The sequence below is a fragment of the Chitinophaga silvatica genome, from assembly GCF_003419895.1.
Taxonomy (GTDB): Bacteria; Bacteroidota; Bacteroidia; order Chitinophagales; family Chitinophagaceae; genus Chitinophaga; species Chitinophaga silvatica.
In genome coordinates this window covers 346029-540468 of record NZ_QPMM01000007.1, presented here as the reverse complement: position 1 = coordinate 540468, position 194440 = coordinate 346029, and the positions used below count along the sequence as shown (strand labels likewise).

Genomic DNA, 194440 nt, shown 5'->3' with positions numbered 1-194440 from the left:
CCGTCCGAATATGAAGTAACGCAGGCCCTGTTGACGTTTGTGATCCAATTGCATCAAAAGATTCAACTTTACCATCTACAATCTTAATTTCACCAACTACTAAAGCTATGTGGCTATTATTTTTGAATGTTACAAAATCCCCAGGCCGCAGATCATTCATATCAATCTTTCTTGAGTTTTTCGCAATATTATTTACACCATTCTGATCCCCTTGATTCGGGTCAGCTAATCCTGCTGCAGTAATTGCTTGCGAAACCAATCCGGAACAATCAACTGGCTCACCTGGCCCTCCCTTTTTGCCTAAAACGTACGAAGATGAGGTATTACTACTCTCTTTTTTATACTCATTAGCTTTTGCTATTGCTTTTTTTCTTTCATCCTCAGTATCTCCCAAAAAATCTGACAATCTAATAGGATTATTCAAGAAAGCGCTGTAATTACTTCTCCATTCATCAGCTTTCGGATCTAAATTCCATCTTCTCCCTATCCTCGGATCATACTCCCAAAACTGAGCAGTATAACTATTTCCCTCTCCCTTTATTTCATCACTTTTTTCCTGCCCATTAAACCCATACCTATACGTTCCACTCAAGCTATAATTCCGTCCAACCTGCTGCATTCCAAATGGAGCATAATCGGTCATGTTATAGATAGTGGAAGGTACATCGGAGATAGTAGCCAGTACATTACCAAGATGATTCGTTAGTTCATAACGAATACGGTTACTTTGGTTCCAGATTGTTGTAGCACTACCTGGAGTTCCGGTAACCTGCATTTCCGGAACAAACATTCCTAATCTGCTGCTACCATAAAGATGTTGTTCTTTCCAGAAGGTTTGAGCTCCTCCATTATTACTGTAAACAGAAAGTACATTACCCTGAGGATCACGAATGTACCAGGTTTTCGTGGTTACACCCGATTTCGTGTACTCTTTATAGATTCGGTTACCAGCTGCATCATACTTATATAGCAAAGAACTACCGTCATTAAAGGTAATGTTTTTAATCTTGCCATAAACCGACCAGTTAATACTTGTAATATTTTCAGACCTGTCACTGATCAGATTTCCAATTTGATCATATTGATAATTACCTGGTGTCATGTTATCAATATCCATTGGATAAGCTCCAGAACTAACATCATCAGTAATATAATCTAACTTGTTGGCGATCAGCTTACCATTTCCATCTCTCGGATAGTTGTATTTCATATTATCCATTGGAGTAGAGATGCTGCTGATACCATTTCTAAAGTAGCTTAAAATATTACCGTTTCCATCATATCTCAATTCTTCACGGTAGTTGTCTGTTTTACTACTTGCATCCCAGGTGGTTGCCCCAGCAACAGGTAAATGCTGCGACATTCTGAGTAAACGGTTCAACTCATCGTACCTGTAACTATAGCCGACAGGGTTACCGCCATTAAATTGCGACAATGCCATCGTTGATCGACTGATATTACCATTATACAAATTCTGACCGGTAACATCTGTGATATTATTTGTATACTTAAGGCTTAATGCCTTAGCTGCAACTCCTCCGATTGGTTTAAAATCGCCCGTGAAATAGTCTAGTGTGAATGCCGCCGCATCCTTGGCAAATGTACTGGTTGGCCCGCCAGCCACAGCATCCTGACCTATATCATTTGCCGGAGTAAGGCCTGTTCCATTAACTGCTTTCAACCAACCCTGCAATGTATATGCATAATCGATACCCTGCACAAGGTTTTTCCCTAATTCTATACGTGCTAACGGACCATGTTTATAGTACAGATAGTGTACATCATTAGTTCCCGGAGCAGTAGCACCTGTACCTGGCACCGTCCAGTTATCGCCACTATGAGTTACTCCGGTTTTCGCAGAAACTATTCTATTTTCTGCATCATAGCCATAGTTATAGAAAAACTGGTCTGGTTTACTCTGTTGGAATCTAAGTGCATTTATTTTACCGCTTACCAGATCAAAGTTGTAATCCAGTTGTTTCATTTCGTATAACCCGTATAACTTCTGCCATAAGGTTTTCACATTCCCTAAAAGGTCATAGCTATAATACGTAGCTTGTTCGTCTGTGCCTGTGGATTCCTGGTAGATGCTGGCAGCCACACGTTTACGCAGATTATCCTGTGGATATTGACTGTAAGTAAGTACAGGTACATCATATAACGTTTTGGTAATCTGGCTATTTGTGCCACTTGCCAAAAACAGATTTACAGAATCGGCAGGTACAAAATGCGGAGTAGAAATACTCAGTCCACTATTCTTCTCTCCGACTTCAATTATTCTACCAAGCGCATCATACTTTGTATAACTAAATTTATTCGTTCCAAGCACCTGATTAGCATTACGGGAAGCAAACAAACGCCCTGTCTGATCGTACCAGAAATAACTGGTATTGGCATCTGGAGTGTACTGCTGAACTAACCCTCCTAATGAATTATAGGCATAATCGGTAGTTAACCTGTGTTTTGGATAGATTAAAGATGTTTGTACCTCTACTGTTCCTCCATCCGGAATAGTAGTTGGACCACCCGCCAAAGGTAAATTAAACCTTCCCCAGGTAATAGTATCCTTCAATAATCCGGCACTATAAGCAGCAGCTAAGCCCATACAATTCTCCTTGGCATTGGCCGCAATTTCCGCTGTAGTCATCAGACGCTTATACATCCTTATCTGTTTCAAATAAGCCAAATTCTGACTATATATTGCGTTGCCGGTAGTAGCAGACGTAATATCCCATCCACAACCTAAAGCAGGCGCATTAGAAACGGCAGGGCAACTAACTCCATTAACGTATACACTTATTGCTCCACTACTATCAAGATCAGGCCCTTGCAGCACAACATGCGTCCATACATTGAGCGGAGATACCGCGCTGATGTTGGCATCAACTGAATTAGAAGCTACTAATTCTACTCCCCCTGGCGATACCGGATTAAGTTTATAAATAGAGGCATGTAAATAACCAGCATCTATACAAACATTTATGAAAGCCTTATTTCCGGTATTAGTCATTACCTGAGTAGCGCCATTATCCGAATTATATAACCAGAGTTCTATCGACTGATTAGTTCCGGTTAAAGCATTTCCTAACCTGTCTAATGTAGTATCCTTATTGGTATTATTTACTGGTCCGTTGTAGGTACAGTTAGAATAATCAGCATTTCTGGCCTTTTCTACCTGCAACAATGAATTATCATCCAATATCTCTACTCCTTCCGGCGGCACTGTACGTAATAGATTGCCAGCCTGGTCGTAGTAATATAGGGTATGATGATAGATTTGCTGAGAGGTGTTCAGAGATACTTTTGTTTTGGCAGCTTTACAAATATTGACATACTGCTTACGGAAATCCTGTTTTACCGAATCAATATATTGTACATATAATCTCTTTCCTCCTTCAACAGAGTTATCAATGATATTATACATACAGGTATAAGGATCTGGTGTTACCGTTGAATATATCGGGCTGTTACACAATAAGGCACCTGAGGTTGTCTGCAATAATATCCTGTAATTATCATAATCAGCAAATGACATTGTAAAACCCCATTTCTGATTCAAATAATTACGATACACAGTTTCATAGTTTGCATTCGTAGAATCCAAACTATTGTTAAGGTCTGTTTTAAGACTATTTCTGGCATTCCAGAATTCATTTGCTGTTATACAACCTTTTGCTTTATTATCGATGAATACAGGTAGTTCAATTTGTCTGTCCAGTAGGTAACGGCAATTATTACAGCCTTTCATCAAAGCATCCAGCTCTGCCGAAGAAAGCTTCATGAAACTACCATATTTACTAACCAGATAATTATAGAAAGTAGCAGTAGGTTGTTGGGCTTGCTGTTCAAGCTTCAGATCATTCAGTCGCTTGCAGATCTCAGGATTTGTTCTGAAAACCTGTTTAGTAAATATTTGCGCCTCCACATTTGCGGCTGTAGGTACGTCTGCCAGCCATGGATTACAGTTCATTGTATAGGTAGGCAAATAACGTTTGATTACCTGCTGAAACGAAGTATCTCCATCACTATTTTTCTTACCACCAATAGTGGAACTGGAACCAAGCATGTGAGTGGTATCTGATCCCAACATGCAAATTTCAGTGAGTTTAGTTTTGAGAGTAGTTTTAGTGCCTTCCGTCAGACAAGTCATCTTAGCCAACAGATTATCTACATACGAATCACAATTGGCCTTATAAAACTTATTAGTCTCGGTTCTTGCCTCTGTTAAATACGAAGCGGTATCTGTCGACAACGTTGTAGAATAATTTACGTTTCCAATTCTGCTTACCTTATTATTTAGGTTTAATGGACAGTTTCTATATCCAGAAGATAAACGACAGGTAAGTTCTGAAATATAAAAATCTGTATAGTTGTCCGGAGCAGTAAAATCTTCCGTTGAGCTGCTATAGAATCTTAACTCAGGCGACGCGAAATTGGAAGAATTAGGATTGTATCTGTCAACTCCCGTTAAATACATTATCGTTATCAAGCCTGGAGCGCGAGGAGGCATATTATTGTCATATGCAACTGTTACTTTTCTCCAACCACCCGATGGTGGATCTACAATTATCTTATAGGGATTATTCTCGAGAGTTATATCCTCACACGTAAGATATCTAGTTGGATAAATTAATTTTCCATTTGCAGACCTTGTACCACCAGGCTTGCACTTACCACCACAATAAGCAGTACTAGCCTCCATCGCTTTCTGGTAGTATCTATCTTTCAATTCTAAGTAGGCTTGCACATATGCCTGCCATTGCATATCTGGTACCCTGCAATTAGCATCCGGGGAGCAATTATTCCAGCTTACCAATAAATCAGTTTTGGCACCGGTGTTGGTGGTACCATTAACATCAGAACAATAAAGTTGAAAGTCGATATATTGGGAAAGATTCTTAGCGTAGTAGCGTGAATCGGTAAATGGAAGAATATTCTTACTATAATTATCCAAATCTGCTTTAAATGCAGTATAATAAGTTGCACCCATACCACCTGATGCAAAAAACGGGTCTGCCCCTAATAGCCATGAACCATTAGTTGTACTGTAAGATAAACCAGATTGAATTTTCAATATATCCGCAGCCGTAGTATAAATTTCCTGGATTTTTTTATCCCATAGTTTGGAACTACTATTGTCAATACAAAATTGTAATGCACAGTTTTCAGGATGATATTTCACAAATCGTTCTGCCCATTCCGGTTGCCAATAATTGACTAACTGCCTCAATGTAAAAGATGCATCGTAAGGAGAGGTTACTGTGCCATCTTCCAACACAATTTTATTAGCCTGGTAATCAGCATCTGTTGAGGATCTGACAGGGAATTCAATCCTGAAATTATTACTCAATACATTTATATCTGTCTCCAATGGCTGACCGGCATTATCAAATAATGCATACTGGCCACCCGGGCTAACATCCCCCATTAACGCACTTTTTAGTGCATCACAAGGAGAACCACAATTGGCACGGATCAATTGGCAATTATTATACAAAGCATCATATAAATCACCAGCCCAGGTATTGATACTTGTAAGATTAACAAGGGTATCTACAGCATCACGGAATAAACGGGAACGAATACTCTGCATAAAACCTGCTTTTGTTCCCAGTGCTTCCTGACAGGTAGTACATTCAGAAAAACAGCCTGAGAAATTTTCTTTCTTCAACTGCTCCAGCACAAACTGATATTCTGTTTTGAGATTTGTATTATTCTTAATAAAATCGTTAGTATAATTATTTATTACATCCTTATTTAAAGCTAATTCAAATGTGATGTAATATTCACCGATCTTATTAAATGGTACAGTAAAGGTAGTATCACTTGTGCCGGTAACATTACAGTTGGCAATTGCACTACCTCTGCTTATATTACTCTTATCCAGTATAACATTATTACAATCATCTTTTACCCTGATAACTACATCATAATAACAGTTACTACAGATTGTAACATTATTCTGTGAATATTTCTTAACCAATTGTTCAAGGCTAAAGGTAAATGAGGCTGAAGGATCCGGTACAGAAGCCAGATAGGTAGTCGTAGCCGAAAGCTTTAACGACTGTGCATCAAATGAAAATCTCTCTGGTTGTAACAACACAATACTCTTCTTTACTGCTGCAGGTTTGGATGCGAGTGGTAATAATGAGGTATCGGGATTACTTCCTGTAAACGCTGTGGCAATTGTTTTTCCCGAAGCATTCAAATAAGAAATACTGATTTGACCATTAGGATCTATCACCATATTCTTCAGATAGTGATCTGCATATCCAACATCATTTCCGAAAAGTCGGTCCAGCTCCCACTGTTCAGGTTTTCCGTAGTAGTTACGGGTAGTATGATTTGTAGCAGTATTGGTGGTTGGCTGAAAAGTAAGTCCAACTCCTCCCTGTGTTGCTACTCTCCCCGTATTATCAGGAGTGTACGAGGTTACAGCCAATGGATACCCTTCCGCATCAGGGATATATTTATTAAAAGGAGAAGTATTAATAAAAGGATTATTGGCAGAATAATATTTTGAGGCTCCGCTGGTATTGCTCATGGCATCAGGAGTACCCAGACAATTAGCTACTGTTCCTTTCAATACATTAGTATAGGTATAATTACCATTGAAGGCCGGATAATAAGTCAATATACTATTATTGGTAGGCGCTGGCAAAATGTTGGCAACGGCGCGTCCAAACTGATCGTAAATATTTTCCTGAACAATTGCCGTAGCTTCAGTATTATTAACGGTAACTACCTGACGGTTACGTAAGGTTCCGTCGAAATAGCTTACGACCTCCTTTTTCTTCCCCTCCTCGGCATATGTTGCGCTATATTGCCAGTTCAGCGTAGGTTGATGCCAGGTAGTTGATAAAATAACCACTCCCGGCGCCACAGTGCCATCCTGATTAATCTGGTAACTCCAGTCGCCCTCTACACGGGTATCGCCACTTTCATCTACGGTACGCATTCTAAGCAACAGGTACTTATGATTGTGGACCAACGAAATCGTATAGGTATTGGAAGAAACAGTTACTCTGCTTGAATTATTTTTAAACATCGTTGCCAATACAGCAGCGGAGGTTCCAGTTCCTGATTGATTAAGAATTTTGCCATTAGCCGATTCTTCATCAATAAAAGTCCATTCAAGGTCGGCTTTTTGTGAGCCAGGTAAGGTAGTCCATGCAACCGTTACTGCATTGGGTGTTGTAGTGATTGCAGCCAAAGTAGTCATTCCACCGTTCGCTGGAGCAGCTCCATCTGAAATCAGCGATACAAATGGTATCAACTGCTGGTCTCCGGAAGACAGATAATCCCTGTTTACTATAATGCCAGCCTGAAGGATAAAGACATCAGGCAACTCAGATAATTCAGGGCTGCTAATATCATTGATCGTTACTTTAATTTTATAGGCATTATTGAAATCGTATTGGGTTGTTTGCTGAAAGTTGGCACCCACGGCTGTATCATAATTTACCTCCAGATTCACATGCTCTATAGTAATTGGAAGCGCCTGGTTGGGTTGATTCCAGTACTCAATTTTCAGGTCTGCCTTACAGGTAAAAGGTTTACCGATACCAATGGCCTTTTGTGCATTTATCGACAAAAAGACTGAGTTCAGTACACTATTATTTCTTATAAGATTCCAATCGTATGATGGATTTTCAAACTTCTCATCTTTGATGAGCAGCACATCACCTTTCTTCAACTTCCCTTCCAGTTTTTGCATATATGGTTCTGTTGCTGCAATAGCATCAACACTCATTATACATATGAGAAGGAAGGCAATCCAAAAGGTAGCTGATCGTTTCAGGCTTCTAAACAATGCCATATTCTAAAATATTAGTCGGCGTTAACAGTAGAATAATCAATTAATTCATAGTTGGCATACCCACTGGAAGGTTCAAATTCACCATTCTGCAATTTTACATAGGTTCCAACTTTCAACAGGCTCACAGGCAAATTATTTTCCTTCCATTGGTTGATAGTAATTTTAATCCGGGTATCTTTTGCATCATTTAAAGGATCGTCGAGATTCGTTAAACGCGCAGAAAATTCCTGCAGCCTGTTTTCAATGATTACAAAGGAATACTCTTTGCAATAAATATGATCAGGGCATATAAAACGGAGTGTAGTTTTCCCCTCATTTTCAGCAACTACCATCTGATAGCTCTCGCTTTTAAAAATGGAAAGCAAACTATCTCTTGAAAATTGAAAAGGAGATACTATTTTGCGGGGAGAATTTAAAAATATTTTTCTTGCATCCTTACTGATGGCCAGATACATATCCTTTAATGATACCATTTCCACTTCACCGGTTTGATAATACAGCTCATCATTTTTCCTGCAAAACTTAAAGCCCGAATGCAAAATATTAGCACTATCAGAAGGGTTTATTCCATCGAATGTTCCTGTAACAAATAACTCCTTGCAGGAATCAATATGCTGATAAATGCTCATCAATTGTCCAAACTTTTCTTCCTGCTGAGCGGTATAAACAATTTTGTCGTCTTTACCAGATTCATTATAAACAGGTGCCTCTGATTTAAAGGCATGCACCCAATTAGGCACATTTGCCCAGGCAATAGCAACACCAATTATCAGTACTACAGTTATTATTATTTTAAATAACCAGGATTTTATTTTCATGGTCAGGGATTTTTAGTTTGATTTATATAGTACAGAACGAGTTTCCTTTAATGTTACGATACCTCTGTCGGTTTCTTTCTTCACACGGATTAAGATTCCTTCATCATCGTATTCATAGAATGTTGCAAAATTGTTTTCATCCAATTCCGCCATCAGTCGTAATGTACTTTCATCATAAGAATAGGATTTCATTGTGGCATCATACGGGAATATTCTTATATCGTCTGCCAGTGCATTTGTTCCTTGTATTCTAAAGGTTAAGCCATTGGAAGCACCGCTAATAGTAGCCATATCAACGATAGTTTCTATTTGCTTCCAGCCTTCAACGATAGCCTTAAAGGTGAATGTTTGCGCTACATTATTTACATACAAAGTAACATTAGGAAGTGTTTTACCTTTACTACCATCTTTCACCCACATAGAAACTATATATTTCTTATTAGGTATTGGTGCAAATCCTTGTTGGTAAATTCCTTTTCCCGGCTTAGTGACATATTGCCCCAATACATCTTTATTCAGGTAATTACCATCACCTGGTTGCTGTAAGACGGTATGAGCAAATGACTTTAATTGAATTTCCTGATTGAGCTTAATTGAATACTTACCAGTATGTGCATCCGTTGAAGTGAGGGAAGATGCCAGATTGGTTCCGAGTGCAAACCCAACGTTAAAACTATCAACTTTGCATTCCTGTGTTCCACAATTCTTTTTAAAATTATAATCTTCAAATCCATCAAAGTATATCTCACGATTCATAGAGTTGCCGGCAACTGCAGCAGTTACATTTCCTTTAAATCCGAACAGAGCTCCACTATATCGGTTAAGAGCATCCTTATTTTCCAGTTCCTGTCCGTATCTGTCATATAATGTAACATAACGGCTGGTTACCCATTTATCGCCGCCTGCAATAGAAGCCCATTTAACACTATTGGCATCGTAATACCAATACGGTTTAAACGATTGGAGATATCCGCTGTTTTTAAGGTTTAAACCCTGGCCTTTATTGGCAAAGATCTGCTGGTCTACTCTGTTTACTTCATATACTTTCTCCTCAGAAACTCTCCAGTTACCCAGGGCCCCGAAAATGTATGGATTTACTATTTCACCCGGAGTTTTTACATCGCAGGGACCGGTCGAACAAACATCAGCAGGTTGGCCATTGATACAATTATATTTGTTAATTCTTCTGACGTTATTATCGAGAATGTAGGCCCCTATCTTATTAGATTTATATAAAGTGGTATATGCTAAATCCTTAGTCGTAAAAATAGTATTCAGAAGACTGGTATTGGTATAAGTAGCTAACTGATCACTTGTGGCATTATAAATTTCAAACGCAACAGCAGAATAGTTATGCGTGTTATCTCCATTACTTTTCGACTTGTTATAAAATTCGATTCTTACTTTATGCGATCCTTTAGTTAAAGTAATTGGAAAAATATTCCAGAATTTGTGATAATCTCCATTATCTATCTCATTCCCTAAATCAGGAGTATTTACTATCAGCGTATTATCAATATAAATCCTGGCCAAATCGTCAACACCATAACCATAAGAATAGGTACCAGCATTATCAACATTAAAACAGGTTTCAACTCCCATCCATTGGTTCACAAACCCTGAATCAGTACGTTTTAATGTAATTCCTGCATCATTTAATCTTCCACAAGGATAACTGAGTTTAAACCTGTTTACTGATTGAATACCTCCTGATGGAATTGCATTTTTCTTTTTATCATAATTATAGGTAAAATAAGACCCACTCTCATCAGGGCATTGTCCACCCCATGCATTTATGTTAGTAATGACTGTTGAATTATCAGACTTCTTAATTTTCCCTCCGGATTCACCATATCTAAAATAGTTAGGCGCCAGCACCACATTAAGGGTATCATTCAGATTTACTATTGGGTAAGCCTCACATTTAGTGCCGTCTGCACTAATTGTATAGCCTGGAGGACATAAATTACAAATACGCGGGCCCCACTCCTCTTCATAGAGGTAAGCTTTTGCATCTAATACTTTATAGGATGAAGCATCAGTATTTGTTAGTACCGCCAGCTTATTACCTGCTATCGGATTCTTAAGTGTAACAATAGATTCTGCATTTGCTCCCAGTTGGTTTCGGTAGCCTGATCTTACAATTTTAAGATTACCAGTAAAACTTTTCTGAACATTTCCGGCATCATCAATTAATCGAATACGATTTACCTGATCTGTAGGTGTTGGAGAATTAATTATCCATAATCTTCTCAAATTTCCCGAAAATTCAATTAATTCGTCACCACCTGTTAATATATTTGCATTTGAAGTTACAACTCCATTGGCATCTGTAGTAAGAGACAACAACATAGTGTTGATATTCTTAAAGGCACCAGACATTTTATTATACTTCCACCAGGCAGGCAAGCTCACTGAGTACACCAGGTCGTTGTATTCATTCTGCGTACTGGTAACTACAGGCTGGCCGGTTATTCTATCGAATACCAGATTATTTGCACTTACAGTTGAGCCATTAATAGTCTTTACTACTTTTTCTACAATCCCAACCTGCTGAATGGTTTTAAGAACTGAAGCTGATCTGAATAGTTTATAACTATTGTTATCCCTTCTTGGAAAGTGAGGAAGAGCTACAACCCAGAAAGCGAGTGGAAATACATCTACTCCCAAAGCAATGGTTTTACCTTCACTTCGAGTTTCCTGTTCCCTCATATCTGCCACTACCTCTATTTCCCGCCCTATCACTTCAGCCTGATTAATAGTGCCGGTTGCATCTATGGTTGCAACAGTATTATTTAATTTATACTTATCGGCGTCCAACTGGTCGGACTTATAGTAGGTTACGGTAGAGGAAATTTCAGAACCACTTTGATTAAATACCCTCTCTGCTTTTGGCTTGCCATGCATATCATTAAGCCAGATGGCATAGCCCTGTGACATTGCCAGTTCATATACCTGATTAGCTCCTGTAAAGTTGGCCCACCCGGTAGGCCCATTTTGTTTCCGAATTGGAGGGCCTTGTATATCAATAATTACCGGGTAATCTTTTGCTGTATAAAACTCACTTTGTATCCAACCCGTACTTCGTGTAGGATCTGCCTTACCTGTGGCATCAATATCCCTGACAATTACCTTGCTGTATATAATCTGTGGAGCTGGAAATAAAGATTCACCAAACGGTTCTTCCAGATAAAAGAAATTCGTTAATGTACCTTTTGAAACCTGGCTATATTGAACAGGTAGATGCATCGGATTCTCATCTCCGCCAATTCCAGGTTCATATGCTGCTACTCCACTACTGATAGTTTTATTTCCTTCAGTTGTTCTGTACTCATATTCCTGTCCATAAACCGCCGATGCTGCTGTTCCACCACTCAATGCATTCCATTGATCTCTCATCAAAATACGTTTAACCCTGGTTGAGCCTCCAAGTTTAATTCCATCTGCTTTTACAAGACGGGCGTATGATTTCTTCAGATTTACAACTGTTGCAAACTTCTTGTTCCTGGCTCTTTCATTAAAATTTCTTCCTATTTCAGCCAGGTTACCAATGGCATGTACAAGAGCAGTAATAGCTCTTTCAATACCAGTTTCATTTTGGATCCTGTCTTCATACCCCGGATATGCATATTTTGGATATTCCAATCTCATTTTCTGCCAGGCCGCCATGATAATAGGATTTGCCGTTACATTTCCCTCCGATATGTCTTTCAACATTAAATTGTAGGTGCCATCTTTATTATCTCTGACTTTAGTAATCTCAGCATAACAAATAACATTATCAAAGTAACTATCGTCGGTACTGTTCTTAGTATTATCAGTTACATTGACATTCATTTTCACATAAAAATCATTTCGTCCATTCAAATAATCATCCACGAAATTCTGTAGTATCTGAGCATCATTCGCACCTCTCAATGGCCCGGGGGAGGTAACTTTTATCCCTTTAGCTTCCAGCAAATTCCCTGAAGCCCCCAAACTATCTTTGACAATGTCCTTAATCTCCACCATTTGCATAGCCTTACGATCCTGCACATAAGCATAATCCCCCGATTCATAATCAACGCCTATTGTACCTCCGGTAGGCAGGGTAATCTTATTCAGATTCCATGTTCTGGCACTTTTGTTGGCATACGTTGTATCCTGAATGGTATAAGGATATTCATCATTATTCATATTCTTAAACCAGAAATTATTCTTATCGGTGGTAGGCTTATAGGTGCCCCAACGATCAGTAGATAGGTGAGCGTAGGAGGCATTGTATTCGTAATTGAACTTATATGGATGCAATCTCCCTTTTGTGGAGGAACCATAGGTAAAGTATAGGGTTTCAAGAGTTAATTTACCCTTTGTGGTGGCAGTACTATTAGGAGTTCCCGGACAAAGGTTATAATTATATTTGAAGTTTACAGTTTTAATAGGGGTTTGCAGATCCGTCTTGGAATAAAGGCGGATTTGATTTAGGCATTTTTGTTTGACACTTGTATTCAGGGTTCCTTTAACATCAGAAACGCCATTTGCATCCAGTCTATCTCCTAAAATGAAATAAGCAATTTTAGTTTTTGTTTCGATAGAATTCAGATACCATAGCTCTTTCTGACCATAGGTCAACATTCCTTTATCATCATCAGTATCTGCATTTAAGCCTCTGTTAAAAAATGCTTTTCCTTGTTCTACCGGCGTTCTCCATCCGTAAGCACGGTCAACTTTTGAATAGTTAAACTTAATAGCAGTACCTAAATCATCATCAGTAATCCCATCACCGGTAACATCCACATAATCCGGGCTTAAAATTGCCGTAAGCAAATAGGAAGTAGCGTAAGCCGACTGTTGCTGACGCTGATAATATTTAGTTTTACCAAAATTATGTTTAATGTCTGTTGGATCTGTATCTGTATCAAAAGCTAAGAGGTTCTCTGCTTTTGCAGCAGCGACTTTTGAAGGATCGGCGTTAAAGGTATATTCTTCCTGCCCAAGATTATATACGGGCAAGCCATAAACAGCTCTCTTACCATCAGGTTGGGTAACCGTGATTTCGGAGATATGATTTATTCTTCGTACCCCACCAATGCTGGTATTATAAACATCAACAACAGGGCCACAGGAGGTAGTATTAGACAAGGTAGAATCTACGAACTTATAAGAAGCAATCAACTTGTTACGGTTCGCTATATATGCTTCTCCTGCTGTCAGGTAACTTACAGTAGTATTCCTAATTTGACGGCCTGTTTTCTTAAAAGTCTTTAAAGGAGAGTAAAGATTACCTGCTTTATCACGGAATTTGGCAAGCGATTTTCTATTTTCCAATTCCACAGCTATTGGCTTTTCTCCCTGAATACTATTCACATAATCAGCATCTTCAGCCGTCTGCTCTCCCATCAGCTTAAAATAAGCCTGTTCCTCCAATTTTTGTGCAGGATCTGACTTATAATCGGATATTGATAAAAAATTATTGTCTTTCTTCCATTTATTTGTTTTTCCGGATGTGGTCTGATCATAGATCTGAACACCTCCATGGAAATACAAACCAGTACCATAGTCTGCACCTACCGAAAAATTATCGGATTGATCCTCTGACTGAGTATCAAACACTACCCCTGTATTTCCTCTTTGTAATCTGAATTGTCCGCTGGCCATTTGGTTTGTATAGGAAAAAAGATCAGGTGTGGAAACCGGAACAGCCAGATTTGGTAAGTTTGGAATAACGGGGTTTTCCTTCTCCCGCATAAAATCCATTACCGCTGTTTTATCATTTGTACCGAGGTCGGCATACAAATAACCATAAGCCCTGTTATTATACCAGGTATAAAGAGGCGATTGTTTTGAAAAATAACCTGTAACAGCTCCACCAGCAAAAATAATGGCACCGGTCAGACCTAAAGACAGAGAATAAGACTGGCTGCTTACTTTGCTACCAAATCCAATCTTAGGATAAAACGGTGGGGTATTGTAATTGTATGTAACACCTGCTTCAACTCGTGATTGTTTTGCTCCAAATGATCCTCCTAATGTCAGTTGCTGGAATCCAGACCTTGTGTTGTAACTGAGATTAGATGCCAGCTCCAGATCAAACATTTTTCCTGTTAAATACTGATCCAATGATAAACCGGCAGTTACATCAACCCCACTACTGGTATTTGAACTTACTCCTGCTTTCAATCCGCCAGTTAACATGCCATCATTGGCAAGAGATATAGATAATCCGGCGTTGGCACCAAATTCGGCTCCCATACCATTATAACTATCACTAAACACCCCCAGGGTAATAGATCCTTTCAGTTTTACCAGATCACCACCTGCCACCTCACCTCTGACAAGTACATTACCTCCATAGGTATATCTTGTAGCCGTTTCATATTTTGTAGTTACCGGATCACCACAAAAATCATCCGGTATCCCTCTCAATTGTCTGTTTATGGCTCCAACATTCAGATTCCATCCTAGCCCTACCCAACTGGCCTCATCATCCATTCCTACTCCTGAAGCATAATTCAGGTTTAACGGATATCCATCAACATCCAGTAATGGGATATTATACTTAAAAGCCCCACTGGATACATCTACCATTTCAGATGTACTATAGGGTTCGAATTGTTTATGCTCTGGTTGAGAAGGACCAGACGTTAGCGCCCATGCACGCATTGGCAAAAGCGTTTCTGTAGTTAACAACGATAGAAAGAAAATGGCTAACGTCTTCCTGACTTTATTACTTTTTATAATCATAGCCCACAGCTTAAAGAATCAGATTTTTGTAGAAATTTTTTATCTAAAGGGAATAACAAGCGTGTTGATGTAAACAACCAGTCTTTGAAAATAAAAGCAGCTTGTTGTACTGGTGCTAATGGCCTCCTTTCAAATATTACCAGGTATTCAACACTATTCAAACTTCCATTGGCAATCCGCTCTGCAGAAATTGGTATCAGTGTATCTCTGTTCAATATCAACTGAAACAGCGTATCTACACCATAACTTACTGCCTGTTGATTCATCTGCTCCTTACTTACCTTTGTTACATTTACTTTGAAGCACATTTCCTTATCATTAGTTTCTGCATTTCTATCATTCACTTTCTCCCAACAAGTAGGCAAATAGGTCATATTTACTACGTTATTGCCTATATGTTTTTCCTGCGACAGACCTGCTTCAGATTGTTGCATGACTTCTTTAAGTGCAACATTCCGATTTTCATGGCAAGCCATTAAAATAACAGGTATCATCCATACCAACCTATTTAAAACTGCTCTCATTCTGTATCACTTTTATAAAGGAATCGTAATTGTTTTTTATCTCCATCTGGCATTGTAAGGGAAAGCTGATAATAATATCCGTCAACAAATGACTTATTATCTGACAGATCAATATTTATATGATTATTTCCTGGTTTAAGCTTTACTGTTGGCAGTTTCCTCATTTTAAGTGTTGGTTTGCTTATACAAATAATTGAATAATTAAGTGTAGTTGAAGCATAGGAGTTATTAACCGCAAATAATAATCTTCCTTTCGCCAAATAGAAATTACCCTTTATCAGATCATCTATATTTCTATATCCATCAGCTTTACTGGTTGGTAAAGTATCATTACAGTGAACCTGGAAAGTCCAGATTTCACTGGTAGCTAAAATCATTTCATTTCTGTATGCTGTTACCTGCCAGATATAACGATGTCCTTCTTCCAGCTCTTTCATAGCAGGTGGGTAGAAAAGCATAGGCAGATTGATAAACTGCTGATTGATAATTGGAAAATTATAACGCAAGGCTTCCTGCTTAGCCTGACCAGACTTTAACTCAGTCAGTAGAAGTCTGTACTGCATACCAGGAATAGAAGGCAATAAAGGCTGCCAGTAAAGAGCAGGACGTTTATCACATATCTCATCCTGATCCATTGGACTTGTGAGGATCAGCGGAGAAAAAGGTTGCAGGTGGTAATCGTAACATTGGGTTCCGAGAATCTCTCCTGCATGGCTACTCTCACCTATTAATTCAAAACAATATTCATAATCATCTTCCGGAAAATAACCAGATTGACGACATACTGTTGCTACCTTTGTGTTTCCAAAATTGATGGATGCACTCCCGATTAATCCACCGGGTAAAATGTTAGTTCCGGCATGCAAATCAAAAGCTGGTGTGGTAATAGTCACCACTCGTCCACTTGTTGCTGTAACAGTAACCTGCAACTTTGCTCTGCCTGCTTGGGTAGCAGGAGCTATTAATCTTGTTTGAAAAAGTCCGTCAACTGTTCTTCCCTGAACCTCTGGTAAGAATACAAACGAAACCTGTGCACTAACATAAGAGCTAACAAATAGCAAAACGGGGAGCAACCAATATTTTATACAATTCATATACTATCTGTTAAACTGATAATTTAAAGAAAGTTGTGTGTTGAAATTTCCAAACAGATAATTCTGAGGAGTATTCATAAGTTGTTTACGGCAGTCGACATACCAACTTGCCTGTAAACGGGATAATACAGTTGCACTAATGCTTTGGCGAATACCTACCTGACGAACAACGTTGGCATTATCCAGATAATTAATCCCACTATTGCATGAAATTTTCTCGGTGAGCGGATAACTCCATCCTGTTTCTGCAGTAAATAAATTACCATAAACAGCCTGGTTTTTCAGGTCTTTATTATAGAATAGGCTAAATGATAATACATTTGAATTTATGACCACACTATGGTTCATATTCAGGTTGAGCAATAGGCTCTTTGCAATACCCAAATCCATTTGTTGCAGGCCCATTCCAAGATTATTGGTTTGAAGTTTATCGAATAACTTCCCACTGACTTGAGATCCAAGATTTATTTGTGTGTTCAGGAATGAATTCTGCGTGCCTTCTTTAGAGGAATTCTTCATTGTTGACTGGCCCAATCTGGCAGTCAGAGAAACGTTCTTTTTTACTTTCAAACGTGCATCAAAAGTATATTGCCTGTTATGCCAACCGTTATTCGAGGTAGCACTTGTTTTCATGTCCTGCCTGTCTGTTCTGAATCCCACCATTATCTTTCTCTTATTCCAGGTTCTTCTTACATTTAGTCCATATCTGATACTTCCTCTGGTACCACTTCCGGAAGCAGGGTTATTATAAGCCAGTCCGGAATAATTGAAATATACACGTTGTGTAAGCCCCAATTTGCTTACTTCGCCGTTGTAATCAAGTCCGGCAGCCAATGTTTCCCAGAAATCATTAAAGAAGGTAAAAGCTGCTGTTTTAGAAGATAAAGCATAACTATTGCCAACAGCGGCATTATTAAATTCTGTGTTGGATTTAGAAATATCTGCAGTAATATTTCCATACTCTCCCAGGTTGATCTGCTCAGAAAAAGCACCGACAAAAATATTGCGTTTAAGTGCAGATGCATCAAACTGTCTGAATTGTTTGTTTTGGGTATTCGCATTTACAATAGCGACATGACTATGAGAATCATTTATATCACCCTTTCCGGTTTGTAAATATTGCATACTATAGGCACCCGGATCAAGAGATGAAGTAAATCCCTGATTTACCAGATCTCCACCCATTCTGGTGCTACCTAATCCAAGCAGCAAAAATTTATTCTTGCTTAGGAAAGAACCTTCGGCACCAGACATAAAAAGGTTCTCTGCGCCTCCTTTACTTCCACCAGCAGCAATATTTCCTATATTAATATGCTTCGCCTGTAATAATATTTTTTGTAACCAATTTAAAGGTAGGAGCTCCTTTATATTTCGTTGCTGGCTTGATGGATCATTCAATGAATGTTGTATTTCATTGGTTGTCTTATGCTGCGCCACCAACATTTCTTTTGCCTGTAAACCCTGAGCCATGCTTTCTTTAAGAGCCATAATCCGACTCATATATTGCCTGGCTGCAAAAGCGGTAGTGTTGGTACTATCGGATATATTATTTTCAAGATCAGCAGCTGATAATTGCAGACTATGATTATTTAATAATACCTGTCTAATCTGACTGCTATCTAACCAAATTAACTGATCGGGGCTAATAAGATTTTTAAAAGCTTCGGCCTGAATAGGGTTATTGGTAATTGCTCCCATTTCATCCTGTAAATCCGACAATTGCTTATCTGCAAATGATTTTACAGCTGTACCCAGATTTATATCCTGTAAGAAATACTTCTTAAGATCATATGCTTTATTTACATAACCATTCATCCTTTGCAGATATGCATCTTTATCAAAGGAGAATTTCTTAAGCTGTTGCCCGAATATTCCACGCGTATCAGGAATAGTTCCCTCGAGGCTGTTGTAGATGATATTAACAGGAATATTTCCGACTACTAATTGGTCTTCAAACCTAATACCAAAGCCTGCCTTCAGCATACTTGCCGGACTATTATCATAAAAAGCAGATGCAGACAGTTGTTTAACGCTATTCGAATATGCTCCTGCCTTCATGATATCGAGGGCCGATGATTCATTCTTTAGAGCATAAAAACCTCTGAGTCGGCCTGTCATATATTCGGAGACCCTGGATCTGCCCTGAAACAAGGAGAAATTGCTGTTTAATTGTTGTAACTGTTTAGTACCATACACATTCGCGACATGCTGGTAAAAAAGTCTTTTAACAGTATCATTTAATATTGAATGGGGAACCTGGCTGAAATTAACAGCGGTAACATGACTTCTGGCATTTAAAGAATCAATTATTGCACTTTGAAGTGCAGGGTTAACATTAATCAACTTATTGTAGTCAACAACCGGTTTGGTTTGCTGACAAAATAAGGCAATAGGTATCAACACCGTTATAGTAACGGCGAATAATCTTTTAGGCATAAGGATCAACTTAGTTGGATATAACAATATTGTGACAGTACTTAGCCACAATAACAGATTGCTTTAAAATTTTTTTATGGAAAAATGCACTCAGAAATAATAGGTATATAAAATAGTTTTCTTTGTTTTCATATATCAATAGAGTTTTTAAACAACAGCACAGTATAGGTTTAATTTATAACAGTCGGGATTAACAAAATAGCACACTAAACAATACCACTCTACCAATATAAAGACACTTTTTGAATTCAACAATACTTCTTAAATAAAAAAGCAGACCAATTCTGAAAACGTTTATAGTAAAGGTGAGAATCAATTATTAAGAATTTTTTATCTTGATTTTAAATTATCAAGTCATCTACTCAAACAGGAAATAGGAATCATACAGCAAAAGTTTTTGCTGTATGAAAATCAAAAAAAAGCCGTCTCAACAAAGTAGAGACGGCTTCAAACTTTTTTATTCCAGGCGTTTTATTAATCCCTGTTCAACTGCTACCCAGCTATCCAGGCTTCCTTCCTGTTCCCAATAGTTTTTCATTTCAGAACCAGCAACTATTTTGTTAACAGCTGCAATTGCCTGATTCCTCAATGTACGGGTAGCGATCAGGTTCAGAATATCTAACTGATCCAATGGGTTTTCAGGAAAGTCTTCACTGGGTTTCCCTACAAGCGCAGCAACTAATTCTGCTGCCGCTAAAGCCTCTTCACAATCTCCTACTTCCAGTGTTTCGTGGTTGTTTATAATACGAGCCATCGTATCAGTAACCAATCCACCATCCCTATTCTCCATCAGATCAAATATCCAGTCCTGTGATCCATCATTTTCAAAATTCCTGGTGCCCCAAGCGCCCATAATAATTACATTTTTTTATTTTCTGTAATAAAGATATTTCTATCAGATCTTTTTACAACAATTAAAACCTAAGATCAGTTCAAACTTCTGAAATCTACCGGCACCAATTTACTAACTCCCGGTTCCTGCATGGTAACACCATAAATAACATCTACAGCCGCCATTGTTTGCTTATTATGCGTAACAATAATAAACTGTGAATTATCAGAGAATTTCCTGATCATATTGGTAAACTTACCCACGTTCGCATCATCCAAAGGTGCATCCACCTCATCTAGGATACAGAATGGAGCAGGTTTAATCAGGTAAATAGCAAATAACAACGCTGTTGCCGTCAGGGTTTTCTCCCCTCCGGATAATTGTGTAATAGCCGCCGGGCGTTTACCCTTTGGCTTAGCTATAATCTCAATTCCGGTATCTGCCAGGTTCTCAGGATCGCTCAGCACCATATCGCATTGATCTTCTTCGGTAAACAAGGCTTTAAATACCCGTATAAAGTTCTCTTTCACCTGGTTAAAGGTATCCAGGAACTTCTGGTTGGCGGTAGATTCTACCTCCTGAATGGTTGCCAGTAATGAATCCTTAGCGTTTACCAGGTCTGTTTTCTGTTCCAGTATAAACTCGTAACGCTTCTTCATTTCCTGATAAGCTTCTATGGCCGTAGGGTTAATTTCTCCCATATTCTCCATACGCTTCTTCAGCTTCTCGGCACTGGATTGTAGTTCATCGACCGGTAGTTCGGAGCTTCTTTGCTCGTCTATAATTTCATCCAGGTTTACTTTAAACTCAACACTTAATCTTTCCTTCATTGAGGTTAGTTGAAGTTTCAGTTCATTTACCTTGTCTTTGATTGAATTAAGCTGTTGCTCCAGTTGTTCTTTGGCTCTTTGCTTCACTCTCAAAGCGCTCTCCAGTTCCTGTAAATGGTTCCTGAAGTTGTAATATTCCTGGTCTTTTTCGTTGAGTGCTTTTTCTTCTTCTTCTCTTTTGCGGAAAAGTTCTACCAGTCCATCATCGGCATGCCCCAACTTCTCTACGGCGATTTCAATATTCAGCACAGCATCTTCCAGTTGTGATTTGTTGCTGGTAATTTGCTGATGTAAGTCTGATAATTGCTTGCGCTTAAATTCCAGTTCCTGCTTCAGGGCCTGCACTTTACTTTGCTGGCGGGTATGTTGCAGGTTCTGATTATTGTATTGTACGGTTGCCATATTAAACTGTTGCTCAGTTTCCTGAGCGGTTTTATCGGCATCGGCAATACTATCCTGCAGTTCAAGAACCCTTTCGTTGAGGGTATCCAGTTCATCTTTTACACCGGAGATGCTTTCCTGGTTAGTGGATAATGACTGTTGCATTTCCTCTAATCTTTTGTCGCCGGCTTCGATCAGGTGATGGAAGTTTTCGATCCGGTTTTGCAAACCAAATAGCTGGTTGCTCAACTGATTTACTTTTTCCCTGGCTGCGTTGATATTGTTTTCGTTTAATTGGCTGTTGTAGCCTAAAACTTCGTTATGTTTTTCCTGTAAGGCTGTTCTTAATTGACTAACAACTCCTTCCAGGTCTTTGATTTCTTGCTCTAATTTCTCCAGGTTCTTGGCTCTACCCAATTTCTTGCCCTCGAATAAACCTACAGAACCACCGCTGATATTATATTTTCCACGATGCATACGGCCGGATTTTTCTACCAGCAACATGCGATCGTCGGAAAGTTGACTAAATTCCAGTCGGGTCAGATCATCGCCTACGAATACCTTTCCTAAGAGATATTGGCCCAGGCCTTTGTATTTCTCATCAATTTCAACCACTTCCAATGCCGGAATTGTTCCCGGAGGAGCCAGCAATGGTGAATCGTTTGTTTTAAATTGATCGAGAATAAAGAAATTAGCTTTCCCTTTTTTATTTGAATCCAGTAACTGGATAGCCTGAATGGCTTCTTCTACGTTATTGACAACATAATAGCTCAAATATGGTTCAAGCAGATTTTCGATGCAGGTACGATATTCTTCCTTACAGAAAAATATATCACTGAGAATAGGCGCTTCGTTGTTCCAATCCGGATTCTTTTTCAGGAATTTAATACTTTCAGGATAACCTTCCAGACTGTCGACCAACGATTTTAAGAGGTCGTACTCATTTTTCTTGGAGTCGAGCGTCCTGTTTTCGTCAACCAACCTGTCTCTTAATCCTTCTATATCAGATTGAGTAGCGAGGATTTTTGATTTGGTTTCTTCCTGGAAACGAACCATTTCCTCCAGCGATGTTTTACTATCTGCTAAAGTAGTTTGGAGTGTTTCCTTTTCAGTTTCCAGCTGGGCGATTTGTGTTTGTCTGCTGGCTTTTTCTTCCTGCAATTGCTGAATGCTTCTTTGCAGGTTCATAACGGAAGTATCTGCAACCGCTACTTTTTTCTCAGCTTCAAACTGTTGGCGTTGCCAGCGCTGTTGGTCGTTGCGTAAGGTTTCTAAAGCCTGTTTCTTTTGCTGGAAGCGTTCTTTCTTTTCTTCCACCATATCTCTCAATGTTTCCAGTTCATCTGCCATGGTATCGAAAACTTCTGTTTCTTCAACCACTTGTTTTTCAGTGAATTCTATGGAAGTCTCAAGGCCCTGTAGCTGACCTTCGGCATTGGAAAGGAATTCATTTATATTTTTCTCGCGCTCCCGCAGATAGGTTAGCTGCTGCGTGGCGAGGTTCTTATCATTTTCTTTTGTACGGATAGCAGCCACCACTTCATTAAAAGATTTTTGCAATACCTGCAACTCTCTTTCTTTGGCAACGAAGTGTAGTTTATCCTGTTCTACGGCTGCTTCGGCGGTTAGGATCTCGGTTTCAAGGGCCAGTTTACGATCTGCCTCATTTTGTTGAGTTTCTGTAAGGTCTTTGAACGTGATATTAAATCCTTCCAGGGCTGCTTTCGCCAGTTCTATGCTTACTTCCCGGTATTCTTTCTTTACTTCATAATATCTTTCAGCTTTCCGGGCCTGGCTTTCCAGGGTTTTAAGGTTATTATTGATTTCAAACAGGAGGTCTTCAATCCTGTTCAAATCGCCTTCGGTTGCATCCAGTTTGGTTTTAGCCTCTTTCTTACGGGTTTTGTAGATAGAAATACCGGCGGCTTGCTCCAACATTCTACGGCGACTGTTCTCCTTATCCTTGATGATATCGTCTACCATTCCCAACTCAATGATCGCGTAGGAATCCGTGCTCACACCGGTATCCATAAACAGGTTATGGATATCTTTCAAGCGGCAGGCTACATCATTGAGGCGGTATTCACTATCGCCATTTTTGTAAAACTTGCGTGTAATCGTTACCGTAGTAAATTCAGTAGGTAATACGTTTTTGGTATTCTCAAACGTGAGGCTAACTTCAGCCATTCCACTTGCCGAACGGCTTTTGGAACCATTGAACACCAATCCAGCCTGATTCTCAGAACGAAGGTTGCTGATTTTGTGTTCGCCAATTACCCAGCGAATGGAGTCGATGATGTTACTTTTGCCGCAACCATTTGGCCCAATCACACCTGTAATCCCCTCATCAAATTGCAATACGGTTTTATCGGCAAAACTTTTAAAGCCTTTAATTTCTAGTGTTTTTAAGCGCACGTCGTACTCCGAGGTTTTTTAAGGCGTCAAAGATATAATTTTACCCGAATCAAAAAGTAATATAATGAAATTAAAGACTCATGGTTTTATGAATTTATGAATTTTACTGCACAACTATTTCACAATTAATGCACATACGAAAAGCAACTTTCTCTCATTCCCCCAAATCATCGTTCCATGCCTTATCTTTGCAGCATCAAAAACCCAATAACGTTTGCAAACGGAACAGCTGACCAACGACATCAAGAACTTCCTTTACAGTTACCACTTTAGCAATGGACTACGTACTACCATCAGTGTAGTAGTGCCTTCCCTCGTATTTGTAGCCATGGGCAAACTCGACCTCGGCATTGCCATGTCGATGGGCGCCCTCTGTACTGCCTTAAGTGATGTACCAGGAACCATCATCCACAAACGTAATGGTCTGATAATCAGCACTATATTAATATTTCTTACGGCTTTAATAACCGGACTACTGGTTCCATACCCCATTCTGATGGGCACCTGGATAGCCCTCTCCTGCTTCGTATTTGCCATGTTCCTCGTCTACGGCATCAGAGGTGGCAATATCGGAACCGGATGCCTCCTCGTGATGGTCTCCATCCTGGGAGAAACAAACCTCACCCCGCAATTAACACTCCTTCACTCCTCCATGGTGCTCCTTGGTAGCATCTGGTATGCAACCCTGGCTCTCATACTCTGGCAAATACGCCCATACCTTAATGTTCAGCAGGCGCTGGGCGACTGTATCATACAAACAGCCAAATATCTGGAACTACGGGCAAAATTCTATACTCCAGGTATAAACGTAACAGAAAATTATAAAGAGGTACTGGAACAACAGGTGATTGTAAACGAAAAACAGGAGAATGTCAGGGAATTATTGCTGAAAAGGCGTTCCGCACAACAAGGAACTACCAGTATATCTAAAAGCATGGTACTGATTTTCCTGGACATGATAGATCTCCAGGAACAAATCATGGCCTCTCAAACCGATTACAACGCCCTGCAGGACGATTTTAAAAACCAGGAAGTACTGGAAAAGTTTCATGTCCTCATCCTCGAATTTGCTCAGGAACTACGAACAATTGGCCTCGCAGTGGCCTCCGGCCAGCGTTCCCTCCCTAAAACAAATCTCAGGTATGAGATGGAAAAAGTGAAAGCAATCATTGCCGATATCACCCTAAAACTTCCAACTCTTAAAGAAAGAACGCGTACCATTCCGCTTACCAATATCCTGCAAAACCTTCAGGACATGGCACAAAGAATCTATAACCTCCATCGCCTCACCAGGCTGGAACGAATTAAGGAAGATACCGTAGATCCGAAACTGGAACTCTCAAAATTCACTACCAGTCAGAAATATGATATAGAAACATTCAGGAATAACCTCACCTTCGAATCTCATATTTTCCGCCATGCAATGCGGGTAAGTATCGCTACGGTACTGGGATATTCATTGGGCATGATCTGGCAGCTCGACAGAGTTTACTGGATCTTACTTACCATTATCGTAATTCTGAAACCAGGATTCGGACTTACCAGATCCAGAAGCATACAACGATTAATCGGTACTGTTACCGGTGCCTTATTTGCTGCCGGACTGCTCTATCTTACCAATAACTCTACTGTGATTTTCATTAGCATGCTCCTTTGTATCCTCGGAGCATATAGCTTTATGAGCTTCCAGTATACCTTAAGTGTATTTTTTGTTACTCCTTTTATCATCTTTTTACTGCATTTCCTCCACCCGGCCGATCTGCATAATGCTACCCAAAGAGTAGTGGATACTTTCATTGGAGGAGGTATAGCATTTTTCGCAAATATGCTCCTGTGGCCAACCTGGGAACATAATTACCTGCCCGACTACATGACGAAAATGTTGACTTCCAACAGAAAATATTTTGAAACTGTGATGAGAGCCTATTCCAATGAAGCTGTTTCAATTACCGAATTCAAATTAGCGAGGAAAGAAACTTATGTAGAAAGTGCCAATATGATGTCGGCCTTCCAACGTATGCTTTCTGAGCCGAAAAGCAAGCAGAAAAAGGCCTCACAGATCTACCACTTTGTGGTATTGAATCATGCTCTTACTTCCCATACAGCTACTTTAGGCTCCTATAGCCTCAATCATGGTGTACAGTTTCCACGCCCTGAATACCGGGAAATCACCGACTTCCTGCTCAACTACGTGGATCAATTGTTACTGATGATTAATCCGGTTACTGATGTTTCAGCACCTTCTACACAGGTTCACGCCTTCGACCGGCTCCAGAATCATCTCGAACAACTGGTGGCACGCCGCCAGGAAGAAATCAATGAAGGTCAGGGCCCTACTGCCACCAGAGATGAAATGCTGGAAACAAAACAAGTGCATGACCAATTGAGAGCTATCCTTTCTATTGTAAGAGATATGGCTAAAACATTGTCGAATAGTTAAGAAATATTGATAGTTGACTTCATGATTTTTTTTAGATAGTCAATGATATTTAGATATGGGTAAAGGTTGCTGTGGAATAATGACTTCAAGTTGAAGGATTAGCTGCCTTTGTTTTAGGCAGGGCGGGGGTAAGCACAATGCTATTAAGTGAAGGAAGGGGGTTGATGGAATATTGAATTCAATTTAAATGACTGGTTGCCTTTACCGTAGGTAGGGCAGGGGTAAAACCCTGCCCCTACAGGGCTTCAGCGAAACTATATTTTCATCTGGTAGATATATTTCATGTTAAATGTCGGTCTACTAATTACATTTCTGTAAAGAAACAATTCTACAAAATAGAAACTGTAATTCGCTGAAACCCTGTAGGGGCAGGGTTTACCCCTGCCCTACCTACGGTAAAGGAAACTAATCCTTCAAATTGATGTCAATATCCAATCAACATCCTTCCTCTTAACTTAATAGCATTGTACTTGCCCCCTCCCTGCCAGTGGCCACAGAAAATAAATCCAATAATTAGAGGTCGTCTGCTTACTGATAACTCCTATTCTTCTAAAATAATAAACTGATCTGTAACCGGTATCAATGCATCGTAAACCCGATCCAGGAATTCAGGGCCTTCCTGTGCATACCAAGGCATAAAGTTCTCTTTCCTTTCCTGTAAAGAATTTCCAGGGAATAAGCGGCTCCTCAGCTGGCGAATCTGATCGGCCTGCCAGGCGAATTTTTTCTTTTCTGCCTTCAGGAACTTATGCTCAATTTTACCTATCGATTTTAAGGCTCGTTTTCTTTCGGCTCCCACACTGGCCACTAAAGTAATATCAATACTTTTTGCCTTTTCTTCCAAACCATCATACAACTTCTCAATTGCTTCATATTCATCTTTCAAAACCAAAGAAGCATTGGTATGTTGTTTTACGTATCCTGTGATAATATCTTCTGTAGGCTGAAACAACGTTGTTACTTTCAAGCCTAATTTCTTAATTCTTTCTCTCGAAAATTCATCAACAAGTAATAATGAATTTCTTAGCAACAAAACAGGATAAGGAACCCTATAATGTTCGAACAACTGCTGTAATTCGAGCCAGTAGGCTATTTCACCACCCCCACCAATAAAGGCAATATTTGGTAGAATAGTTTCCTGGAACATGCCGCGAAGAATAACATTCGGGCTAAATCTCTCGGGATGCTTAGTTAATTCAGCTTCCAGTGAAGTTGCGTCGAATGTCAACGAGGTGTGTAATACTTTCCACTCAGCACCCTGACGTACAATACGTTCTCTCATTCCATCCTGCAGGTAAAACAGATTTATTTCACGTGGATTAGCCTGAATTTTATAATGCTCCGGTAATTCTGCCAGTGTATTCCCTACAAGAGAGTATGATTGCTGATTCCAAAGCTCATCTCTCATCACAGGTATATACAATTGCTTCAGCTTTGGATTATCCGGAATAACTACTACCAATCCGAATCGGCCGAATAGAGCATTTACCAGGAAAAAGGTAGCTTCCTGAACAGTTTTATGCTCCAGATATGCTTTCTGAAGCAATTCAACCAACTCATTTGCATGTGGGGCATAGCCCAAAGCCTTTTTAACTTCTGCAATCAAAGGCTCCAGGGAAGCAGGATTCATGCGCCCTACCGGTCCTTGCTGCTCTGTATTCCAGGTAAGTGTTTTACCATCTATATAAATACTTCCCAGTTCATCGAGGTCATTGTCTTCACTTCCCATATAATAAACGGGAACAAAGTTGTTTGTCGGATATTGCTCTTTCAGCGAGTTTGCCAGCTTGATAGTTTGCAATATCTTATAAACAAAATATAGATATCCGGTAAATATGTTAGGTTGATGAGCGGTACAAACTGTAAAGGTACCTGGTTGTAACAATGCCTGTATGTTATCAGAAACTGCAGTATCAGTATTATAGGTTTGATATTGCTCTGTTAATGCGGCTACAAGGGCTTCCCTTGGAGTATCGAATTGTTGACGGGCTGTTATTGCAGCAGAAAAATCTGGATGTGTGGGTGAATATTTATAAAAAGGTCTGATCTCCTGACATTCTCCTAAAAAATCCGTTACCAGCTGTGAAAAATAACCTGTTTTCCCATAAGGAATATACTCGAGCATATAATGTCGCTATTTCAAATTACCAATTTTTGCAATGTAGTGCCAATACATCGAAATTTTTGAATGTACGAAGTTAGGTAAATAGTTAATTTATTACTCAAATATTAGTTGATCGGTCGGAAACCTCTCTTTTTTACCAAAAGTTGGCTTCCCTTTTGGTACACAATACGTAAAGTATATTGACTATGAAGATTGCAGTATTGTCACCCGTTGCCTGGCGTACCCCTCCCTTGCATTATGGCCCCTGGGAACAAATGGCTTCTAACCTCACCGAAGGCCTGGCCGCAAAAGGAATAGATGTTACCCTTTTTGCTACAGCAGATTCACAAACTGCCGGTAAACTTTCTGCAATCGTTCCCCAGGCCTATGAGGAAGATAAAAACACCGATGCTAAAGTCAGCGAGTGTATGCACATCAGTTACCTGATGGAACAAGCCGGCAAGTTCGATATCATTCATAATCATTTCGATTTTCTTCCCCTCACCTACGCCAGGTTGATCAAAACCCCCATTGTAACAACAATACATGGGTTTTCATCTCCACAAATACTCCCGGTATATCAGCGATATAATGATATTGTGAGATACGTTTCTATCAGTAATGCCGACAGGCACCCTACTCTAAAATACACAGCTACAGTTTACAACGGTATAAGATCCGGTGATTTCAGATATACTCAGGGTGCTGAAAGCTATCTCCTTTATTATGGCCGCATTCATGCCGATAAAGGTACTCATGAAGCCATACAGATAGCTTTACAGTCGAACCGGCAGCTCTATATTGCGGGCATCATTCAGGATGAGGCCTATTATAATGAAAAGGTAAGACCGTATATTGATAATGACCAGATTCGCTACTTAGGAGCGGTAGGCGGAGAAGAAAGAAACAGTTTGTTGGGAAGAGCTCACGCGCTGTTACATCCCATTCACTTTAAAGAACCATTTGGACTGAGCGTGGCAGAAGCTATGTATTGTGGTACTCCTGTCATCGCTTTCAACAAAGGGTCTATGCCCGAATTAATCAAGGATGGTAAAACGGGGTTTCTTACCAATAATGTGCATGAAGCTGCTGAAGCAATTGCGGATTTAAGACAGATAGACCGTTATCATTGTCATTTACATGCAAAGGAGCATTTTAGTGCAGAAAAGATGGTGGAAGGGTATCTGGACGTTTACAAAAACTTATAATCAAATTCCATCTTCTTTGATCTGGGCAAGTAATTTCTGAAGATTTACAGAAGCAAAACCTGAGGCATAGTCCGATAATCCGTATGGGATTATTAATTCATTGTTGTGAATCAGCACGCCGCAGCTGTATAGTACATTAGGTACATACCCTTCTCTTTCATCTTTATTAGGCATTAAAAGAGGTTCGCGCAGCCGGCCTATTTCGATAGAAGGATCATTCAGATCCAGCAAGCTGGCGCCAATACAATAAGTGCGCATAGGACCCACACCGTGAGTTATTATCAGCCAGCCTTCAGGAGTTTCTATAGGCGATCCGCAATTTCCTACCTGAACAAACTCCCAGGCGTATTTAGGCGTATGAAGAAGTTGAGGATTTTCCCAGATATTAATTTTATCGGAGTACATAATGTATCCGTTAATTCCATCGATTCTGGAAATCATAGCATATCTGCCATTGATTTTACGTGGGAAGAGTGCAAGATTTTTATTCTGAGCCCCTTCTCCGTATAGCGGCATGATTTTAAAGTTATAGAAGTCTTTCGTTTGCATCAGCTTAGGTTGAATCGTGAAGCCATCATATGCAGTATAGGTTGCATAATAGGTTACACTACCATCCTCATTCACAAACTTTACAAAGCGGGCATCTTCTATACCTTTTCTTTCGGCATCGGAGTAAGGAAAAATAACCCTGTCGGAAAGATCTGTATCCAGCGAGAAGTTTAGTTCATAGTAAGAATCTGCTAACCATAAAACCCTTTCCAGTCCTTTCTTTAAGAGATGATCCATTTGAAAACGCTGTTGCATTTCGCGGATCACTTTTTTCAGAGACAGATAATCGAATTGATCGGGTAAATTATTGGCAATTTCTTTTAAAACAGAGTCAGGTAAACTGATAGAAACAGCGCTCTGAAAGAAAATATCCTTATTATACATGGAGTTACGAATCACCTCAGCCTCATCTACATAATTACCGGCAGGTATCAATGTAACTTCATTTCTGATATCAATTATGCCTGATCTGAAAGCGATTGAAGAAACGTGCCCTTCACCTACAGCCCGGAAGCTCATTATCACGCGTTTTTGTCCGCCTTCCAGTCCGCTTTGGTCAACATCTTCCACGATGCAAGGATTAAAGAAAGCGGCAGATTCTATTGAATATTCATTGGTAAAATAAGAGCCTGTTAATAGTTTTCGCTTAAGAGAAAGCATATCAAAATCGATATGCAGGCCGGGGAATAAGTGCCTGAGCCGGCCTGCATGTCGTTCAAAAATCCGGGTAATATTTCTATGCCTTCTGCTGAATTCTCTCAGTATAGGCATTACGGTTAAGTCCACTTCGTCGTCGCTCATTGCGGCCACTTGTTGAATAATAGATTTAGCCCTGGCCTCTCCATTAAAGAAAAATCTAGCCACCACCCTTTTAAGGTCAGGATAAATTTTTGTGGTTTTCCGCTCAATTGACAATCGCATGTGAATCGTTTTGTTATATACTGAATCCGTCTTCCAATACACTGCCTTTTTTTACAACAACAATGCCGTCTTTTACTGTATATTTTTCAAAATCACCATCTGGCAAATGTTTGCCTCCGTTTATATTTACGTTATTTCCAATAGCGCAGTTTTTATCGATGATTGCGTTATTAATGATACAGTTTTCGCCAATTCCCATGGTAGGCCTGCCTTCCCGGCGAGCATTTTCAATTTCGTCCAGTGTTTGGTAGTAATCGCTACCCATGATATAAGCGTTACTGATTACCGATCCCTTGCCTATTCTGGTACGAATACCCACCACTACCCTTTCGAGCTTGTCTGCCATTATAATACAACCATCGGCAATCATTGTTTTCTGTAATGAACCTGAAATTTTTGCCGGCGGGAGCATTCGGGCCCGGGAGTAAATTGTTTTAGATTCATCGAAGAGATTAAAAGGAGGAATATCATCTGTTAGTTTGATATTGGCTTCGAAGAATGATGGGATATTTCCGATATCAGTCCAATACCCTTCATACTGGTAGCTGAAAATCCTTCTCTTTGATTCAATCGCATAAGGAATGATTTGCTTTCCAAAATCTGCTGCTTCAGAATGTTCGTTTAGCAAGGCATGCAGTACATCTTTATTAAAAATGTAAATACCCATGCTTGCAAGATAAATGCGGCCTTCCTGCTTCATTTCATCACTTACTTCAGAAGCCCATGGTGGTAATGCTGCCTGAGAAGGCTTTTCGGTGAAGGAAGTAATCGCTCTGCTTTCATCTTCTTTTAAAATTCCGAAATCAGAAGCTTCGCTGGCTTTAACCGGAATAGTAGCGATAGAAATCTCTGCATTGGATTCGATATGATGTTGCAGCATTTCTTTAAAATCCATCTGATACAATTGATCACCTGAAAGGATCAATACATATTTAAAATCGAAATTATCGAGGTGATGCATACTTTGTCTGACGGCATCTGCAGTTCCCTGGTACCAGGTAGGGTTATCGGGAGTTTGCTCTGCAGCAAGAATATCAACAAAGCCTTTGTCGAAATTGCTGAAGTGATAGGTATTTTTGATATGCTTGTTGAGAGAAGCGGAGTTGAATTGAGTGAGTACAAAGATTCTGTTCAATTCAGCATTGAGGCAATTGGAAATAGGGATGTCTACCAATCTGTATTTACCCGCCAAAGGTACCGCAGGTTTGGAACGGCGGCGAGTTAGCGGATACAGTCGGGTACCAGCTCCTCCTCCAAGAATAATGGACATTACATCGTTAGTCATAAAGGGAATTTTATTCTGCGTTATTTCAATTTACTATACATATCCAGATAAGATTGAGCCGAGGTACCCCATGCGTGGTTTTCATTCATACCCCGTAACCTTATCGTATTGAAATGTTCTTTATTGGAATAGAGTTCAACGGCTCTTCGAACTGCATTGCAGGCATCCCAACCAGCTGCTTGTACAAAGCGGATACCTACTCCGCCAGGATCTCCGAAATCGATCACGGTATCTTTGAGTCCACCTGTGCTTCGTACTATCGGAATAGTGCCATATCGGAGTGCATACATCTGATTTAATCCGCAAGGTTCTACCCGGGATGGCATTAGCAGGAAATCGCTCCCTGCATAAATCTGATGGGAGAGTGACTCATCGTATCCGATATGGAGGTTAAATCCGTGGCTAACCGAATTTCTGAGTTGCTGTAGCGACCACTCTATGTGGGGATCGCCGCTCCCCAAAACGAGGAAATTTACTTCCCCGGGTAGCTCATGAATTGACTTCCCTATAATTTCAGGCAGGAGATCGGCTCCCTTATCACCCACTAACCGACCGATAAACGACACCAGAGGTAAGGAACTATCCAAGCCGAAACGCTCGCATAAGGCCTGTTTATTTGCCTGTTTGCCGGGCTGCATCGTATCCTGATTGTAATCGTTGGTGATCATATTGTCGGATGCCGGGTTCCAGACCAGCGAATCGATACCATTGAGAATACCAACCATTTTTGCCTGTTCGTGACGGATCAGGCCTTCCAGTCCATTTGCATTTTCGTATAGTTCTTCCAGATAGCCGGGTGAAACGGTGGTAACCCTCCAAGCGCATTTAATAGCGGAGGCTAATGGATTGATAGCTCCGCCCCAGTCGAGGAGGCCCGACTTCCAGAGGTCAAACCCTGGCAGCAGGTAAAGCTTATCCCATCCAAACTGCCCCTGGTATTGAGCGTTGTGGATGGTTAAAACTGAAGGTATTTCTTTCAGCCGATCGTATTTGTAACCATAGTTTAGCAGAAAAGGAATAAGACCGGTATGATGATCGTGGCAATGAATCACCTCTGGGAGGTGGTTCCATTCATTGATCCAGTCTAAAACGGCAATCTGGAAGCCTAAAAAGCGCTCAGTATCATTGGAATAGCCATATACTCCGGGGGTATCCAGTAATCCGGGGATGTCTACCAGGTATAAATCGAATCCCAGTTCGTTACTACGCTCTTTCATCACATTGAAATGATACCAGCTGTGCCCCATCCACATACCCCCCTGGTGAACAACATCAAATTCATGTGTTTCGTAGTACCGTGTCCGATAGGCCGGTATAATTACTTTTGCAAAATTCCCTAACTCTTGCTGGTACTTGGGCAATGCGCCCACAACATCTCCCAGCCCTCCAACTTTGGCCACCGGATAACACTCCGCGCTGATGTGTAATATCTCCATGCTAAATAATTGATAATCTTATTTAAGTTAACTTGGAAAAATATAAAAACAAAGGAAAATTTTTCTCGCAAAGATCTAAAGATTAATATTAAGGTGCAGAGGGAGTTTTTTTAAGTTTTTAAGGCTTGAAGCGGCTGTCTTAAAGATTGATAAAGACGATTTCAATTACTTCCAGTGGGTTTCTGCTAAAGTATGGCTCTGTCAGCACTCTTAAAAACACCCGCTTCAAGCCTTAAAAACTTAAAAAAACTCCCTCTGCACCTTAATATTAATCTTTGTGCCTCCGCGAGAAATAACCGAACTTTAGTAAAGATTGTCATCACCCCAAAAGTGAGTGCTATGAATTTTGGTCGCGTACCTGCCGATACCCTGATGGATATCGATTTTAAGCTACCTGCAGAACCGGTTTTCAATAAGAAGGTGCTTAAGGGTAAACCCGTAAAGAAACCATTAGTTTATACCGGTTGCGCTAAATGGGGCATTAAAGAATGGGTAGGGAAGTTATACCCTGCTGGAACAAAAGAAGCTAATTTTCTGAATGAATATGTTAAGTATTTCAATGGCATTGAGCTAAATGCTACCTATTATCAGACTTATGGACCGGAAACTATCTCCAAATGGGCGGCTAAAGCAGCTGGTAAAAATTTCAGATTCTGCCCTAAAGTACCTCAATCTATCAGTCATTTCAGCAGTCTCATAAATGCAGATGCTAAAACCACCGCTTTTTTAAATGGAGTATTAGCCTTTGAAGAACACCTTGGCCCAATATTTTTGCAACTGAGCGATAGATTTACACCAGCCAGGCGGGAGAACCTTTATGCTTACCTAAAATCGTTACCCACTGATCTTCAGTTTTTTGTGGAACTCCGTCATCCACAGTGGTTTCTGGATGAAACCGTAAGACTGGAGCTGTTTAATACCCTGCAAAAGCTGAATATCGGAGCCGTAATAACCGATACAGCCGGCAGAAGGGATGTAGTACATATGCATTTACCCATTCCCAAGGCATTTATAAGATTTGTTGGAAACAGCCTGCACCCAACAGATTACGAACGGATCGATGATTGGGTAAATAGGATCACCTACTGGGTTCAGAATGGCCTGAAGGAATGCTACTTTTTTATGCATATGCATAATGAAGCTACCTCCCCGGAATTAACAGAATATCTTGATAATTTGCTTGTAAAAGCGGGATTGCTTCCTAAACAAAAAAACAGGTAAATCCATTGTGGAATGCTTTGTGAGCAACCATCAGGAAAAAACCCCAAGAAAAAAACGGATTCATATATTAATTTCGCCCCTCTAAACCAGGTAAATATCATGATGCGCGATAAGCTGGAGCAATTAGCCAGGAAACTAGAAGGCACCCTTTATACAGATGACACGATGCGGACGCTTTATGCCACAGATGCATCGGCATACCGTGAAATGCCATTGGCAGTAGCTATTCCGAAGAATACAGACGATCTTAAAACACTGATCAGCTTTGCGCGTGAAAATAAAACAAGCCTGATTCCCAGAACAGCAGGTACCTCGCTGGCCGGACAGGTAGTTGGAAATGGCATCGTAACCGATGTATCCCGAACTTTTACTAAAATATTAGAACTAAATAAAGAAGAAGGCTGGGTTAGAGTAGAGCCAGGAGTAATCCGCGATGAACTCAACCTGTTCCTTAAGCCACACGGACTCTATTTTGGCCCGGAAACCTCTACGGCCAACAGGGCTATGATTGGTGGAATGGTGGGAAATAACTCCTGCGGCTCCAATTCAGTGGTTTACGGAAGTACCAGAGAACACCTGCTGGAAGTTAAAGCCCTGCTCAGCGATGGCCAGGAAGTGACTTTCGGAAGTATAGATGCCGAAACCTTCCACCAGAAATGCGAAGGACCGGATACCCTGGAAACCCGGATTTACAAACAAATCAGAACTACGCTCAGCAACCATACCAATCAGGACGAGATCAGGAAAGAGTTCCCTAAGAAAAGTATCCCTCGCCGTAATACCGGTTATGCTGTAGATATGTTGCTGGAAACAGCTCCTTTTACTGCCGGAACAGAAGATTTCAACTTCTGTAAACTTATCGCTGGTTCTGAAGGAACTCTTGCTTTTCTTACCGAAATCAAAATACACGTAAATCCTCTTCCTCCAACAGAAACAGGATTATTATGCATACATTTTAATAATGTTGATGAATCTCTCAGAGCCAATGTACTGGTAATGGATTTTAAGCCAAGTGCCAGTGAACTGATAGATCACTACATCCTTGAATGTACCAAAGACAATATAGAACAAAGAAAGAACCGTTTCTTCGTACAGGGCGATCCCGGTGCTATTCTGGTAGTTGAATTCTGCAGAAACACCAGAGAAGAAATAGTTGAAATGGCTAAGAAAGTAGAAGATACCCTAAAAGCCGCCGGACTGGGCTATCACTTCCCACTGCTTTTTGGAGACGATTCCAAGAAAATCTGGGCGTTGAGAAAAGCCGGACTGGGCTTACTGAGTAACCTACCTGGTGATGAAAAAGCAGTTCCGGTAATTGAGGATACAGCGGTTGCGGTTGAAGATCTGCCTGATTTTATCAGGGATTTCAATGATATTCTAAAACAATACAACCTTTACGCAGTACACTATGCACATGCTGGTAGTGGTGAAATACACCTGCGTCCTATCATCAACCTAAAAACAAAAGAAGGTAATCTCCTTTTCAGAAAAATCGCTGAAGAAATAGCCACACTGGTTAAAAAATACAACGGTTCTTTAAGTGGAGAGCATGGGGATGGACGCCTGAGAGGAGAATTTATCCGTCAAATGGTGGGGAACAAAAACTATGAACTGCTTCGCCAGATCAAGTATACCTGGGATCCTGAAAATATCTTTAATCCAAACAAGATCGTAGACACGCCTTCTATGAATAGTATGCTGCGCTACGAACCTGGACAAAAAGTACCGAATTTCCAGACTATCTTCCATTTCCCTGAACAGACCATTCTTCAACATGCAGAGCAGTGTAACGGATCGGGCGACTGCCGTAAAACTCAATTGAGTGGCGGTACCATGTGTCCAAGCTACATGGCAACAAGAAATGAAAAAGATACTACCCGTGCCAGAGCTAATATTCTACGTGAGTTTCTGACCCATAGCACCAAAGAAAACCGATTCGATCATAAAGAGATCTACGAAGTATTGGATTTATGCCTTGCCTGTAAAGGATGTAAATCTGAATGTCCGTCCAACGTGGATATGGCCAAACTGAAAATGGAATTCCTGCAACATTATTATGATGCGAACGGAGTACCGTTAAGAGCCAATATGATCGGTAATTACAGCAAATTATCGAAGTTGGCGGCTATTGCTCCGGGCATATATAATGTACTTATAAAAAATTCTCTGACAGGTGGAGTAATCCGCAAATTCTCAGGATTTGCATTAAAACGCTCCTTACCTGAATTATATAGTATAACCCTGCGCAAATGGTTTGAGACAAAGTGGCCAAAAGAAAGGCAGGGAGCAATTGGAAGTAAAAAAGTATACTTATTCTGTGATGAGTTTACCAATTTTAACGATACTGAAATAGGTATAAAAGCTGTAAAGCTGCTGCATCGTCTGGGATACGATGTACAAATGGTTGAGCATCCCGAAAGTGCTCGTGCCTATATGTCAAAAGGTTTGCTTAGAAAAGCCAAAACACTTGCAGATAAAAATGTAACTATATTCAGTGAAATAATAAATGGAGATGCTCCACTTCTTGGTATAGAGCCTTCTGCAATTCTAAGCTTCAGGGATGAATATCCGGACCTCGTTTCTGAACCTTTACGTGTAAAAGCAAAAGCATTAGCACAGAAAGTATTCCTGATAGATGAATTTCTGGCCGCAGAAGCAGATAAAGGACATATTACATCCGCTCAGTTTACTAACAGTAAACAACATATCAAATTACACGGACATTGCCAGCAAAAGGCATTATCATCTGCCTTAAACAGTAAGAAAATGTTGTCGATCCCACAGAATTATTCTGTGGAAGTAATACCATCAGGTTGTTGCGGTATGGCCGGCTCATTTGGTTATGAAAAAGAGCATTACGATTTAAGTATGCAAATTGGAGAAATGGTATTGTTTCCGGCAGTAAGAAATGCAGCTGAGGGAACTATTATTGCGGCACCAGGAACCAGTTGCAGACATCAGGTAAAGGATGGAACGGGAGTGAAAGCACTGCATCCGGTTGAGATCTTATATAACAGCCTTGCATAAACGTATTTAGGAAGGGTTTGGATTACTAAACCCTTCCTAAATATAATGAGGTATCATAATGAAAGGTGACCATCCCCATATGTTGAAATTTATTAAAGATATCTTCAAGGGATTTCAGCATAGGTTCATAAACCGGATCGTCTGCCTGCGGAACATAAGAGGAAGATAATAATCGTCCTTTCAATGCAGGGAAATCAAAAACCTGGGTATTCAGAAACTTTTTCTCCACCAGCGTTCCGGGCAAAAAGAAATCTACCAGCTCCGGTAACCCAACATTTCTGTGATCCATATCTTTATAATTCACTGCATATTCGTGCAGCAGCTCTTCATACGCTTTTTCGAATGGGAGTTTCGACTTCCGGACGTTCCACATCAATACAACCCAGGAATCGGTATTCCCAATCCTTTTAAATTCTTTGGCGGCCGCTTCCTGATCAAACCAATGAAAAGCAGTACCCACTACCACTAAATCTACAGACGAGTCTGGCAATGTTGTATTTTCTGCAGTAGCATCTATTGCTGAGAAATTAGGAAACTGTCCGAGTAATTTCACAGACATTTCTCTCATTGCCTTATTGGGCTCAACAGCAAAAACCTTATTCCCGTTATCAAGGAATGGTTCTGCTGAAATACCTGTTCCGGCGCCTATATCAGCAACCACACTGTCTCGCCTGAGTCCTATTTCGTCCTGTAAAAAAGGGATAATGGCGGCAGGATAATGAGGCCTGTATTTAACATAGTTCTCTACCCTGGAAGTAAATCGCTCTGTATTTTTCATGATAATAAATGTAACGCTATTCCCCTAATCCTTTAGGTTTTTTCTCTTCGTTACCATGCTCCTCCAACTCTGCCAGTTTCTTTTTACCATAGGAATATTTAGTGATCAGTACATATAAAACCGGTACTGTAAAGATTCCCAGTAAAGTAGCTGCCAACATACCTCCGACTACTGTATAGCCAATATTCACACGGGAGGCGGCGCCGGCACCTTTTGCCAGACATAATGGAACCACCCCCAGAATGAAGGCAAAGGAAGTCATCAAAATCGGGCGTAAACGCAATTTCACTGCTTCGATCGTGGCAGCAACCAAAGGCATACCTCTGTCTACCCTCTCTTTCGCAAACTCAACGATCAGAATCGCATTTTTAGCCGCCAAACCAATTAGGGTGATCAGACCAATCTGAGAATATACGCTGTTTGCCTGCTTGGTAAGGAACAGCGCGAAAATAGATCCAAATAATGCCAAAGGTACCGCCAGTAACACAGAGAAAGGAACCGACCAACTCTCATACAATGCCGTTAGCAGGAGGAATACGAAGAGAATAGACATTGCAAAGATCAGCACACTCTTATTTCCGGCTTCAATTTCCTGCAAGGAAATATTTGCCCACTCGTAGCTGAAATTATCCGGTAAAACCTGTGCCGCTACTTCTTTCAATGCATTAATGGCATCACCACTACTGTAACCGGTTTTTGCATCCCCATCAATTTCCACGCTTCTGTAAAGGTTAAAGTGATTAATTACCGGAGCGCCCACTCCTTTTTTAGTTACCACCAGAGCGCTGAGCGGAATCATTTGCCCCTGGTTATTTCTGACATAAAAGGTATTCAGATTATCGATGGAAGTACGGTAAAGCGAATCGGCCTGCAACACCACCCTGAAGCTTCTGCTGAATCTGGTGAAGTCATTAACATATAAGCCTCCGAGGAAGGTTTGTAACGCTCCGAACACATCACTAACGGGAACGCCTAATTGTTTACACTTGTCTCTGTCGATATCCAGATTAAATTGTGGTGTATTGGCACTGAAAAAGGCATAAGCCCTTGCTATTTCAGGGCGTTGGTTTGCAGCCATCAGAAACTGTCCCATTACTTTCACGAATTCATTGATATCGGGGTTACTTCGTTGTTCCATGATGAAAGAGAAACCACCGGTATTACCTAATCCGCGCAGTGTAGGAGCCGGGATACAAATTACAGTGGCACCCAGAATTTGTCCGGCAGCCATTTGAATTCGGCCTACCACTTTGTTCATATCATCTCCCACCTTATATCGCTCATCCCATGGTTTCAAACTAACGAAGAAAGTACCGGCATTGGGTTTGGTAGCATTAGCCACGAAGTTGATACCGGCGATTCCGAAAAAGTGGGAAACAGCTGAATCTTTCAGGAGAATATTATTGATTTCATCTACTACTTGCTTGGTTCGCTCTGTAGAGGCGGCTTCTGGCAGCTCCAGCGCTATAAACAAGGCTCCCATATCTTCCTGCGGAACGAAGGTAGTAGGTGTTTTCTTAAACAGGAAAAATGCAGAAACCAATATTACTGCCATCACAATTAATACTATTGGTGTTTTTTTGATGGCATGTGTTACCAGATTTCCATAGTGATTAGTGAATTTCTCGAACTGCTCATTGAACTTAACAAAGAACTTATTCAGGCCTCTCGCCTTCTTTTTATCCTTCATTAAATCGGCAGGTCTTAACAAGATGGATGTCAACGCAGGCGTTAGCGTCAATGCCAGGAATGCCGACAATAATACTGAAAACGCGATGGTCAGCGCAAACTGCTGATACAATCTTCCTGATACCCCCGGAATAAAGGCAACCGGCACAAACACCGCGGCCAGGATCAGGGCAATGGCAATAACCGGCGCCTGTACTTCCGACATCGCTTTGTATGTGGCCTCGAGCGGCGACATCAAATCGGCATCGATATGGTGCTGCACTGCCTCCACCACCACAATGGCATCATCCACCACAATGCCTATCGCAAGTACGAATCCGAATAAGGTGAGTGTATTAATGGAGAAGCCCAGCAGCTCGAAGAATATGAATGTACCTATCAGGGATATTGGAATTACCAATACCGGAATCAGAGTGGCTCTCCAATTCTGAAGGAAAATGAACACCACAATAATTACAAGACCCAGGGCCTCCAGGAAAGTATGAATTACTTCGTTAATTGAAATCTTTACGAAAGAAGTGGTTTCGAAAGGTACCAGCCAGTTTACATCTTCTGGAAAGCTTTTCGCCATATCCTTCATTTTATTCAGCACCAGGTCGTTTACATTCAGCGCGTTGGCACCTGGCGACAGATAAATTGCCAGACCACTACCAATCTTACCATCGGCTTTTGCTTCAATTGAATAGGTGAAAGAACCTAAATTGACCCGGGCTACATCTCTTAATCTTACTAAACCTCCATCAGGGCCTTTAGCAACAACGATGTTACCAAACTCCTCAGAAGTAGCCAGGCGTCCTTTAACACTTACTGTATACTCAAATGCCTGCTTCTTGTTCATTGGCGGAGCACCAATACTACCGGCGGGCACCTGTTGGTTTTGTTCAGTAATCGCGGCAGCTATATCACCAGCTGTCAGCCCCAGGGAGGCCATCTTATCAGGATTTAGCCAGATACGCATACTATAATCCTGGGAGAAGGCGGTTACATCTCCTACCCCATTGATACGAGCCAGTTCGGGTTTCAGATAGATATTTACATAGTTATCCAAAAATTCTCTGGTGTGCGTTCCTTTGGGGGAGTTGAGGGCAATAACCATCAACATATCATTGGATCTTTTCTTAACGGTTACCCCTACTCTCCGTACCTCATCCGGAGTACTTGGCAAGGCCAGACTCACACGGTTTTGAACATCCAGTGTAGAGATATCGGGATTGGTTCCCAGATTAAATGTGACAGTTATGCTCATAGAGCCGTCATTCGCACTTACCGATTGAATATACATGGCTCCGGGAGTACCATTCACCTGGTTTTCTATAGGAGTAGTTACCGTTTCTTCAACAGTTGTGGAGTTGGCTCCTGTATAGTTCGCATTTACAGAAGTTACAGGAGGTGCAATATCCGGCAACTGAGCAATTGGCAGGTTAAACATACATATGAGCCCTACGATCACAATGATGATAGCAATTACAATCGTAGTATTCTTACGCTCTATAAAGGTTTTTGAGATCATACCCTGTTGATGATTTTATATTGATTATTTACCTGCCCCTGGTTTAGCTCCACCTGGCCCCGCCACGTTCACAGTATCTCCTGGTTTTACTTTCTGAATACCGTCAACCACTATTCTGTCTCCTGCATTCAGGCCCTCATTTACCAGGAGCATGGTATCGGAAACAGGCCCCGGTACAATATGTTTGGAAGAGGCCACATTATCTTTTGACAATACAAATACGCTGGTTTCAGAGAGATTCTGAACTATAGCCTTATTTGGAATAGCCAATTGATTGGCAGGCGATGCGTATTCCATAATAAGTACGATGCTCATTCCGGATTTCAGAACGCCATCTTTATTAGGAAAAACTAAACGGACTTTTACTGTTCCGGTGGTTGGATCAACAATATTATTGAGAGTCAGGATTTTTCCTGGTTCCGGGTAGCGTTCACCATTCCCAAACTGAATATAGAATCGTTGTCCGTTCCCTTGTCCGTGTAAGATTTTTGCGAATTCGGGTCCTCTTGCCTGAGGCACATCCATATCGGCAAACATTGGATGTTCATTAACCAGTGTATTGATAAGCGTTTGCCCGGCATTAACGATATCGCCTACTTTAATTTGTACGATACCTATTTTACCGGAGGCCGGGGCTCTTACAGTAGCGTGATTTACATCGGTGCCGGCGCGGGCTACGGAAGCTTTAGCGGCAGCTACATTGGCCTTGGCAGTTAGTACTGCAGTATACGCCTGATCTACTGTTTGTTTGGAGATAGCATCGTGCTCCAGCAGAGTACTATAGCGTTCATAATCTCTTTGTTTTTGGGCAAGATCGGCTTCTGCCTGTTGCTGTGATGCAGCCACTTCACCGTATGCTGCTACGTATCTGCTTCTGTCTATATCATAAAGCGGTTGTCCTTTTGTGACCATACTACCATCGGCAGCTCTGATCCTTTCCAGGAAACCGGTTACGTCGGAGCGTAATTCTACTATATCATGAGCTACCAGGGTAGCAGGAAATTTTTCTGTAACAGTATAGGAAGCGGGAACAACCTCAAAGGTGGTTACAGTTGGCTTCATCATGGCCATCATTGCCGCCTGTTGCTGTTGTTTCTTACTATTACCGCAGGCTACACAAAGTACCATTCCTATTACGTAAAGGGTCCGCTTATCATTAATTAGATACATATAAGAGATTAATTGCGTATTTATGAATGCTGATACTTATTTGATTTTACCCATTGCTTTGTCCAGATCCGTTTTACTAACCAGGGTATTAAGCAAAGCGGTGACATACTGAACCTGAGCCTGTTTTAGATCACTTTCTGCCGAAGTAACATCAAGACTAGTGGCTACACCCTGCTCAAATTTGAGCACTATACGATCGTATATCCCTTGCGTTAAGCCCATGTTCTCTTTCTGGGTAGCATATAATGCTTTATTATTTTGATATTGAGTATTTGCATTGGCAACTTCCACCTGGATTTGTTGTCCTATATAGTTTAAGGTATTTCGCGACTGTTCAAGGGTAATCTGTAGCTCCTTAATCTGGTGCAACCTTTCAGTACCAGTAAATATTGGCCAGGTGAGGGTAAGACCCAGTGCCGAACTTCCAAAACCACGTTTCCACAGATCAGCAAATGCCTGGCTGTAATAGTTCCAGCCGTAGTTTATATAGCCACTTAAAGAAGGCAGGTACGCCAATTTTTTTGCTTTAAGATTTAATTCATTAAGGGAGATCTGGGTCGACTGAATCCCGTATTCTACCCGGTCCTGAATATGGTAATTGATGGTATCTTCAATATATTCCTGGACGTTAAAGTCCTGAACGGTTTCCGTTAGTTCGAGGTTTGCCTCCTGGGGCATGCCCATTTGAAATTTCAATAACTGTACGGCATATACGAGTAAACGGATATTGTTTTCAATATCCGTTACCACATTGTTGTAAGAAACCTGGATACGGTCAACGTCTACCCTTTCAGCTATTCCGACTTCGTATCTGGCTTTGGTATCTTTCAGTGTTTTTGCCAACTGTTCCATATTGGCTTTGGACAGGCGGATGTTTTCCTGGTTGGTGAGAACCGCGTAATATGCTTTGGCAATTGCAACCCGCACATCTATCTCAGTACGTTTATAGTTTTTCTGTGAAAGGTCTTTATATACTCTGGAAGCTTTGAGTCCAATAAAGTAATCGCTGTTGAAAATCGTTTGATTAATCTGCCCTGTTACTCCTGAGGCGAATCGGGTACCAAACTGTACAGGAATGAGTTGCGTAGGGTCAGGACCGTTAAAATCAGGGATAAATTGTGTGGCCAGTTGCAAATTATCGGTAAAACTGGCATCAATCTCACCATGTGGGAACAATTTGGCTGTTGCTTCTTTTATTTGTTCCCTGGCAAAAGCTACATCCAGGTGGGCATTTACGATATCGTTTTGATGTTGCAAACCATACTGTATGCAATTGGCCAGATTGAAGGCATAGTTGATCGGTGAAAGTGTATCTGTCTGCCCGTAGACCACTGTTTCCCCTGTCAGTATAAATAGGAAGAACAAAAGAAAAATACGACGATGCATACTTATTACGTTGAAAGAATATGGTGATTGATAAATAATTAACAATTAAGCAGTAAAAAGGTTGTGAAGGGTATGCATCAATTATGGTTACAAACGGGTGATTTTTGTATATTTCAGAAAAGTTCGTGTTAACTTATGTCTATGTCTGTTTTAAAAGAACCCAAACCTCATCGTGAATTTGAATTGGAACGGCTGATTTTATTCAGTGATGCCGTTTTTGCCATTGCAATTACTTTATTGATCATCGAAATCAAACTTCCCTCCCTACCCAATAAATTGTCGGAACATGACTATTGGGTGGCCCTGAAGCCAGTTGCTACCGAATTTTCCGTGTTTGCCGCCAGTTTTGTATTTATAGGAAATTTTTGGGTAAGACACCTGAATTTATGCAGATTTCTGCAACAATATAACGAAGGGCTCATTCGTCGGAATCTGTTTTTTTTATTTTTTATTGTAAGCTTTCCATTTTCTACAAGTGCCATTTTGCATACGAATGAGCATTTTATGCTCCCATTTTTTATTTACCTGTGCAATCTGTCGGGTTGCCTGGCTGCCTTATTCTGGATCAGTTACTATATTTTTCAACGTAATCCGGGATTGACTATTCCAGGGCACCATACAGAAAAAGAATTGCTGTATCAACGTTTTAAATATGGCTTTTTAACTATGGCAACAGGATTTACCTGTATAGTAATGACATATTTTCTATATCCGGAAAATATTACATATCAGCGCATCAGTTATTTTAGTATTCCTATATTGGCCTTATTTAATCACTTCCGCCTAAAAATCAAAAAAAGAAATACCTTACGCCTGGTGCACAGAGTAGCACCGAACAACCATAACTAAAGGAGACGCCTATGTTGGAACTGAACAAAAAAGATGCAGCGCTAATTCAAAGAGCCATACATGCCTGGGAGGAAGAATCGCTTATCAGCAAAACCCAGGGTGAATCTTTAAAGCAAACCATCAAAGTTTCCAGTACAGATTGGCAATCTTTATCCCTTTACATCTTTATTGCGGCAATTTCATGCGCCTTAATGTCTTTCGGGTCATTGGTATTAGATGAGAAGTGGATTGAAATTATTAAGAAGAAGCTATCGCTGACCGACGGCGTTATTTCAATATTGTTTGCACTGCTAAGCATCTTTTTATGTTACAGGGGATGGAAGATAAATAAACACAACCCATTTTATTCGTTTAACCGGGAGCTGTACTGGATCTTACCAGTACTTAGTATAGGTGTATTCGTTGTTTATTCGGGTAAAAGTGTCAATTATTTTGAGCATAATTATGGGCTTTTCTGGTTGCTTGCCACACTCTGTTATGGAATATTGGGAGTTGTTTTTCGTTCGAGATTGCTTTGGTTAGCAACGTTATTGTCCTTAATTCCGGCGTATGTTAAGCTCACTTACCTGTTATCTTCCGATCCGAATTATTTTCTGGGGATGAATTTGCCCTGTAGAATGATTCTATTGGGAGCGGTTCTTATAATTATAGGGTGGGTACAACGCCGCTGGCGTGTTTACCCACCCATTGCAGATATGACCTGGGCAGGAGGATGGTTATTATTTTTGCTCTCCGGATGGCTGATCTCGATCTTTGGGAATTGTGGCACCTGGGAAGAGTGGCAGCTACTACGACAGGTACGTCTTCTTCAATGGGTGATATTATATACCCTACAGTGTTTAGCCGTTTTCGTTATAGGTGCCAGAACAAAAGATGAGCTGTTAAGAGATCTTGGAATGATATTTTTATTATTGGATTTGTATACCAGGTATTTTGAATATTTATGGAATCTTACCAATAAAGGATTATTCTTTGGAATTCTCGCTTTATCATTCTGGTGGATAGGCAAATTAGTGGAGCGGCGAATAAGCAAGCGCAGCCAGTGATGCTACTCCATATCTTCCGGTATCCTTGATGCTCCATTCGGCATTGCCCACAATCCAGGCATGTAATACCGCTACAAATCTGATTAATTCATAATCGGCTTCACTTCCCGTTAGTGGTAACAGTTTTTCCAGTGTCACAAAAATGGCGACTTCCTCTTTCAGCATTCTGGTGGCTTCATTAACAGCATCCTGTAATGAATATCCATTTTCATGTTGAAGTACCAGTACCAGATTATGCACATCACCCTGTTTACTTTCTTTCAGGCAGGAAAAAATATCATTGGTCCAGCAAACCAGATTGTTACCGGCCTGGATCATTCGTTGCAATAATGCCTGTTCTGTTACTTGTTGAGGAAGTACTACTTTTTCAATTATCTCAATTGCTTCTATATCTGCCAGCAAGGCTCCCGTGAATGGTCGCATTTTGATGTAATCTTCCAGGGAAGGAATAATACCTGCTTCCCTGTTTTCCGCTTCCCAGATACAGGCAGAAAAATAATCATTTACTGTTTTGATGAATCTAAGCCGCCAACCCGGGTTACTTAATTTGCGCATACGCTCCCAGATACTACTTAAAGCAGCTGAGAGAGGATGCCCGGAAGCGGGGAGATATTCAATATTTTGTTGGAGGATATCCAGAAGTCCGGCCATAATACTTCTTAGATAATCAGCTTTGCGACCTTCAGCGGCTTCGTCGCATTTGTCGTCCAGGATAAAAAGCCAGGTATTGAAATCTGCGATGAGGCATAGTTCATGCAGCCCGGCATCCGGGAAGGCTCTGGCGACCAGATACGCAAATCTGGCTTTATGAAAACGTTGCCAGGCCTTTTCTGAAGTAAGGAGGCCCATTTCGTTTACCCATTCAGTAATGTGTTGCTGTGCCGCTTCAGCATGCTGGTTCATTCGGCTGGTAAAAGGGAAACGAATAACGGGCATTTGAATGTTGGTGGTCATGTATAGAGGGTTTTATGGTTAGCTGAGGCAAAGCGATGCGCATCGAAAATTCGACCATGGGAACAACTATAGCATAAGTATGCTCTATGCAATTTCGCATAAAAGTCCAGGTGTATTTATTTACACTCGGTTAACAAGTCGCAAAATGATTGTTTTAAAAATAAGTTAACAAACTGTTATACGCTGGCAGTTCCTATATTAATTTCCATGCGTTGTAATAACAGGGGCCATGCATGATGAAACCAGGAAGTAAAGGTATTTGGGGCATTTTCCATTTTTTCAATGATTTGGGTTACAGACAAATATTGGTAATCTGCTACTTCAGCAGGATTTGGAATGATGGTTCCGTTGTAGGTTCCTAATAAAACATGATCAAATTCATGCTCAGTAAGACCATTATCAAATTCAGTTCTATAAGTAAATGAGAATAATTCTTTCAATTCACAATCAAAGCCTAATTCTTCCTCTAAACGGCGGTGAGCAGCGGCTTCAACAGATTCGCCAGGGTAAGGGTGGCTACAGCAGGCGTTCGTCCATAAACCAGGAGAATGATATTTATCCAATGCACGACGTTGCAATAATATTTCTCCTGCATCATTTATAATAAATACAGAAAATGCACGGTGTAATAATCCTTTTCGATGCGCTTCCATCTTTTCCATCGTGCCAATTGCCTCGTCTTGTTCGTTCACTAATATAATTTCCGGTGAGTTCATAATAGCGAATTTACGAATTTATATATTTTTTCATCTATGAATTTCCTACTATAATTTCTTATACACATCCGGGTACCAAAAAGTACCAATCTTTAAATCACACATTTCCTGCTTATTTTTGCATCTTGAATGAATTTGAATATATGGCAGAAGACTTAAATATCATTAAAGGAGATAAAAAGGAACAATACATATCCCTCATTCCTCAGATAAAGGGGCTACTTACCGGGGAACCTGATTTAATTGCCAACCTGGCAAATATTGCGGCTGCATTAAAAGAACAATTCGGCTGGTTATGGGTAGGCTTTTATCTTGTTAAGGAAGATGAACTGGTTTTAGGTCCATTTCAGGGTCCTGTTGCGTGTACACGTATCCGTAAGGGAAGAGGAGTTTGTGGCACCAGTTGGGAGCAGGCAACTACCCTCATTGTTCCTGATGTAGCTAAATTTCCGGGCCATATAGCCTGTAGCAGTTTATCTCAATCAGAAATTGTAATACCGCTCATCAGAAATAATGAAGTATGGGGGGTGTTGGATGTTGACAGCGCAGATTTAGAGACATTCGACGAAATTGATCAGCAATACCTGGAAGAGATCATCGCTCTACTTCAGGAAAATTAATTATTTATACAGTGCCACAGCATTTGTGGCACTGTATATGTGTTACTGTTGGCAACCATATTTTATTGAGAAATGCTTTTTTTTAGTAAACGAGCCAACAAAACCGCTCCTCTCTTGTCATTTATGCAAACTGATATTCATTCACACCTCCTACCGGGTGTAGATGATGGATCTCAGGATTTACAAACTTCTCTTTTTTTTATTGAAAAACTCCAGGAGCTGGGCATAAGCAGGATCATTACTACTCCACATATTATGATGGACAGGTACCCAAATTCTGTAAATACTTTACAATCACCTTTCGAATCTGTATATCAGTCGCTCAAAGATGCCAACAACAATATTTCCTTTAAATATGCTGCAGAATATTATTTAGATGAACAATTTGTTCCGCTGCTGCAACAACCCTTGTTAACCATAACCGGTAATAAAGTATTGGTTGAAATTTCCTTTGTTTCCGCCCCTCCGCAATTACATCAGTGGCTATTTGATATACAGGCAGCAGGATATCAACCTATCCTTGCACATCCTGAAAGATACGGGTATTATCATAACGAATTCAATCAATACCATCTGCTAAAAGAACTGGGATGCCAGCTCCAGGTAAATTTATTGTCATTGACCGGGTACTATGGCAAAGGTGTTCAGAAAGCAGCAACATTATTACTTGAACAACAGTTAGCCGATTTTATAGGCACCGATTTACATCACGAAAAGCATTTACATGCTATCATACAAATCAGCAATAACAATAAACTGAGGAAAACATTGGATGAATATCCGTTTAAAAATAACACACTAACGGAGTAGCATAATCGTTCCTGTTTGTTTGCGAGCCTGATGCTTACTATCTGTGTATAATAGTATCCAGACATAAGCGCCTCCTGGTAATTGTTGCCCTTTTAAAGTTCCATCCCATGCTCCGTAAGGGTCCATTGTGCTGAACACTTTTTCACCCCAACGGCTGAAAACTTCAAGCCTGTAATCGGTAACGTCATCATTCACTTTAGCTCTGAATAAATCGTTTTGTCCATCGTTATTCGGAGAAAAGGCTGTTGGAACAAAAACAGCGCATTCCCTCATATTGCGGATAATTGTTGCATTACTATCTATGAGACAACCATTCGCATCTTTTACCGTATAGTAATATTTCCCTTCATTCAATTTGCCCCAAACACTATCTGTCTGCCAATTGCCATTATTCAAACTATAAAAATATGGCCTGGTTCCTCCTGTAGTATAAATACTTATTTTACCATCCATAACAGTAGAACAGCTTATATCCTTCAGTTGTACATTCTTAAAAGATAAAGGAAGAGGCTCTTTAACATCAATTTGTGATAAGAATTCCTTGCATCCTTCTTCATCCTCCACCTGAATATTATAATACCCCGGAACCAGGTGCTCAAACGTTCCTGAGTAATTAACCGTATGTCCACCATTGAAATAATATCTATAGGGTGCTGTTCCTCCGTTGGTTTCCAGCTTAATGCTGTTATTATTGTCGCCATAGCACGGTGATGGCGTAACAGCAACTTTACTTTGTACTTTCCAGGCCAACACATCAGCATTTAATGTAACTGCAATACCATTCGGATGCTTTACAGTTGCCCTGTAACTCCCCGCCGGTAAATTAGTTATGCGGTTAGTAGTTGCTCCACCCGGATCCCAGCTAATGGTACAAGGAACACTCACCCCTTCGATTTTCAGCGTAATTACTCCCTCCATTTCTCCAGCACAGGTATTATGTATAACTGCACTCAGCTGGGGAGTTTCTCTTAAGGCTGCCGACAAATTATCCATCAGGATTGCAGAGCCATATTCACTCTTATCGCAGGGTAAATCAACTCCTGCCATAAATGTTATGTATTTATAGTTTTTCTTTGGGTTGATGAAAAAAGTATATTTTTTCCAGCTGGTATGATAAAACGGGCCCGAAGTCCACAAGCGCTCCGCAGTATCTTTTGGAGAATCACCACCATAAACAGTCAGAATACCATAACAGGCCTTATAAGCATAGTTGGGAGCATAAGCCAGATCAGCAGACAGGTTATACTTCTTTCCTCCCAGTAATCCCACCTCCTGGCTAATAGATTCGATATAGGCCGGACCGCTATGCAACCCTACATAAGCCTCTCCATCTGATGGTAATTGTGTAATATTAAGCGCCCCGGGCTGAACATCCGGAGTGTTTCTACCAATCCAGTCATCCGGTGTTCTACCTTGTCCTCTTATTCCTTCAAGAGAAGGATTTTTCAATTGAATATCCTGAGCGGTAAGGGAAAAATAGCTGCATAAAAAGCAGCACAATAATATAGGATAGTGAATAGGTTTCATGATATTCAGGTTTTGTCCGCAAGGAGATATGAAACTTTTAGTTAAGCAGCGTGAATTCCAGGAATTATTTGTTTCTTTTTGAGACCATATATTGGGAGGGGGCAAGCCCCGATACTATTAAGAGAAATACTGATTTTATTGTCGTTAAGTGATTGGTAAATTTCTTTTACCGTAGGCAGGGCGGGGGCAAGCCCCGCCCCTACAGAATTTCATCAAATATTGAGTTCTATATTGAAGATTTACTTTAACATGAAACCAGGCGACCAGAAGAAAATATGATTCTGATGAAACCCTGTAGGGGCGGGGCTTGCCCCCGCCCTGCCAATGGCCACAGAAAGTAAATCCAACAATTAGGTATCAAGTATTCATGAAATCCATTCCCTTAACTTAATAACATTGGGCTTGCCCCCGCCCTACCTACGATAAAAGAAATAAATCCAATAATCAGACATCTAAAATTCATGAAATCTATTTCCTTAACTTAATAGCATTGGGCTTGCCCTGCCCTAATGGAAGTCACATCCAACAATTAGATATCTATAACTCATAAACTTTATTTCCCTTACTTAATAAGGGTATACCCCCAAATATTTTCTTTGTACCCTCTAACTAATTAAACTCGTACTCCCCTTGCGAGCAACATAACTCATGCTGTATTTGATTTGATAATAGAAACTACATTTGCCAGATCTGATTCTGTTAGATTTGATCCACTTGGCAGGCAGAGCCCTTTCTCGAACAGTTCCTCTCCTACCCCGTTTAAATAAGATGTATAGCCTTCAAATACAGGTTGCAGGTGCATTGGTTTCCATAAGGGTCTCGACTCAATATTCTCTTTTTCCAGTGCAAGTCTGATAGTTTCTCTTGAAACTTTACTGGTTGCAGGATCAATCAGGATGGCTGTAAGCCAACGATTGCTGTAATATCCATCTGGTTCGTTCAAAAAAGTTATTCCTCGAACATCTGCCAACTGAGTATAATAATATTCATAGTTCTTCCTTCTCTTTGCAACTCTGTCAGCGATCACCTGCATTTGTCCGCGACCGATGGCGGCAGAAATATTACTCATTCTGTAGTTATACCCAATCTGGCTATGCTGATAATGCGGTGCCGCGTCTCTCGCCTGAGACGCCAGGAAACGGGCTTTATTGATCATTTCTTCGTTATCACTCAATAAAGCACCTCCCCCACTGGTTGTAATAATTTTATTGCCATTGAAACTCAGAATTCCCATATCGCCCCAACTTCCGCAAGCCTTCCCATTAAGGTTAGATCCCAGTGCTTCTGCCGCATCTTCCAAAACAGGAATATTATATCTGCCAGCTACTTCCATAATTTCAGGCATTCGGGCAGGCATTCCGTATAAATGCACTGGAATAATGGCAGCTACTTTCCGGCCTTTGGATAATCTGTCCTTAATTGCTTTTTCCAATAAGTCAGGATCCATATTCCAGGTTCCGGGTTCACTATCAACAAAAACAGGCGTAGCTCCTATATATACAATAGGATTGGCAGACGCAGAAAACGTAAAGCTCTGACAGATCACTTCATCTCCAGGTTTTACTCCTGATAGAATTAATGCCAGATGCAGGGCTGCAGTTCCTGCAGAAAGTGCAGCAGCATGACTGGTACCGGTAAATGAAGCCAAATCCTGTTCAAAGGCATCAACATGCGGCCCCAGTGGCGCAATCCAGTTCGACTCGAATGCATCTTTTACCAGTTCCAGCTCTGAACCTTCCATATGAGGAGAGGATAGCCAAATCTTTTTATTCATAGTTATTTGCTTGGGTTAAAAATTATTTTACTCTGGCAGGATTCCCTACAACGATAGTTCCTGATGCCACAGGTTTTGTTACTACTGCACCGGCACCAATTACCGCCCAATTACCAACTGTAATACCAGGAAGGATTACTGCACCTGCGCCAATGTGTGTTCCCTCTCCAACCGTAACATTACCGCACAGTGTAGCATTGGGAGATATATGGGCATAATCCTCAATCCTGCATTCGTGATCTATTGAGCAATTGGTATTTACAATGCAATGCTTCCCGATCACTGCATCTGCATTGATACAGGCCCCGGGCATTACAACTGTACCATTGCCTATATTAGCCGTAGGAGAAATAATAGATTTGGAATGAATAGCTGTTGTAAATGCAACGTATATACGCTGGGCCAGATGACAACGAACTCTATTGTTTCCGATTGTAATAATAAAGGGTGCATCATATGCTTCTCCCACAAAAGGGCGTACTTCATAATCCCATAACCTGTTGATCGCAGGATTATCATCAAATAATCCTGCTACCGACATACCTTGTGATTTTAATATTTCTATAATCACCTTGGCATGACCACTTGCTCCGTATAAGTAAACACTGTTATTCATTACTTCCTGCAAAACGTTCTATAGTAGCACTTCCTTCGGCATTTATGCCTTCGGGCTTTACTACCTTTAATATTGTTTTAAATAAAATTCGTAGATCGAGCAACCAGCTAAGATGATCTACATACCAGACATCCAATTGAAATTTCTGTTCCCATGAAATGGCATTCCTGCCATTTACCTGCGCCCATCCGGTAATTCCGGGCCTCACTGCATGGCGACGATGCTGTGTTGGAGTATAGAGATCAAGATATTCGACCAACAAAGGGCGAGGCCCTACGAGGCTCATATCTCCTTTCAATACATTGAGCAACTGGGGTATTTCATCTAAAGAGGTTTTTCTTACAAACTTCCCTATTGGTGTTAGCCTGTCTTTGTCGGGTAACAACCGTCCATCTCCTCCACATTTATCATTCATTGTTTTAAACTTGATCACTCTAAAGACTTTCCCATGCTTGCCTGGTCTTGCCTGCAGAAAAAACGGACTACCCTGATTAGCGATAAACAATAAACAGGTAAGCACTACAAATACCGGGAACAGTATCAAAAAAGCTGTTAATGCCACTATTAAATCTACCAGTGGCTTAACTAGGTTCCTGTACCAATTCATGATGTTGAATTAATTTTCCTGTTACTTTTTTTTGTAATTCGTTTAAATAGCGATTGGCTAAAACCTGGCGGTCGAAATGCTCTTTTGCATAGTTAAACCCACTCTCGCCTTCTGCCTTAATTCTTTCAGGTGCTTTCAGATAGGCCCTGATTACTGTATTGTAGGCAGCAGTATTTTCAGGTTCTACATACGACCCTGCACCGGCAGCCTCTACCAATTCTCGAGATACCCCATCTATCGCCATCAGAATAGGTTTCTTACAGGCCATATAATCGAAGGTTTTATTTGAGTATACTGTTTTGAATGTATCTACTTTCTTAAGTACAGATGCCCCCATTTCAGAGGCCAGAATATATTTGAATACCTCTTGTTTGGGTACCGCATCCAGGAACCTAACGTTCTTTACTTCCAGCGATTGAGCCAGGGTTTGCAAACGAGGTTTTTCCATACCCTGACCAATCAGTTGAAATAAAACAGGTGTATCTTCCAGTGCCTTACCCGCATCAAGAATTTGTTCGAGATGATTGGCAACACCGTGGGCGCCCACATAGGTGATAACAAATTTGCCCTCCAGGTTATGTTCTTTTCTAAATGCTTCCCTATCGAATGTTTCGAGCAGATGATCCGATAAGGAGAAATCGGCAGCATTAGGAATGAAGATGAGCTTATCTGCCGGTACTCCTTTCTTCTCTTTTAATGTATTATAGAACGCAGGAGTTAATACATTTATCAGGGCAGCTTTACGATAAATGAATGCTTCTACCCAATAGGCGAGTTTAATAACCAGTTTATTCTTTAATACACCAGTATCAATAGCGGATTCGGGCCATAAATCACGTACTTCAAATACAAATGGAATGCGTTTGAAGCGCGACAGTAAATATCCAGCTATCCCAACAAACAGCGGTGGTGAAGTCACCACCACCACATCGTATTTACCTTTTACTTTGAATAATCCGGCCCATAGAGCAGAAAACATAAAAGAGAAATAGCCCCATAATCTACCTACAAAATTTTTATTATACGACTCAGAAACATGGCAGCGCATCACATCTACCAATCCCTGTTTCTTTCTCATATAGTATTTCCCTTTATATTCAGGGCGTTTTTGCGAACCGTTATAGTGCATCATACCTCCTAATACGGTAACATCCATACCCTGGCTAGTCCATTGCCGGGTAATTTCGTTCCACCGGGAACCACCTGGATCGTCTTCCTCTAAAAAATACTGGTGTATCAATAGAATTTTCATAGTTAGTCAATTGTGATTTCCGTAATAATTGTATCTACATCCGAATTGAAAACAGTAGTGTTGTTTTCTTCCTTAATTCCATAATAGGAAGCATACATCCCCGGTTTGCACAGCGGTTGTAAAATAGCACCACTGCTATCTTCAGCCTTTAGCTGAATCCTTGCCGGCTTACTGGTATGCCATAACTGGCGCATTAATGTATGCTGTGGTTTATGCTGAATATGATCTTTGATAACCCAACTGGTTTCATTCTTTTTCTTTCTTACCTGACGGATGTGTACTATATCTGCGCCTACTTGTTGAAAAGCAGTAATAGCGCCTTCCCAGATATACTCATCTGTAGTTTCATACAACCGGGCCCGTGAGCATTGCGACCAGTTGTACCAAATGAATCTTGGTCCTTTTTGCATCTGATCGTAATCATCCAGCATCACGGTATTATGAGAAGCTGTGCCCATGAAGTAACGCAGCGTAGCTTCATCGGTATTATACTTGTAGGAACCGGCATCCATCAGCAGGTTTTCATCCTTCACCCAGATATCGAGGTGCAGATTATCGGCCTGCGAGGGTCTGTCTTTATGGTTACCACATCTCAGGAATGTGAGAATATCCTGCTCTCGGCATACAAAATATCCTCCATCGGGGAAGGAATAGAGTTCTCTGTCTTTTTCCAGTATGCTATTTATATATCCCTGGTCTTGTATTCCGTACCAATCGGCATCTTCATATTTCCGGGGTAATGCAGGATCTGTTTGAAGCAACAGGGCGAGGGCTTGTAACTGAGGCCTGAAATCCCGGTATTCCTGATCATTCAGTTTAAAAAATAATGCACCGTCATTGGCCCCATAATTAGGTAACCAACCGGTATGATCATTCATACAAACTCTTAAAAAGCGCAGGGATCTTTCAGCTTTTGCAGCCACTATTGGATCAAAAGTTTCACCATTTAAGGTGGCCAGCTGTATGCCCCAGGTCAGTAATTGAATTACAACCCTATGGTAGTTCATGGAAAATTGAAGGAAGCTGCCATCTTCATAAATCTGATATGCAATTTCCTCTTCAAACCATCTTTTTCCATGTTCTTTCCAGGTAGCAGCTCCTGGCAATGTTGGAAATAATAATCCTCCCAGGTATAGTGTAAGCGTTTCAGTGATAGCATGATTATTTCTTACAGCAATCCTGGAAAAATTGATATTATGATATACATGATGAAGTTGCCAGTAAATAGCATACTGTATTTCATCAAATACTTCTTCTGTAAGGGCAGCGGAGTTTCTATAGAAATAGAGGGCAAAAGTCCAGTTTAGGACCCGTAAGCTGATTTCCTGACTACATTTGTAATGTGGCCCTGTATTTACCTTATTGGATCTGATCCAGGAAAGGATATCCTCAAACACCCAATGGGCATGATCTTCATCAAAGTGATGATCATATCGGATTATATCATACAGGTATGCAAATCTGGCTTTCTCCCATACAAATTTTATATCACCGGCTTCTGCACTGTAATCGTTGATTTCGGTCCAATGTACAGTTGCATCATACACGAATCCGGAATCAGGATTTTTAAACCAGCCATCAACAGGCATTACAATTCCATTAAAGAAAGGAAGCAAGCCTTTCTTTAATGTTTCGAAGCGTTGTGCAATGTCCGGTGTCGGGTTTTTAGGTAATAGTAACGCTTCGCGGCAAGGAAAGAAAAATAATGCTGATTGTTGTTTCCAATCCTCTAACGACAAATAACGTTGAAATGCAGGATCTGCCGGAAAACGTTTCTTCAGTTTTCCGGTTCTGCGTTTCAACTCATGAACAGTACGGAATGCTACATATCTCCATCCCATATTCTTCACTACCTTCAGTCCATTTATTATCGTATTCAAACTACTCATAACATCCCAACAGGTTCTTGTTTAACAGCAAATAATTCCAATAATTTTTGTGTGATTCTTTTAGCGGTATGGCCATCCCACAGCGCAGGGATAGCACCTTTTTTCCATTGTCCGTCGAAGAGCCGCTGCATTGCAGGTGCCAGTGCCACAGGATCAGTACCCAGTAACTCGTTGGTACCGGTGATACAGGTTTCCGGGCGCTCGGTGCTATCTCTCAACGTCATACAAGGCACACCCATAACTGTTGTTTCTTCGGTTATGCCACCTGAATCTGTTACCACAGCTTTTGCTTTCTCCACCAGATAGTTGAATTCCAGATAGCTTAATGGTGGTACCAGGTGTAAGCGGGGATGTTCTACAGCTACTTTTTCAAGGTTTTTAGCCGTTCTCGGATGCACCGGAAAGATCACCGGCAGATCGCGTGTTGTACGCATAATTTCCTGAATGAGCAACGAAAGGTTATCCTCCTCATCCACATTAGCCGGGCGATGCAAGGTCATTACAATATAGCCCTGCGGTTGAAGCCCGGCTTGCTGCCAGATTGGGGGTGCCATAAAACGGGAACGTTGTTGCAATAAAGTATCGATCATGGTATTGCCAACAAAAATGATCTGATCAGGAGTTTTACCTTCCCTTTGCAGATTGGTATTGGCAATAACGGAAGTGGTGAAACAGTAATCCGTAATAGCATCGGTGACCAATCGGTTTATTTCTTCCGGCATAGTTATATCACCGGATCTGATACCTGCTTCCACATGAGCTACACGGATCTTTAACTTCTTGGCAACTATTGAGCAAGCCATAGTAGATGTAACATCCCCTACTACCAGGATTAAATCGCAGGGATGCTCTGTAAGTTCCTGCTCAAAGCGAATCATAATACTTGCTGTTTGTTCGGCTTGTGAACCACCGCCGGCAGCAAGGTTGGCATGGGGTTCTGGAATCCCCAGCTGTTCAAAAAAAGAATCGCTCATATTCTTGTCGTAATGCTGACCTGTATGAACCAGGCGGTAGCCAATACGAAAGCCTTCGCGTTTCTTCTCTTCAATGGCGGCTATTATGGGCGCAATCTTCATAAAATTCGGACGCGCCCCCGCAATGATGGTTAACTTCATTTCGATATGGTTTTAATATGGTTGCATCTCTACATGGTAGAGATGAGGTTTTTCTTTATGCTACAATTCTTCTGTAAATATCCAGCATTGCTATTCCGCCATGCTGCTGCTCTGTTTCAGGCAAGACAACTGCCTGTTGCTCCAATCTTCCTATCGCAGCGATAATAGCTGTTTCATTTAATGGCACCAGTACAGTACCAACCGGCCTGTCTACCACATTTGTAGCTATCACCTGCTTTTGCAGATATAATGCTTCTTTAACCGATAAGGCATCCCCATCAGTGGTAGTTATACGTAACAGTACATCCGACAACTTCAAAATTTCAAAGAAAGATTGCTGCCCGGATATCAATAATACATTCTCTGTAAGCCGGTAACCCTGCTGCTCCAGATAGTTTTTATACCTTTCTGTCGGATCAACAATTACAAGTCCAACATCCAGCTTACTAAACAGTTTCACCAGCAAACTAATCTGGTAGGTTTCCCGTCCTTCCTTATCAAAAGAAACTGTTGATGCATTGGTGGCATATACTCTCCCGGACCTGGATCGGAGATTATTAATTGCTGCCTGTACATCAGTTGTCAGTACTTCCGACACCTGAGGAGGAATAAATGCGCTGATCAACTGTGTACGGCTATTCCACCGCAGCCCTTTCTCCAAACTAATGCGATTAAGCACAATTGGTAAATAGGCCAATCTGAAAGCCATTTGATCTATCAGATTATACCAGGCAGAATGCCGACCTACATTCCCGTGAAAAGTAAAGAGCATCTTTTTACCAAATATTGTACCTAATAACACCAGCAGAAATCTGATGGCCGGATGATATATATGAAAGTGGATAAAGCGATGCTTTCTAATTTGTGAAAGAATCTCCTGCCTGGGCGTTCTTCTTATATCAATAAATGTATAAGCATGTCCGTTGATATCCAGAAATTGCAGTAGTCGTTGTATATGCACCGTCACCCCGCCAATAGGAGGTGGTATAGTAGCTAGTATTAAGATTTTTGAACGATGCTGCATCATATTTTATTTTTCTAATCCTGAAATAATATTCTTCCTTGCCTGATCTCCGATAAATGGATTACCTGCATTATCTAAAACTTCATTACAAATTTTTAATGCTGCATTTCTGCCATATTTCTGCGCATATGCCATTAATAATCTATAATCATCTATTCCCTGTTTAAATGCTTCCCATCTCCTGCTACTGTTTACATTTGCATTATCGTCGTATACTACATTATAATCGGCCGACTTCCCATCAAAATCATCCCATAGGGAAGTGGCTCCCTGCTCGTGCCCCGCATCCGCATATTGCCAGAAACCAATTCCAGTAAGTCCATTTGCGAATGCCCTCCAAGCCATCAATCTATAATATCCATACGGAGGTAAGGATTTGGTAGGTTTCTTTGTATCGTATAACCAAATACTTTGAGAGGAAGTTTGTGCCTGTTTCGCGGCCGCGATAAGTTGATTGGTATTATAAACCTGAGCTATATCAACCAGTGGCTGAATTTCGGGTAAAGATTTAATATCTGATATTGTAGCAAAAAATCTGGCACCAGGTATCTGTGATTTAGCATAAGTGACAAAAGACTTAAATGCTGCAATCTGGGATGGTTTCACCTCATCTATCGGATAGAGGTATATATTGGATGGAGAAATTCCTTGTTGCTGCAATGCAGCCTGAAGATCTTTATACCAATTGGCAAATGTTTGTTTACGCGTTTCTGTCCAATAGCTCTGATCCTTTGCAGTGATATTTAAGAAAAGTAAAACCTGCTTAAAACCTTTGACCATTGGTAGCATTTTTTGTAATGCTTCATTACTGCTAACAGGTTTCTCTGGCAGTAAAATACCAGGATGAAAAACAAATGTGTTTACACCATGATCAAGCAGATCGTTATGTGCGGCTACCGGCCTTTCCTTTAGTAAAGGATCATTGAAATAAGCCCAGACATTTACATCGGGCGTCTGAGTAAATGAATTAAAATTTGTTGAAGCAACAGTAATATCAATAGTTTGCTGAACCGCACCTACCTTAAGTTGGAGGCTGGCATTACCACTTTTTACAGGTTTGATCCTAAGCAGTAAAACCTGTGTTTCATTTGGCTGAACATTAAGGGTAGATCCATCAGCTATTGGCATTAAGGCATCAGGAACCACTTTAAAATCGCGGCTCTTAACCGGCTTCGCCCAATATAGAGAGGCTATTCCAGCATTTGAAAACGATATTGGCAGCTGTTGGGGGCTGCCTGAATTATTTGTTACTACTACTGTCGTATAGGTTGTTAATCCAACTATTGTATGAATTGGTTCTTGCTTTTGTGCCAGCTGATCAGGAGAAGCCCAGGAACTAACCAGCCGTTGAACCACCAATGGACCGATGGCTGCACCGGTTGTAGCAACTGCACTCCTGGCAGCAAAGCGCTGATCTATTGATGTTGTTCTTTGGCTTTTAATCAAGCTATCAATATTTTCAGAATGAATAGCAGGTGCTAATGCCTTTACATTTCCTTTAGCTGCAAAGACCTCTATTTCATCTGTAAAAAAATAACTTCCATTTGGGATTACCACCAGTTTTAAAAATTGTGCCTGCCTATCTACCTGTTGAGTAATGGAAGTAATCTGGTAATATGAATCTTCATGCTTTTGTTTCATCATATCGCCAATGTATTGCCACGATTTCTGATCATTGCTGGCAAATACCAGTATACAAAGCGGCAGGTTCACCTGTGCTTTTTGCCCGGTTACTGTATTTAATTTAATGGTTCCTACAGATGAGCCAGATGGCAATGTCAGATCAATGGTAACACGATTCACATTTTGCCAGCCAAGCGTACCGGGATCTTTCCAATACATATTTCCTGTAACAAATTGGCCATCAGTGAGTGTAGCCACATTACTCTGATTTTTAGTCAGGCTATAATTAGGCATAGGATCTACAGTTGCCCGAATGCCTTTTATTTGCTGGGCAGTAGTTGCGATGTATAACATCAGCAATCCAAACAGAGATCCTATTTTAATTATTCTCATCATCCTATTTAATTAAAGAATAAGTGAGTATTAATGCCGAATAACCAAGCAAACAGCCAATTACCAGACGTTTTCTTTCTCCTGTTGTTCTCGAAAAAAATGCTCCTGCAAATATTACATACACTACAGGGTAAACAGCCATAATCCTTCTCGTATCGGCATTTGAGCTGGCACCCAGAATTAATAATACAGCTATCAGAAAAAGGAATCTCCATTCTCTGACCAGGAACAGTGGGTTCCGGGGTTTAAAAAACAGACTATAAATAATCACTCCCCATACTATAAACCAAAACAGAGCAGCCAACGACCATGGAAAATAAAAGGGTTGATCTTCCAGTACTGCATAAAACGGAAATGGTAATGTTTGAGAGAATAAACCAACCGCCAGATGCCGAACGCCAAAAGGTAATCGAAGCAGCATGCTTCCAAAAGATCCTAAGCCGGCATTGGTCATTGAACTATCGAGATAATTTTCACTGGTAGACTGAATCGTGTTAAACCCTTCCTGCAATAATACAACCTGGGTAAGGGCACATAAGCCCAGCAGGAGTAGGATTGGTATTTTCAATTTATTCAAGGTTGGATATCGCTCGTCTGTAACAAAGAGATAGATATATGTGAGCAAAAGTGAAATTGAAAACAATCCATGTTCCGGCCTTATGAAATAAATAATTATCGTAAGCAGCATGGCTGCCAGAATACCCCAGGCACCTTTACGATTCAGGATCAGTAAAAAATAAAGTCCAAAAGCTACACCTATATGAACATCCCTTAAATAAATAGCAGAGAAAAAGAAATTATAGGAAAAGAAAGCATAAATAATAGTAAGGTTTACACTGATATCCTGTCTTAGGTTTGTAGATAGCATACTAAACAGGATAACCAGTATAAATGCAGAACAGAAGACTATTTGTAATTTTTGAAGGATGATTGAGTTATGATCTATTGATTTAGCGGCAAATCCCAAAACACTCGACAACCATGCAAATCCTTTCCAGTCGGAGGAAAAGAAATCATTACTGTAGAAATTTGTAATATCACCAATACTACGCATAGAAGCTACTCTGTCGATATATGTATAAAAGGTTACAGAGTCTTTTGCGTAAAATGTATCTTTAAACGGGTCCTGAACATAAAGCGTATTGGTGACCAACATGAAAACTCCATACACCAGGAAAAAGCTCAGAAATATTTTGATACCCGCCTGCCGTCTTTCTGCCTCTTTAAGCATACTCATAATGCTTAACTGTCCGATAGCCAGCAGTAATATATTAAATAGAAAAGCAGCCAGGCTTTCTGCGCACAAGCCAGCAATACAAGCGAATATAAAATTCAGCAGGTAAAGTATATTGATATGTCCGTTCCTGTACTTCATAATTATCTGCTCACGATTTTCCCTGCCATAGCAGTATTGGAAAAGGTTGTCAATACTCTTTCATATGCCGATATTGAAAGCTGATTTCTCAATTTTTCGTTACGCAATAATTCCACAACTCTGCCGGTTAATTCTTCTCTGCAAAATGGATCGATCAGGTATCCGGTTTCACCATTCACTATAGCTTCGCTGGTACCTCCCCTGTTGCCGGCAATTGATGTTTTACCACAAGCGGCAGCTTCCAGATATACAAGGCCAAATGATTCGTAATATTGACTGGGAAGTACAAATACATCACAAACAGCCAGGTACTGAGATAATTCCGCTCTTGCCAATCCACCTGTAAACAAGACTTGTTCTTCAATTCCCAATTCTTTGGCCCGACGGCGTAAAACCGGCAGATGGTCTCCATCTCCGGCGATAATGCAGATCGTATCCTGAACCTCCTTCAGTATGGCAGGCAGACATTCGAGCAATACTTCCTGCCCCTTGGGTTTCACCAATCGGGATGCTGAAAGCACTATTTTTTTAGATGGATTTAATTTAAGTCTGGATTTCAGTTCAGTCACTTCATCCATAGATCTCTTGTAAAAGATCTCTGTATCAATACCATGTTGAATTAACTGAAGTTTGGATTTCAGAGGAGATGATTCCCATAGTTCATACTCTGCCTTACTTACAACCACTATTCGTTGTTGTTGAGCCAGGAATTGCATCATCTTTGTGGGAATGCCTGATAGCTTAAGCATTCGCGATGGATTGTTGAAAAAGCTGCTTTGCTCACCTCCATGCAATACAGAAACAGAACGATTACTGATACTTTTTAAAGCGCCGGCAAAAAAAGCTCCCATTTTTTTAGCTCTTGCGTCACTAAAAATTATGAGATCGTAGGAATGTTGTTTGATTAAAGTATTTAGACGTTTATATAACTGATAAAAATGAACAAGTGGTTTACCTGAAATAGTGTGGCAGGTAATGTTCCAGGTAGCCGAGAAGGCAGCCAGGAAGGCTGTGTTTCCGGGAGTTTGATAGGTAAGCAGGTCTACCTTCTGGCCATTCTTCACCAGGCCAATAGCCAGATCATGGGCGTAAACGCCCGCTCCTCCGATAATGGGCGGAAATTCGTAAGATATGATTAAAATGTTTTTCATCTCCAATTTATGACTATCAACAATCTTCTATGAGATCATTGAATGTTCGCCTGATTTTATGACTATACTCCATACTCATTTCAGGCACTATATATTCTTCGCTAAATGATTTCAGTTTTTGAGAAATAAGGTATGGCTTAACCTTACATTGATGCTTCATTGCCAGGATTAGTGCATGCATTCTGCCCGCATAAACATCTGAAGCAGTCTGATAGAGCGCTTTCAGGTCACTTACTGTTGAAATAGCTGCTACAGAAAGTTCACGGCCATATTCCGATTCCACATACTCTTTAAATGCCAGTGTTTCCACTGCATCCGTAATGGTTGTATAGAATAATTCTACTGTCAACCCCTGTAGTTCATATTGTCTGACAATTGAATACCATTCCTCAAAATATTCAGCTTTTGTTTTCCCATTCTTATTATACCTGACAAATACCTCCTGGTAACTGGTTACACCAACAAGCGCTTTACGATTTGAGTTGATGGCTACATTACTATTCTTACTGTTGTAAAATGCAATATCCGGAGTTAGAATAGCAGTAAGACCAAATTGATCTTTCAAGACAGACTGAGAATAGGCATCTCTTACCCAGGCAATATCAATTCTCGAAAGTGCATTTGAAAAGTGCTTTCGTTCCTGATCATTAAAGGAAGTACCAACTCCCACTCCTATCAGCCAGATTTTTGCATTTGAATGTTTTTTAATCAGATCTGTCCACCAATCCATAGCAATGGCAAAACGGCTGGTGAATGAACGGCGGGAAGATTCAATAAGTTGTCCGCCTCCGATTACCACCAGATCATAATTCCCTTTTTTCAATCTGTTAACTATTGCGTTGTAGTTTTTCGCAATCCAGTACCAGCGCGAGAATTTGAGTTTCACTAACTGTAAAGCAGAAAGTTCTTTTTGAAAAACTGGCTGAGAGTTCAGATAATTATATACAGGCAACTGACTGATAGCAGGATTGGTGAAATATGCAAAATCGGTAGTATAACCACCATCCTGAAGCAGGTTAGTCACACTTTCCCTGATAGCCTGGTCACCCAGGTTATTAGAAAAACCTTCATTCACAATTAATGCCCTTTTCATATATACTTTCTTATCAATTTTAAAACTAATGAGCGTTGGTCTTTATTCATGGTTATATACCAGGCGAAAGGCAGGCTACCTAGAGCAATTATCAAAGCCCAGGCCATTAAACCAAACCAGGAACCCGGCACTGCCAGCTGTCTTGCCACATAGGATAACATTAATACCCATACGAACAAGCCACAACCTCTTACAATAGATGGGTAATAGAACCAGGAGCTCTGGCCTAATGTTCTGGCAGCATAAGTAGGCGTAAACAAAAGGTTCTTTATAGTTAATAATATTGCTGATACAATGGCAACGCTGTAAATACCCCAATCGAAATATTTAATTACCAGAACTCCTAATAAGAGATTTAAAATTCCGCAAAAGAAAGACGTCATCCCAGGCACCTTAACCTTATTATAGACCGAATTAATTGACAAAATTGGCAATACGGCCAGATTGAAGATCAAATGACCAGTGAGTAAAATCATAAGAGGATAAAACTGTACAAAGTGTTCTCCCACCCATAACTTCAGTATTACATCTGAATAGGCAACAATAATACCAATTGGTACAGCCAGTACTAAGCCCATAATTACTACTGAGTATTTGGAAAATTTCAACAGACTGGTAAAATCTTTATCAGCATAAAATTTATAGACTACGGGTGTAAAAATGGCAACAAATACACCGGCAAAAGATCTTAGTAATGTATGCCATTGGGCTACAGTGCTAAATTCACCCGTAACAGCAGGACCATAGTAATGATTAAGAAGAATGATGTCGATATTAATAAAGAGTAATGTTCCTATCTGATTCAGTACAAGCCAAAGGCTCATGGAAGCCATATGCCTGACAACCGCTTTATCGAAAGCGGCAAACCTGAGCTTTAAATATGGGAATTGAATTTTAATCCAATACACAGCCGCAGCAAATGTAAGTACGGATGAAACCAGAAAAGCCACACCAATCCAGCCTAGTGTACCCGAGATGTTTAAAAGCATAAACACCAGCACTGTTCTTACAACTATTTCAAGAATTGCAATAATCCGCTGAATATAAATCTTGTTGGCAGCAAATGCCGGAACCAGAAATAATCCACGTAGGAAAGTCAGGACAAAAGAAGTAATAATTGCTGTAAACACCCATCTCAGAGCTCCTTTACTATATCCCTGATAAGAGATCACAGCATCTATATCCCATAAAAACCAGGCAAGAATTGGAAGCATTGCTACAATTAACAGCAATGCTGATAAGATGGAGGATGAATAGATAGTAGTAGCAGTTTTTTCATCATTACCTCTTATTGCAAGGGTAAAGTTTCTTCCAACAGCTGCATCAATAGCAATGGTGATAATCGACAGGTAAGAGCTGAAAGAAGTAGCCAAAGCAATAATACCATACCCTTCTACCCCTATTTTAGAGATGTAGAATGGAACGACAATCAGTCCAAGTATAATATTCAGAATAAGGGCGAGAAAATTAGTTGCCAGGTTTAACGACATCTCATAGCTCACCCCTTTCGTTGACATTGCTATCAATTACCAAAGTTTTTAAATGATTACTATTTATTAAAATCGTGCGTCCACAATTGATCTATCAACACAAGCTTTGGTATCGAAGATGACACCATTGTTGCGACGATATTTCAGGAAGTCGAATTGTAAAAACTCTTTGTGGGCTACTGCTACGATGATGGCATCATATACAGCGGAAGTATCAACTGAATTAGAGATATGTAATCCATATTCTTCTTCAACTTCTTTAAGATCGGCCCACGGGTCGTAGATATCGACATTTAAACCGAATTGCCTGAGTTCATGGTAAATATCTACCACACGGGTGTTTCTTACATCCGGGCAGTTTTCCTTGAATGTAATACCCATTATCAGGGCTCTGGAGCCTTTGATTTTATGGTCTTTATCAATCATTAGTTTTACCACTTTATTGGCTACAAAGTGGCCAATATGGTCATTTACCCGACGACCAGAGAGTATTACCTGGGGGTGATATCCTACGGCTTCTGCCTTATGTGCCAGATAATAGGGATCCACTCCGATGCAGTGACCACCAACCAATCCTGGTTTATATTTAAGAAAGTTCCATTTTGTACCGGCAGCTTCTATTACATCATTGGTATCTATTCCAATTCTATCGAATATGAGTGCCAGTTCATTTACAAAGGAAATATTTACATCCCTTTGGGCATTTTCAATTGCTTTTGAAGCTTCTGCCACTTTAAGGCAAGGAGCTTTATGAGTGCCTGCTTCAATAATTGAGGCATATAGTGCATCCACTTTATCTGCAATCTCCGGGGTAGAGCCGCTGGTAACCTTTTTGATTTTAGTTAGCGTATTCACCTTATCGCCCGGATTAATTCTTTCTGGAGAGTATCCGACAAAGAAATCTGCATTATATTTCAGTCCGGATACTTTCTCCAGCACCGGAACACAAACTTCTTCGGTACAACCGGGGTAAACAGTGCTTTCGTAGATAACGATATCGCCTTGCTTAAGAATTCCACCAAGCATTTCAGATGCTTTTATGAGTGGTTTAAGGTCCGGAGCTTTGAATTCGTCGATAGGCGTTGGTACCGTTACAATGAATACATTATATTTCTTAAGATCTTCAACGGTAGAGGAAAATGCAAGCCCTTTATTGCCTTCAGTACTGGTATTTAGTTCCATTACGGCATTGAGGTCGTCCAGCTTTGCTTCGCGGGTCCGATCTGTTCCGGTTGCCAGTTCTTTTACACGGTCTTTATTGATATCAAATCCCAGGACTTTATACTTTTTACCAAATTCAATGGCCAGGGGTAAACCTACGTAACCTAGTCCTATTATTGCCAGCTTAACATTATCTAGGCTGTCGCTATGCTTAAACTTCATATTACAATCTGTCTTTTATCTCTTTTTTAATTTTATAACTTTTGGCTCTGTAAAAGCCTTGTTTAAAGAAGATATACCAGGATATAGATAATCTCGCACCGTTGGGATCACTCCACTGCCGCCTTCTTTTTCCATCTTCCCAGGAAACCTTTCTTAGTGGTAGACTGGTAACCATAACCGTATCCATATCCCGAGCCATATCCATAGCCATAACTGCTCTTAGTTTTAACATCATTTATAACTATGTTGATTCTAGGTAACTTATGTTCTAAATACATATCCCGGCTAATCTGCAGTTGCTGTTTGAATGTTACTCCATGTCTTACCAGGTATAATGTTGCGTCTGCAAACCGGGCCAATACCTGGGCATCAGTTACCAGTCCGATTGGTGCAGAATCGATTATGATATAATCAAAATGCTCATTCAGAAATTTGAACAATTCCTCGGTGCGGGGTTGCAACAGCAATTCAGTTGGGTTAGGCGGAATAGGGCCAGATGTAACCAGGTACAAATTTTCATGAATCCCTGAAGGCTGAACCAAAGATTCAAAGGATGTTTTCCCGATGGCAAAGGTGCTGAAACCTTCCCTGTTGGAAATACCGAGTCGCTCTGCAATTTTTGGTTTCCGCAGATCCATTTCCATCAGAATCACCTTCTTGCCGGATATAGCCAAAATGGTAGCCAGATTGGTAGATACGAAGGTTTTTCCTTCACCACCCATACTGGAAGTAAGCATTACACATTTATTGGTAATATCCGATAGTACAAACTGGAGGTTGGTTCTTAAAGCCCTGAACTGCTCGGCTACCGGAGTTCTCACATCCATTCCTGTGATAACCGGATTTCCATTACCATGACCGATTTCAGCTAAAATTGGCACAGGTGTGTGGTTGGTAACGTCCTGTTTCTTCATTACCCGTCTGCTAAACAATTCCCTGCAATAGAGATAGGCCGCAGGAAGGGCAATACCCATGATTGCCCCTAATAGTAGAATCAGTATTCGTTTTGGTTTAAATGGTAAGGCATCGCTTTTAGCATCATCAATAATTCTGGCAATTGCCATATTTGATGTTTTGGAGATAGCAGATTCTTCTCTTTTCTTTAACAGAAAAAGATAGAGTTCCTGCTTAATCGACTGCTGTCTTGAGATATCCAGGAACACTCTTTCCTTGCCTGGTACTTCTCTGATCTTCTGATGAATCGAAGCAGCATTCCGTTCCTGTTCCAATAATGAAACCTCTATTCCTTGTTTGAGGGAAGAAAGGTTGCTGATCATATCGGCTCTGATACCAGCCAGTTGCTGATCCATATTTACGACCACCGGATTGGAGGCAGTACTGGACATCATCGCTCTCTCTCTTTCCAGCTGAAGTGTATTATATCGTTGTACCAATCCTACAAATGTTGGGTCCTGCACTATCAGGGAGGATGGTACTACCCGTTTGTTGTTGGCTTCATCTCTGATATAGCTTTGCAGTGAACTTACAACATTTAGTTGTACCTGCTGTTCCAATAATTGTTTTCTGGCATCTCCACTTCCTTCTACCAGCAATTTGGATTGTGCAGCTATATCAGCGATTTCGTTTGCCTGTTTAAACTGCTGAATATTTTTTTCAACACCCGAAAGTTCCTGGGTTACTATCATTAACCGGTTATCAATAAATGCGATGGTACTGTCGGCTATCCGGTTTTTATCTTCCACACTGGCCTTCATGTATGTGTTGAGCAGGGTATTGAGTACCCGCTCTCCCTTTTGGGGAATACGTGTATTCAGGCTCAAATCAATGGTGCTTACCTGTTTATTCGGAATTCGTACGTCTAGTTGTTGTTGGTAGTTACCTACAGTTTCGTCTATGGAGGCAACTTTTACACGATAACGCTCATTGAGGAACGGAAGGCCTGTTTTATTTATCCTCACCACCCCTTCCGGTAGGTGCAGAGTATCTTGCCAGGAAGCTTTTCTGCTGTCATTACCTCTGGTTAACTCAAATTGCCCCTGTCCTACCGGTGTGATGGTATAAGTTGTTTTTTGAATACTATCGTTTAATTCTATCCACTGAAAAATAAAAGGCAGATTACCGTATTGCTCACTTTCTTTGATGCGTCCCTCAACAAAATAGCTGGTATTTAGTTGGAGAGTTGTGACCACCTTCTGCATCAGAGTGCGTGACTTCAGTATTTCTACTTCATTATCCACACTGCTTTTATTTGAAAACACTGCTAATTGCTGAAGTATTTCCTGACCGGGAATATCACCTCCTTTATCATCATCTTTTACCAAGATTTTTGCATTTACTTTATAGCTTGAAGTTGTATATCTCAAATATCCCCATGCTCCTGCAGTACAAAGGATTACAAATAAGAGAAACAAATACCAGTGCCCAAGAAAAGCATCGAGAATATAACGGGGATTAGGTCCGTTATCTTTTGCCGGCTCACCCACACTGATGCCGTTAAGCCTTGAAAATATTTGATCTGCCATAATTCCGAATTAAAAGGTTTAGAAACTGATCCTTGATACAGCCACAATCAACAATGATAAAATTGATGTCATGATTGATATTCTTTTCACCTGAGTAAGATCTGTGCTAGACACCTTAGCTTTATTAGGTTCCACATAAATCACGTCTCCCTGATGGAGATAGAAATATGGGGAAGTGAACAGATTACTTTCATTCAGATTAAACCGAACAAATTCTTTAGTTCCATTCTTATCTCTGATCAACAGCACATTTTCTCTTTTCCCGTAAATGGTCAGATCTCCGGCCATTCCAATAGCATCCAACAAAGAAACCTTCTCGTTAGGCATAACATAAGTTGAAGGTTTAGCAACTTCTCCCAGTACCGTTACCTTAAAATTGGCAAAGCGCACATTTACTACAGGATCTTTATAAAATTCAGCTGCTTTAGCCTGAATATCATCTCTGATCATATCTGTAGTTTTCCCTTTCACCATTACTTTACCGATCAGCGGTAAAACAACATATCCATCTTTATCTACCAGGTAGCCAGTAATTGTATTGGCAGAAGACGGACCAGTAACATTACCGGATGTTGCCGTCTGCTGATTCAATAAAGTTGTGGCAGCCGGATCAAGGGTCTGAATTGAAACCTGCAAAATATCATCCGCTTGTATAACCGGCGTATAATATGCTGCCTGTTGGATCTCTTTCAGCTTGATTGTATCCGGTACATCTTTGAAATAAGTAATATTCTTTGGTGTAGAACATGCTGCTAATAACCAAAGCATGACCACTCCTATTACGCTCAAAAGCCGACAGTTTTTGTACTTCTCCATGATTCGCTCACCCATCATTTTTACACTTAAAAAAAATTATATAATCATTGTTCCCTTATCCAACTCTTCGTAGGTCGAATTCTTACTGATAAATTCAGGAACCAGTTGTTTCATTTTAGCGACGGTTGGAGTCAGATAATGTTTACGCGCCGATTCAATCAACATATTCACCTGTTCATTCACTTCAGAAAAATCGGCAGATCTAACTTTGGCTATCATGATTTTTTCGTGGTAGGTTGGTAAGGTATTTTCTGCATTATTCAGTAACTCTTCATAAAGTTTTTCTCCGGGTCTTAGTCCGGTAAAGACTATTTGAATATCCCTGCCAGGTTCTTTACCTGTCATGCGAATCATTTTACGGGCCAGTTCAGCAATCTTCATTGGTTTGCCCATATCAAATACAAATATTTCTCCTCCTTTCCCCATTGAACCAGCCTCCAGTACGAGCTGGCAGGCTTCGGGAATGGTCATGAAATAGCGGGTAATATCGGGGTGCGTTACGGTTAATGGTCCACCTTTTTCCAACTGTTGTTTAAAGCGGGGAATTACGGAACCATTGGAGCCCAGCACATTACCAAATCTGGTGGTAATGAAGCGGGTAGGCGGAGTGTTATAAACCGGGCCAAGCTTCTGGTATTCTTCATTAAGAAAATTATTGAATGATTGGGAAAAGATCTCAGCAATTCGTTTGGAGGCACCCATTACATTTGTTGGGTTCACCGCTTTGTCTGTAGATACCATTACAAATTTCTCCGCACCATATTCTACTGCCAATTCAGCTACTACCTTAGTTCCCAGTACATTATTCATTACGGCGATGGAGGGATTTTTTTCCATCATTGGAACATGCTTGTAAGCGGCAGCGTGATATACCAGTTGCGGAGCATAAATTTCAAAAAGTTGCTGCATTCTAACCCTGTCGCATACATTTCCGATGAATGGGATAACAGGAACTGAAGCTCCTTTTTCTGCAATCTCCAGCTCCAGTTCATGTAGGGGAGATTCGGCCTTATCACACAACACTATGACCGAAGGTTCATAATTGAGCAATTGTCTGACTATTTCACTTCCAATTGAACCGGCAGCTCCGGTTACCAGAATGCTCTTGCCTTTAATTTCCTGACTAAGTTGTCTGTTTTTTATATTGATAACCGACCTTTCGAGGAGGTCTTCAATATGAATATCCTTCAACTCAATACTGTTATTATTATGGTTACCTTCTGTCCACTGGCTCACCGGAATAATTTTTTGTACCCGAATATTAAGTGACATACAAGCCTCCACCAGTTCATTAAGTTGAGCCGCGGGCAGATGTTCATCCGGAATTAATAATAGACTGGCTTTGGCATTTTTAATCAGTTTATACATTTCATTTTTCCTGAAAACGTATATTGGCAGCCCTTCCAATGATTTACCAGCATGATTGTATGTATCTGCAAGAAATGCAGTGATACGGAGTTCGGAATTTGGATCGTCACTAATCGCTTTACGGAGTATTAAACTGGAGTGACCAGTATAATAGATCACAGCTCTGGTTTTGTTAACTGCCTTAAAATTATTGTAGTATTTAAAGGTCCATTTAACGATCAGTCGGTATGCCAGTAACAAGCTACTGTTGATAAAGAAATTTATCAATATAACTGATACGGGAAACAGGGGCTTATCTGCAGCAGGATGAATGAGATAATCGATAACTAAATAAAGTCCGCCACACATCAGATTTAAGGCAGCAATCCTACCAATATCGGTAAGACCTGTAAATCTCACAATGCCTCTGTAAGTACGTAAGGCTAATGACAGCAGTACATTTACAGTTCCTGTAATTACAACAATGGTTGTTAGTGGAAAGTCTAACAATGCATCAACATCAAAATTCAATCTAAGTAAAAAGGCAAGATTGATGGCTACGATGGAGCACCCCAGGTCTAATAGCAAAATAAGCCATGAGGGGGTAATCCATGATGAATTACGCACCATAGGTTTCAATAATAAGATATGGTTATAAAATGCGAACGCTCGGCTGATCAACTAAATCCCTGCTACCCGAAAAAGGTTCTCATAGCTCACAGTGTTAATAGTCGATACGTTGGGTTTGATATGGTTATTCGGTTTTCAAAGTTATTGCAAAGTAATAACTAAAATTGATATGTGTTGTTATGAAAACGTAAAGTGTGGATAATTTTTTTCCGCTACGGTTTCACATACACGCAATACAAACCCAGACCGACTATTATATTCGATCTCTCTGATCAATCCATCAGCTAGCTTTCAATTTTATTCTTATATAACTTATAAGAATATACGAAATATGCCTGGCGATTTTATAAGCATCCTATTTATACCGTAATGATCCCAAACTTTTATGATGAAGCTTGTGTGCTCTGCTTACAATATGCACTCCGATTGGTGGCTGGAAGGCATTCTTACATCCCATCTGCTCTAAAGTGATGATAACATGATTCATGGTCTTTCAATTTTACGGTTAACGCAGTTTGATATGGTCTAATAATAATATGGTTAAATTACTGCGTCGAGATTTTCAATCGCTCCAACTGAACAAACATTATACCAATTTACATTCTAAATCAATTGAATTGGTAATGAAAAAGTACAATAAATAATTGAGGAAGAAAAGAATTAAAATATTATTAGCGTTAAAATAATATGCCTCAAAGACGTAAAACAGCAATAGCATTGATCTATTTTGCCCATAAGATATTTCTGCTGTCTTACGCCTTTGAGGCATATCATATACGTATATGCTTCGGGGTATTATATTAATATGAATACGGCTAAACTTTTGGCACCATGTGCTCCTAAAACCAGCGACTGCTCAATATCTGCGGTCTTTGACGGCCCTGCAATAAAAACACCGAATCCGGTATTGATGGTTCCTATTACATCATAGGCATCGTGCATCGTGGCCAGAATTTTGTCGGCCTTTAATACAATCGACAGATGCTGACAAATAAATGGTAATACTCTAACCTGTAAATCTTCTTCAGCCAACCAAATCGCTCCATTCTCTGCTACACCCCACTGTCCCTGCACAATAGCCATATCAACATTTTCGAGCATATGCGGATCTTCGTTGGCCCATGATGGTGATTTCTCTCTGGCATCTGCAATCCGTGTTAATTCAGGATATTGTGCTTTCAAAATATTGGGAATATCCTCCACATTATTAATTTCAAACACAGTGCCTCCCAATGCCTCCAGCACCTTCCTGTAAGCAGCAATTGTGGAGGGCATATTTCCAGATAAGTCATTCAATCCTGGTAACGCACTCGGCTCAGGCTGGTTTTGTTTGATTGCTGCTAATATTCTCTCTCTGCTACTCATGAAGATTGCTTATTTTTTTTGTACCACTCAGAAAATGACTGGGCCGGTGGCGCTGGCATTTCCCGCTGCTTATACCAGGGATTCAATTTATTGTTTACCATTTTCGGGAAGGCTTTCATCACCCATCTTCCCATCTTTCCTGCGGCCTTATAGGTTTTAGGACTAGACAGCACCCCATTCATCACTTTCATTGCTACTGTTTTAGTAGCCGGAGTATATCCTTCCTGTACTAATACCTGACGCCATTTATATAACTGCTGATGAATATCAATTTTAACCGGGCATACATTTGAACAGGAGCCACATAATGTGGAAGCAAATGGTAAATCTGCATAGGCTTTCATATCCAGATTCGGCGCCAGAATAGACCCTATAGGCCCTGCTACCGCAGTATGATAGCTATGCCCTCCACTCCTCCTGTAAACCGGGCAGGTGTTCATACAGGCACCACAACGGATACACTTTAACGAATTCCTGAAATCCTCTCTCCCCAACTGCCTGGATCTTCCATTATCTACCAAAACTATATGCAGTTCTTTGCCCTCTCCGGGCTTCCTGAAATGGCTCGAATAGGTGGTAATTGGTTGTCCGGTTGCACTACGTGCCAGCAGCCTTAAAAACACCCCTAAATGCTTACGCTGAGGAATGATCTTCTCAATACCCATACAAGCAATATGCACATCCGCCAGATGCGCCCCCATATCGGCATTTCCTTCATTCGTACAAACCACCATCTCACCTGTTTCCGCCACCGCAAAATTTACTCCTGTAATCGCTACTTTAGATTGCAGGAACTCCTTGCGCAAATGCAACCGGGCTGCGGCTGTAAGAAACTGCGGATCTGCATTTCCGGCCGGTGTTCCCAGATGCTCATGAAACAATTCCCCTATTTCTTCTTTCTTCTTATGAATACAGGGAAGAACGATATGACTTGGTGGCTCCTTCGCCAACTGTACAATTCTTTCTCCCAGATCGGTATCTATTACTTCAATTCCATGTGCTGCCAGATGAGGATTGAGATGACATTCTTCCGTAAGCATCGACTTACTCTTCACAATCCGCTTAGCCTGATGCTTCTGAAGAATCTCTGTAACAATTCTGTTATGCTCTTCTGCATCTGATGCCCAATGGACGATGGCTCCATTAAGTTTCGCCTGTTCCTCAAACTGTAAAAGATAATCGTGCAGGTTACCCAAAGCATGCAGCTTGATATGTGATGCCGTTTCGCGCAACAACTCCCACTCAGGTATACTCCAGGCCATCTTATCTCTTTTGGCACGCACCCACCAAAGTGTTTCATCATGCCAGTTCACTCTTGGCTCATTTTCGTTAAACCTGTCGGCCAGGGTTGCATGATCAACTGTTTGCCTGCTCATCGGTAGGTTGATTTAAAATTTCAGCAATATGCATTACTTTAATCTTCGAGCCTTGTCGGCGCAGGATGCCTTCGAGATGCATAAGACAACTCACATCGGTTCCGGTAATCACTTCTGCTCCGCTATTAACATGGTCGACTATACGATCTTTACCCATTTTTACTGATATGGCTTCTTCTGTAACACAGAATGTACCTCCGAATCCGCAGCACTCATCTTTTCTTCCCAGTTCCACTAATTCTGCACCTTTCACCAATTTCAACAACTTTTCAGGTTTTGAAAATGGGGAGGCTACCAGCTCGCTCATTTGTGCAAGGCCCAATCCTCTTTGGCCGTGGCAACTCTGATGCAATCCGATCTTAAAAGGGAAAGAGGCGGGTAAACTGCTAACCTTTAATATATCTGTAAGAAATTCGGTTAGTTCATATATCCGGTGGCGAATTTTAGTGGCCTGTGCTTCTTTTGCGGGGTCGTGCAGATGGTCTTTAATATGTAACACACAACTACCAGAAGGCCCCACTATATAATCGAAGCTTTCGAAATTCTCAATAAACAAGCTATTGCATTGATGGGTCAGATGTTCGTACCCCGAATTAGCCATAGGTTGTCCGCAGCATGTTTGTCCTTGAGGAAATGCCACTTCACATCCTAATTTTTCGAGGAGTTGCAGTGTGGCAATACCAACCTGTGGGTAGAACTGGTCGATATAACATGGAATAAATAATCCTACTTTCACGATCAAAATGGTTTAATAGTCATCCAGCCTTGCAAATTTAGTTGTCAGCCTACTAGTATTCCTCCCTCTTTTTTACCGGTTACTAGCACAATTTTCACCGGATAAAAATAAAAAACCGGGTTGTTGGTAGCAACCCGGTCTGTCCTGCTTTCAGCGATATTAAACCTAATTAGTTATCACTCATTATCTTTTCTTCCTGTTTTTTCTTCAAATACCATTGCACAGCACGGATTTCGGCATAACTGGCTGCCTCTCCCACTCTTTCTTTAATTGGGCCGGCGGCGGTAGCACCCAATTCACCAATATGTTTAAGTATTAAACGCATTGTTTTCTCCGAAACGAATTTTTCTATGTCCATTTCTCCTGCCTCCACACATTGAGCAAGATGGCTTTCAATAGTACCAACAGCCAATTGCCTGATAGTGGCAATATCTGCGATCGCTTTTCCACTCAAATAAAGTTCCAGTGTGCCGCGGCGGCTACTGCCTCTTTCCACTTTTCCACTGGCTTTTTCTTTTACCGGAGCTATTTCTGCAGCCGCACCCTCTCTGAGTTTCAAGTAATCTTTGAGCCCGGTAGTAAATTTCAGGTCGGCATATTCTACTTCCCAGACATGCCTTAATTTGCTCCAGCAATCGGCTTCCAGCGCCATGAGCTGTAGCAGATACTTTTTAGCCTTCGCTTTCTTAACAGCAGTTATTTCTTCCTGAATAGGCTGAATAATATCTTCGTATATGCTTTGAGTGAAGTAACCGATAGCTTTACTCACTCTTTCTCTTAATGGTTCCATTTCACCGGTTTGCACTGCGGTATCGAGCAACTGATGTAACTGGAGAACGAATTTGGCAGCCACTTCAGTTTGCTGCTCCACTTTGGCCGACAATGCTCTGCTAAGTTTAAGAGCGGCATCGAAATCCGGGAGTTTTTTATCCTGAATCCATACAGCAAAGCTTCGCATGGTTGTTTGCATTCTGTACCAGTCGAACAACTGCAGCAAGGCGGTTGCCTGGTACTTCTTCCTCTCCATTTCCAGCAGTACCACTAATTCGTTGGCTTCATTCTCCATTTCTGCGAATGCAATTACCTGTCTGTCGGTTTTAATACTTCCATGTCCAATTCTGGAATGAAGTACCAATCCATCCAGGGAGGTACAACGGCTCAGTGCCACATATACCTGACCGGGAGCAAAAGCGTAACCGGCATCAATGATAGCCTGTTCGAAGGTTAAGCCCTGGCTTTTATGAATAGTAATAGCCCATGCCAGGCGAATAGGGAATTGGGTAAAACTCCCAATTTCTTCCTCTTCAATGCTATTATCTTCCGGATTAAAGGAGTAGCGGATATTTCTCCAGGTTTCTTTTCCCAATTTCAGTTCTTCATGAGAACCCGCTAATACCAAAATAATTTCTTCGTCCTGAATTTCCTTAACGATAGCCAGTTTCCCGTTGTAATACCTACGGGGTTGTGCCAGATCATTTTTCAGGAACATTACCTGGGCACCAACTTTCAGTTGTAGCAGTAGTTCTGTTGGTAATGCCTTATCGCTAAAATCGCCATCAATCTTGCCTTCAAAGCGAAATACTTTTCCCGGCATTTCTGCTAATCGGCGGGCATTGATCTCGTCGGCTTTTCTATTGTGAGTTGTCAGTACTATATATTCCTCATCTTCTCCCTTGAAGGTTGGATCATATTTTTCGTTGAGCAACTGAAGATCGGTATGTAAGACTTCACTATTTCTGACTCTGTTCAGAATATCGATGAAGAGTTGTTCATTTTGTCTGTATATTTTTTTCAGTTCTATATACAGAGGAGGGCTTTGTTCAACCGCTTTTGAAGCGAAAAAGAAGATGCTGTCGTAGTATTCAGACAGCATACTCCATTCGTTATCCGGCACTACAGGCGGTAACTGGTAAAGATCCCCGATATAGAGTACCTGCACACCACCAAAGGGGAGCAAAGGTTTATTTCTGAAGTGACGCAGAATAGCATCAATAGCATCGAGCATGTCTGCTCTTACCATACTTACCTCATCGATGATCAGTAGTTCCATTTCCTGGAGCAATACCTTCTTATCGTTGGTAAATCTAATATTTCTGAAGAGGCTATGTTTGTCTGTGGTGCTGATATCATCTGGGCTAAAACCTCTTTTAGTACCCGGGATATAAGGTCCGAAAGGTAGCTGAAAGAAGGAGTGCATCGTAACGCCGCCGGCATTAATGGCAGCTACACCGGTAGGTGCAACTACAATTGTGTTTTTACGGGTATTTTCTTTTATGTATTTAAGAAAAGTAGTTTTACCTGTACCGGCTTTACCAGTCAGGAAAATGTGGCGGTTCGTATGGTTTATGAAATCTGCCGCCAGGTGAAAGATGATATTTGAACTATCCGGTTGGGGCATTATTTATTGCATTGAAAAGGGCGAATATACGAGGTTTCTCGCAAAGGAGCAAAGGGAGGTTTCTCGCAAAGAAGCAAAGGGAGGCAGAGTGGCAAAGAATTTTAGATGATTTTAGATTGATTATATAATGATGGAAATTATTAATGATTTTTTAGGTTGATGGGGATTTGGAAAAGTATTATGGTAGAGGTGTTTGGTTAAATTTTTGGTTGATGGATTTTTAATGATTTTTTAGGTTGATGGGGATTTGGAGAAGTATATGGTAGAGGAGTTTTGATTAATTTTTGGTTGGAGGATTTTTAATGATTATTTAGGTTGATGAGGATTTGGAGAAGTATTATGGTAGAGGAGTTGATTAATTTTTGTTTGATGGATTTTTAATGATTTTTTAGGTTGATGGGGATTTGGAGAAGTATATGGTAGAGGTGTTTGTTAAATTTTTGTTTGATAAATTTTTTAATGATTATTTAGGTTGATGGGCTTTGGAATGATTATAAAGTCTGATAAAGTTTGGAGCAATATTTAGTTTAATGATAGGCGATCATCCATCTAAATATTGAAAATAAAAAAAGCGAAGATGAAAAAATCATCTTCGCTTTAGAAATTTATACTCGTTTTAAATCTTTGCGACTCTAAAATACTCAGCGTCATTGCGAGATAAAACCTCGAGTTGCGAGTTAATTATGCTAATCTTACGTTAACAGCATTAGGTCCTTTTCTACCTTCTTCTATATCAAAAACTACACGGTCATTCTCGCTGATGCTTTCTTTGATGCCAGATACGTGAACAAAAATTTCCTGTCCAGAACCTTCGATTTTAATGAATCCAAAACCTTTAGTTTCATTAAAAAATTTTACTACACCTGTTTGCATTGTATATTATATATTTAATTGTGAACACATTTAGCCTTTTGATAAACAGGGGGCTACCTGGGCGACTAGAAGAAAAACTGTAAAAAAAAGCTGAATGAGAGAAAATTCTGACACAGAATTGAAATACAATATCTTTAAGAAGCGCAACGAAGATAGGCGTTTATTGCATACGACCCAATTTTTTTTCAATTTTTTCCGCACTGATTTGTAATTCCATATTAAAATATATTTTCGCATTATATATGAAACATCCTGATGCCTGGCGAGTAAAAGCCATATTAACAGGCTCTGCCGGGAATCTGGTAGAGTGGTACGACTGGTATATTTACAGCACTTTTTCTCTGTATTTCGCCCCTGTATTTTTTCCTAAAGGGAACTATACAGCCCAATTATTAAATACAGCTGCCATTTTCGCCGTAGGCTTCCTCATGCGCCCGATCGGAGGATGGCTATTCGGACGAATTGCGGACCGAAGTGGCAGAAAAGTAGCAATGACCCTCTCCGTTTTCCTGATGTCGCTCGGCTCACTGCTCATTGCATTTACCCCTTCCTTCAATACAGTTGGTGTATTCGCTCCCCTATTACTACTTGTTGCCCGATTATTACAGGGCCTGAGCGTAGGAGGTGAATATGGTACTTCAGCCACCTATTTAAGCGAGGTTGCAACAAGCGAACTAAGAGGCTTCTACAGTAGCTTCCAATATGTTACAATGATAGGTGGGCAGCTTACTGCATTAGGAGTGCAGATGCTGTTACAAAAGGTGTTTCTTACTCCGGAACAGTTGCACGACTGGGGTTGGAGAATTCCATTCATTATAGGAGCTGCCCTGGCCTTTTTCGCATTATACCTGCGTCAGCATATGCAGGAATCCACCTCCTTTGAAAAGATAAAGAACGAGAAAGGTAAAGGCACCTTAAAACGACTGTTTAAGGAACATCCGCGGGCAGTAATAACCGTAGTTGGACTAACAATGGGCGGTACGCTTGCCTTCTACACCTATACTACCTATATGCAGAAATTCCTGGTAAATACAGTACATATCAGCATTGAGCGTTCAACCATGATCACTTTCTTTCTGATGCTGATCTTTGCCTGTTTACAACCCTTATTCGGTTGGATTTCTGATAGTATAGGCCGTAAACCACTGCTGATTGGATTTGGTGTAGCAGGTACTTTATTCTCTGTACCATTGCTGACAGGTATTAGTCATGCCAGCTCTGAATGGACAGCATTCTGGCTCATCCTGATTGCACTTATTATTGTAAGTGGCTATACTTCCATTAATGCGGTGGTAAAAGCTGAAATGTTTCCTGCAGAAGTACGGGCATTAGGAGTTGGGTTTCCTTATGCGATAACAGTGGCACTGTTTGGGGGCACTGCCGAACCAATAGCATTGTACTTTAAGAAGATCGGACACGAACCATATTACTACTGGTATGTAACTTTCTGTATCTTCTGCTCACTGATAGTTTATATATTTTCTATTGATACTAAAAAAACTTCTTTGCTGGATAAGGACTTGTAACTTCTTTAATACTGCCATCTGTATATCCGATAATTAAACGGGTGGCATAATGAATGAATAATCCGTTTTCAACAATACCTGGAATATCATTCAGTGCAGCATGCAATACCTCTGCCTGCTGAATCTGATTAAAGGAACAATCTAAAATCCAATTCCCGTTATCTGTTACAAAAGGAGTATTTCCTATATGCCTGACCTTCGGATTAGCACCCATATCTACCAGGTGTTTGTAGGTCAGCTCCCAGGCAAACGGAATAATCTCTACAGGTAATGGGAAACGCCCCAATGTTTCAACTACTTTACTTTCATCCACTACCACAATCATTTCTCGGGAAGCGGCCGCAATTATCTTTTCTCTCAGCAAGGCCCCTCCTCCTCCTTTTATCAGCTGCAGCTGCCCGTCTACCTCATCCGCCCCATCTATATCGATATCTATCACCTCTACCTCGCTGAAAGGTATTAATGGTATCTGCTCTTCTGATGCCAGAAGTTCTGATTGCACTGATGTTGCTACCGCCCGGATACTGAGTCCATTTCTAACCAGCGTTCCTAACCGCTTAATGGCGAAGTAAGCAGTACTACCGGTTCCTAAACCGATAGTCATTCCAGGCTTGATAAATTCAACTGCTCTTTCTCCGGCAGCTCTTTTTCCTGTATCCATATTCCAAATATACTTTGAACGGAGAGTACTTATAGGAATTTTTTTAGATCCCTTTAAATCTATATATTTAGATGCTGTTTATAAGACTGTTGCGTATGCACATTTTTGCCAGAATCATTTGTTTGTCAATCAGCCTGCTCTTATATTCTAATATAACTTATTCCCAAACCTGCGGGCAACGGGGGCAAACTCCCTCCTCTGCGTTTCCGGTTTGTGGAACTCAAACCTTTGTGCAAACTAAAGTTCCATTTTGTAACACGGGTATAATTCCAGGGCCATATTGTGGTAACCCAGGCGATGGCCCGCATTCCGATCAAAATCCATTCTGGTATAAATTCACCTGCTACAAAACCGGCACTTTAGGGTTTACAATCACCCCTATGGATTTAAGTGACGATTACGACTGGCAGGTATTTGATGTAACAGATAGAAATCCTAATGATGTTTTTACCGACAGAAGTCTTTACGTAACCATGAACTGGTCGGGCGAATCAGGGGTAACCGGTGCTTCGTCTGCCGGCAACTCTCTGGATGTTTGCGGAGGGTATGGATTACCGCTATTCAGCAAGATGGCAGTGATAAAGGAAGGTCATGATTATCTCTTGCTTATCAGCCATTTCACCACTGCATCTCAAAGTGGCTATAAACTTGAATTTGGTGGTGGAACTGCTGTAATCCAGGACCCGAATAAACCGGAAGTAGAACATGCAGGCTATCATTGCGGCCCAATAGCTGTTGGAGTAAAACTAAGCAGGAAAGTCTACTGTAGCTCTATTGCTCCCGATGGAACCGACTTTACCTTTACCATCCCGGGTATTAAAATTGTAAGTGCCGTAGGTATTGGATGTACCAATGCTTTTGATACCGACTCCCTATGGCTGCAGTTAGATAAACCTTTAAATCCGGGTACCTATACCGTCAAATCGAAAATAGGCAGCGATGGTAACACCCTTTTAGGTAATTGTGGTAATGCCCTGAATGTTGATGAAACAGCCACCTTTGAGGTAAAACCTTCCCTTCCTGTGCCTATGGGAAAAGTGATGGCGTTGCCTTGTGCCCCTGATGAAATTCAATTACTATTCGATGCTCCTATCAGATGCGCATCTATTTCAAATACCGGGAAAGACTTTGTAATTAGCGGCCCTTCACCCGTAAAAATTATTGAAGCTACCGGAAATTGTAATGCAAGTGGACTCACTACTACGGTAAAACTAAAACTGGATCAACGTATCCTCGTTGCTGGCGATTATACTATTACACTTGTTAAAGGAGATGATGGCAACACAATTGAAAACGAATGTCATATTCCTACTGCTGCCAATCAGACTGCCGGTTTCAATATTCCAATACAACCAACCGTAAATCTGCTGAATATTGCAAAAGTTGGCTGTACCCCCACTTCCTTAAAAATCGGTCTATCAACACCTGTAAGGTGTAGTTCTATCGCCTCCAATGGAAGCGACTTCAAAATAACCGGTCCGCAAGCCATTAGTATACTCGGCGCTACAGGGAATTGCAATGTAAATGGTCTTACTGATTCTATTACTTTACAATTATCTGCCCCGATAATGAAAGGAGGCAATTATATAGTGGAACTTCGTAAAGGTACCGATAACAATACCTTGATTAGTGAATGCTGGCAATCAGCCCAATTGCCTCAACAATCTGCTGTGCAGGCAGCTGATACCGTAAATGCAAAATTCAATTACGATATAAGTCAGGATTGCAAAATTACAACAATGACTTTTTCCCATGATGGAAGAAACAACGTAAACCAATGGCAATGGCAATTTGACGATGGTGAAACCAATTCTTCACAATTATTTCAAAAAGTATATACTACTCTGGGAATTAAACATTTCGCTTTGAAAGTTTCCAATGGAGTTTGCGAAGCACAAACAAGTATAGATACTTTACTGAGAAGTGAAGTAACTGCCATGTTTGATGTGAATCCCGGACCTTATTGCCCAATGGATGTTGTTATTCCCGTTAACCAAAGTTTAGGTTCCATCAAATCCTATCTGTGGGAATATGGTAACGGCAGCACCAGCAAGGCTGCTAAAGCTATGAATATGGTATATATACCTTCACAAAGAGAACAGCAATATCGCATCAGGTTAATTGTAAAGAATGAGGTAAACTGTGCTGATACCGCCGACAGGTATATTACAGCAGTTTCCAGTTGTTATATTGATGTTCCAACTGCCTTTAGCCCCAATAACGACGGACAAAATGATTACCTCTACCCTTTAAATGCATATAAAGCCATTGATCTCCAGTTTAGTATCTACAACAGAGAAGGAAACCTGCTCTTTAAAACTACGGATTGGCGAAATAAATGGGATGGTACTGTAAATGGTAAACCTTCTGATATCGGCACCTATGTTTGGATGCTGGAATATACAGAATCCGTAAGCGGTAAGCGAATATTCAGGAAAGGCACCACCGTTCTGATCCGATAAGTTTTTTGGTAATCTTACCGAAGTCCTTTAATTTTTAGGCGGAAAAAGCAACCCGATTTTGAAAACAACGATCTTACTCTTAACCATGACAGCAGCTTGCGCATTAAATTCGCAGGCTCAAAACCATGCCGCTACCGAAGCGATAAACAGTACTGCACTGGCATCGCATATCAAAGTATTGGCAAGCGATGCCTTTGAAGGCAGAAAACCTTTTACAAGAGGAGAAGACAGCTCCGTAAATTATATAGCCAGAGAATTTAAAAAGATAGGACTTATACCCGGAAACGGTGATAGCTATTTTCAGAATGTTCCTATGGTTAGCATTTTATCTAAACCTACTCCGTTAGTCATTAAAGGCAACAACGGCACAATGAATTTAGATTATGGAACTGACTTTGTAGCCGCAACCAGGTATCCAGTACCGCAAGTCAAACTTCCACCTTCTGAAATGGTATTTGCCGGATATGGCATTGTTGCCCCTGAGTTTGGATGGAACGACTATGCAGGACTTGATGTTAAAGGCAAAACTGTTGTTGTGCTGATTAATGATCCCGGCCAGCTTGATCCCGCACTTTTCAGAGGTAAGAATATGACCTATTATGGGAGATGGACCTATAAATTTGAAGAAGCGTCGAGGCAGGGTGCTGCAGGTGTAATAATCATTCATAATGATGCCGGAGCCAGTTATCCCTGGTCTGTAGTCCGCAATGGCTGGGCCAACTCAAAACTTCATCTGGCTTCCGATGAAAAGGATATCCACAGAACGCTAATGGAAGGCTGGATTACCCAGGACGCAGCCATCAGGATGTTTAAACAGGCAGGGGTTTCTCCAGATATAATGGAACAGGCCAAAACTAAAGGATTCAAACCGGTTGATCTTCATCTGACTGCTGAAGTTGTAATAAATAATACTATCCAGAATTCTACCTCCAGAAATGTAATCGGTATTTTAAATGGAGCCTCTGCTCCCGCTGAAGCTATTGCCTATACTGCACACTGGGATCATTTTGGAATAGGACCTGTAATCAATGGCGATTCTATTTATAATGGGGCTGTAGACAATGCCACCGGAGTTGCAGGCCTGTTGGTACTGGCGAATGCATTTAAAAAACTTAATCCTGCTCCTAAACGCTCCGTTATTTTTGTAGCGGTAACCGGCGAAGAACAAGGCTTGCTAGGAAGCGAATATTATGTAAATCACCTGAAAAATCCTGCCTCCATTGTGGCGGATATCAACCTGGATGTAATGAATACATTCGGCAAAACTTCAGATGTTACTATTATAGGTTATGGCCAATCGGAACTTGAAGATTATGCAGCGAAAGTTGCAGCAGCACAGGGTCGCACGATAGTACCGGAAGCCCATCCGGAAGGTGGATGGTTTTTCCGTTCAGATCATTTCAACTTTGCCAAAAAAGGAATCCCCGGCTTATATATTGGTCCGGGAACCAATGTAATTGGGAAGAGCAAAGACTATGCATCTGAAAAAATCAAATTATACAATACAACAAAATATCATACTCCAAAAGATGAGTATGATCCTGAAACCTGGGATTTGGCTGGCATGACAGAGGATGTACGCCTCTTATTTCAGGTAGGTTATAAATTAGCAAACAACGGTCTTTGGCCTAAATGGAAAGAGACTTCAGAATTTAAAGCTTTGAGAAAATAAATGATTATGGTAGGATTTGGGTTAATATTGATAGGATTGATTTTGGTTTTATATGTGATCAATATTTTTAGCAGAATCAAAAAGAAAAAACTGGCTGTTCCTGCCGATTTTCAATCGTTGCTTGAGGAAAATGTACGTTACTATCAACTTTTATCTCCTTCAGATAAAAGCAGGTTTGAAACAATGGTACAACGTTTTTTAAAAAGAACCAGTATTGAAGGAGTTGGTACTACCGTAGAACCACTGGACAGAGTCCTGGTTGCCGCAAGTGCTATTATTCCAATATTTGGGTTTAAAGACTGGGAGTACTTCAACCTGACGAATGTTATTCTCTATCCTGATACCTTCAACGAAAATTATCAGTATGAAGGGAATAAACGACAAATACTCGGTATGGTAGGCAGTGGCCCGCTGAATGGGCAAATGATTCTTTCCCGCTCTGCATTGCGCGAAGGATTCAGTAACAAAACAGATAAAAGCAACACGGCTATCCATGAATTCGTGCACCTACTCGACAAAACAGATGGCGTAATTGATGGTTTCCCTAGCAAACTGATCGAACATAGTTATAGTATTCCCTGGATGAAACTGGTTCATAAAACCATTCAACAGATTACAGACGGACATACAGATATTAATCCATATGGCGCATTAAATGAAGGAGAATTCTTTGCTGTGATTTCTGAATATTTCTTTGAGCGCCCGGACTTGCTGGCAGAAAAGCATCCGGAACTTTACCAGATGTTGACAAAGATTTTCAGGCAGGATCCTTCGCGCGAATATTTCTCGCAAAGGCACAGAGATTAATATTAAGGCACAAAGGATTTTTTTTTAAGAAGATAAGGATTGAAGCGAATATTATTAAGAGCTACTGACTGGTTACCATTATTATTGAAACCTTTTGGTAGTCCTTAAAAAACATCCTCTTCAATCCTTATCTTCTTAAAAAAAAATCCTTTGTGCCTTAATATTAATCTCTGCGCCTTTGCGAGAAACTACAAAGTCTTCACTCTGATATTTCTGAATCGTACAATCGACCCATGACCCAGGAAGCCGATATGGCCTGTTTCATTTTTCAAACCAGGATGGTCTTTATGATCTAAAGTACCGTTCTTACGGGCATCTGCAATATCACCATCTAATATAACGGTACCATTCAAAATTACCTTGATACGGGTACCATTAACGATAGCTTCTTCCACATTCCACTCTCCTACAGGTTTCAGGAAACCACGTTTTGCAGGAATAACTCCGTAAACCGAACCATGATATTGATAAACATTCAGATCCTTATAAATATCAGCTTCATTATCCAGAATTTGTAACTCCATTCCCACGTAAGCAGCATCACCTTCCAGTGGAGCACGGATACCTAAACCATTGTTAGCACCCGGAGTAAGCTGGAATTCGAAACGGAAAGAAAAGTTTTTATACTCATCTTTCGTATACAGGTTACCATGACCTCCATTAGTCGGGAAGATTACCAGATCGCCATTATCGATCACATAATCTTTAGTATTACCAACCCATTCGTGCATATTGGTACCATCGAACAATACTTTGTAACCAGCTTTCTTTTCTTCGTCGCTCAGTACAAAAGGCTTAGGACGAGGAATTTCTTTGATATACAAATCGCGGTATGCAACATAAGTACCATGCGCCTGTAATTCTATCTGCTCTTCAGGGAAAATAGGCAATCCGCGATCCCAGTAGTTTTCAAGGATGGTATTATCAGTTACCAGTTCACCATTCAGATATACGGTTACTCTGTCACCTTTCATGATGATACGGAAGTGATTCCACTCACCAATAGCATTATCAGCCAGTTTCAGCGGTTTGCTTTCGTGTTGCTGATTATTGTATAAACCACCTGAACCTACCTGAGCACCAACATCTCTGCGAGAAGTATCCCAGATCTGAACCTGAGGAGAGCCACGCAAGTAGATACCAGCATCACCTTGTGCAGTGATTTTCCAATCTACCAGCATTTCAAAATCTCCGTATTTCTTCTCAGTACAAAGATTATCGCCATGTCCATTGAATACCAACAAGCCATCTTTTACAGACCAACCGGTTTTCATGGTTTCATCAGCTTTTTGTTGAGCTTTGGCTAAAGTTTTAGCATCCATTTTACCGCGGGCAACCGGATTTTCAACCAATCCTTTCCAACCATCCAGATTCTTACCATTAAACATGGTTACAAAACCTTCACCGGCAGGCATTTCGCCAAGATATTTCTTAATAGCCTGACGCTGGTAATCCGCATCTCTGCCTTTTAAAGCAGTGGCAGCGTTTTCCAGTACCTTGCGAACAATTTCACCATTATAGCTTTTATCTGCCAGTGCAATATTCATTACAGCAGTAGCAGCCGCTTGTTGCGCATTTGAATTGAGATAATCAGCCGCAAATAAAAGAGCAGGTAATGTTTTACATTGTTCTACTCCTTGTAAAATTTTTTCCTGGAGAGCCGGAGTGGAAGTCAGCTCCATTGCGTTACGCAACATGAGCAATTTCTGTTCGGCAGGGAAAGAAGATTTACGGGCTAAAGCAACATAACCGGCAACAGCTTCATCACGAAGATTGGCACCTGAATTATCACGGGCAATTTGCAAAAGGCTTGCAGCAGCATCGGTGTTTTTCCAGGCAGCCAAAGCGGTAACAGCCGCTTTTTTCGTATCGGCATCACCAGATTTATAACCAGCTTCAACTGCAGATAAAGCAGTTTGTCCACCGATTCCGGCTAAAATTGGTAAATAGAGCTTTTTCTTATCAGCGCTTACCTGTCCGAGTTGGGCCATGATTTCATCGCCACCAGCTCCACTATTAATAATAGCCGACTGAATATTCGCAATATCAGCACTTGAAGTACTATTGTTCAATAAAGAGAACAAGGAAGAAAGAGAGCCTTTGGCAGCAACATCCTTTAAGGCACTGATAGCAGCAGTACGAACAGTAGCATCACTATTATTGGTAAGTGCCAGTACATCATTCACTCTGTTATCGGCTTTACGTGCAGCCAGTACCGATAGTAGGGCTGTTTGCGCAGCGGCAGGCATGGTAGCCAGTGCAGCGCCGGATTGGGTAGCTACGTCATCACCCGGCATAATAAGCAGAGCGTTTTTTACAGCTTCAATTGTATTGGCATCGCCACTTTTCATGGTAGCCAGCAAAGAAGCCAAAGCGCTTGTACCACCTATTTGGCCAGCTGCTTTGATAGCAGCCAGTTTTACTGTTTCATTTTTGCTTGCCAGCAACTTTAATACAGCAGGTAATGCAGCAGCCACCTTATTATTTCCGAGCATATCTATAACGGCAGCTTTATCGTCATTGTCGGCTCCCGTTAATTTTTTAAGCCAGGCTGGATTGTTAGCCAGGGCATATTGACCAGCAAACTTTAGAGCGGCATCGCGATAAGCTTGTTGTTTATCGTTTGCAGCAGCCAGCAATAAAGGCATACTTTGCTCGCCCTTGATAGAAGTTAATAATTTAAGAGCGGCAGTACGTGTATGCACCTGCGTAGGAGCAGTTGCTTTACCCAGCAGCTCCTGTGCAATTTTTGCAGCAGCGTCTTTATCATTCAATGCAGCAGCATAGTTGAGATAGGAACTGGTAGCATTGGTTACTTCATATACATAACCACTTTTAGCAGCAGCAGCGGCTAAAACGGTGGCAGAAGAAGGATCAGCAATTTCTGACAGTGCATACAAGGCAACTTTCGCCAGCTTCTTATCGGAAGAAGTAGCAAAACCAGCTATGGTAGCAACAGCAGGAGTGTATTTGCAATCGCCGATTGCTTCGGTTAATAAGATTTTATTATCCGGAGAAGCCGAGGATAAAGCATTCAGCAATGCAGTCTTAGCATCCGGAGTATTGATTTTCACCAGTGTACGGGCAGCAGGATCGCATAAACGACTATCAACCAGATATGGTTGCAGCGTAGCAACAGCGCTGTTATCACCAACAGTCTGAATTTGTGAAATCAGGAAGTCTTTGATTTCAGGAACTGTAGATTTGGATAATGCTTTACAAAGTGCGCTCACAGCTTGTTTGCGGGCATTTTCCTTACCGGGTTGGGTAACATAATAGGTATAGCCGGAGATAGCATATTCCAGCTGGGTATTATCTCCTTTACCCGGAGCTACCATCATGCCGGCGATAGTGGATAGTCCTTCTTCTCCTAAAGCAGCAATAGCTTCCATATTGGTATTGAACTGCGTTTTATTAGGAGCAGGCATCAGAGCCAGTACATCGGCGATTTTGGTATTGAAGGCTCGCTGATCGGAAGGACCCTGGGCCATGATGCCGGTAGTCAGAGCGAGCAGCAATGCTATAAGTACATAGCGTATCTTTTTCATACTTTTTTTCTTGTTGATATTAGATTGTCCAAGGTCCACGCATTGGTTGATAAATCAGCGCATTAGCGCCGGCATCGTCAATGAACTCCTGTTTTACCGGATCGAATTTCAGGGAACGATTTAGCTTCAGTGCTATTTTACCCATGTTTACCAGTGTAGCAGAGCGATGTCCATTTTCTTCATTCAAAGCGAATTTGCGACGGCGTTTAACCGCATCTACGAAATCGATTTGTTGAGGAGCCGGATCAGGGAATGCCGCTAATTTCTTTTCCAGATCCGGGATATCGGAACGGAAACCAGGATAGAGTTTACCTTTAGGACCTTCTATATATGCAGCTTTATCGTCTACTCCTTCTCCGTCTAAAATGATTTGACAACCATCGGCGTAGGTGTAGGTTATTCTTCTCCAGGTACCAACGGCATCGAAATGTTGCTGAGGTGCATCAATTTCAACGCTAACGGGGCTGGTATCATCTTTACCAAGGATATACTGAACAGGGTCTATATAGTGCTGGCCCATGTCGCCCAATCCACCGCCATCATAATCCCAGTATCCTCTGAAGGTACCGTGAACTCTGTGCGGGTTGTATGGTTTGTATGGAGCAGGTCCTAACCACATATCGTAGTTCAATTCTTTAGGAACCGGCATTTGTTCCAGGTTTGTTTTACCTACCCAGTAGAATTTCCAGTCGAAACCCGTGTGTTTACCGATTGTAACCTTTAAAGGCCAACCAAGGAGGCCACTATCTACCAGTTTTTTAATTGGTTTAACAGTAGTACCCATTCCGTAGAAGTTATCTTCAAAACGGAACCAGGTATTGAGGCGGAAAATTCTGCCATGTTGCTGCACTGCTTCTACCAGGCGTTTTCCTTCTCCAATGGTAGCAGTCATAGGTTTTTCGCACCAGATATCCTTACCTGCGCGGGCCGCATCGGCAGCAATAATACCGTGCCAATGAGGAGGGGTTGCAACGTGTACAATATCTACTTCCGGGAGGTTGATAACTTCGCGGTAATCGGAGAATGTTTTCACTCCTTTACCTTTATCACCCAATAATGCGAGTCCTTCCTGCAGATGTTTGCTATCAACATCGCAAAGGGCTACTACTCTAGTTCCGGCATAGCCAAAGTGATTTCGGCCCATACCTCCAGTACCAATAACCGCTTTGGTCAACTGATCGCTGGGCGCCAGGTAACCACGGCCAAGTACATGGCGGGGCACAATAGTGAATGCAGCAAGCGCTCCCAGAGAATTCTTTATAAATGATCTCCTCGAATCGCTGTTTTGTTTAGCCATATATTAATGATAATTGTATTTCCTGTGGAAAAAGACTCTGTTCGTTCACTGTATTTTTAGCGTTTTCATTGTGGAATCCTGGAGGGCTTACCAGATTCACGTACGGAAAGATAGGGTGAAGATGGGGTAAATGCAAGAAGGGGGTAAAATAATATTGATAAACGGTAAAGCGTACAAAGTACGTTACACTTCGTAGAAATAAAATGTATGAGGGCGGGTTGAATGCCCCCATACAAGTAACCGCAAATAATAGTTAACACCCAAACAACCAGGGGTAACTAAAAAGTTTAGATGATCTGTAAATCATACCATAAGCTGGCAGCTCCAATCAATGCAGCACTTTCACCAAGTATGGCTGCCTGAACTGGAATATTGAAACCAGCTGCCTGTAATGCCTTATTAAGGTTAGGGAAAAAATAAGCAGATGCATTGGCAATGTTGCCACCGATTACTATTGCTTCCGGCTTTTCTGTTTCAATAAATGAAATCAGGAAATCTGCAAGGTTAACTGCAAATTCATCGAATACCTGCTGTACTTTAGGATCAGTTCCATGAAGCGCAACAAGTGCCTTTACATCAGCTACGGAAGTGCCGCTAACTTCTTTATAGCGAGCTACAAACCAGCGGGTAGATAAATAGTCTTCTGCCATCTTTCCTTTAAAAGGAGAACACCAGAGATTTGCATCATGTGCCACTCCATCATAGTAAGTTGCAGAACCCAAACCGGTACCAAGAGTTAATCCGATTACGCGGTTATTTCCCTTACCTGCACCACTAAATACTTCTCCTTGCAAAAAGCATCCTGCATCATTAATAAACCGAATCTGTGAAGAATCTATCTGCAGGTTTTCTGCTAATAGCTGCTTCACATTCAGTCCGTATAACGCATCATATTTATGTTGACCTTTCATGAGGCTGATGCCTTCTTCGTAATCGAATGGTCCTGGCATTCCTATGCCAATATGTTTGATACCTTCCGGCGCCTTACTAAATACTTCTTTTATAACAGAAGCCCATGAGTCGATTATTTCGGTTGATTGGGCCTGAGAATTTACCCTTGTACGATTCCATGAGCCTTCAATGATAGACCTGGATTGAAGGTCAACCAATGCAGCTGTAATATGGGAACCGCCAATATCTATTCCTAACGCCGTGGAATTACTCATCATATTTTATTGAAGATTTGCTAAATCGTTTAAGCAAGACAAATATATAAAAATATTTCGTTGATTTAAGAAAATGAAAATTTATTGGCAAAAGGTGTTATTAAATTTAATGAATAAGTAGAGTTTTTTAAATTTTCAATAGTTGCGCTCTCTTTTTATATCAAATTCATGAATCTGATTCATCTGCTTAATCTTATCATATTTTGATGATTCAAAAAAACTTCTACTTTTACATCTGCATTTAATAACACAACAATGGAATCTGATAATTGCTCCGGCAACGATATCCTGATCACTTACATCTCGACCAACTTCAATACCTCCCCTCCGTTTCAAAGAAGGAACTAGTATAGAACTAAATCCCGTTTGCCCTTTCTACAGCAACTTGCTGGCAGAATCCGCATACCCATAACTTTCATTATCATCATCACACATTAATCAACTAACAAATGGAAAACACCAGTGTTGTATCCTGGGGGTTGCTAATTGGCATACCCTTAATTTGCCTGATTCTGTACAAAGTCATTCTTCGTATATGCTTTGGCGTTATTATAGTACCTGAAGACAGGATAGGATTAGTCACCAAAAAATTCGTACTCTTTGGTAAACAGGAATTGCCCGAAGGCCGTATTATGGCCACCAATGGAGAAGCCGGATTTCAAGCCCAGACTTTAGCTCCGGGTGTTTACTTCTGGAAATGGTTCTGGCAATACAGCGTTACCTTCCAGCCCTTCACAATTATACCTACCGGTAAAATCGGACTGGTACTAGCTAAAGATGGTGCTGAACTCGAAACCGGCGCTATCCTTGCCCGTAAAGTACCTTGCGATTCTTTCCAGGACGCTGTATCATTCCTTTCCGGCGGCGGACGCAAAGGCCGTCAGACTGCCATCATCACTCCGGGATCTTATCGTATCAATACTTTTCTCTTTGAAGTAGAGATCACCGATATGCTTTCTGTGCCTGATAATGCTGTAGGTATTATTACCACACTCGAGGGTAAAGCAATCGAAACCGGATCTATTGCCGGTAAAACAATTGATGGCCATAACAACTTCCAGGACGTGGATTCTTTCCTCGAAAAAGGTGGATATAAAGGGCTGCAGGAACAAGTAATTCTTGCAGGTTCCTACTTCATTAATCCATGGTTTGCGAAACTAGAACTGGTAAACATGACAGAAATCGCCATTGGTCATGTTGGCGTAGTTATTTCTTTCGTAGGTAATGATGGAGTGGATATCAGCGGTGCCGAATTCAAACATGGAAACATTGTTGCCAAAGGCAGTAAAGGTGTATGGGCCGAACCATTAGGCCCCGGTAAATACCCTATTAATCCCTATATCATGAAGGTAGAGCTGGTTCCTACTACCAACCTGGTGCTGAACTGGGCTTCTGCAAGAAGTGAATCACATCAGCTGGATAAGAACCTCTCTACCATTACTGTCAGAAGCCGCGATGGTTTTACTTTCAACCTCGATGTTTCACAGATCATTCATATCCCAACCAATGAAGCTCCTAAGGTAATTGCCCGATTCGGAAACATGAGCAATCTGGTTACCCAGGTACTTGAACCTACTATCGGTAACTATTTCCGAAACTCGGCCCAGGGTGCTGATGTAATCAGCTTCCTGACCAGCAGAAAGGAAAGACAAACTTCTGCTAAAGAACATATCGGTCAGGTATTGGACCAATACAACGTTTACGGTGTGGATACCTTAATTGGTGATATTGTTCCTCCTGAAACGCTCATGAAAACACTTACCGATCGTAAGATTGCTGAAGAACAGAAAATCACTTACGATACGGAGCGCCTGGCCCAGGAAACCAGACAAACACTGGAAAAAGAAACTGCTATCGCCGAAATGCAGAAAGAAATCGTAAAGGCCGATCAGGGTGTATGGATTGCCGAACGCCTTGCCGATGCTTCTGTGAAAAAAGCTACCGGTGATGCCAATAGCGTTAGACTGCAAGCCAACGCCGAAGGTGAAAGAATGAAATTACTGGCTGCCGGTGAAGCCGAAAAAATCAGATTACTCGCTAAAGCTGAAGCCGAACGTACCGAACTTACTGCTAAAGCCGATGCCGAAAAAATTGCACTTACCGGTAAAGCTGAAGCTGAAAAGATTCTTGCTATTGGTCAGTCCAGCGCCGAATCATACAAACTGGCAGTGGAAGCAATGGGTGGCGACAACTTTACTCAACTTAAAGTAATGGAAGCTATCGGAACACAACAGATCCGCATTATGCCTGATGTGTTGATCGGTGGTGGTGAAGGTGGTAATGGCCCAATCAGCGGATTGCTCGGACTCAAGCTCCTCGAAGATGTAGCCAAAAGAAAGAAAAACGAAGAGGCAGAGTAATCATCAACCTAAAAAAATAAAAACGATAGATCAAATGTTTTGATCTATCGTTTTTTATTCTCAATACGAGATAATGTTTGAATTATCTGAAACTACTTTTTCAAATGGATGATTGAGAAATTGCAACATAAAATATTGAAAGTCTCTCCCTCCCACCCCATGACCGCGGTCTTTAAACAATAAGCGCGAACTATTCGGTAAATAATGATGGATCAGATCTATATAAACAGGCCTGCATGCCGGGTCCATTTCTCCATCTGCCAGCAGCGCCGGTTTATTGGAATAAAATGGTTGCTTGGTTGTTGCATTAATTGGCTTGTAGGTCCAGCAATCACATATTGCTTTATACACATCATTGATATGATATCCTTTCATGTAAGGATAGGCAGCTGAAATACTATTAATAGTAGCCAAACTATTATATGCTGCCTGATCTGCACAATATACCGACATGCGCATACCTGAAGGGCCGCGACCATGGGCAAACAGATCATCGAGCAATTTTTTCATATAGGCGTAGTGGTTACCATTTATCAATTCTGTGATCACAAACGGAGCTTCTGTTAAGGAGCCTGATAAATAATTTTGTATGATATCCAGAAGGTCGTTTTTGGTATATTGAATATTAATTGTATCCTTTGTGCCCTTCTCCAAATACGGAAGGGTAAAAACTTTATCAGAAATACCAGTAAAGTATCTTTGAAATTTTTCGCGCAAATTGCTGTATCGTATTTTATCTACCGAGTCTCTTTCGCAATTGCTAAAGAGTACCGACAATGCCTCGTTGAAATTAGCAGGTTCATCTTCATCAATATGAATAAAAGCAGGCAGTGGTGAATCCAGGATCAATGAACGAATCCGGGCCGGATCGTGCTGCAATACCGCCAGCATTAGTCCACCACTATAGGAAACTCCAAACAGATTCACAGAATCAATATTCAGGCAGGAAAGCAAATCATGAATATCGGCCACAGTTTCATCTGTATTGTAGCCTGTAAGATCAATACCCTTTGCTTCAAGGTTTTTCTTGTATCGCTTCACTCCTTCCAGCATCATACTATCTTTATTGAGATTTTTCCTGTAAGCCAGTTTCATAGCGCTATCCAGGTCTGTAGTATTAAGATTTGGTTTTGCAAACCAGGCACCTCTTTGTTCAAACGCTATACAATCTCTCTCTTTGATAATCATACTTTTTGCGGCGCCTCTTGCCCAGCCAAGCGAACTACTTCCCGGGCCACCGGCAGTAAACAACAGCGGATCTTTTTTCTTATCGGGGTTAGGACTTTCAACAATAATAAAGGGAAGCTGAATAGTTTTACCATTGTTCTTCTTCCTGTTTTCAGGAACCACCAGATAACCACAACGGGTTTTAACGCTACTGTCTATGACAACAGGGCAGGCACCAGGAATAATAGTAGCTTTTGGTTGAGAATATGTTATTGAAATACAGCTCCATAAAATGCCAAGCAACAGTAATACCGACTTCATCTTTTTTCTTTTAAAAATAGAGAGAACACAATAATTAATCCAGGTAAAAAACGGACAATTTTTAATGGGTAGCAATCATACTATCACCTGTAAATTTCAACATTTCCTTATAAAAATGGCTCATATCATAGTAGCCATAATTACATGCCAGAAATGTTTTTTTGTTATTTACATATGCACCTAATGCAGTCCTGGCACGTAGAACACAGAAATACTTCTTAGGACTTACACCTATGATATTATTAAAATACCTGTTAATGGTTTTAGAAGTAACAAACATCTTCTCTGCCATTTTTCCTGTATTATAATCTATACCTGCTGTATGATGCAGATCGATACTATCTTTTACAAATTTGATATAATGATCGTTCTTTCTTTGTTTAACAACATTAATAAGAAAAAACTCCTGTAATAATGTTATTCGTTCTTCGAAATCTCCGGCAGTTTTTATTTTGAAGATTAACTGAGACGGCAATACGCTCGCTAAAGGAATAACCTGGTCAATAAACGGAAGTTGAGAAATTCCCAGGATACGTTCTAGTGCACCCGGGAAAAATTTAACTGTAAAAATATGATCAGTAGGTTGATTGAATCGTGTAACCATTGAATTTCGGACCACTAATACATCATCATCCGCCGCGATGGTTTGAGAATAATTTGGGGTAATGATCTGATAGGAAGTTCCAAGATTAATCCAGATAGTTGGGGTCCAGCTTTGAAACATCTTCACCGTAAAATGTTGGTTAGCTGAATACCGGGTAGTTTCCTCATCTGAAGATTCAGAAAAGAACTCAATATAATCGGCCAATTCAGGGGTAGGCCGACTAAAATTGTAGAGTTGTCTGATATTATCAAAAATTTCGACCATGCATCTAAAAGTACATAAATCGACTAAAAAGAGGATGCATCAAAAATTATTTATCTATTTCAGGTCTAATATTCAATACTTTATTGAGAACAAGGCCCTCCCTGATTACTTTTGATGCATCCTCTGTAATTATGCTTTCAAGCGAGCATTATCGCGCTTTAATTATGCTTTAGCAGCAGCCCTGGCATCGAGGCTTACCGGGCCGGCTCCAAAATAAGCTATCAGTAAGGCACCACCTAATAATGCCAGATTTTTCATGAACATGGCCATATGTATTTGCTGTTGCATAGGATCAGTAAATGCCCAGAATTTATGCAAGGCAATCGTTACCGGCACTATAAACAATACAATCAGCCACGCTCCAATCTTTGCTTTGTAACCTAACAGAATGCTTAATCCACCGGCAAAAGCCAGTAAACCAGCTACAGGAACCAGCACACCGGCTGCCGGTACACCGGATGCTGCTGCCATATCGGCTCCGGCGCCTGCAATATGGTTAACACCAGATAATACAAAGATCAGGGCAAACAGAATTCTGCCTGCTAAGGGTAGGAATTTCATATCTTAAAAATTTAAGTAATACAACAAACCTACGGTAAATTTTACAGAGGAAACTATAGAGTTACCCAGAGTATAGCAGTAACCTTAACTATAGCAGGATGTTGTAACTTTAAGCTGATATTTTTACTATGAGAAAAGAGAATTCCTCAAATGCCATTAATGGGCGGCAGTTAAGGGGCGATTGCGGTACTGCCTATACATTATCGTTGATTGGTGGACGTTGGAAGCCAAGCATCCTATGGAAATTATTGGATGGGCGTTTACGTTATAGCGAACTTAAGAAGGCTATTACAGGTGTTTCGGAACGGGTATTGGTATTGCAATTAAGAGAATTGGAAAGCGATGGCTTGATTTCCAGGATTGTGTATCCTGAAGTACCTCCAAGAGTAGAATATGAGCTTACTACGCTGGGTTACAGCATGGAAGCATTGTTGCAGCATATATCCGACTGGGGAGCAGCACACCGGCCACAGGAAGAAGACCCATTGCCGGTGGCAGTAGAAAATTAAGGTTTAAGCCCGGCATCGTGCATTGCACCAGTAGCTAATGCCAGCCAATCGGCATCCTTTACCCCCTGAGCCAAAACTGTCAGAAGTCTGGATTTTACCAGATCTGCCATTGGCAGCGGAGTTAGTGTAGCCTTTCCCGTCTGTAATACGAGATCAATATCTTTTAACCCTAAAGCAGCGCTAAAGGAAGGGTTTCCGGCAAACTGACGATCCAGGATCATTCCTCCATAATTCCTGAATATCGGGCTTGCAAAAAGTGTGGTAGTCAGCATTTCATATACAACCCGGGTGTCCAGATTATTCTTTTCGGCAAGGGTAAAAGCTTCCGACATCAGCTCTATTGAAGCTGCGATCATAAAATTACCTATCAGTTTCAACACATTGGCACTGCCGGGGTCTTCTCCCAGATCAAAGACGTTCTTAGCAAATCCGGCCTGTAATAAAGGAGTAATACGTTCTTTTGCTCCTTTTTCACCTGCGATCACAGCATTTCCCACTTTTGCGGCAGCAGCTTCCGGTCTGGCAAATACCGGGGCGGCAATATAGGTCACCCCATGAGCCTTGGATTTTTCGGCCAGTTTTCTGGCTGCCTCCGGGCCAATGGTGCTCATAGAAACATGCACTCCCCCATTCCCCAATGCACTCAGTAAAGCATCAGTATTAACTGCTTCAACGGCAGCATCGTCAGAAACCAGGCTCATTACAATACCACCTTTGGTAGCAGCAGCTTCGGGGCTCGACACAATTTCAGCACCCAAGGCCTTCAATGGTTCTGCCTTTGAGGCAGTGCGATTATAAACCTTCAGCTTATATCCGGCTCTGATGAGATTTTCAGCAATTGGGTAACCTAAATGACCTGTTCCAATAAAGCCTATAGTATCCATAAGATTAAATTTTTAAATAAATCAGTATAATGAAAAACAAGATAGCATTTCAGATTGTTGTACTAGAAACTATGCGAAGTTAATATTCGTATATACTTAAACGATGTGCCTCAACCGAATATAGCCTAACCCCTGTCAAACAGCTTTGTGACGGGGGTTTTCTTTTAGTTATCTTTTTCTCGTAGTAGCGTCTCCGTTGTATAGAAGATTGATAATCCGCAAAATATCCAATAGTCTTTTCCGTTATAACATCTATTCTTTTCTTATATGATAGCTCTTCCGTAGCTGAATCAGGATTTTTTTAGTATATTAAGATTAGACTAAACAATCGAGCTATGAAATCTATGAATGATTGGCTGGAAGAATATGGAAGTAGTCACCGTAACCACACCAATAAGCTCATACATTGGATTTGTGTTCCTGCGATCTTTTTTAGTATAGTAGGTTTTTTATATTCGGTTCCTATTCCCTTCCTGCACAACGAAAATATTACCCTGGCTCATATAGCCCTTCTTTTATTGATAATTTATTATACCAGGCTTTCGGTGTCTTTAGCTGCCGGTATGCTTATCATTGGTATGGTTTGTTTATGGCTTTGGAGATGGGTAGCAGGAACAGGCTTAGTACTCTGGGAGGTGGCACTGGTAATATTTGTATTGGCCTGGATAGGGCAGTTTATTGGCCATAAAATAGAAGGAGCCAAACCTTCTTTCTTTAAAGATTTACAATTCCTTTTAATCGGGCCGGCGTGGCTGCTAAGCTTCATTTATCGTAAGGCCGGTATTCCCATCTGAGAACTGTTGTTTCTCGCAGAGGCGCAAAGATTAATATTAAGGTACAGAGGATTTTTATTAAGGTTTTTAAGAAATGGCGAATATTATTAAGAGTACTGATAATTTAACTTATTGATAGAGTAAAATTAATGGTCCTTAAATAACATTCGCTTTTATTCTTAAAAACCTTAATAAAAATCCTCTGTACCTTAATATTAATCTTTGCGTCTTTGCGAGAAATACCCGAGAAACAGAAAGCCCCGATTAAAATCGGGGCTTATTTACCTAAACCTACAACTGTTACACTGTTATTGCAACAATATTTTATGTTGAACCGTTTCCGTTAGTGCATAGCTGACGGATCCAGTTTAGCTGCTTTTTTAGCTTTTACCATTAATACAAATGGTATACAAATCAGGAACATGATACCCAGATACAGGAAGGCATCCATATAGGACATAACTGCCGCCTGTTTGGTTATACTGTAATCCAGCGCTTTATATGCCGCACCTAATGCTTTACCCGGGTCCATACCCGGTTTCGAAGCAAAACTGTGTGCCATTCCGCCTACATGGTTCATCACATCCGGATTGTTGGTATCCAGTTTTTCTACCAGCACATTACGGTGAACCTCATTCTGCCTGGAGATAAAAGTGGTGATCAGCGCCACACCAAATGATCCGCCCAACTGGCGCATCATACCTGTGAAGGCCGCACCCTGACCAATCTGTTGTCCTTTCAGTGAAGAAAGTGCCAACGTTGTGATCGGAATAAATAACAGACCCATACCAATACCACGTACGATCAGCATCCAGAAGAAAGCATCAGCACCCGTATCGCTAGGCGTTATTATATAATAACCCCAAAGGCTATATATAAAGAACAATAACATACCGGAAGCCACCAGATATTGTTGCGGTACTCCTTTCTCCAGCAGTTTACCAATAATTGGCATCATAAACGCCGTGGTTAAAGCCGCCGGAATCATAAGCAAACCTGATTGTGTGGCCGTCCACCCCAGTGTACTTTGTGTATACAATGGAATGATAAACGTAGATCCATACAATCCAAACCCGAGGATAAACGAAAGCACGGTTCCTACTCTCAGGTTTCCATTCTTTAATACCCGTAATTCCACAATCGGGTTCTTATAGGTAAGTTCTCTCCAGATAAAGAAGAATAAACCTAAAGCACTGGTTACTGCCAACAGGGTAATAATAGGGTCGTTGAACCAATCATCTTCCTGCCCGCGTTCCAATACATATTGCAAAGAACTAACTGTGACCGCGAGTAAAATGATACCTAAGAAATCAATTTCATTAATAGCCTTCTTTTCAGCATATTTAGGACTACGAACGAACTGTAAGGTTAACAAAGTAGCGATAACACCAATTGGGATATTAATATAAAAGATGTAAGGCCAGCTATAATTATCGGTAATAAAACCACCTAAAGGAGGACCTAAGGTAGGACCGATGATTACCCCTAAACCGTAGATGGCTTGAGCAATACCTCTTTTTTCGGGAGGGTAGCTTTCTGTGATAATTGTTTGAGAAGTTACCAGCAAAGCACCACCGCCTAAACCTTGTATGAACCTGAATATAATCAGTTCCCACATGGAGGTTGACTGTCCGCAAAGGAAAGAAGCTGCGGTGAAGATAATAATGGAAGCTGCGAAGTAGTTACGTCGGCCAAATTGCTGAGATAACCAGCTGGTCATAGGAACGATAATTACGTTACCGATAGCGTATGCAGTAATTACCCATCCGATTTCGCTGAGCGTAGCCCCCATGTTACCACGCATATCATTCAACGCCACATTCACGATAGTGGTATCCACTATCTCCAGCAGCGCGCAAAATATAGCCGTGATCGTGATGATCACCCTGCGCGAGCCGTATTCTATCAAGGATTCTTGTTGCATGCAGCATTTATATTTTGAATGAAATACAACGAGGCCCGGAGTTAATAATTAACGAGTATACCCCTGTCTGTTGATTAAATAATGAAACTAATGTTAAAAGCCTTTGCTATTGAATTTGCATGGTTTCATTAATTATTAACTCCCAGCCTGTTGTATTCATGTATGATTAATCAAGATGCACGTCAACCAATACGTTCATACCAGGGCGGAGTTGTTTTACCAATTCATCACCAGGGTTAGTGAACTCGATTTTCACAGGAAGACGTTGAACTACTTTTACGAAGTTACCGGAAGCATTATCCGGAGGCAGTAAAGCGAATTTGGCACCGGTAGCAGGAGCAAAGGAAGTAACCTTAGCTTCTAATTCCTTACCCGGAAAAGCATCGATATGTACAGAAACTTTCTGACCCAATTTCATCTTTGCCAGCTGCGTTTCCTTGAAGTTAGCAACAACCCATGGAGTAGCATCTAATACTACGCTAAACAGTGACTGACCAGCAGCAACGAACTGACCAGGTTGTACGTAGATTTTTGACAATACACCATTTTCAGGAGCAGTGATCACAGTATAGGAAAGATTCAGCTCAGCATCAGCCACATCAGTTTCGCGTTGTTTGATACCAGCGTTAGCAATGTTGATTTGCTTGGAGGTAGCACCACTTTGAGAAGAAACTACATGAGTCTGACGGCTGGCAGCAGCTTTTTGTTTAGCCAGAACATCCAGCTGACGTTCAGCGGTTTGTTTGGCAGCCAAAGCCTGTTCATATTCCTGTTGAGTGATCGAGTGATCCTTGATCAGGTTATTGTAACGTTCAAAATCCTGAGAAGCTCTCCAGAGGTTAACTTTAGCCGCTTCAATTTGAGCGTCTATAGTACCGATATTGGCTTCAGAAGAACTGATATTGGCCTGTGCAGCGGCGGTAGTAGCTTCAGCAGCACCCAGGTTGGCCTGAGCGGCATACAAAGCATTTTCGGCCTGCTGTACCTTCATTGCATAATCGCGATTATCGAGAATAACCAGGGTATCACCTTTCTTTACATACTGGTTATCTTTAACCCTTACTTCCTTTACATAACCGGATACGCGGGGAATCACCGGGCTAACATTGGCATCGATTTGCGCGTTATCCGTTTCTTCGTGGTGCTGACCATGAATATATTTAGTGATACCAAATGCACCGCCACCGAGTACCAGCGCAGCCAGTACAATGATGAACCCTTTGCTTCTCTTTTTAGGCGCGTTAGTTTCCTGCATGTTTATATTGTTAGTAGGTTTTGATTGTGTTTGCGTTTCCACAGCTTTGTTATTTATTGGTTTGGTATTATTTGGTGTTGGATTCCAGTAAACCTGCTGCTTCTAACAGTTTGTTATAAGCCACCAGCGCGTCCGCTTTAGCATAAGCGAAGTTGAGGTGAGATTGCAGATTGGCTACATCAGCATCCAACAGGTCTGTAGTTGTAGCCAGGTTATTATCATGCTTGTTCTTGGTGATACGATAATTCTCTTCTGATTGTTCAATGGCCTTTATATATGTATCCATTTTCTTGCGACTCAGTAAATAATTTTCGTATGCCTGGTTTACTTGCAGGTGGATGGCATCAGCAAGTTTGGCCTGGTTAGCTTCTACTTCAGCCAGTTGAGCTTTTGCATTTTCAACTTTAGAACCAGTTTTCCAGAGAGAAGATAAATTGTATTTCAGTCCTACTCCCGCAGTAATTGCATTGGTTACAGTAACTACGTTAGGAATGTAGGCAGCCACATAACCGCCGGTAACAGCTAAAGACGGAAAATATTCACCTTTAGCACCTTTTACACCAGCGTTGGCAGCTTTAGCTCTTAAGCCCAGAGCAGCAGCATCTTTACGATTCTGATAAGCCAGTTGCTCGAAGTCGGAAGCGCCTCTTGCATCGATGGACTTATCTACAACAAAGATGGTGCTATCTACTTCCAGGATGGTATTATCGGGGAGGCCCAGCATAATATCCATATTCAGGTTAGCTATTTTCAGGTTGTTTTCAGCATCCATTAACGCTAACTGGTAGTTAGATTGTTGCAATTCAGCTTTTAAGAGATCATTACGAGCGAGTAATCCATTCTTTTCCTTGTTCGAAAACTCTCTAACGCGTTCGTCTGATTGTTTGATATTCTCCTCTACCAGTTTCACAGCAGCTTTAGCTTTGTAAAGATTGCTGTATGCGGAGATAGTGTTCTGAATGATTTCTTCCTTATCGTTTTCGACGTCCAGTTTAGCCGCCTGAGCGAGATAACGGGCAGATTCCTTACCGCTTTGGATCATCATTCCGGCGAAAACAGGAACAGACACATTAGCCATACCGTAGGCAGCGCTGTTTACTTTCGGCGATTCGTTACCCCCTGAACCGTTACCACTACCGGTGTTAAGTTTCAGATCAATGTTTGGTTGGGCGAGGCGGAGGTAAGAACCTGTTACAGATACATCCGGCAACTGGCGTTCATTGGCTGTTTTGAGAGATGCATTGGCCTGGTCTACCCTTGCATGGCTTACTTTTAATTGTTTGCTGTTTTGTATACTCAGCGATATGGCTTCATTTAACGAAAGCGGTTTAACGCTCTGTTGAGCAGCTGCTGATTGAAAGAAAAAAATCAGCATGATCCCCGATGCAAGCGCATATAATCGTGCGTATATGCTTTTAAAATTCATGTGTTAGGATTGCTTTGAACAATTTTTTTAAATGTATGCTTACTCTTTGTTTGAGGTTTTCCTTAAACTCTTCCTCAGTGAGATTTTGAAATTCGGGATCATTTCTCAAGAGCTTTTGAGCCGGGATGATTTGATGAATAGTGCCAAACAATGAAGTCATAAGCATAACTATATCAACATCCTTATGAAAAATTCCTGCTTCCTGGGCATCAGTAACGATAGGTTGCATTAAGCCCAGCATTTCTCTTTTCAACTCCCAGATAAGATCCCTAACCGGACTTTGCTCACTGTTCAGTTGTTCGCGGCTCATGATGCATTGGAAATTCTGTTCTCCCAGCATCTTGTTCAGGAACCTGTCGATCATGGCATATATCTTATCCAGCGGTTTCAGGCTATCATTTACCAATAAGTCCTGAATAAATCTTTGCGATGCCCTCATCCTGTATTTAAAGATCGATTCCAGTAATTTATCCTTAGAACCGAAATAGTAGGAAATCATGGCAATATTTACGTCCGCTTCCTGCGCAATGTCTCTCACCGATGTGCCATGAAAGCCCTGATCGGCAAATAGCCGCTCTGCTACTGTTAGTATCGAGAGCTGTTTTTCACTATATTCTTCCATGTTCCACTTTTAGATTTGACGGGCCAAAGTTAAACAAACGTTTAATTTAAACAATCGTTTATTTAATCAACTGTTTAAATTTTTATTTTTATAATTTTAAATTGATTGATTATAAATTTATTATGAAAATTATTTAAGGAGATTTTAATATTTATTAATAATTAGATAATAAAAGGGGGTAATTTTTAAAGAAAACAGGCTGCGAAAAGGGATGTATACTTATTAAAAATATGTAAATTGAAATAACCAAAATCTACAACAATGCCATCTTTCATCCGAGCTGTAGCTATTACAGGATTAATAGCCGGCACTTTAGATATCACTGCAGCTTCCATACAATTTCTAAACAACCATCCACAATCCAGCGTTCGCACTATGCTTACGGCAATTGCCAGTGCGGCATTCGGACAGGAAGCATTTAACGGCAATCCGGTAATGCCCTGGATAGGATTGTTATTTCACTTTATTATTGCCTATTCTTTTACTATTCTCTTTTTTCTACTCTATGAAAGGATGGAAGTATTGAGGAAGCAACCAATAGTATCAGGTATGTTATATGCAATTGTTGTATACAGCACTATGCAATATCTGGTATTGCCACTTACCAAATTGCCTCTTCAAAAATTACCATTGCCGGCAATTTTAATTGGAATTGGAATACTGATGGTAGTGTTTGGAATCCCTGTTTCATTGGGGGCAAGAAGCTATTACAGGAGAAAATTTAATTAGTAGGGAGTACTATATTCTTAGTAGTCTATTTTTTCCATTAATATTCTAATGGTTCCATACTCGTATGTCGTACCCGTAAAACCCTAATTATATTATTTGTGAATCGAAAAGAGACTCTATAATGATGTTTCTCAAATGCTCGGAAACTGCCATCGTTATCTGTCTTAAATTTATCGGGGCTATATCTTTCGGGGTTAGAAGTTGCCTTTTGCACTGCTTCTACAATTTCTTCTATTACTTTAGCAGCATTCTTTGGTGAATCTTTACTAATATGCTTGAAAGCTTGCCTCATTTGTTTCTGTGACATCATTGTCCAAACTACTTCGTATTGCTTTGCTACCATTTCCGGATCTGCTTTACAAATTCTTCATGTGTTGCAAATTCTCCTCTTTCATATTCAGCTTCAGCCTCCTGCAGTTCCTGATTATATTGTTCAATGCTAATACGTACTGAACTCTCCTTACCTTTTACAAAGGTTTTAAGCATTTGTATAACTGATTTCTTTTCAGCATCATTAAGCTGCATAAAGTAGTTATACATTTCATGATCTAATGCCTTTGCCATATACACCGTTTTCACAAATTTAATTTTTTATCCGGGGTTATCCAAACCCTAAAATCCACTTCGAAAGTGTTCTTAAAGCTAAATTAATATTAGGAAACGTCTATATATGACATAAGTAATAAATTTTCTTTTTATACAGCAATAGTAGTGTAGTGCATAATACGGGTACCTTTACCATTGTCGGCCATTTTAATTGGAATTGGAATACTGATGGTAGTGTTTGGAATCCCTATTTCATTGGGGGCAAGAAGCTATTACAGGAGAAAGGCATAGTGAAGAAAAATAAAAAAGGGCGGGTGCTACATCGCTCAAGGACCCGCCCCTGCACATCTCGAACCATTACAAGATGTTGTGCCTGTTTATCAACCGTATCTTAATAAATTAATTATTTTTCTCTTATGTGATAAAAAACGACTATAAATCACCTAATCTGTTATAGTGTTTTTCATACTAATATATATTTAACAGAAAGAAAATGAAAAAGTTCAAAAAGTGCTAAAATCAGTTTAGCAGCCACAAGAAAAGTATAGGAGAAAACGAGAAAAAATAAGAGCGGGAAGGGTAACAAATAAGGCCTGGCGCAACTTCCAGCGCACCAGGCCCCTATCAAAAAATTATTTCAAAGAATTGATCCAAAGAGCAATTTTAGTTGCATCTGCATCCGGAACCTGAGGTAATGGAGGCATTGGTGTTGCATAACCAGGCCAATTTTCAGGTTGTGGATTTTTGATCAGTTGCAAAATCTTCGCTACTGAATAGTTTCTCTTAGCAATATCCTTAAATGCTGGTCCTACTTGTTTCTTATCTGCATTGTGGCAGGAAGAGCAAGTCCATTTATTCAGCAAAGGTTTTACCTGCTCGTAGGTAACAGCTTTTGAAGCTGCTGCCGCAGTTGCCGCTGCTGGCTTGGTTGCTGCAGCTTTTGCATCTGTTGCCTTGGTAGCTGTAGTAGCTTTAGCAGTTGCACTGTTCTTAGTGCTCAGCGCAGATACCGGCAGTTTATCGCCATCAGGAATATTGTTCAAAGTATAGTATACATCCGGGTGTACCAGTGAATAGGAACCTTCCTGAGCGCGGATACCATTCAATGTAAGTTTGTGGATGTAGTACTGACGTAATCCATCAATTACCAAACGAACTTTCATGCCATCAGCAGAAACCTGTACTCCTTTAATGTTCAGCTTTTCTGTATTTACAGTTGGGCTACCATATACCGGTTGGTATTTATAGGTAAAGCTTTCAACTTCGTAAGAAGCGATATCTTCAGCTATTTTCTTATCAATCGGCATAGTGAAAGTGATTTCAAAACCATCAGGACGAGCACTTACTGTTCTCATTTCGAATGGTACACGATTGTTCCAAACCAGGCGTTGTAAACCTTGGTTGGCATCACCGGCAGAACCCCATCCTCTGTTGGTTTCACCTACGTACAGAGATCCATCAGGAGCCCATGCCATACGCAAAACACCGGATTGGAAACCGCTTCTGAAATCCCATGCAGCACCCTGGTACTCACCATTTACTTTTTCCAGGAATACACGCATGATTTTACTCTGACCCTGATCTCCGATCAATACTTGTTTCTCAAACGGACCAAATACGCCTTCAGGAATAGTCAGCAGCTGAGAGTTTGAAATACCCAGTACACCGTGAGGTAACCATACCGCTGGTAACTGCACTTCAGGGAAGTATTGTTTCATATCAAAAAGCGTAGAGAATTTCTCGTTAACTACGTTTTCTGGTTTAATAGCGCGATTGTTTGCATCTCTGCGGAAGCGCGGATCTACTTTGCTGTAAAGTTGCTCAGTAGTTAATTTAACCGGAGAATTAGGTTGGTTAGTCCAACGCAAACCCGCTGGGTGACCAACGAAACTACCTTTCTTAACGTGAGTTAATCCACCAGACCCGATCCAGTCGCCCTGGTTTTCGGTGTAGAATAATTCACCATCGATGATTCCCAAACCGCAAGGAGAGCGAAAACCGGTAGCCCAAGGCTCCATTTTACCGTCTTCGGTGATGTGCATCATCCAACCTCTCCAAGGAACTCGGCTTTCACCTCTCCACCATTCTTCATCGCCAAAAGCAACGTTGCCGGATACGAAGAAGGTGCCATCCGGAGCCATAACCGGACCGAAGGAATATTCGTGATAGTGACCTGAAATCGGCCATGCGTATACAGTTTCGAACAGGTCCATTTTTCCGTCCATGTTCGTATCTGTCATTTTAGTTAACTCACCACGTTGAGCGCAGTAGAGAGAACCATCTTTATAAGCCAGACCCAATACTTCGTGTAAACCTGAAGCTACCTTTCTGAAATAAGGTTGTTTGCTGGTTGGGTTTTGAACAATATAGATATCTCCCCTTCTGGTAGCAATACCTAAATCGCCATTTGGCAAAGTACATAAACCGCCTACTTCCAACAGTGTTCCTTCCGGAGACACCATGCGGGCGATGCGGAAGAAATCTTCTTCCTTAGGTGATTCCTGAGCTTTTACAGGAGAGAGAGCGGAGCCCATCAGGAATAAACCTGCTGTAATTCCTGCTGTAATGCTTTTATAATTCAGTTTCATAATGTCGTTAGTATTGCTGCTTAGAAGATAACCGCATAACCAATTTTCGCCTGTAGAGGCATGATCAATTCAGCACGGCCGTTCTGGTTGCGAATAATGGTATTGGCTTTCGCATCATCCATCTTCACATAATAAGATTTATCACCTACGATAAATAAACCCGGAGCTACCTGTTCAATTTTATCGGCAACGGCTATACGTAAGTAAAGGTCGCTGGCAGGTGACTGAGCAGTAATAGAGCGATAGATACCCTGATTTTCCGGTAATACGGTGATATCATCATTGATAGCAGTACCATAGATGTTGAAGCGGAAGGTAGGTTTACCTGCAGCATCCAAAGCATAACCACCCGGGCGGAAACCTGTACCAGTGGTATCAGTAGCCCATGCAGCATCTTTATTATCCAGTTTAGCAATAGACATACCAGCCTGAGCCGCTAAAACCTGTACTGCACCTAAAGGACGGGAAGAACCATCTCCACGCTCATGCCACATTGGAGTAGTATTCAGGAACTCACCACGCCATACCTGGAATGGTAAACCATTGTCGAGATCATAGGAATAGTTGATCTTGGTAGGGCTACCTACGTTGATATTGTGTACTACTCTTCTCTGACCGCGGATATCCATAAAGCTACGCAGAATGGTATTTTCAGGTGCAGTTACCAGAATTGGATCAGCGCCGTCGTCGGATGCTCCGTTAGTATCGGCCAGTGAGAATTCACGGATACTGGCTTCTTTAACGGTTAAACCAATTTCTTTTCTAGCCCAGTCGGTATTTTTATAATATTGAATCTCTATCTGATGGGTACCAGGAGTTAAGGTAACACTACCTTGCTTATCCCATCTGTTGCGATAGCTCAATACTTCTTTATTATCGATCTTCAGAGCGCCAGGACCACCGGTAGTGCGCAGATTGAAAGTATAGTTACCTTCTTTCTTTACATTCAAGGTAGCAGTATAAAGCGCTACGAATTCGTTATTTGGCAAAGCAGCCATATTGGCGTTTAAGGTTGACTGAGAACCGGTTGCAACAGCTTTCAGGCTGCTGAAGTTAGGTTCGTTATCGAAACGGCCTTTATAGATGCTGTATTTTACGTCTGAGAGTTCGGGGCGTGGAGCGTCGAAGTTGGTCACTTCGATGTTGCGGAACGCGATAGTTCCATGATCGCCCTGGATGCGTAACGGACCCTGAGGCACTTCGTTGTTGCCGATTGCACCGCGGGTTGGGCCAGCCAGAACAACATTATCCTGGATGGTTACACCGTTCAGTTCAATTTTCAGGATAACGGCATCGCTGATTTTTTTTCCGGCAGCATCGAAGCGAGGAGCCTGGAAAGAAATCTTCATGTGTTGCCATAAGCCCGGGGCTTTGCTGGCATTCTGACGCGGAGCGTGTCCGTCGTAACCCTGACGTCCTTCCCCTCTTTTGTCGTCCCATCTTTCATAAATACCACCATTGTCGGAAGCTTTAGGAGCGGTAGTGCCCCAGCTATCGAGTAGTTGTACTTCATAGCGACCTTGCAGGTACACTCCGGAATTGGATTCTTTCGACATCAGGTAGTCAAATTCGAGATCCAGATCACCATGCTGAAAAGCACTGAACAGGTCTTTTCCTGGGTTTTTCTTGTCGGGAAGATTAACCAGAATACCAGTTCCTGGTGTTGTTTGCAAAACATTATGCTGCTGTAAATCGGCATTCACACCACCGGCTAAACGCCAGTTGCCTGAAGGCTGCGAAAAAGCAGATAAATCGGTTAATGGTAATTTGGTCTGAGCGAAAAGCTGTTGACAACTACCAATACTTAAAATCAATACCAAAGTTCTCCTGTCGTACGCACGTAACTGTTTCAACTTTGGACGGAACATGTTCCATCTAAGCATAGATCTGGATTTTTTTATAGTTTACATTGACTTGCTAAATGCATTTAGCGATTTACGTCTGGCATAAGCATCACACCTAATTTTTTGACCCTCAATTAAAATTGGAAATGTTTCAACCGATAGCTAAACGTGGGACTACGCAAATTTCAAACCGTGTGGCAAAATAGAAATTAATTGTAACAAAGTGAGTATTAGTGGGCGAAAATTTACACCAGCGGTAAAAATCGGGGATATTGAAAGAAAAAATCGATTGTTATGAGTTGTATATCAATCTAAAATATCAATTCATTTGCTGATAATTGTTCCTAAGTTGATATATAATGTTCCCGATAAATAGCATTTTGTTCTAATCTGAAGGCTAAAAGTTCGTGTTTAACTGTTCACAAGGTGGTTTATAATATTTATCGCAAATAATGTTTTGTTCTAATCTGAAAGCTAAAACTACCTATCCAATTGTTCACAACCTGGTTTATAATGCTTATAGCAAATGATACTTGGTCCGAATCCGATGGCACAATGTACCTAACCAATTCTTCACAAGCTGGTTTATAATATTTATCACAAATAGCGATTAGCCTAATCCGAGGGCTATAATACCAGACCATGTGCCGCTAATTGTTCCCGTGTTGATTCATAATGTTTATGGCAAATAGCGTTTAGGCCTAATCCGAGGGCTACATCAACAAACATTTGTCTGTCTTCCAAATAAATAACCTCCTCAGGTTTTACCTGGGCAATATCCAATGCTATTTTATAAATATCTGCATCTGGTTTTCTGAAATGAACGAAGCAGGAAGAAATATAAAAATCGACAAACCGGTTGAGGTTATAATGTCTGATACGATGCTCATTCAATTCCCGGCCTTCATTATTAACTATAGCGATCTTTAATTGATATTTGGCTTTCAGGGCAACTATTAATTCAATCATTTCAGGGAAAGGAGCCGATTGCGACAACATAAATTCCTTGAATTGTTGTTTGGTAAATTTTCTATCTGTGTAAAAGACAACTCGGGAGAGATATTCATCCAATGTCAACTTTCCTTCTTCATAAGTATCGAAGGTAAGATGATGCCTTTCTTCTGTTTCGACCGGATCGAGCTGAAATTTATCCATAGCCTGCTTTCTGGAATTCCTATCCCAACCATTGGTGAGCAATACTCCACCTATATCCAAAAACAATGAATTAATCTTTGACATTTTGAGGTTTTTTTCTCGCAGAGAAGCTGAGATTAATATTAAGAGACAAAGGATTTTTTTAAAGTTAACAAGAATATTTTATTAAAAAGCGCATAAGACTTTGCTTCTTAATATTAATCTCTGCCACTTTGTGGGATAGATTATTTCTTTGAATGCCTGTCAGGAATGGAGCTTATATCTCCATTAAAACTTATTGAAGTTCTATCTATACTGGTGACCTGCAGGCTGGCATAACCTTCACTGGAAACAGTAAGGTACATGGTCTGAACAGACTTATTGTCTTTAGGTTTAATGGTTACTGCCCATCCATCCTTTTTGCCGGGAGCTACGCTATACTCGAACGATGTGGAAACAAAATCCAGAGGTGATTTTGTAACATTATAATCAGCTGTGAAAGCTCTTCCGAAATAAGGGAGAAAGCTGATCACAGAATCTTTGGTAATGGTAAGGTCGTAATTGGATGTAATATTTCGCATACGCCCACCTACAGGAAATGCATTTTGTGCATTAAAAACGAAATTCTGACTGTCGATTAATGACTTGACCGCTGCTAATTTTTCTGCTTTCTTCTCTGCTTTTGTGTTTTGCGCATGAAGTAGTGGGGCTGCTAAAAGTCCGGCTACCAAGAGAAGGGATAATTTGATTGCAATAAACCTTTTCATGATATAGTAATTTATATAGATAAGGGAATGCCAATTCTATACCATAACGGGCAGACCCGTCAATTTGGTATGGTATAATTGCTTTAATATAACTTCTCTTTAACAGTATTAACAAAATTGCTGTATCAAATAACTTTTTTTATTAATATTGTGAGACTTTCATCCGATCAGCGGTTCGCTCCTACCATTATTTATACCATGAAGACATATGCAGCGCCTTACCTTCCAGGATCTAAAACGCAAAATCAGAATCAGCCAAAATCCTGATGAAGTGATTGCCAGCATTGGTCAGAATCTTGATTTATTAAGCAGGGATGAACGATCAGAGCTATTGTGTGAACTACTGGAATCTCAGGAAACGTTTATAGAAGCCGCAGAATTATTGATAGAAGAAGGAGGTGCGGATATCCATTTTAAGAAGGAAGGGAGTATTCCCATTATATTTTGTGCAGTTGGTGCCAATAAGCCTCAGGCCATCCAATATGCCTTAAAAAAGGGTGCGAAGCTGAGTGTCGACGATCCGGATTACCTGTTTGCCATTGCCTATATCTTCAAGCATCATCGCCTGGCTGCCATTACAGATGTATTAATAATATTGATTGAACATAATATCCATTTCAATTTTGTACTGGCAAGTCAGGATACTCCCCTCCTGCTGGCAACCCGGCATAACAATAACCGGGAAGTGGTTCAGTTTTTATTAAGTGAAGAGGTAAACAAGTATGTATATGATGAGGATGGATTTACAGCCATCCATTATGTGCCTTTTGCGAAAGCGCCTAATCTGTATAAGGATTTGATCACGACTATGGACGATATTCTGATCAAGCCTAAGTTCACCACCAGCATGGAACCGGTATTTGAATGTGTGATTAAGGTAGACGGAGAAAGTACGTTTGAAGAATTTATTTATGAAGCGCTAAATGCCTTCCTGGAAAACAGGCATAGAATGTATGATGATATTTTTGAGAAATATTATTATCGATTGCATATAATCGCAGAACATATTTCAGCCATCCGCAGTAAAATGGAACAATAGAAGACAACTTGCTTATATAAAAACTATTTATTATTTTAGGTATTCATACTTATTGTTTATACCTAAATTAACCGAGAAATGCTCACAACACTAACTGTTTTGGCCTCATTATTTTTTATTGCACACGTTTATCTGCTGTTTACATCCTTTGGGAAAAGTGGTTTTCAAAAACAAAAATACTTATGGTCACATATTACCTTATGGGTGACCGGAGGATTGGCCTTTTTGGTAGCTGTATTATTCTCCGGCAAAGGAGTATCCGGTGTTTTAGATGTATTTGACACACCAGGGAAAGCAGCTTTATTATTGCTTTTGGCCTTTGTACTTTCAGGTACTGCCCATACAATAGTTAAACTTTTGGTAATGCCCAGGTACTCTAAATCCGTAGCATAGTTAACTTAGTTGATATAACAAAGGAGGTGTTTCTATGGAGGCACCTCCTTTGTTTTCAGGTGAATGCGAATCTAAGTCAGTTTCTATTTTTAACCTCCCTTTAATCTGCTATTTATGGATGTGTATAAAAATTTCTTTTGGCCTAATTAATAATCCTTATCTTTATAAGAGTTGATCCTGATTTCTGAATCCGCTTGCCAAATCGGGTCTATCGCAATCACTGCCAAACTCCGCAGCATCTACAATTAAGCATTATAGAGTCAATTGCGATGAAATCATCTTCATACCAATGAATCATTTATTATTAGAAGAGAAGAATCTTTTATGAACAAAAAGGAAATCTGGAGATATAAATCTTTGGAGCAGCTCGAGAACAAAAAATGGGAACCTACTGCAGCAGCAAATTCCGGACTTTCACAAAAATGTCTGGCTTTAACTAAAGTACCTTTAGTTAAATTATCTGCGAATGAATTAAGCATGCTAATCAGTCAGTCATTTAACCCAGAATATCTCGTGCCGCTCGCGTTGGAGATTTTAAGTACTGATGTATTAATAACAGCCGGATTATATCCTGGCGACTTACTTAAATCAGTATTGGATGTGCCTTCCAGCTTCTGGGAAGTGCACCACGACTTACATAACAAACTCCTCGACCTCATGCAAGCACGGATCGAAGAGGTAGAATCTGAATTGGATTTGCCGGCCTATTGGCGCAATTCAGTTTGTTAACCAAGCTTCCAATACCTTACAAACGATAGTATTACGTTGAGGTATTCATGTTAGTTTTTATTGATGATAATTGAACGGAAACACCTTTCGTATCAGCGAAGCTGTGCGAGTCAGAGAGTATTATCAGATATATGTTCTACTTTATTGCCCAGGTCAGCTACCTGTTCCGAATCCTGATTTAAACTAACTTAAGTACAATTAAAAGATATACAGCTATTTATATTACACCCCCTCTTAAATCAAGGTTTAAAGTAGGCATTGTCTGTAATGTAAATATTGGATTGCTGTTTGTAGTATTAGAACTACAAACATTCTAAACATTCCATACCAGAGTTATCAAATTTCAAAAATGACGGGAAGTCCTGGCTAAATGCTGATTTCACAGATATAACCGTAATAATTGAAGGGAACACAGATTTACCAATTTTTATAAATCAAGCATCAATCAGATTACAATAAAGGCTGATAACCTATTCATTTGCTTTCACTTTTCCTGTTACAATATTTAGTCAAACAACGAAAGCTGAGTTACCTGATTGGCTTTATCTGTATCATTGAGGTTTAATTCGTGGAAGTTGGAAAGCGTAATTCCCAATAACCTGATTTTTTGATCTTCAGGTTGAGTACCAATCAGTAATTGTTTGGCAGTTTGAACAATGGTTTCATAATCATTTATCGGAAAGTTGAAAGATTGATTACGGGTGATCTGCCGGAAATCACTGTATTTGATTTTCAGCGTAACGGTACGGCCTTTCAACTCATAACGCTGCAACCGGGTAACCACAGTTTTGCCAATCTTTTCCAGCTCTGCCTCCATTTCTTCCAAGGTGGTAAGATCAACAGGGAAAGTATCTTCCGCGCCAAGTGACTTGGTTTCCCGATGTGGCTGAACCCTGCGGTCATCAATTCCCCTTACAATCTGATAATAAAAGGCCCCTACCTTTCCAAAATAACTCTTTAGTTCCTGCTCAGATAAACGCTTTAAATCAGCTCCCGTAAATAAGCCCATTTTTTTCATTTTTTCGGCAGTAACCTTGCCTACTCCATGAAACTTCTCGACCGGCAGGCTCTCCATAAATGAAGCAATAGTAGATGGACCAATAAAGGTAAACCCATCCGGTTTATTCAGATCACTGGCTATTTTAGCTACAAATTTATTGATAGAAACACCTGCTGAAGCTGTCAGATTAAGTTCATCCTTAATTGCCTGCTTTATTTGCTTTGCTATTTCAATGGCAGATCCAATCTGTAATTTATCGTCTGTAACATCCAAATAGGCCTCATCTAATGATAAAGGCTCAATAAGATCGGTATACCTGCTAAAGATTTCCCGAATATGTGCAGATACTGCTTTATAGGCATCGAACCTCGGTCGCACGAAAATCAGCTGGGGGCAAAGCTGCTGCGCCCTTTTAGAGGACATGGCAGAACGAACTCCAAATTTTCTCGCTTCATAACTGGCTGTGGCCACTACTCCACCTCTTCCTTCAGGAGAACCTCCCACTGCAATAGGCTTACCGCGGTAGATAGGATTATCGCGCTGCTCTACAGATGCATAAAATGCATCCATATCGATATGGATTATCTTACGTTGTGTGGTATGTGAACTACTCTCTATCACTTTTTCTCCCGGAAATGGACTGATTCATTGATGTAAATGTACGGTTTCCCAGACAAGTAGGAAGATATTACAATTGGATATTGAAAATCAATTTGTTAAAATCATCAACCTAAAAAACATTATTCTCTATCCTAAATATATTTAGGAGTTGATTTATATTGGTATCAGTATAATTCCACTATGCAACTCTAACCAACGGGGTAATTCGACCATGATCAGAAAAAAAAAAGAAGGATTCCAGGGACAGCGAGCAATTGTATTACCACGTAATATACAACAGCTTTGTGCCCGTAACATTACTACTCAACAACTCTATATCACTGATATTGGTTATTATCCCAAAGCCAAATTCCATCACAGAAAAAGAGAACAGGGAGCAGATGAGCACATATTAATATATTGCCAGGAAGGAAAAGGACGCATTACTCTTAAAAAAAAGACCTATTCCATTGAGCCGGGCGACTGTTTCTTACTTCCGAGAAATCAATCACACGAATATGCAGCAGACGAACTTGAACCATGGACTATTTACTGGGCTCATTTCCTTGGAGAAAGTTCGGATGGTTTGCTAAATAACGCCGTAAAAGTCTGGAAAGGACATAAAACATTTCTTCCATTTTCTAAGGAAAGAACACAGTTGTTTGATTTGATTTACAGCCTGCTCGAAAGGGGCTACAGACAGGAACATCTTGCTTTTGCCAATATGAACTTCTGGAGTTTTTTATCTTCCTGCTGGTACCCCGACCTGGTTCCTGTTTCCAATAAAAAACCAGATGCAGATATAGTTGATACTGCTATTAATTATATGAATCAACATCTCGATAAATTGATTACCCTTCAACAGATGGCCATTGCTGTAAATCTTTCGCAGTCTCACTTTTCCTTTTTATTTAAAAATGGAACCGGCTACTCTCCAATCGAATATTTCAATCACCTCAAAGTGCAGCAAGCCTGCCAATACTTGCTATTTACAACTTTGCGCATAAAAGAAATTGCCATTCAATTGGGTATTTCAGATCCTTATTACTTTTCAAGAATGTTTACCAAAGTAATGGGCATATCACCAAATCAATACAGAGACAAGAGAATTACGCCGTAAGATAATCCATCATTTTCAGTAAATGGTCTAGCAGTCAAATCCTTTGCTCTCAGTAACTTTAGTGAGTCAATCAAACATTGCAGATGTTATATCATTCCACAATGAGGATAACAGTGGTCCTCTTACCTGCCATTATTATAGGCAGTATGTTTTCTGCGTGCCATTCTAAGAAAAAAGTGAACTATAGCACAGAGGTAAAACCAATTTTAAATAAGCACTGTATTAGCTGCCACGGAGGCGTAAAGCAAAGCGGTGGCTTTAGTGTTTTATTTAAAGAAGAGGCATTGGGAAACACCAAATCCGGAAAACCAGCCATCATACCAGGGCATCCCGAAAAAAGCGAATTTATTCGCCGGCTTACCTGTAAAGATCCTAAAGAAAGAATGCCGCAGAAAGGCGCAAAATTAAGTGAACAGGAAATCGAATTACTTACCCAATGGGTAAAAGAAGGTGCCGAATGGGGCGAACATTGGGCATATATTCCACCTACAGATATACAGGTGCCTGATATTTCCATTAAAGACGGGAACAATATAGACAAGTTCATTCAACAAAAACTAAAAGAAGAAAAGTTAAGTTCAGCTGCCGAAGCAGATAAAATGACCCTGCTACGGAGAGTATGTTTCGATATTACAGGCCTCCCTCCAACTACTGAATTGGCTGCCAGCTTTGCCGCAAGCAAGGATCCTGCTGCCTACGAAAAATTGGTAGACAGCCTTTTACAATCACCACACTTCGGTGAACACTGGGCATCTATGTGGCTCGACCTGGCCAGATATTCCGATACAAAAGGTTATGAGCGCGATATGCCAAGGAATGTATGGAGATATCGCGATTGGGTAATTGATGCCTTTAATACTAATATGCAATATGATAGTTTTGTTATTAAGCAACTGGCCGGCGATCTGCTTCCTGCACCAACAACAGCAGATTTCATAGCAACAGCGTTTCATAGAAATACAATGAGCAACGATGAAGGAGGAACGCAGGATGAGGAATTCAGAACCGCCGCAATTATAGATCGGGTTAATACTACAATGGAAGTATTCCAGGGAATGACTATCGGTTGCGTACAATGTCATAGTCACCCTTATGATCCAATACGGTTTGAAGACTATTATAAACTGATGGCATTCCTTAATAATACCAGGGATGAGGATACATACATGGAGCACCCAACATACCGTTTCTACGATAGCCTTGGTAATGAGGAAGTCAGAAAAATAGGTGACTGGGTAAGCAAATACGGTACTGTTACTCAACAACAAGAGGTCAAAGAATTTGTTCAAGTACTGGAACCCAAAGTGCATGCGCATACCTTTGATCAGTATATTAATGGCGCACTATTAGACACCAAATACACAGGAGTCAGACCCAATGGTAGCTGCCGGCTGCCCCATCAAAACCTGGATGGTAAAAGCAATCTATGGATGAATTATACAACAGGTAATAAGGGAGGAACAATGATTGTAAAGCTGGATAGCCTGAACGGAACTACACTGGTTACTCATTCTATTGTTCCAACCAACGGATGGCAGGCAATTGAAATTCCAATTCCTGCTACTCGTGGTACCCATGATCTTTATTTCATTTTCAAAAACTCCGGTATACCGGCCGATTGGTCGGTTTGTGTAATTGAATGGCTGGCATTCCGTGAAAATTTACCGGGAAAAGGCATAGCGGGCTATGAAGAAATGAATAAAACGCTTGTAAACCTGGTAAATAAATCTCCGGACAATATTCCGGTAATGATTGAGAATCCAATCGGCATTCAAAGAATAACCAAGGTATTTGAGCGAGGAAACTGGTTGGTAAAAGGTAAAACTGTTACACCTGATGTACCACATACTTTGAATCCATTTCCGGCCAAAGCACCTCGCAACAGGCTTGGACTGGCAGAATGGTTGGTTGATACTGCCAATCCCCTTTCGGCACGCGTCATGGTAAATCGTTGCTGGGAGCAGGTTTTCGGAATCGGTATAATAGAAACGCTGGAAGATTTCGGTACCCAGGGATTTGCTCCTTCACATCCTGAATTATTGGATTATTTATCCTATAAATTCATGCATTCCTATAAATGGCAATTAAAACCATTATTAAAAGAGATAGTGATGTCGGCCACCTATAGGCAGGACTCCAAAACAACCCCCATACTTCTGGAAAAAGATCCGGCAAACAGATTATTGGCCAGGGGGCCACATTTCAGGCTTACGGCAGAAGAAATACGCGATCAGGCATTGGTGATAAGCGGAGTATTTAATCCGTCGCTCCATGGCCCAAGTGTTATGCCCTACCAACCAGATAATATCTGGCAAACAGTGTACAACGGGGCATCCTGGAGCACAGCAACAAATGGTAATCAATATAGAAGAGCCTTGTACACCTATCATAAACGAACCAGCCCTTATCCAAGTATGATAACATTTGATGGTAGTAGCAGGGAAGTTTGCCTGCAAAGACGTATTCGTACCAATACACCGCTTCAGGCTTTAACCACTCTAAATGATCCGGTGTATATGGATGCAGCAATTGCGCTGGCGAAACGTATGCAGGAAAAAGCTAAAGGAAATGTGGCAACTGCTATTAAAATTGGATATGAGCTGGCCCTATTTCAGCCACTACAACCTCAAAAGCTTGCCATTTTACAAAAGTTGTATGCTACAGCATTATCTACCTACCAGTCGGATGCCAATGCATTAAAAAAGTTATTGAAGGTACAGGACACAACCCCTGACTCGGCCAACCTGGCAGCATTGGCTATTGTTGCCAATGCAATTATGAACCTGGATGAATTCCTGATAAAATCTTAAAATTATGACCGCCTACCATAAATTGTTTAAGGAAGCAAATGAAGAGCAGCTAAAATATGTTACCAGACGGCATTTCCTGCTCGATTGTGTAACCGGCTTAGGAGCTGCAGCTATGGGCTCATTTTTGATCGGTTGTGTTAATAAGCCAACTACAGCGCAAAATATTGCCATGATTACCGATCCTATGGCCCCCAAGGCACCTCATTTTCCGGGGAGGGCAAAGAGTGTAATTTACCTTCACATGGCAGGAGCACCTTCCCAACTAGAGCTATTTGATTACAAACCAGTTTTGCACAAATTGCATAATCAACTATGCCCACCCTCACTCTTAGAAGGAAAAACATTTGCATTTATTCGTGGAGTACCTAAGATGCTTGGTCCACAGGCCGAGTTTAAACAACGTGGAGAGTCGGGTGCCTGGATTTCAGACCATCTGCCACATCTGGCTACCATGGCCGATGAAATCAGTTTTCTGAAAGGCGTTCAAACCGATCAGTTCAACCATGGCCCTGCACAATTGCTGATGCAAACCGGAAGTGCAAGGTTAGGTCGACCAAGCATCGGATCATGGGCTACATATGGTTTAGGCTCCGAAAATAGTAATCTACCAGGCTTTGTAGTACTGACCTCCGGAGGTAAAACTCCCGATGCAGGTAAGAGTGTATGGGGCAGTGGTTTTTTGCCTTCTGTATACCAGGGCGTACAATGTCGTACGCAAGGCGATCCAGTATTGTTTTTATCCGATCCGGATGGGATGAACAGAGACCTCAGGAAAGCATCGATTCAGGCGATTAACGATATAAATAAGCAGGAATATGATTCATTCGGTGATCCAGAAACTATTGCCCGTATTTCGCAATATGAACTGGCATTTAAGATGCAAATATCTGTTCCGGAAGTAATGGATATTAGTAAAGAACCGGAATACATACATGAATTATATGGCACCAAACCCGGAAAAGAATCTTTTGCCAACAATTGTTTATTAGCAAGAAAACTGGTAGAAAGCGGAGTTAGATTTGTTCAGCTATATGATTGGGGATGGGATACTCATGGAACCGGTGAAGGAGATGCGATTGATTACGGTTTCAGGAACAAATGCAGAGAAATAGATCGTCCGGTGGCCGCATTACTAATAGATTTAAAACAACGCGGATTATTGGATGAAACGCTAGTGGTATGGGGAGGAGAATTTGGAAGAACCCCAATGCAGGAAAACAGGGATGGTAAAGATATGCCATTCATGGGCCGCGATCATCACGTAGATGCTTTTACAATGTGGATGGCAGGTGCAGGTATCAAAAAAGGGTATACCTATGGAGAAACAGATGAAATTGGATATTCTGCTATTAAAGGAAAAGTATCAGTGAATGATATCCATGCCACGATCCTGCAACAATTAGGCTTCGACCATGAAAAGCTCACCTATCAATTCCAAGGGCGCCCATTCAGGCTTACAGACACCAGTGGTAAAGTAATTACATCGATATTAAGCTAAGTATACATGACCAATCCAAGAAGAAATTTTCTTAAACAATCAGCCACTTTAGGTGCGGCCTTATGTCTTCCTAATTTACCGGCTTTTGAAGCACTGGCTCAACCATCCAGGCAAGGATTTGAATTAATAGTACTGGCTACGAACTGGGGATATAACGGGTCTATCAGCGACTTTTGTAAAATGGCCAGGGAAGCCGGATATGATGGCATTGAAGTATGGTGGCCAACAGATGAAGCCGCAAGGAAAGCACTCTTTGCAGCATTGAAAGAACAAAATATGAAAGTTGGATACCTGGCAGCAGGGTACGACAGTAATTTCCAGCAACACCTGCAACAGTTCGAAACAATGCTCAGAGCTGCCACCAGTAACCAGGAGGTAAAACCATTATACATAAATTGCCATAGTGGAAGAGATTATTTCAACTTTGAGCAAAATTGTAAAATAATTGATCTTAGCAATCAGATAAGCAAACAAACAGGTATTCCGGTGTACCATGAAACCCATAGGTCGCGAATGTTGTTTGCAGCACATATAGCCCGGCAATTCATAGAAGCAAAACCAGATTTACGCTTAACGCTGGATATTTCGCATTGGTGCAATGTGCATGAAAGTTTGTTGCAGGATCAAACAGCCACCGTAGAAAAAGCATTAGCCAGAACCTCACATATACATGCACGAATAGGCCATCCCGAAGGCCCGCAGGTGAATGATCCCCGGGCTCCTGAGTGGGAGAACACTGTAAAAGCACATTTCAGCTGGTGGGATCAGGTGGTTGCGCTACATCGACAGGCCGGAAAACCACTGACTTTTCTGACAGAATTCGGGCCAGCAGATTATCTGCCTGCCCTTCCCTATACACGGCAACCAGTAGCTAATCAGTGGGATATAAATGTCTATATGTTGCAACAGCTCAAAAAACGATACGCCAGCAAATGAACTTACAAATAAATCAAGGTAGCTGGCAACAGCTAATAGGTCGCTCCCACCCGTTGTTAGTGCATCTGCCTATCGGAATATTATTACTTGCATTGGTATTGGCTTTACTGTCAAGGCGGCAGCAATGGCAAAATCTGAAAGCCGCTATACCGGTTACACTGCTGGCAGGTTTTATTTCAGCAGTTTGCAGTTGTTTTACCGGTTACCTGTTATCGCTTGATGGTGGATATGAAGATGGAATTTTAAGTATTCACCAGTATCTCGGAATAGCCGTTGCCGTTAGTAGCCTGACACTTTATTTGCTCTATACCAAATGGGAAAAGCTAAAAAAATGGCAATTACCCGGTATAATCATTATTGCATTGCTACTAAGTATTACAGGCCATTATGGAGGAAGCCTGACACATGGAGATGATTATCTTTCACAGGCAATGCCCGGTGGATTACGTAAGTTGATCGGTAATAAGAAATCAGGTGCTGCACAAAATAACTATACCGATATCGCAGATGCCAGGGTGTATGAAGATCTGGTACAACCGGTATTATCCAATCGCTGTTACAGTTGCCATAATGCGCAGAAGCTTAAAGGAGGTTTAAGACTTGAATCGGTAGAACTGATCCGTAAAGGAGGCGAACACGGGCCTGTACTAAAAGACAGTATGCCGGAAATGAGTGAGTTATTCAAGCGGTTATTATTACCGGAAAATGATGAACATAGAATGCCTCCTAAAGGAAAACCAGGTGTAAGTCCGAATGAACTGGCCTTATTACAATGGTGGATAGCACAGGGAGCGCCAACCGGAAAGAAAGTAAAAGACCTGTCTAAAACGCCGATTATAACAGCTGTTTTGGAGGGAATGCAAGGAGGTGGCAACATTATGCATAATGCCTTTGTTCCCGAACAATCAGTTGCCAAAGCAGATATAAATGCAATTCAGGCACTTATTCAAAAAGGTGTAAAGGTTTTGGCAGTTGGGGAAGAAAATAATTTTATATCGATTACCTGTATAAATGCCAATGATTTTGATAATGCAGATGTAGCCCTGCTCCTACCATTGAAATCTCAACTGATCTGGCTGGATTTATCCGGTACAAAGATTACTGACAGTGCTTTTACGACAATTGCACAACTGACTCAACTTACCAGATTGAATGTAAAACAGACAAAAATATCTGGTAGTACTTTAAATGGATTATCATCCTGCCAACAACTCAAATACCTGAATTTATCAGACAATGCATTAAAAAATGCCGATTTAAAAGGGTTGAGTAAGAGTAAATCGTTGCAACAACTTTACCTGGCTGGTTCGTCTGTTCCTACTGTGGCCATACAGGACTTACAGACGAAATTACCTACACTGAAAATAGATACGGGTAATATTAGTTTAGCAAAGCTGGTTACTGATACCTTGGTTTACCATAAGGAGCAGGGTAAGTAGCTTTCATTTTCCTCGGAAAGTTGCGAAGAGATTATGTTGTGGTTTGGTCTATTAAGTTAAGGAAATTTATTTTGAATTAATTTCTATTCCTCATAGGTTCTATAATGGTGGACAAACATCATTTACCGTAGGCAGGGCGGGGGCAAGCCCCGCCCCTACAGGGTTTCATCAAATGTTGATTTTTATATTGTAGATTTATTTCTTAATAGAATTGAAATTAAATGATTGACTTCAACATGATATTTGCCTACCAGATGAAAACATAATATTGATGAAACCCTGTAGGGGCGGGGCTTGCCCCCGCCCTGCCGATAGCCACAGAAAATAAATCCAACTATCAGATATCTATAAACCATGAAACCTCTTTCCTTAACTTAATAGCATTGGGCTTGCCCCTGCCCTACCAATGGCAAAGTGAAGCTAATCCTTTAAACTGAAGTCAATATTCGCCTTATCCAACAAGAACAATCACGAAAATTGTACTCAATAATTCCACTCAAGTTACTTTTTATAGATTATTGCTGCCCGTAGCAGTCTTTTGCTGATGCGGGTGGCTAAATAAGAAGGTGACAGTACTTTAATATGTTCCCCAAATCCTAAAATTTCTCTTTCCAATTCAAAATTCACCACCACGTGGATACTGAGTATAATACTACCATCAGTTTCTTTTTTTAGTACTTTTTGTGAAGCATGTAATGGTTTGGTAATTACATAGGGAGCGTTTGATTTATCAATTTGTAATACAATTTTCTTTGCCAGATCTTTTTCTGATTTGGAGACTCCGATAAGATCGCTATAATATTCTTCAAATGGAATTCCATTGTAGGCAATATACTTCTCTTTGGGTTTTTCCTGAATGCTGATGATTCTGTCGAGCGCCATTGTCATAAGCATGTTTACGCCCTTGCATTTTACTATAAGAAACCACCTGTTTCTATATTCTTTTAGCAGGTAGGGATAACAAAGAAATTCTGTTTGTTGAACTGCAGTGAATGATTGATAGGTAATGAGTAATGTTTTTTTATTGAGGATAGATTGATAAAGGGTATTAATAAATGAAAGGCCTTTGAGTTGATGATTATTTTCGAATTGAATGCAATTTTGAGTTCCTTTTTCGGTATTCAGATTGCTTTCGAGTCGGGTAATTGTTTCGCTCATATCGCCGAAGTATTGGAATCCGTTGAGTTCTTTCAGTACTCCAACTATTTCTTTAAATTTATCGAGATCCGCTTCGCTAATGGGGCTATTGGTGATGCTGTAGTTGGGATCGTCGTAGGCGTAGTATTTCTTATCCTTTACGATGATGGGGGCATTGTATCCAAGGCGGTCGCTTCGCATAATCTGAATATCGGCCTGGATGGTGCGTTTGCTAACGCCGGTACTGATGCCTTCGTAGTCATATAATACCTCCCCTACTTTTTCGATGAGATCTTCCAGGGTCCATTTTCTATAACGGTTACGCAAACACTGATCTATTGTTTTATATCTGATTAAGGCCAATTTATTTATTGACATAGGTTGATTTTATTCAAAATAAAAAAACATCTACGCAATATACTTGCGTAGATGGAAAATGTCAAGAAAAATTTTCAACACAACTACTTCAATATCAATCAATCTAAAAATATTTTAAAAAACATTATTACTACGCAAGTGCATTGCGTACATGCATTTGCATATTTGCATTGTCAACGGATCAAAACGCTGGCAAACAAAATCCAGGTCAACTTTTACTTACTTCATTTAGGGAAAATAGTAAAAGGATTATCAGGATAAGTTTTAAAGCAGAAGAGGAGTTTTAGTTGGTTCGATTCCAACCTGCTTTACAATACTAAGGTCAACTGTTGCTTACTTCTTACCTGTCTTGTATAGCAACAGAATTATCTGGTAAATCTTAAAGCAGACGATGGGTTTTAGTTGGTTCAATTCCAGCCTGCTTACTAATACTAAGGTCAACTGTTGCTTACTTCTAAAAAACCAAGATAAATAGCATCAGGATTATCTGGTAAAATACTAATTGTTATGAAACAAATAATTGCCACAGGGCTACGCCAACGCGCCATTCTAATTCCGTCTGTTGCTTTGAATAATAACCCCAAAGCTATTGCATCCCTTGATGTTTGTAATTTCATTGTTGACTTATCCCAACTTGGCTTTGGCGTAACCCCGGCATTATTGGACGTATTAGGTAAATGCGATACCACCTGGTTAGAAGAAATTAAAAAGGTTTTCTCCAAAGTAATGGCCACTAATGTCAACTGGGCCCCATTAATCAAAAATTGGGAAGAACCCATAACCATTCACAGATGGCATTACCTTATTAACTATTTCAATCAACTATATGGTAAAGCCGGTACCGAAATGCCATGTGGGCATTACATTGCACCAGATACCTTTCCATTGAACAGGTATAATGGTTGCCCTTACTGTGGTACTCCATTCGAATTTTCTGATAAGCTGAATTATGGGCAAGGTAGCAAATTGAGAGTGTTGGATCTATGGACAGAAAAAGAGGCCCAATCCTACCTGTCACAACTCCTGGCATCCAAAACACCACTGGACGCAGGACGAATAGATGACCTTACCAGTTTACTGCAAGTTTTTCCATTACCCGAGGTTACAATAGGTATGAAGGAAACCATTGTAAAAGTGGTAGATATTCTGATTCAGCTTCAGCAGGAAGACAGGGCCAACGAACTGTTTACTACCCCTAAAGATATCCTGAGATATCTGTGGTATAAACGTACCGGAAATTTACAGGTAGCCAGTGTAAAAACTGTTATTCGTCGGCTTTCCGTGATGGCGCCTACACTTAAATCGATCTACCACGATCAGCTGAAGCTTAAATATAATCGGCAGGATTGCAGACGCGTGGCAGAATGGATCAACAACTTGCCGATGAATATTCAGGCGATGTGTGAAAACATGCATCCGCAGCGGGAAATGTGGGTTAGATTTATCCGGGCATTACGTTTACCAGAATATGCAAAGCGCAAAGGTTTTGAGAAACTGGCAACGTTGCTGGATGTCTTCTACCGCGAAGATTATACTGTTTGGCAAGGCGAGGTAGATACCTTCAGAAGAGCTTATAATACTTCCGCTACATTAGCCAAACTTCAGGAACGCCCCGGATTATTTGCCAGAAGCCTGTTTGCGAATCTGCTTTGGTTCCGTGAAGACCTGGTATGCGAAGCTTTTGCCGAAATAGCACATAAAGTACCAGCACGAATACTATTGTCGCTGCAAATGTATGCACCCTATTATTTCGATAAATCAGTAATCCGCAGTGTAAAACCACTGGGAAGCATTACCAAGGAAATTCCTGCTCATCCATTGCTGGCACTGCATGACGAAGATCACATCAAAGAAATGCCTAAAATGGTAAATCGTATATGTGCCAATGAAATGACAAGAAGATTTTCTGAAATTCCGGCAACCGGCAACAGCATTTATATAGCACCAGAACTCTATACGATGCCACTGCCAATCGGCGACAGAAGTGCCAATAAACAGAATATAAATCCGGTGGAAGCTGGTTCAAGATTCAAATTACAAGGCAATGAAATCACACTCTTCATGCATTGGGGAGAAGGATTACCTGCCCAGCATATGGATATGGACCTTAGCTGCCTGATACTCGGAGATCATCTGACCTCTGCATGCTATTATGGAAATCTTCAAACTACCGGCTGTAAGCACAGTGGTGATATTCAAAGAATTCCAAATGAGGCAGGTGCAGCTGAATATATCAGAATAAAGGTAAGTGAACTGCAAAAACATGCTCAATATGTTGTATTTGCCTGCAATGCATTTACAAACGGAGATCTGGTTCCGACTGTAAAAGTTGGTTGGATGAATGATCATTACCCGATTCAACTAACCGACCGTGGGGTGGCATACGACCCATCATGTGTTCAGCATATGATTCAGATTACTCAACCCCTGCAAAAAGGATTGGTATTCGGCGTACTGGATGTTGAATCATGCGAAATCATATGGGCAGAAATACCATTTGATGGACAAACCATCTTTACACTCGAACATTCGAGAGTAAAATCGTTGATCAACAAACTAAAATACAAATTGACGATAGGCGAACTGCTGGAAATGAAAGCCAGGGCGCAACAACTTAAAATAGTGCCTGAAGCAGAAGCAGATGAAGTTTATACATTGAGTTGGGGAAGAAACAGTGCGGCAGTAAGTACTCTACTGATTGATTAAGCAAATCAAATTTGTTAACCTATCGGGTTGCCACTTCCGGGTGGTAACCCGATTCTATTTTCCACCTTCCATCTGTTTGATAATATTATTGACCTCCGACTCTGTAGCCCGCAGCTTTTGCTGACAAAAAGCTATCAATATTGCTGCTCTTTTTACCTTTTCGGAGAGCAAGTCCACCGACACCTCTTCATTCTCGATCTCAGATGCAATTAATTGTAGCTCCGTATAAGCCGATTCATAAGTTAATTCTTCATTCATGATTATTATTTTTTTCATTGATAGTGGCAGTTAACCTGGCATCTATCATCTGTATTTCTATTTTACTTTTTTCATTTAAGGTTGATGCATTCCCTATAACTCTTCCATCCTGATAAATCAGTGCAAACCCACGCTTCAGAAGATGTTCAGGATTCATTAACTGACATAATGATTCAAAATGTGTTATCTGTGATTGCTTCTGCTGCATAAATAGCCTGGTTGAGGAACGAAATTTAGTGATGATGTTCTCAATTTCATTCAATCGCCTTGCTACCAACAATTGAGGTTTGGCCAGCATAGCACCGGAAACCGATAACACTTCCTGTTGTTTATGCAACAGCATTAACCGGCTGGTATGCACTATAGTATGCTGATGTTCCTGAATGCTTTCCTTATGTTCGGCCAGCAAATCTTTTGTGGTATTGATAATAGTGCCCTGTAACTGCGCTAATTCCTGAAAATTCCTTGAAAACAGTTGCTGCGCCCTGATAATAATCTGTTGCCTTAGCTGAACCAGTTTTTCTTCAAAGTTTCTATTATGGGCGATGATCATTTCAGCCGCCTTGGTTGGGGTTTTAGTAGGACTATGCGCCATCAGATCGGCTATAGTTTCATTTTTCTGATGCCCAATTCCCGTAATAATCGGAATAGGGAATTTGGCTACAGCTCTGCCCACAAGAAACGTATCGAAAAGTAGGAAATCGGTTTGGGCTCCCCCACCCCGGATGATGACTACAGCATCATAGGCAATTCCGCTTTGATAGATGTCTACCAGGCGTTGCTGGATCAATTCTGCCATCGCTTCTCCCTGCACCACGGTAAAATAGGGATCTACCAGGAAGGTATATCCAAAGTGGTTGTGTTCAAGGGTATGCCTGAAATCCTGGTAGCCGGCCGAATTACCTGAAGAAATAATGGCGATGCGTTGAATTACTTCTCCCAGCTTCAATTGATTATTTCTGGTTATATATCTGTTGCCATCCTGCCGGATAAAATCGGGATGCTGGGTTACCAGTTTAAGAAGAGTGGCTTGTTTCTGTTGTTCGAGCAACCCAATTGTAAAACTGGTATCAATATCCAGCAATGAAATCTGCAATCCATGTACCTGGTGAAAGCTCACGGAAACTTTAATCAACACATGAATATCATTCTTAAACTGTTGACCCGTTACAATTTCAAATTCCTTGATACGTTCGGTGCCCGTACCCCAGGCTACAGCGGAAACTTTAGCAACAATACCATTTCCGTTTTCGTCTTTCTCCACCAAATCGAAATAGTGATACCCTTTCTGCCGGTAGAAGGAATAGTTGGTAATATCGGCTACCACCCAATATGTTTGGGAGGTAAAAGCTGCCTGCAATACCTGCTGAATCTTTCCGGTGAGTTCCGAAAGTTTTATGGACGAAAACGTGTGCATATCAAGGTGGTAAAGATACGTAGATTCTCTCTGGCAAAGGTGCAAAGAATTTTTTCAGGATTCTTTTTCATTCAAAAAAACTTTGCGACTTTGGGAGATACTTAACAGAAACATTAACTTTGCCCGCATGTCGCTTTTTATCACATCATTGAATTCGGGAAGTAACGGGAATTGCTATTACATTGGCAATGAAGATTCGGCAGTATTGATAGATGCGGGTATTTCCTGCAGAGAAACGGAGAAACGAATGGCCAGATTGGGCTTATCGATGCTACGGGTAAAAGCGATATTTATTTCCCACGAACATACCGATCATATCAAAGGAGTAACTGTATTGGCCAAAAAATACAGATTGCCTGTCTATATTACCAACAGTACACTCGAACATGGAGGTTTAAATCTTGATACCCGCCAGGTAGTTTCATTTTCGGCATTTGAGCCTGTTGAAATAGGACCATTAACGGTAACGGCATTCCCCAAAAATCATGATGCCGCCGAACCTCATAGCTTCATCGTAAGTGGTAACCAGGTTACTATTGGTGTATTTACAGATATAGGCATTCCGTGTGAAGAGTTGATCCGACATTTCAAATTATGCCATGCGGCATTTCTTGAAGCAAATTATGACGAAGAGATGCTGGAGAAAGGACGCTATCCTTATTTTCTTAAAAACAGAATCAGAGGAGGAAAAGGTCACTTATCCAACCGGCAGGCTTTAGAAGTATTTACAATGCATCGTCCTCCATTTATGAGCCATCTTTTGTTATCCCATCTTTCCAGAGATAATAATAATCCTGAACTGGTGCAATCCCTGTTTAACGAACATGCAGCCGGAACAGAAATAGTGGTGGCTTCCAGGTACCAGGAAACTGCAATTTATCAAATTTTCGCAGAACGGCTAAAGGAAGCAGCCCAGCAACCTCAGAGTGTTTAAACTATTCCACAAAACGACTAGCAGACTGTAACAGTTACAAGCCTCTACTATTCCATAGGTTGGCATTGGCATCATTTATGGCCCGGCTATAATGATTAAAACCTTTCATATGGAAACACCAACAACCACTATTACCAATGAAGTATTGAACGACCTCATAGCTATTAACAACGATCGAATTGCCGGCTACGAAAAAGCTATTAAAGAAATCAAAAATGCCGACCCGGTGATCAAGGAACTTTTTATGACAATGATCAATGATAGCAGAGAATACAGAAATACATTAGGGGTAGAAGTTCAGGCAGCAGGCGGTACTATGGAAACCGGTACTACAGCTGCAGGAAAATTGTATCGTACCTGGATGGATATAAAATCTGCATTTTCAGGCACCGATGTAAAATCAATACTTTCGAGTTGTGTAACCGGTGAAGAAGCTGCCCAGCGTGCCTATAAATCCGCGCTCGAACATAAAGAAATTCCAGCTAATATCCGTCTGATTCTTGTGGAAGAAAAAGCCGCATTAAAAGCGTCTTTAGACCGGATCAAAGCCTATTACAATGATGTAAAAGATTATGGAGAACCCGTATGATTATGAGGATGTATCGAAAGTGATCTGAAGGTAATCTGGTAATCTTCACCATCAGAAATACTTTTGATACATCCCAATTCTATATTAAGCCCTTGCCTTTTGAAATCTTCTGAATACAATCCATCCTGCAATTGCTACCAATACGAATGGCCATATTTCAACAAAAAACAATAGCGTATTTCTAAGTGCAGTAGTTCCGGCACGCAGAGAGGTTAATAACTCGGTTCCAAATCCTGCTCTGTTTAAATGATCAGGATTCACAACTGTATATACTTTGGCTACCTGAGGCTGAAATAGTTGGATAGAAAAATTGGCATAAGCTACATCATCCAGAATTGCCAGATTGTTCATACGCCTATCTATTACAGTATTATCTTTAGCTTCATTATATTCAGCTACCTGTATGGTACTGTCTTTCGGTTTTGCCACTACAGTTCCTCGTTTCGCCTGTGCTTCATTTCTAAGTGCATTAGTCAGATATTGCAATGTTTTGTCATCTTCTTTAAGCGTACGATGCTCAATAAAAGTAGCCATATCGGTAATTGCCCTGACAACAGTATCCAAACTGGCTACTGGCACTCTTACATTAAGAGTAGCTACTGGCGTGAATAGTACTACCCGTTTCAGAGAATCGGCAGTATAAGGAAGGTCTTTAGTGGTATATGTTTCATTTTTTATAATACTCTCTCTGGTAATACCACCAGTTCTTGTAATTATTGATTCGATGGCAAAAGTACTGGCTGCAACATCATTTACATTACAGCTTAAATCGGCCGTTCGTACACGCTTACGCGAAGCGCTTCTGATATCCTGAAGATTATTGGAGAATGAAACCGAATCGGCAGAAGTCAGGTAACTGTCGCTGGTTTCCTGCGAATTGCCTGCCGGGGCCCTTTCATCATTATAGGCAGATCGGCCGCAGGCAGCTAATAGGAAGAGTGGAATTAAATACAGAATAGGATAACGCATATCAGATGATTTTCCTATAATCCGGTGAGGATACCAAAGGTAACCTTTACAAAATGTTAAAGTCAATTTCCCTTAACTTTGTAAAAAAAAATTTAAATGGCTCTTCTCCCGAAAAAATATCAATCCCGGAAAGCTGAAATTACAACACAGTTTATAGAGGAAATTGAAAAGCATATCACCTCAATTGTTGCCGGAGAAACAGACGTGATGTATCACATCAAAGACATTGCAGGTATCATGCATATTCATCCGGTTCATTTAAGTAATACAATTAAGTTACATACAGGTAAGGCGCCTTGTTTCTTTTTTGAAGAAAGAATTTTAACAGCGTCCAAAAATTTATTGGATAATACAACATTAAGTATCACAGAAATTGCGAATCGTTTAACTTACGACAATTCCAATTTCACTAAATTTTTCAAGCGATTTACGGGTTATACACCGGGTCAGTACCGGGCTAAAAGTTTAGAAGTAGCGTTGTAGGTAAATTGGTTTTAAAAAATAGTAGTTGTTGAGGGCTTTATTATCAAAAAGATCACCATCATCAAAATAAAAACCATTAGTAAATTCAGTTTTTGAATTCAGAAGAATTTTTCCAGAGGCATGTTCAACTATAAAATAAACAGGGATAATAACGTAATACTTTCCTGTTTTGCCGGTGAATTTATTCCATTTTATATCTAGGTCTTTCATTCTGAATAAGCGTGGCTTCATATCTCCGGCCACGTTAGTAGAACACTCCAGTTTAACTATAGTTCCGCCATTATCTATTTCTGCTTTTAAAGAGAATGCAAGACTATTGCTACCAGCCTTCATGGGAATAAGTGCCGTATCTATAAACCTGCTCAACTGTTGATAAGTAGTGCCAAAACTAGGGTTTTGCTGTGCTCTCACTGGTTCTGGGGATAAAAACTCGGTGATGGCAGTAACAATGATAATTAAACAATTCAATCTCATAGTACCTGTTTTCGAGTAACAAGAATTAACGTCAACGCCTCTACCAAAATGTTAGTTAAGTTACGACTTCTCCAGCTAAAAAGATCGCAGCTTCTCTTTTTCAATAGAAATTCTTTATAATAACGAAAAACAGATAATATTTATTGAGTTAGTATTTATACGGTATAAAATTATAAATAAATAGAAATCATAGTTTTATTGTTTTCCCGGTAGCTACCGATTTCCGGGCTGCTTCTAATATCTTCACTACAATTACATTGTTGGCAGGAGCATACAAGCCATAATCCGGCATAATTTCCTTTCCATTAATAACAGCTATAAAATACTGAAAGGGGTCTGTATACACCGGAACATCCTTATCTGTGAGTGTACCGGAAACATTATGATTAACTGATTGATTTCGTTGAATCAGTGTATTTGCATTAGGAGCCAGCAGCATACCCGTAGTTCCGTAAACTTCCATGTCTTTCCGGCTGAAAGTCCAGTTCCAGGATGCCTGAATAGTGCATTGCATATCGCCATAATCGACCAGTATAGTGGCATCATCCTCTACTTTTGGATAGATTTCTGGTTTAAAATGCCGGGCTACCGCAGTAACGCTAACAGGCATGCGATTTTTGGCCAAGGCAGTCATAATATTAGCTCCGTAGCAGCCGAAATCCATCAATGCCCCACCTCCATTTAAAACCGGGTCTGTAAGCCAGTTCAGAAACTCCGGGCCGCAACCAATTTCTTTAGGCCCCTGATGCCCGTCATTCACCACTACTTTACGAATTTTTCCTACGTAGTTACTATCATTAATCAGCTGAAAAGTTTTGGCTACCGAAGGATACCAGCTGGTTTCATAGTCGGTCAGTAAGTGAACCTTATGTTTTTTTGCCAGGGCATCCATAAATTCAGCATCAGCAACTGTTGTAGCCAATGGTTTTTCTACCATTATATGAATGCCTTTAGGAGCGGCAGCAGCCACCACATCCCGGTGTGATTTAATATCTCCAAATGCTACAACAGCAGTAGGTTTTACTGCCAATAGCATTTTATTCAGATCAGTGTAGAAAAGGTTTTCTGATAAATGAAATTGTTTGGCTCTCAGTTTAGCCACTGCCGGATCCGGCTCATATATTCCTACAATTTCTATATCACCTTTATCGGGTCGCCCAAAAATAAAGGCAGCATGACCATGAGAAGTACCGGCAACAGCCAAACGTAATTTTTGCTGAGCCTGTAATGATAAACTAACGTGGAATAAAATAATTACAATAAGGTATCGCATCCGCTAAAACTAGCGAAAGAAATTTGCAATTACAAGCTTGTAAAGATTATTCCAGTTCAGGTAATTGGTCGTGCTCAATAAATTCGGCCCTATAGGGAATAAAAGCACAGTTTAGTTTCCAAATTGGTTCTCCCTTTCTATCGGTAAGCAAAACCGTATTCCGCCGGCTGCAGCATAGCAATAAATGATTGGAACCCACTAAATAGGCGCTTCCCATTCGATCGTTGAATAAGGAGGCAGGAACGGGTACTTTCAGTGTTAGCATGGCTGTTTTATCGGTTTCCTGAAGCCTGAAAGCCAGGGCTTGCGAAGCCTGCCTGCTTACCCCATTATCGAATAGCAGCAGGTCGTTTTCAGCGTTGATATGAACACTGTGCCCCATATCAAAATCGGCGGTAGCGGGGTAACGGAAATCACCTTCCCTGCCAAACTTCCAGATAACCTTGCCGGTGGTGGCATCTAATTTCCAAATCTGCCCATTATTGTAAAACGAGATCAGGTAATTCCCATCTTTATCGAAACTCAGGCTATTGGCATGCATCCAGTCGGTTTTCGACTTCAGAATATCTTTGTCTGACAATGGATCTAATGCCTGAAACACCGACCATTCCCATTGTTTGTGGCCATTGCGGTCGAGCACGAGGATACCATCGCTCTTCACCGTATCGCTTTTGCTTCCGCCTACAGTGCTAAGATCTACGATCTTTTCAACAGAGTTGAGGAATACAATATTCTTTTCTCCTTTCAGCAATACTTCGTGATGAGCATTAGAAATAAAATCGCCTTGTCCTTTTTGTAAATGAAGTAAGGTATCACCATTCAGATTTACTTCCAGGATTTGATTTCCATAACTGGTAGCATATTCTTTACTTCCCAGAATACAAAGGAAGGTTTTGTTTTCAGTGAAATGGGCTGTTTTAAAGCCGGTACCTTTAACCTGATGGAACCAGGCGATCTGGCCGTTACTTTTCAGTAAATAGATTACCCCGGGCTCATCGCGGCGGCTAAGCAACATATACCCTTTTTTAAATGCAGTAGGAACAGCAGCTGGTTGAAGGCTGTCTACTCTGAATTCTTCCTGTAGCCAGTAGGGTATTGACCGGGATTTTTTTCTGTTACAACTGGTTAATACTGTTACAAACAGTAATAAATACCAGCACCTGATAGCCAACGCTATCAGGTGCTGATTAAATTTGCTCGATGCTTTACTTCCACAAATCATTCTGTGTTGCTTTTGGATTAGCTTTTAGCTCATCTCCCGGAATTGGGAAAACATAGTGTTTAGGCATAAACCCGTTTGCACCTTGTTTTTGATGTGCTTTGTATACATCGCCAAGATCTGTTTTATGCCATCTTCTCAGATCGTAAACTCTGTTTTGTTCGAAAAATAGTTCCAATAGTTTCTGATGATCAATTTCTGCCATGATTTTATCTTTATCAGATAAATCAGCAGCCAGTTTATCTATCAATCCGGCACGTTGACGAACCCTGTTTATATCTCCGATTGCCTTACCGTTGTTACCATTCATTGCGGCTGCTTCCGCGCGGAGCAGAAGCACTTCTGCAAAACGGAATATTCTCAGGTTTGCAGTTGAAGGAGTAGGTCCCCAATAGTTATCTGCATCCTTTTCACTTCTCCAGGCACTGGTACCTTTTTTAATCAGGAACCTGCCATAAGTGGTGGTATCCATTGGTGTTTCAGGGTATAGTCTTCTGATTTTTGTCCATGCAGAATTCCATAAATCATCAAACGTTTTATTATCATACCAGGTAGCATCAGTTTCACCTAAAGTAGAGCGTTTCCACATCAGGGAAGCGTACATACGTTTATCGAATTTAGTATCCGAACCAGCAGGTCGTGGTTCTTTCATAAATTCGGTCACCACAATATTTCCCGGCAGATATTTAAACCATCCGCCACCGGCAGGAGGCCCAATAAACTGAGGGAGGTAGTTGTACATTGGCGAACTGGCACTTTCTGTACTCCAGGCGCCATATTGGTTACCTATTGGAGAGAAATTCCATTCAAAAACTGATTCTTTGTTATACTCATTCTTATCAGTAAAATTATCTTCAAAATTCGGAACGAGGTCGTAGTTATAGGGAGCTTTAAACAGAAGATCGAATGTTGTTTCTGCTTTTGCATAATCTTCCATGAAAATATATGCTTTACCCAGGTAGGCGATAGCAGCGCCGCTGGTAGCTCTGGCCTGTTCTTTACTATCTCTTACAGCAGGCAATTTACCTGCGGCTTCAGTAAAATCACTCACCACCTGTTCCCAAACTTTAGCTTTAGGACTACATTCTATTGCATAACCATCAGTAGTTTCAACAGGCACTGTGCGAATTGGAACGTTCCCCCAGTTGGAAGCTAAAAGGAAGTAAGCCAGTCCACGTAAGAATTTTGCTTCTGCCACATAAGCCGATTTTTTTTCGTCACTCATATCAACCTTCTTAATTCTGTCGATAAGCAGGTTGGCTCTATGAATACCCTGATAAAGGGCGCTGTAAATGCTACTTAAGTCGCCGTTATTTTCATTATTGGAAAAGGAGGCTACAGCCCAGGTGGGCGCTTCTTCTCCCGGAATGGTAAATACATCATCGCCCAGGGAATTGATATCCTGTATTCCGGTAAATGAGCCCCAATAACCATAAAGAGAGGCGCGTAGCGGACTGTATGTTGCAGCCAGTGCGGCACTGACATCATTTTCATTTTTCCAGAAGGAGGCTTCTGTAGATCTGTTTGGATCGTCTGTTTTCAGAAATTCTTTTTCATTGCAAGCCAGGAACGATGCCAGCATTGCAACAGCACAAATATATTTAAAAGATTTTTTCATGTCGGATTGCCATTAAGCGATTAAAAAGTAAGGTTTAGACCAAACAGGAAAGTACGTGACAAAGGATATACATCCCAGGAGTTATCCATTCCTCTCACGCCAAAACCACCACCTATATCCGGGTTGTAGCCTTTATACTTTGTAGCAGTGAAAATATTTTCACCAGAAGCAAATACCCTGATTCTTTCGATGCCCCATTTAGAAGTAATAGTCTTAGGAACAAGATAACCTAGCTCTACTCTCTTTAATCGGAGGTAAGAACCATCTTCCAGCCATCTGTCGGTATTTTCCATACCATTCACGTTGAAATCCGATACGGTAAATCGTGGGAAATTGGTGTGATTTTCAGGAGTCCAGGCATTGAGTACATCGGTGGAGAAATTGGTAATTTCCTTCATTTTCTCCATCCAGATTCTTCTTCCGTTGTAGATTTTATTTCCGGTAACAGCTTCGAGGAAAAGACCCAGATCGAACCCTTTATAAGTCAGATTTGCAGACAAACCTCCGGTTACAGAAGGGAAAGGACTTCCCATATATTGTTCGTCCTGGTTATCGATAATACCGTCATTATTGAAATCAACAAACTTAATGTCACCAGGTTGAGCATTTGGTTGAATCAGTTTACCGTTTTTGCTATGTGCAGCTACTTCTTCTTTAGTGTTGAAGATACCACCGGTCTGAACTACAAAGAAGGAACCAATAGGGTACCCTACTTTAGCTCTGGAAATACCGCCAAACTCCTGGCGTCCGGAACCGATATTGATGGCGGTCATCTTATTGGCAGTATGGGAAACATTTAAGCCAATACGATAATTCAGATCGCCTGCTCTATCGGTATATTCTATAGCAATTTCATATCCTTTATTTTCAATAGAACCGGCATTCAGGGTTGGAGAGCCGCTCTTACCTACTGAAGGAGGGAATGGAACGTTCAGCAATACACCATTGGTTTTCTTATTGAAAATATCAAAAATGACAAATAACTTATTGTTGAGGAGACCTAAATCCAGTCCTGGATTGATTATCTGAGTTTCTTCCCATGATAAATCTGTTGGAGAGGCATAACCTTTTACGGTAATGCCAGGCCATAATACACCACCTTGTACATAATTCAGGCTGTTATCGATACTATTCTGGGTGAGGTAGTTACCAATTTCCTGGTTACCCAGTTTACCCCAGCTGGCTCTCAATTTCAGGGTATTGATGGTGTTTACAATGCCTTTAAAGAATTGCTCATTATGCAGATTCCAACCTACAGAGAGAGATGGGAAGTTACCATACTGATATCCTGGTGCAAACCTGGAAGAACCATCTCTTCTGATTGAAGCAGTAAACAGGTAGCGAGAATCATAGGAATAGAGAATACGACCGAATTTAGAAACCAGTGTATTCGCATTTGCACTACCATTATTTTGCTGAGAAGTAGCCAAACCTGCATTTAATACCGAGGTTCCTTGTTGCAGATCATCGCGGGATGCACCGAATCCGGAGTAAGTATTCTTTTGAGCAGTATAGCCAGCTAACAGGTCGATATTATGTTTACCAAACTTTTTATTGTAGTTAAGGGTATTTTCAACCAGCCATGAGTTGGCAGAAGAAGTAGATTCTGAAAGATCAGGAGCAGTATTAGCGGAGTTACCATCATCAAAAACACCGGTAAATAAGCGGGAACCTGATTGATTTTCTGTTAACCCTACGTTGAATTTATACTTTAACCCTTCAATCAGCTTTACTTCCACAAAAGCATTAGCAAGGATAGAAAGTTCTCTGCTGCTGTTGTCCATATTTTCGAGGCGGGCAACAGGATTTGATAGGTTCTTCATGTAGCTTGCATGTCTGCCATATCCACCCAGGAGGTTAGTAGCATCATAAAGCGGAACGGTAGCCGGCATAACCAGGGCGCTACCAACAAGACTATGGGTTTGGTCGCCACCACTAGGAGCATTATGTCCTATTCCCCTTTTGATCATCACTGTTTCCCCTATACGTAATCTGCCTTTTTCGTAATCAGTTTTGATACGGAAGTTGGCGGCATTGTAGCTTGTATTGATCATGGTACCATCTTCTTTAAGATAGCCCGCAGACAGGTTGTAGGTAAGGTTTTTAGATCCGCCGCTCAGGTTTGCATTGGTACGGGTTACTAAAGCATTGCGGAAAATAGCATCCTGCCAGTTGGTATTAACACCGTTATAATCGGGAATACCGCCAACATTTGCCTGTAATAATTTGGTCCATTGTTCACCATTGAGGAGGCTCATTCTTTTAGGGATAGATTGAACGCCTACCCATGTATCTAAATCTAATTTTGGAGGGGTTTCTTTTCTACCGCCTTTAGTAGTAATCAATACAACGCCATTAGCAGCGCGGGATCCATAAATGCTGGCAGTAGCCGCATCTTTCAATATTTCAATAGATTCAACATCATTGGGGCTTACACCATCGATGCTGCTTACAAACACTCCGTCAATAATATAAAGAGGGGTATTATTTCCCAAAGTGCTCAATCCGCGAATGGAAATAACCAAGCCAGCACCTGGGGCACCACTGCTGGATTCAACAGAAACGCCTGGTACGCGGCCCTGAATGGCACCACTGATATTTTTAGAGACATTAGCGCTGATATTGCCTACTCTTACAGAAGACACAGCACCTGTTACATCCTTTCTTTTCTGAGTACCATAACCTACTACTACAAGTTCTTCTGTTTGAACAGCTTTAGGTTTCAGACTAATGTTTAAAGCGCCAGCCTGAGCTACAGGTCTTTCTATGGTTTCATACCCAACGAAAGAAATAACTAAAACGCCTCCCTGGTCAGGAATCTGTAAAGTATAATTTCCTTTAGCATCGGTGCTGGTACCTTTGGTTGTTCCTTTCAGTTTAATAGATGCACCAATCAATGGTTCATTGGTATTGGCATCTGTAACCTGCCCGAAAACGGAGATATTAGCTACAGGCCTTGCAGCTTCTTCCAGTTGTTCCCGGGTTTTGGCAGAAAGAATAATGGTATTATCTACAATACTATAATTGAGCTGTTTGTTGATCAGACATTTTTTCAGAACATCTTCCAATTCAGCCTGTACTACAGCAATGGATACTTTATCTGTCTGCTGTAGCATTTCAGTATTATAGAAAAAAACGTATCCGGTTTGTTTACGGATTTCTTTGAAAACCTTCGACAATGCTACATCGTGCATGTTGAGGGTAAGCTTTTGCGAGTAACCGGTTGCACTAACCTGCAATGCCAGTACCAGCAGCAGAAAAGCGGCTAGTTTCATAACTTTCAGCATTTGTGCGAACACCGGGCGACGGGGGTGTTTGCCAGCATGTCTAAATAGCATAGATTTGTTAAGTTTTTGGTGAGCATTTAGCTGTTTACGTCAAATAAGCGCATAAGTAGCCACCAGACATTCCGAACCGGGAACGTTGCCGCGTTTCCGGTTTTTTTGTTGTTGTCTGTCAGTTTGTTATACGAAGATCTTGGTTGTTGTTCCTGTTTTTTCTGGTGTTATTGTTTTACTTCTACGACAATTTGTTTTCCTTCAATTTTATATTGTATCCCAGCCGTTTTAAGGATCCGTAACGTCTGAGATAACGTGGATTGCTTCCTGATAGATCCAGTATAATGCTTATCTGGTATGGGTCCGGTGAATTTCACATCCACATCGTACCAACGTGCCAGCTGCCGCATTACCAATGAAATATCATCGTCATCAAATTCGAACAAGCCAGATTTCCAAGCTATTGTTTTATCTATATCGGCAGGAGTGACTGCCAGTTCACTGTTGCTTCTTTGTAAAACTGCCTGTTGGGCCGGTGTTAACAAAACGCTGTTCCCTTTTGCAGTTGAAACCTTTACCTTTCCGGTTACCAAGGTTGTATTAATCTCCTTTTCATCACTATAAGCCATTATATTAAATGAAGTGCCCAGCACCGCAATTTTTGCCCCATTCTCCAACTGCACCTTGAAGGGTTGAGTGGCCTCAGCTGCTACTTCAAAATAAGCTTCACCGGTTAGATAAACCGTACGTTCGTTACCGGTAAACCTTGTTGGAAAGCGCAAAGAGGAAGCCGCATTCAACCAAACCATACTACCATCAGGTAATACCAACTGATATTCGCCGCCTCTCGGAGTTGTTAGTGTGTTGAATACTACTGCATCTCCGGTCTTCCTGGTAGCATCATAAACCAGCTTACCTTCTCCTTTATCGATACGTGTACCGTCGTCTTCTTTCAAAGATTGTTTTTTTAGGGAGTCGAGCTCAATTGTAGTTCCATCTCCAAGCACCAATTGGGCTTTTTGGGAACCAGGCATTACATCTGCTTTAGCCATCATCTCACTTTCGCTCTTTTCGGTATGCCTTTTAGTTAGTACGGTATACCAGGTTCCTGCACCGGCCAATACCAATATGGCAGCTGCGGCAGCCCAGCGATACCAGACAATCCTACGGGGAGTATGCGGGTTTACATGCTCCTGCAACAATACCCTGAAGTCATTAACAGCAGCATCCAATTGCCCTTGCTGGCCATTGATCAGCAGAAACAATTCCCGGGCCTTATTAAAGACCACTTTCTTCTCAGGATTTGCAAGAATCCAGCTCTCCCAATATTGTATTGCAGAATGGTCTGCTCTGGTACAATACCGGAGAAAGGAATCATCCAATAAAAAGTCTTCCGCCTTGTTAAATTCCAGGTTCATTACTTAATAGTGTAAAAAGGTGAGGATTATTCCCAAAAAAAAGCAAACTTTTTTTTAGCGAATCAGGAGAAGGAGTACTATAAGCTCTACAGACAAGCTTTTAAGCGCACTGGCAAGGGTATTATATGCAGTTTTGGGAGCAATGCCGGTACGTAAGCTTAATTCTTCCATACTAAGGCCATCGAAATAACGGAGCTGAATCAACTCTTTCTGGCGGGGTGTCAGGTTGGCCATCGCACGACTGATCTTTTGCCTTATTTCATCAGAAGTTTGAATAGCAACAATATAATCTTCATACGACCATTGATGTGTATCCGCCGTTTCGGCCAGTTTGCCGGCTGCTTCATTATGTTTTTTGGATAACCGGATACCCGCCAGGATCTTACGACGCAGGTAGGTAAACAAATAGGACTTTACATTACCTACTTCAGGGAGTTTATGTCTGTTATCCCATAACTCCAGGAACAGATCATTGATAGCATCCTTTGTAATTTCAACATCATTTGAAATACGGATGCCATAGTTTACCAGGTGTAAATAGAGTTTTTCGTATAATTTAACAAGTGCCTCCTGTTCGTTGCCGCGCACCAGGTTCCATAACTGGCTATCAACATCCAGATTGGGCAACAGGTCGCCCATTTGTTGTTCACTGTTCATTGGCAGTAGCTATTTCATAATTGGTGGAATCTACCAGATCTGTTCTCTACTTTATCAATCAACTGCTATTTTGATCACTACTTTCCTTACAGGCATTGGTTTACTTACCATTATATTTGGCATATGCAGATCTGTCGGGAAAAAGATAGCAAACATTCCTTCTTCCAGACGTGAGAAAAACATAGGAGTTTCAGCAAACAACTGATAATCTGCAGTAGCATCATAAGCCTTTGAAGGTACTTTATCCTGTAGAAAATCATGGCCGATCAATTCAGAACCACTTACAATATACTGTACATCTATATATTTTTTGTGCGCTTCCATTTGCTCATTATCGGTAGGAACGGTATCATACTCATTCACCATGGCAAATATGTGTTCATCTATTTCGTATTTCCCTTTAGGCATCGTTTTTAAATCTTTCTGCGCTAAAAACTCGAAAGCTTTCATAAAACGAATACCTAACTTATAATATAACTGAGCATTCTGGAGAGTGTCGATTATCATGAGTAAAATGACTTAATTATCTGGCAAGATACTTTTTTTTACATTTCGGGAAGAAATACCTTTTGCCTCTTTAATAAATAAGGCTTGATTGCTTTTTCCCAGATAGCATAACCCGACTTATTCATATGCAACATATCTTGCAGGAATAGTTCGGTGCGGGGATTACCGTTTTTATCCAGCATCTTAGGGTAAATATCAACAAACACAACACGTTGCTGAGTTTTCAAATAATCACTGATAAGCAGATTAGCGGCTTTGGCTTTCTCAAAAAAAGTAGCCCTGCTTGGACTAGGTTTAATTGAGATATAAACAATAGGGATTGCTGGTAACTTTTCACGAATTATTGTATATAAGACTTTAAACCTGTTAAAGATGGTGTCGGCTGTTGCTGTTTCTTCCACCAAATCATTTTCACCAACATAAATTACTATTTGCCTGGGATTATATGGAAAGATGATATCATCCGCATAATGGATGACATCTTCCGTAACTGCACCTCCAAAACCTCTGTTCAATACTACATACGAAGCAAAGTTACGTTCCAGATCGTCCCATTTCCGAATGGAGGAACTACCAATAAATAAAATAGGCTTATTTGGAGCAGCGTAGATTTTATCGTAGTTACGAATTGTACGAATGTCTTCCTCAAAACGCGGATAAGTTTGCGCAAAGGACCCTGTTACCAGCAGACAACACATAAATGTCAAAATTCCTTTCATCAATTCTCGGTTTAGCCGAAAAAGATAGAAAAAAATCCCGTGCTATGCTATTCTTTTATTATAAATACCAAACTTTGGATATGTTGACAGCAATATTCACTGAGGCACCAGGTTTAAGACCACCATCTGATGATCTGACAACGAGAAAAGTGTTTTCTACTTTTACAGTAATATCATAGTAGCTACCATAATATAAAGATTCAACAACTTTACCTTTTACAATTTCTTTTCTGGCCTTGCTAATAGACAGATCCTCTGGTCTGATAAATAAGCTCTTCTCGAATTGCAGCCCGGGTAGATCCTTAAAACAGGATGCCTGCTGAGGAGTAAGCAGATTATATTTACCCAATAGGCCGCCTACGTATTCATTGACAGGTTGATTATAAATTTCGTAAGGTGATCCCTGCTGAACAATTGTGCCGTCTTTCATTATTAGCACTACATCTGCCCAGGGTAAAATATCCTGCGGATCATGAGAGACTAGCATACAGGTAATTCCTAATTTATCTCCGATATCCTGAATCACATTTTTGAGGATACTCTTGTGAATCATATCGAGATTGGAATATGGTTCATCGAGTAAAAAAAGCTTTGGTGCCCCGATCAGCAGTCTGGCCATTGCAATTCTTTGCTTCTCGCCTCCTGACAGTTGATCAGTTTTTCTTTTCAGCAGATGTGTAATTCTGCAAACATCAAATACTTCCTGTGCAGATTCATCGGTAAGTTTATTGGCATATGACAGAATTTCTTCTACTCTGTAGTTATTGCGTAACTCGAAATGCTGGGATAAATAAGCGGTGCCGGGATGACCAGGGATTAATACTTCCAAAGCTCCTTTCACTCTTTTTCCTTCAAACATAACTGTTCCTGAATCTGCCTGGGCCATACCACCGGCGATTTTCATCAGTGTACTCTTACCTGATCCGGTTTCCCCAGCAATTACCAATTTTTGAAACTGCTGTTGGGTAAAGCTTACATCCTTTAGAATATAACCGCCGTGCTGTTCTTTGCTGATGTGATCTACTTCAAGAAAATTCATGGCCGCAAAATATAAAAGAAAAGACTGCCGGCAAAGCTATTTTTTCTCGCAAATGCGCTAAGTTTTTTGGAGAAACATAAGGATTGATGTCTATATTTTTTAAGATAAAAACAAAAAACATCCACATCAATCCTTAATTCTTAATATTAATCTCTGCTTCTCTGCGTGAAACAGCGAGCCTGCGAGCTACAAGGCAGAGCGGAATATCCGCAACCAGTTGCCGTGCATAATGTTTTCTATATCGGTTTTGCTATACCCTCTTTTTTCAAATAAGGCTGGCATTAACTGAAGGTCTGCAATTGTTTCGAGGTCGTACGGGCATTGTTCCTTACCAAATGCGCCATCCAGGTCGGTTCCTAGGCCTATATGTAAAGTGTTACCGGCAATCTGGCAGATATGATCCATATGATCAATTACTTTTTCGAGGTTACAATTCATAGCACGGGGAGTAGATTGTCCTCTTACCCAACCAGGAACCATCATCCAGGCATCCATTGCGCCTCCAATAACAGCGCCTTTTGCAATCAGGGCTTTAATCATATCGTCACTAAACTGGCGATTATGATCTACCAGTGTACGACAATTATTATGACTGGCCCAAACAGTTCCGTTAAATAGTTCCATTGCATCCCAGAAGGCATCATCGCATAAATGGGTGGCATCAAGAATTATATTCAAACGTTCCATCTCCTTTAACAGGGCCTTACCCAGATCATTTAAATGCCCGGTGGCATCAGTACCATTTGCATAGCGCCCAGGGCCATAGTGGGCAGGACCGATGGCCCTCAGTCCATTATTGTATGCTTTTTCGAGGTAGCTGAGATCCACTATTGAATCTGCCCCTTCCAGGCTGAGAATATAACCAATAGGTTTATTTTCGTTAGGAGCTCCATTATTCCATAAAGCCAGATGGGCATCCAGATCAGCAGCAGAGCGGATCATTTTCATTTCTCCGGCATCTTCCATCGCTTTGTACCAGGCCAGCTGACCTTGAGTCTGCGCCCATGCCTGTTCCGGAGAAAACCAACCGGGAAGCGGGTTATCGGGAGCAACAAATCTTCCGATTTGTGTAGCTACCACAATACCAATATTTCCTTCTCTAAGAGCCGGTAGTGATACAACACCTTTACATCTGTCTGGCTTATCGGTTTGCCCGGCCTCACGCTCACGTATTTCCTTAACAGGAAGCCGGAGGTTCCTGTTCCATTCCATGGCATTCATGCTCAGATCGAGGTGTGCATCTATAGTAAAGATCATGTTTTCCAATTTAACGTATTATTCTACCCGAAGGTCCGTTTTTCATTAATTCAGTAATTTCTTCCAAATCAACTAATGCCCAGTCACCCGGAATACTTTGTTTGATCATTCCACAGGCTACTGCAAAGTCGATAGTATATTGAGGTGAGAGCTTATTTAGCTGCCCATACAACACCCCGGCAGTGAAAGCATCCCCTGCTCCTATCTGGTCTGTAACCACTGTTAAAGGAAAACCTTCTGCAAAAAATAGTTCATCGTTATGTGCTAAAGCGGCATTATACCATAACTGGCCGTTTCTAACAGAACGAAAACTCATTCCCAGTGTTTTCAATCGGGGCATTCTTTGCTTTAGTTTGGAATAAACCAGTTCAAATTTCTGTTCCTGAGGTAGAGTGACGGGTATATCGATTCCGAAATAAATTGAAGCAGCATCCAGATCGGCCACGGTAATTTCGCTGTATTGCAGCAGTTCTGGCATTACAACAGAAGGATGTTTCCCATAGGTCCATAAACTGGAACGGTAATTAAAGTCGGAAGAAATAGTGATACCAGCATCCATTGCAGCATGTAATGCTTCTTTACAAACATCAGCAGCGGAGGCACTTACGGCTGCTGCTATACCAGACCAATGGAAACAACCATATTGTTGGAAGAGTGAAGACCAGTTAATCATTCCTGGCTGTAAGGACGCATAGGAAGTACCTGCACGATCGTAGATCACTCTTGAAGGTCTTACTGCATTTCCGGCTTCTGTGAAATAAACACCCAGTTTATCACCACCATATAAAATATGATCAACACTTACGCCCTGAGCTCTGAGCTGCATTATTCCGGCCTGTGCCACATCGTTGTCAGGAACACGGGTAACATAAGCAGTATTAATTCCCAGACGAGATAATAATACACATACATTTGCCTCTGCACCTGCATAGTATGCAGTATAACCATCTGTTTGCAGGAATCTTTTACCTGCATTACTCTGCAGGCGTAACAAAAATTCCCCAAAAGCAATTACGTTGTTGTTTCTCCTACTTTCTGCTGGCATACTGGTTATTTAAAAGTTACTAGTTTGATCCTTTGCCAGGAAATTCATTATCCCAACAAAGGATCAAATTAATAAAATAACTAGTATAGTTCGAACATTGCTTCTATTTCTACCGGAATATTATCAGGTAAAGAGCCAAATCCAACTGCACTTCTTACTCCTATTCCGTTTTCTTCACCCCAGACAGCAGCAAATAGCTCACTACAGCCGTTAATCACGAAAGGATGTCTTTCGAAATCGGGGGTACAATTTACCATTCCCAAAACTTTAATAACCCTTTTTACCTTATTTAAACTTCCCAGGTGAGTTTGAATAGTAGATAACATTGTTAGCCCCACCTGACGTGCTGCCAATTTACCTTCCTCCATGTTCATTGCCTCACCAATGCGTCCGATAATCAGTGACTTATCATTCTGAACAGGACCGTGACCTGAGAGGTATAAATATTTTCCATCGATCAGAAATGGTTTGTATACCCCTAATGGTGCTGGTGCTGGTGGTAGTGTTAATCCCAGTGCCGCAAATTTCTCTTCTGCATTGTTGTTTTGCATAGCTTACTTTTTTGCTTATTGTATGATTTAAATTATTTTTTCCAATACTAATACTCCTAACAACCCCACTACTCCTACAATTGTTTCCATCACTGACCAGGAAAGCAAGGTATGCTTGATACTTAAGTTAAAGTATTCTTTAAACATCCAGAATCCTGCATCATTTACATGCGAAAACATCAGGCTGCCTGCCCCTACTGACAAGACCATTAAGTTAGGGTTTACCTGTTGCTGAATCATTAAAGGAGCAATCATTCCCGCTGCTGTAAGTCCGGCTATGGTAGCCGACCCTACACATGCCCGAATGACGGCTGCCGCCAACCAGCCTAATACTAATGCCGAAATATTCCATGATTGCATGGCTTTGGCAATAGCAGCGCTAACACCGGCATCAGCCAGTATTTGTTTGAGGGCTCCCGCTCCGGCAATAATTAATAATATTCCTGCAACATCTTTTATAGCATCTCCATAGGTACTCATTACTTCTTTCACCTTACTTTGCTGAAGTATTCCAAGTGTAAAGGTAGCAACCAGCAAACAAAATAGCATAATAATAGTAGGGTCGCTAACCAAGTGTAACCATGGCTGTTGTCCAAAGTGCGAAAAAGTGGTTGTCAGCATTAATAAGATTACGGGCAGCAACGCAGTCAGAAAACTCAATCCTTTTCCCGGTAATGGTTTTGAAGATGCCGCATGGCTAAACATAGTTGATGGTGCTGCCGGAATATTTTTCAAATAACGCGAGAATAATGGTCCGGCTATCAGGAGAGTAGGAATTGCTACTATAAAACCTAACAGGAGAGTATGCCCCATATTGGCCCCAAACTGAGTAACCAATGCAGTTGGCGAAGGGTGTGGTGGCAAAAATCCATGTGTAACAGAGAGGGCAGCCAGTGTTGGTAAACCAATATATACAGCCGGTAGTTTATATTGATAAACCACAGAAAAAATCAATGGGATCATCAACACAAAACCAACTCCATAAAATAATGGGATACCAATTATAAAACCGGCTAAAAGTAAAGCCCATTGAACATAACGGGGGCCAAATGCCTTCATAAGCGTATCTGCAATTTGTCTGGCAGCCCCACTTTCGGCAACCAGTTTGCCCAACATCGCCCCTAATATAATAATGCCCAGCAACCCACTAACGGTGTCGCCTATTCCTTTTTGAATAGCAAGCGGAATATAATTTACCGGCATACCAAGTATAATACCCGCGAACAGCGAAACAATGAGAAATGCTACGAAAGCATTTAGCTTTGCCCAGGTTAGCAATACAATGAGCATTGCAATACAAATAACAACAAGTAAAAACGCCATGCCTTAATTGATAATAATTTCATCCACCAATAACATACTATTACCACCAGCACCATATTCTCCTGCTGGTATTATTCCCGCTGGCGGAGCTGTAATACGAACATATCTCAACTTTGTTCGCTTTACTGCCAGGAGAATTTTGTTGATACCATTAACGGGAAATTTTGATGCTTTTGCCAACTTTTGAAAATGCACCCCATCGGCCGATCCTTCAAACAAAACATATTGAGGAGCCCACATTCGCTGCCAATGATAATTAAGACAATTAATCCCTACCTGATTAATCCATTGTTCACTGCCTAAATCGATTGTTGCAATAAGAGATTGTTTACTAAATCCAAGCCATTGCTCATCGTTGTAACGATGAGTACCCACAACACCATTCACAAGTTTTGTTGCACTACCCTTGAATTTGGTATCTGGTGGATGTTGAAGGACTATATTTGCTCCTGTTGCTTTATTAATAGAAAATAACTGTTGAAAGACTCTATGCACGGGTCTTTGCTGCCGATCAAACAACAAAGCATTAAGAGTGCAGGTTTGTGTAAGCGGAATAACTGTTGTAGCAACCGGACTATTGATATCGGGAACTGACCCATCAATCGTATAGTGAATAACGTTAGTAGAATGACTATTAAGGGAAACCGTAATCTTTTGTTTCTCTAAATTTTCGATCCTGTAATTAATTTCTTCAAATACTAAGCTGGTATCAATTTCCAACACCTTAAACCTTGAAGTAAATGAAGAATAATCACGTACTTCCTTTGGCGACCAGGCTCTTTCTGCCATCGCCTGCATACGTGGTGTAATCATATACCAAGCCTGTCCGGGAGTACTGAGGTATTCACTCCATACCTGCCCCTGAATACCAGCAATAAAAGGTATCAGTGCAGTATCCTTCGTAGCAGTAAGCGGCTCATAGGCATATACTTCAGATAATGGAGTATAGCCACCAGCTGCTACTTTTTCTTCAGGGTATAGCGACTGATAATGATCGAAATACAGCTCATCTTCCGGAGTCATAATTACCATTTGCTGTTGCTTAGCTGCCTCTATTGCACCGGCAGTTCCTCGCCAGCTCATTACAGTAGCGCCCGGAGCCAGGCCACCTTCGAGTATTTCATCCCACCCCATAATCTTCCTGCCTTTACTGTTAACGTAGCTGGCTATACGACGAATAAAATAACTTTGCAACTGATCTTCATTTGCCAGGTTATTATCATGTATGCGCTGTTGACAGGCCTTACAAAGGTGCCACCTGGTTTTCGGGCATTCATCTCCTCCAATATGAATGTAAGTTGAAGGAAATAATTCAATCACTTCATCCAATACATCTTTTAGAAAAGTGAAGGTAGAATCATTGCCAGCACAAAATACATCATCAAATACCCCCCAGAATTCGGCGGTCTTATAAGGGCCTTTAGTACAACCCAAATCGGGATAGGCAGTAAGAGCAGCACTTGCATGACCAGGCATTTCAATTTCAGGGATTACCTCAATATGCTTTGCAGCTGCATAGGCAACAACCTCTTTTATTTCCTCCTGTGTGTAATACCCTCCATATTTTAGGCCATCAAAGCGGTGAGGTAATTCTTTCTTATGTCCAATAAGGGTTTGGTTTCTGAATGCAGCAATGGTTTGGAGTTTCGGATACTTTTTGATCTCTATTCTCCAACCCTGATCATCAGTAAGATGCCAGTGGAAATTATTGATTTTATAAATTGATAATTGATCAATAAACTGTTTGATAAAAGATACAGGGAAGAAATGCCTGCTTACATCGAGGTGCATACCACGGTAGGAAAAACGTGGGTAATCGGTTATTGAAGTACCAGGTAAAATCAGGCTGTTGGACGATTGTTTCCACAACTGCCGCATAGTTTCAATACCGTGTACAATACCAGCAGCATTGTACGCGATAAGGGTAACCTTAGCTGGCTGAATTGAAAGCAGGTATCCTTCCGGCTGCTTTACCAGCTGGGTATCTATCAATAAAGAAATATCACTTCCTCTTGTTAATGGTTTAAATCCGGCAGCAGATTGAATATATGATTGCAGTAAATTAAGTTCATGATTCAGGCTCTTATCTGCATGAATACTGGTATTGGCATCCATCTTAAAAGAATCTGCAAACCAGGTAGATTGAACGGGCAAAGGAATCAAGGCTGCCGGAGCGGCAGCCTCTTTCCTTTGGGCTGAAATACAGAGATTAAGCCCCCCTAACAGCCATATGATCAGCCATGTTTTTTTCATCACAATTATTTATCCCACCACATACGGGTAGTTAACAAATCGGCACCCTGACGAGCAACAGCTTCTTTGTAATTGGTAGCATTAATACCTTGTTCGTTTGCAGAATAGGGCAAACGGCGAGGGATGGTTCCACCGGTAGCATTACCCGGATAATTTACAGGTACTAAAACAGGGTAACCTGTACGGCGCCAGTTGGCATAGGCCTCCTGCTCATCCAGGAATAATGCAACCCAAAACTGAGTATGAATCTGATTCATTTGTGCATCAAAAGTTCCGGCAGTATTTAAAGCATGATCATCAACATACTTATTAATCCTCACCGGATCTATAGTACCAGCAGCTCCAAACAATGACCAGTTACGCAAAGCAGCACTAACCCCATCGCGGAATAATTGTGCTTTATCGCCACCTGTCCAGCCTCTGAGAGCAGCTTCACTTAACAGCAAGTTTGTTTCGGCATTTGTTAAAATCAGCAATGGAGCAGCATAATTTAAAACAGTAGCCGGATTAGGTTCCGAATAAGTGACAAAATCGCCGGCTTTCTTATCAGTTCCACTAGGTAATCCTTTCTGAATAGCAGTGCTGGTATCAGGTTTATTATTATTCCATACTACAGCCACTACGTTCAAGCGAGGGTCCTGGTTGTTTTTCAGGAAATCGATGAATGTTTTACTGTATTTACCTAATTCCGTATTCCCCTCTCCATGGGCATCAGGACCATAATCCTGATTTACCAGTTCAAAAGCAACCGGGTTGTTATTATACACCTGCGGACCGTTACTGTATTTCAGTACTGCACTTTCTTCATCTTTAGTTATCACACCACCGGCTACAGCCTTCAGCACCCAGTCTTTAGCTACTACTTTATTATCAGTAACTTTCGTGGTGCGCATGGCTACTCTGAGCATCAGAGAATAACCAAATTTTTTCCATCTATCTATATTACCACCATAAAACAGGTCAGCAGCGCCGAAAGTAGGTTTACCTGCATCAAATGATTTAATGGCATCTTCAAGTTCCTGCAGCATATTTAAATAGATATCTGCCTGGGCATCATATTTTGGAACATAAGAGCCTTCACGACCTTTGGAAGCATCACTATACGGAACATCTCCATAGAGGTCTGTTATTCTTTGCATCAGCAATACCTTCCAGATACGGGCGGCAGCTTTCTTATTTACATCTTCGGATTTGGTTGCAGCATTGATGATTTCCTGCAAGGTGAGTATGGCATTGGTATAGATGTAACGGTAATACATACCCTGATACTGATCGGAAACAGCATACTTATCGCCAGCACCGGCACCAGCCATTTCCTTGGCAGTAGTGAAATGCTGAATATAGTTGCCGCAGGTCAGATAGGAAGTATAAAAATAAGTTCTGTCGTACACCAGGTTTCCTTTTAGCAAACTTTGAGTAAACAGATAATTGATATTCGGGTTAGTACTGGCATTAGGATTGACGTTCATATCCTTAAAGCCTTTATCGCAGGAGCTAAATCCCAGTACTGCACCCAGGAGTAAAGCGTATTTATATTTTGCAAATTTTAGCATCGTGTAATTTTTTAAGAGAGTAAACTTAGAATTTCACCATCAGGTTAAGGCCATAGCTTCTGGTTGGAGGAACGCCAAACATTTCAAAGCCCTGTGCATTCGCATTGCTGAATGTAGATTCAGGATCGATGTTCGGAGTGTTCTTATACAGAATGAGCAGATTTCTTGCTACAAAAGCTATTGAAGCAGATTGAATTTTAGCAAAAGCAAGCGCTTTCGAAGGAATACTGTATTGAAGTACAACCTGTCTTAATTTCACGAAACTTGCATCGTATACAAACTTTTCAGAAAGGTTTTTGAAGTTATCGTAATACCCCTGAAGATTATCGTTGTATGTGAAAGTTTTTGTAAATGGTTTTCCTTCCTTATCTACTCCCGTAACTGTGAGTCCGCCATCTCTTCCTGGTAAGGTAATATCGGTTAATCCAAAGCGGGTAGCATAAAGGTTAGTACCAGAATAAATATGCCCACCGAATTTACCATCTATGAGGAAGTCGAGGCTCCATTGTTTGTAAGTGAATTTATTATTGATACCTCCACCTACCGGAGCAATACCGGTTCCCAGATCTACAAACTCTCTGTCTTCATACCCTGAAGATTTATCATAAATTGTATTACCCTGTGCATCTTTCTTTACTCTGTACCCTTTGATAATGCTATAAGGTTTGCCAACTTCGGCATACAGGTAAGCATAGTTATTTACAGCTTTATCTAGTTCAATGAAATCCAGTCCATCATTGAGTTTCAATACTTCGTTTTTGTTATATGCGATATTGAAATCTACGTTCCAGGAGAAAGATTTAGTTTTTACCGGATTACCATTCAGCTGAATTTCAATTCCTTTATTGTTCATAGTACCGATGTTGAGGTACGCGGTGGAGTAACCGGAAGCCGGAGAAACCGCTACCTGCATGATATCGTCGGTCGTTCTGCGATTATATACTGTAATGTCGGCACCTAAACGATTATTAAGGAAACGGCCTTCGATTCCGAATTCGGCAGTAGTAGAAACAAAAGGACGGAGCTTAGGATTTGGAGCCATCAGGAGGCCGGAGCCGGTACCATTTGTTTGAGTAGGAGTTTGGAGAGGCTGACCTAAATGTCCACCACCCGGAACCATGCTATAGGTTTGATTGAGAGCATAGGCAAGTGGAGCACCACCGCCTACCTGGGCCCAGGAACTTCTGATCTTGGCATAATTAAACCAGGAAGGAAGTTTCACTGCCTCAGAGAGCAGGAAGCTGGCCCCAACAGAAGGGTAGAAAATATTATTATTTTTCGGATCTAAAGTCGAAAACCAGTCGTTACGCCCAGTTGCCGAAATAAAGAGCATGTCTTTAAACGAAAGATCAACAGAGCCGAATAAAGAGTTGATACCGGTTTTTGAGTTGATATTGGTTGTACGCAAGCTGATTACATTACTGACGTCATAGAAAGCAGGTTCGAAGAAACCGGTACCATCCAGATCAGTGATATTTGATTTGGCTCTGCGCTGGTTGCCACCTGCCATGACATTGAGTTGCAGGTCGCGGCTCAGTTTACCCTGATAGTTGATGGATAGCTCACCATTTGTTTCAGTGATCGAATTGGTATTTTGTTTAAAAAATCCCTTTGTTGCATAGGCAGTACCAGTTGGCACCACACCAGTATATTCGATAGCAGAATAATCCTGAGATACGCGGCCACGAACGAAGAGATTATCGAGGAGATTATATTTAACATTCAGGTATCCGATAAAGCGGTTCCTGCCATCCTGGTTTTTGTATTTATTTAGCGCGAAGAAAGGATTGGTAGCGAATTCGGAAGGATTCCACTTGATTTCGTTTCCATTGGCATCATAGCCAGGATCGAGGCTGCGGATATCAACAGTATTTGCCAGCATGTAAGTACCCCAGTTTACGTTACCCGGAGCATCGGAAACGCCTGCACGATTTTTTGCTTTCTCGATATTGTATTGCAGGTAAGACTCGAAGCTTAATTTTTTACTTAAAGATGAATTGACACTTAAAGTAGCAGTTTTTCTGTTGAGCTGCTGATTAGGAACAAGTCCATGATTCGTCATATCGGCCAGGGATACACGGTAGGTAGTATTTTCATTACCGCCATTGAAAGCAACGGTATTAGAAAAGGTATTACCGGTATTGTAGAAGTTTTTGATATTATTCTTTTGAGGAGAATAAGGACGATTTACCCCATCGAACTGCACGACAGGAGAGCCATCCATTTTAGCGCCCCAGGAGAGGCGGCCAGCAGCAATGGCTTCATTCTGAGTAGTTGGTTTCAGTCCTTTCTGGCCAGAACCATATTCGTATTGCCATTTAGGATAAACGCTGGGAGATTCGAAAGTCAGGGAAGAATTATAATCAACTCCGATTCCTTTTTTGGCGGCGCCTTTTTTAGTGGTAATCAGGATAACGCCATTGGAAGCGCGGCTACCGTATAGGGCGGCAGCGGGTCCACCTTTCAGTACGGTGATGGATTCGATATCATCCGGATTGAGGCTGCTGATCCCATCGCCTCTGTCGCTATTCAGTCCAATAGCGCCGTTACCACTGGCAGGAACGCTGTTGGTGGTGTTATCCATGGGCATACCATTGATAACGTAAAGCGGTTGTACATCGCCGTTGAGGGAACCGGTACCACGAATGATTACGCGGCTGGAGCTACCCGGGCCGGCAGCCAGGCCGGAAGAGTTGACACCAGCTACTTTACCGGTTAAGGCGTTAGCGACATTTATTTCGCGGGCCTGGGTAAAGTCGTTTCCTTTTAGTTCGGTGAGGGCGTAAGCAACTGCTTTCTTTTCTTTTTTAATTCCCAGGGCCGTTACTACCAATTCGCCGAGATCTTTAGCCGAAACGGCCAGCTGAATGGCGATTGGTTGTCCGGGTGTTGCTTTTACTTCTTTTCTTTCATAACCGATAAAAGTAATGGCAAGAGTTACTTCTCCGGAGATGGAAGGGGGAAGGTTAATAGAAAAGTGGCCGGTAGCATCGGTGGTAGCTCCGTATCCTTTTGCGGCAAGGAGGGTAACGGTAGCGCCGATGACAGGCTGATGATCGGGGCCGGTAACGGTACCGGCTACTGTTTTATTGCTGGCAGATGATTGGGCATTAGTACCCAGGCATAGCAGGAGGCAGACTACAGGCAGAAATAAGTTTGCTAAAGTTGCCAGGCTTTTGACATTCTTCATCATGTGGTTTGGTTGATAGTTGTTTTTCAAATTTTGCGGAATACAGGGATAAAAATAAGGATATTTGCATTTTATGCAAATTTTTTGCAGAAATAAATTGCATTTTCTGCAATTTGGAATTTCTAAAGAGTCGATTTATTATCGATATAAAATTGATTATAAATTATTTATGTTTAAAAAAGATTTAAGAAATTTTATTTTAGCTTGATAGAAATGCAAATTTTCGTAAAAACTATTATTTTTGTTTTTTGCACTTTTTGCTAAAAAAGGCATTTATTGCATATAATAATTATTTTAAGTATCATCACCTTCCAATAGAAGTAACGTTATGGATAATGCCAATGCGCACGATCATACTCCTCCGATTAACCTTACTAAAAAGGCGAGGAAAAATCTTATAATCCAGCAGGTGAACATTCATACAAGGATCACCTATAATGAATTGGTTAACCTGATCAATGTATCTGAAGACACTATTCGCAGAGATGTAAATGAGCTCGCAGAAGATGGAGAAGTGGTAAAAATCAAAGGTGGGGCCATGTCTATTGCCTATCACTTTGGGCATGAATCCCAAACCTATGCTCAGAGTAATAAGGGAATAATTGCAGAAAAAGCTTTGCAATTATTGCAAGACGACATGATAGTTTTAATTGGTGGAGGCACTACTATCCGGGAGTTTATCAAGAAGATCCCAGCTACACTGAAAGCTACGTTTATTACTGTAAATGTATTTACAGCGGTGGAGCTACTGGATAAACCGATGATTAAAACGATTATGATAGGTGGACAAATTTCTGCTTATAGTCAGATGACCGTAAGTGGAGAAGTATTTGAGTATCTTTCCAATATTAAGGCCGATTTATGCATTATTGGCACCAATGCTATTGATCCTGTTAATGGGTTAACGGATGCCGACTGGGAAACCATTCAGGTTAAGAAAGCAATGATTAAGGCGGCGGATAAGGTGGCAATTATGGCAATTTCAGAAAAAATGAATTCATCGATGAAGATGAAAATTGCTGATTTACAGGATATTCATTATCTGATTACAGAATTACCAGCAGACAACCCTTCATTACAAGCCTATCAGGCTAAAAATCTGACCCTTATATAACTGGCATGGATACCGGAAAATCATTTCGCGGCATCCATGCAATTTTTCAGTCATCTTCCATTACCTGGCACTGAAACCCATTATCATTCACAAGCATTACTATTTTTCCAGGCTGGAAATTCTCCCCTTCTACCCGAAGTACCTTATCACAATCTTCTAAATCAAAATTTATTTTTCTACCCGGAAAATTTTGTAGAAGGATGGCTATAATTTCTTTGGCTACAGTGGTTCGTTGTACATTTGTTTTAAATACTTCTACCATACAATTCAGTTTGAATAGAATATTGATATTATTTCGCAAGTTAGCCTTTCAACATAAAAAATATAGATGCTGTTATGGACAAACTCAGGGTTATTTGCGACAAAAAATTATTAAGTTTGATTTTGTTTCTAAATACCGGCAAATATGCTCCAAATAGGAATCCTACTAATTCAGCACTATAAACTTTTAAGTCTGGCTGCTATTACTGATGTACTAGAGACAGTCAATAAAATTTACCTCCAAAGAGAGGCAGCAGCTCCTTTCAAAATCACTTTAGTTTATACTCAGGAAAGCAAGTCTATTACCTACGCATTTCCTAATTATCATTCGGAACCCCTGGAACAGGGAAGTCGGTTCAACCTCGTATTGGTACCATCTTTTACGACAGATAATTTGCCACAATCCGTAGCCGATAACGTTGCCTTTTTGCCCTGGCTGCAATCGCAATACCAGCAAGGTGCAGAAATAGCCAGTTTCTGCACCGGAGCATTTTTATTGGCCGCAAGTGGTTTGCTGAATGGTCGTATTGCTACTACCCACGTAGATTGCTGTAAGGCATTCTCTGCTGCTTTCCCATCTGTGAACCTTTTGCCCGATAAAACGGTAACACATGATGAAGGGATTTATACCAGCGGAGGCGCCACCTCTACGTTTAATCTCCTGCTTCATTTACTGGAAATTCATCTGGGCATTGAAACTGCCATCAGAACAGCTAAAATATTTGCAGTGGATATGGGGAGAGACAAACAACATTATTTCAGCACCTTTCAACCCACCCGCCAGCATAATGATGAACTGGTGGCTGCCACTCAGGACAAAATAGAAACGAAATACCAGGAAGCCGGCACAATTGAAGAAATAATCAAAGATATTCCATCTAGTCGCCGTAACATAGTAAGACGCTTCAAACAGGCTACTGGATTCACTCCTATCGAATATTTGCAATATACACGGATAGAAGCCGCTAAAAAGATGCTGGAACAAACCGGAGAACAAATGACTAGTATTATCCTCAGTTCCGGCTACAACGATCCTAAAGCATTCAGAAAAGTTTTCCGTAAAACAGTAGGTATGACCCCTACCGAATACCGGGAAAAATTTAATGCCAGTGCCCACAGATCTTAACGATCGAAAAAGAACGGAGGCTCAATATTCAAGGCACGCAGATATACATAACCTTGCCCACGGTGATGAATTTCGTTATCTGCTATGTATAATAGCAAAGAATGAATCTGACCTTCATATTTATTGAATAATGAGATGGTCTTATGGAAATCTGCCTCCGGAATCTGCGAATACAATTCATCAATTTCAGGAGTTACTGCATCCCATAATGCCAGTAAATCGGCCTTGGTAGTAGGTTGGCCATTTACGCCGGCTGGCAGTATTGCTTCCAAAGGTTTCCATTCACCTGTTACCATCCCATATAAACTCGGGGTAGCCATTCCTATAAACTCTCTTGCCATTTCAGCGAAGGGGCGCATACCTCCAATACGGAACTCAAATAGCTTATCTTCCGGAAATGCGTCGATAATTCTTCTTGTGAGCTTTCTATGCCCCTGCCAATGAGCCAGAAACTCCTTAGGATTCATGAAACTCTTTTGCCCGGTTGCATTTGCTGTTAAAACATTGTTTTCCATAAGTCAGTAATTTTATGATGATACAAATATAATTGGGGGGTAGTGACAACCTTATGTCAGTAGCTTCGAAAAAAATTTCAAAACAGAAATCTCCTTACAATAGTTATTATTAAAAAACCTAAAACAATGGAACATCAATTTAAAGTGGGAGATCATGTTAGATGGAATTCGGAAGTCGGATATGTATCCGGTGTTATTATTAAAATCCATACTTCAGATTTCAATTTTAAAGGATATACGCATCGTGCCAGCCAGGAGGAGCCACAATACGAGATCAAAAGCGACAAAACTGATCATATTGCTGCCCATAAAGGCAAGGCATTAAAGCTTATCCCCTAATTCTGGCATTATTTTCGTAGCCTGCGCTGGTCTAAACGTAAAATTTTAACCATGAAACAGTTTATCACAGCATCTGCTGCTGCAATTGTTTTATTATCCTGTGCCGGAAACGCCAATAATAATGCAGCCATTGAACAGGCTAAAAAAGAGGCAATAGATTCGATGAACAAAGTAAATGCCATTAAACAACAAGTTGCCGATTCGATTAATGCTTTAAATGTTCATAAAAAACATCCTGCTGCAAATGAGCAACCTGCCACTCCTGTTGCCAGCAGCGGAACTCAAACGTCCTCCCCTGCCTCTGCACCCGCAGCAAAAAAGAAAGGAATTAAATCCTGGAGCCATACTGCCAAAGGAGCAGTTGTTGGAGCCGGAGCAGGCGCTGTAACAGGTGCAATTGTAAATAAAGACAGGGTGAAAGGTGCAGCTATCGGAGCAATTATCGGAACCGGAGTAGGTGCCGGAACTGGCGCAATTGTAGATCATTCCAAGAAAAAGAAACAACAACAATAATTTCATTTTTAAATAAAGGGAAATATCAAAAGTAATTTCAATCCGATTTGTATCGGATACCTGATCTGAAAAAATTATCATTTATGTCACATCACTTTTGATATTTCCCCTGCTTTTAATGCTATTCCCCTACATTGTTGCTCTAAAAAGCCACAGACTGTGTACCTACTCTTCTCTCCTGAATTTTTTTTCTCTTCTGCCAAATACTCCACCAACTTCATTATTAGCGGAAATCTACCAACAACAAGTCGATAACGGCACCATCTTTGGGGCATCGCGCGCATGTGGAATCAACTAATAGAAAGAACAGATCATCTGCCCGACTTCCTATGGAATTTGATTTTGGCAGGTATTGCAGTCATTTTAGGTTGGCTGATCAAGTATTTATTGTCATTCTTCTTAAAAAAATCCTTTATTGAGGAGAAAGAGTTTTCGCTTGTTCATACTATAATATTCAGGCTAGGTAAAGCATTCAATTTTCTCCTGCCATTGTTATTGTTGAACATGACCTTACCAATGATGCGACTCAACCCCAAGTATGTTCCGTTTCTCAGCAAGGCGCTGGAAATTGCGCTTACATTGGCTTTTGCTGCATTAATCATTGGCGTGGTTAAGGTTTTGGAAGATTATATTTATCACACTTATGATCTCAAAAAAGCGAATAATTTAAAAGAGAGAAAAATCAGAACCCAACTTCAGTTTATTCGTAAACTGGTAATTGCGCTAATACTCATACTCACCGTATGTGGTATTTTACTGAGCTTCGATAGCATGCGCAAGTTGGGAGCAGGGTTACTTACCGGAGTTGGTGTCAGCGGTATTATCATAGGTTTTGCTGCGCAAAAATCGCTGGGCAACCTGCTTGCGGGCTTCCAAATTGCATTTACCCAACCTATTCGTATCGATGATGTACTGGTTGTAGAAGGTGAATGGGGGCGTGTAGAAGAAATTACATTGACCTATGTTGTACTAAACATCTGGGATCAGCGCAAGCTAATACTTCCTATTAATTATTTTATAGAGAAACCTTTTCAAAACTGGACCCGAACCGGAGCCGAAATTCTTGGTACTGCCTTTTTTTATCTCGATTATACTACACCGGTAGATAAACTCAGAGCGGAATTTGAAAAACTGCTTGATTTATCTCCTCTTTGGGATAAGCGCGCAAAAGCGCTGCAGGTAACCAATATAACTGATCGTACAATAGAAGTAAGAACATTAATGAGTGCCGCCACATCTGGTAATGCGTTTGATCTTCGTTGTTATATGAGAGAGAACCTTATGAAATTCATTCAGGAAAATTATCCTGATTGTTTGCCAAAAACGAGAGCGGATATAGAGAATGCTGGTATAGCCAAAACAATCTGATAGCCAGACTTTCTTATAGCTTTATTTATTAAAAATTGATAAAAATAGAAAGATGACATTCGAAAATAATTTCGAATGTCATCTTTCTGTTTTAAAAATATTTCTATCATTCATCCTTCAAGCCAAAAAACTCCAATGTTGCTTTATAATCATTGAAATCCGGATGGTTCGCCCCCCTGGCACCTGCAATTATAGTAGAAGCCGGAGCAAGGATAACCTTGAATTTTGTGAAAGTCACCGAATTAGGATAAGATGCAGAACTACCAACAGTAACCAATCTTGCGCTATATGCGTATTGTGATGGTGAAGTTGATGTTTGATATATAAAGCCTCTGGTATCATATAGTGCACCGGAAGCCAGGCCTCCTATTTGATACCAGGTAGTCTGACCTTCCGTTGATGGTACATAATATGCCAATATCAGGCAGGAATCTACAAATGAGGTTCTCAGATTTCCCAGCGCATAATTGTATAGTCCGGTGAATGTTTTGCTTCCGAATGTATACATCACCACATTCGCATTACCGGTAGCTCCCTGGGGCCCGGTTGGTCCTGTAGCACCAGTTGCTCCTGTGGCACCATTTGGGCCTGCCGGACCAGCCGGGCCCTGAGGACCTTCTTTTTTACTACAGCCAAATACTACAAATAACAGAACTAATAAACAGTTAATGATTCTTTTCGTTTTCATGTGCATTAATTAAGTGAGTAATTACAACTAAATTGACAATCAGATATAGATTATTAAACAGAACAGATACTGACGATGAAATATAAAAGCAAGACCGGGCAAACAACAATTCAGTTGCATTTCAAAATACTAACAGCATACCTTAAACGAAAACTTAAATTTTAAATGGCCGGAAATATTTCTTAAGTGGTACTAGTGGGGTGACAAACGAGAATTAACAAACAAAACGAAATTATCTATCAAATTAAAATCATCAACCTAAAATAAAAAATATGGGCAAATGACAAACTCATTTACCCATATTTCAATATTATTGAATAACAATGTATTGACTCTCCACATTCTCTCCATACACCTCAATCTGCGCATCAGGGCTCATTTTAGTGAGTTCACCACTCACAAGAATAGTTTTTGTTTCTCCGGGAAGAACAGATACATAGTTATCATTATAAAACACTGGCAGTATTCTCTCATGTTTAGCATTCACTAAAGAAATGCGATTAAAGAAGGCAACCGGGCCATTTGCCGGGTTACTTAAAGTAACTTTTATACCACCGGCATCCGCACGGGAAGCAGTACACTGCAACTTAGCTGTGGATAATTTACTTAGTCCGGTATACTTACCATCACCATTGGGCAACCAGTAAAAATTATCTGCCACAATTCCATCAGCTTTTACCAAACGTAAAGAGAAGAAAATACCATCCTTTTCCTTTAATTTATTGATAGTAGCAGCAACAGACATAAATTTCTGAACACTTGTTGGTCCAATTTCAACAAATACTTTCGTCAATACAGAATCATGCCCCAAATGATCGAAAGTTCTTAACTCAAGCATCATATCCCTTGCATAACTGAAAGTATTGTTTACCCCTGAAACCATCCCATCTATTGGGTTATACATTATATGCAGCGGCTCCGCCCCTTTTCTTGTGCCATATAAACAAGCATTCGGATCGAGGTAATAATCGTACATCTGTCCACGTAAGGCGGTCCATGGATTCTGGGTTTTCCAGATTATCACACCTGTATACCAATCCCACATATGTGCGCTGAATCCTTCCATTAAAGCTCTGTACTGGTCGTAGTTTACCAGTTGAGCTTTGTTTGCCCATTGTTTCAAATCTTTAAACTCTCCATAGGGAGATATAGCGTTGTTATACGAAATATATTTGTGGTAGTTCCATACAGCATCTACTTTCCCGGTAGCAGGGTCAGGTGCCACCAGATTTTCTTCAGGTAAGAAACGTGCCAGAGATTCATAATCGCCAACCCCAACAGACCCTACTTCAGAGTTGAATGGAAAAGTACGCTCACCCCAGAATACCGAAATAGGTTGTATACCATATGGGCCATCACCATTACCACCCAGATGGTTGTACGACATACTATCTGAATTAGAGTAATCGAAGAAGTAACGTGTACCATCCAGTTTTGGTAAAATACTGTCTTTCATTGCTGCCATAATATCAGCAGGTGGTGTGATTTCATTACCACCGCACCAGAAAGCCAGAGAAGGGTGATTCCGCAGCATCTTTACCTGATCAACAACACTTGCCAGAAATAATCCATGATCATCAGGATATTGGCGACGAGTCCACTGATCTTCTTTTTTCATTGGATCGGTCCAGCGCCCATTACAATCGCCCGACATCCAAAAATCCTGGAATACCAGCAATCCGTATTTATCACATGCTTCAAAAAACTCCGGCCGCTCGGTGAGGCTACCACCCCATATTCTGATCAGGTTGAGATTCATATCGCGATGAAACTTTACTTCTGCATCATAGCGATCTTTTGTGAAGCGGAACAACGCATCAGAAGTAATCCAGTTTCCACCTTTGATGAAGATTTTTTGACCATTGACTGCAATTTCGCGGCTATTCGTGTGTGCGTTCCAGTAAGTTTGGATTTCTCTAACCCCTACAACAATTGTATCTATATCCTGTTGTTTTCCTGTCTGATCAGTGAAACTCAGCGTAGCTTTATAAAGATGCTGATCTCCATATCCGGCAGGCCACCATAGTTTCGGATGTTGCAGGGTTAGTTGTGGTAAAGTAATGGAAGCAGTTCCTTTAGCAGGTATTGCAACTTTTGAAGTAACGGAAGTTTCTGCAACTGAAAATTTCAATGTACCTGTAATTGGTTTTGATGTGCTGTTTTCGAGTGTAACAGCAGTATTGATAATCGCAGGTTGCTGAGGGTCCTGTGGTTTTCTGACTCCAGGTACCTTCGTAATAATATGGGGATCTTTCAGGCTAATGGCACCTGTTTTTTCAATAAATACTTTATCCCAGATTCCGGTATTGCGGTCGCGCATGGGCTGAATCCAATCCCATCCTGCAGTATACTGCGGACCAACTCCTTTGGCAATGGTACCATCACCACCCTGGCCACCATTAGGATTACCAGGATATTTGGGAGGGTAAACAATAACAGCTAAACGATTATTTCCATTTTTTGCCAACCATGGAGTGATATTATAGGTTTGTCTTAAATATGCTCCGAAATGCGTATTGTTATTTAGTTTATGACCATTCAGGAAAACATCACAACCTTCATTCACCCCTCTGAAATGAAGCCATACCTGCCCATCGGCACTTGCCGGGAGTTCTTTAAAATCTTTTACAAACCAATAAGTATATTGATCATTGCCTGTATGATAAATGTCTGGGATCTTTTCATTATTCATACCAAACATTGGGTCGGGAACCGCTTTATTGTTTATTAGCGTAGTAAGTACAGTACCAGGTACAGTAGCGGGTTGCCAGTTTGTAATTGAATAAGCCGGGTCTGATAATTTTTCACCGTTTACCTTCACTGAACCAGCAATATTGCATTGCCAGCCACTATTAAGTTCGTATTGTTGTTGAGCCAGGAGACATTTGCCAATCAGCATTAGCCCCATAAAGACGGAAATTTTCCTATACATAATCAGGTTTTACTATCCTTACAAATATAGGACTTGCCGTTCTTTAATTGCAATCAATCCATTTCCTCTTCCACTGCCAGTTTATTGAATTTGTTGCGATACTCCATTGGTGTAAGGCCAGTAATACGTTTAAAGACAGTTCTGAAAGCTTTTGAGTCGATATACCCCACATCGCTTATTACTTCGTTGATGGTTTTATCGCTGGACTCGAAATCTCTTTTTGCAGCTTCAATTTTCATACGCTGAATATATTCGACGACAGTATTACCGGTATTTTTCTTAAAACGTCGTTCGAAGGAGCGGCGGCTGATTGAGGTGAGGGTGGCTAACTGATCGACCGAAATTTTTTCTCTGAATCCGTTCTCGATGAAGTTCTGAGCCATTTTTATTTTTTCGTCCTTATGCGATTTCTGGCCTTCGAAGATCATGAAAGCAGATTGGCTATTCCGGTTCATTTCAATAGCATATGATTTAGCTATGTTCAGCGCCATATCTCTGCCAGCATATCTTTCGATTAAGTAAAGGAGTAAGTTGAGATATGAAAAGGCACCTCCGCTGGTAAAGATTCTGTTTTCTTCGGTAATAATTTTTTCATCCCGCAGATCAATATCCGGAAACATTGATTTAAAGGTACTCGCATGTTTCCAGTGGGTAGTACATTGTTTACCTTTTAGTAATCCAGTTTTTGCAAGCAGAAAGGCACCCAGGCATAAACTAGCTACAGAAGCACCTTTATCATAGTGTTTAATGATCCATGGAACCAGCTCCTGGTTAAGTTCCAGCATTTTTCTTATATCACCGTGTAGGGAAGGAATGAGAATCAGATCTGTATGCTGTACCTGATTGTAATGCTTATCGGGTGCCACCATAAACTGATCTTCCCGTTGTGGGATTTGATCTCCGTTTCCTATTAATTCGATTTCGAAAAGGGGAGAATGATGTTTTTCCAGTGAATAGGAGTTTACTTCCTTCAGGATCTGTAAACTACTCTCGATGTTAGATACGCTGAAATGCCCTAAAGGCACTAAAATGGAAATATGTATCATAGTGGTATGAATAAGCAATATTAAATAAGAATATATTCTATTTATTTAAGAATAAAAAATTCTCAAATAAGAATTTTTAAATTAAGACCTTGCTATCCGCTCTGCCGCAAAATGCCTATGAATTGTCGCCAACTCCCCCTATCGGATAATCGAAGGATATCGACATTTGCATTGGATTGATTGAATCAAAAGCATGAGCAGCATCTACGCATATTTTACATTTAACGGCAACTGCAGGCAAGCGCTCTCGTTTTATAAAGCCTGTCTTGGAGGCATACTAGACCTACAAACTATTGGCGATTCGCCAATGTCGGATCAGTTACCAGACTATATGCACGACTTTGTTTTGCATGGTAGTTTGACCAGCAATTCATTAGTAATTGCAGGAACAGACATGGTATCGGAAGCCGGGCTTACCAAGGGCAATAGCATCTCACTGCTACTCAATTGCAGCACAGCCGCTGAGGCCAGAATATATTATCGTAAATTATCGGAGAATGGAATTGTTACTTCACCACTAAGAGCCAATCATTGGGGAGCATTATTTGGTACACTAACAGACCAGTTTGGACATCACTGGCTGATAAGTTATGAAGGAAGTATGAGGTGAGTAAATATTATTCGCCGTTAAACGCATTTTGCAAGGTGGCAATATCCAATTTCTTCATTTTCATCATTGCTGCCATAGCTCTACCAGCTTTTTCTTTATCAGGATCTGAAAATAACTCAAAAATTATTGTAGGCACTATCTGCCAGGATAAACCATATTTATCTTTTAACCAGCCACACTGACTTTCCTTTCCACCATTACCAGAAAGCGTATCCCAATAATAATCAACTTCTTCCTGTGTTTCACAATTAACAGCAAACGAAACTGCTTCTGTAAAAGGAAATACAGGGCCACCATTTAAAGCCATAAACTCCAATCCATCTAACTGAAAAGTAGCGGCTAATAAGGTTCCTTCGGGAAAAGGCGCTCCTTCACCGTAATAGGATTTATTTACAACTTTTCCGTTCTTAAAAACAGTCAGATAAAAATTAATTGCCTCTTCAGCATTATCATTGAACCAGAGTGAAGGAGTGATCTTTTGCATAGCAGACATTATTGTAAATGATGCAATAAATACGATACAAAGATAAAAAGCTGATTAGATCATAGCCGGTTCAAAAGCGACAATTTTGCTGGTCATTTGCGACAAAACAACATAACTAATTAATAATCAACACATTGAATTTGTCGCATTTTCCCCTTTCCGGGTTTAGAGGGTAAAATTGCCACCTATATAATAATTAAAAAAACAACTGTATTTTGTTTGAATATTAATATTTTATATGAAGCTAAAATTCCACTTGCTGTACTGGCTGCTTGCCTGTATTTTATACAGTTATAACGTAAACGCACAAACGCAAAAATCCAAATTCAATGTAATTGCATTTTACACCGGAAAAAGCGATCAGGCTCATATCAGCTTTGTACATGAGGCCAACAAATGGTTTCCTGAAATGGCCGCCAAATATAACTTCCATTACGACTCTACCAACAACTGGCAAAATATGAATACTGAATTTCTGTCGAAATACCAGGTGGTAATATTCCTGGATACCCGGCCGGATGATAGTTTACAGCGTATCGCGTTTCAGCAATATATGGAGAATGGAGGCCGATGGATGGGGTTCCACTTTTCTGCATTTGCATTAACACCATCTATGTATCCCCAGAACTGGAATTGGTATCATAATACTTTTCTTGGTTCCGGAGAGTATGGCAGCAATACCTGGCGCCCAACCAGTGCAATATTAAGAGTAGAAAACAAACATCCTGTCACCAAAGGATTACCTAAAACCTTTAAGGCATCTCCCAATGAATGGTATAGGTGGAGTAATGATCTTCGTACGAATGCCAACATCCGGATTCTACTGGCAGTAGATTCTTCCAGTTTTCCTTTGGGAACAGGACCTAAACAACATGAAATCTGGCATAGCGGGTATTATCCGGTTGCCTGGACAAACAAAAACTACAGGATGGTATACTTCAACATGGGGCATAACGATATAGATTATGAGCATCATACCAATGCTGATCTATCCCATACATTTGATAACGAAATACAGAATAAGCTTATACTAAATTCCTTATTCTGGTTAGCGAAGTAGTTGCTCGCAAAGGCGCAAAGATTAATATTAAGGTGCAAAGGATTTTATTTAAGTAACAAAGACTTAAAGCGAGTATTTTTAAGAACATCTGACAAATTTTAATTTAAAAAGATATCGGGGAGTTCTTAATAAAAATCGTTTTTCTTTATTATTCTTAAATAAAATCCTTTGCACCTTAATATTAATCTTTGCGCCTTTGCGAGAAACTAATTTCCAAGAATTGCCTCTATTCTTCTACGCTCATCTGATCTGGCATACTGACCATATTTGGCCAGGTATTCCTTGGCTACAGGAATAAAGTTTGCTTTATCCTGTTTGTTGAGCAGATAGATAGTTTTGGCTCTTAAAAAGATTTCTTCCCCAGCAGCACCATACGGCTTTAAGGAAGTTGAAATAGCATTCCAGTCTGGGTTTGCATTCTGTTCAGGAATAGATGGTGCAATCATATCCTGATAAAGCAGATTCATTATTTTGATAGTAGATTGTCTTGCACCCATTGCTTTATCAATAGCTTCCTTATTTGAAAGGATGATCTGGAAGCCGGTATCTGAAGTACTTCCAGTAACCTGCATAACATAACGCAAATCATCATCTGAATACGGAGCCTTGATCTGGGCAAAATATTCCTGTCCGGCCATGGAAGCAGCATCTCTATCACCGGCCTGTACTGCCGTCATAGCCATTTTCCGTAAGAATGCAGGAGATCTTTCGCCATCTATATACTGTTGAAGAAGATTGCTGTAAGATTCAGTAGGATCAGTTATATCTGCGTCGGCTGCGGTAACATCCGGCATCTGACCCATATCCGGGTTTAGAGGCGCATGGATTTTTCTGATTACCGCAAATGGAATTTTCACAATTTCCCGATCGTAAGTCAGTAATCCATTTTGTTCTCCTTCCACATCAAAAGGCTGGGTATAGATACTACCAGAAAGCCCTTGTCTTTCCAATAACTGAAGATGCTGGTTCATGATAGTATACTTCGCTTTAAGAGCACCAGGCTTTTCGGTAATATATCCCCATGCACTATTGGTATTCCATTGGTGATCAGGAATAAATACGCCGATACCACCAAACTCTCCCAATACTTTTGCTTTACCAGGAATCTTGATGGCGTCCATTGGATTCGGGTAGCTGTGAACATCTGTCAGATCTGCGCTCACGTATGCATTGGGGCTAGGACTGCGAAGTTTATCGTTTACATACAGATATTCGCCTGAGTGCCCGTTTACGAGCCGGGATGGGTCGGTATGTTTAATCCATTCGGTTAATCTTTTCTGATCATATTGCCCCCATTTTTCATTAAATAATACCCAGGTTGTAATACTTGGATGATTTTGCAATTGGGCGATGGTTTCCTTGCATTGTTGTTCAAACACTGCTTTGGCACCTTCAGGCAAATTATGATTAGGGCTAACCATATCCTGCCAAACCAACATACCTAATTTATCTGCCCAATAGTACCAGCGGGCCGGTTCTACTTTGATGTGTTTCCGGATTGTATTGAAGCCCATACCTTTGATAGCACGAATATCGAACGATAGTGCTTCGTCGGTTGGTGCGGTGTATAAACCATCAGGCCAGAAACCCTGATCAAGCGTACCAAGATTGAAATATGGTTTATTATTAAGAAATATTCTTTCCTGGCCTTTTTCATCTTTGGAGATAGCAATTTTACGCATACCGAAGTAGCTCTTTACTTCATCTACTACCTGATCGTCTTTTAATAATTTAACCGTTAGATCATATAATGCCGGATGGCCAGGCGACCAGAGTTGTACATTACTTACAGGCAATTGCAGTTTGGTATTTGCAATTCCTTTTACACTTCCGGCGGAAGTTCCGGCTAGTGAGGCTGTTGCTTCCACAGTATAACCTTTAGGAGCATCAACAGTAATATTCAGGGTATTGTTATCAATATCCGGAGTAAGCAAGAGGTCTGAAATATAACTGGTCGGTACTTTTTCTATCCATACAGTTTGCCAGATACCTGAACTCGGAGTATAGTAAATATTGGCAGGAGCCAATACCTGTTTACCATGTGGACCAATGCCCTTATCGGAAGGATCATAGACCTTTAATACCAGAGTATTGGAACCGGATTTAACCAGGTTGGTGATATCGAAAGAAAATTCAGTATATCCGCCAGTGTGAGCACCGGCTTTCTGACCGTTTACATATACTTCTGTTTGCCAGTCAACTGCTCCAAAGTGCAGTAATACTTTTTCCTTAGCAGTGGTTTGGACGTCAAATTTTCGTTTATACCATAAGCGTTGCTCGGGAAGTAAAGTTTTCTTAACTCCTGAAAGTGCCGACTCTAAAGGAAATGGTACAAGTATTTGTCCATCGAATTTAGATGGAGTATTTGTAACAGAGGCCGGGGTGATAGCATAATCCCAAAGGCCATTAAGATTTTGCCAGTTTTCACGTTGGAGTTGCGGACGCGGATATTCAGGTAATGCATTAGTGGGAGACACTTCTTTGGCCCATCTGGTTTGAACTGCCACAGGTTGCATTTTGTAGGAATCCTGTGCAAATGCAGGAACAAATGCAAGGTTGGCCATTAAAAAGGCTGCTGCCACACTTGTAAGGTGCTGTTTTAACATAGCTTGATGTAATATTTATGCTTTAGTGGTTATTGAGCTTACGAGTATGAGGGTTGATGCGCAAATAATAACAGGGGTACGAAAAAGCTCGTCTAATGGTTCTTAAGACTATATTGACATGCAAAATATGGATTTATTCTTGGTATCGGCACATAATTTTTATGATACAACGAGAACTAATAAATTATATATTTGTATAATATATTTTTAAATTTCAGTCAATGAACTTGCAGAGGCCGCTATCTACAACTAAATAGAGGCGATGGCATTTTATTATTTCTGGGAAAAATATATAGTTTTGCGTTTCCCTGTAGAAATGAATTTTACAGGAATGGCCTACAACTGATTATTAACTGTCATAACCAAACACTGATGCAGAGCACGACCACCACGGGCAGGTGGGAAAAAATCGCCAACTTTGTTAGTAGAATTCCTGTGAAGTACCTTTACTTGTTGTTCCTGACAATGGCGGTAGCAATTTCCTTTCATTCCTGGTTTTCTTCCCTGGACATGGAAAAATGGACCCGTTACAATAACTTTCTGATCTTCAAACATTCCTTTGCTCATTTAATACATAATCAGGACCTCTATACACTTTATCCGGACGAGTATTACGATTTATATAAATACAGTCCGTCTTTTGCTTTATGGATGGGGGCATTTTACTGGTTACCGGATTTACCGGCATTGATCTGCTGGAATCTGATGAATGTGATCGTATTTATTGTGGCAATAAGAAAGCTACCGGTTAAAGAAAACAAGCAAACCTTCATGCTGTTGTTCCTGGCTATAGAAATGATGATTGCATTAACCAGTTCACAGATCAATGTATTTATTGCTGGTTTCTTTGTATTGGCCTGGCATGCAATGGAGAACAAAAAAATCTGGCTGGCATCTTTGCTCCTTGTAGTTACGATTTATATAAAGATATTCGGAATTGTTGCCTTATCTCTATTTCTATTGTATCCGGAAAAATGGAAAGCTGCACTTTACACAGCATTCTGGGCGCTGGTAATTGGTATTATGCCATTGGCTGTAATCTCTGCAGATCAGCTTATGTTCCTTTACAAAAGCTGGGGTAGCCTGTTAGGCAATGATTATTCCGCATCCTTTGGTGTATCAGTTATGGGATGGTGGCATACCTGGTTTGGAATGAGTATTAATAAAGAACTATTTGTATTAATTGGTGCAGCAATTTATGCAGCTCCGTTTCTTTGGCTGGCATATAAAAAAGACTCCCGTTTCAACCTGTCAATGCTTGCATCTGCCTTAATCTGGGTAGTAATCTTTAATCATAAAGGAGAATCTCCTACCTATATTGTTGCATTAAGCGGAGTAGCAATCTGGTATTTCACACAGCCGGCCAACCGTACAAATACGATATTGGTATGGCTAACATTAATATTTACTTCCTTCTCTTCTACAGATCTGATTACCCCTTATTGGATTGCCAGAACTTACGTGGAGCCTTACGCTGTTAAGGCAGTTTTTTGTACAATAGTTTGGGCGAAGATTGTAATTGAGCCATTCATTGCTTCCAAAGCAATGAGCGAGCAGCTGGAAACACCTTTGCAGAAAGCAGCTTAATACTGGAAATAATTTTACATAAAAAAAGACGTCTCAAATGAGACGTCTTTTTTTATGTTTAGATAAATAACTCTTTAGAAATAGCGTGGATTTGTAATGCTATAATGTTTTGATGGGAACAGGAAACCTATTGATATCTCGTGTGAGCCACCCTGGTAACCTGCCATCTTATTTACATTCAGGTCATAGGCATAGCCTATCCGTAACTGTTCTGTTGCATAAAACTCGGCCATAGCGCTGGCAGCATTTACCTGTTGTAAACGAGGGTCCAGATTCTTCTTATTCCAGACTTTCATTGAAGTTCTATAAGATCCTCCCAGCCATAATTTTTCGCTGAGAAGGAGAAATGCATTCAGATCTAAACTTGTAGGTCCTTTAAAATCTTCCTTGATCATAAAACTTGGCTTTAGTTTCATAGATTCATTTAGGTTGATTACAGTTCCGGCAGTGATGTACATATGCTGTGTTTTTCTGATCACATCATAAGAATATCCTTTCCAGGAATACCTGGTAGCAGAGGTATACAATGAGAAGAGATCCATCACGGAAGCACCTAAATAAAAGGACGGCGTATAGTAATAGATTCCAAAACGTGCATCCGGCACCCATTTAGATACCTTACCAGTAGGAATGGTTTCATCATTATTATCTACAAAAGCCATTGCTGTTCCATCAATGGAATATTGGGTAATACCACCACCAAGGCCAAGACATAGGCGGCGCGTATTTTCATCGTCCAGGGGGATCCGGTAGGCATATGATCCATATAAGGAACCAGATTGCTGCGGCCCTGTTTGATCAAACAACATTTGTAATCCCACTCCTACCCTGTTATCTGAGGCATTTGTCAACCCATCCACCGATACTCCTCCAGTACGTGGCGCTCCCGGGAAGCCGGCCCACTGGTGTCTGTAGGCTGCGTTCAGGTACCAGTTTTCCTTGTAACCAGCATAGGCCGGATTCACTGTCAATCCATTAAACGCATACTGGCTGAACTGAACATTCTGCTGTGCATAGGTACTGATACCAGTCAATAGCATAAGGCCCAGGAAATATGTTTTTATATTAATGCGCATAGTATTATGATTTCAATACATAACCAGAAATACAAGGAATCTCCATCTGTTGATGGAGATTCCTGATAACCTATCGTAATATCTGTATCCAACCTTTATAGACTTTCGTATCCTGTTGTTTTTTCACTTGCAGGATATAGTAGTAGGTTCCTTCATTTAAACCACTACCATTCCAGTCATTCCTGTAATCTTTAGACTGATACACCATACTTCCCCATCTGTTGTAAATGAAGATGGAAGAACCAGGATATTTTTCCAGACCTCCGATTATGAATTTTTCATTTTTACCATCACCGTTAGGTGTAAACACATTCGGGAAGGAAAGATCACCTCCATTTACACTGATAGTTACTGTAGCAGTATCATTGGTCAGGTTATTCTGTGGCTCATCGGTTGTTATTTTCACCAGGTTCTCTATTTCACCACCATCAATAATCCGGGTGGTCAAAATCAACTGTAATGTTTCACCTGCTTTCAGTTCACCGATATTCCACAATACACCTTTACCTGTAGCCGTTGTTTGGGTAGTACCCCTGTCTGCGGTCATTGTAGCTGGCAGATCAAGTCCGGCTGGCAGCAGATCTTCCACTACTACATTGTTGAATGACTGGTTCCAGTTATTGACAGCCGTAATGCGGTAGGTAATCATTTGGCCCATGCGGTATGGAGACTGTGGTGTTACAATTTCTTTGGTCACCACCAGATCACCGCCACCCGTAGCAATGTTGGTTCCCGGAGTATTTGTATTACAGCCTGGAGCTGCCGGATCACAACCTGCAGTAGGTTTGGTGGAAGTACCATCACTTACAGTGGCTGTATTGGAAATACCTGAAATACCTGTCAGGTTATTATCGGCCTGTACTACGAAGGTTACGCTGGAAACCGCGCCTGCAGCAAGATTGCTGATGGTAAAGTTTACATTATTACCACTTAGTGTACCTCCGCTGACATAGCGTGTATGTGCAGGAACCGGATCAGTAATGGTTACTGATGGTATAACTACCTTACCGGTGTTACGAACGAAAATGGTATATGTCAGTTTTTCTCCGGCATGGATTTGCCCTTTACCATATTCTGTAACAACAGTTTTCCAGGTTTCAAAGCTTGGCGGCGGAACAATACCAGTAGTAACAGAAGCACTATTATTGGTATTATCAGGATCATTAACTGGTGAAGTAATACTTACCGTGTTTGTGATATCCGTACCTGTAAAGTTTGCATCTACTATACCGGTCACCTGCAATTGTACATTACCATTTACCGGAAGTGGTGCAGAAAGCTGGAATGCTCCGGTTGCTGCATTGTAGGTTCCTCCCTGTGCATTGAATGTTACATTGGTCAATTCCGCTGGCAATGATTCTGCAATGTTGATTGTCTCCCCATTATTTAATACTGCCGGGCCATGGTTAGTAACTGTAATTATATAATTGATAGCCTTTCCTGCTGTTACTTCAGGCTGGTCTGCCGTTTTGCTGACAGAAAGGTCGGTACTGCGTGAAACTGTTGTCACAGCAGTTGCATCATTATTGTTAGTCACCGGATCTGTTACCCCTGCAGGAGGAGCAATGCTTACAGTATTAGTAAGACTCGTTCCTGTGAAGTTAGCAGCAATTGTTCCGTTGATTTGTACCTGCGCCATACCTCCGGCTGCAAGTGCACTTGTCAGGGTAAATGTACCAGCAGCTGCGTTATAGGTACCACCTGTAGCAGTGTAAGCCGGGTTGATAAATCCGGTCGGTAGATTTTCGGTAATACCGATCACTTCTCCACTGTTGATAGTACCGATACCATTATTAGTTATTGTAATGGTATAATTCAGTGCATCACCAACAATTGCATTGGTTTTACTTACAGTTTTAGTTACTGCCAGATCAGTTTCACGACTGATTGTTGTAGCTGCACTGCTGGCAGTGTTATCAGCAGGGTTAGTGTCAGTAATACCAACAGGAGGAGCAACTGTCACTTTATTCACCAAATTGGTGTTGGTAGTTGCAGGATCAGCAATACCATGAACGATCAGTGTTACCGATGCATTTTGTGCAAGGTTGCCGGATAAAGTAAAGGTTCCTGCATTTGCATCATAGGTACCACCAGTTGCAGTATAGCTATTGGCTATAAATCCTGCTGGAAGGGTTTCAGTAATACCCAGTACTTCACCACTTTTCAGGGTACTGATACCTTTATTTTGAATTGTAATTGTATAGTTTACAGCTTCCCCAGCTTTCACAGCTGATTTGTCTGCTGTTTTAGTTACAGACAAATCAATATCTCTGCGAATACTGGTAATACCACTGCTGGCAGTGTTATTAGAAAGGTCTGTTTCTGTAATACCTGCAGGCATTGCAACAACTACTTTGTTTACCATGTTGGTATTAACGGTAGACGGATCAACTGTTCCTTTGATTACTAAAGTAACGGCTGCATCTTTCGCCAGGTCACTGCTTAGGGTAAACGTACCTGCTGTGGCATCATAGGTGCCACCAGTTGCTACATAGCTTCCAACCAAAAGATCTGCTGGCAATGTTTCTGTAATACCAATCACCTCCCCATTTCTCAGGCTGCTTAAGCCTTTATTGGTAATAGTAATGGTATAGTTGATTGGATCACCGGCTGCTGCACTGGTTTTATCAACTGTCTTAGTTACTGCCAGATCTGCTGATCTACTGATGGTAGTAGCGGCACTTGTTGCAGTGTTATTAGTTGCATCTGTTTCAGTTATACCGGTTGGCAAAGTCACTGCTACCGTATTCTGCATGCTGGTACTGGTAGTAGTTGCACTTACTGTTCCGTTGATCACCAAAGTAACGGCTGCATCTTTTACCAGGTTGCTGCTCAGCGTGAAGGTTCCAGCTGTAGCATCATAGATACCACCGGTGGCGGTATAACCACTTACTACCAGTTCTGATGGCAATGTTTCGGTAATACCAATTACTTCACCACTCTTCAGCGTTGTCAGACCATTATTTGTTATAGTAACTGTGTAAGTCAGTACTTCACCGGCTATTACGCTGGTTTTATCTACTGTTTTAGTTACTGCAAGATCACTTGCTCTGCTGATTGTAGTCGCAGCACTGGAAGCAGTATTATTGGTGAGATCATTATCTGTTACACCTGTAGGTACTGTTGCCTCCACTTTATTAATCATAGAAGTGCTGGTAGTTGCAGGATCTACAGTTCCGGTGATCACTAAGGTTACAGTGCCGGTTTGGGCCAGATTACTGTTAAGTGTAAACGTTTTGGCACTTGCATCGTAAGTACCACCGGTAGCGGTATAACCACTTACGATTAATTCTGCCGGCAGTGTTTCTGTTATACCAATCACCTCACCACTTCTCAGAGTTGTAGCTCCGTTGTTAGTAATTGTAATGGTATAGCTAATTGCCTCTCCGGCTACCGCTGTTGTTTTATTAACAGCCTTCGTTACCGCCAGATCACTTTCACGACGGATAGTGGTAGATGGGCTGGTAGCTGTGTTGTTAGACAGATCGGTATCTGTTATACCAGCTGGCGTTGCTACCGCCACGTTATTTACCATGGAAGTACTTGTAGTAGCCGCATTCACTGTACCGTTGATCACTAATGATACGGTACCATTTTTAGCCAGATTGCTGCTCAGCGTAAATGTTCCTGCGGTAGCATCATAAGTGCCACCAGTTGCAGTATAGCCACTTACAACCAATTCGGCTGGCAGTGTTTCTGTGATTCCAATCACTTCCCCACTTCTCAGGGTACTGCTACCTTTGTTTTCTATGGTAACTGTATAGCTGATTGCTTCTCCTGCTACCACACTTGATTTACTTACTGTTTTGCTGACAGCCAGATCGCTTTCACGATTTATAGTCGTTGTTGGACTGGTTGCTGTATTATTTGCTGAATTGGCATCAGTTACACCTGTAGGTGCTGTTACTGCTACGCTATTCACCATACTAGTGCTCGTAGTTGCAGGATCAATGGTTCCTTTAATCTCTAAAGTTACAGCTGCATCTTTTGCCAGATCACTGGTTAATGTAAACGTACCTGCTGTTGCATCGTAAGTACCGCCAGTTGCTGCATAGCTTCCAACGATCAACTGAGCAGGCAGAGTTTCTGTAATACCAATTACCTCACCATTTCTCAGGCTACTTAGGCCTTTATTGGTAATAGTAATGGTATAGTTGATCGCATCTCCGGCAACCGCAGTGGTTTTATCAACCGTTTTGGTTACTTCAAGATCTGCTGATCTGCTAATGGTAGTCGCTGCACTTGTTGCAGTATTATTAGTTGCATCTGTTTCAGTTATACCGGTTGGCAAAGTCACTGCCACCGTATTCTGCATACTGGTGCTGGTAGTAGTTGCACTTACTGTTCCGTTGATCACCAAAGTAACGGCTGCGTCTTTTACCAGGTTGCTGCTCAGCGTGAAGGTTCCAGCTGTAGCATCATAGACACCACCGGTGGCGGTATAACCACTTACGACCAGTTCTGATGGCAATGTTTCGGTAATACCAATTACTTCACCACTCTTCAGCGTTGTCAGACCATTATTTGTTATAGTAACTGTGTAAGTCAGTACTTCACCGGCTATTACGCTGGTTTTATCTACTGTTTTAGTTACTGCAAGATCACTTGCTCTGCTGATTGTAGTCGCAGCACTGGAAGCAGTATTATTGGTGAGATCATTATCTGTTACACCTGTAGGTACTGTTGCCTCCACTTTATTAATCATAGAAGTGCTGGTAGTTGCAGGATCTACAGTTCCGGTGATCACTAAGGTTACAGTGCCGGTTTGGGCCAGATTACTGTTAAGTGTAAACGTTTTGGCACTTGCATCGTAAGTACCACCGGTAGCGGTATAACCACTTACGATTAATTCTGCCGGCAGTGTTTCTGTTATACCAATCACCTCACCACTTCTCAGAGTTGTAGCTCCGTTGTTAGTGATTGTAATGGTATAGCTAATTGCCTCTCCGGCTACCGCTGTTGTTTTATTAACAGCCTTCGTTACCTCCAGATCACTTTCACGACGGATGGTGGTAGTTGGACTGGTAGCTGTGTTGTTAGACGGATCGGTATCTGTTATACCAGCTGGTGTCGCTACTGCCACGTTATTTACCATGGAAGTACTTGTAGTAGCCGCATTCACTGTACCATTGATCACTAATGATACGGTACCGTTTTTAGCCAGATTGCTGGTCAGCGTAAATGTTCCTGCGGTAGCATCATAAGTGCCACCAGTTGCAGTATAGCTACTTACAACCAATTCTGCTGGCAGTGTTTCTGTGATTCCAATCACTTCTCCGCTCTTCAGAGTACTGATACCTTTGTTTTCTATGGTAACAGTATAGCTGATTGCCTCACCGGCTACGGCACTTGCTTTGCTTACTGTTTTGCTGACAGACAGATCGATTTTGCGACTGATAGTGGTAGTTGGGCTGGTAGCAGAATTATTGGCTGAATTGGCATCAGTTACACCGGTTGGTGCTGTTACTGCTACACTATTCACCATGCTAGTGCTCGTGGTTGCAGGATCAATGGTTCCTTTAATCTCTAAAGTTACAGCTGCATCTTTCGCAAGATCACTGGTTAATGTAAACGTACCAGCTGTTGCATCGTAAGTACCGCCAGTTGCTGCATAGCTTCCAACTATCAACTGAGCAGGCAATGTTTCTGTGATGCCAATCACTTCGCCATTTCTCAGGCTACTTATTCCTTTATTGGTAATCGTAATGGTATAGTTGATCGCATCTCCGGCAGCCGCACTGGTTTTATCAACCGTTTTGGTTACTTCAAGATCTGCTGATCTGCTGATGGTAGTAGCAGCACTTGTTGCTGTATTATTAGTAGCATCTGTTTCAGTTATACCGGCTGGCATAGCTACTGATACTGTATTCTGCATGCTGGTGCTGGTTGTAGTAGCATTTACGGTTCCATTGATCACCAAAGTAACTGTTGCATCTTTTTCAAAATCACCAGTCAGTGTGAAGGTACCAGCAGTAGCATCATAGTCGCCACCAGTTGCAGTATAACTACTTACTACCAGTTGTGATGGCAACGTTTCTGTAACACCGATCACTTCTCCGGTTTTCAAGGTAGTCAGACCTTTGTTTGTTATGGTAACTGTATAAGTTAGTGCTTCACCGGCTATTGCGCTGGTTTTATCTACGGTTTTAGTTACTGCCAGATCACTTGCTCTGCTGATAGTAGTAGCATCGCTGGAAGCAGTGTTATTGGTCAGATCAATATCTGTTACACCAGTAGGTGCTGTTACCACCACATTATTAATCATGGAAGTGCTGGTGGTTGCCGGATCTACTTTTCCTGTAATTACTAAAGTTACAGTACCGGTTTTGGCCAGATCACTTGTAAGTGTAAACGTTTTGGCACTGGCATCATAAGTACCACCTGTAGGAATATAACTACCTACAACTAATTCTGCCGGTAGTGTTTCTGTTATACCAATCACCTCACCACTTCTAAGAGTGGAGGTTCCGTTGTTAGTAATTGTAATGGTATAGGTAATTGCCTCTCCTGCCACAGCTGTTGTTTTATCTACAGCTTTAATCACCTCCAGGTCACTTTCACGACGAATGGTCGTAGTTGGGCTGGTAGCTGTGTTGTTAGACAGATCGGTATCTGTTACACCAGCTGGTGTTGTTACTGCCACATTGTTTATCATGGAAGTACTTGTAGTAGCTGCATTTACAATACCATTGATCACTAACGATACAGTACCGTTTTTAGCCAGGTTACTGTTAAGTGTAAATGTTTTTGCAGTGGCATCGTAAGTACCACCAGTTTCAGTATAACTACCTACTACTAATTCAGCAGGCAGTGTTTCTGTGATTCCAATTACTTCCCCACTCTTCAGGGTACTGGTTCCTTTGTTCTGGATGGTAACAGTATAGCTAATTGCTTCACCCGCTACCACACTTGTTTTATTCACAGTTTTGCTAACTGCCAGATCACTTTCACGTGATATAGTCGTTGCCTGAGAAGTTGCTGTATTATTAGATACATCTGAATCAGTTACACCGGATGGAGTAGTTACTGATACAGTATTCGTCATGCTGCTACTTGTAGTTGCAGGATCTATATTACCCTTAATTACCAACGTAACTACTCCGTTAGTTGCCAAATCAGCAGCAAGCGTGAAGGTATTAGCTGTTGCATCATAAGTACCTCCGGTTGGAGTATAACTACCTACGATCAGTGCTGCAGGAAGTGTTTCAGTAAGACCAATTATTTCACCGCTCTTCAGGGTACTGATACCTTTATTCTGAACAGTTACAGTGTAGGTAATCTGATCACCTGCAACAGCAGTTGTTTTATCAACAGTCTTGGTTACTGCCAGATCGCTGACGCGACTAATGGTAGTTGTTGAACTAGTTGCAGTATTATTGGAAAGGTCTGTATCCGTGATACCAGAAGGAACAGCCACTACTACCGTATTCGCCATAGTAGTACTGAGGGTTGCAGGATCTACATTTCCTTTAATTAATAATTTGACCACACCATTTGCCGGCAGATCGCTGGTAAGTGTAAACGCACCGGAATTAGCATCATAGGAACCTCCGGTAGGGTCATAACTGCTTACCAACATTTCAGCAGGAAGGGTTTCTGTAATTTTGATCACCTCCCCACTCTTAATGGTACTTACTCCTTTATTTGTAATAGTAACAGTGTAGTTAATCGCTTCACCGGCTTTAGCAGCGGTTTTGTCAACTGTCTTGGCCACTGCCAGGTCAGCTTTTCTTACTACGGTTACAGACGCCGTACTGGTGTTGTTTTCAGGTACCGGATCGGTAACAACCCCTTGAGAAGCCACAGTTACAGAGTTTGAGATATTTGTGCCTGTGAAATCTGCAGCCACAGTACCGCTTACTTCAAGCTGAATAGTATTACCTGAAATAAAATTACCTGTCAGGGTAAATGAATTATTTGTTTTATCATAAGTACCGCCTGTTGGATTGTATGTTACATTTTCCAATGCAGCAGGAAGTATTTCTGTTATTTTGATGATATCACCACTATTAAAGGCTCCTGGCCCATTGTTGATTACTGTGATTGTATAGGTTATCGGATCTCCTGCCGTTACTGTTGTTTTATCAGCCACCTTAATGACTTCCAGATCGGCTTCCAACCTGGTAGATGCTACAGCATCTGCCGTATTATTGGTAGGGTCTGAATCCGTTACACCGGTTGGAGCCCCAACTTCCACATGGTTGGTAATACTTGTGCCATTATAGTTTGCGACTACAGTTCCATCTATTTTCAGTTGAACAGTAGCACCAGCAGCCATATCACTTGTTAGTTTGAAGGTATTGGCAGTGCGATCATAGGTACCACCTGTTGCTGTAAAGATGACTGAGTTCAATCCGACAGGCAAAGTTTCGATGAGAGACAATTCTTCACCACTTTTCAGCGTAGCCGGTCCAATATTAGTTACGGTTACGGTATAGCCCAATGCTTCACCCGCATTAACAACAGTTTTATTGGCCGATTTAGCAACAGCAATATCAGTAATACGTGATACGATTGTTGATATAGCATTGGAGGAAACCGGTGTAGCAATTACTGGCAGTGCAAGCGCTGTAGCCACATTATTGAGAGTGCCTTCAAAAGCAGGATTTACAGTTCCGGTAACCATAATAATGATCTTATTACCCGAACCAGCAGCAATGCTACCAGTAACTAAAACACTACCAGTAGTGCCGCTAGATCCTGAATTGATTGTTGCCGTACCAACTGTGGTAGCTGTCCATTTAGGATTGATAATATCTGCAGGCAATACATCTGTAATATTTAGATTACTTACATCACTCGGACCATCATTATATACATCCAGGACATAACTAATACCAGTACCAGCTATAGCAGTAGCAGAACCGCTTTTCACAATTCTTACACCCGGTTTTTGTATAATACTGGTTATAACATTGCTGGTATTATTATTAGGGTTATAATCATTGATATACCCAGGTGTTAATACACTACTTAAATTAACCATCGAGGAATTAGTAGTATTGGCCTTTACTTTTCCTTTTACAGTAATAGTAATTGTATTGGCGTCACCAACCATAATATCACCAGTGAGATTAAGAGACCCACTGCCACTGGTACTGGAAATGGTAGAAGTACCATTGGCTATGGCGGTCCAGGTCACATTCTGCAAATCGGCAGGCAATATGTCGGAAATACTGCAATCCGGGGCATCCAACGGCCCTGCATTTGTAACCGTAAGCGTATAGGTAATATCCTCCCCGGCTGCAATAGAAGAAGGACCTATTTTTTGAATTTTCAGATCAGTTGATTTATTAACTGTTGTAGTAACCTCACTGAACTTATTATTGCCGCCTGCATCAACCACTACTTTATTTGTAAAGGAGGTATTGGCGGTATTATTTACAGTACCATTTACAATGATAGTAACCTTACTGTTCTGATTTCCAGGGAAAGAGGCAAAAAGATTTACAGGAGAAGTAGTACCAGATATTGCGCCGGTCATTATAGCACCGTTAGCTGGGGAGGCGGCCCAATTGGTTACATTTACTTCTGATGGTATTACGTCATTTATTTGCGCATTAGAAACAGCTCCTGTACCTGTGTTGGTTACCTCTATCACGTAAGTGATAGGGTCGCCGATGTTTACACGCTCCGGGCCTGATTTTGAAACTATCAATTCAGCGACATTACTAATTAAGGTTGTGCGTGTACTAAAGTTATCGCTAAGGTCAGGATCCGTAATACCAGGGGCAACGGCTACACTAGCGGTGTTGTTGACTGTGAGATAAGATCCCACATTTACTGCATCTCCCTTAACATTACCCTTAATCAATACATTCACTACACCAGCAACAGGTATATCTGCAGTAATATTTAATGAATTGCCTGAACCTGTACCATTAGCAGTAACTGATGCGCCACCGGAAGCAGAGGTTGTCCATGTTACATTCTCAATGCTGGCAGGAACTATATCCGTGATAGTTGTACCAATTGAAGTACTTGGACCAGCATTGGTAACTTGCAGTTTGTATTCAATTTCCTGTCCGGCATTTTTATCTGCAGGTCCGGATTTTATAATACTTACTGCGGCAACCTTGTTTATCATTGTGGTTACATCGCTGCTCCAACTTTTTCCTGCTTCAGTAGAATTTACAGTGGCAGAATTGTTTATAGAACTTCCTACGAATGCAGGATTCACTTTACCTGTCACCGTAATTGTAATATAATTATTACTACCTGCAGGAATATTTCCATTTACTGAAATTGCAGCACCAGTACCGCCGGAACCAGCAGTAACCGAAGCGTTACCGTTAGCAGTGGCTGTCCAGCTGCTATTTGAAATTCCAACGGGCAGGTTATCAGTTATACTGATGTTATCTGCATTAGCGGTACCCTGATTGGCAACATGAATGGTATAAAGGATATTTTCACCAGCTGCAATTGATGTGGGGCCACTTTTATTTATAGAGAGTTGAGGTATCTTATTAACTGTAGTTGAAGCAATAACATTCAACAACGCAATATTAGCTTCTGACGGTGTCAGAGATGCAATATTATCTATCGTTCCGGTAGCGGCAGGAGACACTGTACCTTTTATGGTAATAGTTAACCTGTTGCCAGTTCCTGCAGGAATATCTGCATGAACATCAACTGCATTTCCGGTGCCACTCGTAGATCCATTTACTTTTGCATTACCTGTTACAGCGGTGGTCCAGCTTACATTGCTAATGTTTGCCGGCACCTGGTCGAAGACATTTGCATTAAGCGCATCACTCAGACCATTGTTTTCAACGGTGATGACATAAGTAATTTCCGCTCCGCTCACTATGGATGCAGGAGCATTTTTAACTATTGTAAGTGCCGGCTTTCTGCTGATTACTGTATTTCTAGTAGCAGAAACAGGATCACCACCTGCCGCAGTAGCAGTTGCAGTGTTAGTTAACGTACCTGCAAAAGCGGGATCAATTGTACCATTCACTTCAATGGTTACATAATTGAGGGGACCCGGTGGAATAGTTGCCGTTACATCTATATTGCTGCCGCTTGTATTATCAGTACCAAGCGTAGCAGTACCAGCTGCCGCAGGAACAACGCTGCTCACGATAACTTCTGCAGGCACCACATCCTGAATTCGTACACCCGTTGCCGTGGCAGGACCATTATTACCGACAGTAATACGATAAGTAATAGGACTACCGGCAATTGTAGCATTGGTAGCATTTATTTTGGTGATGATCAGGTCTGTTTTCTTTTGCACTGTTGTACTGATGCTACTCACATTATCTGTAGGATCAGTATCGGTGATACCTACCGGAGAGGCTACATTAGCAGTATTATCCAATGTAGCACCAGTATAATCAGGACTCAATAATCCTTTTACCACAATAGTAATAGTACCGCTATTACCACCAGGAATATTAGCCGTTGCGCTCACATTTCCAGTACCAGACACCGGAGTTACCGAAGCATTAGTACCGGTAGCTGTGGCGGTCCAGCTGGTGGTACTGAGGCCCGCTGGCAGGTTATCTGTGATAGTAGCACCTGTAACATCACTTTTACCGGCATTTGTAACAGTAATGGTATACTGCACTTCCCTACCTGCTAATGCCGGATCAGGAGTTGCTGATTTTGTGATATGAAGATTTACCTGAGGTGCCCAGGTATCGGTATCGGTTGCAGAATTATTAGCTGGATTGGTATCTGCATAGGTTGCTGCCGGAGCAGTAACCGTAGCAGTATTTACCAAGTTTCCGGTATAGGAAGAAGGAACTTTTATGGTTACTTCATAAGTAATAGAGGCACCTCCAGGAATATCGGCCTGTTGCGAAAGAGCGCCGGTGCCGGAATTTGCGGGAACAATGGCACCACCTGTAACAGCTGTTACACTCCAGCTCATATTAGCAGCACTAATACCCACAGGTAACTGATCCAGGATAGTGGCGCCAGTAACGGCATTAGCAGACAGGTTGTTTACTGTAACAGTATATACTACATCTGCACCTGGTGCATAGGTAGTCTGGCCATCAGTTTTTGTAATGGCGAGATCTGTATAAATAACATCACTGGTAACTTCACCACCCAAAATGCCTAACTGTTGGATGCCAGAGAAGTCGACATACTCAACCCCATCTATTTGCCCGGAGGCCGCTGGAGTAAGTATAGTTTTATTTTTCAACCCTGTGGCATCTAAATCGGTTGAAATGATGCTATTAATAGCTCCGTTATATTGGAACCAATTGTAAGTCTGTGGACGAGTAACAGCTCTTGTACCTGAGAGGTAATTTTCTGCAGCAGTTTTTTCTGCAGGGTTCTGGAAGATACGCACCGTTACACCTCCGTTGGTAGTTAGAGCAGCACCTGTGTAAGTAATCTGTACAAATCTGTTTACCAGTTGAGTACCATAATCTGTACCTACATTCTTTCCAATATTGGCTGGGGTTTGATTTGCATCGATAACCGCAGACAATTTAGACAGATCAATTGTATTTCCGTTGAGTTTTATTGCAGCGATATACTTAGTGATATCATCCGGATGTCTGAAATATACCCAGTCACCATCGATACAAATATTGGCGGCGGTTTTCACCTGTCCTGCCGGAACGAGACTTGCAGTACGTGAAGGGTAACGCGTAGCGAGTGTAAATACTACCCCATTAGCCAGCGCATCTACATTATCGAAGCCTACTACTCCGTTAGCAAAATCAGTTGCTGGTATTTGAGTGATAGTACCGGTACCGAAGTTACCATCACCATCCTGATCTATCAGTAAAATAAAGTCGCTTAGCGAGGTGCCGGAGGCTGAAATTCCGGTCAGGTCGAATTGCAGGCGTAAAGGTTGCGTAGCTGCGTTAAAGTTAGTTAGCTGTGCTTTCCATTGCTGCGTAAGTCTTTCAGTGATACATGAATTAGCAGGTATGTTGGTTCCCTGTACTGTTTTTGCAGTACTGTTGGCACCCATCATTAAATAGCTTTTATCACTACTGAAGTTATTTGTATTCGTAGCGTTTGTAGTAGCGAGAGTACCCAGACCAACAGTGAGGATAGCAGCATCATTAACACTTCTTGATTGTTTCTGGTTAAGCTTTTCTATATCATCACGGCCAATACCGAAAATATTATTTTTATAAGTGCTATTTGTAGTAGCATCCCAAACTTTGGTAGTTCCATCAGCCGCCAGGTAGTCCTGAGCTGTAGCCTGATTGAGGGTTACACCATACTTAATAGCGAGATAAGATTCAATTTGTTGTGCTTGTACAGGAGTTAACGCTGATTTATAAACGATTACTTCAGCTATCAGACCATTAAAAATACGGCCTTTGTAGGTATCAACAGTACGACCAGCCACTTCAAAGAAGCTACCATCACTACCGGTTGCACAACCAGTACCAGTAGCTTCCAGCTTACCATTTAACCAGGTAGATCCACCCAGTCCAGTAGTAGAAGAAACATAAACCCCTCTACCTACTGTTGGCACTACATCTATAGGCGAAGTAGTTGAGGCAGGCGTACAACCATTTCCATCCAATGAAAATGCCTTTGCAGTTCCGTTGACAACCACTCCTCTACCTGCTCCTGCCGGAGCGCCACTTAAATTACTGGTAGTAAATACACCAGCAAGGCCCATTCCTGTTTGTGGTACACCTTTAGGAAATGCCACAAAGAACATTGCCAGTGGTTCACTATTACTCCAGGTAACAGCGGCATTACCTTTCAGTGATTTGTTAGTAGCACCTGAGAATTGAGCAACAGGGTTGAAGTTGATGCCATTTTGCGTTTGTATAATATCAGCGGAAGGAGCAATTGGGTTATTACTGTTAGTAATGGAAGCTCTGAGTTCTGTAGCAGTATTGCCGCTACCACTTTGGTCGAACCATTGCTGTACCTGATTGGAGCCATTCACTTGCAGACCAATGTCTCCTCTTACCCAAAGCGCATTCCCAGCTACCCCGCCAGGCAAAGAAGCCATGGCAGCGTATGTAAAGAACTGACCATCGGTTAATGTGGTGGTGGTTACATAACAGTCAACACCATTGATATTAGCTTCCGTTAAAGGAATAAATTCGGAAGAGCCATCAATGATCGCACTGGAACTCTTAGCCAGGAATACCTTAGTAAATACGTTAGGTAGCGAATCTTTAGGAATGGCAATCTGCACAGTTCCTACATTGCCGGTATTCTGTACCTTCCATAATCTGGCCATTCTATGCGATACATCTGGCCTGCCTGTCACAGCCATAGAAAACGTATTAGCAGCGCCATTATCTCCCCAAACCAGATACGACATATCAGATGTAAAAGAATTGGAATTTGCCTTATTGGAAGCTGCAATATTACCTAACCCGACGATAGGATGTAAGCCTGGATTAATACTTCGGGATTGCTTTTGCATCAAATCTTCCAGATCATCCCTACCAATACCGGTGATATTTTTATTATAGACTGTATTAACCGTTGCAGTCCATACTTTAGTTGTGCCATCAGTAGCTATATAATCCCGGCCAGTAGACTGATCAATCGTATATCCATACTTGATAGCCAGATAGGTATTTATACGTGCCTGGTCTGCAGGTGTAAGATTAGTACCATACACCATCACATCTCCAATCGGGCCATTCCACGCCTGGTTTGCTCCCCAGGGCGCATTACCAATCATGGCGCCACCAGTAGCTGTATTGTAGGTCTTCGTTCCATTATTAAGCAACAGACTCTTACTAAAAATAGAAGCACTATTCCCAGCCCAAACAGCAGTAAGATCATTAAACTTACCATTCTGCCAAAATGGATTGGTGGTTGTTCCCAGGTAATCATTATATCCCACAAAAGCTCCTATATTGGAAGTAGATACGCATCCAAGGCCCATTCCTGTATTTGTAGTGCTGCCACCGTAAGCAAGAATATATTTATTAGTATTCCCTCCTGTATTCACATATCCTGTACCGATAAAAGTCTTTGGCGTTACTCCTAGTGGCAGGCGGTTAATATTCAAATTCAGGTAATCATCCACCCCATCAAACTTCACCAGTGGGTTATAGTTTACGTTATCAGTTGGGTTATCTACATATAATGGTTGTAGGGAAGCGGTTGCCTGTGTTGCATTATTCTGATTATAGGCATAATCCAACCAGGAACTAACAGGCGAATTATTTACAGTACTGGAAGTTCCTATATCTGGTCTTAACCACAATAAGGCGCCAGGTATACCACCAGGATATTTAGCGAATGTTGCAAAAGCAAAATAAGCTCCGTTAGGAATGAGACTTGAATTAAGGGTAACAGTTTTATCCGGGTTTAATAAAATCTCCTGATTAATAGTAGCGAAGGTAGGATTAGTGCTAATGAGGAGGTATACATTATTTCCAGGAAGATCTGCTTTCAGGGTAATTGGCTGATCAACCCAATTGGTTTTATTCACCTTCCATACACGCTTTGTACGATAGGTAGCTTTCGTGCTGGTTACGGAAGCAGAATACGTACTCTCCAGCCCATTATCTGCTATTACAAAGAATGATGCATCATTTGGAAAGTTGCCGGTATTCTGAGCATTTGAAGCAGCGATTACATTACCCAGTGAAAGTGTTATTTCACCTGCATCTGCATTCAAAGATTGCTTCGTGCTTAACGCCTGCAAATCATCTCTGCCGATACCTGTTATGCGATTCTTATAAGTTGCATCTGCCGGCCAGCACACAGAGCCATTGGATGCCAGGTAGTTTTGAGTTCCCTGATAAACAGTAATACCATATTTTATTCCCAGATAGGAATATACTTTTTGCAGTTCAGTAGCATTTAAAGCTCGGTCATACAGAATAATTTCACCTGTTTTTCCATTCCAGTAAGCCGCACTACCACCGATAGAACCACGGCCTACAAAAGCATCCTGGGTACCATCCGTATTCCAGGTAGATCCTGTACTAATAGCAGTTTGTGTTCCATCTAAATCCAAAATTACATCAAGGCCTGTGGTATAACGCCCACCTAAGATGCGGGGCACACCCTGAATAATTTTACCTGCCGGAGATATAGCATTGAATGTTCCACCATTATAAGCACCAAATCCTGCAACACCATTACCTACAATCTGCCCAATAAAAGTACCCAGTCCATTACTCACAGTAGAACCATAACTAAACATCATCCCATGTCCTCCGGACAGAGTTTGTGAATTGGACGTTCCAACGGCAATCAATGTACGTGGCTTATTTGCAAAAGGAAATTTACCAGCAATAGTGGAATTAGGAATCGTCATTAAACTTTTGTCACTGAATGTATAAGCATAGTTAAAGTTAATTCCATCATCAACTAAAGTAGGTTTATTGGCTGCTACTGTTTGAGTTGCTTCCAAACCATTTCCTGTAAAGTCTTTCCAGGAGGCATTATTACTGCTAGCATCATCTGCACGCAACCACAATACACTTCCTGTTACCCCACCAGGCGAAGTGCCCGGCACAGCAAACATTTTTGACTTATTGTTTTCTACTATAGGTTCTTCTTTTATCTTACTCCAGACTTTCTTAATCTCTGGTAGCAATCCTCCAACCGCAATCTGCCGAACGAGCAGCACTGTCATTAGGAGCGAAATACCGAAAACAGTACGGAGCAAGCCTTTTCCAGGCTTCCGGCGTTTAGGGTTAACTGATTTCTTCTTTGAATTGAATAATAATTGCATAATCATTCTCGGATGTGACTCTTGCTTAAAACCTTACCGTTCCTGGCTATAGTTTTTCAGTCAGGTTGCAGAAGGCGTTACTATCGTATGTTTTAGAGATTAACAACAGACAAATTGCCTGCTTCGTATGAGGTCAGGAATAACATGAAAAGAAACAATATTCGCAAACGATCTTTGTAAAAATTTGCCATAAGTCAGGAGTTTTCATAGTTATTAATAAGAAGATATTATCATAGAAATATGTAGCATAGGTAGTGTATCAATAGATACATAGGCATTCATATTACATGGATAGCATCGGATTAACATGCAAGTTAAGTCAGCTACAGACTACAGATTATAATACATTTGCGAAGTATATGTAGTAATTTTACTACGAATAGAATTTGAAATTAGTTGATTGAGTAATTTAGATGGAGCTTCATTTGTGTTATGATAATAACATTAGTCCATAATAGTACTACTTGAGAAATTGAAATCTGATATACTGATTCCTGATGATATTATTTCAGAATAATATGGTACACCATATCCTAATGGTGTTACACTGAGGTCTTCAATATTATTATTTTAAAAAAATGCCCCAAAAGTACAGGCTTTTGGGGCATTCACAATAAATAACCTTTTATACTTTATCCGGGAAATACCCAAGGCTTCCTGTATTTTGGCATGATCAATCCATTGGCTGCTGAGTTCTTTCCAAAATTATTACTACCCGCATTCCACTCGAGCCGTGATTGTGTTCTTAGAGCAATATTACCCGCATGTGCATGTTTGGCTACCAGACTTCCATTTTCAATAGTGCATGCAGGATCTTTCCTGCTTTTAATACATTCCAGGAAATTCTTCATATGCAATTCGTGCGACTCTCCCCCACTCTGTTTTTCGAGCGGCGATGTTTTAGGTTTTTTAGCCTGATCATCCCATTCAGGGAACAGTTCCCAAGCATTTCTGTCTATCACCATAGTAGCATCATTGCCTATAAATGCAAGGCCGTAGGAACGGCCGTAAGGACCATTTTGAGTACCGGCCGTATGATCCCAGTTAATAAGATAATCCTTATGCTGAAACACTACATTCATGGTATCAAATGTTTCATGCGCTCTGTCCGGTGCTGTAAAATTGCCACCAGTTGCCATAATGGCTGCAGGCATTGTAGTAATATCTTTTGCCCATAAAGCCACATCCAGTAAATGTACACCCCAATCGGTCATGAGTCCACCTCCATAATCCCAGAACATGCGCCAGGTACTATGAAAACGTGCAGCATTAAAGCTTCTCGCCGGAGCCGGTCCGAGCCAGAAATCGAAGTCTACCCCTTCTGGTACTTTACTATCAGGTACTATCGCGGCGCCTACACCATAATTAAAATTAGCCCAGATATTTACTTTGCGAAGCTGACCTAATTTTCCCGATTTAATAATATTCATGGCATTGATCCAGTGCGGACCACTTCTTTGCTGCTGGCCTACCTGCACTACCCTGTTATTGCTTCTTGCAGCTTTTACCATCGCATCACATTCTGCAATGGTGTTGCCTAATGGTTTTTCGACATAAACATCCTTACCGGCCTGACAGGCGTATACAAAAGGCAAACAGTGCCAATGATCGGGAGTTCCGATAATAACGGCATCTATACTTTTATCTTCCAGTAAGCGGCGAAAATCTTTGTATTGCGCGGGAGCCGTGCCTTGCTGCTTTGCCATCTCAGCAGTTCGTTTATTTAGTACCGCTTCATCTACATCACATAATGCAGCGCATTCGACCCCTGGTTGTTTTACCGCGTTTTGAAGATCTCCCCAACCCATGCCACGGCAGCCTATTAAGGCTACGCGGATTTTTTCATTTGGAGAAGATGCTTTTCCATGTAGAAGAAGTGGTGATAGTATGGCAGTACCAGCCATCAGTGTTGCGGTATTATTGAGAAATTGGCGACGTGAAACCGACATGTGGAATTTATTTTGGTCTAAAGAAAAATAGGAAAAAAAAGTATAATCCTTAGGGTTATATGACCAGCGGTAACAATATGCAAAAGGGCCGACCAATAGGCCGACCCGTCGATTGCTTATATTTCATGTCAGAATTTGTCTGTTATTGTGCAGTGTAAGCACCATCTACGGTGTAGAACCCACCGGTGGCAAAAGATGCTTTATCGGAGCTTAGCCAGCTTACTATTTCTGCTACTTCTTCAGATTTACCCAATCTTCCTATCGGATGCAACCCAACCAAGGCAGCTTTTGCGTTAGCATCCATTGCATTGAGAAGTGGCGTTTCTATATAACCAGGACATACTGCATTTACACGTACTCCTTTGGCCGAATTTTCTATAGCTGCTGCTCTCGTTAATCCGATAACCCCATGCTTGGCAGCCACATATGCTACGGCGTTAGCTGTTCCAACCAGTCCGAGGATGGAGGAGATGTTTACAATTGCACCTCCGCCATTTTTTAGCATAGCAGGAATTTGATACTTCATGCCATAGAATACACTATTGAGGTTAATATCAATTACTTTTTTATAAGTATCGATACTATAATCAACCAATGGATTTAGTTCTCCACCTATTCCTGCATTATTGCAGGCTATATCCAGCCGGCCATAAGTTGATACGGTTTTATCTACCAGGGCCTTGCACTCTTCGGGATTACTAACATCACACTTCACAAATATTGCTTCACCACCTTTCTCTTTAATGGCAGCTACAGTATTATTTCCATTCTTTTCAACCACATCACTGACTATTACTTTTGCTCCGCCTGCGGCATATAGTTTTGCTATTTCAGCTCCAATACCAGAGCCTGCACCTGTTACTAATGCCACTTTATCTTTAAATAACTGTTCCATACTCTCAATTTTTACTTGTGAAAAAACTATACTATAGTATTTGCGATCATTTCCTACCGGTATATCAAAGGTATTCCTACTATGCTTAGTAAAACCTGATTTTCATCAGCTAATAAACTAATCTTTATCAGGTATCCGAATTTCTTTTCCAACAAATGGCGGGTATACATCTTTTGACAAAATCTTTGTCATCTTTTCAACATCAACATCAAAATAAAATGGTAAATATTCAAATCTCAATAATTCATCTTCCAAATAAAATCTAACTTCCGCATCAAAAGCAATAGGCTTAAAAATACCATCGCCTGCAGGAGTATCGCGATACAACAATTGCTGTTCTCTCCATTTCAGCTGATCGTTTTCAATTCTTACTTCATACACCCCATACGCAATAGCTTCCATAGTATGACTTCTAACAGTTGAAGATAAACAACGCATATAGCCTGTTATTGCTCCCGTACTTCTTCTTA

129 protein-coding genes (1 of these 129 running past the window's edge) are annotated in these 194440 nt (G+C 40.9%); 36 read left to right on the top strand and 93 right to left on the bottom strand.

The window, feature by feature from the left end; translation table 11 throughout:
• The 8 genes from DVR12_RS15535 to smc all read right to left on the bottom strand — a co-directional run.
• Nucleotides 1-7819, bottom strand: a 7819-nt coding sequence (locus tag DVR12_RS15535) for a DUF6443 domain-containing protein (RefSeq protein ID WP_147323468.1), incomplete at its 3' end; no start/stop codon positions are given.
• Between the two features lie 11 nt (nt 7820-7830).
• Nucleotides 7831-8637 carry a hypothetical protein gene (locus DVR12_RS15530; RefSeq protein ID WP_116976701.1) on the bottom strand — a complete coding sequence of 269 codons (807 nt, stop codon included), beginning with the start codon at nt 8635-8637 and terminating at the stop codon, nt 7831-7833.
• Nucleotides 8638-8649: 12 nt separating this feature from the next.
• Nucleotides 8650-15360: a hypothetical protein gene (locus DVR12_RS15525; RefSeq protein WP_147323467.1), complete on the bottom strand. Its 6711-nt coding sequence runs from the start codon at nt 15358-15360 to the stop codon at nt 8650-8652.
• Nucleotides 15357-15884, bottom strand: coding sequence for a hypothetical protein (locus DVR12_RS15520; RefSeq protein ID WP_116976699.1), 528 nt, complete (start codon nt 15882-15884; stop codon nt 15357-15359). The genes DVR12_RS15525 and DVR12_RS15520 overlap by 4 nt, the downstream gene beginning before the upstream one ends.
• Nucleotides 15881-16978, bottom strand: coding sequence for a DUF928 domain-containing protein (locus tag DVR12_RS15515; RefSeq protein ID WP_116976698.1), 1098 nt, complete (start codon nt 16976-16978; stop codon nt 15881-15883). Before DVR12_RS15515 ends, DVR12_RS15520 begins: the two co-directional genes overlap by 4 nt.
• A 3-nt stretch (nt 16979-16981) precedes the next feature.
• Nucleotides 16982-19414, bottom strand: coding sequence for a hypothetical protein (locus DVR12_RS15510; protein WP_116976697.1), 2433 nt, complete (start codon nt 19412-19414; stop codon nt 16982-16984).
• 457 nt (nt 19415-19871) lie between these two features.
• The gene (locus DVR12_RS15505; RefSeq protein ID WP_116976696.1) at nt 19872-20267 is read right to left on the bottom strand and encodes a DUF4259 domain-containing protein; all 396 of its coding nucleotides are present in this window, start codon (nt 20265-20267) and stop codon (nt 19872-19874) included.
• A 74-nt stretch (nt 20268-20341) separates the two neighbouring features.
• The gene (gene smc, locus DVR12_RS15500) at nt 20342-23872 is read right to left on the bottom strand and encodes a chromosome segregation protein SMC (protein ID WP_116976695.1); all 3531 of its coding nucleotides are present in this window, start codon (nt 23870-23872) and stop codon (nt 20342-20344) included.
• 214 nt (nt 23873-24086) lie between these two features.
• Between smc and DVR12_RS15495 the strand changes: the two genes are divergently transcribed.
• A complete protein-coding gene (locus tag DVR12_RS15495; protein WP_116976694.1) occupies nt 24087-26312 on the top strand; it encodes an FUSC family protein in 2226 nt (741 codons plus the stop codon).
• Between the two features lie 541 nt (nt 26313-26853).
• Here DVR12_RS15495 and bshC read toward each other — a convergent pair.
• Nucleotides 26854-28437 (bottom strand): bacillithiol biosynthesis cysteine-adding enzyme BshC, encoded by a 1584-nt coding sequence (bshC, locus tag DVR12_RS15490; protein ID WP_116976693.1) that lies wholly within the window; start codon nt 28435-28437, stop codon nt 26854-26856.
• A gap of 185 nt (nt 28438-28622) precedes the next feature.
• On the opposite strand from bshC, the gene DVR12_RS15485 reads away from it, so the two are divergent.
• Entirely contained in the window at nt 28623-29624 is a 1002-nt protein-coding gene (locus tag DVR12_RS15485) for a glycosyltransferase family 4 protein (RefSeq protein WP_116976692.1), read from the top strand.
• Here the strand turns inward: DVR12_RS15485 and DVR12_RS15480 are convergent, their stop codons facing one another.
• Genes DVR12_RS15480 through DVR12_RS15470 form a run of 3 tightly spaced genes read right to left on the bottom strand, consistent with a single transcriptional unit; the run spans nt 29625 to nt 33815 of the window.
• Nucleotides 29625-31094: a glycoside hydrolase family 130 protein gene (locus DVR12_RS15480; RefSeq protein ID WP_116976691.1), complete on the bottom strand. Its 1470-nt coding sequence runs from the start codon at nt 31092-31094 to the stop codon at nt 29625-29627.
• A 13-nt stretch (nt 31095-31107) separates the two neighbouring features.
• Nucleotides 31108-32379 (bottom strand): glucose-1-phosphate adenylyltransferase, encoded by a 1272-nt coding sequence (locus DVR12_RS15475; protein ID WP_116976690.1) that lies wholly within the window; start codon nt 32377-32379, stop codon nt 31108-31110.
• 20 nt (nt 32380-32399) lie between these two features.
• Nucleotides 32400-33815 (bottom strand): glycogen synthase, encoded by a 1416-nt coding sequence (locus tag DVR12_RS15470; RefSeq protein WP_116976689.1) that lies wholly within the window; start codon nt 33813-33815, stop codon nt 32400-32402.
• Between the two features lie 339 nt (nt 33816-34154).
• On the opposite strand from DVR12_RS15470, the gene DVR12_RS15465 reads away from it, so the two are divergent.
• Nucleotides 34155-35036, top strand: a complete 882-nt coding sequence (locus DVR12_RS15465; protein WP_116976688.1) for a DUF72 domain-containing protein — start codon at nt 34155-34157, stop codon at nt 35034-35036.
• Nucleotides 35037-35135: 99 nt separating this feature from the next.
• Entirely contained in the window at nt 35136-38063 is a 2928-nt protein-coding gene (locus DVR12_RS15460) for an FAD-binding and (Fe-S)-binding domain-containing protein (protein ID WP_233522402.1), read from the top strand.
• Nucleotides 38064-38088: 25 nt separating this feature from the next.
• Here the strand turns inward: DVR12_RS15460 and DVR12_RS15455 are convergent, their stop codons facing one another.
• From DVR12_RS15455 to DVR12_RS15440, 4 genes are read right to left on the bottom strand one after another with little or no spacing between them, the layout of a single operon-like run.
• The gene (locus DVR12_RS15455; RefSeq protein ID WP_116976687.1) at nt 38089-38841 is read right to left on the bottom strand and encodes a class I SAM-dependent methyltransferase; all 753 of its coding nucleotides are present in this window, start codon (nt 38839-38841) and stop codon (nt 38089-38091) included.
• Nucleotides 38842-38857: 16 nt separating this feature from the next.
• The gene (locus DVR12_RS15450; protein WP_116976686.1) at nt 38858-42040 is read right to left on the bottom strand and encodes an efflux RND transporter permease subunit; all 3183 of its coding nucleotides are present in this window, start codon (nt 42038-42040) and stop codon (nt 38858-38860) included.
• 24 nt (nt 42041-42064) lie between these two features.
• Nucleotides 42065-43210 (bottom strand): efflux RND transporter periplasmic adaptor subunit, encoded by a 1146-nt coding sequence (locus DVR12_RS15445; protein WP_116976685.1) that lies wholly within the window; start codon nt 43208-43210, stop codon nt 42065-42067.
• Between the two features lie 36 nt (nt 43211-43246).
• Nucleotides 43247-44596 (bottom strand): TolC family protein, encoded by a 1350-nt coding sequence (locus DVR12_RS15440; protein ID WP_116976684.1) that lies wholly within the window; start codon nt 44594-44596, stop codon nt 43247-43249.
• Nucleotides 44597-44737: 141 nt separating this feature from the next.
• Here DVR12_RS15440 and DVR12_RS15435 point away from each other — a divergent pair, with 141 nt between their 5' ends.
• Both DVR12_RS15435 and DVR12_RS15430 read left to right on the top strand, forming a co-directional pair.
• Nucleotides 44738-45445 (top strand): TMEM175 family protein, encoded by a 708-nt coding sequence (locus DVR12_RS15435; RefSeq protein ID WP_158563282.1) that lies wholly within the window; start codon nt 44738-44740, stop codon nt 45443-45445.
• Nucleotides 45446-45456: 11 nt separating this feature from the next.
• Nucleotides 45457-46491, top strand: a complete 1035-nt coding sequence (locus DVR12_RS15430; protein ID WP_116976682.1) for a hypothetical protein — start codon at nt 45457-45459, stop codon at nt 46489-46491.
• Here the strand turns inward: DVR12_RS15430 and DVR12_RS15425 are convergent.
• Entirely contained in the window at nt 46456-47445 is a 990-nt protein-coding gene (locus tag DVR12_RS15425) for a terpene synthase family protein (RefSeq protein ID WP_116976681.1), read from the bottom strand. The two genes, DVR12_RS15430 and DVR12_RS15425, sit on opposite strands and share 36 nt — an antisense overlap.
• A 176-nt stretch (nt 47446-47621) precedes the next feature.
• Nucleotides 47622-48161, bottom strand: coding sequence for an isopentenyl-diphosphate Delta-isomerase (idi, locus tag DVR12_RS15420; protein WP_116976680.1), 540 nt, complete (start codon nt 48159-48161; stop codon nt 47622-47624).
• A 143-nt stretch (nt 48162-48304) separates the two neighbouring features.
• Here idi and DVR12_RS15415 point away from each other — a divergent pair, with 143 nt between their 5' ends.
• Complete coding sequence (locus DVR12_RS15415) at nt 48305-48781, top strand: GAF domain-containing protein (RefSeq protein WP_116976724.1); 477 nt, start codon at nt 48305-48307, stop codon at nt 48779-48781.
• A gap of 123 nt (nt 48782-48904) precedes the next feature.
• Entirely contained in the window at nt 48905-49591 is a 687-nt protein-coding gene (locus DVR12_RS15410; protein ID WP_116976679.1) for a tyrosine-protein phosphatase, read from the top strand.
• Here DVR12_RS15410 and DVR12_RS15405 read toward each other — a convergent pair.
• The 23 genes from DVR12_RS15405 to DVR12_RS15300 form a co-directional block, all read right to left on the bottom strand.
• Nucleotides 49580-51118: a T9SS type B sorting domain-containing protein gene (locus DVR12_RS15405; protein ID WP_116976678.1), complete on the bottom strand. Its 1539-nt coding sequence runs from the start codon at nt 51116-51118 to the stop codon at nt 49580-49582. The genes DVR12_RS15410 and DVR12_RS15405 overlap by 12 nt on opposite strands.
• Nucleotides 51119-51764: 646 nt before the next feature.
• Nucleotides 51765-52892: a DegT/DnrJ/EryC1/StrS family aminotransferase gene (locus DVR12_RS15400; protein ID WP_116976677.1), complete on the bottom strand. Its 1128-nt coding sequence runs from the start codon at nt 52890-52892 to the stop codon at nt 51765-51767.
• A 22-nt stretch (nt 52893-52914) separates the two neighbouring features.
• Nucleotides 52915-53508, bottom strand: coding sequence for an acetyltransferase (locus DVR12_RS15395; protein ID WP_116976723.1), 594 nt, complete (start codon nt 53506-53508; stop codon nt 52915-52917).
• A complete protein-coding gene (locus DVR12_RS15390) occupies nt 53501-54115 on the bottom strand; it encodes a sugar transferase (RefSeq protein ID WP_116976676.1) in 615 nt (204 codons plus the stop codon). Before DVR12_RS15390 ends, DVR12_RS15395 begins: the two co-directional genes overlap by 8 nt.
• The gene (locus tag DVR12_RS15385) at nt 54090-55367 is read right to left on the bottom strand and encodes a glycosyltransferase family 4 protein (RefSeq protein WP_116976675.1); all 1278 of its coding nucleotides are present in this window, start codon (nt 55365-55367) and stop codon (nt 54090-54092) included. The genes DVR12_RS15390 and DVR12_RS15385 overlap by 26 nt, the downstream gene beginning before the upstream one ends.
• Nucleotides 55368-55369: 2 nt before the next feature.
• Nucleotides 55370-57256 carry an alginate lyase family protein gene (locus tag DVR12_RS15380; RefSeq protein ID WP_116976674.1) on the bottom strand — a complete coding sequence of 629 codons (1887 nt, stop codon included), beginning with the start codon at nt 57254-57256 and terminating at the stop codon, nt 55370-55372.
• Nucleotides 57253-58371: a non-hydrolyzing UDP-N-acetylglucosamine 2-epimerase gene (gene wecB / locus DVR12_RS15375; protein WP_116976673.1), complete on the bottom strand. Its 1119-nt coding sequence runs from the start codon at nt 58369-58371 to the stop codon at nt 57253-57255. The genes DVR12_RS15380 and wecB overlap by 4 nt, the downstream gene beginning before the upstream one ends.
• 55 nt (nt 58372-58426) lie before the next feature.
• On the bottom strand, nt 58427-59395 hold the full coding sequence (locus tag DVR12_RS15370) for a glycosyltransferase family protein (protein ID WP_147323465.1): 969 nt from the start codon (nt 59393-59395) through the stop codon (nt 58427-58429).
• A 6-nt stretch (nt 59396-59401) separates the two neighbouring features.
• A complete protein-coding gene (locus tag DVR12_RS15365; protein ID WP_116976671.1) occupies nt 59402-61414 on the bottom strand; it encodes a glycoside hydrolase domain-containing protein in 2013 nt (670 codons plus the stop codon).
• A gap of 1 nt (nt 61415) precedes the next feature.
• Nucleotides 61416-62786, bottom strand: a complete 1371-nt coding sequence (locus DVR12_RS15360) for a hypothetical protein (protein WP_116976670.1) — start codon at nt 62784-62786, stop codon at nt 61416-61418.
• A gap of 2 nt (nt 62787-62788) precedes the next feature.
• On the bottom strand, nt 62789-63937 hold the full coding sequence (locus DVR12_RS15355) for a glycosyltransferase family 4 protein (RefSeq protein ID WP_116976669.1): 1149 nt from the start codon (nt 63935-63937) through the stop codon (nt 62789-62791).
• A 16-nt stretch (nt 63938-63953) separates the two neighbouring features.
• Complete coding sequence (locus DVR12_RS15350; RefSeq protein WP_116976668.1) at nt 63954-65030, bottom strand: polysaccharide pyruvyl transferase family protein; 1077 nt, start codon at nt 65028-65030, stop codon at nt 63954-63956.
• Nucleotides 65027-66547: an oligosaccharide flippase family protein gene (locus DVR12_RS15345; protein WP_116976667.1), complete on the bottom strand. Its 1521-nt coding sequence runs from the start codon at nt 66545-66547 to the stop codon at nt 65027-65029. The genes DVR12_RS15350 and DVR12_RS15345 overlap by 4 nt, the downstream gene beginning before the upstream one ends.
• 39 nt (nt 66548-66586) lie before the next feature.
• Nucleotides 66587-67903, bottom strand: a complete 1317-nt coding sequence (locus DVR12_RS15340) for a nucleotide sugar dehydrogenase (RefSeq protein WP_116976666.1) — start codon at nt 67901-67903, stop codon at nt 66587-66589.
• Between the two features lie 107 nt (nt 67904-68010).
• Entirely contained in the window at nt 68011-70386 is a 2376-nt protein-coding gene (locus DVR12_RS15335) for a GumC family protein (protein WP_116976665.1), read from the bottom strand.
• 18 nt (nt 70387-70404) lie between these two features.
• Nucleotides 70405-71154 (bottom strand): polysaccharide biosynthesis/export family protein, encoded by a 750-nt coding sequence (locus DVR12_RS15330; protein WP_233522401.1) that lies wholly within the window; start codon nt 71152-71154, stop codon nt 70405-70407.
• 84 nt (nt 71155-71238) lie between these two features.
• Nucleotides 71239-73179: a polysaccharide biosynthesis protein gene (locus DVR12_RS15325; RefSeq protein WP_233522400.1), complete on the bottom strand. Its 1941-nt coding sequence runs from the start codon at nt 73177-73179 to the stop codon at nt 71239-71241.
• 355 nt (nt 73180-73534) lie between these two features.
• Entirely contained in the window at nt 73535-73666 is a 132-nt protein-coding gene (locus tag DVR12_RS28015; protein WP_262511922.1) for a hypothetical protein, read from the bottom strand.
• Nucleotides 73667-73974: 308 nt separating this feature from the next.
• Nucleotides 73975-74544, bottom strand: coding sequence for a LutC/YkgG family protein (locus tag DVR12_RS15320; protein WP_116976663.1), 570 nt, complete (start codon nt 74542-74544; stop codon nt 73975-73977).
• The gene (locus DVR12_RS15315) at nt 74541-75920 is read right to left on the bottom strand and encodes a lactate utilization protein B (RefSeq protein ID WP_116976662.1); all 1380 of its coding nucleotides are present in this window, start codon (nt 75918-75920) and stop codon (nt 74541-74543) included. Before DVR12_RS15315 ends, DVR12_RS15320 begins: the two co-directional genes overlap by 4 nt.
• On the bottom strand, nt 75901-76656 hold the full coding sequence (locus tag DVR12_RS15310; RefSeq protein WP_116976661.1) for a (Fe-S)-binding protein: 756 nt from the start codon (nt 76654-76656) through the stop codon (nt 75901-75903). Before DVR12_RS15310 ends, DVR12_RS15315 begins: the two co-directional genes overlap by 20 nt.
• Before the next feature lie 169 nt (nt 76657-76825).
• Entirely contained in the window at nt 76826-79054 is a 2229-nt protein-coding gene (locus DVR12_RS28065; RefSeq protein WP_116976660.1) for a helix-turn-helix domain-containing protein, read from the bottom strand.
• Nucleotides 79055-79735: 681 nt separating this feature from the next.
• A complete protein-coding gene (locus DVR12_RS15300; RefSeq protein ID WP_089760857.1) occupies nt 79736-79927 on the bottom strand; it encodes a cold-shock protein in 192 nt (63 codons plus the stop codon).
• A gap of 242 nt (nt 79928-80169) precedes the next feature.
• Between DVR12_RS15300 and DVR12_RS15295 the strand changes: the two genes are divergently transcribed.
• Nucleotides 80170-81453 carry an MFS transporter gene (locus tag DVR12_RS15295; RefSeq protein ID WP_116976659.1) on the top strand — a complete coding sequence of 428 codons (1284 nt, stop codon included), beginning with the start codon at nt 80170-80172 and terminating at the stop codon, nt 81451-81453.
• Here the strand turns inward: DVR12_RS15295 and rpiA are convergent.
• On the bottom strand, nt 81419-82114 hold the full coding sequence (gene rpiA, locus DVR12_RS15290) for a ribose-5-phosphate isomerase RpiA (RefSeq protein WP_116976658.1): 696 nt from the start codon (nt 82112-82114) through the stop codon (nt 81419-81421). The two genes, DVR12_RS15295 and rpiA, sit on opposite strands and share 35 nt — an antisense overlap.
• Nucleotides 82115-82344: 230 nt before the next feature.
• On the opposite strand from rpiA, the gene DVR12_RS15285 reads away from it, so the two are divergent.
• From DVR12_RS15285 to DVR12_RS15275, 3 genes are all read left to right on the top strand, one after another.
• The gene (locus DVR12_RS15285; protein WP_158563281.1) at nt 82345-84576 is read left to right on the top strand and encodes a T9SS type B sorting domain-containing protein; all 2232 of its coding nucleotides are present in this window, start codon (nt 82345-82347) and stop codon (nt 84574-84576) included.
• Nucleotides 84577-84661: 85 nt separating this feature from the next.
• Nucleotides 84662-86248 carry a M28 family metallopeptidase gene (locus DVR12_RS15280; RefSeq protein ID WP_116976656.1) on the top strand — a complete coding sequence of 529 codons (1587 nt, stop codon included), beginning with the start codon at nt 84662-84664 and terminating at the stop codon, nt 86246-86248.
• Nucleotides 86249-86254: 6 nt separating this feature from the next.
• Nucleotides 86255-87055 carry a M90 family metallopeptidase gene (locus DVR12_RS15275; protein WP_199417116.1) on the top strand — a complete coding sequence of 267 codons (801 nt, stop codon included), beginning with the start codon at nt 86255-86257 and terminating at the stop codon, nt 87053-87055.
• A gap of 188 nt (nt 87056-87243) precedes the next feature.
• Here the strand turns inward: DVR12_RS15275 and DVR12_RS15270 are convergent, their stop codons facing one another.
• The 3 genes from DVR12_RS15270 to DVR12_RS15260 form a co-directional block, all read right to left on the bottom strand.
• A complete protein-coding gene (locus tag DVR12_RS15270) occupies nt 87244-90603 on the bottom strand; it encodes a family 16 glycoside hydrolase (RefSeq protein WP_116976654.1) in 3360 nt (1119 codons plus the stop codon).
• A 19-nt stretch (nt 90604-90622) separates the two neighbouring features.
• Nucleotides 90623-91900, bottom strand: a complete 1278-nt coding sequence (locus tag DVR12_RS15265) for a Gfo/Idh/MocA family oxidoreductase (protein WP_116976653.1) — start codon at nt 91898-91900, stop codon at nt 90623-90625.
• Between the two features lie 287 nt (nt 91901-92187).
• Complete coding sequence (locus tag DVR12_RS15260) at nt 92188-93069, bottom strand: ROK family protein (protein ID WP_116976652.1); 882 nt, start codon at nt 93067-93069, stop codon at nt 92188-92190.
• 446 nt (nt 93070-93515) lie between these two features.
• Between DVR12_RS15260 and DVR12_RS15255 the strand changes: the two genes are divergently transcribed.
• On the top strand, nt 93516-95426 hold the full coding sequence (locus tag DVR12_RS15255; protein ID WP_116976651.1) for an SPFH domain-containing protein: 1911 nt from the start codon (nt 93516-93518) through the stop codon (nt 95424-95426).
• Between the two features lie 60 nt (nt 95427-95486).
• Here the strand turns inward: DVR12_RS15255 and DVR12_RS15250 are convergent, their stop codons facing one another.
• The 3 genes from DVR12_RS15250 to DVR12_RS15240 all read right to left on the bottom strand — a co-directional run bounded on the left by DVR12_RS15250 (nt 95487) and on the right by DVR12_RS15240 (nt 98343).
• Nucleotides 95487-96914 (bottom strand): alpha/beta fold hydrolase, encoded by a 1428-nt coding sequence (locus tag DVR12_RS15250; RefSeq protein WP_116976650.1) that lies wholly within the window; start codon nt 96912-96914, stop codon nt 95487-95489.
• A 61-nt stretch (nt 96915-96975) separates the two neighbouring features.
• Nucleotides 96976-97782: a helix-turn-helix domain-containing protein gene (locus DVR12_RS15245; protein WP_116976649.1), complete on the bottom strand. Its 807-nt coding sequence runs from the start codon at nt 97780-97782 to the stop codon at nt 96976-96978.
• Between the two features lie 162 nt (nt 97783-97944).
• A complete protein-coding gene (locus tag DVR12_RS15240; protein WP_116976648.1) occupies nt 97945-98343 on the bottom strand; it encodes a DoxX family protein in 399 nt (132 codons plus the stop codon).
• Nucleotides 98344-98471: 128 nt separating this feature from the next.
• Here DVR12_RS15240 and DVR12_RS15235 point away from each other — a divergent pair, with 128 nt between their 5' ends.
• Nucleotides 98472-98852, top strand: coding sequence for a winged helix-turn-helix transcriptional regulator (locus DVR12_RS15235; protein ID WP_116976647.1), 381 nt, complete (start codon nt 98472-98474; stop codon nt 98850-98852).
• Here DVR12_RS15235 and DVR12_RS15230 read toward each other — a convergent pair.
• Nucleotides 98849-99736, bottom strand: coding sequence for an NAD(P)-dependent oxidoreductase (locus DVR12_RS15230; protein WP_116976646.1), 888 nt, complete (start codon nt 99734-99736; stop codon nt 98849-98851). The genes DVR12_RS15235 and DVR12_RS15230 overlap by 4 nt on opposite strands.
• Nucleotides 99737-100071: 335 nt before the next feature.
• On the opposite strand from DVR12_RS15230, the gene DVR12_RS15225 reads away from it, so the two are divergent.
• On the top strand, nt 100072-100530 hold the full coding sequence (locus tag DVR12_RS15225) for an Mpo1 family 2-hydroxy fatty acid dioxygenase (protein ID WP_116976645.1): 459 nt from the start codon (nt 100072-100074) through the stop codon (nt 100528-100530).
• A 322-nt stretch (nt 100531-100852) separates the two neighbouring features.
• On the opposite strand, the gene DVR12_RS15220 is transcribed toward DVR12_RS15225, so the two are convergent.
• The 4 genes from DVR12_RS15220 to DVR12_RS28010 form a co-directional block, all read right to left on the bottom strand.
• Nucleotides 100853-102433 carry a DHA2 family efflux MFS transporter permease subunit gene (locus DVR12_RS15220; RefSeq protein WP_116976644.1) on the bottom strand — a complete coding sequence of 527 codons (1581 nt, stop codon included), beginning with the start codon at nt 102431-102433 and terminating at the stop codon, nt 100853-100855.
• 166 nt (nt 102434-102599) lie between these two features.
• Nucleotides 102600-103688, bottom strand: coding sequence for an HlyD family secretion protein (locus DVR12_RS15215; RefSeq protein WP_116976643.1), 1089 nt, complete (start codon nt 103686-103688; stop codon nt 102600-102602).
• Nucleotides 103689-103755: 67 nt separating this feature from the next.
• Nucleotides 103756-105114 (bottom strand): TolC family protein, encoded by a 1359-nt coding sequence (locus tag DVR12_RS15210; protein ID WP_116976642.1) that lies wholly within the window; start codon nt 105112-105114, stop codon nt 103756-103758.
• A complete protein-coding gene (locus DVR12_RS28010; RefSeq protein WP_116976641.1) occupies nt 105104-105736 on the bottom strand; it encodes a TetR/AcrR family transcriptional regulator in 633 nt (210 codons plus the stop codon). The genes DVR12_RS15210 and DVR12_RS28010 overlap by 11 nt, the downstream gene beginning before the upstream one ends.
• Before the next feature lie 261 nt (nt 105737-105997).
• On the opposite strand from DVR12_RS28010, the gene DVR12_RS15200 reads away from it, so the two are divergent.
• The gene (locus DVR12_RS15200; protein ID WP_116976640.1) at nt 105998-106465 is read left to right on the top strand and encodes a hypothetical protein; all 468 of its coding nucleotides are present in this window, start codon (nt 105998-106000) and stop codon (nt 106463-106465) included.
• Nucleotides 106466-106502: 37 nt separating this feature from the next.
• Here DVR12_RS15200 and DVR12_RS28135 read toward each other — a convergent pair whose 3' ends face one another.
• The 6 genes from DVR12_RS28135 to DVR12_RS15170 form a co-directional block, all read right to left on the bottom strand.
• A complete protein-coding gene (locus DVR12_RS28135) occupies nt 106503-106775 on the bottom strand; it encodes a type II toxin-antitoxin system RelE/ParE family toxin (protein ID WP_394337594.1) in 273 nt (90 codons plus the stop codon).
• Between the two features lie 26 nt (nt 106776-106801).
• Nucleotides 106802-107029: a hypothetical protein gene (locus DVR12_RS15190; protein WP_116976638.1), complete on the bottom strand. Its 228-nt coding sequence runs from the start codon at nt 107027-107029 to the stop codon at nt 106802-106804.
• Between the two features lie 614 nt (nt 107030-107643).
• Nucleotides 107644-109599, bottom strand: a complete 1956-nt coding sequence (locus tag DVR12_RS15185) for a c-type cytochrome (protein WP_199417115.1) — start codon at nt 109597-109599, stop codon at nt 107644-107646.
• A gap of 20 nt (nt 109600-109619) precedes the next feature.
• The gene (locus DVR12_RS15180) at nt 109620-111482 is read right to left on the bottom strand and encodes a family 16 glycoside hydrolase (protein WP_116976637.1); all 1863 of its coding nucleotides are present in this window, start codon (nt 111480-111482) and stop codon (nt 109620-109622) included.
• 588 nt (nt 111483-112070) lie between these two features.
• On the bottom strand, nt 112071-112682 hold the full coding sequence (locus DVR12_RS15175) for an HAD family hydrolase (RefSeq protein WP_116976636.1): 612 nt from the start codon (nt 112680-112682) through the stop codon (nt 112071-112073).
• 140 nt (nt 112683-112822) lie between these two features.
• Nucleotides 112823-113344: a DUF4251 domain-containing protein gene (locus DVR12_RS15170; RefSeq protein ID WP_116976635.1), complete on the bottom strand. Its 522-nt coding sequence runs from the start codon at nt 113342-113344 to the stop codon at nt 112823-112825.
• 208 nt (nt 113345-113552) lie between these two features.
• On the opposite strand from DVR12_RS15170, the gene DVR12_RS15165 reads away from it, so the two are divergent.
• From DVR12_RS15165 to DVR12_RS15155, 3 genes are all read left to right on the top strand, one after another.
• Nucleotides 113553-114383: an ankyrin repeat domain-containing protein gene (locus DVR12_RS15165; protein ID WP_116976634.1), complete on the top strand. Its 831-nt coding sequence runs from the start codon at nt 113553-113555 to the stop codon at nt 114381-114383.
• A gap of 78 nt (nt 114384-114461) precedes the next feature.
• Nucleotides 114462-114776 (top strand): hypothetical protein, encoded by a 315-nt coding sequence (locus DVR12_RS15160; protein ID WP_116976633.1) that lies wholly within the window; start codon nt 114462-114464, stop codon nt 114774-114776.
• Between the two features lie 324 nt (nt 114777-115100).
• The gene (locus DVR12_RS15155) at nt 115101-115505 is read left to right on the top strand and encodes a contact-dependent growth inhibition system immunity protein (protein ID WP_116976632.1); all 405 of its coding nucleotides are present in this window, start codon (nt 115101-115103) and stop codon (nt 115503-115505) included.
• 505 nt (nt 115506-116010) lie between these two features.
• On the opposite strand, the gene dinB is transcribed toward DVR12_RS15155, so the two are convergent.
• Nucleotides 116011-117126 carry a DNA polymerase IV gene (dinB, locus tag DVR12_RS15150; protein WP_262511921.1) on the bottom strand — a complete coding sequence of 372 codons (1116 nt, stop codon included), beginning with the start codon at nt 117124-117126 and terminating at the stop codon, nt 116011-116013.
• Nucleotides 117127-117337: 211 nt separating this feature from the next.
• Here dinB and DVR12_RS15145 point away from each other — a divergent pair, with 211 nt between their 5' ends.
• The 5 genes from DVR12_RS15145 to DVR12_RS15125 all read left to right on the top strand — a co-directional run bounded on the left by DVR12_RS15145 (nt 117338) and on the right by DVR12_RS15125 (nt 124908).
• Entirely contained in the window at nt 117338-118225 is an 888-nt protein-coding gene (locus tag DVR12_RS15145) for an AraC family transcriptional regulator (protein WP_116976631.1), read from the top strand.
• A gap of 83 nt (nt 118226-118308) precedes the next feature.
• Nucleotides 118309-121035 carry a DUF1553 domain-containing protein gene (locus DVR12_RS15140; RefSeq protein ID WP_233522398.1) on the top strand — a complete coding sequence of 909 codons (2727 nt, stop codon included), beginning with the start codon at nt 118309-118311 and terminating at the stop codon, nt 121033-121035.
• 4 nt (nt 121036-121039) lie between these two features.
• Nucleotides 121040-122533 carry a DUF1501 domain-containing protein gene (locus tag DVR12_RS15135; RefSeq protein WP_116976629.1) on the top strand — a complete coding sequence of 498 codons (1494 nt, stop codon included), beginning with the start codon at nt 121040-121042 and terminating at the stop codon, nt 122531-122533.
• Between the two features lie 6 nt (nt 122534-122539).
• Nucleotides 122540-123469, top strand: coding sequence for a sugar phosphate isomerase/epimerase family protein (locus tag DVR12_RS15130; RefSeq protein ID WP_116976628.1), 930 nt, complete (start codon nt 122540-122542; stop codon nt 123467-123469).
• On the top strand, nt 123466-124908 hold the full coding sequence (locus DVR12_RS15125; protein WP_116976627.1) for a c-type cytochrome domain-containing protein: 1443 nt from the start codon (nt 123466-123468) through the stop codon (nt 124906-124908). Before DVR12_RS15130 ends, DVR12_RS15125 begins: the two co-directional genes overlap by 4 nt.
• A 501-nt stretch (nt 124909-125409) precedes the next feature.
• Here the strand turns inward: DVR12_RS15125 and DVR12_RS15120 are convergent.
• Nucleotides 125410-126423, bottom strand: a complete 1014-nt coding sequence (locus tag DVR12_RS15120) for a helix-turn-helix transcriptional regulator (RefSeq protein WP_116976626.1) — start codon at nt 126421-126423, stop codon at nt 125410-125412.
• A gap of 507 nt (nt 126424-126930) precedes the next feature.
• Between DVR12_RS15120 and DVR12_RS15110 the strand changes: the two genes are divergently transcribed.
• Nucleotides 126931-129129 (top strand): TerD family protein, encoded by a 2199-nt coding sequence (locus tag DVR12_RS15110; RefSeq protein WP_116976624.1) that lies wholly within the window; start codon nt 126931-126933, stop codon nt 129127-129129.
• 54 nt (nt 129130-129183) lie between these two features.
• On the opposite strand, the gene xseB is transcribed toward DVR12_RS15110, so the two are convergent.
• Nucleotides 129184-129405, bottom strand: coding sequence for an exodeoxyribonuclease VII small subunit (gene xseB, locus DVR12_RS15105; protein ID WP_233522397.1), 222 nt, complete (start codon nt 129403-129405; stop codon nt 129184-129186).
• On the bottom strand, nt 129380-130804 hold the full coding sequence (xseA, locus tag DVR12_RS15100; RefSeq protein WP_116976623.1) for an exodeoxyribonuclease VII large subunit: 1425 nt from the start codon (nt 130802-130804) through the stop codon (nt 129380-129382). The genes xseB and xseA overlap by 26 nt, the downstream gene beginning before the upstream one ends.
• Nucleotides 130805-130931: 127 nt before the next feature.
• Here xseA and DVR12_RS15095 point away from each other — a divergent pair, with 127 nt between their 5' ends.
• Both DVR12_RS15095 and DVR12_RS15090 read left to right on the top strand, forming a co-directional pair.
• A complete protein-coding gene (locus DVR12_RS15095) occupies nt 130932-131738 on the top strand; it encodes an MBL fold metallo-hydrolase (RefSeq protein ID WP_116976622.1) in 807 nt (268 codons plus the stop codon).
• 109 nt (nt 131739-131847) lie between these two features.
• Nucleotides 131848-132327: a ferritin-like domain-containing protein gene (locus DVR12_RS15090; protein WP_116976621.1), complete on the top strand. Its 480-nt coding sequence runs from the start codon at nt 131848-131850 to the stop codon at nt 132325-132327.
• A gap of 84 nt (nt 132328-132411) precedes the next feature.
• Here DVR12_RS15090 and DVR12_RS15085 read toward each other — a convergent pair whose 3' ends face one another.
• Nucleotides 132412-133296, bottom strand: coding sequence for a DUF4349 domain-containing protein (locus tag DVR12_RS15085; RefSeq protein ID WP_116976620.1), 885 nt, complete (start codon nt 133294-133296; stop codon nt 132412-132414).
• Between the two features lie 96 nt (nt 133297-133392).
• Between DVR12_RS15085 and DVR12_RS15080 the strand changes: the two genes are divergently transcribed.
• Nucleotides 133393-133779, top strand: a complete 387-nt coding sequence (locus tag DVR12_RS15080; protein WP_116976619.1) for a helix-turn-helix domain-containing protein — start codon at nt 133393-133395, stop codon at nt 133777-133779.
• Here the strand turns inward: DVR12_RS15080 and DVR12_RS15075 are convergent.
• From DVR12_RS15075 to DVR12_RS14995, 17 genes are all read right to left on the bottom strand, one after another.
• Nucleotides 133762-134253 carry a hypothetical protein gene (locus tag DVR12_RS15075; RefSeq protein ID WP_116976618.1) on the bottom strand — a complete coding sequence of 164 codons (492 nt, stop codon included), beginning with the start codon at nt 134251-134253 and terminating at the stop codon, nt 133762-133764. The genes DVR12_RS15080 and DVR12_RS15075 overlap by 18 nt on opposite strands.
• Before the next feature lie 187 nt (nt 134254-134440).
• Nucleotides 134441-135526 (bottom strand): Gfo/Idh/MocA family protein, encoded by a 1086-nt coding sequence (locus DVR12_RS15070; protein ID WP_116976617.1) that lies wholly within the window; start codon nt 135524-135526, stop codon nt 134441-134443.
• Nucleotides 135527-135572: 46 nt separating this feature from the next.
• Nucleotides 135573-136748, bottom strand: coding sequence for an aryl-sulfate sulfotransferase (locus DVR12_RS15065; protein ID WP_116976616.1), 1176 nt, complete (start codon nt 136746-136748; stop codon nt 135573-135575).
• Nucleotides 136732-138363 carry a RagB/SusD family nutrient uptake outer membrane protein gene (locus tag DVR12_RS15060; RefSeq protein ID WP_116976615.1) on the bottom strand — a complete coding sequence of 544 codons (1632 nt, stop codon included), beginning with the start codon at nt 138361-138363 and terminating at the stop codon, nt 136732-136734. The genes DVR12_RS15065 and DVR12_RS15060 overlap by 17 nt, the downstream gene beginning before the upstream one ends.
• A 20-nt stretch (nt 138364-138383) precedes the next feature.
• The gene (locus tag DVR12_RS15055) at nt 138384-141701 is read right to left on the bottom strand and encodes a TonB-dependent receptor (protein WP_116976614.1); all 3318 of its coding nucleotides are present in this window, start codon (nt 141699-141701) and stop codon (nt 138384-138386) included.
• Between the two features lie 167 nt (nt 141702-141868).
• Complete coding sequence (locus DVR12_RS15050; RefSeq protein WP_116976613.1) at nt 141869-143059, bottom strand: FecR family protein; 1191 nt, start codon at nt 143057-143059, stop codon at nt 141869-141871.
• A gap of 54 nt (nt 143060-143113) precedes the next feature.
• Nucleotides 143114-143716: an RNA polymerase sigma factor gene (locus tag DVR12_RS15045; RefSeq protein WP_116976612.1), complete on the bottom strand. Its 603-nt coding sequence runs from the start codon at nt 143714-143716 to the stop codon at nt 143114-143116.
• Between the two features lie 54 nt (nt 143717-143770).
• Complete coding sequence (locus tag DVR12_RS15040) at nt 143771-144223, bottom strand: YhcH/YjgK/YiaL family protein (RefSeq protein ID WP_116976611.1); 453 nt, start codon at nt 144221-144223, stop codon at nt 143771-143773.
• Nucleotides 144224-144261: 38 nt separating this feature from the next.
• Nucleotides 144262-144942 (bottom strand): GDSL-type esterase/lipase family protein, encoded by a 681-nt coding sequence (locus tag DVR12_RS15035; protein WP_233522396.1) that lies wholly within the window; start codon nt 144940-144942, stop codon nt 144262-144264.
• Between the two features lie 58 nt (nt 144943-145000).
• Entirely contained in the window at nt 145001-145981 is a 981-nt protein-coding gene (locus DVR12_RS15030; RefSeq protein ID WP_116976610.1) for an ABC transporter ATP-binding protein, read from the bottom strand.
• A 186-nt stretch (nt 145982-146167) separates the two neighbouring features.
• Complete coding sequence (locus DVR12_RS15025; protein ID WP_233522395.1) at nt 146168-147238, bottom strand: dipeptidase; 1071 nt, start codon at nt 147236-147238, stop codon at nt 146168-146170.
• Nucleotides 147239-147248: 10 nt separating this feature from the next.
• A complete protein-coding gene (locus DVR12_RS15020) occupies nt 147249-148283 on the bottom strand; it encodes a sugar kinase (protein ID WP_116976609.1) in 1035 nt (344 codons plus the stop codon).
• Nucleotides 148284-148363: 80 nt separating this feature from the next.
• A complete protein-coding gene (locus DVR12_RS15015) occupies nt 148364-148834 on the bottom strand; it encodes a RidA family protein (RefSeq protein ID WP_116976608.1) in 471 nt (156 codons plus the stop codon).
• A 27-nt stretch (nt 148835-148861) separates the two neighbouring features.
• On the bottom strand, nt 148862-150157 hold the full coding sequence (locus DVR12_RS15010) for a gluconate:H+ symporter (protein ID WP_116976607.1): 1296 nt from the start codon (nt 150155-150157) through the stop codon (nt 148862-148864).
• Nucleotides 150158-150160: 3 nt separating this feature from the next.
• Nucleotides 150161-152410 carry a glycoside hydrolase family 20 protein gene (locus tag DVR12_RS15005; RefSeq protein ID WP_116976606.1) on the bottom strand — a complete coding sequence of 750 codons (2250 nt, stop codon included), beginning with the start codon at nt 152408-152410 and terminating at the stop codon, nt 150161-150163.
• Nucleotides 152411-152415: 5 nt separating this feature from the next.
• Nucleotides 152416-153963 carry a SusD/RagB family nutrient-binding outer membrane lipoprotein gene (locus DVR12_RS15000; RefSeq protein ID WP_116976605.1) on the bottom strand — a complete coding sequence of 516 codons (1548 nt, stop codon included), beginning with the start codon at nt 153961-153963 and terminating at the stop codon, nt 152416-152418.
• Between the two features lie 25 nt (nt 153964-153988).
• Nucleotides 153989-157156 (bottom strand): SusC/RagA family TonB-linked outer membrane protein, encoded by a 3168-nt coding sequence (locus DVR12_RS14995; RefSeq protein WP_116976604.1) that lies wholly within the window; start codon nt 157154-157156, stop codon nt 153989-153991.
• 325 nt (nt 157157-157481) lie between these two features.
• On the opposite strand from DVR12_RS14995, the gene DVR12_RS14990 reads away from it, so the two are divergent.
• Nucleotides 157482-158267, top strand: a complete 786-nt coding sequence (locus DVR12_RS14990) for a DeoR/GlpR family DNA-binding transcription regulator (protein WP_116976603.1) — start codon at nt 157482-157484, stop codon at nt 158265-158267.
• A gap of 46 nt (nt 158268-158313) precedes the next feature.
• Here the strand turns inward: DVR12_RS14990 and DVR12_RS14985 are convergent, their stop codons facing one another.
• Entirely contained in the window at nt 158314-158529 is a 216-nt protein-coding gene (locus DVR12_RS14985; protein WP_116976602.1) for a hypothetical protein, read from the bottom strand.
• 144 nt (nt 158530-158673) lie between these two features.
• On the opposite strand from DVR12_RS14985, the gene DVR12_RS14980 reads away from it, so the two are divergent.
• Complete coding sequence (locus DVR12_RS14980; protein ID WP_116976601.1) at nt 158674-159654, top strand: GlxA family transcriptional regulator; 981 nt, start codon at nt 158674-158676, stop codon at nt 159652-159654.
• Here the strand turns inward: DVR12_RS14980 and DVR12_RS14975 are convergent.
• Nucleotides 159651-160169 (bottom strand): DinB family protein, encoded by a 519-nt coding sequence (locus DVR12_RS14975; protein ID WP_116976600.1) that lies wholly within the window; start codon nt 160167-160169, stop codon nt 159651-159653. The two genes, DVR12_RS14980 and DVR12_RS14975, sit on opposite strands and share 4 nt — an antisense overlap.
• A 126-nt stretch (nt 160170-160295) precedes the next feature.
• Between DVR12_RS14975 and DVR12_RS14970 the strand changes: the two genes are divergently transcribed.
• The 3 genes from DVR12_RS14970 to DVR12_RS14955 all read left to right on the top strand — a co-directional run bounded on the left by DVR12_RS14970 (nt 160296) and on the right by DVR12_RS14955 (nt 162389).
• Entirely contained in the window at nt 160296-160508 is a 213-nt protein-coding gene (locus DVR12_RS14970; RefSeq protein WP_116976599.1) for a hypervirulence associated TUDOR domain-containing protein, read from the top strand.
• A 51-nt stretch (nt 160509-160559) separates the two neighbouring features.
• Nucleotides 160560-161021 carry a YMGG-like glycine zipper-containing protein gene (locus DVR12_RS14965; protein WP_116976598.1) on the top strand — a complete coding sequence of 154 codons (462 nt, stop codon included), beginning with the start codon at nt 160560-160562 and terminating at the stop codon, nt 161019-161021.
• 282 nt (nt 161022-161303) lie between these two features.
• Nucleotides 161304-162389, top strand: a complete 1086-nt coding sequence (locus DVR12_RS14955) for a mechanosensitive ion channel family protein (RefSeq protein ID WP_116976596.1) — start codon at nt 161304-161306, stop codon at nt 162387-162389.
• A 106-nt stretch (nt 162390-162495) separates the two neighbouring features.
• Here DVR12_RS14955 and DVR12_RS27800 read toward each other — a convergent pair whose 3' ends face one another.
• The 3 genes from DVR12_RS27800 to DVR12_RS14940 form a co-directional block, all read right to left on the bottom strand.
• Nucleotides 162496-163077 carry a hypothetical protein gene (locus DVR12_RS27800; protein WP_199417121.1) on the bottom strand — a complete coding sequence of 194 codons (582 nt, stop codon included), beginning with the start codon at nt 163075-163077 and terminating at the stop codon, nt 162496-162498.
• Between the two features lie 310 nt (nt 163078-163387).
• Entirely contained in the window at nt 163388-166009 is a 2622-nt protein-coding gene (locus tag DVR12_RS14945) for a glycoside hydrolase family 2 protein (RefSeq protein ID WP_116976595.1), read from the bottom strand.
• A gap of 53 nt (nt 166010-166062) precedes the next feature.
• Nucleotides 166063-167055, bottom strand: coding sequence for a GlxA family transcriptional regulator (locus DVR12_RS14940; protein ID WP_116976594.1), 993 nt, complete (start codon nt 167053-167055; stop codon nt 166063-166065).
• 193 nt (nt 167056-167248) lie between these two features.
• Between DVR12_RS14940 and DVR12_RS14935 the strand changes: the two genes are divergently transcribed.
• Entirely contained in the window at nt 167249-167665 is a 417-nt protein-coding gene (locus DVR12_RS14935; protein ID WP_116976593.1) for a VOC family protein, read from the top strand.
• 7 nt (nt 167666-167672) lie between these two features.
• Here DVR12_RS14935 and DVR12_RS14930 read toward each other — a convergent pair whose 3' ends face one another.
• On the bottom strand, nt 167673-168149 hold the full coding sequence (locus tag DVR12_RS14930; protein ID WP_116976716.1) for a VOC family protein: 477 nt from the start codon (nt 168147-168149) through the stop codon (nt 167673-167675).
• Between the two features lie 238 nt (nt 168150-168387).
• Here DVR12_RS14930 and DVR12_RS14925 point away from each other — a divergent pair, with 238 nt between their 5' ends.
• Nucleotides 168388-169209 (top strand): ThuA domain-containing protein, encoded by an 822-nt coding sequence (locus DVR12_RS14925; RefSeq protein WP_116976592.1) that lies wholly within the window; start codon nt 168388-168390, stop codon nt 169207-169209.
• A gap of 206 nt (nt 169210-169415) precedes the next feature.
• On the opposite strand, the gene DVR12_RS14920 is transcribed toward DVR12_RS14925, so the two are convergent.
• Nucleotides 169416-171815: a glycoside hydrolase family 2 protein gene (locus DVR12_RS14920; protein WP_233522394.1), complete on the bottom strand. Its 2400-nt coding sequence runs from the start codon at nt 171813-171815 to the stop codon at nt 169416-169418.
• Nucleotides 171816-172187: 372 nt separating this feature from the next.
• Between DVR12_RS14920 and DVR12_RS14915 the strand changes: the two genes are divergently transcribed.
• Nucleotides 172188-173402: a glycosyltransferase family 87 protein gene (locus DVR12_RS14915; RefSeq protein ID WP_116976591.1), complete on the top strand. Its 1215-nt coding sequence runs from the start codon at nt 172188-172190 to the stop codon at nt 173400-173402.
• 74 nt (nt 173403-173476) lie between these two features.
• Here DVR12_RS14915 and DVR12_RS14910 read toward each other — a convergent pair whose 3' ends face one another.
• The 5 genes from DVR12_RS14910 to DVR12_RS14890 form a co-directional block, all read right to left on the bottom strand.
• Entirely contained in the window at nt 173477-174478 is a 1002-nt protein-coding gene (locus tag DVR12_RS14910; RefSeq protein WP_116976590.1) for a PorP/SprF family type IX secretion system membrane protein, read from the bottom strand.
• 70 nt (nt 174479-174548) lie between these two features.
• Nucleotides 174549-191126 (bottom strand): DUF7927 domain-containing protein, encoded by a 16578-nt coding sequence (locus tag DVR12_RS14905; protein ID WP_158563280.1) that lies wholly within the window; start codon nt 191124-191126, stop codon nt 174549-174551.
• Nucleotides 191127-191758: 632 nt separating this feature from the next.
• Nucleotides 191759-193075: a Gfo/Idh/MocA family protein gene (locus DVR12_RS14900; protein WP_116976588.1), complete on the bottom strand. Its 1317-nt coding sequence runs from the start codon at nt 193073-193075 to the stop codon at nt 191759-191761.
• A 142-nt stretch (nt 193076-193217) separates the two neighbouring features.
• The gene (locus tag DVR12_RS14895; RefSeq protein WP_116976587.1) at nt 193218-193970 is read right to left on the bottom strand and encodes a glucose 1-dehydrogenase; all 753 of its coding nucleotides are present in this window, start codon (nt 193968-193970) and stop codon (nt 193218-193220) included.
• A 117-nt stretch (nt 193971-194087) separates the two neighbouring features.
• Nucleotides 194088-194440: the 3' portion of a hypothetical protein gene (locus DVR12_RS14890; protein ID WP_116976586.1), read on the bottom strand. 277 nt of this gene lie beyond the right edge of the window; the window shows 353 of its 630 coding nt (coding positions 278-630); the start codon falls outside the window, past its right edge — the gene reads right to left on this strand; it ends in the stop codon at nt 194088-194090.

Excerpts from the sequence above, each read along its gene's own strand:
- DVR12_RS15370 (WP_147323465.1), bottom strand. The coding sequence starts at position 59,395 with ATGCAGCATCGTTCAAAAATCTTAATACTAGCTACTATACCACCTCCT.
- DVR12_RS15250 (WP_116976650.1), bottom strand. The coding sequence starts at position 96,914 with ATGAAGTCGGTATTACTGTTGCTTGGCATTTTATGGAGCTGTATTTCA.
- DVR12_RS15225 (WP_116976645.1), top strand. The coding sequence starts at position 100,072 with ATGAAATCTATGAATGATTGGCTGGAAGAATATGGAAGTAGTCACCGT.
- DVR12_RS15065 (WP_116976616.1), bottom strand. The coding sequence starts at position 136,748 with ATGATTTGTGGAAGTAAAGCATCGAGCAAATTTAATCAGCACCTGATA.
- DVR12_RS28065 (WP_116976660.1), bottom strand. The coding sequence starts at position 79,054 with ATGCCCCAACCGGATAGTTCAAATATCATCTTTCACCTGGCGGCAGAT.
- DVR12_RS15520 (WP_116976699.1), bottom strand. The coding sequence starts at position 15,884 with ATGAGAGCAGTTTTAAATAGGTTGGTATGGATGATACCTGTTATTTTA.
- DVR12_RS15235 (WP_116976647.1), top strand. The coding sequence starts at position 98,472 with ATGAGAAAAGAGAATTCCTCAAATGCCATTAATGGGCGGCAGTTAAGG.
- DVR12_RS15045 (WP_116976612.1), bottom strand. The coding sequence starts at position 143,716 with ATGAACAGTGAACAACAAATGGGCGACCTGTTGCCCAATCTGGATGTT.
- DVR12_RS15395 (WP_116976723.1), bottom strand. The coding sequence starts at position 53,508 with ATGAATAACAGTGTTTACTTATACGGAGCAAGTGGTCATGCCAAGGTG.
- DVR12_RS15380 (WP_116976674.1), bottom strand. The coding sequence starts at position 57,256 with ATGAGTAGTTTGAATACGATAATAAATGGACTGAAGGTAGTGAAGAAT.
- DVR12_RS28015 (WP_262511922.1), bottom strand. The coding sequence starts at position 73,666 with ATGAATCATGTTATCATCACTTTAGAGCAGATGGGATGTAAGAATGCC.
- DVR12_RS15080 (WP_116976619.1), top strand. The coding sequence starts at position 133,393 with ATGGCTCTTCTCCCGAAAAAATATCAATCCCGGAAAGCTGAAATTACA.
- DVR12_RS15190 (WP_116976638.1), bottom strand. The coding sequence starts at position 107,029 with ATGGCAAAGGCATTAGATCATGAAATGTATAACTACTTTATGCAGCTT.
- DVR12_RS15270 (WP_116976654.1), bottom strand. The coding sequence starts at position 90,603 with ATGAAAAAGATACGCTATGTACTTATAGCATTGCTGCTCGCTCTGACT.
- DVR12_RS15020 (WP_116976609.1), bottom strand. The coding sequence starts at position 148,283 with ATGCCAGCAGAAAGTAGGAGAAACAACAACGTAATTGCTTTTGGGGAA.
- DVR12_RS15320 (WP_116976663.1), bottom strand. The coding sequence starts at position 74,544 with ATGAGTAGCAGAGAGAGAATATTAGCAGCAATCAAACAAAACCAGCCT.
- DVR12_RS15340 (WP_116976666.1), bottom strand. The coding sequence starts at position 67,903 with ATGAAGTTTAAGCATAGCGACAGCCTAGATAATGTTAAGCTGGCAATA.
- DVR12_RS15350 (WP_116976668.1), bottom strand. The coding sequence starts at position 65,030 with ATGAAAAGGGCATTAATTGTGAATGAAGGTTTTTCTAATAACCTGGGT.
- DVR12_RS14995 (WP_116976604.1), bottom strand. The coding sequence starts at position 157,156 with ATGATGAAGAATGTCAAAAGCCTGGCAACTTTAGCAAACTTATTTCTG.
- DVR12_RS15365 (WP_116976671.1), bottom strand. The coding sequence starts at position 61,414 with ATGATGAGAATAATTAAAATAGGATCTCTGTTTGGATTGCTGATGTTA.
- DVR12_RS15095 (WP_116976622.1), top strand. The coding sequence starts at position 130,932 with ATGTCGCTTTTTATCACATCATTGAATTCGGGAAGTAACGGGAATTGC.
- DVR12_RS27800 (WP_199417121.1), bottom strand. The coding sequence starts at position 163,077 with ATGAAAACGAAAAGAATCATTAACTGTTTATTAGTTCTGTTATTTGTA.
- DVR12_RS15480 (WP_116976691.1), bottom strand. The coding sequence starts at position 31,094 with ATGCGATTGTCAATTGAGCGGAAAACCACAAAAATTTATCCTGACCTT.
- DVR12_RS15035 (WP_233522396.1), bottom strand. The coding sequence starts at position 144,942 with ATGAAAGGAATTTTGACATTTATGTGTTGTCTGCTGGTAACAGGGTCC.
- DVR12_RS15180 (WP_116976637.1), bottom strand. The coding sequence starts at position 111,482 with ATGCTTAGATGGAACATGTTCCGTCCAAAGTTGAAACAGTTACGTGCG.
- DVR12_RS15445 (WP_116976685.1), bottom strand. The coding sequence starts at position 43,210 with ATGTATCTAATTAATGATAAGCGGACCCTTTACGTAATAGGAATGGTA.
- DVR12_RS14905 (WP_158563280.1), bottom strand. The coding sequence starts at position 191,126 with ATGCAATTATTATTCAATTCAAAGAAGAAATCAGTTAACCCTAAACGC.
- DVR12_RS15070 (WP_116976617.1), bottom strand. The coding sequence starts at position 135,526 with ATGCGATACCTTATTGTAATTATTTTATTCCACGTTAGTTTATCATTA.
- DVR12_RS15440 (WP_116976684.1), bottom strand. The coding sequence starts at position 44,596 with ATGCATCGTCGTATTTTTCTTTTGTTCTTCCTATTTATACTGACAGGG.
- DVR12_RS15245 (WP_116976649.1), bottom strand. The coding sequence starts at position 97,782 with ATGGTCGAAATTTTTGATAATATCAGACAACTCTACAATTTTAGTCGG.
- DVR12_RS15260 (WP_116976652.1), bottom strand. The coding sequence starts at position 93,069 with ATGATGAGTAATTCCACGGCGTTAGGAATAGATATTGGCGGTTCCCAT.
- DVR12_RS15255 (WP_116976651.1), top strand. The coding sequence starts at position 93,516 with ATGGAAAACACCAGTGTTGTATCCTGGGGGTTGCTAATTGGCATACCC.
- DVR12_RS14920 (WP_233522394.1), bottom strand. The coding sequence starts at position 171,815 with ATGTTAAAACAGCACCTTACAAGTGTGGCAGCAGCCTTTTTAATGGCC.
- DVR12_RS15475 (WP_116976690.1), bottom strand. The coding sequence starts at position 32,379 with ATGACTAACGATGTAATGTCCATTATTCTTGGAGGAGGAGCTGGTACC.
- DVR12_RS15295 (WP_116976659.1), top strand. The coding sequence starts at position 80,170 with ATGAAACATCCTGATGCCTGGCGAGTAAAAGCCATATTAACAGGCTCT.
- DVR12_RS15335 (WP_116976665.1), bottom strand. The coding sequence starts at position 70,386 with ATGGCAGATCAAATATTTTCAAGGCTTAACGGCATCAGTGTGGGTGAG.
- DVR12_RS15230 (WP_116976646.1), bottom strand. The coding sequence starts at position 99,736 with ATGGATACTATAGGCTTTATTGGAACAGGTCATTTAGGTTACCCAATT.
- DVR12_RS15220 (WP_116976644.1), bottom strand. The coding sequence starts at position 102,433 with ATGCAACAAGAATCCTTGATAGAATACGGCTCGCGCAGGGTGATCATC.
- DVR12_RS15300 (WP_089760857.1), bottom strand. The coding sequence starts at position 79,927 with ATGCAAACAGGTGTAGTAAAATTTTTTAATGAAACTAAAGGTTTTGGA.
- DVR12_RS28010 (WP_116976641.1), bottom strand. The coding sequence starts at position 105,736 with ATGGAAGAATATAGTGAAAAACAGCTCTCGATACTAACAGTAGCAGAG.
- DVR12_RS15505 (WP_116976696.1), bottom strand. The coding sequence starts at position 20,267 with ATGGGCGCTTGGGGCACCAGGAATTTTGAAAATGATGGATCACAGGAC.
- DVR12_RS15170 (WP_116976635.1), bottom strand. The coding sequence starts at position 113,344 with ATGAAAAGGTTTATTGCAATCAAATTATCCCTTCTCTTGGTAGCCGGA.
- DVR12_RS15090 (WP_116976621.1), top strand. The coding sequence starts at position 131,848 with ATGGAAACACCAACAACCACTATTACCAATGAAGTATTGAACGACCTC.
- DVR12_RS15410 (WP_116976679.1), top strand. The coding sequence starts at position 48,905 with ATGCAAACTGATATTCATTCACACCTCCTACCGGGTGTAGATGATGGA.
- DVR12_RS14990 (WP_116976603.1), top strand. The coding sequence starts at position 157,482 with ATGGATAATGCCAATGCGCACGATCATACTCCTCCGATTAACCTTACT.
- DVR12_RS14970 (WP_116976599.1), top strand. The coding sequence starts at position 160,296 with ATGGAACATCAATTTAAAGTGGGAGATCATGTTAGATGGAATTCGGAA.
- DVR12_RS15000 (WP_116976605.1), bottom strand. The coding sequence starts at position 153,963 with ATGCTAAAATTTGCAAAATATAAATACGCTTTACTCCTGGGTGCAGTA.
- DVR12_RS15485 (WP_116976692.1), top strand. The coding sequence starts at position 28,623 with ATGAAGATTGCAGTATTGTCACCCGTTGCCTGGCGTACCCCTCCCTTG.
- DVR12_RS14980 (WP_116976601.1), top strand. The coding sequence starts at position 158,674 with ATGCTCCAAATAGGAATCCTACTAATTCAGCACTATAAACTTTTAAGT.
- DVR12_RS15165 (WP_116976634.1), top strand. The coding sequence starts at position 113,553 with ATGCAGCGCCTTACCTTCCAGGATCTAAAACGCAAAATCAGAATCAGC.
- DVR12_RS15055 (WP_116976614.1), bottom strand. The coding sequence starts at position 141,701 with ATGCTATTTAGACATGCTGGCAAACACCCCCGTCGCCCGGTGTTCGCA.
- DVR12_RS14965 (WP_116976598.1), top strand. The coding sequence starts at position 160,560 with ATGAAACAGTTTATCACAGCATCTGCTGCTGCAATTGTTTTATTATCC.
- DVR12_RS15525 (WP_147323467.1), bottom strand. The coding sequence starts at position 15,360 with ATGATTATAAAAAGTAATAAAGTCAGGAAGACGTTAGCCATTTTCTTT.
- DVR12_RS15345 (WP_116976667.1), bottom strand. The coding sequence starts at position 66,547 with ATGTCAACGAAAGGGGTGAGCTATGAGATGTCGTTAAACCTGGCAACT.
- DVR12_RS15385 (WP_116976675.1), bottom strand. The coding sequence starts at position 55,367 with ATGAAAATTCTATTGATACACCAGTATTTTTTAGAGGAAGACGATCCA.
- DVR12_RS15510 (WP_116976697.1), bottom strand. The coding sequence starts at position 19,414 with ATGCCTAAAAGATTATTCGCCGTTACTATAACGGTGTTGATACCTATT.
- xseB (WP_233522397.1), bottom strand. The coding sequence starts at position 129,405 with ATGAAAAAAATAATAATCATGAATGAAGAATTAACTTATGAATCGGCT.
- DVR12_RS14900 (WP_116976588.1), bottom strand. The coding sequence starts at position 193,075 with ATGTCGGTTTCACGTCGCCAATTTCTCAATAATACCGCAACACTGATG.
- DVR12_RS15435 (WP_158563282.1), top strand. The coding sequence starts at position 44,738 with ATGTCTGTTTTAAAAGAACCCAAACCTCATCGTGAATTTGAATTGGAA.
- DVR12_RS15010 (WP_116976607.1), bottom strand. The coding sequence starts at position 150,157 with ATGGCGTTTTTACTTGTTGTTATTTGTATTGCAATGCTCATTGTATTG.
- DVR12_RS15185 (WP_199417115.1), bottom strand. The coding sequence starts at position 109,599 with ATGAAACTGAATTATAAAAGCATTACAGCAGGAATTACAGCAGGTTTA.
- DVR12_RS15215 (WP_116976643.1), bottom strand. The coding sequence starts at position 103,688 with ATGCAGGAAACTAACGCGCCTAAAAAGAGAAGCAAAGGGTTCATCATT.
- bshC (WP_116976693.1), bottom strand. The coding sequence starts at position 28,437 with ATGCTCGAGTATATTCCTTATGGGAAAACAGGTTATTTTTCACAGCTG.
- DVR12_RS15280 (WP_116976656.1), top strand. The coding sequence starts at position 84,662 with ATGACAGCAGCTTGCGCATTAAATTCGCAGGCTCAAAACCATGCCGCT.
- DVR12_RS15120 (WP_116976626.1), bottom strand. The coding sequence starts at position 126,423 with ATGTCAATAAATAAATTGGCCTTAATCAGATATAAAACAATAGATCAG.
- DVR12_RS15110 (WP_116976624.1), top strand. The coding sequence starts at position 126,931 with ATGAAACAAATAATTGCCACAGGGCTACGCCAACGCGCCATTCTAATT.
- DVR12_RS15155 (WP_116976632.1), top strand. The coding sequence starts at position 115,101 with ATGAACAAAAAGGAAATCTGGAGATATAAATCTTTGGAGCAGCTCGAG.
- DVR12_RS15400 (WP_116976677.1), bottom strand. The coding sequence starts at position 52,892 with ATGAATAAAAAGATTTGGCTATCCTCTCCTCATATGGAAGGTTCAGAG.
- DVR12_RS15470 (WP_116976689.1), bottom strand. The coding sequence starts at position 33,815 with ATGGAGATATTACACATCAGCGCGGAGTGTTATCCGGTGGCCAAAGTT.
- DVR12_RS14910 (WP_116976590.1), bottom strand. The coding sequence starts at position 174,478 with ATGCGCATTAATATAAAAACATATTTCCTGGGCCTTATGCTATTGACT.
- wecB (WP_116976673.1), bottom strand. The coding sequence starts at position 58,371 with ATGAAGTTAACCATCATTGCGGGGGCGCGTCCGAATTTTATGAAGATT.
- DVR12_RS15275 (WP_199417116.1), top strand. The coding sequence starts at position 86,255 with ATGGTAGGATTTGGGTTAATATTGATAGGATTGATTTTGGTTTTATAT.
- DVR12_RS15085 (WP_116976620.1), bottom strand. The coding sequence starts at position 133,296 with ATGCGTTATCCTATTCTGTATTTAATTCCACTCTTCCTATTAGCTGCC.
- DVR12_RS15040 (WP_116976611.1), bottom strand. The coding sequence starts at position 144,223 with ATGATAATCGACACTCTCCAGAATGCTCAGTTATATTATAAGTTAGGT.
- DVR12_RS14915 (WP_116976591.1), top strand. The coding sequence starts at position 172,188 with ATGCAGAGCACGACCACCACGGGCAGGTGGGAAAAAATCGCCAACTTT.
- idi (WP_116976680.1), bottom strand. The coding sequence starts at position 48,161 with ATGAACTCACCGGAAATTATATTAGTGAACGAACAAGACGAGGCAATT.
- xseA (WP_116976623.1), bottom strand. The coding sequence starts at position 130,804 with ATGCACACGTTTTCGTCCATAAAACTTTCGGAACTCACCGGAAAGATT.
- DVR12_RS15430 (WP_116976682.1), top strand. The coding sequence starts at position 45,457 with ATGTTGGAACTGAACAAAAAAGATGCAGCGCTAATTCAAAGAGCCATA.
- DVR12_RS15515 (WP_116976698.1), bottom strand. The coding sequence starts at position 16,978 with ATGAATTGTATAAAATATTGGTTGCTCCCCGTTTTGCTATTTGTTAGC.
- DVR12_RS15015 (WP_116976608.1), bottom strand. The coding sequence starts at position 148,834 with ATGCAAAACAACAATGCAGAAGAGAAATTTGCGGCACTGGGATTAACA.
- DVR12_RS15405 (WP_116976678.1), bottom strand. The coding sequence starts at position 51,118 with ATGAAACCTATTCACTATCCTATATTATTGTGCTGCTTTTTATGCAGC.
- DVR12_RS14955 (WP_116976596.1), top strand. The coding sequence starts at position 161,304 with ATGTGGAATCAACTAATAGAAAGAACAGATCATCTGCCCGACTTCCTA.
- DVR12_RS15025 (WP_233522395.1), bottom strand. The coding sequence starts at position 147,238 with ATGATCTTTACTATAGATGCACACCTCGATCTGAGCATGAATGCCATG.
- DVR12_RS15200 (WP_116976640.1), top strand. The coding sequence starts at position 105,998 with ATGCCATCTTTCATCCGAGCTGTAGCTATTACAGGATTAATAGCCGGC.
- DVR12_RS15135 (WP_116976629.1), top strand. The coding sequence starts at position 121,040 with ATGACCGCCTACCATAAATTGTTTAAGGAAGCAAATGAAGAGCAGCTA.
- DVR12_RS15130 (WP_116976628.1), top strand. The coding sequence starts at position 122,540 with ATGACCAATCCAAGAAGAAATTTTCTTAAACAATCAGCCACTTTAGGT.
- DVR12_RS15530 (WP_116976701.1), bottom strand. The coding sequence starts at position 8,637 with ATGAAAATAAAATCCTGGTTATTTAAAATAATAATAACTGTAGTACTG.
- DVR12_RS15315 (WP_116976662.1), bottom strand. The coding sequence starts at position 75,920 with ATGAGCAGGCAAACAGTTGATCATGCAACCCTGGCCGACAGGTTTAAC.
- rpiA (WP_116976658.1), bottom strand. The coding sequence starts at position 82,114 with ATGGATACAGGAAAAAGAGCTGCCGGAGAAAGAGCAGTTGAATTTATC.
- DVR12_RS14945 (WP_116976595.1), bottom strand. The coding sequence starts at position 166,009 with ATGTATAGGAAAATTTCCGTCTTTATGGGGCTAATGCTGATTGGCAAA.
- DVR12_RS15240 (WP_116976648.1), bottom strand. The coding sequence starts at position 98,343 with ATGAAATTCCTACCCTTAGCAGGCAGAATTCTGTTTGCCCTGATCTTT.
- DVR12_RS15145 (WP_116976631.1), top strand. The coding sequence starts at position 117,338 with ATGATCAGAAAAAAAAAAGAAGGATTCCAGGGACAGCGAGCAATTGTA.
- DVR12_RS15075 (WP_116976618.1), bottom strand. The coding sequence starts at position 134,253 with ATGAGATTGAATTGTTTAATTATCATTGTTACTGCCATCACCGAGTTT.
- DVR12_RS14925 (WP_116976592.1), top strand. The coding sequence starts at position 168,388 with ATGAAGCTAAAATTCCACTTGCTGTACTGGCTGCTTGCCTGTATTTTA.
- DVR12_RS15140 (WP_233522398.1), top strand. The coding sequence starts at position 118,309 with ATGTTATATCATTCCACAATGAGGATAACAGTGGTCCTCTTACCTGCC.
- DVR12_RS15175 (WP_116976636.1), bottom strand. The coding sequence starts at position 112,682 with ATGTCAAAGATTAATTCATTGTTTTTGGATATAGGTGGAGTATTGCTC.
- DVR12_RS15425 (WP_116976681.1), bottom strand. The coding sequence starts at position 47,445 with ATGACCACCAACATTCAAATGCCCGTTATTCGTTTCCCTTTTACCAGC.
- DVR12_RS15125 (WP_116976627.1), top strand. The coding sequence starts at position 123,466 with ATGAACTTACAAATAAATCAAGGTAGCTGGCAACAGCTAATAGGTCGC.
- DVR12_RS15360 (WP_116976670.1), bottom strand. The coding sequence starts at position 62,786 with ATGAAGTACAGGAACGGACATATCAATATACTTTACCTGCTGAATTTT.
- DVR12_RS15390 (WP_116976676.1), bottom strand. The coding sequence starts at position 54,115 with ATGAATTGGTACAGGAACCTAGTTAAGCCACTGGTAGATTTAATAGTG.
- DVR12_RS14895 (WP_116976587.1), bottom strand. The coding sequence starts at position 193,970 with ATGGAACAGTTATTTAAAGATAAAGTGGCATTAGTAACAGGTGCAGGC.
- DVR12_RS14940 (WP_116976594.1), bottom strand. The coding sequence starts at position 167,055 with ATGATACATATTTCCATTTTAGTGCCTTTAGGGCATTTCAGCGTATCT.
- DVR12_RS14975 (WP_116976600.1), bottom strand. The coding sequence starts at position 160,169 with ATGGAAAACAATGTTTTAACAGCAAATGCAACCGGGCAAAAGAGTTTC.
- DVR12_RS15160 (WP_116976633.1), top strand. The coding sequence starts at position 114,462 with ATGCTCACAACACTAACTGTTTTGGCCTCATTATTTTTTATTGCACAC.
- DVR12_RS15460 (WP_233522402.1), top strand. The coding sequence starts at position 35,136 with ATGATGCGCGATAAGCTGGAGCAATTAGCCAGGAAACTAGAAGGCACC.
- DVR12_RS15060 (WP_116976615.1), bottom strand. The coding sequence starts at position 138,363 with ATGAAAAAATCTTTTAAATATATTTGTGCTGTTGCAATGCTGGCATCG.
- DVR12_RS15455 (WP_116976687.1), bottom strand. The coding sequence starts at position 38,841 with ATGAAAAATACAGAGCGATTTACTTCCAGGGTAGAGAACTATGTTAAA.
- DVR12_RS15415 (WP_116976724.1), top strand. The coding sequence starts at position 48,305 with ATGGCAGAAGACTTAAATATCATTAAAGGAGATAAAAAGGAACAATAC.
- DVR12_RS15355 (WP_116976669.1), bottom strand. The coding sequence starts at position 63,937 with ATGAAAAACATTTTAATCATATCTTACGAATTTCCGCCCATTATCGGA.
- DVR12_RS15450 (WP_116976686.1), bottom strand. The coding sequence starts at position 42,040 with ATGATCTCAAAAACCTTTATAGAGCGTAAGAATACTACGATTGTAATT.
- DVR12_RS28135 (WP_394337594.1), bottom strand. The coding sequence starts at position 106,775 with ATGATGTCACAGAAACAAATGAGGCAAGCTTTCAAGCATATTAGTAAA.
- DVR12_RS15210 (WP_116976642.1), bottom strand. The coding sequence starts at position 105,114 with ATGAATTTTAAAAGCATATACGCACGATTATATGCGCTTGCATCGGGG.
- DVR12_RS15030 (WP_116976610.1), bottom strand. The coding sequence starts at position 145,981 with ATGAATTTTCTTGAAGTAGATCACATCAGCAAAGAACAGCACGGCGGT.
- DVR12_RS15465 (WP_116976688.1), top strand. The coding sequence starts at position 34,155 with ATGAATTTTGGTCGCGTACCTGCCGATACCCTGATGGATATCGATTTT.
- DVR12_RS14985 (WP_116976602.1), bottom strand. The coding sequence starts at position 158,529 with ATGGTAGAAGTATTTAAAACAAATGTACAACGAACCACTGTAGCCAAA.
- DVR12_RS15050 (WP_116976613.1), bottom strand. The coding sequence starts at position 143,059 with ATGAACCTGGAATTTAACAAGGCGGAAGACTTTTTATTGGATGATTCC.
- DVR12_RS15005 (WP_116976606.1), bottom strand. The coding sequence starts at position 152,410 with ATGAAAAAAACATGGCTGATCATATGGCTGTTAGGGGGGCTTAATCTC.
- DVR12_RS15325 (WP_233522400.1), bottom strand. The coding sequence starts at position 73,179 with ATGGTGCGTAATTCATCATGGATTACCCCCTCATGGCTTATTTTGCTA.
- DVR12_RS14930 (WP_116976716.1), bottom strand. The coding sequence starts at position 168,149 with ATGCAAAAGATCACTCCTTCACTCTGGTTCAATGATAATGCTGAAGAG.
- DVR12_RS14935 (WP_116976593.1), top strand. The coding sequence starts at position 167,249 with ATGAGCAGCATCTACGCATATTTTACATTTAACGGCAACTGCAGGCAA.
- DVR12_RS15330 (WP_233522401.1), bottom strand. The coding sequence starts at position 71,154 with ATGCTTTGGTTATTAGCAGCATGTTCTACACCAAAGAATATTACTTAT.
- DVR12_RS15265 (WP_116976653.1), bottom strand. The coding sequence starts at position 91,900 with ATGGCTAAACAAAACAGCGATTCGAGGAGATCATTTATAAAGAATTCT.